General features: G+C 64.5%; 198 protein-coding genes, 2 tRNA genes and 4 pseudogenes (2 of these 204 cut by a window edge). 136 read left to right on the top strand and 68 right to left on the bottom strand.

The window, feature by feature from the left end; translation table 11 throughout:
* Positions 1-162, bottom strand: partial view of a ribonuclease PH gene (rph, locus tag ACZK4Z_RS18485; RefSeq protein ID WP_012512000.1) — the beginning only. Its footprint begins 564 nt before the window's first position; only the first 162 of its 726 coding nucleotides appear in the window; it begins with the start codon at positions 160-162; its stop codon lies off the left edge, out of view.
* Between the two features lie 124 nt (positions 163-286).
* Between rph and ACZK4Z_RS18480 the strand changes: the two genes are divergently transcribed.
* Positions 287-1,147, top strand: a complete 861-nt coding sequence (locus ACZK4Z_RS18480) for a YicC/YloC family endoribonuclease (RefSeq protein ID WP_125894074.1) — start codon at positions 287-289, stop codon at positions 1,145-1,147.
* A gap of 151 nt (positions 1,148-1,298) precedes the next feature.
* Here ACZK4Z_RS18480 and ACZK4Z_RS18475 read toward each other — a convergent pair whose 3' ends face one another.
* The 6 genes from ACZK4Z_RS18475 to fdhE all read right to left on the bottom strand — a co-directional run bounded on the left by ACZK4Z_RS18475 (position 1,299) and on the right by fdhE (position 8,193).
* A complete protein-coding gene (locus tag ACZK4Z_RS18475; protein WP_071228189.1) occupies positions 1,299-2,444 on the bottom strand; it encodes a Fic family protein in 1,146 nt (381 codons plus the stop codon).
* 182 nt (positions 2,445-2,626) lie between these two features.
* Entirely contained in the window at positions 2,627-3,706 is a 1,080-nt protein-coding gene (gene selD, locus ACZK4Z_RS18470; RefSeq protein ID WP_125894078.1) for a selenide, water dikinase SelD, read from the bottom strand.
* A gap of 26 nt (positions 3,707-3,732) precedes the next feature.
* Positions 3,733-3,828: transfer RNA gene (locus tag ACZK4Z_RS18465), tRNA-Sec, on the bottom strand.
* A 24-nt stretch (positions 3,829-3,852) separates the two neighbouring features.
* On the bottom strand, positions 3,853-5,784 hold the full coding sequence (gene selB / locus ACZK4Z_RS18460) for a selenocysteine-specific translation elongation factor (RefSeq protein WP_125894080.1): 1,932 nt from the start codon (positions 5,782-5,784) through the stop codon (positions 3,853-3,855).
* Entirely contained in the window at positions 5,781-7,205 is a 1,425-nt protein-coding gene (gene selA, locus ACZK4Z_RS18455) for an L-seryl-tRNA(Sec) selenium transferase (RefSeq protein WP_125894082.1), read from the bottom strand. The genes selB and selA overlap by 4 nt, the downstream gene beginning before the upstream one ends.
* A 4-nt stretch (positions 7,206-7,209) precedes the next feature.
* Positions 7,210-8,193 carry a formate dehydrogenase accessory protein FdhE gene (fdhE, locus tag ACZK4Z_RS18450; protein WP_125894084.1) on the bottom strand — a complete coding sequence of 328 codons (984 nt, stop codon included), beginning with the start codon at positions 8,191-8,193 and terminating at the stop codon, positions 7,210-7,212.
* Here fdhE and ACZK4Z_RS18445 point away from each other — a divergent pair.
* Positions 8,192-8,431, top strand: a complete 240-nt coding sequence (locus ACZK4Z_RS18445; protein WP_185749956.1) for a hypothetical protein — start codon at positions 8,192-8,194, stop codon at positions 8,429-8,431. The genes fdhE and ACZK4Z_RS18445 overlap by 2 nt on opposite strands.
* A 49-nt stretch (positions 8,432-8,480) precedes the next feature.
* Here ACZK4Z_RS18445 and ACZK4Z_RS18440 read toward each other — a convergent pair whose 3' ends face one another.
* From ACZK4Z_RS18440 to fdnG, 3 genes are read right to left on the bottom strand one after another with little or no spacing between them, the layout of a single operon-like run.
* A complete protein-coding gene (locus ACZK4Z_RS18440; RefSeq protein ID WP_032127833.1) occupies positions 8,481-9,128 on the bottom strand; it encodes a formate dehydrogenase subunit gamma in 648 nt (215 codons plus the stop codon).
* Positions 9,125-10,042, bottom strand: a complete 918-nt coding sequence (gene fdxH, locus ACZK4Z_RS18435; RefSeq protein ID WP_012481154.1) for a formate dehydrogenase subunit beta — start codon at positions 10,040-10,042, stop codon at positions 9,125-9,127. The genes ACZK4Z_RS18440 and fdxH overlap by 4 nt, the downstream gene beginning before the upstream one ends.
* A 10-nt stretch (positions 10,043-10,052) precedes the next feature.
* Positions 10,053-13,121, bottom strand: a complete 3,069-nt coding sequence (gene fdnG / locus ACZK4Z_RS18430; RefSeq protein WP_148099971.1) for a formate dehydrogenase-N subunit alpha — start codon at positions 13,119-13,121, stop codon at positions 10,053-10,055.
* 291 nt (positions 13,122-13,412) lie between these two features.
* Here fdnG and gmk point away from each other — a divergent pair, with 291 nt between their 5' ends.
* The 5 genes from gmk (at position 13,413) to recG (ending at position 19,440) form a co-directional block, all read left to right on the top strand.
* Positions 13,413-14,078: a guanylate kinase gene (gene gmk, locus ACZK4Z_RS18425; RefSeq protein ID WP_005414359.1), complete on the top strand. Its 666-nt coding sequence runs from the start codon at positions 13,413-13,415 to the stop codon at positions 14,076-14,078.
* A 110-nt stretch (positions 14,079-14,188) separates the two neighbouring features.
* Positions 14,189-14,488, top strand: a complete 300-nt coding sequence (gene rpoZ, locus ACZK4Z_RS18420) for a DNA-directed RNA polymerase subunit omega (protein ID WP_005410877.1) — start codon at positions 14,189-14,191, stop codon at positions 14,486-14,488.
* Between the two features lie 106 nt (positions 14,489-14,594).
* Positions 14,595-16,757: a RelA/SpoT family protein gene (locus tag ACZK4Z_RS18415; protein WP_005410876.1), complete on the top strand. Its 2,163-nt coding sequence runs from the start codon at positions 14,595-14,597 to the stop codon at positions 16,755-16,757.
* Between the two features lie 177 nt (positions 16,758-16,934).
* The gene (locus ACZK4Z_RS18410) at positions 16,935-17,321 is read left to right on the top strand and encodes a RidA family protein (protein ID WP_005410875.1); all 387 of its coding nucleotides are present in this window, start codon (positions 16,935-16,937) and stop codon (positions 17,319-17,321) included.
* A 7-nt stretch (positions 17,322-17,328) separates the two neighbouring features.
* Positions 17,329-19,440, top strand: a complete 2,112-nt coding sequence (gene recG, locus ACZK4Z_RS18405) for an ATP-dependent DNA helicase RecG (protein WP_125894092.1) — start codon at positions 17,329-17,331, stop codon at positions 19,438-19,440.
* A 144-nt stretch (positions 19,441-19,584) separates the two neighbouring features.
* Here the strand turns inward: recG and ACZK4Z_RS18400 are convergent, their stop codons facing one another.
* Entirely contained in the window at positions 19,585-20,913 is a 1,329-nt protein-coding gene (locus ACZK4Z_RS18400) for a Fic family protein (protein ID WP_125894093.1), read from the bottom strand.
* 223 nt (positions 20,914-21,136) lie between these two features.
* Between ACZK4Z_RS18400 and ACZK4Z_RS18395 the strand changes: the two genes are divergently transcribed.
* From ACZK4Z_RS18395 to ACZK4Z_RS18345, 11 genes are all read left to right on the top strand, one after another.
* Positions 21,137-22,075, top strand: coding sequence for a nucleoside hydrolase (locus ACZK4Z_RS18395; RefSeq protein WP_032127836.1), 939 nt, complete (start codon positions 21,137-21,139; stop codon positions 22,073-22,075).
* Positions 22,076-22,163: 88 nt separating this feature from the next.
* Positions 22,164-22,406 (top strand): type B 50S ribosomal protein L31, encoded by a 243-nt coding sequence (locus tag ACZK4Z_RS18390; RefSeq protein WP_005418951.1) that lies wholly within the window; start codon positions 22,164-22,166, stop codon positions 22,404-22,406.
* Between the two features lie 296 nt (positions 22,407-22,702).
* Positions 22,703-23,980 carry a citrate synthase gene (locus tag ACZK4Z_RS18385; protein ID WP_032127838.1) on the top strand — a complete coding sequence of 426 codons (1,278 nt, stop codon included), beginning with the start codon at positions 22,703-22,705 and terminating at the stop codon, positions 23,978-23,980.
* A gap of 291 nt (positions 23,981-24,271) precedes the next feature.
* Complete coding sequence (locus tag ACZK4Z_RS18380) at positions 24,272-25,342, top strand: hypothetical protein (RefSeq protein WP_125894095.1); 1,071 nt, start codon at positions 24,272-24,274, stop codon at positions 25,340-25,342.
* A gap of 300 nt (positions 25,343-25,642) precedes the next feature.
* Positions 25,643-26,005: a NirD/YgiW/YdeI family stress tolerance protein gene (locus ACZK4Z_RS18375; RefSeq protein WP_125894097.1), complete on the top strand. Its 363-nt coding sequence runs from the start codon at positions 25,643-25,645 to the stop codon at positions 26,003-26,005.
* Positions 26,006-26,510: 505 nt separating this feature from the next.
* Positions 26,511-27,020 (top strand): CS1 type fimbrial major subunit, encoded by a 510-nt coding sequence (locus ACZK4Z_RS18370; RefSeq protein ID WP_106469007.1) that lies wholly within the window; start codon positions 26,511-26,513, stop codon positions 27,018-27,020.
* A gap of 51 nt (positions 27,021-27,071) precedes the next feature.
* Complete coding sequence (locus ACZK4Z_RS18365) at positions 27,072-29,804, top strand: TcfC E-set like domain-containing protein (protein ID WP_478450980.1); 2,733 nt, start codon at positions 27,072-27,074, stop codon at positions 29,802-29,804.
* The gene (locus ACZK4Z_RS18360) at positions 29,801-30,940 is read left to right on the top strand and encodes a CfaE/CblD family pilus tip adhesin (protein WP_478450979.1); all 1,140 of its coding nucleotides are present in this window, start codon (positions 29,801-29,803) and stop codon (positions 30,938-30,940) included. Before ACZK4Z_RS18365 ends, ACZK4Z_RS18360 begins: the two co-directional genes overlap by 4 nt.
* Positions 30,941-30,958: 18 nt before the next feature.
* A complete protein-coding gene (locus ACZK4Z_RS18355) occupies positions 30,959-31,666 on the top strand; it encodes a pilus assembly protein (RefSeq protein ID WP_478450978.1) in 708 nt (235 codons plus the stop codon).
* A gap of 60 nt (positions 31,667-31,726) precedes the next feature.
* Positions 31,727-36,637 carry an ESPR-type extended signal peptide-containing protein gene (locus ACZK4Z_RS18350; protein ID WP_478450977.1) on the top strand — a complete coding sequence of 1,637 codons (4,911 nt, stop codon included), beginning with the start codon at positions 31,727-31,729 and terminating at the stop codon, positions 36,635-36,637.
* Between the two features lie 69 nt (positions 36,638-36,706).
* Positions 36,707-37,450 carry a hypothetical protein gene (locus ACZK4Z_RS18345; protein ID WP_478450976.1) on the top strand — a complete coding sequence of 248 codons (744 nt, stop codon included), beginning with the start codon at positions 36,707-36,709 and terminating at the stop codon, positions 37,448-37,450.
* Positions 37,451-37,731: 281 nt separating this feature from the next.
* Here the strand turns inward: ACZK4Z_RS18345 and ACZK4Z_RS18340 are convergent, their stop codons facing one another.
* Positions 37,732-38,376, bottom strand: coding sequence for a hypothetical protein (locus ACZK4Z_RS18340; protein WP_010484059.1), 645 nt, complete (start codon positions 38,374-38,376; stop codon positions 37,732-37,734).
* Positions 38,377-38,707: 331 nt separating this feature from the next.
* Entirely contained in the window at positions 38,708-41,131 is a 2,424-nt protein-coding gene (locus tag ACZK4Z_RS18335) for a penicillin-binding protein 1A (RefSeq protein WP_071229171.1), read from the bottom strand.
* Positions 41,132-41,350: 219 nt separating this feature from the next.
* On the opposite strand from ACZK4Z_RS18335, the gene ACZK4Z_RS18330 reads away from it, so the two are divergent.
* From ACZK4Z_RS18330 to tkt, 13 genes are all read left to right on the top strand, one after another.
* The gene (locus ACZK4Z_RS18330) at positions 41,351-42,409 is read left to right on the top strand and encodes a pilus assembly protein PilM (RefSeq protein WP_010484061.1); all 1,059 of its coding nucleotides are present in this window, start codon (positions 41,351-41,353) and stop codon (positions 42,407-42,409) included.
* Positions 42,409-43,278 carry a PilN domain-containing protein gene (locus ACZK4Z_RS18325; protein ID WP_125894111.1) on the top strand — a complete coding sequence of 290 codons (870 nt, stop codon included), beginning with the start codon at positions 42,409-42,411 and terminating at the stop codon, positions 43,276-43,278. Before ACZK4Z_RS18330 ends, ACZK4Z_RS18325 begins: the two co-directional genes overlap by 1 nt.
* Positions 43,275-43,931 carry a type IV pilus inner membrane component PilO gene (locus ACZK4Z_RS18320; protein ID WP_049400744.1) on the top strand — a complete coding sequence of 219 codons (657 nt, stop codon included), beginning with the start codon at positions 43,275-43,277 and terminating at the stop codon, positions 43,929-43,931. The genes ACZK4Z_RS18325 and ACZK4Z_RS18320 overlap by 4 nt, the downstream gene beginning before the upstream one ends.
* Before the next feature lie 26 nt (positions 43,932-43,957).
* The gene (locus ACZK4Z_RS18315) at positions 43,958-44,464 is read left to right on the top strand and encodes a pilus assembly protein PilP (RefSeq protein WP_010484064.1); all 507 of its coding nucleotides are present in this window, start codon (positions 43,958-43,960) and stop codon (positions 44,462-44,464) included.
* Positions 44,465-44,485: 21 nt separating this feature from the next.
* Positions 44,486-46,459 carry a type IV pilus secretin PilQ gene (locus ACZK4Z_RS18310; protein ID WP_049422631.1) on the top strand — a complete coding sequence of 658 codons (1,974 nt, stop codon included), beginning with the start codon at positions 44,486-44,488 and terminating at the stop codon, positions 46,457-46,459.
* Positions 46,460-46,655: 196 nt separating this feature from the next.
* Positions 46,656-47,681 (top strand): AAA family ATPase, encoded by a 1,026-nt coding sequence (locus ACZK4Z_RS18305; RefSeq protein ID WP_125894113.1) that lies wholly within the window; start codon positions 46,656-46,658, stop codon positions 47,679-47,681.
* Between the two features lie 8 nt (positions 47,682-47,689).
* The gene (locus tag ACZK4Z_RS18300) at positions 47,690-48,619 is read left to right on the top strand and encodes a DUF58 domain-containing protein (RefSeq protein ID WP_478450975.1); all 930 of its coding nucleotides are present in this window, start codon (positions 47,690-47,692) and stop codon (positions 48,617-48,619) included.
* Positions 48,616-49,065, top strand: coding sequence for a DUF4381 family protein (locus tag ACZK4Z_RS18295; RefSeq protein ID WP_180838616.1), 450 nt, complete (start codon positions 48,616-48,618; stop codon positions 49,063-49,065). Before ACZK4Z_RS18300 ends, ACZK4Z_RS18295 begins: the two co-directional genes overlap by 4 nt.
* Entirely contained in the window at positions 49,062-50,066 is a 1,005-nt protein-coding gene (locus tag ACZK4Z_RS18290) for a vWA domain-containing protein (RefSeq protein ID WP_197616969.1), read from the top strand. Before ACZK4Z_RS18295 ends, ACZK4Z_RS18290 begins: the two co-directional genes overlap by 4 nt.
* Entirely contained in the window at positions 50,063-51,901 is a 1,839-nt protein-coding gene (locus tag ACZK4Z_RS18285) for a tetratricopeptide repeat protein (RefSeq protein ID WP_478450974.1), read from the top strand. The genes ACZK4Z_RS18290 and ACZK4Z_RS18285 overlap by 4 nt, the downstream gene beginning before the upstream one ends.
* Positions 51,898-53,613 carry a BatD family protein gene (locus tag ACZK4Z_RS18280; protein WP_478450973.1) on the top strand — a complete coding sequence of 572 codons (1,716 nt, stop codon included), beginning with the start codon at positions 51,898-51,900 and terminating at the stop codon, positions 53,611-53,613. The genes ACZK4Z_RS18285 and ACZK4Z_RS18280 overlap by 4 nt, the downstream gene beginning before the upstream one ends.
* Positions 53,614-53,670: 57 nt before the next feature.
* Entirely contained in the window at positions 53,671-54,990 is a 1,320-nt protein-coding gene (locus ACZK4Z_RS18275; RefSeq protein ID WP_049400752.1) for a dicarboxylate/amino acid:cation symporter, read from the top strand.
* Positions 54,991-55,331: 341 nt separating this feature from the next.
* Positions 55,332-57,329: a transketolase gene (gene tkt, locus ACZK4Z_RS18270; RefSeq protein WP_049461813.1), complete on the top strand. Its 1,998-nt coding sequence runs from the start codon at positions 55,332-55,334 to the stop codon at positions 57,327-57,329.
* A 126-nt stretch (positions 57,330-57,455) separates the two neighbouring features.
* On the opposite strand, the gene ACZK4Z_RS18265 is transcribed toward tkt, so the two are convergent.
* Positions 57,456-59,408 (bottom strand): acetyl-CoA hydrolase/transferase C-terminal domain-containing protein, encoded by a 1,953-nt coding sequence (locus ACZK4Z_RS18265; RefSeq protein ID WP_125894123.1) that lies wholly within the window; start codon positions 59,406-59,408, stop codon positions 57,456-57,458.
* 34 nt (positions 59,409-59,442) lie between these two features.
* Positions 59,443-60,000, bottom strand: coding sequence for a flavin reductase family protein (locus ACZK4Z_RS18260; protein ID WP_125894125.1), 558 nt, complete (start codon positions 59,998-60,000; stop codon positions 59,443-59,445).
* 118 nt (positions 60,001-60,118) lie between these two features.
* On the opposite strand from ACZK4Z_RS18260, the gene ACZK4Z_RS18255 reads away from it, so the two are divergent.
* From ACZK4Z_RS18255 to ACZK4Z_RS18245, 3 genes are read left to right on the top strand one after another with little or no spacing between them, the layout of a single operon-like run.
* Complete coding sequence (locus tag ACZK4Z_RS18255; protein ID WP_125894127.1) at positions 60,119-60,484, top strand: BlaI/MecI/CopY family transcriptional regulator; 366 nt, start codon at positions 60,119-60,121, stop codon at positions 60,482-60,484.
* Positions 60,477-61,679, top strand: a complete 1,203-nt coding sequence (locus ACZK4Z_RS18250) for a M56 family metallopeptidase (protein WP_125894129.1) — start codon at positions 60,477-60,479, stop codon at positions 61,677-61,679. The genes ACZK4Z_RS18255 and ACZK4Z_RS18250 overlap by 8 nt, the downstream gene beginning before the upstream one ends.
* Positions 61,676-62,239: a hypothetical protein gene (locus ACZK4Z_RS18245; RefSeq protein ID WP_125894131.1), complete on the top strand. Its 564-nt coding sequence runs from the start codon at positions 61,676-61,678 to the stop codon at positions 62,237-62,239. The genes ACZK4Z_RS18250 and ACZK4Z_RS18245 overlap by 4 nt, the downstream gene beginning before the upstream one ends.
* Before the next feature lie 57 nt (positions 62,240-62,296).
* On the opposite strand, the gene ACZK4Z_RS18240 is transcribed toward ACZK4Z_RS18245, so the two are convergent.
* From ACZK4Z_RS18240 to ACZK4Z_RS18230, 3 genes are all read right to left on the bottom strand, one after another.
* Positions 62,297-63,097: an MBL fold metallo-hydrolase gene (locus ACZK4Z_RS18240; RefSeq protein ID WP_125894133.1), complete on the bottom strand. Its 801-nt coding sequence runs from the start codon at positions 63,095-63,097 to the stop codon at positions 62,297-62,299.
* An 11-nt stretch (positions 63,098-63,108) separates the two neighbouring features.
* Positions 63,109-63,927 (bottom strand): S1/P1 nuclease, encoded by an 819-nt coding sequence (locus ACZK4Z_RS18235; RefSeq protein WP_125894135.1) that lies wholly within the window; start codon positions 63,925-63,927, stop codon positions 63,109-63,111.
* A 220-nt stretch (positions 63,928-64,147) separates the two neighbouring features.
* Positions 64,148-64,777, bottom strand: a complete 630-nt coding sequence (locus ACZK4Z_RS18230; protein ID WP_125894137.1) for an OmpW/AlkL family protein — start codon at positions 64,775-64,777, stop codon at positions 64,148-64,150.
* 193 nt (positions 64,778-64,970) lie between these two features.
* Here ACZK4Z_RS18230 and gap point away from each other — a divergent pair, with 193 nt between their 5' ends.
* The 8 genes and pseudogenes from gap (at position 64,971) to ACZK4Z_RS18190 (ending at position 76,744) form a co-directional block, all read left to right on the top strand.
* A complete protein-coding gene (gene gap, locus ACZK4Z_RS18225; RefSeq protein ID WP_032127866.1) occupies positions 64,971-65,975 on the top strand; it encodes a type I glyceraldehyde-3-phosphate dehydrogenase in 1,005 nt (334 codons plus the stop codon).
* Between the two features lie 125 nt (positions 65,976-66,100).
* Positions 66,101-68,775, top strand: a pseudogene (locus tag ACZK4Z_RS18220) (DUF2339 domain-containing protein).
* Positions 68,772-70,148 carry a DUF3999 domain-containing protein gene (locus ACZK4Z_RS18215; RefSeq protein WP_125894141.1) on the top strand — a complete coding sequence of 459 codons (1,377 nt, stop codon included), beginning with the start codon at positions 68,772-68,774 and terminating at the stop codon, positions 70,146-70,148. The pseudogene ACZK4Z_RS18220 and the gene ACZK4Z_RS18215 overlap by 4 nt, the downstream one beginning before the upstream one ends.
* Before the next feature lie 644 nt (positions 70,149-70,792).
* Entirely contained in the window at positions 70,793-71,968 is a 1,176-nt protein-coding gene (locus ACZK4Z_RS18210; RefSeq protein ID WP_032127869.1) for a phosphoglycerate kinase, read from the top strand.
* Positions 71,965-72,618, top strand: a complete 654-nt coding sequence (locus ACZK4Z_RS18205) for an HAD hydrolase-like protein (RefSeq protein WP_125892696.1) — start codon at positions 71,965-71,967, stop codon at positions 72,616-72,618. The genes ACZK4Z_RS18210 and ACZK4Z_RS18205 overlap by 4 nt, the downstream gene beginning before the upstream one ends.
* A 180-nt stretch (positions 72,619-72,798) precedes the next feature.
* Entirely contained in the window at positions 72,799-74,265 is a 1,467-nt protein-coding gene (gene pyk / locus ACZK4Z_RS18200; RefSeq protein ID WP_478450972.1) for a pyruvate kinase, read from the top strand.
* Positions 74,266-74,461: 196 nt separating this feature from the next.
* Positions 74,462-75,466 (top strand): class I fructose-bisphosphate aldolase, encoded by a 1,005-nt coding sequence (locus ACZK4Z_RS18195; protein WP_010481439.1) that lies wholly within the window; start codon positions 74,462-74,464, stop codon positions 75,464-75,466.
* Positions 75,467-75,595: 129 nt separating this feature from the next.
* Positions 75,596-76,744, top strand: coding sequence for an ABC transporter substrate-binding protein (locus ACZK4Z_RS18190; protein ID WP_478450971.1), 1,149 nt, complete (start codon positions 75,596-75,598; stop codon positions 76,742-76,744).
* 91 nt (positions 76,745-76,835) lie between these two features.
* Here ACZK4Z_RS18190 and ACZK4Z_RS18185 read toward each other — a convergent pair whose 3' ends face one another.
* Entirely contained in the window at positions 76,836-77,435 is a 600-nt protein-coding gene (locus tag ACZK4Z_RS18185) for an O-acetyl-ADP-ribose deacetylase (protein WP_032127873.1), read from the bottom strand.
* Positions 77,436-77,710: 275 nt separating this feature from the next.
* On the bottom strand, positions 77,711-78,670 hold the full coding sequence (cysK, locus tag ACZK4Z_RS18180) for a cysteine synthase A (protein WP_032127874.1): 960 nt from the start codon (positions 78,668-78,670) through the stop codon (positions 77,711-77,713).
* A gap of 206 nt (positions 78,671-78,876) precedes the next feature.
* Here cysK and ACZK4Z_RS18175 point away from each other — a divergent pair, with 206 nt between their 5' ends.
* The 10 genes from ACZK4Z_RS18175 (at position 78,877) to ACZK4Z_RS18130 (ending at position 93,303) form a co-directional block, all read left to right on the top strand.
* Positions 78,877-79,860, top strand: a complete 984-nt coding sequence (locus ACZK4Z_RS18175) for a LysR family transcriptional regulator (protein WP_043403003.1) — start codon at positions 78,877-78,879, stop codon at positions 79,858-79,860.
* 619 nt (positions 79,861-80,479) lie between these two features.
* Positions 80,480-80,911, top strand: a complete 432-nt coding sequence (locus ACZK4Z_RS18170; RefSeq protein WP_478450970.1) for a DUF2946 domain-containing protein — start codon at positions 80,480-80,482, stop codon at positions 80,909-80,911.
* A gap of 72 nt (positions 80,912-80,983) precedes the next feature.
* Positions 80,984-83,047, top strand: coding sequence for a TonB-dependent copper receptor (locus ACZK4Z_RS18165; RefSeq protein ID WP_478450969.1), 2,064 nt, complete (start codon positions 80,984-80,986; stop codon positions 83,045-83,047).
* Positions 83,048-83,322: 275 nt separating this feature from the next.
* Positions 83,323-84,429: an efflux RND transporter periplasmic adaptor subunit gene (locus tag ACZK4Z_RS18160; RefSeq protein ID WP_478450968.1), complete on the top strand. Its 1,107-nt coding sequence runs from the start codon at positions 83,323-83,325 to the stop codon at positions 84,427-84,429.
* Positions 84,426-87,551, top strand: a complete 3,126-nt coding sequence (locus ACZK4Z_RS18155) for an efflux RND transporter permease subunit (protein ID WP_049425136.1) — start codon at positions 84,426-84,428, stop codon at positions 87,549-87,551. Before ACZK4Z_RS18160 ends, ACZK4Z_RS18155 begins: the two co-directional genes overlap by 4 nt.
* On the top strand, positions 87,544-88,083 hold the full coding sequence (locus tag ACZK4Z_RS18150) for a GNAT family N-acetyltransferase (RefSeq protein ID WP_121504476.1): 540 nt from the start codon (positions 87,544-87,546) through the stop codon (positions 88,081-88,083). Before ACZK4Z_RS18155 ends, ACZK4Z_RS18150 begins: the two co-directional genes overlap by 8 nt.
* A 178-nt stretch (positions 88,084-88,261) precedes the next feature.
* The gene (locus ACZK4Z_RS18145) at positions 88,262-89,782 is read left to right on the top strand and encodes an alanine/glycine:cation symporter family protein (protein ID WP_125892710.1); all 1,521 of its coding nucleotides are present in this window, start codon (positions 88,262-88,264) and stop codon (positions 89,780-89,782) included.
* Positions 89,775-90,611 (top strand): TrmH family RNA methyltransferase, encoded by an 837-nt coding sequence (locus tag ACZK4Z_RS18140; RefSeq protein WP_478450967.1) that lies wholly within the window; start codon positions 89,775-89,777, stop codon positions 90,609-90,611. The genes ACZK4Z_RS18145 and ACZK4Z_RS18140 overlap by 8 nt, the downstream gene beginning before the upstream one ends.
* Before the next feature lie 237 nt (positions 90,612-90,848).
* Positions 90,849-91,841, top strand: coding sequence for a hypothetical protein (locus ACZK4Z_RS18135; protein ID WP_125892714.1), 993 nt, complete (start codon positions 90,849-90,851; stop codon positions 91,839-91,841).
* A 10-nt stretch (positions 91,842-91,851) separates the two neighbouring features.
* On the top strand, positions 91,852-93,303 hold the full coding sequence (locus ACZK4Z_RS18130) for an alanine/glycine:cation symporter family protein (RefSeq protein WP_478450966.1): 1,452 nt from the start codon (positions 91,852-91,854) through the stop codon (positions 93,301-93,303).
* Between the two features lie 182 nt (positions 93,304-93,485).
* Here the strand turns inward: ACZK4Z_RS18130 and ACZK4Z_RS18125 are convergent, their stop codons facing one another.
* Entirely contained in the window at positions 93,486-94,907 is a 1,422-nt protein-coding gene (locus tag ACZK4Z_RS18125) for a M28 family peptidase (RefSeq protein ID WP_032130207.1), read from the bottom strand.
* Between the two features lie 423 nt (positions 94,908-95,330).
* Here ACZK4Z_RS18125 and ACZK4Z_RS18120 point away from each other — a divergent pair, with 423 nt between their 5' ends.
* Positions 95,331-96,293, top strand: a complete 963-nt coding sequence (locus ACZK4Z_RS18120) for an IS110 family transposase (RefSeq protein ID WP_478450965.1) — start codon at positions 95,331-95,333, stop codon at positions 96,291-96,293.
* A gap of 60 nt (positions 96,294-96,353) precedes the next feature.
* On the opposite strand, the gene mscL is transcribed toward ACZK4Z_RS18120, so the two are convergent.
* The 3 genes from mscL to ACZK4Z_RS18105 all read right to left on the bottom strand — a co-directional run bounded on the left by mscL (position 96,354) and on the right by ACZK4Z_RS18105 (position 97,887).
* A complete protein-coding gene (gene mscL / locus ACZK4Z_RS18115; protein ID WP_032130206.1) occupies positions 96,354-96,758 on the bottom strand; it encodes a large-conductance mechanosensitive channel protein MscL in 405 nt (134 codons plus the stop codon).
* Between the two features lie 55 nt (positions 96,759-96,813).
* Entirely contained in the window at positions 96,814-97,530 is a 717-nt protein-coding gene (locus ACZK4Z_RS18110) for a fumarylacetoacetate hydrolase family protein (RefSeq protein ID WP_107432150.1), read from the bottom strand.
* Between the two features lie 75 nt (positions 97,531-97,605).
* Entirely contained in the window at positions 97,606-97,887 is a 282-nt protein-coding gene (locus ACZK4Z_RS18105; protein WP_005410817.1) for a hypothetical protein, read from the bottom strand.
* A gap of 178 nt (positions 97,888-98,065) precedes the next feature.
* Between ACZK4Z_RS18105 and ACZK4Z_RS18100 the strand changes: the two genes are divergently transcribed.
* A complete protein-coding gene (locus ACZK4Z_RS18100) occupies positions 98,066-98,401 on the top strand; it encodes a Rieske (2Fe-2S) protein (protein WP_012511947.1) in 336 nt (111 codons plus the stop codon).
* 551 nt (positions 98,402-98,952) lie between these two features.
* Here the strand turns inward: ACZK4Z_RS18100 and ACZK4Z_RS18095 are convergent.
* From ACZK4Z_RS18095 to thiS, 4 genes are all read right to left on the bottom strand, one after another.
* Positions 98,953-100,800, bottom strand: coding sequence for an SLC13 family permease (locus ACZK4Z_RS18095; protein ID WP_010481466.1), 1,848 nt, complete (start codon positions 100,798-100,800; stop codon positions 98,953-98,955).
* Positions 100,801-100,827: 27 nt separating this feature from the next.
* A complete protein-coding gene (gene trmB / locus ACZK4Z_RS18090; RefSeq protein ID WP_010481468.1) occupies positions 100,828-101,562 on the bottom strand; it encodes a tRNA (guanosine(46)-N7)-methyltransferase TrmB in 735 nt (244 codons plus the stop codon).
* Positions 101,562-102,356, bottom strand: a complete 795-nt coding sequence (locus ACZK4Z_RS18085; protein WP_010481470.1) for a thiazole synthase — start codon at positions 102,354-102,356, stop codon at positions 101,562-101,564. The genes trmB and ACZK4Z_RS18085 overlap by 1 nt, the downstream gene beginning before the upstream one ends.
* 153 nt (positions 102,357-102,509) lie before the next feature.
* Positions 102,510-102,710 carry a sulfur carrier protein ThiS gene (thiS, locus tag ACZK4Z_RS18080; RefSeq protein ID WP_049401605.1) on the bottom strand — a complete coding sequence of 67 codons (201 nt, stop codon included), beginning with the start codon at positions 102,708-102,710 and terminating at the stop codon, positions 102,510-102,512.
* Positions 102,711-102,917: 207 nt separating this feature from the next.
* Here thiS and ACZK4Z_RS18075 point away from each other — a divergent pair, with 207 nt between their 5' ends.
* The 34 genes from ACZK4Z_RS18075 to ACZK4Z_RS17910 all read left to right on the top strand — a co-directional run bounded on the left by ACZK4Z_RS18075 (position 102,918) and on the right by ACZK4Z_RS17910 (position 135,510).
* Entirely contained in the window at positions 102,918-104,771 is a 1,854-nt protein-coding gene (locus tag ACZK4Z_RS18075; protein WP_478450964.1) for an autotransporter domain-containing protein, read from the top strand.
* A gap of 128 nt (positions 104,772-104,899) precedes the next feature.
* A tRNA-Gly gene (locus tag ACZK4Z_RS18070) sits at positions 104,900-104,973 on the top strand.
* Positions 104,974-105,214: 241 nt separating this feature from the next.
* Positions 105,215-107,143: a tyrosine-type recombinase/integrase gene (locus tag ACZK4Z_RS18065; RefSeq protein WP_003158602.1), complete on the top strand. Its 1,929-nt coding sequence runs from the start codon at positions 105,215-105,217 to the stop codon at positions 107,141-107,143.
* 551 nt (positions 107,144-107,694) lie between these two features.
* Entirely contained in the window at positions 107,695-108,450 is a 756-nt protein-coding gene (locus tag ACZK4Z_RS18060) for a hypothetical protein (RefSeq protein ID WP_003158603.1), read from the top strand.
* 118 nt (positions 108,451-108,568) lie between these two features.
* Complete coding sequence (locus ACZK4Z_RS18055; RefSeq protein WP_003158604.1) at positions 108,569-108,781, top strand: AlpA family transcriptional regulator; 213 nt, start codon at positions 108,569-108,571, stop codon at positions 108,779-108,781.
* A gap of 42 nt (positions 108,782-108,823) precedes the next feature.
* Complete coding sequence (locus ACZK4Z_RS18050) at positions 108,824-109,699, top strand: ParA family protein (RefSeq protein WP_003158605.1); 876 nt, start codon at positions 108,824-108,826, stop codon at positions 109,697-109,699.
* On the top strand, positions 109,683-109,931 hold the full coding sequence (locus tag ACZK4Z_RS18045; protein WP_003158606.1) for a hypothetical protein: 249 nt from the start codon (positions 109,683-109,685) through the stop codon (positions 109,929-109,931). The genes ACZK4Z_RS18050 and ACZK4Z_RS18045 overlap by 17 nt, the downstream gene beginning before the upstream one ends.
* Complete coding sequence (locus ACZK4Z_RS18040) at positions 109,924-111,552, top strand: ParB family protein (RefSeq protein WP_003158607.1); 1,629 nt, start codon at positions 109,924-109,926, stop codon at positions 111,550-111,552. The genes ACZK4Z_RS18045 and ACZK4Z_RS18040 overlap by 8 nt, the downstream gene beginning before the upstream one ends.
* Before the next feature lie 15 nt (positions 111,553-111,567).
* Positions 111,568-112,128 carry a DUF2857 domain-containing protein gene (locus ACZK4Z_RS18035; RefSeq protein ID WP_003158608.1) on the top strand — a complete coding sequence of 187 codons (561 nt, stop codon included), beginning with the start codon at positions 111,568-111,570 and terminating at the stop codon, positions 112,126-112,128.
* Positions 112,129-112,131: 3 nt separating this feature from the next.
* Entirely contained in the window at positions 112,132-113,376 is a 1,245-nt protein-coding gene (locus ACZK4Z_RS18030; RefSeq protein ID WP_003158609.1) for an STY4528 family pathogenicity island replication protein, read from the top strand.
* Positions 113,377-113,693: 317 nt separating this feature from the next.
* Positions 113,694-114,479, top strand: a complete 786-nt coding sequence (locus ACZK4Z_RS18025; protein ID WP_003158610.1) for a PFL_4669 family integrating conjugative element protein — start codon at positions 113,694-113,696, stop codon at positions 114,477-114,479.
* Positions 114,476-115,003, top strand: coding sequence for a DUF3158 family protein (locus ACZK4Z_RS18020; RefSeq protein ID WP_003158611.1), 528 nt, complete (start codon positions 114,476-114,478; stop codon positions 115,001-115,003). The genes ACZK4Z_RS18025 and ACZK4Z_RS18020 overlap by 4 nt, the downstream gene beginning before the upstream one ends.
* Before the next feature lie 73 nt (positions 115,004-115,076).
* The gene (locus ACZK4Z_RS18015; RefSeq protein ID WP_003158612.1) at positions 115,077-115,517 is read left to right on the top strand and encodes a single-stranded DNA-binding protein; all 441 of its coding nucleotides are present in this window, start codon (positions 115,077-115,079) and stop codon (positions 115,515-115,517) included.
* Positions 115,518-115,786: 269 nt separating this feature from the next.
* A complete protein-coding gene (locus tag ACZK4Z_RS18010; protein ID WP_003158613.1) occupies positions 115,787-117,811 on the top strand; it encodes a DNA topoisomerase III in 2,025 nt (674 codons plus the stop codon).
* 524 nt (positions 117,812-118,335) lie between these two features.
* Entirely contained in the window at positions 118,336-118,581 is a 246-nt protein-coding gene (locus ACZK4Z_RS18005) for a hypothetical protein (protein WP_003158614.1), read from the top strand.
* A gap of 328 nt (positions 118,582-118,909) precedes the next feature.
* Complete coding sequence (locus ACZK4Z_RS18000) at positions 118,910-119,122, top strand: hypothetical protein (RefSeq protein WP_003158617.1); 213 nt, start codon at positions 118,910-118,912, stop codon at positions 119,120-119,122.
* Between the two features lie 21 nt (positions 119,123-119,143).
* Positions 119,144-119,536: a hypothetical protein gene (locus ACZK4Z_RS17995; protein WP_003158618.1), complete on the top strand. Its 393-nt coding sequence runs from the start codon at positions 119,144-119,146 to the stop codon at positions 119,534-119,536.
* 212 nt (positions 119,537-119,748) lie between these two features.
* A complete protein-coding gene (locus tag ACZK4Z_RS17990; protein WP_003158619.1) occupies positions 119,749-120,486 on the top strand; it encodes a DUF5983 family protein in 738 nt (245 codons plus the stop codon).
* Between the two features lie 94 nt (positions 120,487-120,580).
* A complete protein-coding gene (locus tag ACZK4Z_RS17985; protein ID WP_003158620.1) occupies positions 120,581-120,859 on the top strand; it encodes a hypothetical protein in 279 nt (92 codons plus the stop codon).
* A 279-nt stretch (positions 120,860-121,138) separates the two neighbouring features.
* Positions 121,139-121,951 (top strand): hypothetical protein, encoded by an 813-nt coding sequence (locus tag ACZK4Z_RS17980; protein WP_003158621.1) that lies wholly within the window; start codon positions 121,139-121,141, stop codon positions 121,949-121,951.
* A 376-nt stretch (positions 121,952-122,327) separates the two neighbouring features.
* A complete protein-coding gene (locus ACZK4Z_RS17975) occupies positions 122,328-123,242 on the top strand; it encodes a DUF3577 domain-containing protein (protein WP_003158622.1) in 915 nt (304 codons plus the stop codon).
* A gap of 54 nt (positions 123,243-123,296) precedes the next feature.
* Entirely contained in the window at positions 123,297-123,995 is a 699-nt protein-coding gene (locus ACZK4Z_RS17970; protein ID WP_003158623.1) for a DUF3275 family protein, read from the top strand.
* 94 nt (positions 123,996-124,089) lie between these two features.
* Positions 124,090-124,491, top strand: a complete 402-nt coding sequence (locus ACZK4Z_RS17965) for a hypothetical protein (protein WP_003158624.1) — start codon at positions 124,090-124,092, stop codon at positions 124,489-124,491.
* Positions 124,492-124,573: 82 nt separating this feature from the next.
* Positions 124,574-125,224, top strand: coding sequence for a hypothetical protein (locus ACZK4Z_RS17960; protein ID WP_003158625.1), 651 nt, complete (start codon positions 124,574-124,576; stop codon positions 125,222-125,224).
* Between the two features lie 64 nt (positions 125,225-125,288).
* Entirely contained in the window at positions 125,289-126,410 is a 1,122-nt protein-coding gene (locus ACZK4Z_RS17955) for a DUF6094 domain-containing protein (protein WP_003158626.1), read from the top strand.
* A gap of 100 nt (positions 126,411-126,510) precedes the next feature.
* Positions 126,511-126,822, top strand: a complete 312-nt coding sequence (locus ACZK4Z_RS17950; RefSeq protein ID WP_003158627.1) for a hypothetical protein — start codon at positions 126,511-126,513, stop codon at positions 126,820-126,822.
* Between the two features lie 137 nt (positions 126,823-126,959).
* Positions 126,960-129,239 carry a helicase-related protein gene (locus ACZK4Z_RS17945; protein ID WP_003158628.1) on the top strand — a complete coding sequence of 760 codons (2,280 nt, stop codon included), beginning with the start codon at positions 126,960-126,962 and terminating at the stop codon, positions 129,237-129,239.
* Positions 129,240-129,472: 233 nt separating this feature from the next.
* Positions 129,473-130,051: a PFGI-1 class ICE element type IV pilus protein PilL2 gene (gene pilL2 / locus ACZK4Z_RS17940; RefSeq protein ID WP_003158629.1), complete on the top strand. Its 579-nt coding sequence runs from the start codon at positions 129,473-129,475 to the stop codon at positions 130,049-130,051.
* Positions 130,048-130,689: a hypothetical protein gene (locus ACZK4Z_RS17935; RefSeq protein ID WP_003158630.1), complete on the top strand. Its 642-nt coding sequence runs from the start codon at positions 130,048-130,050 to the stop codon at positions 130,687-130,689. Before pilL2 ends, ACZK4Z_RS17935 begins: the two co-directional genes overlap by 4 nt.
* Positions 130,690-130,703: 14 nt before the next feature.
* Entirely contained in the window at positions 130,704-131,441 is a 738-nt protein-coding gene (locus tag ACZK4Z_RS17930; RefSeq protein WP_003158631.1) for a TIGR03759 family integrating conjugative element protein, read from the top strand.
* Positions 131,423-132,028 (top strand): transglycosylase SLT domain-containing protein, encoded by a 606-nt coding sequence (locus ACZK4Z_RS17925; RefSeq protein ID WP_003158632.1) that lies wholly within the window; start codon positions 131,423-131,425, stop codon positions 132,026-132,028. Before ACZK4Z_RS17930 ends, ACZK4Z_RS17925 begins: the two co-directional genes overlap by 19 nt.
* A complete protein-coding gene (locus tag ACZK4Z_RS17920) occupies positions 132,025-132,573 on the top strand; it encodes an integrating conjugative element protein (protein ID WP_003158633.1) in 549 nt (182 codons plus the stop codon). The genes ACZK4Z_RS17925 and ACZK4Z_RS17920 overlap by 4 nt, the downstream gene beginning before the upstream one ends.
* Before the next feature lie 4 nt (positions 132,574-132,577).
* Positions 132,578-134,764: a type IV conjugative transfer system coupling protein TraD gene (gene traD, locus ACZK4Z_RS17915; RefSeq protein WP_003158634.1), complete on the top strand. Its 2,187-nt coding sequence runs from the start codon at positions 132,578-132,580 to the stop codon at positions 134,762-134,764.
* Positions 134,761-135,510: a TIGR03747 family integrating conjugative element membrane protein gene (locus ACZK4Z_RS17910; protein WP_003158635.1), complete on the top strand. Its 750-nt coding sequence runs from the start codon at positions 134,761-134,763 to the stop codon at positions 135,508-135,510. The genes traD and ACZK4Z_RS17910 overlap by 4 nt, the downstream gene beginning before the upstream one ends.
* On the opposite strand, the gene ACZK4Z_RS17905 is transcribed toward ACZK4Z_RS17910, so the two are convergent.
* Complete coding sequence (locus tag ACZK4Z_RS17905) at positions 135,511-136,881, bottom strand: hypothetical protein (RefSeq protein WP_003158636.1); 1,371 nt, start codon at positions 136,879-136,881, stop codon at positions 135,511-135,513.
* A 161-nt stretch (positions 136,882-137,042) separates the two neighbouring features.
* On the opposite strand from ACZK4Z_RS17905, the gene ACZK4Z_RS17900 reads away from it, so the two are divergent.
* The 16 genes from ACZK4Z_RS17900 (at position 137,043) to ACZK4Z_RS17825 (ending at position 151,049) form a co-directional block, all read left to right on the top strand.
* A complete protein-coding gene (locus ACZK4Z_RS17900; protein WP_003158637.1) occupies positions 137,043-137,423 on the top strand; it encodes an integrative conjugative element protein, RAQPRD family in 381 nt (126 codons plus the stop codon).
* Positions 137,420-137,653 (top strand): TIGR03758 family integrating conjugative element protein, encoded by a 234-nt coding sequence (locus ACZK4Z_RS17895; RefSeq protein WP_003050225.1) that lies wholly within the window; start codon positions 137,420-137,422, stop codon positions 137,651-137,653. Before ACZK4Z_RS17900 ends, ACZK4Z_RS17895 begins: the two co-directional genes overlap by 4 nt.
* 16 nt (positions 137,654-137,669) lie before the next feature.
* Positions 137,670-138,029: a TIGR03745 family integrating conjugative element membrane protein gene (locus ACZK4Z_RS17890; RefSeq protein WP_003158638.1), complete on the top strand. Its 360-nt coding sequence runs from the start codon at positions 137,670-137,672 to the stop codon at positions 138,027-138,029.
* A 12-nt stretch (positions 138,030-138,041) separates the two neighbouring features.
* Positions 138,042-138,452: a TIGR03750 family conjugal transfer protein gene (locus tag ACZK4Z_RS17885; RefSeq protein ID WP_003158639.1), complete on the top strand. Its 411-nt coding sequence runs from the start codon at positions 138,042-138,044 to the stop codon at positions 138,450-138,452.
* A complete protein-coding gene (locus tag ACZK4Z_RS17880) occupies positions 138,449-139,138 on the top strand; it encodes a PFL_4703 family integrating conjugative element protein (protein WP_003158640.1) in 690 nt (229 codons plus the stop codon). Before ACZK4Z_RS17885 ends, ACZK4Z_RS17880 begins: the two co-directional genes overlap by 4 nt.
* Positions 139,135-140,067, top strand: coding sequence for a TIGR03749 family integrating conjugative element protein (locus ACZK4Z_RS17875; RefSeq protein ID WP_003158641.1), 933 nt, complete (start codon positions 139,135-139,137; stop codon positions 140,065-140,067). Before ACZK4Z_RS17880 ends, ACZK4Z_RS17875 begins: the two co-directional genes overlap by 4 nt.
* Positions 140,057-141,475 (top strand): TIGR03752 family integrating conjugative element protein, encoded by a 1,419-nt coding sequence (locus tag ACZK4Z_RS17870; protein ID WP_003158643.1) that lies wholly within the window; start codon positions 140,057-140,059, stop codon positions 141,473-141,475. The genes ACZK4Z_RS17875 and ACZK4Z_RS17870 overlap by 11 nt, the downstream gene beginning before the upstream one ends.
* On the top strand, positions 141,456-141,896 hold the full coding sequence (locus tag ACZK4Z_RS17865; protein WP_003158644.1) for a TIGR03751 family conjugal transfer lipoprotein: 441 nt from the start codon (positions 141,456-141,458) through the stop codon (positions 141,894-141,896). Before ACZK4Z_RS17870 ends, ACZK4Z_RS17865 begins: the two co-directional genes overlap by 20 nt.
* On the top strand, positions 141,896-144,766 hold the full coding sequence (locus ACZK4Z_RS17860; protein WP_003158645.1) for a conjugative transfer ATPase: 2,871 nt from the start codon (positions 141,896-141,898) through the stop codon (positions 144,764-144,766). The genes ACZK4Z_RS17865 and ACZK4Z_RS17860 overlap by 1 nt, the downstream gene beginning before the upstream one ends.
* Positions 144,767-144,781: 15 nt before the next feature.
* Positions 144,782-145,534 (top strand): DsbA family protein, encoded by a 753-nt coding sequence (locus tag ACZK4Z_RS17855; protein WP_031299380.1) that lies wholly within the window; start codon positions 144,782-144,784, stop codon positions 145,532-145,534.
* Positions 145,535-145,720: 186 nt separating this feature from the next.
* On the top strand, positions 145,721-146,215 hold the full coding sequence (gene radC, locus ACZK4Z_RS17850; RefSeq protein ID WP_003158647.1) for a RadC family protein: 495 nt from the start codon (positions 145,721-145,723) through the stop codon (positions 146,213-146,215).
* Positions 146,216-146,358: 143 nt separating this feature from the next.
* Positions 146,359-146,805 carry a TIGR03757 family integrating conjugative element protein gene (locus ACZK4Z_RS17845; protein ID WP_003158648.1) on the top strand — a complete coding sequence of 149 codons (447 nt, stop codon included), beginning with the start codon at positions 146,359-146,361 and terminating at the stop codon, positions 146,803-146,805.
* Positions 146,802-147,749: a TIGR03756 family integrating conjugative element protein gene (locus ACZK4Z_RS17840; protein WP_003158649.1), complete on the top strand. Its 948-nt coding sequence runs from the start codon at positions 146,802-146,804 to the stop codon at positions 147,747-147,749. Before ACZK4Z_RS17845 ends, ACZK4Z_RS17840 begins: the two co-directional genes overlap by 4 nt.
* Positions 147,750-147,759: 10 nt before the next feature.
* Positions 147,760-149,154 carry an integrating conjugative element protein gene (locus ACZK4Z_RS17835; RefSeq protein ID WP_003158650.1) on the top strand — a complete coding sequence of 465 codons (1,395 nt, stop codon included), beginning with the start codon at positions 147,760-147,762 and terminating at the stop codon, positions 149,152-149,154.
* The gene (locus ACZK4Z_RS17830; RefSeq protein WP_003158651.1) at positions 149,151-149,510 is read left to right on the top strand and encodes a hypothetical protein; all 360 of its coding nucleotides are present in this window, start codon (positions 149,151-149,153) and stop codon (positions 149,508-149,510) included. Before ACZK4Z_RS17835 ends, ACZK4Z_RS17830 begins: the two co-directional genes overlap by 4 nt.
* Positions 149,511-149,525: 15 nt before the next feature.
* On the top strand, positions 149,526-151,049 hold the full coding sequence (locus ACZK4Z_RS17825; RefSeq protein ID WP_003158652.1) for a conjugal transfer protein TraG N-terminal domain-containing protein: 1,524 nt from the start codon (positions 149,526-149,528) through the stop codon (positions 151,047-151,049).
* 6 nt (positions 151,050-151,055) lie between these two features.
* On the opposite strand, the gene ACZK4Z_RS17820 is transcribed toward ACZK4Z_RS17825, so the two are convergent.
* Genes ACZK4Z_RS17820 through ACZK4Z_RS17810 form a run of 3 tightly spaced genes read right to left on the bottom strand, consistent with a single transcriptional unit; the run spans position 151,056 to position 152,221 of the window.
* A complete protein-coding gene (locus ACZK4Z_RS17820) occupies positions 151,056-151,418 on the bottom strand; it encodes a DUF3742 family protein (RefSeq protein ID WP_003158653.1) in 363 nt (120 codons plus the stop codon).
* 27 nt (positions 151,419-151,445) lie between these two features.
* Positions 151,446-151,904, bottom strand: coding sequence for a type II toxin-antitoxin system YhaV family toxin (locus ACZK4Z_RS17815; RefSeq protein WP_003158654.1), 459 nt, complete (start codon positions 151,902-151,904; stop codon positions 151,446-151,448).
* Positions 151,904-152,221 (bottom strand): type II toxin-antitoxin system PrlF family antitoxin, encoded by a 318-nt coding sequence (locus ACZK4Z_RS17810; protein WP_003158655.1) that lies wholly within the window; start codon positions 152,219-152,221, stop codon positions 151,904-151,906. Before ACZK4Z_RS17810 ends, ACZK4Z_RS17815 begins: the two co-directional genes overlap by 1 nt.
* A gap of 311 nt (positions 152,222-152,532) precedes the next feature.
* On the opposite strand from ACZK4Z_RS17810, the gene mobH reads away from it, so the two are divergent.
* Positions 152,533-154,395, top strand: a complete 1,863-nt coding sequence (mobH, locus tag ACZK4Z_RS17805; RefSeq protein ID WP_003158656.1) for a MobH family relaxase — start codon at positions 152,533-152,535, stop codon at positions 154,393-154,395.
* Between the two features lie 10 nt (positions 154,396-154,405).
* Here mobH and ACZK4Z_RS17800 read toward each other — a convergent pair whose 3' ends face one another.
* The 6 genes and pseudogenes from ACZK4Z_RS17800 to intI1 (ACZK4Z_RS17775) all read right to left on the bottom strand — a co-directional run bounded on the left by ACZK4Z_RS17800 (position 154,406) and on the right by intI1 (ACZK4Z_RS17775) (position 163,204).
* Positions 154,406-155,107: a DUF2130 domain-containing protein gene (locus ACZK4Z_RS17800; protein WP_230633233.1), complete on the bottom strand. Its 702-nt coding sequence runs from the start codon at positions 155,105-155,107 to the stop codon at positions 154,406-154,408.
* 202 nt (positions 155,108-155,309) lie between these two features.
* Entirely contained in the window at positions 155,310-158,225 is a 2,916-nt protein-coding gene (locus ACZK4Z_RS17795) for a Tn3-like element IS1071 family transposase (protein WP_003158660.1), read from the bottom strand.
* Between the two features lie 145 nt (positions 158,226-158,370).
* Positions 158,371-161,103 (bottom strand): annotated as a pseudogene (locus tag ACZK4Z_RS17790) (Tn3 family transposase); the annotation flags it as partial.
* A 2-nt stretch (positions 161,104-161,105) separates the two neighbouring features.
* Positions 161,106-161,666 carry a recombinase family protein gene (locus tag ACZK4Z_RS17785; protein WP_003124096.1) on the bottom strand — a complete coding sequence of 187 codons (561 nt, stop codon included), beginning with the start codon at positions 161,664-161,666 and terminating at the stop codon, positions 161,106-161,108.
* A gap of 130 nt (positions 161,667-161,796) precedes the next feature.
* Positions 161,797-162,090: a DUF3330 domain-containing protein gene (locus ACZK4Z_RS17780; protein ID WP_072266023.1), complete on the bottom strand. Its 294-nt coding sequence runs from the start codon at positions 162,088-162,090 to the stop codon at positions 161,797-161,799.
* Between the two features lie 100 nt (positions 162,091-162,190).
* Positions 162,191-163,204 carry a class 1 integron integrase IntI1 gene (gene intI1 / locus ACZK4Z_RS17775; protein WP_000845039.1) on the bottom strand — a complete coding sequence of 338 codons (1,014 nt, stop codon included), beginning with the start codon at positions 163,202-163,204 and terminating at the stop codon, positions 162,191-162,193.
* A gap of 145 nt (positions 163,205-163,349) precedes the next feature.
* On the opposite strand from intI1 (ACZK4Z_RS17775), the gene aadB reads away from it, so the two are divergent.
* The 5 genes from aadB to ACZK4Z_RS17750 all read left to right on the top strand — a co-directional run bounded on the left by aadB (position 163,350) and on the right by ACZK4Z_RS17750 (position 166,703).
* A complete protein-coding gene (aadB, locus tag ACZK4Z_RS17770) occupies positions 163,350-163,883 on the top strand; it encodes an aminoglycoside nucleotidyltransferase ANT(2'')-Ia (protein ID WP_042852798.1) in 534 nt (177 codons plus the stop codon).
* A gap of 57 nt (positions 163,884-163,940) precedes the next feature.
* Positions 163,941-164,738: an ANT(3'')-Ia family aminoglycoside nucleotidyltransferase AadA13 gene (locus ACZK4Z_RS17765; RefSeq protein ID WP_001424636.1), complete on the top strand. Its 798-nt coding sequence runs from the start codon at positions 163,941-163,943 to the stop codon at positions 164,736-164,738.
* A gap of 156 nt (positions 164,739-164,894) precedes the next feature.
* Positions 164,895-165,242, top strand: a complete 348-nt coding sequence (locus ACZK4Z_RS17760) for a quaternary ammonium compound efflux SMR transporter QacE delta 1 (RefSeq protein ID WP_000679427.1) — start codon at positions 164,895-164,897, stop codon at positions 165,240-165,242.
* Positions 165,236-166,075, top strand: coding sequence for a sulfonamide-resistant dihydropteroate synthase Sul1 (gene sul1, locus ACZK4Z_RS17755; protein WP_000259031.1), 840 nt, complete (start codon positions 165,236-165,238; stop codon positions 166,073-166,075). The genes ACZK4Z_RS17760 and sul1 (ACZK4Z_RS17755) overlap by 7 nt, the downstream gene beginning before the upstream one ends.
* A 127-nt stretch (positions 166,076-166,202) precedes the next feature.
* Complete coding sequence (locus ACZK4Z_RS17750; protein WP_000376623.1) at positions 166,203-166,703, top strand: GNAT family N-acetyltransferase; 501 nt, start codon at positions 166,203-166,205, stop codon at positions 166,701-166,703.
* Between the two features lie 102 nt (positions 166,704-166,805).
* Here ACZK4Z_RS17750 and ACZK4Z_RS17745 read toward each other — a convergent pair.
* A pseudogene (locus ACZK4Z_RS17745) lies at positions 166,806-167,396 on the bottom strand (recombinase family protein); the annotation flags it as partial.
* A gap of 194 nt (positions 167,397-167,590) precedes the next feature.
* Here ACZK4Z_RS17745 and ACZK4Z_RS17740 point away from each other — a divergent pair.
* Positions 167,591-167,796: pseudogene (locus ACZK4Z_RS17740) on the top strand (hypothetical protein); the annotation flags it as partial.
* A 323-nt stretch (positions 167,797-168,119) separates the two neighbouring features.
* On the opposite strand, the gene ACZK4Z_RS17735 reads toward ACZK4Z_RS17740, so the two are convergent.
* The gene (locus ACZK4Z_RS17735) at positions 168,120-168,515 is read right to left on the bottom strand and encodes a type II toxin-antitoxin system VapC family toxin (protein ID WP_003159186.1); all 396 of its coding nucleotides are present in this window, start codon (positions 168,513-168,515) and stop codon (positions 168,120-168,122) included.
* On the bottom strand, positions 168,512-168,763 hold the full coding sequence (locus ACZK4Z_RS17730; protein WP_003108276.1) for an AbrB/MazE/SpoVT family DNA-binding domain-containing protein: 252 nt from the start codon (positions 168,761-168,763) through the stop codon (positions 168,512-168,514). The genes ACZK4Z_RS17735 and ACZK4Z_RS17730 overlap by 4 nt, the downstream gene beginning before the upstream one ends.
* Before the next feature lie 181 nt (positions 168,764-168,944).
* Between ACZK4Z_RS17730 and ACZK4Z_RS17725 the strand changes: the two genes are divergently transcribed.
* Positions 168,945-169,511: a recombinase family protein gene (locus ACZK4Z_RS17725; RefSeq protein ID WP_003159185.1), complete on the top strand. Its 567-nt coding sequence runs from the start codon at positions 168,945-168,947 to the stop codon at positions 169,509-169,511.
* A 346-nt stretch (positions 169,512-169,857) separates the two neighbouring features.
* Here ACZK4Z_RS17725 and intI1 (ACZK4Z_RS17720) read toward each other — a convergent pair whose 3' ends face one another.
* Positions 169,858-170,871, bottom strand: a complete 1,014-nt coding sequence (gene intI1 / locus ACZK4Z_RS17720) for a class 1 integron integrase IntI1 (protein ID WP_000845039.1) — start codon at positions 170,869-170,871, stop codon at positions 169,858-169,860.
* 101 nt (positions 170,872-170,972) lie between these two features.
* On the opposite strand from intI1 (ACZK4Z_RS17720), the gene sul1 (ACZK4Z_RS17715) reads away from it, so the two are divergent.
* The 3 genes from sul1 (ACZK4Z_RS17715) to ACZK4Z_RS17705 all read left to right on the top strand — a co-directional run bounded on the left by sul1 (ACZK4Z_RS17715) (position 170,973) and on the right by ACZK4Z_RS17705 (position 172,962).
* Positions 170,973-171,824 carry a sulfonamide-resistant dihydropteroate synthase Sul1 gene (gene sul1 / locus ACZK4Z_RS17715; RefSeq protein WP_000946487.1) on the top strand — a complete coding sequence of 284 codons (852 nt, stop codon included), beginning with the start codon at positions 170,973-170,975 and terminating at the stop codon, positions 171,822-171,824.
* Positions 171,825-171,951: 127 nt separating this feature from the next.
* Positions 171,952-172,158 carry a hypothetical protein gene (locus ACZK4Z_RS17710; protein ID WP_033896018.1) on the top strand — a complete coding sequence of 69 codons (207 nt, stop codon included), beginning with the start codon at positions 171,952-171,954 and terminating at the stop codon, positions 172,156-172,158.
* A 39-nt stretch (positions 172,159-172,197) separates the two neighbouring features.
* On the top strand, positions 172,198-172,962 hold the full coding sequence (locus ACZK4Z_RS17705; protein WP_023464298.1) for an IS6-like element IS6100 family transposase: 765 nt from the start codon (positions 172,198-172,200) through the stop codon (positions 172,960-172,962).
* A 139-nt stretch (positions 172,963-173,101) separates the two neighbouring features.
* On the opposite strand, the gene ACZK4Z_RS17700 is transcribed toward ACZK4Z_RS17705, so the two are convergent.
* The 6 genes from ACZK4Z_RS17700 to merT all read right to left on the bottom strand — a co-directional run bounded on the left by ACZK4Z_RS17700 (position 173,102) and on the right by merT (position 176,979).
* Positions 173,102-173,971, bottom strand: coding sequence for a putative bifunctional diguanylate cyclase/phosphodiesterase (locus tag ACZK4Z_RS17700; RefSeq protein ID WP_003160808.1), 870 nt, complete (start codon positions 173,969-173,971; stop codon positions 173,102-173,104).
* Positions 173,968-174,204, bottom strand: a complete 237-nt coding sequence (gene merE, locus ACZK4Z_RS17695; RefSeq protein ID WP_003132004.1) for a broad-spectrum mercury transporter MerE — start codon at positions 174,202-174,204, stop codon at positions 173,968-173,970. The genes ACZK4Z_RS17700 and merE overlap by 4 nt, the downstream gene beginning before the upstream one ends.
* Entirely contained in the window at positions 174,201-174,566 is a 366-nt protein-coding gene (merD, locus tag ACZK4Z_RS17690; protein WP_000995360.1) for a mercury resistance co-regulator MerD, read from the bottom strand. The genes merE and merD overlap by 4 nt, the downstream gene beginning before the upstream one ends.
* 17 nt (positions 174,567-174,583) lie before the next feature.
* A complete protein-coding gene (gene merA / locus ACZK4Z_RS17685; protein WP_003158917.1) occupies positions 174,584-176,269 on the bottom strand; it encodes a mercury(II) reductase in 1,686 nt (561 codons plus the stop codon).
* 71 nt (positions 176,270-176,340) lie between these two features.
* The gene (merP, locus tag ACZK4Z_RS17680) at positions 176,341-176,616 is read right to left on the bottom strand and encodes a mercury resistance system periplasmic binding protein MerP (RefSeq protein ID WP_003131987.1); all 276 of its coding nucleotides are present in this window, start codon (positions 176,614-176,616) and stop codon (positions 176,341-176,343) included.
* A gap of 12 nt (positions 176,617-176,628) precedes the next feature.
* Positions 176,629-176,979 carry a mercuric ion transporter MerT gene (merT, locus tag ACZK4Z_RS17675; RefSeq protein ID WP_003131974.1) on the bottom strand — a complete coding sequence of 117 codons (351 nt, stop codon included), beginning with the start codon at positions 176,977-176,979 and terminating at the stop codon, positions 176,629-176,631.
* 71 nt (positions 176,980-177,050) lie between these two features.
* Between merT and ACZK4Z_RS17670 the strand changes: the two genes are divergently transcribed.
* Positions 177,051-177,485 carry a mercury resistance transcriptional regulator MerR gene (locus tag ACZK4Z_RS17670; RefSeq protein WP_003131969.1) on the top strand — a complete coding sequence of 145 codons (435 nt, stop codon included), beginning with the start codon at positions 177,051-177,053 and terminating at the stop codon, positions 177,483-177,485.
* Positions 177,486-177,491: 6 nt separating this feature from the next.
* Here the strand turns inward: ACZK4Z_RS17670 and ACZK4Z_RS17665 are convergent, their stop codons facing one another.
* The 8 genes from ACZK4Z_RS17665 to ACZK4Z_RS17630 are packed head-to-tail and all read right to left on the bottom strand — an operon-like array spanning position 177,492 to position 192,391.
* Positions 177,492-178,199 carry a DUF2130 domain-containing protein gene (locus ACZK4Z_RS17665; protein ID WP_003158916.1) on the bottom strand — a complete coding sequence of 236 codons (708 nt, stop codon included), beginning with the start codon at positions 178,197-178,199 and terminating at the stop codon, positions 177,492-177,494.
* Positions 178,200-178,201: 2 nt separating this feature from the next.
* Positions 178,202-180,082, bottom strand: a complete 1,881-nt coding sequence (locus ACZK4Z_RS17660; RefSeq protein ID WP_003158915.1) for an ATP-dependent endonuclease — start codon at positions 180,080-180,082, stop codon at positions 178,202-178,204.
* 56 nt (positions 180,083-180,138) lie between these two features.
* Positions 180,139-183,144, bottom strand: a complete 3,006-nt coding sequence (locus tag ACZK4Z_RS17655; RefSeq protein WP_003160810.1) for a type III restriction-modification system endonuclease — start codon at positions 183,142-183,144, stop codon at positions 180,139-180,141.
* 12 nt (positions 183,145-183,156) lie between these two features.
* Positions 183,157-185,313 carry a site-specific DNA-methyltransferase gene (locus ACZK4Z_RS17650; protein WP_003158913.1) on the bottom strand — a complete coding sequence of 719 codons (2,157 nt, stop codon included), beginning with the start codon at positions 185,311-185,313 and terminating at the stop codon, positions 183,157-183,159.
* A complete protein-coding gene (locus ACZK4Z_RS17645; RefSeq protein WP_003158912.1) occupies positions 185,313-187,436 on the bottom strand; it encodes a GmrSD restriction endonuclease domain-containing protein in 2,124 nt (707 codons plus the stop codon). Before ACZK4Z_RS17645 ends, ACZK4Z_RS17650 begins: the two co-directional genes overlap by 1 nt.
* Positions 187,437-187,445: 9 nt before the next feature.
* Positions 187,446-188,252 (bottom strand): DUF4391 domain-containing protein, encoded by an 807-nt coding sequence (locus tag ACZK4Z_RS17640; protein WP_003158911.1) that lies wholly within the window; start codon positions 188,250-188,252, stop codon positions 187,446-187,448.
* Positions 188,249-191,470 (bottom strand): helicase-related protein, encoded by a 3,222-nt coding sequence (locus ACZK4Z_RS17635; RefSeq protein WP_003160812.1) that lies wholly within the window; start codon positions 191,468-191,470, stop codon positions 188,249-188,251. Before ACZK4Z_RS17635 ends, ACZK4Z_RS17640 begins: the two co-directional genes overlap by 4 nt.
* 12 nt (positions 191,471-191,482) lie before the next feature.
* A complete protein-coding gene (locus ACZK4Z_RS17630) occupies positions 191,483-192,391 on the bottom strand; it encodes a WYL domain-containing transcriptional regulator (protein WP_003158909.1) in 909 nt (302 codons plus the stop codon).
* A gap of 279 nt (positions 192,392-192,670) precedes the next feature.
* Between ACZK4Z_RS17630 and ACZK4Z_RS17625 the strand changes: the two genes are divergently transcribed.
* The 4 genes from ACZK4Z_RS17625 to ACZK4Z_RS17610 all read left to right on the top strand — a co-directional run bounded on the left by ACZK4Z_RS17625 (position 192,671) and on the right by ACZK4Z_RS17610 (position 197,525).
* Positions 192,671-193,561, top strand: coding sequence for a LysR family transcriptional regulator (locus ACZK4Z_RS17625; RefSeq protein ID WP_003158908.1), 891 nt, complete (start codon positions 192,671-192,673; stop codon positions 193,559-193,561).
* A 134-nt stretch (positions 193,562-193,695) separates the two neighbouring features.
* Positions 193,696-194,013, top strand: a complete 318-nt coding sequence (locus tag ACZK4Z_RS17620) for a helix-turn-helix domain-containing protein (protein WP_023464296.1) — start codon at positions 193,696-193,698, stop codon at positions 194,011-194,013.
* Positions 194,006-195,037: an AAA family ATPase gene (locus ACZK4Z_RS17615; RefSeq protein WP_003158906.1), complete on the top strand. Its 1,032-nt coding sequence runs from the start codon at positions 194,006-194,008 to the stop codon at positions 195,035-195,037. Before ACZK4Z_RS17620 ends, ACZK4Z_RS17615 begins: the two co-directional genes overlap by 8 nt.
* Before the next feature lie 139 nt (positions 195,038-195,176).
* On the top strand, positions 195,177-197,525 hold the full coding sequence (locus ACZK4Z_RS17610; protein WP_176031468.1) for a S8 family peptidase: 2,349 nt from the start codon (positions 195,177-195,179) through the stop codon (positions 197,523-197,525).
* Between the two features lie 98 nt (positions 197,526-197,623).
* Here ACZK4Z_RS17610 and ACZK4Z_RS17605 read toward each other — a convergent pair whose 3' ends face one another.
* Positions 197,624-197,929: a helix-turn-helix domain-containing protein gene (locus tag ACZK4Z_RS17605; protein WP_003158903.1), complete on the bottom strand. Its 306-nt coding sequence runs from the start codon at positions 197,927-197,929 to the stop codon at positions 197,624-197,626.
* A 121-nt stretch (positions 197,930-198,050) separates the two neighbouring features.
* On the opposite strand from ACZK4Z_RS17605, the gene ACZK4Z_RS17600 reads away from it, so the two are divergent.
* Positions 198,051-198,692, top strand: a complete 642-nt coding sequence (locus ACZK4Z_RS17600; RefSeq protein WP_003158902.1) for a substrate-binding domain-containing protein — start codon at positions 198,051-198,053, stop codon at positions 198,690-198,692.
* A 302-nt stretch (positions 198,693-198,994) separates the two neighbouring features.
* Here the strand turns inward: ACZK4Z_RS17600 and ACZK4Z_RS17595 are convergent, their stop codons facing one another.
* A complete protein-coding gene (locus ACZK4Z_RS17595; RefSeq protein WP_125892726.1) occupies positions 198,995-199,729 on the bottom strand; it encodes a hypothetical protein in 735 nt (244 codons plus the stop codon).
* Positions 199,730-200,025: 296 nt separating this feature from the next.
* Here ACZK4Z_RS17595 and ACZK4Z_RS17590 point away from each other — a divergent pair, with 296 nt between their 5' ends.
* Positions 200,026-200,430 (top strand): DUF805 domain-containing protein, encoded by a 405-nt coding sequence (locus tag ACZK4Z_RS17590; RefSeq protein WP_049425112.1) that lies wholly within the window; start codon positions 200,026-200,028, stop codon positions 200,428-200,430.
* A gap of 1 nt (position 200,431) precedes the next feature.
* Here ACZK4Z_RS17590 and ACZK4Z_RS17585 read toward each other — a convergent pair whose 3' ends face one another.
* Positions 200,432-201,406 (bottom strand): PoNe immunity protein domain-containing protein, encoded by a 975-nt coding sequence (locus ACZK4Z_RS17585; protein WP_478450963.1) that lies wholly within the window; start codon positions 201,404-201,406, stop codon positions 200,432-200,434.
* On the opposite strand from ACZK4Z_RS17585, the gene ACZK4Z_RS17580 reads away from it, so the two are divergent.
* Positions 201,405-202,586: a hypothetical protein gene (locus ACZK4Z_RS17580; protein WP_478450962.1), complete on the top strand. Its 1,182-nt coding sequence runs from the start codon at positions 201,405-201,407 to the stop codon at positions 202,584-202,586. The two genes, ACZK4Z_RS17585 and ACZK4Z_RS17580, sit on opposite strands and share 2 nt — an antisense overlap.
* Before the next feature lie 125 nt (positions 202,587-202,711).
* On the opposite strand, the gene ACZK4Z_RS17575 is transcribed toward ACZK4Z_RS17580, so the two are convergent.
* Both ACZK4Z_RS17575 and ACZK4Z_RS17570 read right to left on the bottom strand, forming a co-directional pair.
* Complete coding sequence (locus tag ACZK4Z_RS17575; RefSeq protein ID WP_197618313.1) at positions 202,712-203,134, bottom strand: thioesterase family protein; 423 nt, start codon at positions 203,132-203,134, stop codon at positions 202,712-202,714.
* A gap of 79 nt (positions 203,135-203,213) precedes the next feature.
* Positions 203,214-203,579, bottom strand: coding sequence for a hypothetical protein (locus ACZK4Z_RS17570; RefSeq protein ID WP_223224661.1), 366 nt, complete (start codon positions 203,577-203,579; stop codon positions 203,214-203,216).
* 167 nt (positions 203,580-203,746) lie between these two features.
* Here ACZK4Z_RS17570 and rimK point away from each other — a divergent pair, with 167 nt between their 5' ends.
* The 5 genes from rimK to ACZK4Z_RS17545 all read left to right on the top strand — a co-directional run bounded on the left by rimK (position 203,747) and on the right by ACZK4Z_RS17545 (position 207,926).
* Positions 203,747-204,625 carry a 30S ribosomal protein S6--L-glutamate ligase gene (gene rimK / locus ACZK4Z_RS17565; protein WP_005418651.1) on the top strand — a complete coding sequence of 293 codons (879 nt, stop codon included), beginning with the start codon at positions 203,747-203,749 and terminating at the stop codon, positions 204,623-204,625.
* 245 nt (positions 204,626-204,870) lie between these two features.
* Positions 204,871-205,347: a hypothetical protein gene (locus ACZK4Z_RS17560; protein WP_010481495.1), complete on the top strand. Its 477-nt coding sequence runs from the start codon at positions 204,871-204,873 to the stop codon at positions 205,345-205,347.
* Positions 205,348-205,436: 89 nt separating this feature from the next.
* Positions 205,437-205,910, top strand: a complete 474-nt coding sequence (locus tag ACZK4Z_RS17555; RefSeq protein WP_071229642.1) for a hypothetical protein — start codon at positions 205,437-205,439, stop codon at positions 205,908-205,910.
* A gap of 8 nt (positions 205,911-205,918) precedes the next feature.
* Positions 205,919-206,596, top strand: coding sequence for a response regulator transcription factor (locus tag ACZK4Z_RS17550; protein ID WP_005410804.1), 678 nt, complete (start codon positions 205,919-205,921; stop codon positions 206,594-206,596).
* Positions 206,559-207,926, top strand: coding sequence for a sensor histidine kinase (locus ACZK4Z_RS17545; protein WP_032128829.1), 1,368 nt, complete (start codon positions 206,559-206,561; stop codon positions 207,924-207,926). Before ACZK4Z_RS17550 ends, ACZK4Z_RS17545 begins: the two co-directional genes overlap by 38 nt.
* 162 nt (positions 207,927-208,088) lie before the next feature.
* On the opposite strand, the gene coaE is transcribed toward ACZK4Z_RS17545, so the two are convergent.
* Genes coaE through ACZK4Z_RS17530 form a run of 3 tightly spaced genes read right to left on the bottom strand, consistent with a single transcriptional unit; the run spans position 208,089 to position 210,843 of the window.
* Positions 208,089-208,700: a dephospho-CoA kinase gene (gene coaE, locus ACZK4Z_RS17540; protein WP_478450961.1), complete on the bottom strand. Its 612-nt coding sequence runs from the start codon at positions 208,698-208,700 to the stop codon at positions 208,089-208,091.
* A gap of 11 nt (positions 208,701-208,711) precedes the next feature.
* The gene (locus ACZK4Z_RS17535) at positions 208,712-209,575 is read right to left on the bottom strand and encodes a prepilin peptidase (RefSeq protein ID WP_242875030.1); all 864 of its coding nucleotides are present in this window, start codon (positions 209,573-209,575) and stop codon (positions 208,712-208,714) included.
* Between the two features lie 8 nt (positions 209,576-209,583).
* A complete protein-coding gene (locus ACZK4Z_RS17530) occupies positions 209,584-210,843 on the bottom strand; it encodes a type II secretion system F family protein (RefSeq protein ID WP_107432143.1) in 1,260 nt (419 codons plus the stop codon).
* A 361-nt stretch (positions 210,844-211,204) separates the two neighbouring features.
* Here ACZK4Z_RS17530 and ACZK4Z_RS17525 point away from each other — a divergent pair, with 361 nt between their 5' ends.
* The 3 genes from ACZK4Z_RS17525 to pilB all read left to right on the top strand — a co-directional run bounded on the left by ACZK4Z_RS17525 (position 211,205) and on the right by pilB (position 216,599).
* Positions 211,205-211,648 (top strand): pilin, encoded by a 444-nt coding sequence (locus ACZK4Z_RS17525; protein WP_478450960.1) that lies wholly within the window; start codon positions 211,205-211,207, stop codon positions 211,646-211,648.
* A gap of 159 nt (positions 211,649-211,807) precedes the next feature.
* Complete coding sequence (locus tag ACZK4Z_RS17520) at positions 211,808-214,858, top strand: fused MFS/spermidine synthase (RefSeq protein ID WP_478450959.1); 3,051 nt, start codon at positions 211,808-211,810, stop codon at positions 214,856-214,858.
* Positions 214,859-214,871: 13 nt separating this feature from the next.
* A complete protein-coding gene (gene pilB, locus ACZK4Z_RS17515) occupies positions 214,872-216,599 on the top strand; it encodes a type IV-A pilus assembly ATPase PilB (RefSeq protein ID WP_478450958.1) in 1,728 nt (575 codons plus the stop codon).
* 227 nt (positions 216,600-216,826) lie between these two features.
* On the opposite strand, the gene ACZK4Z_RS17510 is transcribed toward pilB, so the two are convergent.
* Together ACZK4Z_RS17510 and ACZK4Z_RS17505 are read right to left on the bottom strand one after the other, a co-directional pair.
* A complete protein-coding gene (locus ACZK4Z_RS17510; protein ID WP_032128822.1) occupies positions 216,827-218,200 on the bottom strand; it encodes a sigma-54-dependent transcriptional regulator in 1,374 nt (457 codons plus the stop codon).
* A gap of 60 nt (positions 218,201-218,260) precedes the next feature.
* On the bottom strand, positions 218,261-219,874 hold the full coding sequence (locus ACZK4Z_RS17505) for a sensor histidine kinase (RefSeq protein ID WP_049401617.1): 1,614 nt from the start codon (positions 219,872-219,874) through the stop codon (positions 218,261-218,263).
* Positions 219,875-220,279: 405 nt separating this feature from the next.
* Between ACZK4Z_RS17505 and sucC the strand changes: the two genes are divergently transcribed.
* The 3 genes from sucC to ACZK4Z_RS17490 all read left to right on the top strand — a co-directional run bounded on the left by sucC (position 220,280) and on the right by ACZK4Z_RS17490 (position 224,204).
* Entirely contained in the window at positions 220,280-221,449 is a 1,170-nt protein-coding gene (gene sucC / locus ACZK4Z_RS17500) for an ADP-forming succinate--CoA ligase subunit beta (protein WP_004154430.1), read from the top strand.
* A 20-nt stretch (positions 221,450-221,469) separates the two neighbouring features.
* On the top strand, positions 221,470-222,345 hold the full coding sequence (gene sucD / locus ACZK4Z_RS17495) for a succinate--CoA ligase subunit alpha (protein WP_005410793.1): 876 nt from the start codon (positions 221,470-221,472) through the stop codon (positions 222,343-222,345).
* A gap of 224 nt (positions 222,346-222,569) precedes the next feature.
* Positions 222,570-224,204 (top strand): NAD+ synthase, encoded by a 1,635-nt coding sequence (locus ACZK4Z_RS17490; RefSeq protein ID WP_032128820.1) that lies wholly within the window; start codon positions 222,570-222,572, stop codon positions 224,202-224,204.
* Positions 224,205-224,373: 169 nt separating this feature from the next.
* Here the strand turns inward: ACZK4Z_RS17490 and ACZK4Z_RS17485 are convergent, their stop codons facing one another.
* Both ACZK4Z_RS17485 and ACZK4Z_RS17480 read right to left on the bottom strand, forming a co-directional pair.
* Positions 224,374-225,576: a lipase family protein gene (locus ACZK4Z_RS17485; protein ID WP_125892739.1), complete on the bottom strand. Its 1,203-nt coding sequence runs from the start codon at positions 225,574-225,576 to the stop codon at positions 224,374-224,376.
* Between the two features lie 190 nt (positions 225,577-225,766).
* On the bottom strand, positions 225,767-226,654 hold the full coding sequence (locus tag ACZK4Z_RS17480; protein ID WP_029379759.1) for an outer membrane protein assembly factor BamD: 888 nt from the start codon (positions 226,652-226,654) through the stop codon (positions 225,767-225,769).
* Positions 226,655-226,767: 113 nt separating this feature from the next.
* Here ACZK4Z_RS17480 and rluD point away from each other — a divergent pair, with 113 nt between their 5' ends.
* Positions 226,768-227,757: a 23S rRNA pseudouridine(1911/1915/1917) synthase RluD gene (gene rluD / locus ACZK4Z_RS17475; RefSeq protein ID WP_080291790.1), complete on the top strand. Its 990-nt coding sequence runs from the start codon at positions 226,768-226,770 to the stop codon at positions 227,755-227,757.
* A protein-coding gene (gene pgeF, locus ACZK4Z_RS17470; RefSeq protein ID WP_125892741.1) for a peptidoglycan editing factor PgeF crosses the window boundary here: on the top strand, positions 227,757-228,444 show its 5' portion. 83 nt of this gene lie beyond the right edge of the window; 688 of the gene's 771 nt are visible here — the first part of the coding sequence; it begins with the start codon at positions 227,757-227,759; its stop codon lies beyond the right edge, outside the window. Before rluD ends, pgeF begins: the two co-directional genes overlap by 1 nt.

Raw genomic sequence — 228,444 nt, 5'->3', positions numbered from 1 at the left:
CAGGAAGCCCGGCACGCGGTTCTCGACGCTGGCGGTGCACAGCACACGGGTTTCACCGAAGCACACCAGCACCGAACCTTCGGCGTGGCGGGTGAAGCCGCGTTGGATGACGACCGGGCGGAGCTGGTCGGGCTGGCGGCCGCTGGGGCGGGAATCGGACATGGTGCGGGTTCCGTAATGGCAAGGGAGTACGCCGCCACGCCCGCGGCCTTCACGGGGCGGGCAAGGGGGCTCTGGTGAGGGCGCTAGGGTACCATTCCCCCTTTGCACGCACCGGACACAATCCATGATTCGAAGCATGACCGCCTACGCCGGCGGCGAGCGGGTCACCCCGTGGGGCACGCTGGGCTGCGAGCTGCGCTCGGTCAACCACCGCTTCCTGGAGGTCGGCACCCGCCTGCCCGAGGAACTGCGGGCGCTCGAGCCGCAGTTGCGCGAGCGTATCGCCGCGCGCCTGAGCCGCGGCAAGCTGGATCTGGTGATGCGCCTGCGCGCGCCGGAAGTGGCCGCCAACCTGCAGGTGGACGAGGCCCTGCTGGGCCAGCTGGGCCGCCTGGCGCACCGCCTGACCTCCGATTTCCCCAATCTGCAGGTCAGCTTCACCGATCTGCTGCAGCTGCCGGGCGTCACCCGTGGCGAGGCCACCGATGCCGCCGCCCTGCAGGTCGAGGCACTGGCCCTGCTGGACCAGGTGCTGGATGGCTTCGTCGAGGCCCGTGAGCGCGAAGGCGGCAAGTTGTCCGCGGCCATCAGCGAGCGCGTGGACGGCATCGAACGCATCGCTACCGAAGTGCGCACCTTGATTCCGGCCATTCGCGACGGCCAGCGCGCCAAGCTGGCCGCCCGCCTGGCTGACCTGCCGCACCCGGCCGACCCCGGCCGCGCCGAGCAGGAGCTGGTGCTGTGGCTGCAGAAGCTGGACGTGGATGAAGAGCTGGACCGCCTCGGCAGCCACATCGTCGAGATCCGCCGCGTGCTCAAGCAGCGCGAGCCGGTCGGTCGCCGCCTGGACTTCCTGCTGCAGGAGTTCAACCGCGAAGCCAACACGCTTGGGTCGAAGTCGGTGGACAGCCGTACGTCCAATGCGGCAGTGGAACTGAAGGTTCTGATCGACCAGATCCGCGAGCAGGTGCAGAACATCGAGTGATAGGGCGTGGCCGGGCGTGCCGTCAGGTCATCGAAGATGCGTGCCCTGGCGGTTGGGACGAGCGTGTGATGGGTGATCATTGATCCGCCTGGGTACGCATTTGGGGGATATTCAACGTCTCCACTTCGATGCACGGGCTGCGCCTACCTCCCTAGCGCTGCAGCAGTTCGGTGTATTGCTTGTAGCTGAACTGCTGGTTCCGTTTCTGATTCCCGGTACCGACAAGGACGTCAACGCTTTGCAGGACTTTGACAGCCGCGCTGGCGGTGGGAAATGTCACCCCCAGCCTTTCAGCTGCAAATGTAATGGTGAAGCGCGGCATCGTAGGCAGCATTTCGAACAAGCGGATCGCCTGCACCGTGCCGTCTTTCGCAGCCATGACCTTTCTCCGGTCGGCTGCGATGAGTGAGGCGATGTCGATGATGTTTCTTTGGGCGTTCTCGGCGGCTTCGGTCGTGCAGTCGAGGAAGAAGCGGATCCAACTCTCCCAGTCGCCATCGGCGCGGATGGCCGACAGAAGCCGGTAGTACTCGTCTTGATGTTTCTTGAGTTCGCCAGAGACATAGAGCAGTGGCTCCGGCAGCAGCTTCCAGTCTTCCAGCAATGCTGCAATCAGCAAGCGGCCTATGCGCCCATTGCCATCAAGGAACGGGTGGATCGTTTCGAACTGTGCATGGATCAAGGCAATGCGGACCAGAGGAGGAAGGTCTGTCGTAGGCTCGTGGATATAGCGCTCCATCTCACCCAGCAACCGTCCGACTTCCATGTGAGGAGGGGGGACGTAAAGAGCATTGCCTGGCCGGGTACCTGCGATCCAGTTCTGGGAGCGGCGCACTTCACCAGGTAACTTCTGCTCGCCGCGCGCACTGTTCAAAAGGATGCTATGTGCTTCGCACAACAGGCGCGTTGAGATCGGCAGGCCCCAATCGTGTTTCAGCTGGTCTCGCACATACGCGAACGCTTGCAGGTAATTCGTCACGTCGCTGACGTCCGTGGTACTGGCCACGTCGATTCCGGATTCTTGATCCAGCAGATCCGTCAGTGTCGCCTGAGTGCCCTCCATCTGGGAGGTCAACAAGGCCTCCTTGCGGATGGAGCTGTAGATCAGCCATTCAGCAGAAGCGACCAAACCTGACATGGCGGAGAGCCGTCCCAGCGCCGCCTCGGCTGCCGCATTGGCCATGTAGCAAGCAGGATCAAGGGGCGGCATCGTGGGCGGCAATGGATGGGGCACGAAGGCCTTGACAAGCTCGCCGCCCGAATCGGTGGTGGTGTAAGTGCCGGTGGTCCTGGGCATTTGCGCTCCTGGCGAGGCGTTGTTAAAGGGATCTTTAAGAATCCCGGCCGCTATTAAAGCATGCTTTAATAGTGCTGAGGTTGCTCCCAGTGGCACGTTATCCGAGCAAACCGATGAAGTGGTGCCGCCGCCATGGCTGCGGATCTCAACGACGGGGGATGCGCGCCCGAGGCAAGAACATCTCAAACCACCCTGACGCCCGGCACTCCCTCGCTCAAGCGCCCCACCACGGCCGCCTGGCCGAACCCCGCATCGTTGAAGCAGGCCAGCACCGCATCCAACGCTTCCGGCGCACAGGACACCAGCAGGCCGCCGCTGGTCTGCGGGTCGGTCAGCAGTGACTGCCAGTGGGCGGCCAAGCCCTCGGCGAAGCGCACCTCGGCGCCATACGAGGCCCAGTTGCGGTTGGAGGCGCCGGTTACGCAGCCACGTTGCAGCAGGTCCAGGGTCTGCGGCAGCAGCGGCACCTGTGCACTGTCCACCTCGGCGGCCACGCCACTGGCGCGGCACACTTCCAGCAGGTGGCCGAGCAGGCCGAAGCCGGTGACGTCGGTCATCGCGTGCACGCCGTCCAGGGCGGCCAGCGGCACGCCCACGGTGTTCAGGCGGGTGGTCGACGCGATCATCTGCCGGTAGCCGTCGGCATCCAGCACTTCCTTCTTCAGCGCCGACGAATACACGCCCACGCCCAACGGCTTGCCCAGCACCAGCACGTCGCCGGCGCGGGCATCGGCATTGCGCTTGAGTCGTTGCGGGTCGAGCACGCCGATCGCAGCCAGGCCGTAGATGGGTTCCACCGAATCGATGCTGTGGCCACCAGCGACCACGATGCCAGCATCGGCGCAGGCGCGTTCGCCACCCTGCAGGATGCCGCGGATCGTGTCCTGCGGCAGCGTATTGATCGGCATGCCGACGATGGCCAGTGCGAACAACGGCCGGGCGCCCATCGCGTACAGGTCCGACAGCGCGTTGGTGGCGGCGATGCGGCCGAAGTCGAACGGGTCGTCGACGATGGGCATGAAGAAATCAGTGGTGGCGACGATTGCCTGGCGATCATCGAGGCGGTACACCGCAGCGTCGTCGCTGGTCTCGCGCCCGACGAGAAGCTCAGCCGGAGCGGGAAGCGCTGGAACGCCACGCAGCAGTTCGCTCAGCACGCCCGGCGCGATCTTGCAGCCGCAGCCGCCGCCATGCGCGAGAGAGGTCAGTCGTTGCGGGGCATCGGCCGTTGAAGGGGCGGGGGACTGCGCGTGCGTGGCCATGCCGACATCTCCTGCGGGAACGCGAATGGCGGAAGGCAGCAGGAGTCGAACCTACCAGGGAACGATCGACGCCCCCTACTGGGTTTGAAGCCCAGCCGCATGCCCGGATGCGCATGCCTTCCGAAAGTACGGCGGTACCGGTGGGCTCAGTCGCGGGCTGCGTTCCACTGCAGGTCGCCGCGCGGCCGATGCTGGTCACCGACGCGTCGAGTGTAGCCAACGCGATTGAAGAACTCCAAGATCTGGATGCTGCGTTTGCGGCCCAGGCCGATGGCATCGCGGAACGTGGCCGCATCCACCTTGCCGCTGGCCTGTGACAGCTGCGCGACGATCGCGGCGAGTTCCGCAATGCACGCGGGTGCATAGAACAGGTCCGGCACCACCTGGAACAGCTCGCCACGTGCGGTGGCGCGGCGCAGGACGGCGCGGACTTCGTCTTCGGCCAGGCCGATCTCGGCAGCAAGGGTGCGCACCCACGGCGGATCGAAGCGACCGGCGTGCAGTTGCGGCAGCACGCGTTCCAGCAGCAGACGCTCGCGTTCCGGTGGCGCATGGTCATGCCCGGGCAGGCGCCACCAGGCACCCACGCGTTGCGCGCTGCCGTCGTCCAGCAGGTCCTGCAGCAGCGCATTCCAGAGGCTCGCTGCAAGCGCGGGCAGGGTGCTTCGCTGCAGGCGGCCGCTGTCGACACCGGGTTCGTCCGGGCGTCGCTCATGCCATCCACGCAGTGAGGCGATCACCTGCTCGCGCAATGCCTGCCAGTGCGACACAAGGATGACTACCGTGTCTTCGCGGGTGACGATGCGTCGCGTGTCTGCAGGAAGATCGATCCGGTCGGCGGCGCGCCGGCAGTAGCGCTGCAGCGCGGCCATGGCAACGCCGAAGGGCGCCTGCTGCAGCAGTGGGCCGATTCCCGCACCCGCGGCCAGTTGCTCCAGTGCTCCCAGCCATGCGAGCCGTGCAGGACTGCGCCGGCGCCGCTGTGGCGGGTCCGGATCGAGCACAAGGCCGCCACCCAGCGTGTGGGTGGCCGCTGAATCGCGGGCGATGAAGCGATCGCCACACATCGCGCAGACCTCTGCATCGAACACCAGCTGCACCAACTGACCATCGCCGTGGTCGTGGTCTTCCAACAGCACTACATGGGCCTGCCGGTGCATCGTGCCCCAGTGGATGTGCAGCGGTGACCAGTCGCGCAACGGTGCGGCCAACGCGGACAGCCGCAGTCGCACATCAACGCGGGTAGTGGCCAGCAGTGCGCGTGGATCGGCAACCCAGTCGCCACGATGAATCTCGTCACGGGCGATAGCGGCCAGGTTCAGCGCGCAGCGTTGCCCAGCCATCGCGTGCTCGCTGGCCTGGTTCTGCGCATGGATGCTGCGCACGCGCACGTCGGTGGCGGCTGGCATCAGCTGCAGATGCTCACCCACCGCGGCGATGCCGCCATGTACCGCGCCGGTCACCAGCGTGCCGTGGCCGGCCAGCGAGAGCACGCGGTCCACCGGCATGCGGAACAGTTCGCTGCGCAGTTCGGCCTGGCGTGTGCTGGCATCGTCCGCCGCCCATGCGTGCAGCTGGGTACGCAGTGCGCTGATGCCGGCATCGTCGGGTGCGGTGCTGTTGCAGGCGAACAGAGGAGAATCCTGCAGCGGTGTCGCGGCCAGCAGCGCGGCAATCTCGATCTCGACCCGTGCGAGGCGCGCCGCATCCACACGGTCGATCTTGGTCAGCGCCACCGCACCACGATCCACGCCCAGCAGCTGCAGGATGGCCAGATGCTCGCGGGTCTGTGGCATCACGCCGTCGTCGGCAGCGATCACCAGCAGGGCGACATCGATACCCGTGGCGCCGGCCACCATCGTATGCACGAAGCGCTCATGGCCTGGCACGTCGACGAAGCCCAGCGTCGCGGCGGGGCCTTCGACGTCCCTGCTTTCCACCGGGACATAGGCGTAGCCCAGTTCGATCGATATACCGCGCGTTCGCTCTTCCTGCAGGCGATCGGTTTCGATGCCGGTCAGTGCGCGTACCAGGCTGGTTTTGCCATGGTCGATATGCCCGGCGGTGCCGACGATCATGCCTGCAGCGTGCTCCACTGGGCGAGGAAGTCGGCTTCGTCGGCCGGTTCCAGGCAGCGCAGGTCCAGCCACAGCGCGTCATCGGCAATGCGGCCCAGCATGGGTCGCGGCAGCTGACGCAAGCGTTTGGCCAGGCGATCCAGTCCGCCACGGCGCGCGCTGGTAATGCGCAGTCCGGCGCTGGCCAGCTGCGCCTGTGGCTGGGCGCCGCTGCCGATCTGGCTCTGCATTGGTGACCGTTCAAGATCGTAGTCGGCCGCGAGCACGGAACGCATCGGCTGCAGCAGGCGCTGGGCCTGCACATCGATGTCCTCCTGCGTGCGTGACAGGGTGCGCAGGGTCGGCAGTCGCTGTGCCAGCAGCTCCGGCTCGCGGTACAGGGCCAGCACCGCTTCCAGTGCGGCCAGGCCCATCTTGTCCATGCGCAGTGCCCGCTTCAGCGGGTTGCGGTTGATCCGCGCGATCAGGTCGGCGCGGCCGGCGATGATGCCGGCCTGCGGACCACCCAGCAGCTTGTCGCCGCTGAACGAAACCAGGTCGGCGCCGGCCGCCAGCGTTTCCTGCACGGTGGGCTCGTGCGGCAGGCCGAAGACCGCCAGATCGCACAGGCTGCCGCTACCCAGGTCCACCACCAGCGGCAGGCCGTGCTCGTGCGCGATCGCGGCCATCGCCGCGGTGTCGACCTTGGCGGTGAAGCCGGTGATCGCGTAGTTGCTGGCGTGCACCTCCATCAGCAGCGCGGTGCGCGTGCCGATGGCATTGGCGAAGTCAGCCGGATGGGTACGGTTGGTGGTGCCGACTTCCAGCAGCCGCGCACCGGCACTGCGCATCACGTCGGGAATGCGGAAGGCGCCACCGATCTCCACCAGCTCGCCGCGTGACACCACCACGTCGCGGCGGTTGGCCAGGCTGTTGAGCAGCAGCAGGACCGCCGCGGCATTGTTGTTGACCACAGTGGCGGCTTCAGCGCCGGTCAGTTCGCAGATCAATGCCTGCACCCGTGCATCGCGGTCGCCGCGACGGCCGCGGCTGATGTCGAATTCAAGATCCACCGGCGCGGTCATCGCGCGGGTGACCGCGTGCACGGCGGCATCCGGCAGCAAGGCGCGGCCGAGATTGGTGTGCAGCACGGTGCCGGTCAGATTGAACATCGGCTGCAGATCCTGCCGTGCGTCAGCGGCCAGTGCGGCCTCGACTGCTGCCACCAGCGCCGGGCCGTCAACCGCTTCCTGCAGCTGCGTGGCCGAGAGCTGGCCGGCGCTGATACGGTCGCGCAGCACCTGCAGGTGCGAACGCAGCAGCTGGGTGATACGGCTGCGGCCGTGGCCCTCGATCAGTGCTGCCAGGGCAGGCAGACGCAGCAACCGGTCCAGCGAGGGCAGGGCGGAAATCGATGCCGGGGTGGGGGGCGCGGCTGTCATCGCCTCACTCGCCGTCGGATTGCCACAGCAGCGGATTCTGGCTGGCACGCGCATAGCCCTCCTCTGCCAGCAGCAGATCCAGCGCCAGCGTGCCGAGGTCATCGGCCACCGGCTCCAGCGACGGGTCTTTCTCCAGATACAGGATCTTGCGGTAGCTGTGGCAGTGGTCGCAGGTCTCGGCACGGACCGCGCTCTCGCGCACCGCCTCGCCGCTGTCGCCGTCCACATCGGCCAGGGCGCGATAGGCGATGTCCTTGCCGGCCGCACCACACTGGCTGCACTGCACGCGTACGTAGTGCCACTGGCAGGCACACAGCGAGCACGACAGGTAGCGGTAGGAGGCATAGGGCGGCCGCGCCTGCACCACGCTGACCACCGGCAGGGTGCCGCACAGCGGGCACAGCCCCGGTGCATCGGCCAGCGGCTTCAGCTCGGTGGGGCGGAAGCTGTCCGCCAGCACCGCCCAGTAGACCTGCAGCGCGTTCATCACCAGCAGCGCAGCCACCGCATCCACCGACGGCGCGTCATCACGCTCCAGCACCGCATGCGCCTGCGCATCCAGCCACCCGTCATCGGCAGCAGCAACGCGCTGCAGTTCCTGGCGGGTTTCCGCCGGCAGGCCGGCTTCTTCAGCGCAGTGTTGGCATAGCGTGCGCAGCCAGCCGCGCCAACAGCCATCCAGCTGAAGTGTGTTGGTCGGCCGCAACGGCATCCCGGCGCCGGCCGCCGCATTCGACTGCTGTGCACGCGCCTGTGCCTGAAGTTCCTCGCGTTGCTGCGGTGTCAGATCCTCCAGCAGCGCCTGCTGCGCATCGGCCAACGCCGCCAGCAGCTGCAGGTAACCACCGATGGCACTGTGTGCAGCCAGACTGCGCAGGCGGTCCGCACGTCCGGCAAACAGCGACGCGGTATCGGGCAGGATGATGCGCGGAACATCGCGCGAGGCCAGCGTCTCGATCTCACCGGGTTCAAGGATGCGTTGCGCCATGCAGGGCCAGCCAGAAGAACCAGGCTCCATCCTCGCCGTTGTCGACGCTGGCGTCCAGCGTGTTCCAGGCAAAGCAGTCGAGCAAAGCAGTCGAGCATGGCTCGACTCTACAAAAAAGCCGGTTTCGATCATTGCCGTGTTCATCGTGTCGACCAAGGTCGACACCCACCAAAAGCACCGGGGACCTGTCGAGGGGGACCGGACCCACCGCGCCATCCCTCAGGAAACCCGCTCTTGACGTTGATGTTGACGTTGATCCAGCGGGTGCAGGGCCGCAGGCCCTGCCGCTACCCCTCTTCCCGCCGTCCGCGCAGGATGTCCCGGAACCACTGCCGGTGATGCTTGTACGCCCACCCGTAGGTCACCTTGCCCTGGGTCATCGCCCGCACCGAGCCCTTGATCCAGATCGCTGCATAGATGTGCACCACGATCGCGCAGACCAGCACCCAGCCGAACAGCGCATGGGCGAGCACCGAGAAGCGGATCACCCCGATCGGGAAGAAGTGGCTGAAGTACTGCCGCCAGATCACGAAGCCGGTCAGCAGCAGCGCCGACAGGCAACCGATGATCGCCCAGAACAGCAGCTTCTGGCCGGCATTGAAGCGACCCACCGGTGGCAGCTTCTCGTCCTCGTTGCGCAGTACATCGCGCATGCCGCGCATCCACTTGCCATCGTCGGCGGTCGGCAGATTGTCGCGCCACATGCGGAACGCCAGCAGCGCAAAGCCGACGACCATGGCCAGGCCGATGAACGGGTGCAGGATGCGCGTCCATGGCCCACCGCCAAACAACTGGGTCAGCGGGAACAGGGCAGGGTGGAACAACGCCAGCCCGGACAGCGCGGTCAACACGAAGCAGATCGCCACAATCCAGTGATTGATGCGGGTCGGCGCGCGGTAGCGGATGATCTGCCGCGGGTGCGGGGCGTACTTCATGGCCGCTGCTCCTCTTCGATCTTCTTCGCCTCGTGCTCGGCTTCCTCTTCTTCCTCGTCATTGACCGTGTTGCGGCCGATGCCGATGTAATGCAGGAAGCCGGCGAAGGCGGTAGCGGCAATCGCCAGCACGCCCAGCGGCTTGGCCACGCCCTTCCAGACTTCCACCATCGGGCTGATGCGCGGGTCCTTCGGTAGGTCGGCATACAGTTCCGGCTTGTCCACATGCTGCAGCACGTACATCACGTGGGTGCCGCCCACGCCCTGCGGGTCGTACAGGCCGGCGTTCTCGTAGCCGCGCGATTTCAGGTCTTCCACGCGTCCCGCCGCGTGCTCGGTCATCGCCTGCTTGCTGCCGAAGGTGATCGCACCGGTCGGGCAGGTCTTCACGCAGGCCGGTTCCTGGCCCACCGCCACCCGGTCCGAACACAGCGTGCACTTGTAGGCCTTGTGGTCCTTCTTGGAAATGCGCGGTACGTCGAACGGGCAACCGGTCACGCAGTAGCCGCAGCCGATGCAGTTCTCTTCCTGGAAGTCGACGATACCGTTGGCGTACTGGATGATCGCGCCCGGCGACGGGCAGGCCTTCAGGCAGCCCGGATCGCTGCAGTGCATGCAGCCCTCCTTGCGGATCAGCCACTCCAGCTTGCCTTTCTCGTCCTCGTACTCGCGGAACTTCATCACCGTCCACGACTGTTCGCTCAGGTCGGGCGGGTTGTCATAGCTGCCGACGCAGCTGCCGACCTCGTCGCGAAGGTCGTTCCACTCCATGCAGGCGACCTGGCAGGCCTTGCAGCCGATGCACTTGCTCACATCGATCAGCTTGGCGACCTGGCCGGTGTGCGCGCCACGCGCCTCCGGCGAGGGCGTAGTGGTGGCCGAGCGGCGGATGATGTCCAGGGATTGCAGTGACATGGCGTGTCTCCTACACCTTCTCGACCTTGACCAGGATGCACTTCGATTCGGGCGTCTGCGAGTTGCCGTCACCGATGGCGTTGGTCAGCGTATTGGCGATGTATCCGGGCTTGGCCGCACCGAGGAAACCCCAGTGGATCGGCACGCCCACCTGGTGCACGGTTCTGCCATCAATCTGCAGGGCCTTGATGCGCTTGGTCACCATCGCCACCGCTTCGATATGCCCGCGCTTGGAACTGACGCGCACGCGGCTGCCGTTGTTGATGCCCAGCTCATCGGCCAACGCCGCGCCGATCTCGACGAACTGCTCGGGCTGGATGATGGCGTTCAACTTGCCGTGCTTGGTCCAGAAGTGGAAATGCTCGGTCAGGCGGTAGGTGGTGGCTACATGCGGGAACTCGTCCGGCGAACCGATCTGTGCGCGATCGCTGGCGAACACGCGGGCCGCCGGGTTGTTCAACGTCAGTGCCTGGCCCGGGCTGAGCGGGTTGCTGCGCAGCGGGGTATCGAACGGTTCGTAGTGCTCCGGGAACGGCCCTTCGGCCATGCCAGCCTTGGCGAAGAAGCGCGCGATGCCCTCCGGGTTCATGATGAACGGGCCCATGCCGCCGGCGGGATCTTCGTCGGCCTTGAAGTCGGGCACGTCCACGCTGCCCCAGTTTTTCCCGTTCCACGCCAGCAGCGTGCGCCGCGGATCAAACGGCTGGCCGGCCACGTCGCACGAGGCGCGGTTGTACATCACGCGACGATTGGCCGGCCACGCCCAGGCCCAGCCCAGCGTGTTGCCGATGCCAGTGGGGTCGCTGTTGTCACGCCGCGCCATCATGTTGCCGGTCGGGCCCCAGGCACCGATGTAGATCCAGCAGCCGGAGGCGGTGCTGCCGTCGTCGCGCAGGTCGCCGAATGCGGCCAGCTGCTCGCCGGCCTTGCGCACCAGCTTGGTTGGGTCCTTCGGATCGAACACGTCGGTCAGCGCCTTGCCGTTGTATTCCATCGCCAGTTCTTCCGGCGTCGGCAGTTCCGGGTTGGAGTACTTCCAGGCCAGGTCGCGCACCGGCTCCCACCACGCCCCGCCGTCCTTCTCGTACATCGCTTTGATGCGATGGAACAGCTCGGACATGATCTCGATGTCGCTGCGTGCTTCTCCCGGCGGGTTGGCACCCTTCCAGTGCCACTGCAGCCAGCGCGAGGAATTCACCACCGCGCCGTTCTCCTCGGCGAAGGAGGTGGTCGGCAGGCGGAATACTTCGGTCTGGATCGTGCTCGGGTCGACGTCGTTCAACGCACCGTGGTTCTGCCAGAAGGCGATGGTCTCGGTTTCCAGCGGGTCCATGCTGACCATGAACTTCAGCTTGGAGAACGCGCTGATCAGCTTGCCCTTGTTCGGCGCCGAGGCCAGCGGATTGAAGCCCTGACAGATGTAGCCGTGGATCTTGCCTTCGTTCATCAGCTCGTACGCCTGCAGCATGTCGTACGGCTTGTCGAGCTTGGGCAGGTAATCGAAACACCAGTTGTTGTCGGCGGTGGCGGCGTCGCCCCACCACGATTTCATCAGGCTGACGTGGAACTTCGGGTAGTTCTGCCAGAACGACATCTGGTTGGCGCGCAGCGGCTTCTGCGTGCGCTTGGCGATGTAGGCCTCGTAGTTCTGCTCGTCCTGTTTCGGCAGGGTCAGGTAGCCGGGCAGCAGGTCGGACATCAGGCCGATGTCGGTCAGGCCCTGGATGTTGGAATGCCCGCGCAAGGCGTTCATGCCGCCACCGGCCACGCCGATGTTGCCCAGCAGCAGCTGCACCATGGTGCCGGCACGCACGTTCTGCGCGCCGATCGAGTGCTGCGTCCAGCCCAGCGCGTACAGGATGGTCATCGCCTTGTCCTTGCCGGCGGTGGACGCGATCATCTCCCAGACCTGGCGGATGCTGTCCGCCGGCGTCCCGCAGATGCGTTCGACCATCTCCACGGTGTAGCGCGCGTAGTGCTGCTTGAGCAGGTTGTAGACGCAGCGCGGGTCCTTCAGCGTCGGGTCGCTGCGCACGAAGCCGTCGTCACCGTAGGCGTAGTCCCAGCTGGAACGGTCGTAGCTGCGCTTCTCCTCGTTGTAGCCCGAATACAGGCCGTCCTTGAAGGCGAACTCGTCCTTCACCAGGAACGACATGTCGGTGTAGTTCAGCACGTACTCGTGCTGGATGCGGTCCTCGGTCAACAGGTAGTTGATCAGACCGCCCAGGAACACGATGTCGGTGCCGGTACGGATCGGCGCATACACGTCGGCCACCGCGGCCGAGCGGTTGAAGCGCGGATCGACCACGATCAGCCGGGCCTTGTTGTGTGCCTTGGCCTCGGTCACCCATTTGAACCCGCACGGGTGTGCCTCGGCGGCATTGCCACCCATGATCAGGATCAGGTCGGCATTCTTGATGTCGACCCAGTGATTCGTCATCGCACCACGGCCTAGCGTCGGGGCAAGACCTGCCACCGTCGGGCCGTGTCAGACACGTGCCTGGTTGTCGAATGCCAACATGCCAAGGGAGCGGACGACCTTGTGGGTCAGCACCGCGGTTTCATTGCTGGTCGCCGAGGCGGCCAGCATGCCGGTGGTCAGCCAGCGGTTGACCGTCTGCCCGGCCTCGTTCTTCTGCACGAAGTTGGCATCGCGGTCTTCCTTCATAAGCCGCGCGATGCGGTCCAGCGCATCGTCCCAGCTCAGCCGCTTCCACTCGTTCGAGCCCGGCGCGCGGTACTCGGGGTAGAGCAGGCGCGACTTGCTGTGGATGATGTCGGCCAGGCCGGCACCCTTCGGGCACAGCGTGCCGCGGTTGACCGGATGGTCCGGGTCACCCTCGATATGGAAGATGCTCGGCTCGGCGTTCTTGGCGCCATCGCCGAGGCTGTACATCAGGATGCCGCAGGCCACCGAACAATACGTACAGGTGTTGCGGGTCTCGGTCGCGCGGGTCAGCTTGTACTGCCTGACCTCCGCGAGCGCGATGCCGGGCGCGAAGCCCATCAATGCCAGGCTGGAGCCGACCAGGGTTGTCCCGGTCACTTTCAGGAACTGGCGGCGGCTCATCGATGGCATGCCGTTCTCCTGGGATGGCGGGGAGGCGCAGGCCTCCGGGCTGTCGTTGGGTACGGCCCGGTTATAGCACAGGCCCCCGTACGCCCATGTGGCACAAGGCCCGGCGCCCGCCAGACGGGCGCGCAACGGGGCCGCTCTGGTAAAGTTGCGTGCCCGCCCCCCGGGGAAAGCGTCTGCCGGGCCTGGTTCCAGGATGTTCCGCGCAGCCCCCGCCGTCCTGGCGCGATCCTCCGCGCCGGATCTGGAACACCGAGGAAAAATTTTGCGAAATCAACCCGTTGGATCCCCCGCATGAGCGCCGCGTCGAAGCCGTCGGACGCCGTTGCGCGCGGCACGCTGTACATCGTTGCCGCCCCGTCCGGTGCCGGCAAGAGCAGCATCGTCAATGCCACCCTGGCGCGTGACCCACAGATCGCCCTGTCGATCTCCTTCACCTCGCGCGCGATGCGCCCGGGTGAAGTGAACGGCCAGCACTACCATTTCGTCTCTGCGGAGAGGTTCGAGGAAATGATCGCCGCCGGCGACTTCTTCGAGCATGCCTGGGTGCACGGCGACTGGAAGGGCACCGCCCGGCAGTCGGTGGAGCCGCAGCTGGCCGCCGGCCAGGACGTGCTGCTGGAAATCGACTGGCAGGGCGCGCAGCAGGTGCGCCAGCTGGTGCCGGGCACGGTCACCGTGTTCATCCTGCCGCCGTCCAAGCAGGCCCTGCAGGACCGCATGCGCAAGCGCGGCCAGGACAGCGAGGCGGTCATCGCCCAGCGCCTGGGCGCAGCCCGTGACGAGATGCTGCACTTCAACGAGTTCGACTACGTCATCGTCAACGAGGTGTTTGACACCGCCGTGGACGAGCTGTGCGCCATCTTCACCGCCAGCCGCCTGCGCCGGGAGGCCCAGAAGGTCCGCCACGCAGGCCTGATCCAGGCCTTGTTGACCCCCGATCCGGGCGCAACTGACTGATTCCAAAAGAATCGGGTAGGGGTTGGCTTGATTTTGTCCAGCCCCTGCCAGTACACTCCGTCCCCTTTCCCTCATTCGACTGAGCGGCCGACCGGTCGCCGGGAGCCCGTATGGCCCGCATCACCGTAGAAGATTGCCTGGAAGTCGTTAACAACCGTTTCGAACTGGTCATGATGGCTTCCAAGCGTGCCCGCCAGCTCGCCAACGGCGTGCAGGCCACGCTGGACAACAGCGAGACCGAGGACAAGCCGACCGTGCTGGCGCTGCGCGAAATCGCCGCCCGCAAGATCGACAACGCGCTGATCGACGAAGTCGAGAAGGCCGAGCGTGAGCGCGCCGAGCGCGAAGCGCTGGAGTGGGCTGCCGCGGAAGTGGTCGCCGACGAAGACATGTCCAAGAACGACGATTGATCGCATCGATCAACGTAATCGTTGGATGTGCCGAACAGCCCGCCCCGTGCGGGCTGTTTCGCATTCAGGATTTGCCGTAAACGTCGCGCTGGAATAGGCTGCGGGCATGAACCCAGGCCCCACTGCCAAGGTCGCCGCAGCCCCCGCTGCCGCCGTACCCGACTACGTCCTCCAGCTTGAACGCGCCGCCCATTACCTGCCGCCGGAACAGCTGCCGCTGCTGCGCCGTGCCTGGGAAGTCGGTGCCTCCGCGCACGCTGGGCAGACGCGCAAGTCGGGCGAGCCCTATATCACCCATCCGGTGGCCGTGGCCCAGGTGCTGGCCGAGCTCGGCCTGGACGTGGAAGCGCTGATCGCCGCGATCCTGCACGACACCATCGAAGACACCCCGCTCACCCGCGAGGCGCTGGCCGCCGAGTTCGGCGAAGCCGTGGCCGAACTGGTCGACGGCGTGACCAAGCTGGACAAGCTGAAGTTCCGCGACCGCCAGGAAGCGGCCGCCGAGAGCTTCCGCAAGATGCTGCTGGCGATGTCGCGCGACCTGCGCGTGATCATGATCAAGCTGGCCGACCGCCTGCACAACATGCGCACGCTGGGCGCGCAGAGCCGCGAAGCGCGCGGCCGCATCGCCCGCGAGACGCTGGAGATCTACGCGCCCATCGCCCAGCGCCTGGGCATGAGCCTGGTCAAGAGCGAGCTGCAGAACCTCGGCTTCAAGGCGCTCTACCCGTGGCGCCACGCCATCATTGAAAAACACATCCGCAGCCAGCCGGTGGTGCGCCGCGAGGCGATGGCGCAGGTGGAAGTGCAGCTGTCGCAGCGCCTGGCCAAGGAGGGGATCGAGCATCGGCTGATCAGCCGCATCAAGACCCCGTGGAGCATCTACAACAAGATGCGCGACGAGAACAAATCCTTCGACCAGGTGATGGACGTGTTCGGCTTCCGCCTGGTCGTGCGCAGCGTGCCCAGCTGTTACCACGCGCTGGGTTCGGTGCATGCCACGTTCAAACCGCTGGATGGCCGTTTCCGCGATTTCATCGCCATTCCCAAGGCCAACGGTTACCAGTCGCTGCATACGGTGCTGTTCGGGCCGTATGGTTCGCCCATCGAAGTGCAGATCCGCACCGAAGAGATGGACCTGATCGCCGAACGTGGCGTGGCCGCGCACTGGACCTACAAGTTCGGCGGCGATTCACCGAACAGCGCGCAGAGCCGCGCACACGCCTGGATCGTTGAACTGATCGACTCGCAGCGTGCCGCCGGTTCCTCGCTGGAGTTCCTCGACAACGTCAAGGTCGACCTGTTCCCGGACGAGGTCTACCTGTTCACCCCGAAGGGCAAGATCCTGGCCCTGCCGCGCAATTCCACCGCGCTGGACTTCGCCTACGCCGTGCATACCGACGTCGGCAACATGGCCGTGGCCTCGCGCGTGGACAAGAAGCTGGTGCCGTTGCGCACCAAGCTGGTGTCGGGCCAGTCGGTGGAGATCATCACCGCACGCTCGGCCACGCCGAAACCGCAGTGGCTGGAATTCGTGGTTACCAGCAAGGCGCGCACCGCCATCCGCCACCAGCTCAAGCAGCTGGAGCACGAAGACGCCGTGCAGCTCGGCCACCGCATGCTCGACCGTGCGCTGGAGGCGATGGATTCCTCGTTGGAGCGGCTGCCGAAGGGGCGCCTGGATGCGTTCCTGGCCGAGCACCGCTTCCCGCGCCTGGAGGCACTGCTGGCCGAGGTCGCACTGGGCAACTGGATGCCGACCCAGGCCGCGCAGGCGCTGATGGCCTACGCCGAACTGCGTGGCGGCCCGCATTCGCGCCACCACTCGCAGGAAAAGATCCTGATCAACGGCAGCGAGCGCGGCGTGGTCACCTTCGCCGGTTGCTGCCAGCCGATTCCCGGCGACGAGATCATGGGCTACCACACCGCCGGCAAGGGCATCGTGGTGCACCGCATGGACTGCCCGAACCTGGCCGAACTGCGCAAGTCGCCCGAGCGCTGGGTGCCGATCGGCTGGGACACCACCGTTTCCGGCGACTACGACACCTCGCTGGTGGTGGAAGTGGAGAACGGCACCGGCGTGCTGGCGCAGCTGGCCGCCGCCATCGCGCAGAGCCACTCCAACATCGAACGGGTGGACTACCTGGACCGTGACTTCAACGCCGCCGTGCTGGCGTTCAACATCCAGGTGCGCGACCGCAACCACCTGGCCGAAGTGATGCGCCGCCTGCGCCGCCTGTCGGTCGTGCAGTCGGTACGCCGCCAGTAATGCGAACCCGGTAGTGCCGGCCGCTGGCCGGTAACTTCGCGGTGCTTCCGACGTTCATGGGTTTGCCGGCCAGCGGCCGGCACTACCGAAGCGGCGCGGTAGATCCACGCCATGCGTGGATGCGCCCCCACCCGGTACAATCACCGCTCTGTTTTCCCCCAAGCACCGGAGCGACCCATGTCCCGCCAGATCATCAACACCGAAAAGGCTCCCGCCGCCATCGGCCCGTACTCGCAGGCCGTGCGCGCCGGCAACACCGTGTATTTCTCCGGCCAGATCCCGCTCGACCCGGCCACCGGCGATATCGTCGGCGCCGGTGACGTCGAAGCGCAGGCCCGCCGCGCCTTCGACAACCTCAAGGCCGTGGCCGAAGCCGCTGGCGGCTCGCTGGACAAGGTCGTGCGCCTGGGCCTGTACCTGACCGACCTGGGCGAGTTCGCCAAGGTCAACGCCGTCATGCAGGACTACTTCCAGGCCCCGTACCCGGCCCGTTCCACCATCGAAGTCTCCGGCCTGCCGAAGGGCGCCAACTTCGAGGTCGACGCGGTGATGGTCATCGACTGACCGCCACGTGGCACGCAAGGCGGCGGTCACCCCGGTCCTGTCATCGTCCGGCGAAGCATCCCTGGCGATGCTCGCCGGCGTCGGTCCGGCCGTGGCCGCCAAACTGCAGGCGCGTGGCCTCGCCACCCTGCAGGATCTCTGGCTTCATCTGCCGCTGCGCTATGAAGACCGGACCCGGCTGACCCGCATCGAAGACCTGCGCAACGGCGTGCCGGCGCAGGTGGAAGGGCGGGTGGTCGCGGTCGAGCGTGGCATGCGCTACCGGCCGATGCTGAAGGTCGCCGTGGAGGATGAAGGGCAGGGCACCCTGGTGCTGCGCTTCTTCCACTTCCGCCAGCAGCAGGTCGGCCAGTTTGCGGTCGGCAACCGGCTGCGCTGCTTCGGCACGCCCAAGCCGGGCCACCTCGGCCTGGAAATCGTCCACCCCAGCTACCAGGTGCTGGGCCGCAATGACGATCCCGAACTCGGCGACCGCCTCGACCCGGTGTATCCCACCGTGGAAGGCGTTGGCCCGATGACCATGCGCAAGCTGATCGGCCAGGCGCTGGACCGCCTGCCCGAGGAAAGCACGCTGGAACTGCTGCCCAGCGGTTGGCTGGATGGCCTTGGCCTGCCGTCACTGCGCAGCGCGCTGCTGACCGTGCACCGGCCGCCGCCGGATGCCGATCTGGCCGCGCTGGCCGCAGGCACCCATCCAGCGCAGCGTCGTCTGGCAATGGAAGAGCTGCTGGCCCATCACCTCAGCCTGCGCCGCCAGCGCATCGCCTTGCAGGCGCACCATGCGCCGCCGCTGGCCGGCCCCGGCAAGCTGGCCAAGGCGCTGCTGAAGCAGCTGCCGTTCGCGCTGACCGGCGCCCAGGCGCGCGTGTTCAAGCAGATCCGCGAAGACCTCGCGCGGCCCAGCCCGATGCTGCGGCTGGTGCAGGGCGATGTGGGCTCCGGCAAGACCGTGGTCGCCGCGCTGGCGGCGATGCTGGCGGTGGAGCAGGGCAAGCAGGTTGCATTGGCTGCGCCCACCGAACTGCTGGCCGAACAACATCTCAACAACCTGCGCGGTTGGCTGGAGCCGCTCGGTGTACGCATCGCGTGGCTGGCCGGCAAGGTCACCGGCAAGGCGCGCGCCAAGGTGATGGAGCAGGTCGCCAGCGGCGAAGCGCAGGTGGTGGTCGGCACCCACGCGCTGATGCAGGAGGCGGTGGTGTTCCAGGACCTGGCGCTCGCCATCGTCGACGAGCAGCACCGCTTCGGCGTGCACCAGCGGCTGGCCCTGCGCGACAAGGGCGCGGGCGGCAACAGCGTGCCGCACCAGCTCGTGATGACCGCCACGCCGATTCCACGCACGCTGGCGATGTCCGAATACGCGGATCTGGATGTGTCGGCCATCGACGAACTGCCGCCGGGCCGTACCCCGGTGCAGACCGTCGCGCTCAACAACGATCGTCGTCCCGAGCTGATCGAGCGCATCGCACTGGCCTGCCAGGAAGGGCGGCAGGTGTACTGGGTGTGCACCCTCATCGAGGAAAGCGAAGAACTGGATGCCACCCCGGCGCAGGCCACCTACGAATCGCTGCAGGCGCTGTTGCCGGGCGTGCGCGTGGGGCTGGTGCATGGCCGTCTGAAAGCCGCCGAAAAGCTGGCGACGATGGTGGCGTTCAAGGCGGGTGAGATCGATCTGCTGGTGGCGACTACCGTGATTGAAGTGGGCGTGGACGTGCCGAATGCCTCGCTGATGGTGATCGAGAACGCCGAACGCCTCGGCCTGGCCCAGCTGCACCAGCTGCGTGGCCGCGTGGGCCGTGGTTCGGCGGTGTCGCGCTGCGTGCTGCTGTACCAGGCACCGCTCTCGCAGATGGCGCGCGAGCGCCTGCAGACCATGCGCGAAACCAATGATGGGTTCGTCATCGCCGAGAAGGATCTGGAACTGCGTGGCCCCGGTGAACTGCTGGGCACCCGCCAGACCGGCCTGGCCGGTTTCCGCATCGCCGATCTCGCGCGTGATGCCGGCCTGCTGCCCGGCGTGCATGACCTGGCCGAGCGCCTGCTGGCCCAGCAACCCGCGCTGGCCGATCGCGTGGTGCAACGCTGGATCGGCACCGCCGTGCGTTACGCCTCGGCGTAATGCCGCATTGGTGGGTGTGGACCCTGGTCCACACATCCACGCATGGCGTGGATCTACTGCGCGCCGCGCGCGTGAGTCGAGCATGGCTCGACTCTACAGACAGCGCTTTCGATCACCTTCCCGTCATCCTCGCATGGCGTAGATCTACAGCGCCAAACGTTCCGACAGACCGGGTAGCACGAGATACTCGGACGCCTTCCCGACGCGCTCTTTGCTGACAAGCCCAGACGCCACCAATCCGTTCAGATCCTTCAACGCGGTCGGATAGGTAATGGTGTGTGCCGCCTGGTGGCTGGCGACGGTGTAGGTCCGGTCAGGATCCTTCAGCGCGTTGGCCAGCAACGCGCGCTGACGATGATTGAGAGGCACACCGCCAAGCCGGGCGGTTCGCAGCACGCGTCGCGCTGCCTGATCCTCCGCATGCTTCCTGGCGATGTAGGCATGCAAACCCTGGATCGATTGCTCAATCGCCTCCAGTTGTTGCGCCACGAAGTAGCCAAGATCCCGGTTGTCGCTTTCGGTGTAGAGGTAGGCCCGCATGTACTTGCCTGGGGACTCCTTCAACACGCTGGAAATGGAGAAGTACTCGGTCATCCAATATCCGGCATTCATCATCGCCCAGTAGAACAGTGCGCGTGCCGTACGGCCATTGCCATCCACGAAAGGATGGTCATAGCCAATCTGGAAATGCAGTGCGATGGCTTTGGCGACAGGATGGATGAACGGTGTGCTTTCCTCATTGATGAACGTGCACAGCCGCTCGATCCGTGCGGGCACTTCCTCGGCCGGAGGAGGGATGTGCAGCAGCGTAGGTGGTGAGCCGCGATCGAAGATCGCAACGTTGTCTTCGGCGGTTCTGAAACGCCCGCTGTCGGTTGGAAGCTCCAGCGTGCCGTCGGTGAGGATGCTGTGCAGCTCCAGAATCTCGCCGGGAGTGATCGGGCGTATGCCGCGCTCGCGGATCACGTTCATTGCCACGTAGTTGTTGTAGATCATGCGCTCGGACTGGTCGCGCGGCGCACGGCCTGTGCTCAGCATTTCCTTTGCCACCGCCCGCGTGGTCGAGGCGCCCTCCAGCTGCGATGAGGTCATCGCTTCCTCGATCAGCGAGCGGATCAGGAACCGTCCTTGGCCGCTGGCAGCATCCACACCCTTCACCGAGCCTGCGGCCTCCCGATCAATGTAGTGCAGGTGCCGCTGCATTGAATCGGTAAGTGCCAGCCTGAAGGGTTGCTGCGTCTTGTCCAGCAACAGCGGTAGCGGCTTCAGCAATGCTGCGCGCGTCCACGTGATGCCCAGCCACCATTGCTCCGCGTTCAGGCCCGCCGGTGGCGCTCTGTGGCGGACTTTGTCCCAGTGCTCATAGGCGCCGTTCACCTCGGGCCCGATCCGGGCGTCCAGGATGGTACCGAGGGTCTCCATGTACTTCCGGGTGAGGGTTGCCAGATCGGGAGCTGGCGCGGGCAGCTTCATGGTTGTTTTCTATAAAATGTTAAACACTTTTTATAGCAAATGATGTTGGGCGCTCCAAGCGACCCGAACTAGAATCTGTTCATGTTCGTGAGTGCGTTGGGCGGGGCGTTGGTGGGGCAACGGATCCAACCCTCTCCACTACATCTTTGCCGCCGGGGCAGACCGGTATTGCAACGGTCATCATCCCGGTCCACACTTCGTCGCCGATCTGAAGACGGCAACGATGACCCACAAGATCCCCCTGTTGATCGACACCGACCCCGGTGTGGACGACGCCCTGGCCCTGCTGATGGCCTTTGCCGATGAACGGCATGACGTGGTCGCCCTGACCATCGCCGCCGGCAATGTCGGCCTGCAGTACACCGTCCGCAACGCCCTCAAGCTCTGCGACATCGTCGGCCGCGCCGACGTACCGGTGTTTGCCGGCAGCCCGGATCCGCTGCTGCATCCCTCCGTTGACGCCGCCCACGTGCATGGCCGTGACGGCTACGGCGACGTGGACCTGCCGCCGCCGAGCCGCCAGGCTGAAGCCGAGCACGCCGCACTGGCCATCCTGCGCCTGTCGCACGAGCACGCCGGTGAACTGATGCTGGTGATGCTTGGCCCGCTGACCAACCTGGCCCTGGCACTGAAGCTGGACCCGACCCTTCCCGAGCGCATCAAGCGCATCGTGGTGATGGGCGGTGCGGTCACCTGCCACGGCAACATCACCCCGGCGGCCGAATTCAACATCGCGTTCGATCCGGAAGCGGCGCACGTGGTGTTCACTTCGTTCAAGCACCTGCTGGTGTCGGACTGGGAGGCCACCGTCGCCCATGGCCTGCCGCTGCAGGATGCTGAAAAGTGGCTGCAGGCTGATTCCGATCGCGCCCGTTTCTACGAGCTGATCTCGCGCAAGACCCGTGGCCTGTCCGAGGACAGCAAGGGTGGCCGCTGGTATACCGCCGATGCGGTTGCCATGGCCTGGGCGCTGAACCCGGAAGGGCAGCTGCAGGTCGAATCGCGGCCGCTGAACGTGGAGCTGAACGGTACGTTCAGCCGCGGCGCCACCATCGTCGACTGGAACCGCCAGACCGGCCAGCCGGACAACTGCGATCTGCTGATGGCCTACGACCAGCAGCGTTTCGAGGCCCTGGTGCGCCAGGCCCTGGGCGCGGACTGAAGTCTGTTGACCCGCACCGGTTGCCCCGAGCGGCAACCGGTGCTTATAATGCCGCTCTTGACCACCAGCCCATTTACGGTGTGAGCCCATGAAGGCCGATATCCATCCGAACTACCGCGACGTCGTCTTCCATGACGTCACCTCCGATTTCAAGTTCCTGACCCGCTCGACCATGGGCACGAAGGAAACCATCCAGTGGGAAGACGGCAACGAATACCCGCTGGTCAAGGTTGAAATTTCCTCTGCTTCGCACCCGTTCTACACGGGCAAGCACAAGGTCATCGACACCTCGGGCCGTATCGACAAGTTCCAGAAGCGCTACGCGCGCTGATCTGTCGATCCAGCTTCGAACCGACGGCCGCGCTCTGCGCGGCCGTTTGTTTTTCCCCAACGCCTACCCAACGGGCGTTTGGATGGACGGAACACTGCGTTCGGATGACAACGCTTTTGCCGATCCGGGCCGCTCAACGGCCGGCGTCTGGCCGCCTGTTGTATACGACTTCTGTCTAGCGCCGGGCAAATGCTGCTGTGCGATAATGGCGTGATCCCCGGCACAGGCCGAGGACGTCATTCACGTGCCTGACCAATGCGCTTGGGCAGGCGCCTTCCCATGAAGGAGCGCACACAGTGTCCGATCTTGATCAGGTCACGCTCAACGCCGGCGATAAGTCGGTCGTTCTGCCCGTCATCAAACCCACCCTTGGCAACGACTGCGTCGACATCGCGAAGCTGACCAAGGAAACGGGGTATTTCACCTACGATTCCGGCTTCACCGCGACGGCCAGCTGCAAGTCCGCCATCACCTACATCGACGGCGACAAGGGCGTGCTGCTGTACCGCGGCTACCCGATCGAACAGCTGTCGGAAAAGTCGAGCTACGTCGAAGTGGCCTACCTGCTGATCAACGGCGAGCGCCCGAGCGCCGAGCAGCTGAAGGCCTTCACCGACGAGCTGGCGGCTGAAGCCAACGTCGATGAGTCGATCAACACCCTGATCGGCAGCTTCGCCAAGGATGCACATCCGATGGCCATCCTGACCGCCGCCATCGCGCAGCTGTCGGGCATCTACCACGCCTCGCTGGACCTGTCCGACGCCGAACAGCGCCGCCAGGCCGCTGTGCGCCTGATCGCCAAGGTGCCGACCCTGTCGGCGCTGATCTACCGCCACGGCAAGGGCCTGCCGGCCAACAAGCCGGACACCTCGCTGGACTATGTCAGCCGCTTCCTGAAGCAGACCTTCGAGTCGGCTGATGGCCAGTACGATCTGAACCCGGACGTGGTCAAGGCGCTGGACCTGCTGTTCATCCTGCACGCCGACCACGAGCAGAACGCCTCGACCTCGACCGTGCGTCTGGTCGGCTCGACCGGTGCCAACCCGTACGCGTCGGTTGCCGCTGGCGTCACCGCGCTGTGGGGTCCGGCCCACGGCGGTGCCAACGAAGCCGTGCTGAAGATGCTGGAAGAGATCGGCAGCGCTGACAACGTCGAGTCCGCCGTGGTCAAGGCCAAGGACAAGACCTCCGGCTTCCGCCTGATGGGCTTCGGCCACCGCGTGTACAAGAACTTCGATCCGCGCGCCAAGGTCATCGGCGAGATGACCAGCAAGGTGCTCAAGCAGCTGGGCGTGCAGGATCCGCTGCTGGACGTGGCCGTGAAGCTGGAACAGGCTGCGCTGCAGGACGAGTACTTCGTCGCCCGCAAGCTGTACCCGAACGTCGATTTCTACAGCGGCATCATCTACAAGGCGCTGCAGATCCCGACCGAGATGTTCACCGTCATGTTCGCCCTGGGCCGTACCTCCGGCTGGGTCTCGCATTGGCTGGAACAGCAGGTTGACCCGGAAATGAAGATCGGCCGTCCGCGCCAGGTCTACACCGGCAGCGACGTGCGCGACTACCAGGGCTGATCGCCCGCGTAGATTGTGCCGAGAACGCCCCGCATCTGCGGGGCGTTTTTTTTGGAGCGGACCTGGTAGGTGCGGACCGTTGGTCCGCACGATTTCGGCGCCCGCGAAAAATCATCCACGCATGGCGTGGATCTACCACCGCATCCGCCTTCGGTAGGTGCCAACCTTGGTTGGCACGCTCTTCACCGCGCCAAGACCGCGTGATTCAAGGGTCTCGCCAGCTTCACAAGCGCTCGCGCAGCCTCAGGACGCCAGCTGCATCCGCAGCATCTGATCCGGAGCGTCCGTCCCATGAGTACCCGATTCGACCCACCCGAGCGCGGCCCGCTCGGCCCTGACGTCGGCACTGTCGTCGCCGCCCCCATCGTCGCCCCGCCAAGCGAAAGCGCCGTGTCCTGGGGTGCAATCTTCGCCGGTGCCGCCGCCGCCGCCGCGTTGTCCCTCATCCTGCTGATTCTCGGCGTGGGCCTGGGGCTGTCCTCGGTGTCGCCGTGGTCGTTCGAAGGCGTCAGCAAGGAAACCTTCGGTTGGTCCAGCATCATCTGGCTCACCTTCACTGCGCTGGCGGCTTCGGGTCTGGGTGGCTATCTGGCAGGACGCCTGCGTACCAAGTGGACGCAGATCCACGGCGACGAAACCTACTTCCGCGATACCGCACATGGCTTCGTGTCGTGGGCGGTGGCCACGCTGCTCACCGCCGGTCTGCTCACCTCGGCCATCGGCGGCGTACTCGGCACGGGCGCGAAAGTGGCCGGTGCCACGGCTGGTGCTGCAGTATCCACCGCCGGCGTCGCCGCAGCGGGCGCCGGTAGCGTTGCGGCGGCTGCACCGGAAGGCGACCTCAACTACTGGGTGGACTCGCTGTTCCGCAGCGCCACCAGCGCAGGGCCGTCTGATCCTGCAACGCCGCCTCCGCCGGGTGCGCCGATGGATCCGAATGCGGCCCCGTCGCCGCCGGTCGCAAGCGTCGGCCCGCGCGACGCGCGCATGGCCGCACCGCCGCGTCCGATGCCGGGTAATGGCCCGGTGGCTGACCGCCGTGAAGTGCGTGCCGAGGTGAATCGCATCATCGTCAACAGTCTGCAGGGAGATGGCCTGGATCCGGCCGACACCCAGTACCTGTCCCAGCTGATCGCGCGCGAGACCGGCATGAGTCAGGCCGAAGCGCAGGCGCGCGTGACCGATGTGCAGACGCGCATGCGTGCTGCGCTGGAGAAGGCCAAGAACACTGCCAAGCAGGCGGCCGACGACGCCCGCAAGGCAGCAGCGTATGCCGCGCTGTGGCTGTTCATCACGCTGCTGATCGGCGCGTTCTTCGCCAGCCTCAGCGCCACCTGGGGCGGCCGCCGTCGCGACCTGTAACCCCCGTTCCATGCAAGGAGACCTGCCATGAAAATGATTCTGCTCTGGTTGTTGGGCGTGCCGATTCCGCTGCTGATCCTGTACGCGATCTTCTTCTGATCGCGCGCCAATGCGAGGTCCACGCATGCGTGGATGGGTATTTGTAGGGTCGAGCCGTGCTCGACTCTACAAAACCTTGCTTCAGGATCTGAACGAATTCTGACACTGAGTGTCGCTTTCGCATCTTTTCGGATCTATTGCATAGGCATCACATCCGGGGCGATAGAACCTGAGGGCACTTACTCAGCCACGGAGACCACCATGAACCGACTGCTTGCCATTGCCCTCATCGCCACGCCGCTGGCTCTGCTGAGCCCGCACGCATTTGCCCAGTACACCGGCCCAGGCGCAGGAACCGCTGCCAGCACCGTGGCCGATGCGCGCGCCCAGCGCGACGACCAGCCGGTGGTGCTGCGTGGCAACCTCGTCGCCAAGCTTGGCCACGAGCGTTACCAGTTCCGCGATGCCAGTGGCCAGATCGAAGTGGAGATCGATGACGAAGACCTGCCGCAGCAGGCCATTGGTGCGGACACCGTGGTGGAACTGCATGGCAAGGTCGATACGCATCGGTTCAAGCCGACCGACATCGATGTTGATCGCGTGGCCGTGGTGCCCGCAGGCTGAGGCTCGCGCTCATTGCGACATGTAGAGTCGAGCCATGCTCGACTCGCACGCACAGCGCGAACAGCAGTCGAGCATGGCTCGACTCTACAAAGGCGAGGCAATGAGGTTTGTTGTATTCAATGGATGAGGAAAATTGCATAGCCATGGCCGGTGGATCCACGCCATGCGTGGATGGCCCACTGTAGAGTCGAGCCATGCTCGACTCGCACGCATAGCGCGAACAGCGCGAACAGCAGTCGAGCATGGCTCGACTCTACAAAGGCGAAGCAATGAGATTTTTTGCATTTACCGAATGAGGGAAATTGCATAAGCCTGGAACGTTGAACTAATTCAAAGATTCTTCTTAACGTTCAACGTTTTAGGAATGCTTGAATGGCCTGCAGGACAATGGGTTCCTAACATTCTCTCCGTCGCCCGCAACCACCTCTGCGGGCGGCGCCTCCCTCCCTTTCTCCTTAGGGGAGGGGGGCTTTCTCATTCCCCCCTTGTCCGAGAGAGACAACCCATGCACGCCATTCTCAAGAAGGCCGCGCTCGCTGCAGCGCTGGCCACGGCTTCGCTGTCCGCGCACGCCGTGGAAACCAAGATCTCCGTCTACGCCGACGTCGACCCAACCCTGGCCCTGCTGCGTGATGACGGCAGCGCACTGCCGGACGCCGTCACCCTGACCCATGATCCGCTACGCGGCCTGGTGCCGAGCACCCAGCATGTGCGCATCCACTCCAATGATGAAGCCGCCGATATCGAGGCCAAGATTGGTAGCGCCTTCGTGCTCGCCAACGGTGATGGCAAGGTTACTGTGCCGATGACGGTCAGCCTCAACAACCGCGCGCTGGCAGTGACTCCGATTGAGTTCAAGGCCGCCGATCTGTTCACCGGTGCCGGTTCCACCCCGGGCGCGTCGATCTCGATGCCGCTGGTCATCGCGCAGACCACGCCGGCCCCGATTGCCACCAAGGGTGCCTACACCGGCATCGTCAACATCGTGCTGAACCAGAAGGCCACCACGCCGTAACTCCCGCGCCGGCCCGCACGCCGGGCCGGCTGCCTTTCCAGCGGTACCCCCATGACCCCACACGCCCCCGCCATCACCCGGCTGGCGGTCGCGCTCGCCCTGGCGCTGGCAACGCCGCTGGTGGCGGCGCGCGGCGTCCCGCCCGGCTTCGAGGATCTGGTCGAAGGCCAGACCGAACAACTCGACATCCAGCTGTTCGGTCGCTCGGCCGGGCTGTCGCCGGTGCGCGTGACATTGGAACACGTGCAGCTGGAAGACCCGGCAGGCGTGCTGCAGGGATTGGACCTGTCGGCCGAGGCGCAGGCCGCGCTGCTGCCCGCATTGTCACAGCCCATGCCGCGCAACAGCCATCTGGCCTGCCGCTTCGGTGGCGCCACCGCCGGCTGCGGCTATCTCGATCCACCGGACGACCCCGCCGCCGTGCGCGCGCTGTACGACGAAGGCGAGGGCGCGGTGCGCCTGTTCGTTGCCCGTCAATGGATTCCGGGCAAGCCGGCTGCCGAGCGCTTCCACACCGTCAGTGCCAACGCCGAGAACGCCTTCCTGCACCAGCAGGTGATCAATGTCAGCGGCAGCCGCGACTACCAGACGCTTTCCGCGCGTGGCACCGGCGTGCTGGGCCTGTTCGATCGCGGGCATGTCTCCGCCGAATGGAACTTCAACCAGCAGCGCTACCGCGGCCGCGGCAGTGACAGCGCGTTCGAGTTCGACAACGTTTATTACCGCCATGACCTGGGGCAGGCGCATTACCTGCAGGCCGGGCGCATGGACCGCCGCAACCTGTCCAGCCCGCAGGGCGGCACCTTCAGTTTCAGCATGCTGCCGCTGGACCGCCTGCAGGGCCTGCGCGTGGGCACCACCCAGGCCTATGTCGACGCCGATGCCGCCGTGCAGGCCACGCCGCTGACCGTGCTGCTGGCGCGCGATGCACGCGTCGATGCCTACGACGGCACGCGGCTGCTGCAGACCTCCTACCTGCAGGCCGGCATCAACCAGATCGACACCCGCAACTTCCCGTTCGGCAACTACAACGTCACCCTGCGCATCTACGAAGACGGCGTGCTGGTGCGCAGCGAAGACGCGCCGTTCGACAAGGGCGGCGACTGGACCAACAGCCAGTGGCAGTGGTTCGTGCAGGGCGGCCAGCGCAACGAGCGCCGCAGTGACCGCTTCGATGGCGAACGCGTGGCCGTGGCCGGGATGCGCGTGCCGCTGGGCCGCGACGTGGCGATGGTGGCCGGCGCCGCCGACCTCGGCGGATTCCGCTATGGCGAACTGCGCGTGGACCTGCGCCGCCTGTACGCCACCCAGGAACTGCGCGCCAGCATCGGCGGCATGCGCGGCAACGATGGCAGCACCGGCCAGCAGCACCAGCTGTCGTACCGCCGCACCGCATCCTGGAACATCTACCAGCAGCGCATGCGCGGCAAGGCCTGCCAGTTCGAGGCCGACGCCCGCGACCAGCTGGGCTGCACCAACTCGCTCAGCGCCTCGATGGCGCTGCCGCTGGCCGGTGGCAGTGCCTATGTGGGCTACACGCGGCGGCAGACCTGGCGCGCCGGGCGCGAGCTCCCCGGTGCAGAGGGCGACCCGCTGGCCGGGCTGGACCCGCTGCTGCCACCGCCGCCGCCGTGGCAGCCACGTCGCGAGCCGCAGCTCAGCCGCACCTGGCAGGCCAGCTTCAGCCGCAGCCATCGCTGGCAGGATTTCAGCGTCTCCACCCGCGTGGGTGTGTGGCAGCAGCGCGCCAGCGACAGCCTGCGCGGCAGTGACCAACGTGATCGCGGCATCTACTTCAACCTGAGCCTGACCCGCCTGCTGCGCGGCACCGCCGGCAGCGGCCAGCGCCGCTACAGCGTGGACGTGCGCCAGCCGCAGCACCAGCGCCCGGACATCAACTACAGCGTTGGCCACAGCCTGCGCCAGGAAGTCGATGCGCAGTACCGCGAGCTTTCGGCCGAACTGCGCGCCAACAACAGCGACCGCTACAGCGCCACGCTCAGTGGCCAGCTGCAGAACAGCCTCGGCCAGAGTGGCGCCACGCTGGCGCACTACCAGCAGCGCGGCCGCAGCGAGACCGCCTACAGCGGCATGCACAGCTCCGGCTTTGCACTGGGCAAGCGCGGCTTCTACTGGAGCGGCAGCAACGGCGCCGACGCCGGCCTGGCCGTGCAGGTGTCCGACACCGACGACGTTGACCTGCGTGGCGTGGCGGCCGAACTGCAGGTGGGTGGCCTGCGCAGGCAACGCCTGCAGATCGGCGAGCGCCGCTTGCTGCCGCTGTCGTCGTACCAGTCGCACCGCGCTGAAGTGCAGGACGCCAGCACGCTGGACAGCATCGCCGCCATCCGCGTGACCGGCGTGGGCGGTGCACGGCCGATGTTCCTCAGCCCCGGGCGGCTGATGCGCATGCCGGTGCCGATCGAGGTGACCTACACCTTCATCGGCAACGCCAAGGATCTTGCCGGCGCGCCGCTGGGTGGCGCCCGCATCCTCAACGCGCCGGTGCCCGGCACCAGCGCCAACGGTGGCTTCGTCGCCGATTTCCCGCGTCGTGAAACAACGCTGTACCTGCTGCAGGACGACCGCCTGCTGCACTGCCCGTTGCAGGTGCGCGAGCGCCGCCAGGTGGTGCTGCTGGTCGGCGCCGTGCATTGCGAGCCGCTGGCCGTGGCCCAGCTGCCGGCAGAGATCCGCCAGCAGGCACGCGTGACCCGGCTGCTGCAGGAACGCGCGTTGATTGCCGCCACGCCCCAGACCGCTGCTGCAGGAGGAACGCCATGAACCGGCGTGTGTTGTTGGTGTTGATGCTGGTGTGTGCGCTGGTGGTGCTGGCGCCGAGGGCGTGGGCACAGTGGCCGCCGGAGACGCATCCGGCGGATCAGAGCCGGGACATCGTGATGACGTGGGATCGCTCAGCGGTGCCGGGCGATGTGGAGTTGTGGGCGCCGCGGACGGTGCTGGGATTCAGTCACGACCTGACGATGAAGTATGGGCAGATCCATGTGGTTTGTGGGTCTGCTTCTGATCCTGAATTTGGAAGGTGCGAGACAGAGGGAAGGACGAACATCGTTTTGGGCGAGTCGGAGATCTGGCTTCGGATGGTCGAGCAGCGGACTGGCCTACGTGCCGATGTTCGCGCAATTGGTAACGTGCGGAGGGTGTTCTCCGGCCGCATTTGCTCTGCCGATTTCTGGGACAAAGACAAGCGCTGGCTAAATGCTGCGTTCTGGTTCGAATGCTCTCCAGGCGTGGAGTTTCCCCTTGGAACGGGGGCGGAACTGGTCCTTCCTAAAGCCGAACTTTCCAGGCTTGTAGCAGGCCACTGGAAGGCCACTATGCGCCTGAACATCAAAGCTGACCCAGCCGCCGCGCCGGTCGCCACGGCCACCTTCAACTTCGACTTTACCGTCACCGACTACGACGCGATTTCAATCTACTTCCCCGGCTTCGACGGCGTTGCACCGCTGGTCAACATGGACCTGCGCTATGACCCCATCCGCAAGGTCGTCGCCGGGCGCAAGGACGTGGACATGTGCCTCTACGACGGCGTGGGTTCGCAGAGCGAATTCCTCGGCGTCACCGTGCGCGACAGCGGGCCACGCCCACCGCCAGGGCGGGACTTTGCGGTCTGGCATCAGGATGGCGGCAGCGACGACACCCAGCGCCTCGACTACCAGGTCGGCCTGAACTACGGCGGCAACCTGCTGGCGATGAAGCATGGCGAGGAACAGCTGCTGCGTGGCATCGACAGCGCGCAACTACGCATGGTGCTGCTGCCAGGCATCAGTCAGCCCGTGTACTGCGTGCCCACGCCGCTGACGCTGGAAACACCGCCCACGCCCATCGCCAGCAAACGCCCCGGTCTCTACGACGGCGAGCTGACGGTTGAGCTGCGCTTGCCGACCGCCAAACCCTGATCCCCACGGAGGCTCATCATGAAGAAACTGCTGTTCTGCCTGTTGCCGTTGAGCGCACTGCTGGCCCCGCCGGCACAGGCCAATCTGTCGATTCATCCGATGCGTGCAGCAGTGGATGCCAAGCACGGCACGAAGATCCGCGTGTACTCGCAATCCACGCGACCGCAGTACGTGCAGGCGCGGCTGCTGCGCATCAACAACCCGGCGCAGGTGGGTGAGGAAGAGATCGAAGTGGAAGCCACCGATGCGGCGATTGCCATTACCCCCGGCAAGTTCGCACTCAGTGGCGGTAGCAATCGCCTGATCCGGGTGATTCCACTGCAGACCGTCGAAAAAGAGGCGGCCTACCGCATCTACTTCGAGGGCGTGAATGGCCCCGACGGCGCGATCCTGGAAGGCGGCGAGCAGGCGGCGCAGGCCAACGTCGGCGTCAGCCTGGTCTGGGGTGCGCTGGTGAACGTCGTGCCTGCCAAGGGCAGCGTGGATCTGAAACTGCAGGGCAACACCCTGCGCAACACCGGCACGTTGCGTGTAGGCATTACCGGTGCGTCCGAGTGCAATGCCAGCGGCGTATGTACGCCGCGCGAGCTGTCGAAAAGCCTCTACCCCGACGCCGCGCTGACCTTGCCGTTCCAGCTCCAGCCGGGCAACACCCTGCAGTTGCAGTACCGCCTGTCGAACGACGGCTATCGCGATCACGTAACGACCCTGGCGCCGAGAGCCTGACCTTCTATTGCCCCGTGCACGCGCGGGGCTTCATTTCCCTTGTCCTGTTAAGGAAAGACCATGAACAAAATCTATCGTCGTATCTGGAATCACGCTAAGCAATGCTGGGTCGTGGCGAGCGAATCGGCCACCGTTAGGGGTAAGAGAGCGGGTTCCCTGATTGATTGTCGAAAGGCGGCTCTATTGGTTCTCCTGGCGATGGGAGGCGCTGCCGGGAACGCGAGCGCTGGTACGGATATCGGTTGTTCGTGGTCGGACGCCGCTGATCTTCGACGCTGCCTTCCGTTCGCAGGACATTGGAATCCGCGTTTAACAAACGGATATGCCGATATTGGCTCCGGGGCTGAAAACGCGTTGGCGATCGGAGCGGGGGCTCGGATATATGGGAGTGATTCATTTGCCTTCGGGCAAGGCGCCACTATCATGAAGCGCAATAGCGTTGCGTTTGGCTACAATGCTCAGACCCATGATGTGGATAGCATCGCTATTGGATTCCGGGCAAAAACGGGAAGCAATGGAGGGCATAACCTCGCTGTCGGAACCAATGCATTTGCCGATTACATCGGCGCTACAGCGCTGGGGAACGGCTCAAAAGCGCAAGGCGAGAACACTGTCGCAATCGGGAGTGGGGCGTCTGCAACTTCGTCAAATTCGGTGGCCATTGGCGCCAACTCAGTAGCTAGTGCTGGCAATACTGTCTCAGTGGGGAGCAGTAGCACGAAGCGGCGGATCGTAAACGTTGCACCGGGTGGTGTGTCCTCCGGTAGCGCAGATGCGGTGACCGGTGGTCAGCTGTACGACACGAATCAGGCGGTGAGTGCCGCACGTGGTCGGGCGGATTCGGCATATGCAGTTGCAAATGGGGCCCAGACTACGGCCAATACGGCCAAAACCAATGCCGACAGTGCGCTGAGCAAGGTGAACACGCTGAGTGGGCTGTTGAGTCAAACCTCCACGTCTGGGAATGTCCGCCTGGGCGGCAGCAACAGCGGCACAGTGCTGGTTGTCCGCAACAGCGCGAGCGCCAATCGTAAGATCACCGGTGTCGCGGATGCCACACTGAGTACGACAAGCACTGAGGCCGTGTCGGGCAAGCAGCTTCATGCCACCAATGCCAAGCTGGGAGTCGTCGAGAAGACCGCAGATGCTGCGAAAGTAGACGTGGCAGCGGTACGGACCATCGCGCAGGCGGCCGCGAATCGGATCGACGCCGCGACTCTGGCCTTGGGCAAGGGAGCTACCGCAGAGAACGGCAGCTACGGCATCAGCACCGCACTGGGCAACAACGCAAAGGCTTACAACGGTCGCAGCGTGGCGCTTGGCGACGACGCACGCGCTGGTGTGGATGCGGACGGTAACAAGGTGGCCAACCAGAACGCGGGTGTCTCGGTCGGCGCCGGAACCCGCAGCGCCAACGGCGCCGTTGCAACCGGCTTCCGTGCGAACGCAAGCGGCAACTTCTCCATTGCCGTAGGCGGCGACGCCAAGGCCGAGGCAGAGCACGCTACGGCGGTTGGCTATCTGAGCAAGGCAGGCGCCAGCCAGGCCACCGCACTGGGGCGTGGCAGTGAGGCGACGGCGCAATTCGCCAGCGCACTGGGCAATCTGGCCAAGGCTACCAACACCAGCTCCGTGGCGCTGGGTGACCGCGCTCAGGCCACGCATGAGAATGCCGTTGCGCTGGGTGCAGGTGCAGTGACCGCTTCGGCCAATTCGGTATCGGTTGGCAGCGCCAGCAGGAAGCGGAAGATCCAGTACATCGCCGATGGCGTAGTGGGGGCCGGCAGCACGGATGCAATCACCGGTAACCAGCTTCATGCCACCAACCAGGCCGTGACCAAGGCCCAGACAGCAGCAGACGGCGCGACCACCACTGCCAATGCCGCAAAGGTGGAATCGGGCAAGGCACTGGCCGAGACGGTGGTGCTGGGTGGCCTGGTCAACCAGACCGCTGCCAATGGCAGTGTTCGTCTGGGCCAGAAGAACAGTGGCACGCAGCTGGATGTGCGCAACAGCGCCAATGCGAACCGCAGGATTATGGGCGTCGCCGATGGGGCCATCAGCGCGACCAGCAACGAGGCCGTGACCGGCAAGCAGCTCCATGAAACCAACGCGAACGTGACTGCGGCCCAGACGGCAGCCACCGCGGCGAAGGTCAGTGCGGATAAGGCGTTGGCTGAAACCGGAGTGCTGAGTGGTCTTGTCGGTCAAGTCGCTGTCAACGGCAACGTTCGTGTTGGCGAGAAGAACAGCGGCACCGTGCTGGATGTGCGCAACAGCGCGAATGCAAATCGGAAGCTGACCGGCGTGGCCGATGGTGCGGTCAGCGCCAGCAGCTATGAGGCCGTCAACGGCAGGCAGCTCAACGCCACCAATGACAAGGTGGCGACGGTGGAGGGCATTGCCAGGTCTGCGGGCACGGAAGCTGCCGCGGCAAAAACGGATGCAGCCAAGGCGCTGACCGAGACAGCGGCGCTGGGTGGGTTGGTGGCGCAGGTATCTGCGACTGGCAGTGTACGGCTGGGTGAGAAGAACAGCGGCACCGTACTGGATGTGCGCAACAGCATCAATGCCAATAGGAAGATTAGTGGTGTGGCGGATGGAGCCATCGACGCGAGCAGTGTAGAGGCAGTTTCGGGGCGTCAGCTTCATGCGACGAACAGTAGAATTGCGTCATTGGAAGATATCGCCCAGTACGTTGGCATTGGCGCGGATTCGTTTAGCCAGCGTGCTGAAGCTGGGGTGCTGGGTGTTGCGATCGGAGATTCAGCGCGGGCACTAGAAGAGGGGGCCACTGCTATCGGTGCACTCTCTTCTGCCTTGGGGGTCAACTCGGTTGCAGTTGGACGAGGTGCCACCGTGTCAGTTGCTGCATTGAATGGGTTTGCTTTGGGCGCCGGCGCACATGTGGCTTCGACCAACGGCGTTGCAATTGGTGCAAGTTCAAGGGTTCATGTGGGTGCCGAAGGGTCGTTGGCACTGGGCGCGGGATCGGAAGCTACTGAGGCAGGAACTGTGTCTTTTGGCAGTGCTGGAACCGAACGCCGGATGGTGAACATCGCCCGAGGCACCGCCGACCACAACGCCACCACCGTCTCCCAGCTCAAGGATTCCCTCGCCACACTCGGCGGCGGCGCAGGCATGGATGCCAACGGCAAGATCGTTGGCCCGATATACACGGTGCAGGGCGGAACGCAGAACACCGTCGAGGATGCACTGATGGCACTTGATGGCGCCGTCATCACCGCCGGCCGTCGCGCAGACAAGGTGGAAGGTCAGCTCAGCTCGATCTTCCAGGATTCACCTTCGGCCCGTGCCGACGGCACGAGGCAGATTGCGCTGAATGGCGTGAATGGCATGGTGCTGACCAATCTTGCCGACGGCCGAGTGGCGCCAGGAAGCCGTGATGCCGTAACGGGCAACCAGCTGTACGCCGCAGAGCAGAAGATCTCGCAGAATCGGAATGATCTGGAGGCAATGCGCAAGGAGCGGGAGATGGGGCAGCAGGCAATGCGAGAGATGGATGCAAACGGCCCGATCGACTTCGGTGGTGCGCGTTTGACTGGTGTGGCCGAGGCGAAGCTGTCGGCTGACAGTTCGGATGTTGTACGCGGCAGTCAGCTCTACGAGACCAATGAAAAGCTGCAGAAGCTGTCGGCCTCGTCGCGATTTGTTGCTGTCGGCGACCAAGGGCCTGGGCAGGCAGCGAAGGCGGGACCAGTAGGGGTTGCGATTGGTGATTCCGCTGAGGCTTCTTTGCTCAGTGAGGGGGCGGTTGCCATTGGGAGCTACGCGAAGGCCGCCGGAAAGAACTCAGTGGCGCTCGGCAGGGCTGCCTATGTTGATGCGACGGCTGAGCATGGCTTTGCTTTCGGCGTCTATTCGTCTGTCCATGAGGCAAACGGTATCGCAATCGGTGTTGGCAGCACGGTGATGCGGGGCGCAAGCTATGGCGTTGCTATCGGTGTCGGTTCTGTTGCAGATGAAGCTGGTACTGTTGCCTTTGGTTCTGGAACGCTACAGCGCCGTCTCGTAAACATCGCCAACGGCACTGCCAATCACAATGCCGCCACCGTCGGCCAGCTGCGCGGTGCACTTTCCGCCCTCGGCGGCGAGGTGGATGCGAACGGCAACATCGTCGGCCCGAGCTTCAACGTCCAGGGCCAGGCACAGTCCACGTTGAACGGCGCACTGCAAGCGCTGGATGGTGCGGTCGTTACCAACACCTCGCGCGTGGACAAGGTCGAAACCCGGCTCCGCTCCGTCTTCCAGGACACTCCCTCGGTCCGCGCCGACGGTGTCAGCCAGCTCACCCTCGCCGGCGCCAACGGCATGGTCATCTCCAACGTGGCCAACGGCCTGATCGCGGCCGGTAGTCGCGATGCGGTCAACGGTGGCCAGCTGCATTCGATGCAGCAGCAGCTCAACGGCCGCATGGACGGTCTGGAGCAGCGCATCGACGATGCCCCGGCGCCACGTGCACTGGCGTCATCCTCGGTGCCGAAGCCGCAGACCGAAGACACCCCAGTGGCACCGGAAGGCAAGGACTCCCAGCAGGTCGCCTCGGTAGGCGAGGGCGACAAGCCCGCACCGCAGCCGAAGGCCAAGCAGGACGAATCGCCGAAGCCGCAGGTGGACACCGCTGAGCTGGAGAAGATGCTGGCCCGCGCCAACGAGTACACCGATGGGGCGATCAGCAACGTCGAGCGCCGCCTGGACAAGATGGACAAGCGCTTCAACCGCATGGCCGCGATGAGCAGTGCGCAGACGGCGATGGCGATGAACACCGCCGGCCTGGCCACCTACAACCGCCTCGGTGCGGGCGTGGGCTACAGCGAGGGTGAGTCGGCGATGGCGGTGGGCTACCAGCGCGTGCTCAACGAGAAGGGCTCGGCCACCTTCAGCCTCAATGGTGCGTTCACCAACAGCGGTGAGCGCAGCATGGGCGTCGGCGTGGGCATCGGCTGGTAAGCCATGGAGCCCCGGCGTGACGCGCGTAATCCACCCCGTCGCGCCGGGGTCCTCGCCCAGGAGATGGCGATGTACAGATGGGTAAAGGGAATCATCAGCTATCGCACGTTCTATATCTGGCGGGCGCGCTATCGCTACTACACGCGGAACCTGGATCTGTGGACGCTGATGAGCGGGCTGTGCATCGCCGGTCTGTTGCTGGTGCTGTGGTACATGTGGCGGATGCTGAGCGTGCCGACGCCGCGCGTGCACCCGGAGACAGCGGCGCTGCGCATCGAGGGTGTCACCAGGGAGGCGATCCATCGCATCGTGCTGGTACGCCACGCGGGCAGCACGCCGGGTGCCCCGTTCACTACGCCGGAGGAGGTGCGGGCAAGCACGCTGCGCACGATGCGGGTACGGCAGGTGATGGACAGCGAAGTGGTGTGGCGGCTGAAAGCCGACATGCTGGCGGACATTGCTGACTACATCACGGCCACAGGCGGGTGCTTCCCCTACGATTGCCGGCGGGTGCTGGATCGGCTGGACTACGTGCGCCAGGCCGGTGTGGAGAATGCGCAGATCAACGCGGCGCTGGCGACGATCCTGGAGGTGTCGTTGGACCAGATGCCGTCGTTGGAGGCAGACGAGCATGAGCGGGTGAAGAGTGGTTGGTCGGATGGGTTCAACGACATCTACTACCAGTCCTGGGTGTTGCGGGACCTGCAGGCCATGCACGCACAGATGATGCGGGAGTATCCGCAGCGTGCCCCCGTACCGTGGTTGCCGCGGCTGCTCAGCGACCCGCTGCGCGATACCCGTTTTGTCTGGTAGCGGGAGCAAGATGGGCATCATCTGCCAGAGCAGGTAACACCGCTTTTGTAGAGTCGAGCTTGCTCGACTGCTCTCCGCTCAGCCATCGAAATGCCCGAAGCACAGTGCGGACCAGCGGTCCGCACCTACCAAACACGGGTGCAGCGCCCCTGTAGAGTCGAGCCATGCTCGACTGCTCTTCGGTCAGCCATCGAAATGCCCGAAGCACAGTGCGGACCAACGGTCCGCACCCACCCAAGGCAGGCACCGCTGCGCTCGCCGGCCATGGACCGGCGCTACCGTCACCCGCCGATGTACGCGGTGATCTCCGCCTCGGCCAGCACCTGCCGTAACTGCGCCACCGACGCGCGTCGCATCGGCTTCTCATCCACCGGTGACAGCGGTGCCTGGCGCAGGGCGTCGTAGGGCAGCACGGCCAGGTCGAAAGTCAGCTCTTCGGCACTGAACACCCACACCGGCACGTCCAGGCAGCGTTCGCGGTCCATGCGCAGGCGGCGTGTTCGCGATTCGGCGGGGATGCCGTGTTCGTCCAGGAAGCGGTGCACGGCTTCCGGGTCGTCACTGTGCAGGTGCAGCTGCACGGGGCTGTTGGCGTCGGCGGTGCCGTCCAGTACGGGACCGGCCAGGCGCGGGGAGAAGCCGTGCAGGAACTCCAGGGCACGCATCGCGGCTTCACGGCGGCGCTGCAGTTCGTTGCCGTGCTGGGGCCCGGAGAACAGCCGCTGGTACTCGCGCAGGGCGTCTTCGATCTCGGTATTGCGGGGCAGGGAGGCATCGTCGTGGATGCCGAGCCGGCTGGCGGCCTTCAACTTGGCCTGGTGGTAGTCGCGGATGCCGCCTTCGGCCATCAGGCGGGCGGCTTCGTGGGCGAGGCGGTGGCGCCGCTCGCGGGTCTGGCTGGCAGCATGCTGACGGGCGCGATGCATGCGATGACTCCCTGTTGCGACCTGGCTACAGACTAGCGCACGGATGTGACATCTGCGTGGGTATGGCGGATGCAACCGCTTTGGTGGGTGCCGACCTTGGTCGGCACGGGGCGCCAACCGAGGTTGGCATCTGCCGGGGCGGCATCGGTGCCGACCAAGGTTGGCCCCACCCACGCTTTGGTAGATGCCGACCTTGGTCGGCACGGGGCGCCAACCGAGGTTGGCGGCTACCAGGGCAGCATCGGTGCCAACCAAGGTTGGCAGCTACCAGAGCCGCATCGGCGCCAACCAAGGTTGGCATCTACCAGAGCGGCACCCACCGCACCCTTCCTCAGAAGATATCGAACGCGGCGGCGTCGGCCTGCGGGGTATTGAGGTTCAGGTCGTAGTCGGTCAGGCGGTCCATGTCCTCCACCTTCACCCACTCGGTGGCGCCGTTGAGGGTGGCCTGGACCATGCCGCTGGGCGGTTCGTTCTGCGCGATCGGGGTGTCCTTCAGCGCGGTGCGCATGTAGTCGATCCAGATCGGCAGCGCGGCCTTGCCACCGTATTCGCGGTAACCCAGCGAACGGAAGTCGTCGCGGCCCACCCACACGGTGGTCACGTACGGGCCGCCGAAGCCGGAGAACCAGGCGTCACGGTGGTCGTTGGTGGAGCCGGTCTTGCCGCCCACGTCCTCGCGGCCGAGCACCTTGGCCTGGGCACCGGTACCGCGCTGGACCACGTCGCGCATCATCGACACCAGCTGGTAGGCGGTGCGGGCGTCGATCGCGCGCGGGGCGGTGCGGGCATCGGGGTTGACCGGCGCGGCCGGGGTCTCGGTCTTGGCTTCGGCCTTGGCGGCAGCAGCCGGGTCCACCTTCGGGGCCGGGGCACCGAAGTTGAAGCCGTCCACCACCTGGTTGACCGGCTGGTCGCTGCTGCCGGCGCAGTCGCGGCAAGCCAGTGCCGGGTTTTCCTTGAACACCAGGTTGCCGTCGCGGTCGTTCACCTGGTCGATCAGCCACGTATCCACGCGCGAGCCGCCGTTGGCGAACACGGCGTAGCCACGGGCCACCGACAACGGGGTCAGCGAGGCGGTACCCAGCGACATCGACAGGTTCGGCGGCAGTTCCGATTCGGCAAAGCCGAACTCGCTGATGTACTTGCGCGCGTAGTCCACGCCCATGCCATCGAGCAGGCGCACCGAGACCAGGTTGCGCGACTGCACCAGCGCCTCACGCAGGCGCATCGGGCCGCGGAAGCCGCCACCGTCGTTCTGCGGGGCCCAGGTCTTGCCGCGGCGGTCGCGGAACACGACCGGGGCGTCGAGCACGATCGAGGCCGGGTTGTAGCCCTTGTCGAAGGCGGCCGCGTAGACGAACGGCTTGAAGCTTGAACCCGGCTGGCGACGGGCCTGGGTGGCGCGGTTGAACTTGTTGCCGGAGAAGCTGAAGCCACCGACCAGCGCCTTCAGTGCGCCGTTGTGGGCATCCAGCGAGACCAGTGCGGACTGGCCGCGCGGGATCTGGTCCAGCAGCCACTCACCTTCCTTGGCACCGGCGCGCACGCGCACGATGTCGCCGCGCTGCACCAGCTTGCCCGGGGTCTTGTTGGTCCACTTGGCGGCGCCGGCCGGCAGCACGATCTCGCTGCGGTTTGCCAGCACCACCGTTGCGCTGCCATCGGCACCGGTGCTGGCGACGATGGCCGGCAGCAGGCCGGCCTGGCCGTACATGCCACGCAGGTGCTCGGCCAGGGCAGCGGCGTCTTCGCCGGCACCCACCTGCACCTGCTTCTCCACGCCGTGCCAGCCGTGGCGGTGGTCGTACAGCAGCAGGCCGTCGCGCACCGACTGGTTGGCGGCGGTCTGCAGGGTGGCATCGATGGTGGTGGTGACGTGGTAACCCTTGTTGACCACATCGCCGCCGAAGCGGGCGATCATTTCCTGGCGCACCAGCTCGGCCACGTAGGGGGCATCGACCTGCACCGGCGGCTCATGCGCGGTGGCGTGCATCGGCACGGCCTTGGCCGCATCGGCCTCGGCCTGGCTGACGAACTTCAGGTCGGCCATGCGCTGCAGCACGTAGTTGTCGCGGCGCTGGCGGGCACGTTCCGGGTTGGAGATCGGGTTGCCCGAAGACGGGAACTTGGGGATGCCGGCCAGCGAGGCCATTTCATCCAGGTCCAGCTCGTTCAGCTTCTTGCCGTAGTAGAACTCGGCGGCGGCGGCCACGCCGTAGGCGCGGTTGCCGAAGAAACTCTTGTTCAGGTACAGCTCGAAGATCTCGTCCTTGCTCAGCTCGGACTCGATCTTCCGCGCCAGCAGGATCTCGGCCAGCTTGCGGGTGTAGCTGTACTCGGAACTGAGGAAGAACTGGCGGGCCACCTGCTGGGTGATGGTGGAGCCACCCGGCACGCGCTTGTCGTTGGTGGTGGCCAGCAGCCAAACCGCACGGCCGATGCCCATGTAGTCCACACCGCCATGCTCGTAGAAGCGGGCATCCTCGGTGGCCAGGAACGCCTGCTTCAGGCGCTCGGGCACGTCCTTCATGGTGATGGGGGTACGGCGGGTCTCGCCGAACACCGCCATCAGCTTGCCGTCGGCGGCATAGACGTACATGGGCTCCTGCATTTCCACGTCGCGCAGGGTCTGCACGTCGGGAAGCTTGGAGGACACGGCGTAGTACAGACCGCCCACGGCGGCCGCGCCGATCAGCGCCAGGACCAGGACAATCAGGAAGATCCAGCGCAGCCAGCGGCGGAGTCGAGTCATCGGGTTCAGATTCCGATTGCGAATTTCGTGGTCGCAGAGTATAGATTACGCAAGGTGGCGGCTGGGGTCGGCACCGGGGAGCGCAAGGGGAACAGTCAGGGGCTGCATGGTGAATCCGTGAGGGACTTCACAGCAGGGCCGTTGCCATTTGCTAAGAATACGTTATTAATGCTCGGGCGCAGGTCTTGCGTCCAAGTGCCCGTCGGCAGGGGAGAAACCGTGGGGCTCATCCCAAAAAGTCAGTCGCCGCTTGTAGGCGTCGACATCAGTTCGACTGCGGTAAAGCTTTTGCAGCTGTCCCGCAGTGGCAATCGTTTTCGTGTGGAACATTACGCTGTGGAACCTCTTCCGCCGAATGCGGTGGTGGAGAAGAACATCGTGGAAGTGGAGGCCGTGGGTGAGGCCATCCGCCGTGCGATGAACCGCTCGGGGAGCAAGGCCAAGCTGGCCGCTGCCGCCGTCGCCGGTTCGGCGGTGATCACCAAGGTGATCCCGATGCCGGCCGAGCTCGACGAGAACGACATGGAAGCCCAGATCGAGCTGGAAGCGGTCAACTACATTCCGTATCCGATCGAGGAAGTGAACCTGGACTTCGAGGTGATCGGGGCGATCCCGAACAACCCGGAGATGGTCCAGGTGCTGCTGGCCGCGTCGCGTTCGGAGAACGTGGAACTGCGCCAGTCGGCGCTGGAGCTGGGTGGCCTGCAGGCCAAGGTGATGGACGTGGAGGCCTTCGCGGTCGAGAACGCCTATGCCCTGGTCGCCAGCGAGCTGCCGGTATCCATCGAGGGTGTGGTCGCGCTGGTCGACATCGGCGCCACCATGACCACCCTCAATGTCCTGCGCGGCGGCCGCAGCCTGTACAGCCGCGAACAGGTGTTCGGTGGCAAGCAGCTGACCGACGAGATCATGCGCCGCTACGGCCTGAGCTACGAGGAAGCCGGACTGGCCAAGCGCCAGGGCGGGCTGCCGGAAAGCTACGAGATGGAAGTGCTGGAGCCGTTCAAGGAAGCCACGGTCCAGCAGATCAGCCGCCTGCTGCAGTTCTTCTATGCAGGCAGCGAGTTCAACCGCGTTGATCACATCGTGCTGGCCGGCGGCTGCGCCGTGCTGGGCGGTCTGCCGGAAATGGTCGAGGAACAGCTGGGCGTGCCGACCGTGGTCGCCAACCCGCTGGCACAGATGACCCTGGGGCCGAAGGTGAACGCGCATGCGCTGGCCCAGGATGCCCCCGCGCTGATGATCGCAACCGGTCTGGCGCTGAGGAGCTTCGACTGATGGCACGCATCAATCTATTGCCCTGGCGCGCCGAACGGCGCAAGCAACGCCAGCGCGAGTTCTACGCAATGCTGGGCATGGCCGCGATCGGTGGCCTGCTGCTGTCGCTGGTGATCTGGTTCTACTACGACCGCCAGGTGAGCGGCCAGATGGACCGTAACGCCTATCTGGAAGCCGAGATCGAGAAGGTCAAGGAACAGAACAAGGAGATCGACCGCCTCGACGCGCAGAAGGAACGCCTGCTGGCCCGCAAGAAGGTGATCGAGGAACTGCAGGCCAAGCGCTCGCAGATGGTGCACCTGTTCGATGCGCTGGTGCGCACGATTCCCGATGGCCTGGTGCTGACCGCGCTGAAGCAGGAAGGCGACGTGCTGACCCTGGAAGGCCGTACCCAGTCCAATGCCCGTGTTTCGGCTTACATGCGCAACCTGGAGACCTCCGGTTGGATGACCAACCCGGAACTGTCGATCATCGAAGCGCGTGATCCCGAGAAGGACAAGGACGGCAAGGTGGGCCCGCTGGCCGACATCAAGGCGCTGCCCTATGTGTTCGTGGTCAAGGTGAAGCTGCCGGCACAGAGTGAGGAAGTGGCCGGTACGCCAGGCCTCAACGCCGATGGTTCGGTGGCAGCGCCGGCTCCGCCCACAGTGGCACCGCTTGCAGCCGGCCCGGATGCAGCGGCACCTGCTGCACCGGCTGCACCCGCACCCGCCGCCGCGCCGGTCAACGCACCTGCTGCCACCCCGGCCCCGGCCACGCCGAACCAGCCGGCAGCCCCGGCTGCAAAGCCTGCGCCGAAGCCCGAGGGCAGCCGCCTGGCGCAGCCGCCGCAGGCCTTCAACGCCCCGCTGCAGGGGGATCGCGCATGAGCCAGAAAATCGATCTGAAGAACCTGGATTTCAACGACATCGGCAACTGGCCGCAGAAGGCCAAGATCGTCTTCTGCTCGCTGTTGGCGCTGGTGATCATGTTCGTGGCGTGGATGCTGCTGATCAGTGGCAAGCGCGAGGAACTGGCCGGCCTGGAATCGAAGGAAGTCGAGCTGCGTTCGGAGTTCACCAAGCAGCAGGAGCGTGCGGTGAACCTGGCGCCGCTGAAGCAGCAGCTGGCACAGATGGAACAGGTGCTGCAGCAGATGCTGCGGCAGCTGCCCAGCAAGACCGAAATGCCGGACCTGATCATCGACATCTCGCAGACCGCGCTGTCCAGCGGCCTGACCAACGAGCTGTTCGAGCCGGAACAGGAGCAGGTCAAGGAGTTCTACGCCGAGAAGCCGATCAAGCTGCGCATGGTGGGCAGTTACCACCAGTTCGGTGCCTTCGTCAGTGGCGTGGCGTCGCTGCCGCGCGTGGTCATCCTGACCATGCACGACATCAACCTCAAGCCCAAGGACAAGACCAGCGGCAACGCCCGCAGTGGTGCGCTGGAGCTGTCCGGCACGGTCAAGACCTATCGCTATCTGGATGAGACCGAGGTGCAGGCACAGCAGGCGGCTGACGCCGGCAAGGAGGAGAAGAAGTGATCCGTTCCCTCTTTGCGCGTTGTGGGATGGCTGCCGTCGTGCTGATGCTGGCCGCATGCGGCCGCGATGTGACCAGCACGCCGGGTGATGCGCCGAATCTTGAAAAGTGGGTGGAAGGCGAGCGTGCGCGACCGGCACAGCCGCTGGAGCCGCTGCCGGTGATGCAGCAGTTCGAAACCTTCGAATACTCCGCACAGGGTCTGCGCGACCCGTTCACCGATGCCTGGACCAATCCGCAGCAGGGGAATGGCGGATTGCGTCCGGATCCGAACCGGCGCAAGGAGCCGCTGGAAGGCTTCCCGCTGGACGCACTGGACATGGTCGGCACCATCGGCACCGGAGCCGCCACCGTGGCGCTGGTGATGGGGCCGGACAAGGTGACCTACCGGGTACGCCCGGGCGGCTACCTGGGACAGAGCGACGGGCGGGTCACGGCGGTCTTCGAAGACCACGTGGAGCTGATCGAACTGGTGCCGGATGGCGCGGGTGGCTGGCTGGAACGGCCGGCAACGCTCTCGCTTGAAGATCAATGATCGTTTACTGGGGATAGCACGATGACCTTTCACCAAGCCAAGGGGCTGCGTCCCATCCGGCGCTTTACCTTGAACCGTGTCAGCGCGTTGGGAGTCGCGCTGATGCTGGCCTGCGCTCCGGCGCTGGCCGCCGCACCGGCGGAAAAGCCGGTGGGCGCCACCGTGGCACCGGCGGCAGCGCCGGCCGGCCTGTCGGTGGCCAAGATCGATTTCAAGCGCGGCGATGATGGCGCCGGGCGCCTGATCGTCCAGTTCGACGGCCAGGGCGCGGTTCCGGACCTGCGTACGCAGGGCAACAGCGTGGTGGTCGATGTCGGTAACGCCCGACTGCCGGCCAACCTGCAGAAGCCGATGAACGTCATCGACTTCGCCACGCCGGTGCAGCGCATCGACGCCAAGCCGTCCGGTGCCGGTACCCAGCTGGTGCTGAGCACCGGCGGAGCGGTCGAATCACTGGCCTACCAGAGCGGCAACGAATACGTGGTGGAGATCAGCCCGCGGCAGGCGCCGGCCGCCGTCGGTGCAGTCACCGCCGGCAGCGTCACCCAGGCTGCCAAGGCCGTCGGCCAGCGCGGTTTCACCGGCAAGCCGGTGACCTTCAACTTCCAGGACGTGCCGGTGCGCACCGTGCTGCAGCTGATCGCCGAGGAATCCAATCTCAACGTGGTGGCCTCCGATTCGGTACAGGGCAATGTGACCCTGCGCCTGGTCAACGTGCCGTGGGACCAGGCACTGGACATCGTGCTGCGTGCCAAGGGCCTGGACAAACGTCGCGATGGCAGCGTGATCTGGGTCGCTCCGCAGGCTGAGCTGGCCAAGTTCGAGCAGGAGAAGGAAGACGCGCGCATCGCCATCGAGAACCGCGAAGACCTGGTCACCGATTACGTCCAGATCAACTACCACAGCGCCACGCAGATCTTCAAAGCGCTGACCGAGGCCAAGGGCATCGGTGGTGGCAGTGGTGGCGGCAATGGCGGTGGTGGCGGCTCGTCGCAGGAGGAGAGTGGCTTCCTGTCCGGGCGGGGCCGCATCGTCGCCGACGAGCGCACCAACACGCTGATGATCAGCGACATTCCGAAGAAGATCGCGCGCATGCGCGAGCTGATCAGTGTGATCGACCGCCCGGTCGACCAGGTGCTGATCGAAAGCCGCATCGTCATCGCGACCGACACCTTCGCCCGCGAGCTGGGTGCGAAGTTCGGCATCAGCGGCAGCCGCGACAACGTGTACTTCAGCGGCAGCCTCGCTGCCAACGAGGAAACCCGCAAGTCGCAGGTCGATACCGCACTGGCCAACGCCAAGGCGGTCCGTGAGTGGCAGGCCGGTGGCAGCGTCGGCCCGGCGCCGATTCCCAGCGGCCCGACCATCAAGCGTGGCCTGAACTGGAACCTGCCGGTGGCTACGGCCAGCAATCCGGGTTCGCTGGCGCTGTCGATCCTCAACGCAGGCTACCTGCTGGACGTGGAGCTGTCGGCCATGCAGGAAGAGTCGCGGGGTGAGGTGATCTCCAACCCGCGCGTGGTCACCACCAACCAGCGCGAGGCGATGATCAAGCAGGGCAAGGAAATCGGCTACGTCACCATCAGTGGCACCGGTGCTGCCGGTGGCGCCGGTTCCACCCCGAACGTGCAGTTCAAGGAAGTGGTGCTGGAACTGCGGGTGACCCCGACCATCACCAACGACAACCGCGTGTTCCTCAACATGCAGGTGAAGAAGGACGAAGTTGACCGCCTGATCGAACTGCAGGGCTACGGCACGGTACCGTCGATCAACCGCCGTGAGGTCAACACCGCGGTGCTGGTCGAGGATGGGCAGACCGTGGTCATCGGTGGTGTGTACGAGTTCACCGACCGCAGCAGCATCAGCAAGGTGCCGTTCCTGGGCGACGTGCCGTTCCTGGGCAACCTGTTCAAGAAGCGCGGCCGCAACAAGGACAAGGCCGAGCTGCTGGTGTTCGTGACCCCGAAGGTGCTGCGCGTGGCCAAGCAGAACTGAGCCCGCGCCTCCGCGAAACGCAGAAGGGCCGCCCTGCGCGGCCCTTCTGCGTTTCCGCCCGTAGATCCACGCCGCCCATGTCCAGTAGATCCACGCCATGCGTGGATGGGTCGTTCAGCCGTTCTTGATGCCATTCGCAGGGCACCCTGCGATGATGTCGGGAACCCGTGCCGTCCCGCGCCGGTCAAAGGCCCCCATGAACCTGCCACCGCCGATGCCCGAAACCGTCTCGCCGCCGTCCGCGCCGGCCACTTCCCGCCTGCATGCCACTTTCAGCCAGCTGCGCGACGCATTGTCGGCCGAGATCGTCGGCCAGGCCGCGCTGGTCGAACGCCTGCTGATCGCGCTGCTGGCCGATGGCCACCTGCTGGTGGAAGGCGCTCCGGGCCTGGCCAAGACCACGGCGATCCGCGCGCTGGCCTCGCGCCTGGAGGCCGACTTCGCCCGCGTGCAGTTCACCCCGGACCTGCTGCCGGCCGACCTGACCGGCACCGAAATCTGGCGCCCGCAGGAAGGGCGCTTCGAATTCGTACCCGGCCCGATCTTCCATCCGATCCTGCTGGCCGACGAAATCAACCGCGCGCCGGCCAAGGTGCAGTCGGCACTGCTGGAAGCGATGGGCGAGCGCCAGGTCACCGTGGGCCGCCACACCTACGCGCTGCCGCCGCTGTTCCTGGTGATGGCCACGCAGAACCCGATCGAGCAGGAAGGCACCTTCCCGCTGCCGGAAGCGCAGTTGGACCGTTTCCTGATGCATGTGCGCATCGGCTACCCGGACCAGGCCGCCGAATCGGAGATCCTGCGCCTGGCTCGCGAGCGCGCCCGTGGTGCGTTGGGCGAAGCCGCACAAGCGCCGGAAAAGCTGCCGATGCAGGATGTGTTCGATGCCCGCCGCGAAGTGCTGGACCTGCACATGGCGCCGGCGCTGGAACGCTACCTGATCGAGCTGGTGCTGGCCTCGCGTGATCCGTCGCGCTATGACGCTGGCCTTGGCCGCCGCATTGCATGGGGCGCCAGCCCGCGCGGTTCCATCGCGCTGGAACGCTGTGCGCGCGCGCGCGCCTGGCTGGCCGGCCGCGATTTCGTCACCCCCGATGACGTGCGTGCGGTTGCTGCCGACGTGCTGCGCCATCGCGTGCTGCCCAGCTACGAAGCCACCGCTGAAGGCTGGGATGGTGAGCGCCTGGTGCAGGAGCTGCTGGCCCGGGTGCCGGCACCCTGAGCCTGCGCATGACCGATCCATCCCTGCACCACGCCTCCTCCGTCAGTGACGGTGACGGGCTGCGCCCGCAACTGTCCGAACTGGTGGCGCTGCGCCGCCTTGCACAGCGACCGCCGCCGCCACGCCGTGGCCGCGCCGGCAACGCCGGGCAGGCGCCGTCGCCGCTGCGCGGGCGTGGCATGGAATATGCGGAGTCACGCGAGTACGTGGCCGGTGATGATGCACGGCATATCGACTGGCGGGTGACCGCGCGTACCGGACGTGCCCATACCAAGCTGTTCCAGGCCGAACGCGAGCGGGTCAGCCTGATCGTGGCCGATACCTCGCCGGCCCTGTACTTCGGCACCCGCGTGCGCTTCAAATCGGTGCAGGCTGCACGCGCGGGCGCTGTCGCCGCGTGGTCGGCGCAGCGTCGTGGCGATCGCATCGGCGCCCTGCGTGGCAGCGACCGTGAACCACCGATTGCACCGGCAGGCGGCCCGCGCGGCGTATTGCGCGTGCTGGACGCGCTCACCCGCTGGTATGCGCAGCCCCCGGCCGATGACCTTGGCCTGGAACGTGCGCTGGACCATGCCGGTCGCGTCCTGCGCCCGGGTGCACGTGTGCTGGTGCTGGCCGATCCGCAGCAGGCCATCTGTATTCCGCCGGCGCGCTGGAGTGCGCTGGCCCAGCACCACGACCTCAGCCTGGTGCTGCTGGTGGATCCATTGGAACTGCAGCCTCCGTCGGCCGCGCTGCAGTTCCAGACCCTGCAGCAGCGCGTCGGCCTCGACCTGCGACGCAGCGAGGTCCAGGCCCATTGGCAGGCGCATTTCGTTGAACCGCTGCAGGACCTGCGGCGCCAGCTGGGAGCGCGCCGCGTCGATGTGCAGGTGCTGTCCACCGACGCGCCCAGTGATGCCTGGCTGGCGCCATCCCCGACCGAGGTGCCGGCATGAGCGCGAACCTGCCGCTGCGCGATGTGCAGGTGCCACCCGCTCCATCATGGTGGCCGCCGGCACCGGGCTATCTGATGATCGGCGGCGTGGTGCTGCTGTTGCTGGTGGTGGCGGCCTTCTTCTGGTGGCGGCGTCGCCGTCGCCGCCAACGCTGGTTGCAGCTGTTCGATCAGGAGCTGGCATCCACCGCCGATGCTGCTGCGGAACTGGCAGCCATCGCCGGACTGCTGCGTCGCGCCGCACGCCAGGCGCAGCCCGGCAGTGAATCCCTGCGCGATGACGCCTGGTGGCAGCGCGTGGATCCGAAAGGCACGCTGCCCGCGGCACGTCGCAGTCTGCTGGCGGAAGGCGCCTATCGCCCACGGGTGGACGCCAACGATGTGGCGGCGCTGCGCAGCTGGGCGCGCGAGCGCTATCTGGCCATGCTGCTGGAGCGGCGCCGATGAATCTGCTGGCAAGTTACTGGCCATGGCCGGATCTGCAGCTGGCGTGGCCGTTGGCCCTGCTGGCGCTGCCGTTGCCGTTGCTGATGCGCTGGTGGAAGCGTCGTGCCGATCCCGGTGCTGCGCTGCGGGTGCCCTATGCGGCGACGGAACTGGAAGCGCTGGCCGGTGGCGGCCGCGTTGATGTGTCGTGGCTGCGCACGCTGCTGTTGTGGCTGGGTTGGTGCGCGCTGTGCGTCGCACTGGCTCGCCCGCAACAGCTGGGTGAAGCGATCACGCCGCCGCAGGAGGGCCGGCAGATGATGCTGGCGATGGACGTGTCCGGCAGCATGGGCGAGGGCGACATGGTGCTGGGCGGGCAGGCGGTGGATCGCCTGACCGCGGCCAAGGCCGTGCTGGCCGATTTCCTTGATCGTCGTGCCGGTGATCGCATCGGCCTGCTGATCTTCGGCGACCGCGCCTACACGCTGACGCCGCTTACGGCCGATCTGGCCAGCGTGCGCGACCAGCTGCGCGACAGCGTGGTCGGCCTGGCCGGGCGCGAGACCGCCATCGGTGATGCCATCGGCCTGGCGGTGAAGCGCCTGCGCAGCCAGCCTGAAGGCCAGCGCGTGCTGATTCTGCTGACCGACGGCGTCAGCAATGCCGGCGTGCTGGAACCGCTGCGTGCCGCCGAAGTCGCGCGTGCCGAGGGCGTGCGTATCCACACCGTCGCCTTTGGCGGTGATGGCAGCATGCGCCTGTTCGGTATTCCCATTTCCGCCGACCAGGATCCGGTCGACGAGGCCACGTTGAAGAAGATTGCCAGCATGACGGGTGGCCAGTTCTTCCGCGCCCGCGACACTGCACAGCTGGCCGGCATCTACGCCGAACTGGACCGGCTGGAGCCGATCGCTGCGAAGGGGCCGAGCCTGCGTCCGCGCGAAGAGCGTTATGCCTGGCCGTTGGGCCTGGCGTTGCTGCTGGGCGCATTGGCCTGGCTGTGGCCGGAGCGCCGTCGATGATCGCGTTGGCTTCGAATCTTCCCGACTGGAACGCGCTGCACTTCCTGCGTCCGGAATGGCTGTGGGCGTTGCTGGCGCTGCCGTTGATCATCGCTGTGACGTTGTATCGGCAGCGGCGCAGCGACGTGTGGCGAACAGCGGTGGATGCCCACCTGTTGCCGCATCTGCTGGCTGCGGGCACGCGCCGCCGTGCACGCCTGCCCTGGGCCGTGCTGCTGGGCTGGACCCTGGCAGCGCTGGCCATGGCCGGGCCGAGTTGGCGGCAGCAGGCACAACCGATGTTCCAGGCCAGCGCACCGCTGCTGGTCGTGCTGGATCTGTCCAGCCGGATCAATGCCACCGATCTGCCGCCGTCGCGCCTGCTGCAGGCTCGGGCGAAAGTGGGCGAGCTGCTGCGTGCCCGCCAGGGGGGGCAGGTGGGGCTGGTGGTCTATGCCGAGGATGCCTACACCGTGGCACCTTTGACCGACGACGGCAGCAACGTCGCGCTGTATCTGGACGCGCTGTCGCCGGATGTGATGCCGCGCGACGGACAACGCGCCGACCGTGGAATCGACTGGGCGACGCGGTTGATGCGCCAGATCGGGGCATTGCGGGGGCAGATCCTGCTGGTCAGCGATCAGGCGGATGATGAAGCGGCACTGGCCGCAGCGCAGGCGCGCAGCCTCGGCATGCAGGTGTCGGTACTGGGGCTGGGCACATCTGCCGGTGCGGCGTACCGGGATGGCACTGGGCAGATCCGCCAGGCCGCGCTGGATGAAGGCAGCCTGCGTGCGGTGGCGACCGCAGGCGGAGGCCGCTATGCCCGCATCGCCACCGATGACAGTGACCTGCGTGCGCTGGGCGTACTTGATGCACGCGAAGGTACTGCAGCGCAGCGGCCCGGCGAGGGCAAGCAATGGCGTGATGAAGGGTTCTGGTTGCTGCCACCGGTGATGCTGCTGGCGCTGTTGGCCTTCCGACGCCGCGCGCTGCTGGCGGCGGTGCTGGCGGTGGGCCTGCTGCCATGGATGAGTGATGTGCAGGCGCAGGCGCCCGCGGTGCCTGCCGCACCGCCGGCGCAGGGCACGCTGTGGAAGCGCGCCGACCAGGTGCAGCACCAGCGTCTGGCCGAAGGTGCGCAGGCTTACCGCAACGGTGATTTCGCCAGTGCCCGCAAGCAGTTCGAGGGAATCGACAGCGATGCGGGCTGGTACAACCTGGCCAATGCGCTGGCCCGCCAGGGCAACTACGACGAAGCCATTGCCGCCTACGACCGCGCGCTGGCACTGCATCCCGGCATGGCCGATGCGGTCGCCAACCGTGCCGTGGTCGATGCCGCGCGCAAGCGCAAGCAGTCGGGTGGCAAAGGCCAGGATCAGCAGAAGCCACCGCAGAACGGGCAGCAGAAGCAGCAGAACGATTCACAGGGCCAGCAGAATCCGCAGGGCCAGCAGCCGCAGCAGGGCCAGCAGAATCCCGGTCAGGGACAGCCACAGTCGGGTCAGCAGGGCCAGCCCAATCCCGGTGACGACAAGAACCAGTCGAGCCCGCAGCCCGGCGAGCGAGGCCGCGATGGACAGCAGGCGCCACCACAGGTGGAGGATGCCAAAGCGCAGGCCCAGGCTGATGAGCAGCAGCGCCAGCGCATGCAGCAGGCCATTCAGCAGGCACGTGAGGGCAAAGGCGATCAGGATGGCAAGCCCGTGCCAGGCAGCGACGGCACCACCCCACGCCAACGCGAGGAGCAGCAGGCGGTGGAGGCGTGGATGCGGCGCGTGCCGGATGATCCGGGCGCATTGCTGCGGGCCAAGTTCCAGCTGGAAAACGAACGCAGGAAGAGGGAAGGGCGATGATGCGGGCGATCAACATGCACGGGCACTGGCCCCGACAGGTACTGGCGGCGCTGCTGCTGTGGCTGCCGCTGCTGGCCTGGGCGCAGCCGCGTGCGTGGCTGGACCGCGACCGCATCGCGATGGGTGACACGGTCACGCTCAATGTCGAGAGCGACCAGGGCGCCCCTGACTTCACACCGTTGCGCACCGACTTCGACCTCAGCGGGCAGACCAGCAGCCGCCAGGTAGCGTGGAGCAATGGCAGCATGCAGCAGCGCAATCTGTATGGGGTGGCACTCACGCCACGGCGTAGCGGTGCACTGGTGGTGCCGGGCCTGCAGGTGGGCAGCGTACGCACCGCACCGTTGACCCTGCAGGTGGATGCCGCTGCCGTGGCCGGTCCCGACAGCAATGCGGTGGCGTTCATCGAAACCGCTGTCGATGACGAGACACCGTATGTGCAGCAGAGCGTAGGCGTGGTGGTGCGGTTGTATTTCGCCTCGCAGCTGGCCTCCGGCGAACTGGTGCTGGATACACCGGCCGGCGCGTCGTTGCAGCGGGTGGGCGATGACCGCACCGATGTGCGACAGGTCAGCGGCCGCCGCTACAACGTGGTCGAGCGGCGCTTCCTGCTGATCCCCGAGCGCAGCGGTGCACTTCGGCTGGCCGGTGCGCGCTTCAGCGGGCGCAGTGCCGGTGGCTTCTTCGACGATTTCTTCGGCGGCGGCGACGGGCGCATGAATGCCACCGGCGCCGATCGCACGTTGCAGGTGCAGGCGCAACCGGCACAGGCGCCGCAGCCATGGCTGCCGCTGCAGGGCCTGCAGCTGCGCTACACCAGTGCACCGACCAGCGCCCGTACCGGCGAGGCGGCCAACGTGGTGGTGGAGGCGATTGCCGAAGGCGCTACCCGCGCGCAGTTCACCGATCTGCCGGTGCCCGACGTCGGCAACGCGGCGCAGGTGTTCGCAGAACCTGCGCAGTACGAAGAGACCTTCAATGGCAGTACGCCGCGGCTGAAGATCACCCGCCGCTATTCGATCGTGCCGCGCCAGCCGGGTTCGCTGGTGGTGCCGGGGCCGCGCCTGCCGTGGTGGGACGTGCGCAATGGCAAGGCACAGGAAGCGAAGCTGCCGGACCTGACGCTGGCCGTGGTGGCCGGTAACGGGGCTGGCAGTGCGTCACCTGCACCGCTGCCGCCGATCGACACCGATGCGGCGCTGCCGGATGGCGATGGCCAGGACAGCCGTATCGCGGCGACCGATCCGCGCGCCAGTGGTTTGTCCGAGCGTCCGTGGCCGTGGATGGGCGCCGCCATCGGCCTGGCGTTGCTGTGGCTGTTGACGCTGTTGTGGGGCTGGCAGCGAGGCCGTCGCCCGCGCGTGGCGGCACCCGTGGCGGCCAAGGGCGCTGTGCCGGCTGTGGCGACTGGACGTGCCGGCGTGGCCGAACTGCGCCGCGCGCTGGATGGTGAAGGGTTTGATCAGGTGGAAGCGCAGCTGTGTGCGATGGCCGGTGTCGAACGTATCGAGCAGGTCATCACGCGGCTCGATGACCCGGCCCAGCGCCAGGTGCTGCAGGAACTGCAGCAGGCCCGATGGGGCGGGCAGGGTGATCTTGCGCCGCTGCGCACGCGCCTGCGCGAGGTCTTCCGTGACGGACCGCACTGGTCGGCGGCAGCAAAGACCGCTGACACTGGCCTGGCGCCGCTGTATCCGCCGCGGCGAACCTGAACCGGCGCCGCTTGCGCGCTTTGTTAGAGTGCATTCATTTTTCGAGGAAACCCGCGCATGACAGCAGCTGCTGCCGACAAGAAGAAGTTGCCCCTGCATTGGAAGATGGGCATCGGCTTTGCGATCGGCCTGATCCTGGGACTGATCGTGCACGCCCTGGGCGGCAGCGTCGATGGTCTGCAGGCCGGTGCCAAGTGGGTAATGGACTACATCACCACCCCGGCTTCGGGCCTGTTCCTCAACCTGATCTTCATGCTGATCGTGCCGCTGATCTTCTCGGCGCTGATCATGGGTGTGTCGGAGATGGGCGACATCCGCGCCCTTGGCCGCATCGGCTGGAAGACCCTGGCCTATACCGTGCTGCTGTCCGGCATTGCCGTGGGCATCGGGCTGGTGCTGGTGAACCTGCTCAAGCCGGGTGTCGGCGTCGACCCGCAGGTCGCTGCGATGATGCTGTCGGAGAACGCCGAGCGCAGCAAGGAGATTGTCGCGGGCATCCACGGCACGCCGAAGGGCATGGACATGCTGCTGTCGATCGTGCCGAGCAACGTGCTGCAGGCCGCGTCTGACAACGGCGCGATCCTGTCGCTGATGTTCTTCGCGCTGATGTTCGGCATCGGCATGGTGCTGACCGACAACGAGAAGGTCGCGCCGCTGCGCCGCGCCATCGAAGGCGTGTTCGAAATTTCGATGACCCTGATCAACCTGGTCATCCGCCTGGCCCCGTATGCGGTGGCCTGCTTCATGTTCAACCTGGCCGCGCTGTTCGGCTTCGAGCTGATCGTCCGCCTCGGTGCCTACGTGGGCGTGGTGGTGCTGGCACTCGGCCTGCACATGGTGGTGAGCTACGGTACGGCCGTATGGCTGTCCGGTCGTTCGCCGCTGTCGTTCTTCCGCGATACCCAGGAAGCGACGGTGATGGCGTTCTCCACCGCCTCCAGCAACGCCACCCTGCCGACCGCGCTGCGCGTGGCCGACCAGATGGGCCTGCCGCAGCGCGTGTCGCGCTTCGTGCTGACCGTGGGCGCCACCGCCAACCAGAACGGCACCGCGCTGTTCGAGGGCGTGACGGTGATCTTCCTGGCCCAGTTCTTCGGCGTGGACCTGAGCATCGGCCAGCAGATCATGGTGATGGCGGTCTGCATCCTCGGTGGCATCGGCACGGCCGGCGTGCCGTCAGGCTCGCTGCCGGTGGTGGCGATGATCTGCGCGATGGTGGGCGTGAACCCGTTGGGCATCGGCCTGATCCTGGGCGTGAACCACTTCCTGGACATGTGCCGTACCGCGCTGAACGTGACCGGCGACCTGGCCCTGACCACCCTGGTGGCCAAGGGCGAATCGCACGATGGCCCGGCGCTGGGCCCGCAGCAGGACTGAGTCCGGATTCCCGTCCCCGGACTCCGGGGACGGGTAGTGCCGGCCGCTGGCCGGGTACGCGTCATCGCATGCGCGCTGCCGCTCCCACGTTTCGCGATGCGAATCGCGGGCCCCCCCCCCTTACCGGCCTCCACACCCCGGCGCCTATGGCGCAGCCCCCGAACTCCGGGAGCGGGTAGTGCCGGCCGCTGGCCGGCAACTTCATGATCTTCATTGAATTCTGCGCAACTGCCGGCCAGCGGCCGGCACGACCGGGCAAGGTGAACCGACCCCCCGCCCGGCGACTATGGGACAATAGGCCGCCCGCACGTCCGCGGCCGCCTCCCGATTCCGACAGAACCATGACGCAGCCTACCCGTCGCCAGTTGGCCAACGCCATCCGCTTCCTTGCCGCCGATGCGGTTGAAACCGCAAAGTCCGGCCACCCCGGCATGCCCATGGGCATGGCCGACATCGCCGAAGTCCTCTGGAACGACTATCTCCGCCATAACCCGAGCAACCCGCACTGGTTCAACCGCGACCGTTTCGTGCTGTCCAACGGCCACGGTTCGATGCTGCAGTACGCGCTGCTGCACCTGAGCGGTTACGACCTGCCGATCGAGCAGCTGAAGCTGTTCCGCCAGCTGGGCAGCCACACCGCCGGTCACCCGGAACGCCACGAGACCCCGGGCGTGGAAACCACCACCGGCCCGCTGGGCCAGGGTTTCGCCAATGCCGTGGGCTTCGCCCTGGCCGAGAAGCTGCTGGCACAGCGCTTCAACCGCCCGGAGCTGGAAGTGGTCGACCACCGCACCTGGGTGTTCATGGGCGATGGCTGCCTGATGGAAGGCGTGTCGCATGAAGCGGCGTCGCTGGCCGGCACCTGGGGCCTGCACAAGCTGGTCTGCTTCTGGGACAACAACCACATCTCCATCGACGGCAACGTCGAGGGCTGGTTCACCGACAATACCCCGGAGCGTTTCGAGGCCTATGGCTGGAACGTCGTGCGCGATGTCGATGGCCACGACCCGGAAAGCATCAAGGCCGGCATCGAGGCCGCGCTGTCGCAGAGCGACAAGCCGACCCTGATCTGCTGCCGCACCACCATTGGTTTCGGTTCGCCGAACAAGGCGGGCAAGGAATCCAGCCACGGCGCACCGCTGGGCAAGGACGAACTGGAAGCCACCCGCAAGCAGCTGGGCTGGGAATACGGTCCGTTCGAGATCCCGCAGGCGATCTACGACGGCTGGCGCGCCAATGGCGCTGGCACCCTGCGCCAGGCCGAGTGGGAACAGCTGTTCGACAAGTACGCCAGCCAGTACCCGGCTGAAGCGTCCGAGCTGACCCGCCGTTCGCACGGCGAGCTGCCGGCCGACTTCGTTGCCAAGGCCGATGCCTACATCGCCCAGGTGGCCGCTGAAGGCCCGACGATCGCTTCGCGCAAGGCCTCGCAGCTGGCCATCGAAGCCTACGCCCCGCTGCTGCCGGAAATCGTCGGCGGCTCGGCCGACCTGGCGCACTCCAACCTGACCCTGTGGAAGGGCAGCAAGTCGGTTGCCAGCGACGACGCCAACGCCAACTACGTGTACTACGGCGTGCGCGAGTTCGGCATGACCGCCATTGCCAACGGCCTGGCCCTGCACGGCGGCTTCATTCCGTTCGACGCCACCTTCCTGGTGTTCAGCGATTACGCCCGCAACGGCGTGCGCATGAGCGCGCTGATCCCGGCCCACGCCATCCACGTATACACCCACGACTCGATCGGCCTGGGCGAAGACGGCCCGACCCACCAGCCGGTGGAGCACCTGGCCTCGCTGCGCTACATCCCGAACAACGACGTGTGGCGTCCGTGCGATGCGGTCGAGTCGGCGGTGAGCTGGAAGGCTGCGATCACCCGTCAGGATGGTCCGAGCTGCCTGGTGTTCAGCCGCCAGAACCTGCCGCACCAGCCGCGCGACGCCGAGCAGATCGCCCAGATCGAGCGCGGTGGCTACGTGCTGGCCGATGCCGCCGGTACCCCGGACGTGATCCTGATCGCCACAGGTTCGGAAGTTTCGCTGGCGACCGAAGCCAAGGCCCAGCTGGACGCGGCTGGCCTCAAGACCCGCGTGGTCTCGATGCCGTCCACCGACGTGTTCCTGCGCCAGGATGCGGCCTACCGTGAATCGGTACTGCCGAACGCCGTGCGCAAGCGCGTTGCGGTGGAAGCCGGCGTCACCGGTTTCTGGCGCCAGTTCGTCGGCCTGGACGGTGCGGTGATCGGCATCGACACCTTCGGTGCCTCGGCCCCCGCCGACCAGCTGTACAAGCACTTCGGCATCACCACCGCCCACGTGGTGGAAGCGGCCAAGGCGCTGTAAGCAGCCTCGCGAAGCAGGAAGGGAAAGGCCGGCGCACGCCGGCCTTTTCTTTGCTCGAGAGAAAAGGGGACGGAGGGGATCAAGTCGTTTTTGCACAAACGACTTGATCCCCTCCGTCCCCTTTTTTCAGGCGGTGCGTGCCAGTGCGAGGCGCAGCAGTCGCGCGTCCAGGCGTTCGGCGAAATCCTTGGGTGCCTGCAGGCCCATGCGCTGCAGGTACACCGCATCGCCGTCGCCAGCCGGTTGCCGCAGCGCTGCCCAGACGGTACGCAGTTTGTCGCCGCGGGTCTGCGTGTTGGCCTTCAGCCAGCCCAGCGCTTTCACCAGCACCTGCTCGATCTCGTTGAAGTCGCTGCCCAACGGATAGTCGGGCAGGCTGCCATCGACGCGGAACGGTGCCAGTGCCGCGGACAGTGCCTGCGGCGTGTTGCGCTGCTGGCGCTCCGGATCCGGTTGCGTGGCCGCCAGCAGCTTGCGCGAGGCGTGTGCCTGCTGCAGCAGGCCGCCCTGGAACGGGGCCTCGGTGATTGCAGTCATCGCATGCACGCAGTCCTCGTCGGTCAGGCCGCGCAGGTCGGCGATGCCGTATTCGTTGAGGTAGATGTCGCGCAGGTGGCGTGGGATGGTGGTGTGCCCGTAGTTCCAGCGCACGTTGGATTCGCGCTGGCCCTTGTCATCGCGCGCGGCGCGGAACATCAGCACGCTGCGCGCTTCCGGCAGCGCATGTGCCATCGCCACGAAGTTGTACTGGCCACCCACGCCGGACACCACACGTCCATCATCCAGCGCATCCGACACCGCCGCGCCCAGCGCGGTGGCCATCATGCAGGAGTTGAAGAAGCGCGCGTGCCGGCGCTGCAGGCGTTCCAGTGTCTCGTTGCCACCGTACAGCTGGTTGATCTCGCTGATGCGGCGCATGCCGATCGCACGGCATTCGTCTTCCGGCAGCGTGCGCAACCACTCGTAGAACTCCGGCGAGCCCAGGTAGAAGGCGCCATGCAGATACTCGCCCTCGGCAGCCAGGGTGGCGTGGTCGATGGACAGGGTGCTGCCGTTCTCGATGCGCTGCATCAGCGCCAGATCGTCGTGCACCTTGCGCTTGATCACGCCGGTCTGCACCAGCCGGCGGAAGCCCTCGTTGAGCATTTCGCTGCAGCCATACAGGCCGACCTCGAACGGGTCGACGCCGCCGATCTCCTGAACCAGCGGGTGGCTGGCCAGCTGTGGATCCAGCGCGTGCAGCACGCGGCGGTAGCGCGCGTTGTCGGTGTGGCGCAGCACCAGCGCATGGCTGAGCGCGTCGGCCAGCGTGCCGATGCCGATCTGCAGGGTGCCGCCGTCGCGCACCAGCGTGCTGGCATACAGGCCGATCGCGTAGTCGGCATCGCCGACCGGCTGCCGCGGCAGGCCGAACAACGCCGGGTACGGTGGTGGCGGGGTGATCACCAGATCGAAGAACGACACATCGACCGTGGCCGAGCCACCCAGGTAGGGTAGCTGCGGATCGATCTCGGCGATCAGCAGCGGGCGAGGCAGCCCGCGCGCGGTCATCGCATCCAGCGTGTCCTGGGTGATGTCGTTGTTGCACGACAGCGAGAGCCGGCGGTCGTTCGGCCGCATCGCCACCTTCTGCACGATCACCTGCGGCGCGCGCTGCGCCACCGCATCGGCGGCGTGGGTGTAGTTCAGGCTGGTATAGCTGGACTGCGCCTGCCGCGAGCCGAGCAGGGCGCCGGACTGCATGTAGAACTCTTCCACCTGCACATGTGCCGGCAACGCGTCGCGCGCGATCGCATCGGCATAGGCCAGGCGCGGGAAATCGTCGCCGAAATGGCGCTGCGCGAACGGCGCCATGAAGCGCGCTTCCAGGCCGTTGCCGCGCGCCTTCGGCGGGTTCAGCGACAGCGCGGTATACAGCTGCAGTGGCCGCGACGGATCGTGCTCGACGCGTGCGTAAAGGGCATTGAGCAGCCGATGCGGCTTGCCCAGTGCCAGCGGTGCCCCGATCCGCAGCGGCCCGTCCACGCGCGCGAACAACCAATCGACGGCGGCGTCCAGGTCGGTGAGGTGTTCGGTCATGCGCGGTGGTCCTGCGTGTGGGGGAGTGCGGGCATTACAGCATGTCGGGCTTGAACCGCCGTCGACGCGAGACTTCGGCGCCAGACACCATGAACTGCCCATCGCCCCGGTAATGCACCGTGCGCGGCAGCTTTGGGCGTGGTGCAACATGGGCCCGCACGATTTCCCAGATGAACAGGTTGCTCGATTCCACTTGGCTATCGTCGTAGAGGCGGCATTCGAAGCACGAATGGCATTGCCCGACCAGCGGTGCACCGACCTCGCGCGCCGGCAGCGCATCAAGCTCGAAACGGGCGAACTTGTCGACCTCGCGGCCGCTGCAGTTGCCGATGTCCACCACGGTATCGAGCAGTTCCACCCCCGGCACGTTGATCACGCACTCGCCGCTGCCGCGCGCCAGTGCATGGCTGTGGTTCTCGTGCCACAGGTAGGTGGCGACCAGCGAGGGCGAGAAGCCCATCACCATGTGCCAGCCCATCGTCATCAGGTTGCGCTGGCCGCGCCACGCCGTGCTGACCAGCACGATCGGGCCGGGTTCGAGGAAGCGGCGGGCCTGCTCGACCGGGAATTCCTTCTTGGGCAGCGCTTTCATCCGGGGCCTGGGGCGGGAGGAATCGATGCTGGCGCAGCCGGGATGAACCTGGAGTCGAGGGGCTTGACAGACGATTCGATTACGCGCGTAATCGGGTTATCGATTACGGATGTAAACCATGACCCCGATCAGCGAAGCCGAAGCCTTTGTGATGGAGGTGCTATGGCAGCAGGCACCGCGTAGCGCCGATGACGTGGTCGCCGCACTGGCGCACCGTGACTGGGCCGAGCCGACCATCAAGACCCTGCTCAACCGCCTGCTGACCAAGGGCGCGATTACTGCCGAGCGCGATGGCCGGCGCTACCTGTACCGGCCGCTGCTGCAGCGGCAGGCCTGGGTGGAGGCGCAGAGCCAGGACTTCATTGGTCGTGTCTTCGAAGGGCGCGTTGCGCCGTTGGTTGCGCACTTCAGCGAACGCGGCCAGTTGAGTGCGCAGGACATCGCCGAACTGAAGAAACTGATCCAGGAGCTGGACCATGACTGAGCTGCTCGATGGGCTGTGGCAGGCCAGCCTGTGGCTGGCGGTGGGCGTGGTCGTGCTGGCGGTGCTGCGGCCGCTGCTGGTGCGATTGGGGGGCGCTGGTCTGGCCTACCGCAGCTGGTGGTTGCTGCCGTTGCTGCTGCTGGCACTGATGCTGCCGTTGCCGCAGGTGGCACTTCTGGAGCATGTGCCGACGCTGCCGCTGAAAGTGGTACCCGGCGCCGTCGAAGGCATGGCAGGGCAGTCGTTGCCGTGGGCCGGGCTGTTGCTGCTGGCATGGATGCTGGGGGCGGTCCTTTGTCTGCTACGCGATCTACGTGCGCAGCGGCGCTTTGAACGTGGCATGGGCCAACTGTGTGCACGCGCCGATGGCAGCTGGCAGGCCAGCGCCGACCCGGGCCTGCCCGCGCTGGTCGGCCTGTGGCGTCCGCGCATCGTGGTAGGCCCGGACTTCGACCAGCAGTTCACCGCACAGGAGCAGGGCCTGATCCTGCAGCACGAGCGCAGCCACCGTCGCAATGGCGATCACTGGGCCAATGGGGCGCTGCTGATGGCACGCGCGGTGTTCTGGTTCCATCCGCTTCTGCCATGGGCTGCACGCCGCTTCCTGCGGGACCAGGAACTGGCCTGCGATGCCCGCACCATTGCCCCGCAGCCTGCGCTGCGCGGTCTCTACGCCAGCACGCTGCTGAAGGCGCAGCTGGTCCATCCGGTTGCGCCAGCGGTCTGCCATTGGCGCAGCCAACCCGTGTTGAAGGAGCGTATCGCCATGTTGAAGCAGTCCAAGCGGAAGGCATTGCCGTGGGTGTCGGGGCAAGTTCTGGTGGTCGGGTTGTGTCTGGGAATGGGAGCGGTGGCGTGGGCCAGCCAGGGCGGTGCAGCCGCAGACGGCCAGACAGGGGCCGCCATGGATCGGGAGATAGAGGTCGACAAGATGCCGCCACCGTCCTATCCGAAGTCCGCCATCGAACAGCGCCAGGTGGGCGTGGTGAACCTGCGCGTGGACGTGGATGCCAACGGCCATCCGACTGACGTCCAGGTGCTCAGTGCAAGCAATCCGGGTGTGTTCGATGCGGTGTCGATCGCCGCTGCGCGGAGCTGGACCTATCGTCCGGCGATGAAGAACGGAAAGCCCGTTGCAGGGGCTGTGAAGATTCCGATCACCTATGCCATGGACAACACCGAGGACTCCCAGTGAAGTCCGCGCCGCTGTTGATGATGGCGGCGCTGTTGGCAGGGTGCGCGACCCAGGATCGCCTGACCACCGTTGATACCCGCAGCGAGAATGTCGGCCTTCAGCGCCTGCAGCCGCAGACCGGTGGCGGCAGTGGGCAGCTGCAGGCCTATTCGCTGGGCGCGAGCGAGGGCTACCGGATGCCGCAGTTGTACGCGGCGCCGGATCCGGAGGTCGGTGATCGTGACCCGCGTGCGGAGCTGGCACCGACCACCATCTGCCTGCAGGTGGTGGTTGATGCACAGGGCAGTGTCGAACGCAGCGTGCCGCTGACCGATCGCCCTGAGTGCGCGGCAGGTGCTGCAGGCGAGAATGCGCCCCTGCTGCAGGCGGCGCAGGAAGCCGTGGCGATGTGGAAGTACTCGTCCGCAGCGGTCTGCCACTTCGCGGCTGGCAAGGTGCCTGCCGACCGTGGCGACTGTCGCGGCGCCGAGCGCGTCGAGCCGGTGGCGGTCACCCTGCAGTATGCCTTCACCTTCGAGATCGTGAAGGGACAGCACGTGGTGCGTACGCAGGGAAAATGACCGCTTGCGATGACCGGGGCAGCGCCGGGCCATGCCCGGCGAGCGCAGCGGCGTGGATCAGGCCCCGCCCTGGATGTTGGCCTTCACCGCGGGCTGCATCAGCTTGGGTTCTTCCAGCGTCGCATCGCGTGCCTGGCGTACGCTGACGAACTCCGCCTCGGCCACGCCGTCATGCACGTGGATGTTGTGTGCGCGCTGTTCGCCGATGGTGGTTTCGTTGGCGAATGCACGACCACCCGGACCGTAGTCGTGGCAGACGAACACGCGCGTCGCATCGGGCAGCGCCAGCAGGCGCTGGATCGAACGGTACAACTGCGCGGCATCGCCACCCGGGAAGTCGCAGCGGGCGGTACCGCCGTCGGGCATGAACAGCGAGTCACCGGTGAACAGCGCATCGTCGATCAGGTAGGCGATGCTGTCGCTGGTATGGCCGGGCACGGCGATCACCTGACAGCGCAGTTCGCCCAGAGCAAAGGTTTCGCCATCGCTGAACAGGTGATCGAAGATGTCATCGGCCGCCGGAAGCTGCAGCCCATAGCGCGGTGCGAAGGTGGCCTGCACCGCGCGGATGCCTTCGCCGATGGCCAGCGTGGCCTGCGGGAAGCGCTCCTTCAGGCGGCGCCCAGCTGACACATGGTCGGCGTGGGCATGGGTTTCCAGCAGCCAGCGCAGCTGCAGGCCCTGTTGTTCGATGGCCTGCAACGCGGCATGCAGCGGCGCTTCACTGCTGGCATCGGTATCCGGGTCGTAGTCCAGGACCGGGTCGATCAGCGCTGCCTCGCCGCTGGCCGGATCACTGACCAGATAGCTGAAGGTATTGCTGTCACGGTGGAAGAACGACTGCACCTGGACTGACATTGGAACGCTCCTCAGCGCGTGCCGAGCACGCGGTTCAGCAACTGCGCCAGGTTCTCACCGGCCAGTCGCAGCTGCGCTTCGGCCAGCGGCCGGTAGCGCTCGGTGTATTCGTCACCGATTTTACGCGAGGCCGGATAAACGCCAGCTTGCATGGAGATGCGGCAGCTGGCTTCGGCCCACGTCTGCGGGTCGCGCTGCGGGTTGGACTGGCGCGCCAGCTTCGGCGCGCGTTGGCTCTGCAGCAGCGGGAGATAGCCGGCGTCGTCCAGCTTGCGGGTGTTGAGCATGCCGCTGTCCCACAGCGAGTGCAGGTTGGTACCGCGGTTGCCGAACTGCAGCTGGAAGTCGTTGCCGCCCTTGTCGTGGGCGTAACCGGCATGCATCGGCTGATGGATGTCGCCGACCAGGTGCACGACGAACTTCAGCGCCTGCAGGCGCTCGCCGTCGGTCAGGCTTCGGTCGCCGAGGATGGCGCTCTGTGCCTTCAGGGCCTCGACGATGCAGTTGCCGTTCTTGCAGTGCTTCGGTGCTTCGTAGTGGCAGTTGTCTTCGGCGATGTTGACGTAGTGCCAGCCGGCCGAGCGACGGCCCAGGCCCGGATCCTTGGCACGCAGCTGATCGGCCCACGGCGCGATGCTGGCCAGCGTGGCGTCCGGTTCGGTGGCCAGCAGGCGGTCCACTTCGGCGCGGGTGGTGGGGTTGAGGCGGGCGTCAGCGACTTCGGCGACAAGGCGGTGGCCTTGCGCGCCCCAGGCATGGGCGGGGGCGGAGACGGACAGCAGGGCCGGCGCCAGGGCGGCGGCGAGGAACAGAGAGTGCAGGGCTTTCATGCGCACATTCTAGCGGGGGCAGGTGGATTGAAGAGCGGCGCGTTCCTGTTCCGAAGTGGGAGCGCAGCGGGAGGGGCTCCGCTCCCCGCCTCGCCCCAGCTCCGAAACCGCTTCAGTCCCAGGAACAAAAAAGCCCCGGCAATCACCGGGGCAACATGCTGCGAGGGTTTTGCATGTAGCGGGGGAGCGGGGGCGAAGCCCCCGCGCTCAACACACCGCTTTAGAACTTGAAGACGTACGAAGCGCCGTAGACCAGCGGATCGATGTTGACCGTGCCGATCTTCTCGCCATTCAACTTCACCTTGCTGTCGATGTCGATCCAGCGCATGTCCACGCGCAGTGCGCCCTTCCCGCCGATCGCGAAGTCCACGCCCGCATGCGCGGCCAGGCCCCACGAATCCTGAAGCTTCAGGCGGCTGTCCTTCAGCGCACCGGTGGTGTCTTCGCTGAAGAAGGTCGTGTAGTTCACGCCCGCACCGATGAACGGCGACACCTTGCCCTTGCTGTTGAAGTGGTACTGCACGGTCACCACCGGCGGCAGCTGCTTGGTGCTGCCCACGCGGCCCAGGCCGTTGATGTTGATGTCGTGCTTGAACGGTAGCGCGGCCAGCACTTCGATGCCCAGGTTGTCGGCGATGAAGTACTCACCGGTGATGGTCGGCTTGACGTCGTTGTCGACGTCGACCTTCAGGGTGTGGTTGGCCAGCCAGCCGTTGTTCGACTTCGGGGCCACCTGGTGCACGCCGGCGGAGAGGGTCCAGTCGCCCTTGGACTGGGCCATGGCGGGGGCGGCGGCGAGGGACAGGGCGGCGGCCAGGCTGGCCACGATCAGGGGGGAGGTCTTGCGCATGGGGGTGATCTCATTGCTGGGTGGATGCGGCCAGTCTCGGCCTCACATCGCGCTAACGCTTTGATCCGGATCAAATCCTGTCCGCCGGCCTGCTGCCTGCCGGGGCTGGCCCGCGGTGGCCAGCCCCGGTTTGCTAGACTTGTGGGCCCTATCCATCCCGCCGCACCCGTCGCGGCCGCAGGAGCTTGAGAACATGGCAATCAAGGTTGGTATCAACGGTTTCGGTCGCATCGGGCGTAACGTCCTGCGCTCGGCGGTGCTGAACTTCGGCGACGACATCGAAATCGTGGCCATCAACGATCTGCTGGAGCCGGACTATCTGGCGTACATGCTCAAGTACGACTCCGTGCATGGCCGTTTCAAGGCTGACGTGGCGGTGCAGGGCAACGACCTGCTGGTCAACGGCAAGAAGATCCGCCTGACCCAGGAACGCGACCCGGCCAACCTGAAGTGGAACGAAGTGGACGTGGACGTGGTGATCGAATCCACCGGCCTGTTCCTGACCAAGGAAACCGCGCAGAAGCACATCGATGCCGGCGCCAAGAAGGTCATCATGTCGGCCCCGTCGAAGGACGACACGCCGATGTTCGTCTACGGCGTGAACGACAAGACCTACGCCGGCCAGGCAATCGTCTCCAACGCGTCGTGCACCACCAACTGCCTGGCCCCGCTGGCCAAGGTCATCAACGACAAGTGGGGCATCAAGCGTGGCCTGATGACCACCGTGCATGCGGCTACCGCTACCCAGAAGACCGTCGATGGCCCGTCCAACAAGGATTGGCGTGGTGGCCGCGGCATCCTGGAGAACATCATTCCGTCGTCCACCGGTGCGGCCAAGGCCGTCGGCGTGGTCATCCCGGAACTGAACAAGAAGCTGACCGGCATGAGCTTCCGTGTCCCGACCTCGGACGTGTCGGTGGTCGACCTGACCGTCGAGCTGGAAAAGGAAGCCACCTACGCCGAGATCTGCGCGGAAGTGAAGGCACAGAGCGAAGGCCCGCTGAAGGGCATCCTGGGCTACACCGAAGACAAGGTCGTGGCCACCGATTTCCGCGGCGAGACCTGCACCTCGGTGTTCGACGCCGAAGCCGGCATCGCCCTGGACGGCACCTTCGTCAAGCTGGTCACCTGGTACGACAACGAGTGGGGCTACTCGAACAAGTGCCTGGAAATGGCCAAGGTCGTCGCCGCCAAGTAAGGCCGGCCAAGATCGCGCACGGACCCCGGCCTGGCCGGGGTTCGTCGTTTATGGGGCCAGCCCTGTCGTAGCATGGGGCGGTCGACCGCTGCCGCTGGGGCGCGGGATTGCAATGGAAGCATGCAATGGAAGCATTGATAGCCCTGGTGGTACTGGTTCTGCTGGCCATCCCGCTGCTGCTGGTGGTGGCGCTGGTGATGATTGCCGGCCTGCGCCGCCGAGTGGCCGCGCTGGAAGGTGCCTTGGCCGCCGCGCCGGCCGCCCGCCCGGCTGCAGCCGAGCCTGCGCCGGAACGGGCTGCGCCCATGCCTGCGGCTGGCGCCGATCCGCCGTTCCTGCGGCCGGTGGCGGCTGCCGCGCCGCCTCCCCCCAGCCAATGCCGCCGCCGGTGCACGAACCGGTGCCTGCGGCAGTGGAGGCGCCGCGCCCGGTCGCACCACCGCCGGTGCCACCCGTGCCAGTGCAGCCGCCGTTGCCTTCCGAACCGACGCTGCCGAACTTCATCGAGCGCGGCATCGGAGCGGTCAAGCGCTGGTTCACCGAGGGCAACGTGCCGGTCAAGATCGGCATGCTGGTGCTGCTGGCCGGTGTTGCCGCGCTGTTGAAGTACGTCAGTGACCAGGGCTGGCTGGTGCTGCCGATCGAGCTGCGCCTGGCCGGTGTCACCGTGGGTGCGCTGGGCCTGCTGGCGTTCGGTTGGCATCAGCGCGAGCGCCGGCGCTTGTTCGCACTGGCGCTGCAGGGCGGTGCCATCGGCGTGCTGCTGCTGACCATCTTCGCCGCGTTCAAGCGGTTCGAGCTGCTCAACCCCGGGTTTGCCTTTGCCAGTTCGATCGCGCTGGTGGCCGGGCTGTGTGTGCTGGCGGTGGTGCAGAACTCGCGCACGCTGGCGGTGCTGGGCATCCTCGCAGGCTTCATGGCACCGCTGTGGCTGTCCACTGGCAGCGGCAACCACGTGGGGTTGTTCAGCTACTACGCGGTGCTCAACGCCGGCATCTTCGCCATTGCCTGGTTCCGACCGTGGCGCGCGCTGAACCTGCTGGGCTTCGCCTTCACCTTCGGTATCGGTACGTTCTGGGGCGTGCTGCAGTACGCGCCGGACAAGTTCAGCAGCACCGAGCCGTTCCTGCTGCTGTTCTTCGCCTTCTACCTGCTGATCCCGCTGCTGTACGCACGCCGGCAGCCCGCCGGGCGGCGTGACCTGGTCGACGGCAGCCTGGTGTTCGGTACGCCCTTGGTCGCCTTCTCGCTGCAGGCCGGCATGCTGCACGAGCAGCCGATGACGCTGGCGCTGTGCGCACTGGGCCTGGCGGCGATCTACGCCGTACTGGCGCGGGCACTGATTGCGCGCGCGTCGTACACCGTGCTGGCGCAGTCGCATGCGGTGCTGGCGGTGGGCTTCGCCACGCTGGCGGTGCCGCTGGCCTTGTCGGCGCGTGCCACCGGCGCGGTGTTCGCGCTGGAAGGTGCAGGCCTGGCCTGGCTGGGCCTGCGCCAGAAGCGCTGGCTGCCGCAGGTGTCCGGTGCGTTGTTGCAGATGGGCGCGGCGTTCGCTTTCGTGGCCGGTGGCGATCACTGGCATGAGGACCTGCGCTTCCTGCTCAACCCGACCGCGATCGGTGCATTGCTGCTGGCCGTTGCCGGCTTCGCGTCGGCCTGGAGCTACCAGCGCAGGCAGCGCCACGAGATTGCCCTGGTCTACTACCTGTGGGGCCTGCTGTGGTGGCTGGGTGGTCTGGTGCACGAGATCACCCGATTCTTCCCGTACCGCACCGAAGTGGATGCACTGCTGGTGCTGGCTGCCGTTACCGCATGGCTGGCCGCCGAAGTACAGCGGCGCCAGCCGGCGCGTGCGCTGGGGGTGACCGCACTCGCGATGCTGGCGCTGGGCTTCCCACTGGCGCTGATACAGAGCGACGCGCACCATCAGCCGTTCGCCGGCTACGGCGCGCTGGCCTGGGCGGTGTTCGCGGTGCTGGGCGTGCGCACGCTGCTGTGCCTGCGCCAAGGCGGCAATACCGTGGCACGCATCGCGCAGTTCCTGTGGTGGCTGCTGTGGCCGTCGCTGCTTTCGCTGCTGGCCCTGTGGGGCGGTGGTGAAGCCGGGCTGGCACAGGGCTGGACCACGTTGCTGGTGACGCTGCCGTGGCTGCTGATGGCGGCGCTGTCGCTGTGGCGCTGGAATGCGCTGCGCTGGCCGCTGGGTGCAGCGTTCGACCGCGTGCGCCAGCCGCTGCAGTGCGTGCTGTTCGGCCTGTTGTCGATCGGCTGGCTGTCCGGCCAGCTGCTGCCGGGCGATGCTGCGCCGCTACTGTGGCTGCCGGTGCTGAATCCGGCGGAGATCGGGCAGTGGCTGAGCCTGCTGCTGCTGGCGCGTTGGCTGTACAGCGATCAGGCGCCGCAGGCGCTGCTGGGTATCCGCATGCCGCTGCTGTCACTGGCAACCTTCGTCGCGTTGACCAGCGTTGTGCTGCATGGCGTGCATCAGTGGGGCGGCCTGTCCTGGAACGCGTCGATGATGCGCTTCAGCCTGGCGCAGACCAGCCTGACCGTGCTGTGGAGCGTGCTCGGCGTGATTGCCTGGGTGTGGGGCTCGCGCCGTGGCCAGCGCGTGTTGTGGATGGTGGGTGCGGTGCTGATGGGCGTGGTGCTGGCCAAGCTGGTCATCGTCGATCGCCAGCACCTGGGCAACCTGCTGGGCATCGCATCGTTCATCGCCTACGGCCTGCTGTGCACGGTCGTGGGTTATCTGGCACCGGCACCGCCGAGCGCGGCGCCGACCGTGGAGGAAAAACAATGAAGACGTGGAGCAGGGCGCTGCTGCCGGCGATGTTCGGCATGCTGGCCGCCGTCACCGCACAGGCCGCCGATTACCGTACCCAGTACGCCGAGCAGTGGCCGCTTACGTTGTCCAGCGCACAATCGGGTGCCTACCGTGTCGTGCTGGAACCGGCGATCTACCGTCGCGCCGGTAGTGCGGACCTGGGCGATGTGCAGGTGTTCAATGCCGCCGGCCAATCGTTGCCGTCGGCATTGCTGGCGCCGGACCAGCCGCTGGCACAGCCGCCGGTGCAGCGTGAGCTGCCGTGGTTCGCGTTGCCGCCGCTGGCCGAAGCGCAGCGCAACGACCTGCAGTTGCTGACCGAGCGCGATACCGATGGTCGCGTACGCCGGGTCGAGGCGCGTGTGGGTGGTGGCGCGGTAGCGAACGGGCAGAGCGGTTGGCTGATCGATGCCAGCGTGCTCGGCCAGCAACCATTGGCGGCACTGGTGCTGGATTGGGCGGACAGTGGCCAGCCGTTGCAGGCACAGGTGCAGCTGGACGTCAGCGACGACCTGCAGCACTGGCGTGCGATTGGCCGCGACATTCCGCTGGTGGATCTGCAGCGCGCCGGCAAGCGCCTGCTGCAGCGCCGTCTGCAGGTGGATGGTGAAGCGCGCTATCTGCGCGTGCTGGCGCAGGGTGATGCCCGTCTGCCAACGCTGCGCAGCGTACTGGCCGAGTTGCCGCCGGCACCGGCCACACTGCCGTGGGAGTGGCTGTCGCTGGAACCGACCTCGAAGCGCAAGGGCGAATACACCTTCGAGATGGATGGCCGCTTCCCGGCGGCGCGTGCTGACGTGGCCAGCACCGACAACAGCCTGGTGCAGTGGACATTGTTCAGCCGCGATGACGAGAGCGCGGAATGGCAGCGCCGTAGTGCACCGTGGATTGCCTATCAGCTGCAGCAGGGCGCGCAGGGCCAGCGTCAGCAATCGGCTGCGCAGCCGCTGGGCGGTGTGCATCGGGATCGTTACTGGAAGCTGGTAGCGAATCCGGCTGAAACGGCGACGGCTCCAACCCTGCGTCTGGGTTATCAGCCGGAAGTGTTGGTGTTCCTGAGCCAGGGCGCGGCGCCGTATGCGCTGGCGGTGGGCAGCTCGACTGCGCGCCGGATGGAGGCGCCGATCGGTGTGCTGATCGAGGAGCTGCGGCAGCGCAATGATCCGTCGTGGCAGCCGACGCTGGCGCGCCTGGAGGGCAGCCCGGAGCCGCTGGCCGGTGAGTCGGCACTGAAGCCGCAGCACGACTGGAAGTCGTGGCTGCTGTGGGCGTTGCTGGGGCTGGGTGTGTTGGTTGTTGGCGGCCTGGCGGTCAGCCTGCTTCGGCAGAAGCCGGCGCCTTCGGCGTAGGTTCCGGCGAACGGCGCAGCCCCTCGTGGGTGGGGTTTGTCGTGCAAAGCAAAAGCAGAAGCCGCGCTTGGCCGGGCGGGGTGGGTTCGCGGGGGACGCCGCAAGTACGTCCTTGTAGGCTTGGCAGCCGCATCCATGCGGCTGACACCCCCGCGAACCCACCCCGCCCGGCCTCTGACAGTTTCCGTGTGCGTCCACCCACGGAAGAGAAAGAAGAAGAGCAAGGGCGGAAGCGGATCGCTTCGCTCGACGGCCATCGGGGTCAGATCCGTTTTCCGCAGGAAAACGGATCTGACCTCTTCGTTCTTCATCCGACACCACACACTGCTTGTGCCTTTGCCATCCGCTCCGCCTCATGAACCTTTCGAGGCCGGGGTAGTGTGGGCTGGCAGGGGTATCCGCGCCATGGATGGCGCGGCCAAGCCTCCAGGGACGGATTCACGGCGTCCCCTGCCAGCCCACACTACCCCGGCCCAGCCCCAGCATCACGAAGCGCCAGCGCTTTGGCCGTTGCCGTTGCTGTTGCTGTTGCCGTTGCCGTGCGCCTCTGCCTGCCGCAGGCATCGGCCCTCCCACCACCCGCACCCGATACAATGGCCGTCTGCCGTAGCCCGGCATCCCGTCCCTGAGCCAAAGAGTTGCCCATGTCCATCGTCCGCATGACCGACCTCGACCTCTCCGGCAAGCGCGTGCTGATCCGCCAGGATCTGAACGTGCCGATCGAGAATGGCCGCATCACCTCCGAACAGCGCATCACCGCTTCGCTGCCGACGCTCAAGCGCGCGCTGGAGCAGGGCGCGGCGGTGATGGTCACCTCGCACCTGGGGCGCCCGAAGGAAGGCGTGTGGAGCGAAGCCGATTCGCTGGCGCCGGTGGCCCAGCGCCTGTCCGAGCTGCTCGGTCGCGAGGTTCCGCTGGTGCGCGACTGGGTCGACGGTGTCGACGTGCAGCCGGGCCAGCTGGTGCTGCTGGAAAACTGCCGCATGAACGTCGGCGAGGGCAAGGACGATGAAGCCCTGTCGAAGAAGTACGCCGCCCTGTGCGATGTGTTCGTGATGGATGCCTTCGGCACCGCGCACCGTGCGCAGGCCTCGACCCATGGCGTCATCCGCTTCGCCCCGGTCGCGGCCGGTGGCCCGCTGCTGATGGCCGAGCTGGACGCGCTGGCGCAGGCGCTGGATGCACCGGCCAAGCCGCTGCTGGCCATCGTCGCCGGCAGCAAGGTCAGCACCAAGCTGGAACTGCTGGCCAACCTGGTCGGCAAGGTCGATCAGCTGATCGTCGGTGGTGGCATCGCCAATACCTTCATCGCTGCCGCCGGCTACAACGTCGGCAAGTCGCTGTACGAGCCGGACCTGCTGGACACCGCGAAGAAGATCGTGGCCGATGCCAAGGCGCGTGGCGCCGATATCCCGCTGCCGGTGGACGTGGTCACCGCCAAGCAGTTCATGCCGGACGCGGTTGCCGAAGTGAAGGCGGTCGACGCCGTTGCCGAAGACGACCTGATCCTGGACATCGGCCCGCAGACCGCGGCGCAGTACGCGCAGCTGATCGGGAAGGCCGGTACCGTGGTCTGGAACGGTCCGGTCGGTGTGTTCGAATTCGAGGCCTTCAGCAAGGGCACCGAAGCGCTGGCCCGTGCCATCGCCAGTTCGCCGGCGTTCTCCATCGCCGGTGGCGGCGACACCCTGGCCGCGGTCGACAAGTTCGATATCGCCCAGCAGGTCAGCTACATCTCCACCGGTGGCGGCGCGTTCCTGGAGTTCCTGGAAGGCAAGACCCTGCCGGCGGTGGCCGCACTCGACGCGCGCGGCGCATGAGTGCCGACCGCAGCAAGGATGTCCTGTTCTTCGACCTCGACGGCACGCTGATCGATTCGCAGGTGGGTATCACCGCCTGCATCGCCTATGCGCTGCAGAAGATGGACCATCCGGTGCCATCGCAGGAGACCCTGCTGGGCTGGATCGGTCCGTCACTGCGCACCACCTTCGCGCCGCTGTTCGGTGAACCGGCGCGGGTGGAACAGGCGGTGGGCTACTACCGTGAGCGCTTCGACGCCGAGGGCTGGCGCGAGCACACGGTGTACCCGCAGGTGGAAGACACCCTTCGCACGCTGCATGGTCGTGGCCATCGCCTGGCGGTGGTCACTGCCAAGAACGAGCCGCACGCGCGCCGCATCCTTGCCCACCTGCCGTTCGGTGGGCTGTTCGAGGAGATCGTCGGTTCAACCCTCGATGGCTCGCGCAGCCACAAGCCGGAACTGGTCGGTGAGGCGCTGCGTCGGCTGCAGGTGCAGCCCGCGCAGTGCTGGATGATCGGCGACCGCCGCATGGACATTGAAGGCGCGCGTCACCATGGCCTGCGCAGCGTCGGTGTGTTGTGGGGCTTTGGCGGTGAGGCCGAACTCACCGAAGCCGGTGCCGGGCAGCTGGCCCGTGAGCCGGCGCAGCTGGAAACGCTGCTGGCGTGATGCGCCGTTGATCGGTAACGCCGGGCCATGCCCGGCGCCACCACCACCCTGCGCCAGCGTATGTCCGGCCGATGTCCGTTCGATGACCCGCGAAGTCAGGCGGCACAAGGCTGTAACCGTATACATGCGGCGTGAAGGATGTGCTAATTTCCGTTCTTTATCGGGAGAGGCCCATTCACCATGTTCGAGCGTCAGCGTCGCACCAAGATCCTTGCCACCCTCGGTCCGGCCACTGATCCGCCGGGCGTGCTGGAGGATCTGTTCCGCGCCGGCGTCAACGTGGTGCGCCTGAACTTCAGCCATGGCGATCCCTCCGGCCAGGCCAAGCGTGCTGCCGAAGTGCGCGCTGCCGCGGCCCGCGTGGGCGTGGAAGTGGGCATCCTGGCCGACCTGCCGGGCCCGAAGATCCGCATCGAGCGCTTCGCCGAAGGCAAGGTACAGCTGAAGGCGGGCGACCGCTTCGACCTGATCGCAAGCACCAGCGCCGGCCCGGGTGACGCCACCCAGGTGGGCGTGAGCTACCTCGGCCTGCCGCAGGACGTGGGTCCGGGCGATGTGCTGCTGCTCGACGACGGCCTGATGCAGCTGCAGGTGGTGGAAGTGCAGGGCGAACGCATCATCAACACCGTACTGAACGACGGTGTGCTGTCCGACCGCAAGGGCCTGAACAAGCAGGGCGGCGGCTTGTCGCTGGGCGCGCTGACCGAGCGCGACAAGGAACTGATCGGCATCGTCGCCAAGATCGGTGTCGACTTCATCGCCGTGTCGTTCTGCCGCAATGCGCAGGACATGAACGACGCGCGTGAGATCGCCCGCTCGCACGGCTGCGATGCCGCGCTGGTGTCGAAGATCGAGCGCACCGAGGCGATCGAGAACCTGGAAGAGATCGTCGAGGCCAGCGACGTGGTGATGGTTGCGCGCGGTGACCTCGGCGTGGAAATCGGCGATGCCGAACTGCCGGGCCTGCAGAAGAAGATCATCAAGGCCTCGCTGGCGCAGAACAAGGTGGTCATCACCGCTACGCAGATGCTGCAGTCGATGGTCGAAAGCCCGATCCCGACCCGCGCCGAAGTGCTGGACGTGGCCAACTCGGTCATCGACGGCACCGACGCGGTCATGCTGTCGGCCGAAACCGCTGCCGGTGCCTACCCGGTCAAGGCCGTGGAAGCGATGGCGCGCATCTGCCTGGGCGCCGAGCGCCAGTTCCAGACCGAGACCGACTTCAACGCCTCGCCGCGCAACCTGGAACGTGCTGACCAGGCCATCGCCATGGCCACCATGTTCCTGTCGCAGCACGTGGGCGTGCGCGCGATCGTGGCGATGACCGAATCCGGTGGCACCGCCCGCTACCTGTCGCGTTTCCGCGCCAAGGCGCCGGTGTTCGCGGTCACCCGTCATGACGGCGCCCGCCGGCAGATGGCGCTGATGCGCGACGTGTATCCGATCAATTTCGACAGCCGTGGCCTGACCCCGCGCGAAGCCGCGCGCGGCAGCATCCGCCTGCTGGTTGAAGCCGATCTGCTGCAGGCCGGCGACCGCGTGGTGTTCACCAGCGGCGAGCACATGGAAACCCTGGGCGCGACCAACACCCTGCGCCTGCTGGAAGTGGGCGAAGACGGCCGCGCCAGCGGCCTGGGCGATCTGTAAACCCAGGCGGCCCTGGGTCGGAGCCGCTGCGCGGGTCCGACCCGGGGTCAGATCCCCGAAGGGGTCGTGACCCGGCGCAACAGGACATCGCCTGTCCGGTGCGGACATTGGAATCGTTTCCAGACTGCCCTGCACGTCGGTGCAACGGGCGGCGGGGCTATACTTACGTTTTTCCCGCACCCGCCACAGGAAGTACATGAGCATCGAACAGCTGGCTGAAACCGCCCAGGCCATGGTTGCCCCGGGCAAGGGCATCATCGCGATCGACGAATCCACCGCTACCATCGCCAAGCGTTTCGCTGGCGTCGGTATCGAGAACACCGAGGAGAACCGTCGTGCCTACCGCGAACTGCTGCTGACCACGCCGAAGCTCAACGAGCACATTTCCGGCGCCATCCTGTTTGACGAAACCATCCGTCAGTCGACCAAGGACGGCGTGCCGTTCGCCAAGTACATGGCCGACCACGGCATGATTCCGGGCATCAAGGTGGACAAGGGTGCGCACCCGCTGGCCGGCTGCCCGGGCGAGCTGGTGACCGAAGGCCTGGACGGCCTGCGCGAGCGCCTGCAGGAGTACTACAAGCTGGGTGCGCGCTTCGCCAAGTGGCGCGCGGTGATCAACATCGGCGAAAGCATTCCGTCGGGCACCTGCATCGAGTCCAACGCCCACGCGCTGGCCCGCTATGCCGCCCTGTGCCAGGAATGCGGCCTGGTGCCGATGGTCGAGCCGGAAGTGATCATGGACGGCGACCACGACATCGAGACCTGCTACGAAGTCACCGAAGCCACCCTGCGTTCGCTGTTCGATGCCCTGTACCAGCAGAACGTGCTGCTGGAAGGCACCATCCTGAAGGCCTCGATGGTCATCTCCGGCAAGGGCTGCGATGAGCAGGCCGACGTCGAGGAAGTGGCCGAGTCGACCGTGATGTGCCTGAAGAGCACCGTGCCGGCCATCCTGCCGGGCGTGGTGTTCCTGTCCGGTGGCCAGAGCGACGAGCAGTCCACCGAGCATCTGAACGCGATGAACCAGCTGGGCAACCTGCCGTGGCCGCTGAGCTTCTCCTACGGCCGCGCCATGCAGCAGGCCGCGCTGAAGCTGTGGGCCAAGGACATGAAGGGCAACTACGCTGCCGCCCAGAAGACCGTGTACGAGCGCGCCAAGGACAACGGCCTGGCCGCGCTGGGCAAGTGGAACGGTTGATCCGTCCCATCGCAGGATGAACAGGGCAACGCCGGCATCACGCCGGCGTTTGCTTTTGCGGGTATCTTTTCCGCCCCCACGCACCGGGCCGGTGTGCGGGACATACATGGAAGGCCAAGGAGAAAAAACATGCGTTTGGCAGCAATCACACTGGCCGTCGCCACGGTCCTGATCGCCGGCGGTTGCAACCGCATCGGTGGCGGTGGTGACGCAGGCAAGGCCGCGTCGCTCGATTTCGACAAGCCGGTGTCCGGCGAGATCACCTCGCGCAGCGGCATCAACTTCAACGATGGCAGCCATCACCAGCTGTACCAGATCAAGCTGGAAGACAGGGAGCTGGTTGGCCTGAAGCTCACCGGCGCACTGACCGGCTCGATTGCCGTATTCAACAACGGCAGCCTGGTGTCCACCAGCAATACCGGTTACGAACGCGAAGGCGATGTCTCGCTGGCCTTCCGTGCCAACGGTGGCGGCACCTACCAGGTGGCGGTCAACGCCAACGGTCCCAGCGCCTTTGGTCCGTACCGCCTGCGCGCCGAGAAGCTGAAGCCGTACGACGGCAAGCCGCTGGTGGGCAGTGGTGAGATCGTCGACATGCTGGCCAGCAACTCGCAGGACTACACCCTGCAGGTGGAGAAGGCGGGCCTGTACGAGATCCGCCTGGTCTCGGATGTCTTCGATCCGGTGCTGAAGCTGTCCGGCCAGGGCGTGGATGCCGAGAACGATGACGGCGGCGACAGCACCAACTCGCGCCTGAACCTCTCGCTGAAGCCGGGCAAGTACACCCTGACTGCACGCGGCCTCGGCGACGGCGTCAATGGCATGTTCACCCTGTCGGCCACCCGCATTGAACTGCCAGGCAACCTGGTGGATCGCGATGGCACGGCACTGCCGAAGTCGGGCAGCGCGTACACCATGCTCGAAAACGAAGGCCGCCGCCGCTTCCTGCTGACCCTGGATCGTCCGGCCGACGTGCGCCTGGACGCGATTTCCAGCCAGGTCGATACCGTGCTGCGCGTGGTCGGCGGCGACGTTGAGCTGACCGACGACGACGGTGGCAATGGCACCAATGCACGCCTGGAAGAGACGCTGCCGGCCGGTCACTACACCGTCGACGTGTCCAGCCTGAACAACGGTGCGGGCCTGGTGGAAGTGCGCGTGCAGGTCGAAGGTGCCAGCGCCGACGGTGCTGCCGCCTCGGCCGCACGCGCCGCTGCGGATGCAGCTGCTGCCGTGGCCGATGACGCCGCTGCTGCGGTGGAAGCAGCCAGCCGTTGAGGTGATCCACGCGTAGCGTGGATGACCTCAAGGCCGCAATGGGAAAGGCCGGGCAATGCCCGGCCTTTCCTTTTACCGGAAGTGCTGCGGTTCAGTGCGCAGCGGCGAAGCCCGCATCGCCCAGAGGCGGCAGCATCGATCCACGCGGTTCGTTGTCCGTGCTTTGTCCCGCGGCGCTCAATGCCTGCTGGTAGGCCTTCGCCGTAGCAGTGTTGAACGCCACCAGCACGATGCGCATCGGCTGTGCATGGCTGCGCTGCCACGCCAGTGTTTCCGTCACTGCGATCTGCGCGGCCTGGTACAGCGGATAGCCATACACACCGCAGCTGATCGCCGGGAACGCGATCGACTTCACGCCCAACGACTCGGCCAACTGCAGCGATTTCCAGTAGCAGTTGGCCAGCAATGCCGGTTCGTCGCGCTGGCCGTCGTGCCAGACCGGGCCCACCGTGTGCAGTACATGCCGCGCAGGCAATGCGTAAGCGTCGGTGGCGCGCACTTCGCCGGTCGGGCAACGCACGCCCGGACGCAGTTCCGGCAACTGCTCGCACTCGGCCAGCAATGCCGGCCCGGCCGCGCGATGGATCGCGCCGTCGACGCCGCCGCCGCCGAGCAGTGTTTCATTGGCCGCGTTGACGATCGCATCCACCGCCAGGGTCGTGATATCGCCCTGCCAAACTTCGATCTTCATGCGTCCGTCTCCTGCCTGTGAGGTGTTCCGCGCAGCATCTGCGCCGGCTGTTCCCACGGTAGGGGACAGGGCATCGATACTGCGTCATGACCGTCTCACGCGCTGCGATCCGACGGCCTTCACGCACGATGGCGGGCGACGCCTTCACGCAGGCTGAAGCAGAAAGGGGTCAGAGCTTTTTTCCGCACGGAAAAGGCTCTGACCCCTGCGATCCATGGTTCTGGCAAACCGGGTCAGAGCCCTTTCCCTGCAGGAAAGGGATCCGACCCGATGCATCACGGCAGGCCGGCCAGCCAGTCGTCGTCGGAACCCTCATTCACATCGGCGAACAGCGGTGTGGAGAAATAGCGCTCGCCGGTATCGGGCAGCATTGCCAGGATCACCGAGCCCGGTTCAGCGCGGGCGGCCACGTCCAGCGCGCTGGCCACGGTGGCGCCGGCGGAGATGCCGACGAAGATGCCTTCCTCCGCAGCCAGGCGACGCGCGGTGGCGATCGCGCGGTCATCTTCGACCGAGACCAGTTCGTCCACCACATCGCGGTTGAGCACGTCCGGCACGAAGTCCGGGGTCCAGCCCTGGATCTTGTGCGGCTTCCAGTCATCGCCCTTCAGCAGCGCGGCACCGGCCGGTTCGGTGGCGATGATACGGGTCTGCGGGCGCGCGACCTTCAGCACTTCGCCCACGCCGGTAAGCGTGCCGCCCGTGCCCCAGCCGCTGACGAAGTAGTCCAGCCGCTTGCCGGCGAAGTCGCGCAGGATCTCGGCGGCGGTGGTGTTGCGGTGGTAGGCCGGGTTGGCCGGGTTGGCGAACTGGCTGGCCAGGAACCAGCCGTGCTGCTCGGCCAGTTCGGCCGCCTTGCGCACCATGCCGCTGCCGCGCTCGGCGGCCGGGGTCAGGATCACCTTGGCACCGTAAGCGCGCATCAGCTTGCGGCGCTCCACCGAGAAGGTCTCGACCATGGTGGCCACGAACTTGTAGCCGCGCGCGGCGGCGACCATCGCCAGTGCCACGCCAGTGTTGCCTGAAGTGGCTTCGACAATGGTGTCGCCCGGCTTGAGCAGGCCGCGTGCCTCGGCGTCGAGGATGATCGCCAGCGCCAGACGGTCCTTCACCGAACCGCCCGGGTTGAACGACTCGACCTTGGCGTAGACGCTGACCTGCGCGGGCGCCAGGCGCTGCAGCCTGACGATGGGGGTGTTGCCGACGGTATCGAGGATGGAGTCGTACAGGGCCATGGAAGCGCTCCGGAAACGGGGCCGCGCCGGGCTTCGGCGGGCGAAGGGGAGGGCTGGCTGTTCAGGCCAGCGGCTGCCGGCTGACCGTAGCGCCGGCATATGACGCCCGGAAATGACCAGATACCTTTCTTAAACAACCTTTGGTTATAAGCTGGTGACGGCAATTGACCCTAGAGTGGACCTCCGCCCCACGCCGCCTGCCTCCCATGACGCTGACCCAGCTGCGCTACCTGGTTGCCATCGCCGACGCCGAGCTGAACATCACGCTGGCCGCCTCGCGCGTGCACGCCACCCAGCCCGGTCTGTCCAAGCAGCTCAAGCAGCTGGAGGACGAGCTGGGTTTCCTGTTGTTCGTTCGCAAGGGCCGCAGCCTGGAGTCGGTCACCCCGGCCGGCACCGAGGTCATCGCCCGCGCTCGTGCGGTGCTGGCCGAGGCCAACAACATCCGCACCTACGCGGCCAACCAGCGCCGCGAGAGCCAGGGCCAGCTGATCCTGACCACCACCCACACCCAGGCGCGCTTCGTGTTGCCGCCGGCGGTGGCAGCGATCAAGCAGGCCTATCCCCAGGTGAGCGTGCATCTGCAGCAGGCCGGCGAAGCCGACGCGCTGGACCGCTTGAACCAGGGTGATGCCGATATTGCGATCATCAGCACCGCTGGCGGTGAGCCCACTGATGGCATCGCGGTGCCGCTGTTCCGCTGGCGGCGCCTGGTGGTGGTACCCAAGGGCCACCCGCTGGACCGCGCCGGCCGCGCCCCAGACCTGGCCGCGCTGGCCCGCCAGCCATTGATCAGCTACGAATCCTCGACCCGGCCGAATTCCTCGTTGCAGCGCGCCTTCGCTGCGAACGGCCTGGTGCCGGATCTGGCGCTGACCGCGCTCGATGCCGACCTGATCAAGACCTACGTGCGTACCGGTCTGGGCGTGGGCCTGCTGGCGGAGATGGCGGTCAGTTCCAACGACGAAGACCTGAGGTCGTGGCCGGCCCCGGAGCCGATCACTGAGTGCATTGCCTGGGCGGTGCTGCCTCGCGATCGCGTGCTGCGTGATTACGCGCTGGAGCTGGTGCACGTGCTGGCACCGCAGATCGATCCGCGTGATCTGCGCAGGGTGCTGGATGGCAACCAGGCGGCGGCGTGGCCGGTGCCACCGACGTGGGAGTCACTGACCCAGACCATCACGGTGTGAGGTGGGTCGAGCAGGGCTTGCAGCCCTGCACCCGCGGTAGTGCCGGCCGCTGGCCGGCAACCTCAGAAGCAACATCAACATCAAATGCGGGTTTCCTGTGGGATGGCGGGGCGGTGTGGGCAGGCAGGACACGCCGTAAACCCATCCATGGGGGCTCGATGGCGCCATCCATGGCGCCAACGGTCCTGCCTGCCCACACCGCCCCACCTCTGACAGATTCCGGCGGCTGTTGGTAGGTGTCGACCTTGGTCGACACGGTAGATCCACGCCATGCGTGGATGCATTTCGATTCCAATTCGAAATATTCGATTCCGATGGAGATTCATCCACGCATGGCGTGGATCTACTGCAGATCGCAGAAATCTGTCGAAGGCGGGGTGGGTCCGGTTGCGGGGGCGTGAGCCGCATGGATGCGGCGACCGAGCTTACATGGACGTACTTGCAGCGGCCCCCGCAACCGGACCCACCCCGCCTACCCACAGGAAGCCAGCTTTTGATGTTGCTTCGGCTCTTGCCGTGGACGTGGCCTCTGCGGGTGCAGGGCGCAGCCCTGCCGAAAAACCCCTCCTGCGACGGTTCGTCGCACGGGCAACCCTGGACCCGGCTCTAAACTAGCGGGGTGACCCGCCTGTCCCGCCCGCAGCGCCTCCTGCTCCAGCTCGCCGTCCTGGCGACGCTGTTGATGGTGCTTGCGCCACTGGTCAGCCGCGCGCTGCAGGCGCAGCCGATGGAGCATGCCGCGATGGCAGGCATGGACCACGCCGCCATGGGCCATGACATGCACGACATGGCCATGGCCGGGCACGATCAGCACGGCGCCGCGCCGGCCGCGTCCAGCCGCCCGCCCGACCCCCACGCCATGCACGGCGAAGCCTGCGAATACTGCGTGCTGGCCATGCGCCTGCTGCCGTGGCTGGCGGTGCTGGTGCTGCTGTTGCCGCTGCTGTGGCGGCCGCGCCTGGTGTTCCCGTGGTCGCAACTGGTGCTGCCGGCACTGCGTTGGCCGGCGCATGCCGCGCGCGGGCCGCCGCGCCTCTCCTTCGTCCGCTGATATCCCTATCGAATCTGCCGCACGACGCCTGACCCGGCGCCGTGCGCGCGTGCGTACTTTGGAGTTGTTCCGATGAAAATGACTTCCCGCCCCGCGGGCGCCTGCGCGCGCCTGCCGGTTGCCCTTGGCCTGGCCGTGGCCGCGTCACTGGCCCACGCTGCGCCTGCCGAAGAGGCGCGTACCCTCGACACGATGGTGGTCACCGCCGCCGCACCGTCGTCCCCGTTGCACTGGGTGACCGATCCGCGCCTGCCGCGGCAGCCGGTGCCTGCCAGTGATGGCGCCGACTACCTGAAGACCGTCCCCGGCTTCTCCGCCATCCGCAACGGCGGCACCAACGGCGACCCGGTGCTGCGCGGCATGTTCGGTTCGCGCCTGAACATCCTCAGCAACGATGGCAACCTGATCGGTGCCTGCCCGTCGCGCATGGACAATCCGCTGTCCTACATCGCGCCGGAAAGCTTCGACCGGCTGACCATCATCAAGGGCCCGCAGAGCGTGCGCTGGGGGGCGGGCGCGTCGGCCGGCACCGTGCGTTTCGAGCGCGATACGCCGCGCTTCGAGGAGCCGGGCCTGCGTGCCGATGCCAGTGCGCTGGTCGGTTCGCGCAACCGCAACGACCAGGTGCTGGACCTGACCCTGGGTAACCCGACCGGCTACGTACGCGCCAGCGGCAACCGTTCCGAAGCCGATGACTACAAGGACGGCCACGGTGACGTGGTGCCGTCGAAGTGGCGCAAGTGGAACGGTGACGTAGCCATCGGCTGGACGCCGGATGCCGACACGCTGCTGGAAATTTCCGCCGGTGCCGGTGATGCGATCGCGCGTTACGCGGGCCGTGGCATGGACGGTGCCGCGTTCGAACGCACCAGCTACGCGGCGCGTTTCGAGAAGCGCAACCTGCTGGGGGCATGGGACACGTTGCAGGCCAACGTGTACTACAACAACGCCGACCATGTGATGGACAACTACACGCTGCGCACGCCGAACCCGCACAGCATGATGCCGATGCCGATGGCGTCGAACGTGGATCGCCGTACCCAGGGCGGCCGGGTCAGTTCCGAGTGGCGCTGGCAGGATGTGCAGCTGGTGGCGGGTATGGATGGCGAAGACAGCCGCCATCGTGGCCGCATGGGCATGGGCCGCGACACCTACCGCCAGGCCGCCTGGGAAACCGATGCCAACTTCCGCCGCTATGGCGTGTTCACCGAGTTGACCCTCGGCGCCGGCACCGACCAGCGCTGGATCAGCGGCCTGCGCATCGACCGCGCCAGCGTCCGCGATGAGCGGCAGTCGGTGCGCGGGATGATGGGCAACCGGCCGAACCCGACCGCTGGCCTGCAGCGCAAGGAATGGCTTGGCAGCGGCTTCCTGCGCTACGAGCAGGACCTGGCCGATGGCCTGACCTGGTACGCCGGCCTCGGCCACAGTGAACGCATGCCCGACTACTGGGAGCTGTTCTCGCCCAACCACGGCCCGGCCGGTGCGGTGAACGCGTTCACCGGCGTGCAGCCCGAGCGCACCACCCAGCTTGATGTGGGCATGCAATACAAGGGGCCCCGTGTGCAGGCCTGGGTCTCGGCGTACGCCGGGCAGATCCAGGACTACATTCTGTTCACCTACCACGGCAGCGGCATGATGGGCATGAGCCAGGCCCGCAACGTTGATGCACGTATCGCCGGTGCCGAGGCGGGCCTGGAAGTGAGCGTGGCCGAGCAGTGGAAGCTGGGCGGCACGCTGGCCTATGCCTGGGGCGAGAACCGCGACCAGCATCGCCCGCTGCCGCAGATGCCACCATTGGAAGCACGCCTGAGCGCGAACTGGGAAGGCCAGCGCTGGAGTGCCGGTGCGCTGCTGCGCGCGGTGACCCACCAGCATCGTGTCGCAAATGGCCATGGCAATGTGGTCGCGCAGGACCTGGGGCCGAGTGCCGGCTTCGCCACCTTCGCGCTCAACGCTGCTTACCGTTTCAGTTCGCAGCTGCAGCTCAGCGCGGGCGTCGACAACCTGTTCGACCGTGCCTACAGCGAGCACCTGAATCTGGCCGGCAGCGCCGACTTCGGTTTCCCGGCTGACCCGGTGCGCATCAACGAGCCGGGCCGCAGCCTGTGGATGAAGGTGAACTACCGGTACTGATCCGCCGGGTGTAAAAAAAACCGGGGCCGGATCCCCGCCAGGATCCGCCCCCGCCCGACGCCCTCTGCCGGGCAGCTTCGACTCTACGATGGCAACGCCTGCGGTGCACGGCTGGATACACCTCGACACATGCCGACACCGCTGCGGTCAGCCTTGCACGGAACGGGTTCACGGCGCTATCGCGACGCCGGTTCCACGCCAGTAAACGCTTGGCACATATCGCTTCTGTGGGCGCTTGCCTACACTCGGCGGCCGTGGATCACTCAGGACCGTTCATGTTGGCTCGCATCGCTTCGACCCTGGCCCTTGGCCTCAGCCTGGCCGTGCTGGCCGGGTGCGCGGGCAAACAGGAGGCCGCCGCCCGTCGGCAGGGAGAAGCGGTGCCGGTCACCGCGCAGGTCGTGCAGTCCACGCAGTGGAACGACACGCTGCAGGCACTGGGTACGGCCAAGGCGCGCGAATCGATCAGCGTCACGGCCAAGGTCAGCGAGATCGTCGAGAAGGTGCACTTCGAAAGCGGCCAGCATGTTGCCGCCGGTGCGCCGATCGTGACCCTGCGCGGGCGGGCCCAGGAGGCCGCGCTGGTGCAGGCGCAGGCCACCTTCCATGAGGCCGACCAGCTGTACAAGCGCCAGCGCGAGCTGGCCACGCAGCGGCTGGTGTCCAGCGCCACGCTGGATACGCAGAAGTCGATCCGCGATGCCGCCGAGGCGCGTGTGGCGCAGATGCAGTCGGACATCGGTGACCGCCGCGTGCGTGCACCGTTCGCCGGTGTGCTCGGCATCCGCCAGGTCAGCCCGGGCACGTTGCTGACGCCGACCACGGTGATCGCCACGCTCGACGACATCGAACACATGCACATCGATTTCCAGGTGCCGGAAGTGGAACTGGCCGCGCTCGGCGTCGGTGACAAGGTCAGTGCCACCAGCGTGGCGTGGCCGGGCCGTACCTTCGAGGGCGTGGTCAGCACCATCGACGCACGCATCGATCCGGCCACCCGTGCGGTGACCGTACGTGCCGACTTCGCCAATGGTGACCATGCCCTGCGCCCGGGCATGCTGCTGGACGTGCGCCTGTTCCACCCTGAGCGCCCGGCGCTGGTGATTCCGGAAATCGCCGTGGTCCAGGTCGGTCGCGATACCTTCGTGTACCGCATCACCGCCGACGACAGCGTCGAGCGCGTGGATGTGGTCACCGGCGCGCGCCGTGCCGGCGTGGTCGAGATCAGGCAGGGCCTGGAAGCGGGCCAGCGCATCGTGGTCGATGGCACCGGCAAGCTGCGCCCGGGCCTGAAGGTCGCAGCCAAGGACGCGGCACCGGCCAGCGGTGCGAAGCCCGCTGACGCTGCAGCGCCGGTCGCGGCCGAGGGCCACGGCGGATGAAGCTGTCCGACATCTCCATCCAGCGGCCGGTATTTGCCGTGGTGATGAGCCTGTTGCTGCTGGTGCTGGGCGTGATGTCCTTCACCCGCCTGACCCTGCGTGAGCTGCCGGCCATCGATCCGCCGATCGTCTCGGTGTCGGTGGACTACACCGGCGCCTCGGCCGCGGTCATCGAAAGCCGCATCACCCAGGTACTGGAAGATGCGCTGGCCGGCATCGAAGGCATCGATACGATCAATGCGCGCAGCACCAACGGCCGCTCGCAGGTCAGCATCGAATTCACCTCCAACCGCGATATCGAAGCGGCGGCCAATGACGTGCGCGATGCGGTCAGCCGCGTCGCCGACCGCATGCCGGAGGAAGCGCGTCCGCCGGAGATCGCCAAGGTCGAGAGCGATGCCGACCCGATCATCTGGTTCAACATGGTCTCCTCGACCATGGACACGCTGGAGCTGAGCGACTACGCCGACCGCTACGTGGTCGATCGTTTCTCCAGTCTCGATGGCGTGGCCCAGGTCCGCATCGGCGGCCGCCAGCGCTATGCGATGCGGATCTGGCTGGACCGTGACCAGCTGGCGGCGCGCGGACTGACCACCGGCGACGTGGAAACCGCGCTGCGCAACGAGAACGTGGAACTGCCGGCCGGCCGCATCGAGTCGACCGACCGCGATTTCACCCTGCGCGTGGAGCGCAACTACATCAAGCCCGAAGACTTCGCGACCATCCCGCTGGGCAAGGGTCGCGATGGTTACGTGGTGCGCATGGGCGATGTGGCGAAGATCGAGCTGGCCTCGGCCGAGCGCCGCGCGTACTACCGCAGCAACGGCGAGCCGGGCATCGGCCTGGGCATCGTCAAGACCTCCACCGCCAACTCGCTGGACGTGGCGCGTACTGCGCGCGCTGAAGCCGAGCGGGTCGCGCTGACCCTGCCCAAGGGCACGCAGATCTTCGTTGCCTTCGACAACACCACCTTCATCGAAGCCGCGGTGGACCGCGTCTACGCCACGCTGGTGGAGGCGATGATCCTCGTGCTGGCAGTGATCTGGCTGTTCCTCGGCAGCTTCCGCGCTGCGCTGATTCCGGCGGTGACGGTGCCGGTCTGCCTGGTCGCAGCGTTCATCGCACTGTACGCGTTCGACTTCTCGATCAACCTGCTGACCCTGCTTGCGCTGGTGCTGTGCATCGGCCTGGTGGTGGACGATGCGATCGTGGTGGTGGAGAACGTGCAGCGCCGCATCGACCTGGGCGAACCCCCGCTGGTGGCGTCCAAGCGCGGTACTGCGCAGGTCGCCTTCGCGGTGATCGCCACCACCGCGGTGCTGGTGGCGGTGTTCCTGCCGGTCGGGTTCCTGGAAGGCAATACCGGGCGCCTGTTCCGCGAACTGGCAGTGGCGCTGGCGGCGGCGGTGGCGTTGTCCGCCTTCGTGGCGCTGACGCTGACGCCGATGATGGCCTCCAAATTGCTCAAGCCGCATACCGGGCAGGCACCGCGTGGCCTGCATGGCTTCATCAACCGCAACCTGGAACGCCTGGCCGGGGCCTATGGGCGGGTGCTCGACCACCACGTGGACCGCACCTGGATCTACCTGCTGGTGATGGTGGCCGCACTGGCCGCCAGCTGGGGCCTGCTCAAGCTGCTGCCGTCGGAACTGGCGCCGGCCGAAGACCGCGGTTCGTTCCAGATCATGATCGACGGCCCGGAAGGCGCCGGCTACGACTACACCGTGCAGCAGGTGCAGCAGGTGGAATCGATGCTGGCACCGCATGTTGGCCCGGACAAACCGATCGTGCGCGCCAACCCGCGCGTGCCGGGTGGTTGGGGCGCCAGCGAGGAAATGCACACCGGCCGCGTCAGCATCTTCCTGCAGCCGTGGCGCCAGCGCAGCGAAGGCACGCCGGAAGTGGCCAACGAACTGCAGAAGGAACTGGACACCATCCGCGGCGTGCGCGTGCGTACGCAGGTGGGCGGTGGCCTGGTGCGCAGCGGCGGGCAGCCGTTCCAGATCGTGCTGGGCGGCCCGGAATATGCCGAGATCGCGCAGTGGCGCGACCGTATCCTGCTGCGCATGGCCGACAACCCCGGCCTGGTCGGCCCGGACTCGGATTACAAGGAAACGCGGCCGCAGATGCGGGTCAACATCGACCGCCAGCGTGCGGCCGACCTCGGCGTGCCGGTCACCGCGATCGGTTCGGCACTGGAAACCATGATGGGCTCGCGCCGCGTCACCACCTTCGTCGACAACGGCGAAGAGTACGACGTGCTGGTGCAGGCCGGTCGCGATGGCCGTGCCAGCCCGGCCGACCTGGCCGCCATCCGCGTGCGCGCGACGTCCGGCGAACTGGTGCCGCTGTCCAACCTGGTCACGCTGAGTGAGGTGGCCGAGGCCGGCACCCTGAACCGCTTCAACCGCCTGCGCTCGATCACCATCAACGCGGGCCTGGCGCCGGGCTATCCGCTGGGTGAAGCCATTGCCTGGGCGCAGCAGGTCACGCGCGAAGAGCTGCCGCAGTACGCGCAGGTGAACTGGAAGGGCGAATCGCGCGAATACCAGAGTGCCGGCGGCGCGGTGCTGCTGACCTTCGCCATGGCGCTGCTGGTGGTGTACCTGGTGCTGGCCGCACAGTTCGAGAGCTTCATCCACCCGCTCACCATCATGCTGACCGTGCCGCTGGGCGTGCTCGGCGCGCTGGTCGGGTTGTGGGTGAGTGGCGGTACCGTGAACCTGTTCAGCCAGATCGGCATCGTCATGCTGGTCGGCCTGGCCGCGAAGAACGGCATCCTCATTGTTGAATTCGCCAACCAGCTGCGTGACGACGGAAGAACCGTGCGCGAGGCGATCATCGAATCGGCGATGGTGCGCCTGCGCCCGATCCTGATGACCTCGATCGCCACCGTGGTCGGTGCGATTCCGCTGGTGGTGGCCGGTGGCCCCGGTTCGGCCAGCCGTGGCACCATCGGCATCGTGATCATCTTCGGTGTGACCCTCTCGACGTTCCTGTCGCTGTTCGTGGTGCCGGCGTTCTACGCGCGGCTGGCGCCCTACACCCGCTCGCCGGAAGCGGTGAAGCGCGAGTTGGAGAAGCAGGAGGCGGAGTCGCCCTCGGTGGGTGGTCATGCCTGATCCGACCACTGTGCTGCGAGGCGACGGCTTCCAACTGCGCCCCTGGCGCCCGGATGATCTGGAATCGCTGCTGCGCCATGCCAACGACGCCGAGGTATCGCGGGGCCTGCGTGATCGTTTCCCTTACCCGTACACGCGCGAGGATGGCGAGGCCTTCCTCGCCGGTCGCGTGCTGGCCCCTGGCACCCTGAACCTGGCCATCGAGATCGACGGCCAGGCCTGCGGCAGCGTCGGGGCCCAGCAGGGCACTGCCGAGCGCGGGCACATGGCGGAACTGGGCTACTGGCTGGGCCAGGCCTACTGGGGCCAGGGGCTGATGACCCGGGTGGTCGGCCTGTTCGCACCCTGGGTGATGGACGAGCTGCGCCTGTTCAGGCTGCAGGCCGGGGTGGTCGACTTCAACCTCGGCTCGGCCCGGGTGCTGGAAAAGAACGGTTTCCAGGAAGAAGGCGTGGACCGCTGCGCGGTCTACAAGCGCGGGGTGCTGCACGACCTGCGCCGCTTCGCCCGGGTGCGCACGCAGCTGCCCTGAACACGCGGGCCGGCCGCGGTAGAGCCGAGGCCGTGCTCGGCCGCCGTCATCACCACGCCGAGCATGGGCTCGGCTCTACAACACAGCGCTACCGCAGCGGCCTTCGATCAGGGAGAATCGACCGGTCCCCTCCAGCCGACGGGACGTCCTTACAACCCGCCGACTGGAGAGAGCGCGCGTGGAAGCTACTGTACATTTCATCAACAGCATCATCTGGAGCAAGGCACTGATCTTCGTGTGCCTGGGCGCCGGCCTGTTCTTCAGCCTGCGCACGCGCTTCATGCAGATCCGCGGCTTCCTCGAGATGTGCCGCCTCACCGTCAAGGGTGAGAAATCCGACGCCGGCGTGTCTTCCTTCCAGGCGCTGGCCATGTCGATGGCCGGGCGCATGGGCATCGGCAACATCGCCGGCGTGGCCACCGCCATCGCCTTCGGCGGCCCCGGTGCGATCTTCTGGATGTGGGTGATGGGCTTCCTCGGCGCATCCACCTCGTACGTGGAATGTACGCTGGCACAGATCTACAAGACCAAGGACGCCGAAGGCCGTTACCGTGGTGGCCCGGCGTACTACATCGAAAAGGCCATGGGCCTGAAGTGGTACGCGCTGGCCTTCGCCATCGCCACGATCATTGCCGCCGGCTTCCTGATGCCCGGCGTGCAGGCCAATGCCATCGCCGACAGCATCATCAACGCCTGCCGTGGCACCGCACTGTGCGGCCCGCTCGATGGCCAGGCCTTCGGCATGGAGTCGGTGCAGGCGCTGAAGCTGGGCATCGGCATCGTGGTGGCGCTGCTGCTGGGCGTGGTGATCTTCGGTGGCGTCAAGCGCATCGCCAACTTCGCCGAAGTGGTGGTGCCGTTTATGGCGGCAGCCTTCATCCTGACCGCCATCGTCATCATGATCATCAACTACGATCGCGTGCCGGAGATGTTCGGCATCATCTTCAGCAGCGCCTTCGGCACCCACGCCGCGTTCGGCGCGATGATGGGCCTGGCGGTGGAGTGGGGCATCAAGCGCGGCATCTACGCCAACGAAGCCGGCCAGGGCTCGGGCCCACACGCGGCAGCCGCCTCGGAAGTCTCGCACCCGGCCAAGCAGGGCTACGTGCAGGCCTTCGCCATCTACTTCGACACCATGATGGTGTGCACCGCCACCGCGTTCCTGATCCTGGCCAGCGGCACCTACAACGTGTACTCGCCGGCAGGTGCCGGCGCCCCGCCGATCTTCCAGGGCCTGGCCGGCATTCCGGAAGGCGCGGGCTATGCCCAGGCGGGTGTGGAAGCCGTGCTGCCGGGCTGGGGCTCGGCGTTCGTGTCCATCGCCATCTTCTTCTTCGCCTTCACCACCATCATGGCGTACTACTACATGGCCGAGACCAATCTCAGCTATGTGAACCACAACAAGAAGCGTCCGCTGACCGTGCTGGTGCTGCGCCTGGGCATCATCGGCATGGTGGTGTTCGGCGCGTTCCATAATGCAACCCTGGCCTGGGCGCTGGGTGACATCGGCGTGGGCCTGATGGCCTGGCTGAACATCATCGCCATCCTCATCATCCAGAAGCCGGCCATGCTGGCCCTGCGTGATTACGAACGACAGAAGAAGCTCGGCCTTGATCCGATCTTCGACCCCGATGCCCTGGGCATCAAGAACGCCGATTTCTGGCGTCAACGCAAGCTGGAGTTGTCCCGTAGTGAATGATCCCTGGAAGAACGCCCGCCGCCCGTCGTCGCGACCGCCGCGGGCCACCCCGCTGCCACCGCGTGAGGGCGGCACCCCGCCACCGCCGGGGCGTGGCAATGACGAACTGCGCCTGTATGGCTGGAACGCCGTGCAGGCCCTGTTCGCCAAGCGCCCGCAGGCGCTGCGCAAGCTGTACCTGGTGGACGCGCTGATTCCGCGCATGCAGCCGGTGTTGAAGTGGTGCGTGGCCAACCGTGTGGGCTACCGCGTGGTGGAGGAGGGCGACCTCAACAAACTGGCCGCTACCACGCACCACGAAGGCCTGGTGGCCGACGTGCTGCGCGCGCCTGTCGTACCGCTGGCGCAGTGGCTGGAGGATCTGGGCGAAGGCCCGGCGTTGGCGCTGTGGCTGGACGGTGTCGGCAATCCGCACAACTTCGGTGCGATCCTGCGCTCGGCCGCGCACTTCGGCGTCAAGGCGCTGCTGCTGCCGGCTGGCAGCACGCTGGCGCTGTCCGGTGCCGCTGCGCGCGTGGCCGAAGGTGGTGCGGAGTCGGTGCCGCTGGTGCAGTTGCCGGAGACCGCCCAGGCGATGGCGCAGCTGCGTGCGGCCGGCTTCGGGCTGGCTGCGACCCTCGTTGATGGTGGCGACGACGTGTTCCGTGCGTCGCTGCCGGAACGGTTGGTGTACGTGATGGGCGCCGAAGGCGAGGGCATGGACCGCGGGCTCGCCAGCGAATGCGACCTGCAGATCTCGATTCCCGGCAGCGGCGCGGTGGAAAGCCTGAACGTGGCCTCGGCAACGGCCGTGCTGCTGGCACAGTGGGCGAGCCGCCGCCACGGATGATCCCATCGTGCTGATGCTGTGTTGATCTCCTGACCCGGCCCTTGCGGCCGGGTTTTCTTTTGCGCGGCGCAAGAGCGCAAACAATGCACGCGCAGCAAACTGGGTCATCTGCGTCAGCTTACGTTGCTTCAAACACGCTTGATGGGTACGCAAGCGATTTTAGTATTTGTCTCATTGCTGGGCCGTTTCCCGCGCCGCACGGTGGAGTTCCTTCCAACGTCGTACAGGAGTGGTTCCATGCATCGAATCCAACGCCGCACACGTCGCACTTGCCTGGTGCTGGCACTCGCTGCGCTTGCCGCACCATCGCTACAGGCCGCGGAACGCAGTCTGGATGGCGTCAATTTCACGGGACCGCTGATCACTCCCAATCCCGCCGGCCTGCCGCAGGGCAACTGGTACATCGAGCCCTATCTGGTGCGGGTCGACAGCCGCGACCACTACGACAACAACGGTGATCGTCGCCGCAGTGCCGAGCACAGTGGCGCCTGGGCCACGGTGGTGCCGATCATCTATGGTTTCAGTGACCGGGTGATGGGCCAGGTCAATCTCAGCGCCTCGCGCTCCGAATCCGGCAGTGCGCGCAGCAGCGGCTTCCGCGCCGGTGACACCACCGCGCGCCTGCAGTACCTGCTGCAGGCGCCGAATGCCGATGGCACCCGGCCGGCCATCTCGGTCGCGCTTGTGCAGCGCTTCAGTACCGGCAGCCACGATCGCATCACCGGCAATCCGTTGGATGCGCAGGGTGACGGCGTGCAGCGCACCACCGCAGCGCTGGGCGTGCAGCAGGTGGTGTGGCTGGGCAATGACCGCCCCGTGCGCTGGCGCGCACAGCTCAGCGCCGGGCCGGCACCGTCGCGCACCGCCATTTCCGGCACCAGCGTGTACGGCACCGATGACAGCTTCCAGGGGCACATTTCGCGCGGCTCGGTACTGGGTCTGTCGGTAGGCGCCGAGTACAGCTTCAATTCGCGCTGGGTGGGCGTGATGGAAATGGCCGCCAGCCGCGAGACCGGCCAGCGCCTGAGCGGCTTCGCACGCAACGGCAGTGGTGCGATCGAACGGATTGAAGAGCACCGTCCGGCCAGCCGCAACGTCAGCCTGGCGCCGGCAGTGGAATATCACTTCAGCCCGTCGCTGGGCCTGATCGCCGGCGTCGAATTCACCGTGGCCGGGCGCAACACCGGCCGCATCATCAGCCCCCAGGTCGCCCTGGGCATGTTCTTCTGAGGGGCTGCCGATGAACATCGAATCCATCGTCAACACCATCCTCGGCATCGTCTGGAGCCCGTACCTGGTGGTGCTCTGCCTGCTCGCCGGCCTGTACTTCAGCGTGCGCACCCGCTTCATCCAGTTGCGCGCGCTGCCGGAGATGCTGCGCCTGATGTTCCGGCACGAGCGCTCCGAAGCCGGTGTGTCACCGTTCCAGGCCCTGTCGCTGTCGTTGTCCAGCCGCGTCGGCGTCGGCAACATCGCCGGCGTTGCCATGGCCATCGCCTTTGGTGGCCCGGGCGCGATCTTCTGGATGTGGATCGTCGCCTTCCTCGGCGCCTCCAGCGCCTTCATCGAATCCACGCTGGCACAGATCTACAAGGACCGCGATGCCGAGGGCCAGTACCGCGGTGGCCCCGCGTACTACATCGAAAAGGGCCTGGGCCAGCGCTGGTATGCAGTGCTGTTTGCGCTGGTCACTGTGCTGGCCGGTGCGATGCTGGCCGGCACCCAGTCCAATGCGATCACCAGTGCGGTGAACGAAGCCTGGGACGTGCCGGTGATGACCACCACGGCGGTTCTGCTGGTGGTGCTGGGCGCGATCCTGATCGGCGGTGTGCGCCGCATCGCGCGGGTTGCCGAGTGGGTGGTGCCGTTGATGGCCGTGGCGTATCTGCTGGTGGCGGCACTGGTGATGGTGCTCAATGCAGAGAAAGTGCCGGAGGTGATCATGCTGGTGCTGCGCAGTGCATTCGGTGTGGATGCAGCGTTCGGTGCAATGATCGGCACCGCCATCCAGTGGGGCGTGCGCCGTGGCGTGTTGTCCAACGAGGCCGGCATGGGCAGCGGTGCGCATCCAGCCGCCGCCGCCGAAGTCACCCATCCGGTCAAGCAGGGCCTGGTGCAGTCATTTTCGGTCTACATCGACACGATGGTGGTGTGCAGTGCTACCGCCTTCCTGATCCTGTCCACGGGCCTGTACAACGTCTACGACCCGGCTGTGAACGGCATTCCGGATGAGGCGCGCCTGCTGCTGGGCAATCTGCCTGGCGTCGAGGCCGGGCCGCGCTTCGTGCAGCACGCGGTGGAGTCCGCGCTGCCGGGCTTCGGCCGCTCGTTCGTGGCGCTGGCGATCCTGCCGTTCGCGTTCACCACCATCCTGGCGCTGTACTACATGGCCGAGACCAATATCAGCTACCTGTGCCGTGATCGTCCCGCGCCTTGGGTGATGGGCGGGTTCCAGCTTCTGTTCCTGGCCGCGACCGGTTACTCAGCGGTGAACAGTGCAACGATCGCGTGGTCGCTGGGCGACATCGGCGTCGGCCTGATGAGCTGGCTGAACATCATCGCCATCCTGCTGCTGCAGAAGCCAGCGCTGGCGGCGCTGCGCGACTACGAACAGCATCGCCAGGCGGGCAAGGATCCGCTGTTCAACCCGAAGCTGCTGGGTGTGCGCAACACCAGCGTGTGGGAGGGCTGACAGGATCGGGGCAGATCCCTCGCCACGGCGAGGGCTCTGACCCACGCCATCGCCCGGTGGGTGCGCCATTATTCGGTGGGTGCGCCATTGCCCGGTGGGTGCGCCCTTACCCGGTGGGTGCGAACCTTGGTTCGCACCGCTCTCGCCGCTGCGTTCGCCGGGCATGGCCCGGCGCTACCGCATCACTCGTTCGGCGGCGTGGTCGCCTTGGCCTCGCTGCCGAAGCTGCCATCGGCTTCCGCGGCCAGGTACGCGAACACGGTGTACGCGGCCACGTTCTGTGCCAACGCCTTCGGGTCGATCTTGTCCAGCGTGTCGTCAGCGGTGTGGTGCAGGTGGAAGTAATCCGAGCCGTCCTGCGCCAGCCATGCCCACGCGCCACCCTTGGCGGCCAACGGGCCGACGTCCGGGCCCGGGCCACCCTTGTCGGCCTGGTACTCGATGCCCAGCGGCTTCATCACTTCGGCAATCTGCTTCGTCGCTTCGCGCGAGCCTTCCGGGTTCGGCGAACCGGTATTGAAGGCATAGATGCGGCCGGCGCCGAAGTCACTCTCGGCCGCCAGCTGGTGCAGGGCCACGTCCTTGGCATGCGCCTCGGCGTAGGCCTTGCCGCCATACAGGCCCTGTTCTTCGTTGGCGAAGGCGATCACGCGGATGGTGCGCTTCGGCGCCTGCTTGAGCTGGCCGATCAGATGGCCCGCAGCCATGGTGATGCCCACGCCTGCGCCGTCATCCACCGCGCCGGTGCCCAGATCCCAGGAATCCAGGTGGCCGCCGATCACCACCACTTCCTTCGGCAGGCTGCGGCCGGTGATCTCACCGATCACGTTGTACGAGGTGGCGGTGCCATCCCAACCGCAGTCCAGCGCCACCTTCACCGTGGTGCTGCCACGTGCCAGCAGGCGGGCCAGCTGGTCGGCGTCGGGCACCGACAGTGCTGCAGACGGCACCGGGGTCAGGCCGTCGTCGAAGCGGGTGATGCCGGTGTGCGGCACGCGATGCGAGTCGGTACCGGCCGAGCGCATCAGGAAACCGACCGCGCCCTTGCGGATCGCTTCGGACGGGCCCTTGCTGCGGATCGCGCCACCACGGCCATAGTCGCGGCCATCGCGGAACGGCAGCATCTGGTAATCGACGAACGCGATCTTGCCCTTCAGCGAACCGGCCGGTGCGGCCTGCAGTGCGGCCAGGTCGGCGAAGCGGACCACTTCGGCTTCAACGGTGCCGCCCGGGCTGCCACCCAGCGCCGTGATCTGCAGCGGCTGCGGGTTCCTGCCGGTCACCGCGGCGTGTTCACTGCGGCGCTCCCACTTCGGGAACGTCACCGGTTCCTTCCACACCTTGTCGAAGCCGAGGGCCTTGAACTTGGCTTCGGCCCAGGCCACGGCGCGGGCGTCGGCTTCGCTGCCGGCGATGCGCGGGCCGATTTCGGTGGTGAGCGATTCAACCACCTTCCAGCCGGTGTCGTCAGCCAGCGCCTGGTCGCGCAGCTGCGCAGCGGTGGACAGCGACGCCGGGGGCAGGGTGGTGGTGTGCGGCGCCGCGAAGGCCGGGGCGGCCAGCAGGGCGAGGGAGGATGCGATGGCAAGGACGCGGCGACGCATGGACAGCTCCGGGAAGGGACCAAGCCTTGGAGCTTAACAGTCGTTCAGCCCGGCGCATGGGCGGGAGGTCATGGCTGGCGCGAACGCTGTTTTCCGCCACGTCCGGCAAAGCGAAAGCCCCGCCAGGGCGGGGCTTTCACATGCTTATGTAGTGTCGAGCCATGCTCGACTGCTTCATTTCGCCCAGTCGAGCATGGCTTGTATGTTCCTCCCGGCTCCTACGAGGTATGTAGGAGCCAGGGTGGAGGGACCGTCAAGCATGCATCTGCGGATACTAGCCGACAGACGAGTCGAGCGATCCCCATCCCGCACACGAACGTCGATAAAGGATCGTACGGCCCCCAAAGGGGATCGTCGATGTAGGCAAGCTAACGTCGGTGCGGTACCACCCCAGCCCCTTAAAGATAGCTGGGAGCCGTACAAATGTCTGATTCTCTCGATATTGGCGTGGACGTGGACTCCAAGGAGTTGGTACCGGCAGTGGCCGACCGCAAGGCCGGCGACAGGATCGCCAACACCCGGGCCGGCATAGCCCAGTGGCTCAACACCTTGCCCCAGCGATGCCGGATTGGCATGGAGGCGACGGGGCGGTACTACGAGTTGTTGGCTCGGATGGCTGGCCAAGCAGGCCACGTTGTCTATGTGATCAATCCACGTCTGATCAAGCACTACGGCCGGGCGACGGGCTCGCGTGGCAAGACGGACGCCATGGACGCCGAAGCGATCGCCCGGTACGTGAAGAAGGAGAACGATCGCCTGCGTGAATACGTACCGCGTACCGATGAGCAGCAGCAGATGCACGATTTGCTGCGCAAGCGGCAGACGCTGGTAAAGACACGCGCGCGCCTGGAGCAATCCTTCGGGGTAAGCAAAAGTGCCCCCGGGGAGCTGTCAGATCTGTTCTGCGCTCTGGCTGGGACGCTGTCCGAGCTGGAAAGCGAACTGCAGCGCTTGGGTCGCGATGGAGAGCATGGCACGCTCTACAAGCGCCTGTTGACCATCCCTGGTGTCGGCCCTGCCGTCGCCGCTCACCTGATCTACTACATGACGCGCTGGCCGTTGGCCAACGCCAACGCGTGGATCGCCTGCACCGGCCTGGATCCCCGGCCTAACGAGTCTGGCGGCAGAACGGGACGGCGTCGGCTGTCCAAACAGGGCGCGCCAGTGCTGCGCCAGATGCTCTACATGGCCGCCATGGGGCTCAAGCGGTGTCGCCGGGGGCAACCGCTCTACGACGAGCTGTCAAAACGCGGTCACCCCAGCACCGCCGTCTTCAACATCCTGGCCAGAAAGCTGGCCAGGATCGCCTGGGGTGTCTTCAAAAGCGGCCGGGACTTCGATCCGGCCATGCTGAAGGTGGGTCAAGCCTGCTTCCAGCAGGCTTGACCACGAACATAGGATCTCGACTCTACAGATGGGTGGGGCGCCAGTCGGCGCCCAGCACCCTTACTTCTTCAGGCTGTCGCGGATCTCGCGCAGCAGCACCACTTCCTCGGCCGGTGCGGCCGGGGCGGCTTCCTGCTTGCGCGACAGGCGGTTGATCGTCTTGACCACCAGGAAGATGGCGAAGGCCACGATCACGAACTGGATCAGCGTATTGATGAAGTCGCCGTAGCCGATCACCACGGCCGGGATTTCCTTGCCGTCGGCACCGATGCTGGCCGGTGACAACGTCCAGGCCAGCTGCGAGAAATCCACCTTGCCGATCAGCATGCCCAGCGGCGGCATGATGATCTTCTCGACCAGTGCGGTCACGATCTTGCCGAAGGCCGCGCCGATCACCACGCCGACGGCGAGGTCGATGACGTTGCCGCGCATCGCGAATTCCTTGAACTCGGTGAGCATTCCCATTGTTGTTTTTCTCCGGTGGGGGAAGTGGACAGCGCGCAGGGTAGCGCAGGTGATGTCAGCCGGCGATCACGCCGTGGCGCTCGGCCACGTTTTCCAGGCGGGCACTGAAGCGGTCGCCGGGCTTCAGCGCGGCCACTCCGGACGGGGTACCCATGAACACCAGGTCGCCGGCACGCAGCTGCCACAGCTTGGACAGCTCATGCAGAATCTCCGGCACGTTCCAGATCATCTGGTCCAGCAGCGCCTGCTGGCGCACTTCGCCGTTGACCTCCAGCGACAGGTTCAGCGCGGCCAGGTCGCCCACTTCAGCGGCATGGACAATCTCGCTGATCGGTGCCGAGGCATCGAAGCCCTTGGCTGCATCCCACGGATGGCCCTTGTCCTTGGCGGCGGCCTGCAGGTCGCGGCGGGTCAGATCCAGTCCGACGGCATAGCCGTAGACCAGAGCATCGGCATCGGCCACGGCCAGTTCGCCGGCTGGCGCATCACGGCCGATCGCCACCACCAGCTCCACTTCGTGGTGCAGGTTGGCGGTTGCCGGGGGATAGGGGATGGCATCGTCGTGGCCGACCACGATCGCATCGGCCGGCTTGCTGAAGAACATCGGACGGCCGCGATCGTCGGCCGCCGGCACTGCTGCGCCCATTTCGCGGGCATGGTCGGCGAAGTTGCGGCCGACGCAGTAGATACGGTGCACGGGGAAGCTGCCGCCACCGGCTACCGGCACACGCGGCAGGGCTACGGCAGGGATCACATCGGAGACATCGGACATGCGGGCATCCAGGAAGGGCGTGCCCGCAGTCTAGAACGCATGGCGCCCGCCGTCAGCGGGCGCGGAGGCCGTGGATCAACGCGAGGCCGGCAGCACCGGCTTGCGCACCACGCGGTACTCGCCTTCGACCACGGTCGGATCGACCGGACGGGCAACGCCCGGCTTGCGCGAGGCCAGCAGCTTCCACGCCAGGCCGACCAGGATCATCGCCGCACCGACGAACACGCCGATGAACACCATCGCCGCCAGGATCGCCAGACCGAGCAGGCCCACGGCAACACGCACCAGCGGGTGACGCGGCTTGCGCGGCGCGAACAGGGTGCGGAACTGGTTGAAGGCGGATGCGCGATTGAACATGGCGGCTCGATAGGCTGGGATCAGCGAAACCAGAGTATCGGGAGGTGCCACTGTCATTGAGTGAAAAACTCGTTAAATATAGCCTGTGCTTATTACGAATCAATGACTTGTGTTCATGTTGCAGCCAGTCACCTGAGTGGGCGTGCGACAATGCGCGTTTACTGTCCGAGCCTTCGCCATGACTGCCGCTGCTGCCCTGATCGCCCTTGATGCCATTGCCGATGGCGCGTTTGCCGAGGTCGAGGCGGTGGTCGATGGCGATGCCGAGTCGCTGGTGTTGTACCGCGACGGTGCGCAGGTGCGGGCATTCCTGAACATCTGCCCGCATGCCGGCCGCCGCCTGGACTGGGCGCCGGGCCAGTTCCTCAAGAGCCGCGAAGGCCACCTGGTGTGCGCCGCCCACGGCGCCTCGTTCGCGCTGGACAGCGGCGACTGCATCGCCGGCCCCTGCAAGGGCGACCGCCTGCGCGCGGTGCCGGTGGACGTGCGCGACGGGCAGGTTTATCTGGCCTGAGTCCAGGCCAGGGGTCGGATCCGTTTTCCGCAGGAAAGCGGCTCTGACCCCATCAGGCCAGAAGCAGTCGAGCATGGCTCGACTCTACAAAGGCATCCACGAGCATCCACGCATGGCGTGGATCTACCGTGTCGACCAAGGTCGACATCTACCAAAGCAGTGCACGCCGCCGTTCCGACAGATCGCAGAAATCTGTCGAAGGCGGGGTGGGTCCGGTTGCGGGGGCGTGAGCCGCATGGGCCCGAGGCATGCCTCGGGCGGGTTGGGCAGGACGCCCAACCCCGGTCTTGCCGTGTGCGCAGGAAAGCGCACACGAGCAAGCGGCGACCGAGCTTACATGGGTGAGGGCGCTTTGCTTGCGAAGCACTGCTTCGCAAGCGCCCGAACGCACAGCCGCCAGCGGCTGGGCCGGGCCCCGGAGGGGGACTTGCAGCGTCCCCCGCAACCGGACCCACCCCGCCATCCCACGGATAGCCCGCTGTTGCTGTTGCTTCGGCCGTTGCCGTTGCCTCTGCGGGTGCAGGGCGCAGCCCTGCCAACAAACCCAACCCTCAGAACATCAGGTTGATCATCAGCACCACCACGCAGGTGTAGATCAGCGACAACGGTCCGCCGACCCGCCACATCTCGCGTGGGGTGTAGTTGGCCGGGCCGGTGATCATCGAAATCACCGGGTTGGACGCTGTCATCAGGTTGTTGGACGCCGACAGCGCCACGATCAGCGCGAACGCCGTCGGGTTGCCGCCCGCCGCCAGCGCAAGGTTCACCGCAATGGGCACCATCACGATGGTGGCGCCCACATGGCTGATCACCAGCGAGAACGCCGTGGTCAGCAGCGCCAGCGCCACCTCCAGCACCCACACCGGGATGCCGGTGGGCAGCTTGTCGATGGTATGGCCGGCCACCCATGCCGCCGCGCCACTGGAATCCATCGCCCAGCCGAGCGGGATCAGCCCGGCCATCATGAACACCGTTTTCCAGTTGATCGAGGCGTAGGCTTCGTCCATGCGCAGCACGCCGGTCAGTAGCATGCCGGCCACGCCGGTCATCAGCGTCAGTGCCACCGGCAGCTTGCTGGTCAGCGCGATCAGGATGGTCAAGGCGAAGATCGCCATCGCGATCTTGAACTTGTGCGGGCGCTGCTCGCCGGTCGGGTAGTCGGTCACCACCACGAAGTCACGGCTGCGGGCGGCCTGCGCCAGGTCGGTCCAGATGCTGTGGAAGACCAGCATATCGCCGGCGCGCAGCTGCACGTCGCGCACGTCCTCGCGGATCACCTGCTTGTCGCGGTTGATCGCCAGCAGGCTGATGCCGCGCTCCTTGCGCAGGCGCAGATCGGCCGCGCTCTTGCCGATCACGTTCGAGGTAGGCGGCACCACGGCCTCGGAAATGCCGGCGCGGCTGGGGTTGAACAGGTCGCCCAGGTGCTTCAGCCGCGAAGACATGCGCAGGAACTGGTTCTGCGCGAAATCGTTGATCTGCTCACGCGGGCCCATCGCGCCGAGCACGCTGCCGACCCAGATGCGCATCTCCGCCGGTGGCGCCAGGCGGGTGTCATTGCCGGTTTTCAGGGCCAGCAGCAGCGGGGCATCGTGCAGGTTCTCGGCCTCGCCCAGGGTCATGCCCACCAGCGGGCTTTCGGCACTGACCACCAGCTCGAACACATCTCCTTCGATGCCATAGGTCTTGGCGAAGTAGCTCTCGGTGCGCGCGGGCGTGACCCCGTCGTTGACCAGGTTCTCTTCTTCGATCAGCTTGCGGTCGCCGTAGTAGCGGAAATACAGCAGCGAAGCGATCAGCAGCGCCACGCCGATCGGCAGCGGTGCGAACATGCGCAGCGGCTCGATGGTGGCCAGGCCGGAAGGCAGGTTGTTGTTGGCCGAGGCCAGCAGATCGTTCAGCAGGATCAGCGGTGAATTGCCGACCATGGTCAGCGCACCACCCATCACGATTGCCGCCGAAATGGGCAGCAGCAGGCGCTGCAGGGTCAACCCGGTGCGCGCGGCCAGTCGCGAGGCAACGGGCAGGTACAGCGCCATCACCGACGGGTTCTGCATGAAAGAGGAATTCAGGCCGGCAATGGCCGTGGTCATCATCAGCAGCCGCTGCTCGACACCATGGCCGCGCCGCAACAGCCAGGCGGCCAGCCGGTTCAGCGCCCCGGTGCGGTCCAGGCCCGCACCGAGGATGGTGGTGGCGATGATGCTCATCACCGCGTTACCGGAGAAGCCGCCGAAGATTTCCTCCGGCGCGATCAGCCCGGTGACACCGAGCACCACCAGGACCACCAGCGCGACCACGTCGGCGCGGATGCGCTCGAACAGGAACATCGCCATCGTGAAGCCGACCAGCCCGAGCACGAGCTTCATGTCGTTGGTCAGCGTCAGCGCGGTATCCATGTGGGGCGCGGTGTCCTCAGGCGATCGTCAGGTGCGGTCGTACAGCAGGTCCCAGACGCCGTGGCCGAGCTTCTGGCCGCGGGTCTCGAAGTGCGTCTGCGGCCGCCAGTCCGGGCGCGGCACGCTGCCACGCGGGCCGGCGCGGTTGACCAGGCCAGCGGTGGCGTCGAGCACGTCCCACATCTGCTCGGCGTAGTCTTCCCAGTCGGTGGCGCAGTGCAGGCGGCCGCCCGGGCGCAGCTTGCGCACCAGCAGCTCGGCAAATGCAGGCTGCAGCAGGCGGCGCTTGTTGTGGCGCTTCTTGTGCCACGGGTCCGGGAAGTAGATGCGCACTTCATCCAGCGCGCCATCGGCGATCTCGTTCTGCAGCACTTCCACCGCATCGTGGTGGTACAGGCGCACGTGGTCGGCGTTGTCGTCGGCCAGCGCGTTCAGCAGCCGGCCCACGCCGGGCGCGTGCACCTCGATGCCGATGTAGTCACGCGACGGATCATGCTGGGCGGCGAAGCGCAGCGCGGCACCGTTGCCGAAGCCGATTTCCAGCACCTTGTGCGCCGGGCGGCCGAAGGTGGCGTCCAGATCACGCGGCTGGCCGTTGTAGTCGATGCCGAAGCGCGGCCAGCGTTCGTCGAACGCGCGCTGCTGGGCGGGGGTGAAGCGGCCCTGGCGCAACACGAAGCTGCGTACCTCGCGGCGGCCCTCGCTCACGGTGAAGGGCTTGGGCGGGGCCTTGGAACCGGCGCTGTCGAAGGGATTGGTCATCAGCCGATCAACCCATCCACCGGGGAGGAGGCGCTGGCGTAGCGCTTGCGCGGGATGCGCCCGGCCAGGAAGGCCTCGCGGCCGGCCTCGACCGCCTTGCGCATGGCGCTGGCCATCAGCACCGGGCTGCGTGCACCGGCAATGGCGGTGTTCATCAGCACGCCGTCGCAGCCCAGCTCCATCGCGATCGCCGCATCCGACGCGGTGCCCACGCCGGCGTCGACGATGATCGGCACCTTGGCGTCTTCGATGATCTGCAGCAGGTTGTACTTGTTCTGGATGCCCAGGCCCGAACCGATCGGCGCAGCCAGCGGCATCACTGCAGCGCAGCCGATCTCTTCCAGGCGCTTGGCCAGGATCGGGTCGTCGGAGGTGTAGACCATCACCTCGAAGCCGTCCTTGACCAGCTGTTCGGCGGCCTTGAGGGTCTGCACCACGTCCGGGTACAGCGACTTCTGGTCGCCCAGCACTTCCAGCTTGGTCAGGTTGTGGCCGTCCAGCAGTTCGCGCGCCAGCCGGCAGGTGCGCACCGCGTCTTCGGCGGTGTAGCAGCCGGCGGTGTTGGGCAGGATGGTGTAGCGCTCCGGCGGCAGCACGTCGAGCAGGTTCGGCTCGCCCGGGTTCTGCCCGATGTTGGTGCGGCGGATGGCCACGGTGACGATCTGGGCGCCTGCAGCCTCGGTGGCCAGGCGGGTTTCTTCCAGATCCTTGAACTTGCCGGTGCCGGTGAGCAGCCGCGAGCCATAGGTCTTGCCGGCGATCACCAGCGAATCGGGGGAGACATGAACGTTCATGGCGCGATTATCGCTTATCCGCCTGAAGATGGGATCACGCAATGGCGTGCAGGCCGTGGATGGGTAGGGTTTGTGCCGGCCGCTGGCCGGCAGATGCAGGGTGCCTGACAACGTCGGATTGCCGGCCAGTGGCCGGCACTACCCGGGATGGCCTCAGCCCCCGCCCAGCGCGTGCACGATCTCCACCACGTCGCCTTCGGCCAGGAGATGCTCGCCATGGCGGCTGCGGCTGACGATCTCGCCGTTGACCTCCACCGCCACCCGGCGCTGCAGCAGCTGCTCGGCCTCAAGCAGGTCGTGGAGGGTCGCCGAGGCGGGCAGGGTGCGGGGTTCGCCGTTGAGCTGGATGTTCATCCCTGCATTGTCGCTGATAGCCCGTCGGGATCGGAACGTTTGTAATTTGAACCGGGCGCCAGCTCCGGCACAGCAGGTTTCGGCGTGGTCAGGCGACAATCCATGCGGCGGCGCAGCGTGAGCAAACGGCGGCGCGGTGAAACCATTGACCGTGCGCCGGCGTACGTGCGCCGGATTCCAACTTGTTTACCCCACAGGAGTTCCTAGATGCAGCTCAGCAAACACCCGATCCGCTCCCTCATGGCGGCTGCGATCGCACTGGCCGCGCTGCCGGCCATGGCAGGCGAAAATCCGTACTCCAAGGCGGTGTTCTTCGGTGACAGCCTCACCGACGCCGGCTACTTCCGCCCGCTGCTGCCCGAGGCCACGCAGGGGCTCTCCGGCCAGTTCACCACCAACCCGGGCTGGGTGTGGTCGCAGCAGGTCGCCAATTACTACGGCCTCAACAAGGACCCCAACGGCAACGGCCAGAACGGCGACAACTACGCTGTCGGCGGCGCCCGCGTGTCGGTCGAAGGCAGCGGTGCCCTCGGCGCGATCCCGTCTCTGAAGTCGCAGGCGGCCCGCTACCTGGCGGCAAACGGTGGCAAGGCTGACCGTAACGCCCTGTATACCGTCTGGGGTGGCGCAAACGACCTGTTTGCCGCCGCCGGCGCTGCCGGTGCGGGTGCGCCGCCGGCCCAGGTGCAGGGCATCATCGGTGCGGCGGTCACCGACCAGATCGCGCTGGTCGGTGCCCTGAAGCAGGCCGGTGCCCAGTACGTGCTGGTGCCGAACCTGCCGGACGTGGGCATCACCCCGCAGTTCCGCGGCCCCAATGCAGCGGCTGCCACCGCCATGTCGGTCGGCTACAACAAGGCGCTGTATGGCGGCCTGAAGCAGGCGGGCATCGAGTTCATTCCGCTCGATACCTTCAGCATCCTGCGTGAAGTGACCGCCAACCCGGGCATGTACGGCTTCACCAACGTCACCGGCACCGCCTGCAAGATCAACCCGGCCAACACCACGGGCAGCATCATCGGCTGCAACCCGACCACCTACGTCAGCCCCGATGCGTACCAGACCTATCTGTTCGCCGATGGCGTGCATCCCACCGTTACCGGTCACCAGCTGCTGGGCCAGTACGCCGTCTCGGTGCTGGAGGCTCCGCGCCTGCAGCAGGTGCTGAGCCACTCGGCACAGACCGTCGGCCGTTCGCGTGCCGACCAGGTCAGCAACCACCTCGGCGCCCGTCCGGCCGATGGCCTGTCGTGGTGGGGTGGCGTGCGCGGTGACCTGCAGCGCTATGACCACGCCGACCTGTACGACGGCGTGGCGCCGGCCGGCCTGTTCGGTGTCGACTGGGCACGCAACGGCGTGGTGGTCGGCGGCTTCGCCGGCTTCGGTCGCATGAGTGCCGACTTCGGCAACAGCCGTGGCGACTTCACCCAGAAGGACACCACCGCCGGCCTGTTCGCTGCCTGGTATGGCGACCGCGTCTGGGTCAACGGCCAGGTCAGCTACACCTGGTTGTCGTATGACGTGAACCGCAAGGTCCAGCTGGGCCCGGCTACCCGCGAACACGGTGGCTCGCCGGACGGCAGCAACCTGACCGCTGCACTGAATGCCGGTTACGAGTTCGGCACCGAAGGTGGCTTCCGCCACGGCCCGATCGCTGCGGTGATCTGGCAGAAGGTCAAGATCGACGGTTACAGCGAAAGCGCTGCTGCGGGCACGCTGGCCACCGCGCTGGGCTACGACCGCCAGAACGTCGACTCGACCGTCGGCCGCATCGGCTGGCAGGCCCGCTTCGATGGCGGCACCGTCAAGCCGTACGTGCAGGTGACCTACGACCACGAGTTCGAGGACACCAAGCAGGCCAGCGCGTGGCTGCAGACCCTGCCGGAACTGGGCAGCTACCGCGTGCGGGGCCTGGACTTCGACAAGAACTACGCCACTGCCGTACTGGGTGCGCGCATGGACCTGTTCGGCCTGCAGGGCAACGTTGGCCTGAGCACCACGGCCGCGCAGAAGCGTGCCCGTGACGCGACGATCTTCGCCACCGTGGGTGGCAGCTTCTGATGAATGCAACATCCCGGGCACCGCAAGGTGCCTGGGATGCCTGCACGGCAGCGCCGGGCCATGCCCGGCGGGTGCGGCGGCCACCATTGCGCAACACCGGCCGCTCCGCATAGACTTTCACCCGCAATGCGGGCGTAGCTCAATGGTAGAGCTGTAGCTTCCCAAGCTACTGACGTGGGTTCGATTCCCATCGCCCGCTCCACTTCGACTTTCCAGGGTCTTCCGCCGAACGCCAGGGAACGTCGTAAGTCATTGTCAGGATTGAGGATTTTCACCCAATATCGATCCACTGACATCCAGCGAAATCCACTCACAGCCGGTTCCAACTGGTACGTTGAGTGGTACATTGGCAATGCGGAGGTTCCCAAAACCGTATTGTTGCTGGAGGAGCCGGGGTTCCGTCGGGAACATGGCATCCAACTCGTTTCGCAGGAGTTGGGCTCATGCTTTCAGACCTCCAGGTTCGACAGGCCAAGGTGACCGGCAAGGCGTATTCGCTTGTCGATTTCGACGGTCTCTACTTCCATATCTCAGCCACCGGCTTCAAGGCCTGGCACTTCCGCTTCACTTGGGGCGGCAAGCGCGAGCGCATGTCCTTCGGCGGCTATCCCGCGCTTTCCCTGAAAGATGCCCGTCATCTGCGCGACGAGGCCCGGGCCATGCTGGCCAAGGACATCAACCCGCATTCGGAACGCAAGCGCAAACGCCACGTGATTGTCCTGGCGGGCGAGCACACCTTCCAGGCCATCTACGACAAATGGCTGGCCCACCGCAGCCTCTCTCTGGAAAATGAGGGCCGCCAGAGCACGCCCAAACAGATCGGGCGCGTCTTCGCCAAGGATGTGTTTCCCGTATTGCGCCACCTGACCGTCTACGACGTCACTCGCGCCCACCTGCTGGACATCATCGGCAGAGTGGAAAAACGTGGCTCGCTGTCGGTCGCCGAGAAGCTGCGCACCTGGTTCAGCCAGCTATTCACCTACGCCTCGGTGGTGGTGCCCAACATGGGCGACAACCCGGCCAAGGATTTGGATGTGGTGGCGATGCCGCTGCCGCCGGTGGAGAACAACCCCTTTTTGCGCATGCCCGAACTGCCGGCCATGCTGCAGACGTTGCGCAAGTACAGCGGCCGCCTGAATACGCAACTGGGTCTACGTCTGCTGCTGCTCACGGGCGTGCGCACCGGTGAATTGCGCTACGCCACGCCCGATCAGTTCGATCTGGAGCGCGGTCTGTGGATCATCCCGGTTGTCAGGCTCAAGCAACGCAAGCAGCTCACCAAGAAGAAGCGCCAGCGTTTCGCCGACATCCCGCCGTACATCGTGCCACTGTCGTTGCAGGCACAAGAAGTCGTTCGTCATCTGCTGGGAAATCTGAAGCCAGCGCAGGTCTATCTCATCCCCGGTGATTGGTGCCTGAAAAAACCTCTCAGCGAGAACACGCTCAATGGCGCGCTCAAGCGCATGGGCTATGAAGATCAGCTCACTGGGCACGGCGTTCGCGCCACCGTATCGACCGCGCTCAATGAATTGGGCTATCCGCCCAAGTGGGTAGACGCCCAACTCTCGCATGCCGATCCGGATCGGATCAGCGCGACCTACAACCACGCCGAGTACGTCGAGCAGCGCCGCGTCATGATGCAAGACTGGGCCGACCGCCTGGACTTGTTCGAGCAGAATCAGCTCGAAGTTGCCAGCACGCACCTGACCATCACGCTGCAGGGTCTGCCCACGATTGCCGGACAGGCGGCAGCGCAGCCGCCCGCCCTGAATCCAAACGCCCCTCAGTTGATCGTTGCGCCTGCACCGGATGCGCCAGCGGTTCCAGCTTCCGTCTATCGACTTTCGGCGGTGCATCTGCCCGAGTACGCGCGACCCACGCTGTCAGAGGTGCAGCGCGAGCGCTTGCAATTGCTGGAGATGTTCGAGGCATCCCACAACCTGTCGGTGGCCGACTACGCCAAGCTGGTTGGCAAGTCCCGCCGCTGGATCACTTACGAGATTCAGGCTGGCAATCTCCTGTCGATCCATCTGGGTCACCGTGGACAGCGCGTCCCGGACTGGCAACTCGACCCCATCAAACGCAAGCTGATTCAGGCTGTCCTGAAGCTGGTGCCGCGCGGCATCGACACCTGGCACATCTATCACGCACTGCTGCGGCCATACGATGCCCTGGGCAAGTGTCCAGTCATCGAGGCAGTCGATCCGACCAACCTGCATCTTGCAGCTCGACTGGTCGCCGCACATGCCATAGAAACCGATGAGCTTGCAGAGCAATCGGAAGTATCTCCGGTGCTGGCCAGGCAGACTGTAGAGCGCCTGGTAAAAACGGCAATGTTGGTTGATACGCCCGAAGATCTGGTCGCCCGTTGAGCTGAGGCCGGACGGCAGCCCGTCCGGTCAAGGTCCAAGCAGGGAACCAATAGGTCGATCGTTGCATGACCACCCGCCAACTCGCGATTTCCAAGTATTGGCAGGCAGTGTTTAGCGTCGAATCTGCGCTTGGCAGTCACCATAGGCGACTTCTCTGTGATGCTATCTCGCTATATCAGTATCCTGATCGGATATGACGCCAGCGGATTTCCGCAGCCAATCCCAAGCCCCGATCAATAGATTCCGACCGCTCGCAGCTTTTTCAAACCGCTGCCGTATCAGACCATACCGATACGGTTTTGCGTGAACCGCCACTTCTCACGATCCTGATAGCGCAAGCGTCACTGTCGAGCCGCGACGGACGCTCGCTTTTCTTGTGCTCAATGGATTTTTGTACATCGAGCACACAACGCCTACTCGTTGCGCGAACTGATCAGAAGTAATCAAAAGCGGGCGTCATCACTCGCGTCTTGCGCGGACAACAGGCCGACCATGGGGACGGCTGCAAAAGCAGTCGGCCCTGTAGTTCTTCTCCTGGAAGGAGACGGAGCATGCACGAGAACAAAAATGATGCACCAACATCAAAGGTGTTCTACCGCCCGCTCGAAGCGTCCATCCGCTGGGCCGGACTGCTGCGATACGAGCAGGTGATTCTGGCTTCGGTCTCGTCGCCGATGAATCTGCCGCAGTCGCTGGACTGCCCACGTTTGGGCGAACTGCGGCTGTACACCGACCGCATCTATGACGGCATCCTCAACGGGGAACTGCCCTTCGGGCAGCACGGCATCACGACGCGCGACACCACGTTGATCGAATCGCCTGATCTGACGGTGCGCCATGTCGATCTGAAGTGCTGGATGCGCCAGCACTACCCCGAGCAGCGGCCCGGCTTTCTCTTCTCCCGCAGCGAGCGCATCACCCATCCCTTCATCTCTCTGGAAACAGGGCAAGCCATGCTGGTCGAACGCCAGGCTTTGAAATCCGTCCTGGAACAGACCAAACGTCAGCTTCGCGAGTTGCAGGACAAGCATGACGCGCTGCTCAAGCAGCCCACGGTGATTCCGGCATGCGCGCAGTGTCCGATCAGTGATCGAGCCGAGGCCACCTACCTGAACATCGTTGGCGGCCTGTTGGAGCTGATGCTCGGCCAGTCGCCATCGGGCACGCCGTACTCCAGCTTCAAGACGCAGGAGGCCGTGGTCAGCGCGCTGGTCGCCCATCACAGCGGCGCCATGGGCATCGCGGAGCGGACATTGAACGGTAAGTTTGCCACCGCCAGGCGCCGGCTGCGTAGCGCCTCCCGCTGAGATTTGCCAGCTTGTATGTGCAGTCGCGGAGATTGCATTTGCAATGTCTTTTCGCAGCCGTGTCTATTGAATAGAGGTCACGCCAACAAACGCCGCTGAGCGTTCAGGAGTGACTGCCATGTCGCAAACATCTGTACTGCAGCCAAACGAGCGCCGCATCCTGCGCTTGGAAGAAGTCGAAGCGAAATCAGGTTTCAAGCGCGCCCACATCTACAACCTGATGAAGAAACGCCAGTTCCCGCAGGCCCTGCGTCTGGGCGTGCGCGCCGTGGGCTGGGACTCCATCGAAATCGATCAGTGGATCGACGAGCGCGTCAACAACCGGGCCTGACCCGTTCTCCCGCGGACTTTTCATCTTGACACGGAGAACGCCATGCAGGTCGTATCCATCATTTCAACCAAAGGTGGGGTCGGCAAGACTACCACCGCTGCGAACCTCGGCGGTCTCGCTGCGGACGCCGGACTGCGCGTGCTGCTGCTCGACCTCGATGTGCAGCCCACCTTGTCCTCATACTATGAGCTGGCTCACCGCGCGCCGGGCGGTATCTATGAATTGCTGGCCTTCAACGAGCGCGACCTCGACCAGCTTGTGTCCCGCACGATCATCGCGGGCCTGGACTTGGTGCTCTCCAACGACCACCGAGGCGAACTGAACACTTTGCTGCTGCACGCGCCGGACGGGCGCTTGCGGCTGCGGCATCTGCTTCCGGCGCTCAATCCCCTCTACGACCTGGTGCTGATCGACACCCAGGGCGCGCGCTCGGTGCTGCTGGAGATGGCGGTGCTGGCCTCCGACCTCGCACTGTCACCCGTGACCCCGGAAATTCTCGCCGCCCGCGAGCTGCGGCGCGGCACCATGCAGTTGCTGGAGGACATTGCACCGTACCGGCAGCTGGGCATCGCGCCGCCGCCGCTGCATCTGCTCATCAACCGCGTCCATCCGGTGTCCGCCAACGCCCGCCTGATCCAGCAGGCGCTGCGCGATCTGTTCCAGGACCATGCTGACATCCGTGTGTTGGCTACCGACGTGCCGGCCATTGAGGCTTATCCGCGTGCTGCTACGCGCGGCCTGCCGGTGCATCGGGTCGAGTACCGCCAGCCAGTGGGCAGAGTCGCTCCCGCCGCGCTCGCCACCATGCGCGATCTTGCCGGCGAATTGCTCCCGCAGTGGCAGGATCGATTTGCCGCAGTGTCCGGCCGTCCGCCACAGCCTCTTGATACCAGGAGGCCCCATGGCCAACGCACATGAACTGGCCCGAGGTCACAGCCGGCTGCGCGCCCTGATCGAGTTCGCCGTGGGCGAAGGCTGGCACGTCAAGCGCACGGCGGGCGGTCACCTCAAGTTCACCAAGTCAGGCTGCGCCGCGATCTACACCAGTTCGACGGCCAGCGATCACCGGGCAGCCCTCAACGCCCGTGCGCAGATCCGTCGCGCCGAGCGCGAGACCCGATCCCAAGCGCAGGGGGGCGGCCATGACTGAGATCACTTCCCAGCAGATGGCCGGCAAACTGCTTGCGTCCGGGTTCGAGCGCAGCGGCCCGTCAGCAACGACCTTGAGCGACCCGATCGCCGACACGCCCATGGTCGTGACGCTCGACCAATTGCGCCCCTACGACCACGACCCGCGCAAGAAGCGCAATCCGGTGTACGAGGAAATCAAGGCATCCATCCGCGAGCGTGGTCTGGACGCGGCTCCGGCCATCACCCGGCGGCCCGGCGACGATCACTACATCATCCGTAATGGCGGCAACACGCGACTGGCAATCCTGCGCGAACTCTGGTCGGAGACCAAGGACGAACGATTTTTTCGGGTCTCATGCCTGTTCCGCCCGTGGCCCGAGCGTGGCGAGATCGTCGCGCTCACCGGGCATCTTGCGGAAAACGAACTGCGCGGTGGCCTCACCTTCATCGAGCGGGCTTTGGGCGTCGAGAAAGCGCGCGAATTCTACGAACTGGAAAGCGGCTCCACCCTGAGCCAGTCCGAGCTGGCCCGCCGCCTGGCCGCCGACGGATACCCCGTGCAGCAGTCGCACATCAGCCGGATGGCCGACGCAGTACGCTACCTGCTGCCCGCAATCCCGACCGTGCTCTACGCCGGCCTGGGGCGTCACCAGGTCGAGCGGTTGTCGGTCATGCGCAAGGCCTGCGAGCGCACCTGGGCGCATTACGCCAAAGGCCGCTCACTGGTTCAGGACTTCGACGAGTTCTTTCAGGAAGTGCTGTCGCAATTCGATGTCCAGGCCGACGAGTTCTCTGCGCAGCGCATACAGGACGAGCTGATCGGCCAGATGACCGAATTGCTGGGTGTTGATTACGACGTGCTCGCTCTGGACATGACCGAATCCGAGAGCCGCCAGCGCGCCTTGGTCAGCGAGCCGACGCCGCCCTCGACGCCGCCTGCCCTGCCAGAGCCAGAGGCCATTGCGCGCCCACCTGCCGATACTGCGCCACCTGCTGCGAGGCCGACGGCAACTCCCTCGACGGGCGAGAGCGACGCGGAAGCCAGTCATTCGGACGCGGTCAGCCCGGCGACAGATGGCGACCGGCTTCAGGAGCACATCGTCTCGCCGGCGCCGACAACGGAACGGCTTGAGTCCATCCAGCGCATGGTCGCCGACCAGTTGGGCGATGCACTGCCGCACGACTTCTCGGCGAATGTCTTGCAGTCCATCCCGGTGCAGGCTGGTGGGCTCTATCCGATCTCGGATGTCTGGTACATCGCCCCCGGCCTGGACACACCCGAGCACCTGCGCATCCACGTCGCGCAGTTTGCCCGCGAGATTGCGGGCGAGGCACACCTGGGCGAGTGCATCGATGACCGTCCAGAAGGCATCGGCTTCGCCTGCCGTGCCCATACCTCAAGCCTGGCGCCAAAGGGCCGTGCCGTCCATGCGCTGTTGGCTTGCCTGGCCGGTCAGCAGCCCGCCGACGTCGGTCTGGACAACGGGCAACTCGTCATCGACCTGCCGGCGCTGCTGCACGGCCAGGGCGACGTAACCCGACGATTGAGCGACACCGCGCTGGTCAAGCTGTTCCGCCTGCTGCGACTGGCCCGCCGCCTGCTCGATCTCGAAGCCGGCGCTGCGGACTCTGGAACCTAAGCGAGGGAGGCCAGCATGTCCACAGCACACCCGCTCAACCAGGCTGTCATCGCCCAGGCCCTCTATGACCTGCGCAATGGGCAACTGCGCCGCTGCAAACTGATGGGGTTTGGCGAGGCAGAGCTGGACGCCCTCAAGCATCCTGCGCTGATCAGCGTGCTGGCCAACGCCAACGTCTCCTGGTGCTCAGTGACGGTCAACCGCGAAGTGCTGCGGCGGCTGCTCCAGCAGGCGCAGGACGTGGAGAAGGAAATCGCCACGGTCGATCGCATGCTCAGGCTGGGCGCGAGCACGGAGATGGTCAGCAAGTTCTATGGCTTGACGCATCAGGAAGTAGCGCTTCGCCGTGAAATCCTCGGTCTGCCCAAGCGCAAGGGCCGGCACCCCGTGCTGGACGAGGAGCAGGACACGGAGCTGTGGCGGCAATGGAAGGCCGTGACCAACAGCAGAACCGTCGATCTCGAAGATGACACTTCCATCCTCGATGCCGCCATGGACTTGGCCGAAGGAATGTCGCTGCCTCTGTCGGTGGTCTGGGCCTCGATCAAGAGCTGGGTCGATCAGGGATTGGCGTGAGTCATGGCCGTGGACGACACCGCACCACGAGCCCTACGCCAAGGCCCCATCGCACTGGCAGAACTGTTCGATGCTGCGCTGAAAGACCTTGCGCCCAAGCCCGCCCCCAGCGCACCTGCGTCTACACCTGCACAGTCGCCCACGCCCACCTCCGGCGATGCTTTCCTGTTCAGTGGCAACCGGCACGAGACGGTGCCACGCAAGTTGTTCCTCGACCGCCGCCTGACGCCGCTGGAACGAAACGCCTGGCAAGTGTTCCGACTGATGCTCAACGACGATGGCGTGACCGCATTTCCCACCTACGAGCAGTTGCGCCCCTGGCTAGCGTCCATGCCCTGCGCAGGCCAGGCCTCGCATGAAACCGTGGCACGGGCGCTGACACTGATGCGCCTGACCCGCTGGCTGAGCCTGGTTCGGCGACGGCGCGACCCCAAGACCGGCCGCATCCTCGGCAATCTGTACGTGCTGCACGACGAACCCCTGACACCGTTCGAGGCCATGCAGCTCGACCCGGACTACCTGCAACTCGTCAGCCAGGCGCTCGGCCATTCTGCCAAGGCCGTGCAGATCGTGGGCCTGCACACGCTCAAGGAAATCGGCGAAGACCCATTACTGGCCGGACGCACCCTCCCGTCACGGTTGCAGGTGATGGCCGAACGTCTCGCCAACCAGAACCCCACGGCCTGCGAAAGTTATCCACAGGAAGACGCCATTCACGATTCCGAAGAAGGGGCTCCGAGCCTTCTTCGGAATCGTGAACGACCCGCTACGGATTCCGAAGCAGGGCTGAAACCCGCGCCAGACGTCTCTCTTCGGAATCCGAAGCAGGCCCGTACAGTACGTAGTAGTTGTATTAATGAAATACGTACTACTGCGCAGGCGCGCGCGCTGGGCGATCTGCAATGGCCCAAGCGCTTTGCACAACTGAAGGCGGAACAGCAGGCGGGTGCCAAGGTGGCATTGCAGCAAGTTGATCCCTCGCTGAGGCAGGACGTGCTGGACGAATGGGCCGCGCGTTGTAGCAACCCCGGCATCCGCAATCCCGCAGGGTATCTGTTCGGCATCATCCAGCGGGCCATCCACGGTGAGTTCAATGCCTGGGCAAAGAAAGACCCGCCACCGGCACCCACTCAACCAAACGAACGGCCACCACCCGCACCGCCGACCCAAACGCAGGGTAAGCCGGTGCCACCAGAAGTCGCCAGGCAGCACATCGAGCGGCTGCGAAATCTGCTCGCCAGCAAGTGAGCAGGCCGGCAAGGCGGTGAAGTGGACGCCCATGGATGCCAGTAGAGCTATCCCCTGGGGATAGTTCCACCGTTGGGGCGGATGCCGTGCAGTCGCAGGCCTCGCCTCGAACATCTGCCGCAGCATCGGCCTTGTCCGTCCTGATCCTGACGTGCAGCGTTCGCTGGCGCTCCTTGGAGCTATCCCCTGGGGATAGCTCGCGCCGCAGGCGGCCACCACGCGCTGAACCGGGGTCTGGCAGGTTTCGGTTTGTTGACTGACGGCCTTCCGCTTCCTGCCGAAGCTGACCGCTCCTTTCCCCACAACGAGCGGACACCATGGCAACCAATGAATCTCTGCAACTGAATCTCGGCTCCCTGCGCAGCGCGATGTCGCTGACGCTTCACACCCACCACGCTTCGCGCATCTGGCATGGCCGTGCCGCCGCCGAGGGGCGACCGGGCATCGTCGGCCTGAACGGCTACATCGCCCAAATGAACAAGATGCGGCGCGGTTCGGAGCAGGACGACCCGTACTCGGATTGGTGGATGCTGCGCATCGAGGTCAAGCTCGACCAGACCAAGACCACGCTGCAAGCGCTGCGCGAGCAGGTGGATCAGGCGCTGGCAAGCGTACCGCCGGCACTCAGCCTGGGCGAGAACCTCAACGTGCAACCCGTCAAGTTGCCGCTGTTCGTCAATGCGCAGCTCGGCTTTGCCGCCGTCTATCTGCTGGCCGACTACGACGACATCGCCCGCAAACTGATCCTCGCCCATCACACGGCGCTCATCGACCGCAGCACCTTGGAGCGCTGGCTCAACGAGGGCGCCCATGCACTGCGCAGCCTGTTCTCGCTGGCCCAGCAATACCGCTATTCGGGCTGTACGCGCGACGACTTCGTGTCAAAGAACGCCGCAGCACGGGCGGCGCTGGAGAAATTCGGCGAACTGCCGCAGGACGTGCTGGAAGGCACGCACCGCTCGAAGTTCGCGCCGCCCATCGTGCGCCGTGGCCTGCAACAGCGTGTCGAGAGTCCTGCTGCAGCGCCTGCCCCCAACGACGAGGCCGCCACCGGCGCGGTGCCCGAGGTCGGCGTCGGCGAGATCAAGGGCGAGCAGGCATGAGCGATCCGAACCGCGAACCCCGCTACTTCCAGGGCCTGCAACAGGCTGCCTTCGTGAAGCTGGAACACGCGGCCTCTCTAAAAGGCCTTTTAAAGCCTTTTAAGGGTAAGGGGGATCTTGAGGCCTGGGCCAGCCAGTGCTTCGCCATGCGCGACGAGTTGATTGGCTTGGCTCAGCGGCAGGTGCTGCAACAGGCAGTCGGGCATCCCTTCCACCTGCTGCCCGTGGAGTTGGCCCAACAAACCACTGGCGCAGGAACGGCGTTTTTGCGCTGGCGCAAGCACGACCGCTCAGCCATGGGCGTAGCCCTGTGGCAGGAATTGATGGCGAGCACCGGCACGCCGGTCAACTTACTGGCCGAGCTGCACGCGATCGAGCTTCAGCGCATCACGCTGAACATGCAGATCAGCCTGTTGCACACCCTGGGCAGGCAGGCCCAGGAATGCGCCAGCAAGGCGGCTGTGGCGGAAGACGCCTACCTGCGCCGGCTCAAGTCCATCCCACCTGGAATGCGTGATCGGTGATGGCACCGGACACCCCAGCACACACCCGACGCCGACGCGGCACGGGTATTTCAACCACCATGGAGATTGCAACATGAGCACGCACTTTTGGGGCGAAGGCAACATTGGCTCCCCGCCCGAATACCGGGAGTTCCCCAACGGCAACGACGAGCCGCGGCGCTTGCTGCGGCTGAACGTGTATTTCGACAACCCCGTTCCCACCAAAGGCGGCGACTTCGAGGATCGCGGCGGCTTCTGGGCGCCCGTGGAAATCTGGCACCGCGACGCCGCGCACTGGAAAAGCCTCTACCAGAAAGGCATGCGCATCCTGGTCGTCGGCCGCATGGAGCGCGAGCCCTGGACGGACAACGAAGATCAGCCGCGCGAAACCTGGCAGATCAACGCGCGCAGCGTCGGCATCCTGCCGTTTCGCATCGAGTCCGTGACCCTCAGCCCGAAGCCGCAGGATGCGGAGGCAAAGCCCCAGGCCGCCCAGGAACCGGCTGCGCCAAAAGAGCCGCGGCGTAGGAAGTGACCCGGCATGGGTCGGCCACTGTTCGCCGCTCCATGCACCCGCGAGCTATCCCCAGGGGATAGCTCCATCTACGTCCACCGGATTCCACGTGCTCCCGAAAATCGCGGCTCCCGGCCCGCACACCCCGGCTGCATACCATCTCCGCCCCAGCCATTCCATCCCGTGAAAGTGGTCGCCACCGCTTGCGACTTGTTTGCTGTTGCCCCTGGTGGGGACCGGCATCCTCGATTCCAGCAACTCAATGAACCACGGAAATCGGATGGACGGATATGCGGCTGTTCTTGTGCGAGAAGCCCTCCCAGGGCAAGGATATTGGTCGGATTCTCGGCGCGACACAGCGCGGTGAAGGCTGCCTCAACGGCTCCGGCGTCACGATTACCTGGTGCATCGGCCATCTCGTAGAAGCGGCAGCACCCGAGGTCTATGACGCGGCGCTCAAGCGCTGGTCGCTGGAGCAGTTGCCCATCATTCCCCAGCAGTGGCGGGTCGAGGTCAAACCCAAGACCGCCACGCAATTCAAGGTCGTCAAGGCGCTTCTGGCGAAGGCGACCCATCTCGTCATCGCCACCGATGCCGACCGCGAGGGCGAGCTGATCGCCCGCGAGATCATCGACCTGTGCGGCTACCGTGGCCCCATCGAGCGCTTGTGGCTGTCGGCGCTCAACGATGCGTCGATCCGCACTGCGCTCGGCAAGCTGCGACCATCATCCGATACGCTGCCGATGTACTACTCGGCGCTGGCGCGTTCGCGGGCAGACTGGCTCGTCGGCATGAACCTCAGCCGTCTGTTCACGCTGCTCGGGCGGCAGGCGGGCTACGACGGCGTGCTGTCGGTCGGACGTGTCCAGACCCCGACCCTGAAGCTGGTCGTTGATCGCGACCGCGAAATCGCGGCTTTCAAGTCGGCGCCGTTCTGGGCCATCGACGTGTCTTTGTCCACAGAGGGTCAGGCTTTCTCCGCGCAGTGGGTTGCGCCCGACGGCTGCACCGACGACGCCGGTCGTTGCCTGCAACAGCCGGTCGCCCAGCAGGCGGCGCAGCAGATTCGCGCTGCGGGCAGCGCCCAGGTGGTGTCGGTCGAGACCGAGCGCGTGCGCGAAGGCCCGCCCCTGCTGTTCGACCTGGGGACGCTTCAGGAGGTCTGTTCCAGGCAGCTCGGGCTGGACGTACAGGAGACATTGCAGATAGCCCAGGCCCTGTACGAGACGCACAAGGCCACAACCTACCCGCGCTCGGACTCCGGCTACCTGCCCGAAAGCATGTTCGCCGAGGTGCCCACCGTCCTGGACAGCCTGCTCAAGACCGACCCGTCGCTGCGCCCGATCATGGGTCAGCTCGACCGCACCCAGCGTTCGCGTGCATGGAACGACGGCAAGGTCACAGCGCACCACGGCATCATCCCGACGCTCGAACCGGCGAATCTTTCCGTCATGAGCGAGAAGGAACGGGCCGTGTACCGGCTAATCCGGGCGCATTACCTGGCCCAGTTCCTCCCTCACCACGAGTTCGACCGCACCGTGGCCGAGCTTTCCTGCGGCCAGCAGAAGCTGGTGGCTACGGGCAAGCAGGTCGTCGTCAAGGGCTGGCGCCTGGTGCTGGACGAGCCCGAACGTGAAGGCAGCGCTGATGAGGACGCCGACGCCTCTGCACGCAGCCAGGTGCTACCCGCGTTGCGCGAAGCGATGGCATGTCAGATCGCTGGGGCCGACATCAAGGCACTCAAAACGATGCCACCCAAGCCCTATACGCAGGGCGAACTGGTCAAGGCGATGAAGGGTGTTGCGCGTTTCGTGACCGACCCGCGCCTGAAGCAGAAGCTGAAGGACACGACGGGCATCGGCACCGAGGCGACGCGGGCCAACATCATCAGCGGGTTGATCACTCGCGGCTACATCGTGAAAAAGGGACGCTCCATCCGTGCATCGGATGCGGCGTTCACGCTGATCGATGCCGTGCCTGCGGCGATTGCTGACCCCGGCACCACCGCCGTGTGGGAACAGGCACTCGACATGATCGAGGCTGGTCAGCTCACGCTGGACGTGTTCATTGGCAAGCAGGCCGCCTGGATTTCGCAGTTGATCGCGCAGTACGGCAGCATGTCCCTGTCCATCAAGCTTGCCCATGGACCAGCATGCCCGCAGTGCGGCGCATCGACGCGCCAACGCACCGGCAAGAGCGGTCCATTCTGGTCGTGCAGTCGCTACCCCGACTGCAAAGGCACGCTGCCGGTCGAATCTGGTCCGCCCAAGCGTGGCGCTTCGCGCTCGCGTAGCAGCGGCCGCAAAGGCGCCTAACCGACTCCGTTTCCCGTGGGCCGCACCCTGTTTCAAAGGCGTGGCCCGTGTCCCGCACGCCCCTGCGGGTCGCCCAGCGCGCAACGCCTTCTTGTCCGTGTGCGCGTCCCGTCGAGCCGTCCCCGGCTGCGGGACCTGAAGGTAGTTTTTCCGCGAACCGCCTCCCGCGTGTTCTGCTGGTCTGTGTTTCTCCCGCCCACTGCGAAGTGGTCCCCCGATGGCTTGCCTGGCAGCGCGAGCCACCCGGAGACCCTTTGTGGTCAGCGGTATTCAGTGCCGGTGCCCACCGGCGCAAAAACGGGCTCCCTTTGTGCGCGGATGTGCGCCAGACGATGCCGGCCCCAGCCACGACATGGGCCGGGTGTGATTGCTGATGAGCAGACGGTTCGAGCGACGACCGGGCCTGCAACAGCCCACGGGTGGTTATTTCCTCCCGAGCCGAAGGTCAGCGAGCCTTCGGCTCCTTTGTCTCGTCGATCAACGTTCCGATCCAAGGGCCGGCCACAGCAACAGGAAACCGACGCATGCAACAACCGGAGAAAGTACGAGCCGCGTTCGAGCGCGACCTTGGCAACAAGGTGCTGTTCATCAAGGACGGCAAGCTGCTGTTTATCGATGGCATCAACCTCAAGGCCATCGCCGACCGTAAGGCGTATTTCGCTTCGCTGCGTGCGCGGCAAACGCAACCCATTGTGGTCCTGGCCGAACTGGGACAGGACGAGGCATTCGCCCTGTGGAAGCAGTATGTCCTGGGCGACAAGACCGAGTGAGCCAACGCACCCACGCCCCCCCTGACAGCCCGCACTCGATGCGGGTTTTCTGTCTCCGCGCCATCAATCCGGGCTGGGCCGATTGCCGTTTTCCAACTGACGCAGCGAGGCTCCCGGACGAAGCTGCCCGCATGTTCGCTGATTCGTCAGCACATGCCAGCAGCCATGGGTTCCAGGCTGCCGTGGGTTCTTCCCGCGTAACCCGCCAGTCCGTATCGCATCAAGTCTGCGGACGCGCGTCCCCGTGACGCCGATGCTTTTTATCCACCACGTGCGGGAGCTGCCATCCCGTGAGGGACAAGGCCTCGCTTTTCCAAGGAGCCTACCCATGTCCCACAAAGCCTCTTTCGGCCAGTTGGCCTTGACCTATTGCGGCAAGTTCCTGCCGCTCGAAGTCCTGCAAAGCGCCGCCGGCCACTACATCGGCACGCGCGATACCGAAGGTCCCGTTTCGCGGGAATCGCACGAGTACTTCCGCAGCCATGCGGCGGCTCAACGTGCCCTCGAAAGAGGCGGCTGGTCCCAGCTCGCCATTCCCTGATCCAACTGGAGGAATCACGCCATGAATCAACTGCTGCCGCAGGAAGTCGTCGATCAGATCATGCGGGAAGAGCAGCATTTCGCTGCCGCGCCCCAAGCCTTCTTCGAGGCATGGAAGCGTGGTGCCGAGATCGCTGGCCCCGAATGGTTCGGCGACGGCACCCGTGAAGGTCTGAACCAGGCCAAGAGCAAGTGGGATCTGCGTCCCAACATGCTGCTGCTCAATGATGCCCTCGGCGTCCTGAGCAGCGGCGAACGCATGTTCCTGTCCGCCATGGTCAGCTTCTACAACGCGCGCGAGGGCGGTGCCATGCTCAAGCGCTGCCACTTCGACGGGCTGTCGGACTTCGACGGCCTCGATCTGCAACGCCGCAAGGTCATCGCCGACTTGATGGTGAACTACAGCGGCTGGTGAGCCCGTTTCGGGCACACCCCCGTCTTTTCGTTCCCCACGAGGGACATGCGTCCACACGGCCATGTCCCTCGATTTCCTTTCCGTAGCCCAGCGTAAAGCGGCTGAATCAAAGCCAACGATCAGCGCCGACTGACGCATTTTCCCTTTTCAACCCACTGGGTCCAATTCCCGGTGGCGGGAATTGGCTCCATTATTCAATCTGGAGCGTTCCCATGTCTCAGAATCCCAATCCCTTTGTTCGCGGCTACTGGAACTTGAAAATCGTCCGCACGCTGTCCATCAGCTACGAGGACGGAAGCCCGCATGTCTGGCGAAATATCCACCCGAGCCAGCAACATCTTTCCGACCAGGAACTGATTTCATCTTCCTGCATCGTCACCAGCGATTTCGCGGTGGTCACGAACGGCTCTGAACCTATAAGCGCCGAGGTGCTGGCCGAATGCGATGCCGATGAGGGCGTTAACGGCGAAGGCGTGATCGGTGCCGTGGTCTATGCCATTCATGGCGAGGACTTCGACGATCGCCTGATCCACGTCGGTGACAGCTATTCGGTCGAGGCCGCGCGGGAAATCGTGCAGCGCCTGAGTTTCGAGACCGGCTACTACAGCCGCTGCTGGGAAATCAGCAGCGCGCACATCAGCCAGGAAACCGGCCAGTACCTCGCCAATCTGGCGGACCTCGCCACGCCGGAGGCCTTTTTGTTCATCGCCTTTCGGGTTCCGTACAGCCCGGCGATCGGCGTCAAGCTGATCTCAACGCCCTGGACGGACCAGAACCTGGAGCACGCCGATGGCATCACCGCCGAGCAGCTTCGGCAGGAGCACCGCAGCAAGGGCATGCCAGACGACCTGGCGAACATCCTGGAACTGGCTGGCCAGGCCGATGTGCGCATCCTCATCCTCGACGCCGACGCGCCCGTGTTGCCGGGCTTGCCGCTGGCCGAGTCCTAGCAAACACACCACGAGCCCACCTTCCTCTTTGCCCTCCATGCCAGCCCGTCTCCTTTCTAGGAGCCGGGCTGGTCCAATTTCATAGGAGCACTTTATGTTCCCCGACCTCATCTCGCCCGCACGCGACTTCGAGCATCAGCTTGGAGCCTGCGTCAACGCCATGGGCCAGGACGACGCCATCGGCCAGATCCTGGTATTCGAGCGCTTGAGTGGCACGCTGCACATGCGCCATATCGCCAGCGCCGATCTGGCCGACACCGACATTGACGACTACGAAATGGTCGTTTTCGACGGTGGCAACACCGGCGGCGACACGTGGAAGCACGTGTTCTTTCCACGTCAGCGCGAACACTACTTCGTGTACCAAGCCTGACCACCCAGCCCCTTTCGAGGGGCCTTTTCTTGTCCCGGCGCAGGAAAGCGGGTGCGGCGCGGTGCGGTTTGCTGAGCGCAGGCCGCTCACTCAAGGGCCATCCTTACCCCATGTTCGTCGGCGTTGCCGACACATGCCCAGGCAGCCAAGACCTTCAAGGCTGCAAGCGCGGGAAACCGTGCTGGTTGTTTCTTCCTACGGACGCATCGCGCCCATTCACCCACAAGGGACCTCTCCCTTGCGGGCGGGAATCCCTTGTTCTTCCTCAAGGAGATTCACATGGATCGCTCTCTCATCAAGACCCTGATGCCTTCGCTGGTCGCAGGCCATGTGCCGCGCAACGTGCGATCGTTCAAGTACCGCGTGTTCGATGATCAACCACAGTCCTCGACACTGGGCTTCGTCATTGATCCCCAGCCCTTCGACGGCAAGGTGGTAGCAGCCAGCAAAGACGCCATCGTCGTCAAGCTCAAGCCCAGCGAGTTCGCGGTACTCGATCCCAACCTGGTGACCACCGTTCCCAGCGAGGGCACCAAGGTGCATGTCCAACCCTATGCCCGTCGCCGTTTCGACGGCCTGCGTGCGGACACGCCAGAAGAGCGCACCGAGATGATGTCCGACGGCACTCCCTACACCGTCAAGACACACATCCTCGGCTCCGCGCCGGCCAAGCTGCCCATTCCCGAGCCGCAGTGCATGGAACTGGGTCAGCTCATCGAGCAGTTGGAGGAAATGCCGGCGCCCGACAGGTTCCGGCGCATCACCCACATGCTGGTCGATGCGGGCGCCCACGACTTCACCTGGGTCGATCCGAAGCCGTCCAGGATCATCGAAACGCCCCCGGCGATCAGTTTCACGGTTTCGACCGCGAAGTTCGCCGGCCAGGTGACGATCCTCTACCAGCGCGGCAGCGATACCTATGCGGTGGAGCTGCGCCGCGACGGCGAGTTGGTCGATCGGCACGACGAGGTGTACTTCGACATGCTCGGCGAAGTGCTGGAGCGGCTCATCGACGACGGACGCTGGCGTCTGATCGATGTGAGCGTGATCGGCGCGGAGACGTCCCGACGGCGCCGCGCTGTACCTGCGTGACACCACGAAAAAAACCAGGCGACATGCCCCCACAGGCTCTCCCTCCATTCGGAAGGAGGGCCTTTTTTCTGCCTGGGAGATTCATCAAAGGGAATCGCCCGGATGCCGATTGATGGCTGCCTCGCGCGCGAGGCGAGGCCATGCTGAGCCCATGCCTGCTGACGTTGTCAGCGACATGCCAGGCAACCATCGGTCTTCGAGGTTGCGGCGCAGCTCCCACTGCGTGACCGAGCCAGCTCGCACCGCATCCATCCGCGAGCGGCCACCAGTCTCTGGTGGTGGATGCTTTCGCCTTATCAACCCATCGCGGGGTTACGCACCTTTCCCCGCAGCGTGGGACTGGCGTGTCTCCGCTTCATCCCTATGGAGATTCACCATGAGCACCACGTCCAACGAGAAATCGTATTTCGACCTCCACACCTCGGGCATCGGTTACATCCAGCGTGTCCGTGAAGTGCCTGTTCGGGGCGGCCGCCGTGCGCAGCCTTTTCTGGCATGCACCATCGCCGCGCTGGTCGGTTCCGCAAAGGACCCCAGCTATCGCTATTTCGATGTCAAGGTCTCGGGTGCCGAGGCCAAGAAGCTGGTCGAGCGCTGCATCGGCGTTGACGATCCCAAGCAGCGCCCGCTGGTGCGCTTTCGCCTCGGCGACCTGTGGGGCGATGCGTACATCCGCGACAAGGGCGAGCAGAAAGGCCAAGCCGCCGCGTCCCTCAAGGCGCGACTGCTCAAGGCCGAGCCACTTGACCGAGCCGAACTGGCTTCGATCAGGCATCACGAGCTGATCACCCGCGGCATCGGCTACCTCAGCCGTCCGAAGGACGTCACGCCCAAAGATGGCGACCCGTTCCTCTCTTGCACCGTCGCCGCGCTGGCCGGGCCTGTCGATGAACCGGAGTATCGGTACTTCGACACCATCGTTACCACCCCTGAAGCCGAGCATCTGGTTCGCCGGTGCGTGCAGGCCATCGAAGGGGACTGCAAGGTGCTGATCGCCTTCCGTCTCAACGACATGAAGATCGATCCGTACATCCGCACCAAGGGTGAACGCGCTGGGGAACCGGCCGCAAGCCTGGAATCGACGCTGATCCACATCGGCCTGATCAAGATCGACGGCACCAAGGTCTATCCGACGAGCCCCGCGCAAGCCGAGACGCCGCCAGCCCAGGACGCATCCGCGTCCGAAGCCGAGGACGCCGGCCCCGCTGCCGATCAGCCTGCCGAGCCCGCCGAGCGCGAGCCCGAAGGTGAAGTCGAGAAGCAGGAGCCGGCATTGGCTGATTCGTTCTGATCGGCAAGGCCCTCGCGGGCCTTGTCGTTTTCCCAATCGCTAAGGAGAACCATCATGGCAGCCACATCGGCATCCGATAAATCGGTTTCGCCCATTGTCGTCCCCGGCCAACTCACGCTGCGCACCATTCGCGGCAAGAACGGCCCCTTCACCGTCGGTCGCCTCGCCACGCACCTCGGTACGTTCGAGGTCAAGGACCCGGAGCTGGAGCAATACCCCGAAGGCAAGTACGACGGGGAGTTCATCATCAGGTACATCTTCCCGAAGTCCTACCCGGTCGGTGGTGGCATGCGTTTCGAAATCCGCGCCAGTCTGGACGGAATGACGCTCTACGACATCGACAAACTGAGCCGTGACGAGGCACGCAGCTTCGCCACTCAGGACCTCGATCCACTTGATGAAGAGCTGGGCGAACAGCCTGCGGTAACGCCGGCCAAACCAGCCAAACCAGCCAAAACGTCCAGGCCCGCCAAGCCCGCACCTGTGCAGGCATCCGCAGACCCGCTGGTCGATACCACCCCCTTTGGTGTGGATGCGCCGACGCCCGCTACGGCGACTGCCTCCGGCAGTACCGAAGAGGGCGATGCCGCGCTGTTCGGCCTGCTGTGGCCGCTGGATGAGTCCGTGAAACTGGATTCGACCATCGACCGCCGCACCCTGCGCGCGCAGATCGCTCGCTTGAGCGAACTGGGTTATGCGCTGGACTTCAAGACGCAAGAGTGGAGCCGCCAGGCCGAACTGCAACCCGCGTAGTACGGAACGCTGCATCTGCGGTGTTCCTCACCCACCCGCCGGGGGCCTTCCCCTCGGGGGAAGCCTCCGGCTTCATTTCTCCCGGAGGCCTCTCATGGGCTGGTATTTCTCCCCCCAATCGCGGTCTGAACTGATCGCGGAACTGATCACACCGCAAGAGACCGAGCGCACCAGCGTGAAGGTCATCGCCCACGCACTGCGTGGCAACGTCCTCTGGTCTGTTACGCAAGTGACGGCCAAAGCCGACGGCGTACATCGTGATCTCGCGCCAGGTCAGTCCCTGCGCTATATCCGCTGCGATCTGCTGCAACGCAGCGGCGGCCAGTGGGGCTACAAGCCGCTGGACGAATCCATGCACCCGTACTACTACTCGTGCCCGCTGTCCTATCTGGATCTCGCACCGGAGCAATCCGCCGACTGGCGTGCAGGCGTTCGCGCCTACCACGCGCAGAGGCGCATACCCAAAGCAGCCCCGGCTACGACGCTGACGGCCTGAGCCAGGGCGTTTGCCCTACCACCCCAAGGGGCAGCACTTGCCCCAGCGGCGCTGCTGTTCCCGCTTATCCGAGGACACCACTATGCCCGCAAACCCTTCTTCCACCACGCTGTATCGCATCGACGAATGCCCGGACGTGATGGCCGACGCTTGCGTCGGCGATGACCAGGGCAATCTGATCTTCCTGTCGATCTGGGCGCGGGACACCGCCGTCCAGCAGTTCCTTGCTCGCCTGACCCTCGGGCGTGACGAGCAAGGCCTGGAGCAGTTCCACGTCATCACCGACCAGGGCGGCAGCGTCCCGGTGTTCGTCGGCAACGTCGATCGCCTGGAAAAGCGCATGACCCGCGCCTACCGGCGAACGCTGTTCGGTTCGCTGTCCAACGTGTGGCTGTTCGATCGGCGCTGCGTCAAGCCCGACAAGGCCAACGCCAGCGCACTGGCATTGCTGCCCCGCGATAGCGACCACCGGCTTGACCGCCTGTGGACGTTGGTGCAGGACACCTGCCCACTGCCATTGCTCGACCACTGGCGCGAAACCGTGCTGGAACTGCTGCAAAGCCGCGAGATGCTGACCCGCCTGCCGTTCGCCCTCGGGCCTTTGGTGGGCCATCGGCTCGCCATCGACGTGCCGGCGCTGACCCAGGCGCTCGGCTCGCTGATCCGCAGTGACGTGCTCACCGCCTATCCCTATCCGGCCAAGATTTGGACGCCGGAAACGGTAGCGGCTTGACCCACCTGCGCAGGCACGCCAAGGCGTGCCTGCGCCAATCATCCCCGCCAACCAGGAGACTTCCATGGCTCTCATGTTCCCGCGGCTCGCCCGCAATTTCGTGAAAAACGGGTACTTCCCGACCGACGAACCCACGCTCGAAAGAGCGCTCAACGCATTGATGCCCAGTAACTCTGAATCCAATGGGCCGATGTGCATCCTCGATCCCTGCGCCGGCGAAGGCGTGGCAATCGCTGAAGCGGCTCATGCCCTGGGGCGCGAGCATGCCAAGGCGTTCGCCGTCGAGTTCGACGCAGAGCGGGCGCGCCATGCCCGTGGTCTGGTCGATCACTGTCTGCACGCGGACCTGATGGACACGATGATCTCCAAGCAGTCCTTCGGTCTGCTCTGGCTCAATCCGCCGTATGGCGACCTGTCCAAGGACGTCAACGGCAACATTGGCTATCAAGGTCAGGGCCGAGCCCGCCTCGAAAAGCTGTTCTACCAGCGCACGCTGCCCCTGTTGCAGTACGGCGGCGTGCTGGTCTTCATCGTCCCCGGCTACGTGCTCGATGCCGAGCTGGTCGGCTGGCTGACACGCCACTACACCGACCTGCGGATCTATCGAGCGGTGGAAACGCAGTTTAAGCAGGTGGTGATCTTCGGGCGACGGGTGCGTCAGCGTGAGCAGACACCCGATGCCGTCAAGGCCGTGCGCAGTCTGTTGCTGCAGATTGGGCTTGGCGAAATCGAAGCCGAGGAGCTGCCGAGCGAATGGCCGTTCCTGCCGTACATCGTCCCCGCCAGCCCGGCGGAGCCGGGGCATTTCTTCCGCGTGACGATGGAGCCGGAGCAGTTCGCCGATGAGGTTGGCAGACTGCAAGGCCTCTGGCCGTCGCGGGATACGCAGTTGGGGGCCGCGCAGCAGACGCTACGTCCACCGGCGCGGGCCTTGTCCCACTGGCATCTCGCCCTGGCTCTGGCCGCAGGCGCGATCTCGGGAGTCGTGCAATCCAAGACGGGGCGCGTGCTCGTCGTCAAAGGTGACACCCACAAGGACAAGACGCTCCAGCGGGAATTCACCGAGCGCGAAGACGGCTCGATCGCCGAGACGCGCATCCTCACCGACAAGTTTGTTCCCGTCATCCGCGCGTGGGACATGACGCCTGATTCCCCGACACGGGGCGAGGTGTTGACCATTCGCTGATTGTTTTTCACCGCCGACGGTTCGCCGTCGATTTTTCCACCTACCGGGGTCCAGTCGCCCCGATGGGGTGCCGTGGCCCCTCCATATCCAGGAGCCTTCCATGGCAGCCCAAGCACTTTCCATCAGCCAAACACCGAGCCTGCGCTTCTCGCCAGGCCAGGTGGTCATGACCTGCGGCGTCGATGACCTGGTCCGACAGGGCCGGCTCAACCCGACTCCCTACCTGCGTCGCCACCTCGGCGGCGATTGGGGCGACCTCGACGACAGCGACAGGCGGCAGAACGATGCCGCGCTGAAGTCCGGCGAGGATCGTCTGTTTTCTTCTTACGAGGTCACACCCGGCCTGAAGATTTGGATCATCACCGAATGGGATCGCAGCGTCACCACGCTGTTGCTGCCCAACGAGTACTGACCGCGAGTTGTCACCGCAGGCCAAGGAGTGCCTGTACTGTCCAACCACCGACGGTTCGCCGTCTCTCTTCCCACCACGGGGCATGTCATCGCCCCGCTGGGGTGGTGCATGCCCCATTCTTTTTATGGAGCATCACCATGCCCGTTGATCTCGACACCACCGCCAGCAATGCAGCGCCCGTACCGGGCGAACTGCTCGAAGCGGAATCATCCCCTCTGACCCTGAGCCTTCAGGATTTTGTCGGCGAGTTCGGCGACGAACTGCTTGATTCTCTCAACCGCGCCAACCCGCCGGTCTATACCGGCCAAGCGCAAGCACAGCGGCAACTCGTCGTTGCCAGCCTCAAGCGCAAGCTGTTCCAGGCCCAGGCCGACGTTGTCCATGCTGCCGCCGAGCTGCTGGTCGATCAAGGCGAACGCGCTGCGATCGTCAATGGCGAAATGGGCTGCGGCAAAACGACCGTCGGCATCGCCACGGCCGCGGTGCTCAACGCCGAAGGCTACCGCCGCACGCTGGTACTTTCGCCTCCCCACCTGGTCTACAAGTGGCGGCGCGAGATCCAGGAGACGGTGGCCGGCGCCAAGGTCTGGGTGCTCAATGGCCCGGATACGCTGGTCAAGCTCATCAAGCTGCGCGAGCAGTTGGGTGTGCAGCCCACGGGCCAGGAGTTTTTCGTCCTGGGGCGCGTGCGGATGCGGATGGGGTTCCACTGGAAGCCGGTCTTCACCCAGCGGCGCACCCGCCACGGCGACGTGGCAGCATGCCCGAACTGCGGCACGGTCATTACGGACCTCGACGGCGAACCGGTCAACCCGATCTCGCTCGAAGCCGAGGAGTCCCGCAGGAAGTGCAGCCACTGCGCCGCGCCCCTGTGGACGCTGATCCGCCCGCGTAGTCTGTCCGGCAGTGACCAGTCCTCTGTCGTCCTCAAAGCCTTGAAGCGCATCCCGACCATCGGGGAAGTCACCGCGCAGAAGTTGATGCAGAAGTTTGGTGACGGCTTCCTGGCCTCGATGCTGGGTGACAACATCCACGAGTTCATCAACCTGATGGACGGCAATGGCGAGCTGGTGTTTTCCGACCGTCAGGCCACGCGCATGGAACGTGCGATGGCCAACATGGAGTTTGGCTTTGGCGAGGGCGGCTACCAACCGTCCGAGTTCATCAAACGCTACCTGCCGCAAGGCACGTTCGACCTGCTCATCGCCGACGAGGCGCACGAGTACAAGAACGGTGGCAGTGCCCAGGGCCAGGCCATGGGCGTGCTGGCGGCGAAGGCTCGCAAGACCTTGCTGCTGACCGGCACGCTGATGGGCGGCTACGGCGATGATCTGTTCTACCTGCTGTTCCGGGCACTGCCAGGGCGGATGATCGAAGACGGCTACCGCCCGACCACGAGCGGCAGCATGACCTCGGCTGCGATGGCGTTCATGCGCGATCACGGCGTCCTCAAGGACATCTACTCCGAGAGCGCCGGCACGGCGCACAAGACGGCCAAGGGCACCAAGGTATCGGTGCGCACGGTCAAGGCTCCCGGCTTCGGCCCGAAAGGGGTCTTGCGTTGCATCCTGCCGTTCACCATATTTCTCAAGCTCAAGGACATCGGTGGCAACGTCCTGCCACCGTATGACGAGGAGTTTCGTGAAGTCCAGATGGACGTGGCGCAAGCTGCGGCCTACCGCGATTTGGCGGGTCGGCTGACCGCAGAGCTGAAACAGGCTCTGGCGCGACGCGATACGACCTTGCTGGGGGTGGTGCTCAACGTGCTGCTGGCCTGGCCGGATTGCTGCTTCCGGTCGGAGACCGTGGTGCATCCACGCACGCGCAACACCTTGGCGTTTGTCCCGGCTCAGTTCAATGAGTTCGAGATCAGCCCCAAGGAGCGTGAGCTGATCGAGATCTGCAGGCAGGAGAAGACACAGGGCCGCAAGGTTCTGGCCTACACGGTCTATACCGGCACGCGCGATACCACGTCGCGCCTGAAGGGGCTGCTGGAGCAGGAAGGCTTCAAGGTGGCGGTGCTGCGCGCAAGCGTGGATGCCAGCCGCAGAGAAGACTGGATCGCCGAGCAACTGGACCGTGGCATCGACGTGCTCGTCACCAATCCCGAGCTGGTCAAGACGGGGCTGGACCTGCTGGAGTTCCCGACGATTGTGTTCATGCAAAGTGGCTACAACGTGTACTCGCTCCAACAGGCAGCACGCCGCTCCTGGCGCATCGGGCAGAAGCAACCCGTGCGCGTGATCTACCTCGGCTATGCCGGTTCCTCGCAGATGACCTGCCTGGAACTGATGGCCAAGAAGATCATGGTCTCGCAGTCCACCTCGGGCGATGTGCCCGAATCGGGGCTGGATGTCCTGAACCAGGACGGTGATTCCGTCGAAGTGGCGCTGGCCCGGCAATTGGTCACCGCCTGATTTCCACGCCACAAGCCGGCCTAGCGCCGCCGGCTTTCTGTTCTTCCCACCTTGCAGCCCCGTCCGCGTTCTTCGTGGGCGGGGCTGCGTTTTTCTCTCATTCCAAAGTGTTCCCGTGAAGGCCGAGCGCTTGCCCAAGGCAGCAAACCGGGCACCACCCAGTTCGCATTCCTGGCTGACCGCACGGCATCGCGCCGCCAATGTATCGGCATCGCAACAGAAGAGCCGATGCCATGCCCGCCATCCATGTATCCCGGCGTCTGGTCGGCGCTGGTCTCCTGGCCGCTGCCCTGGCCAGCGGCTGCGCCACCACGACCGCGCCACTGGCACCAGACGCCATAGAGGAAATCGCCTCCGTTCCCCAACCCGAGGCACCCGAGTTCATTCCCGTCGTGCGCTATGGCCGCTACACGCTGGTTGAGCTGGCACCCTCGGCAGCGCAGCGTGACTTGCTGTTGCAGACCATCGATGTGTCCATGCCGGAGGATGCCCGTGCCACGGTGGGCGATGGCCTGCGGCATGTGCTCAAACGCAGTGGTTACCAGCTTTGCGAGATGGCCCACGCCGTGACCGAGTTGTATGCGCTGCCGCTGCCGGCGGCGCACCTGCATCTTGGCCCCATGACCTTGCGCGATGCGCTGCTTACCCTGGCTGGCCCGGCCTGGGAACTGCACGCGAATGACCGGGCACGGCAGATTTGCTTTGAGCAGGCTGGAGGCAGTGCGACCGCCGAGCACGAACACGAACCGCCTGCTGCCGAGGCGGTGCAGACGTTTCCGCTGATGCCTTCGGTTTCGGGAGGCCAGCCATGAATGCCGCGCAGTCTCCCCGTCGCCCGATCACCGCCATGATGTTGCAGAGCCTGATGTGGCTCTGGCTGATCGGCCTCAGCGTTTTCGTCGCTCTCGGCTACCAGGCGGTGAACGAGCAGGTCGACCAGGAGCTGCTTAATTCCCGCCTGCAACGTCTCGAAGCGCAGGCGGTAGGTCTGGCCGAGGCCATTGAGGCCATCCAGCAGCGTCCAACCGTCGCAACGGCGGCAGACCTTAAAGACACCCGCGAACTCCTGGAAGCACGCGCTGCCCAGGTCGAGACAACGCTGAGCGGCTATGCCGCTGCTGACGACCTTCAGGCGCTGCGCACGGAGGTCGAGCAAATCAAGACGCGCCAGACCGTTGCGCGCACCGCAGCACCCGCTCAGCCGCGCACACCGCGCAGGCCTAACGCCAAGCCGGAACCGCTGCCACTGCCGTTCCGCATCGTCGGCGCCGAACTTCGCGCCGGCCAGCGCAGCCTGTCCGTCGCGCCGAGCAGCGGGGACTTCACGCCCGACCAGCTTGAGGTACTGCTGCCCGGCGATTCGCTCGGCCCATGGCGCTTTCAGGCGGTCGAGGGCAACTCCGCCGTGTTTCAGGCCGGCGACCAGACCCGTCGCGTGGCGATCCCTTGAGCTGAGGACATGACATGAAGCCTGCCATTATCCTTTCCGCGCTTCTGCTGGTGTCTGCCCAGTTGTCCGCTTGGGCGCAGCAACCGACCACGGCCCCCGCCGGCAATGCCCAGAGCCAGGAGCGTCCGCTGGTCACTCGCGCCTTGGACGACCGGGTGGCAAGCGACTGGGGCTTGCAACCGCAGGAGTGGGCGCGCTATCGCGAACTGATGGATGGGCCGCTGGGTATCTACTCACCCAACCTGGACCCGCTGTCCGCCCTGGGCATCGAGGCGCGCACCGACGAGGAACGGCTCCGCTACGCAGAGCTGCAGGTACAGATCGAGGCACGCCGTGTCGAGAAGCTGCTCGCCTACCAGCGTGCCTACGACGAGGCCTGGCAGCGCCTGAATCCCGGCATGCAGCGGGTGAACCTGCCTGACGACAAGCCCGACACCGGCACAAGCGCCAATCCCTTGCGCGGTTCAGGCCGCACGGCAGTGTTCATCAAGGACGGCTGCGCGGCCTGCGGGCAGCTCGTGCAGCGCCTGCAATCCTCTGGTACCGAGTTCGACCTGTACATGGTCGGCAGCCGCCAGGACGACACACGTATCCGCGACTGGGCCAAGCGGGCGAACGTCGATCCGGCGCGCGTGCGCAGCGGTGGCATCACGCTCAACCATGATGGCGGGCGGTGGCTGTCGCTGAGCTTGCCCGGAGACCTTCCTGCGGTCGTGCGCGAGGTGAACGGTCAATGGCAGCGCCAGCCATAGTGGCCACCTCCGTTTCGCAGTGCTTGCGCGCACTGGTGATCGCGGCGGGCCTGTGCGCCTGCGCCGCCCATGCCCAGGAGCTTCCGCCACCGGCTTACCAGCTTGCCGCACAGCGCGCAGGCATCCCCTCGACGGTGCTCTACGCCGTAGCCTTGCAAGAGAGCGGCATCCGACGCAATGGACGCATCGTCCCGTGGCCGTGGTCGCTCAACGTCGCTGGCCAGTCGCGTCGTTACGCAACACGCGCCGACGCCTGCGCCGGTTTGCAGCAGGCGATGCGCGCCACGCCGCACACGCGCATCGACGCGGGCCTTGGCCAGATCAACCTCGGCTACCACCAACAGCGCTACGCCAGCGCGTGCGACCTGCTCGACCCGTACCGCAATCTTTCCATCGCCGCTGAAATCCTGAAAGAGCAGCACACCACTGGCGAGGACTGGTTGCTGGCAATCGGTCGCTACCACCGTCCTGCGGGCGGAGAACCTGCCGCCCGTTACAGGCGGAGCGTGTCGCGCCACCTTGCCCGTGTGCAGGGCACGCACCCAACCACCGCGGCCCTCGCTGCGCGCCAGGAGACATCCCCATGACGAACCTCCCTCTGAGCAACTTCACGCTGAAGGGTCTGCTCGTGCTGCTGGCGGCTCTGCCGCTGGCCTCGCGTGCCGGCGAGCCGCTGATCGTGGTCGAAGACCGTGGCGGCGCGTCGGCGCTGCCGTACTACGAGGCTCTGAACCTTCAGCCGCGCGCCGATGCGCCGGCCCGACCGCCCATCCCAATGCTCCCGGTGCCCGCCACGCCCATGGACGAGGCCGCGATGTTGCCGGTGCGCAGTGCCAAGCTCACACCTGGCACCGTCGCGCGGCGGGTGATAGAGGCGCCGGGCCTGCGGCCCTTTGTGGTCATCGGCGACGACGAGGCGTCCCGCGCCTGGCTTCGTCGTCAGGCGGCCTCGCTGCGCCAGCGCGGCGCGGTGGGCCTGGTGGTTAACGTCGAGACCGTGCAGGGCCTGGCACGGCTGCGCGCCCTGGTGCCGGGCGTAGCCCTCGCGCCTGTGGCCGGTGACGACCTGGCCGAGCGCCTGGCTCTGCGACATTACCCGGTGCTGATCACAGCCACCGGCATCGAGCAATGAAGCCATGTCGGGGAAACAGCCGGTCGAGGTTTTGCTGCGCCCAGCGGTGGAGTTCTATACCGTCGCGGCGTGTGCAGGCGCCGCGTTTCTGTCCCTGGTGGCCCCGTGGTCGCTCGCGCTGAGTCCGGCCATGGGCGTCGGCAGTGCGCTGGCGTTCTGCGCCTACGGTGCCATCCGCTACCGCGATGCCCGCGTCATCCTGCGCTACCGGCGCAACATTCGCCGCTTGCCGCGCTACGTGATGACCAGCAAGGACGTACCGGTCAGCCAGCAGCGTCTGTTCGTGGGGCGCGGGTTTCTGTGGGAGCAGAAACACACCCATCGGCTCATGCAGACGTACCGACCGGAATTTCGCCGCTACGTCGAGTTGACGCCGGCCTACCGGCTGGCGCGCAGGCTGGAGGAACGGCTGGAGTTCGCGCCGTTCCCGCTGTCTCGGCTGCCCGCGCTCACGGGCTGGGATGTGTCTTTCAACCCGGTGCGCCCGCTGCCGCCTGTGGGCGGCCTGCCGCGCCTGCACGGCATCGAACCCGATGAGGTGGACGTCAGCCTGCCGCTGGGTGAGCGCGTCGGGCATTCGCTGGTGCTGGGCACCACGCGCGTGGGCAAGACGCGGTTGGCCGAGTTGTTTGTGACCCAGGACATTCGGCGCAAGAACGCCGACGGCGAGCACGAGGTCGTCATCGTCATAGACCCCAAGGGCGATGCCGATCTTTTGAAGCGGGTGTACGTCGAGGCCAAACGCGCGGGTCGTGAGGGTGAGTTCTATGTCTTCCATTTGGGCTGGCCCGACATTTCCGCGCGCTACAACGCTGTGGGCCGCTTTGGGCGCATCAGCGAGGTGGCCACCCGTGTTGCAGGGCAGCTCTCCGGGGAAGGCAACAGCGCGGCATTTCGCGAGTTTGCGTGGCGCTTCGTCAATATCATCGCCCGCGCCCTGGTGGAACTGGGCCAGCGCCCGGACTACATGCTGATCCAGCGCCACGTCATCAACATCGACGCGCTGTTCATCGAGTACGCCCAGCACTACTTCGCCAAGACCGAGCCCAAGGCCTGGGAGGTGATCGTCCAGATCGAGGCCAAGCTCAACGAGAAGAACATCCCGCGCAACATGATTGGGCGCGAGAAGCGCGTGGTGGCGCTGGAGCAGTACCTCTCCCAGGCCCGTAACTATGACCCGGTGCTCGACGGCCTGCGCTCGGCGGTTCGCTACGACAAGACGTATTTCGACAAGATCGTCGCATCGCTGCTGCCGCTGCTGGAGAAACTCACCAGCGGGAAGATTTCCCAGCTTCTGGCGCCGAACTATTCCGACCTGGCCGACCCCCGCCCGATCTTCGATTGGATGCAGGTCATCCGAAAGCGCGCCGTCGTCTATGTGGGCCTGGACGCGCTATCCGATGCCGAGGTCGCCGCAGCGGTCGGCAACTCGATGTTCAGCGATCTCGTTTCGGTGGCAGGCCATATCTACAAGCACGGGATCGATGACGGCCTGCCGGGCGCATCGGCTGGCACGCGCGTGCCGATCAACGTCCACGCGGATGAATTCAATGAACTCATGGGTGACGAGTTCGTGCCGCTGATCAACAAAGGCGGCGGCGCCGGTCTGCAAGTCACCGCGTACACCCAGACCCTTTCGGACATCGAGGCTCGCATCGGCAACCGCGCGAAGGCCGGTCAGGTGATCGGCAACTTCAACAACCTGTTCATGCTGCGCGTGCGCGAGACGGCCACCGCTGAACTGCTGACCCGGCAATTGCCGAAGGTCGAGGTCTATACGACCACCATCGTCTCCGGCGCGACCGACAGCTCCGACATCCGCGGGGCGACGGATTTCACCAGCAACACGCAGGACCGCATCAGCATGTCCAGCGTGCCGATGATCGAGCCGTCGCACGTCGTCGCCTTACCCAAGGGTCAGTGTTTCGCGTTGTTGCAGGGCGGCCAGCTTTGGAAGGTTCGCATGCCGCTGCCGGCACCGGACCCCGATGAGGTCATGCCGCAGGATCTGCAACAACTCGCGGGCTACATGCGCCAGAGCTACAGTGAGGCCACGCAGTGGTGGGAGTTCACCAGTTCCCCGGTCTTGCAGGACACGGCCTTGCCCGATGACCTGCTCGATGAGGTGGCCACCGCCGACGCTCCTGCCTCCGGCACGGGCGATATGGCCAGAGACGAGGCCGCACCATGAGCGATGCCGCCGGCACCACACGAAGGGAGCAAGGCCGCCGCCAGGGTCTGGTCATCGGCACGATCACGCTGCCTTTTCGGCTGCTTGGGGTACTGATCGGCTCGCTGCTGTTCTCCATCGTCATGGAGTGCGTGGGCATGCACTTGTTCTGGAAGGATCAAAGCTGGCGGCACTCCCAGCAGATGCTGCAGTACGAGCTGGGGCACCTGTCTAGCCATTTCACGCGCAGCGTGATCGTGCAGGAGCCGGGGCGCACAGCGCACGAGTTGGTAGATACCGGCTACGAATGGGTGTTCGTGCGTTCGGGGCTGCTGGAGCGCATGAGCCAGACCGCCGAGCGCGCCCGTGCGTCGAGCCAGGGCCAGACGCGCAACTTCCGCTATTTCATCAGCCAAGTCTATGTTTGGACCGAGAGCTACCTGATTGCGGCAGCGTTCACGACGCTGACCTTTCTCGTGCGTCTGTTGGTCCTGGTGCTCACCCTGCCACTGATCTTCACGGCGGCATTCGTAGGTCTGATCGATGGCCTGGTGCGCCGTGACGTGCGGCGCTTCGGCGCGGGCCGGGAATCCGGCTTCATCTACCACCGCGCAAAGGCGAGCCTGATGCCGCTGGCCGTGCTGCCTTGGGTGACGTACCTGGCGCTGCCGGTATCGGTGCATCCGCTGCTGATCCTGCTGCCGAGCACCGCCTTGCTTGGACTGGGTATATCCCTGACTGCGGGGAGCTTCAAAAAGTACCTCTAGCTATATTGTGCTGAACGCCCCGTCATCATCTGGACCACCATAACGCTGTAGTCGCACTGCGCACTCAATCAATACGATCCGTGCGAGGTAGGCTGCATACTGCCGCTCTGCCGCGAATGATTCCAGTCTGTCGTAGTGCGTGCCATGCAGTATCTGCGATCGACCATGGTCATAGATGTCCTTGACCAATTGCTTCAGCGTGCGAGGACGGTTGCCTCGTATTACCTGCGTGTCGTCACTCGTTCCGGTCAGATGCACGACCATTTTACAGATACCGCCGTTCCTGCCGCCGCAGCTCAGTACATCCAGGCAGGTTCCGAGCTTCGCCAACGCTATAGCATCGCTTAACTCACGGTTTCCTTCGCCGAACCAATCCAGCGCAGTAGCCCATCGATTGGCAAGCTTGGGATGCGGGTGACTCGATGGATCAAGCAGCCCATCAAGGATCGCCGCGAATGCCGGAAGAATAGATGTCATGTCATCCAACGCTTGCCTTACTCGTTCAGGAGGTTGCGAAGGAATCCGCTTCCCGAGCGAGCTTCCAGGCAACCACAGAAACCCTTTGGTTTCGACCAGGCGATCGCTACCCGCAGGCGGTAGGCGCTCGTCTTGAAGCGCCTGTTGCAGGAAGCACTCGGGGGCTCCAAAGCCCAGAGAGATAGCGTCAAGCGCTGTCTTGCCAACCAATCTCGCCAGCTTGCGTGAGAATTCACGCTCATAGCCACGGACTGTTACCTTGACCAAGGCTGGACATCCGACTATCGCACTGTAGACGGCGTTGGCCAGCCCTTCGATGGAGGAGCCATCATTGGCCTTCTGCAAGGCATCCTTGAGAATTTCCTTCCAGCGGTGGTTCGCCTCTGGTTGGTTCAGATAGTGATCCTTTCCCTGCTGAGGGAAATCTACAGAATCTATCCAGTCCGACCTATTCAAGAATGTCACCGGGCCGAGGGAGAACGGAGACTTCCTCTCCATGCCCAGGGTCCAGGCAGGGAAATAGTGCGTGTGTTCGTTGGTGATGCTTGCGAGTCGTTCCTCGATAAGCAATTTCAGTTTGGGAAGCAGCCCGCCCTGATCGCATTCATCAAACCCCGAAAGCTCACCCGAGGCGTGCATATCGGCAACGGCTTGGCGGGCAATTTTCTGAAAGGCCTCGGGTTCGATCTTCACTGAGTTCAGAGTCCGATTCTGATGGAGGGTGCTGGAGAACTGCCCAAGCGCCTCTCTTGCCTTCTTGGTGAAGTACCGCTGCATACCGTTCTCAGCGGTGATGAAATCAGGAATGCCGGCCTCTTCGGACCATGGAGTGGCCCCCTTGTGCACGCGATCTAACTCATCCACCAGAGCTTTCAGCTCGGTCTTTAGCCCCATAAATTCCTCCTCGATCTACTTCTGACCGCAGGATAGCCCAGGCTGACACCAACAGCCTCGGCATCCATCAATCCGGTCATCCGCGGGTTCCTATTGTTTGCGGCCTAAAGCAGCCCTGATCTCCACGATCGAGCCATTGCTGATCACACAGGAATGGCGCGATGGTGGCTTCAACCTGGCTGCGTGCCGCGCATCGCGGCGTGCCCACTTTTCTCGTGACGGCCCTCCTGCTGGGCCAGTCCCCGATGGCGTTGGCCGAGCCCCCCGCGCAGCGTCAGGAATTGGTCGCGGCGCTGCGCCAGCTCGACGCGCTGGAGCGCACCGTCGCCGACAGCGCCGCGCATGCTCCCGTCCAGCCGGGCGAGCGCTACCACTTCGATTACCCGCGGCTGCTGGCTGACCTAGCGCGCGTGCGCGCCGGCATCCAGGCGCACCTCTCTCCTTCGCGTGCTCAGCCGCGCGACCCCGCCGAGCTGGCCGGCGACTACCGCACCGAGCGGGCCGTCGAGCCATCGCCGACGACCGCGGAGGCCAAGCCATGAACGGCGCCCAAGTCTCGGCATTTCAAGCCAACAGCGGCATCGCGCCTTCCGCGATGGCGACCGTCCTGGTCGGCGTCGTGTTCGCGGTCCTGCTCGTCTGGGGCGTCTGGGCCATCCGAACGGCTTACGTAGGGTGGTCCGAGAGCCGCCTCAACCAGCGCCAGTTCCTCGGCGTCTGCATCCGCTTCGTCGCGATGTACCTCGTCCTGAGTTTCTTCCTCCTCTCCTGACCTGAAAGGCCTGACCATGCAAAACCGCATCCTCACTTCCCGTTTTGTCCAGCGCACCACCGTGGCTCTGGGCGCCGCCGCGCTGCCGGCGCTGTCGTTCGCGCAAGGCCTGCCGCAGTTGGAGAACCCGACCCGGGGCGCCGGCAGCGGCATCATGGAGACGATCAGGAACTACGGCTACGACATCATCATGCTCGTGGCCCTGCTGGTTGTGGCGTCGATGTTCATTGGCGTGTGCTACCACGCCTACGGCACCTACGCGGAAATCCACACTGGTCGCAAAACCTGGGGCCAATTCGGCCTCACGGTCGCCATCGGCGCGGTGCTGCTCGTGATCGGCATTTGGCTGCTCACCGAAGCCACCGGCATCCTGTAAGGCGAGGCCGGTATGTCCGAGCAGCAGCACGTCCGTGCTGACGGGACGGTCACGTTCCTTCCGCACCGGCTCAACCGCCATCCCGTTGTCGTGCGCGGCCTCACCGCCGACGAGCTGTGGATCTGCTGCGGCCTGTCCGGTGCCGCCGGCCTGCTGGTCGGTGCGCCGCTGTCCTGGGTGTTCCGCACGATCGCGCTCGCGCCCACGTTCGTCGTGCTGGGCGTGGCCTTCGGCGTGTTCATCGGGGGCGGCATCCTGCGTCGCCTCAAGCGTGGGCGTCCCGACACCTGGCTGTATCGGCAACTCCAGTGGCGCATCGCCACGCGCTATCCGCTGGTGGCGGGCTGGGTGGGCGGCCATGTGCTGATCTCACGCTCCGGCTTCTGGACCACCCGAAGGTCTGCTGCAAGGGGGGCACGATGAGCCGCTTCAAGAACGAGATCACCCATCTGCAGGCGCACATCAAGACGCTTCGCCTGGGTGCTGGCGCGCTGGTCATCGTCGCCCTGGTGATGGGCGGCGGCTGGTGGAGCGCTCCGCGCGACCTGACCATCCACGTCCCGCCTGATCTGCGCTCCGGCAGTACCCGCAAGTGGTGGGAAGTGCCGCCCGAATCGGTCTATGCGTTCACGTTCTACGTGTTTCAGACCCTCCACCGTTGGCCCACGAATGGCGAAGAGGACTACGCACGCAACCTTCACACACTCTCGCCGTATCTCACGCCGTCCTGCCAGGCTTTCCTGCGAGCCGACTACGACTACCGCCGCAGCACGGGTGAGTTGCGCCAGCGCGTGCGCGGCATCTACGAAATCCCGGGCCGTGGCTACGGCGACGACCCTACGACGCGCGTGCGCGTGGTCTCCGACCGCGACTGGGTGGTGACACTGGACATCAGCGCCGACGAGTACTACGGCGCGGAACAGGTCAAGCGCGCCCTGGTGCGCTACCCCATCAAGGTCACGCGCGTGGACATCGATCCCGCCCGCAACCCGTTCGGCCTGGTACTCGACTGCTACGAAGGGGCGCCGCAGCGCATCGGCGCCCCGGAGCCGACGCGCCCGGCGCCCGGTGGTTTGGCTCCGCAAGCGCCCCAAGGAGAAACCCCATGAAGCATCCTGTACTCGCACTGCTGGGGCTGCTGGTCGTAGTCGCAGCACCTGTCGCCCATGCGGTGGAGATCCTGCGCTGGGAACGTCTGCCGCTGGCCGTGCCGTTGCGTGTCGGCCAGGAGCGCATCGTGTTCATCGACAGGAACGTCCGCGTGGGCGTGCCTGCCGGCGTGGGCGAACGTCTGCGCGTGCAGAGCGCGGGCGGTGCGGTGTACCTGCGCGCCAGTGCGCCGATCGAACCAACACGGCTGCAACTGCAGGACGCCGACACGGGCGCATTGATCCTGCTGGACATCGCCGCCGAGCCGGCCAAGGACGGCGAAGCCGAGCTGGAGCCGGTGCGCATCGTCGAGGGCAACAGCACCCCGGCGCGCTATGGCGATCAGCCGGAGGGTGCCGACGCGCCCCCGGCGCACACCCAGAATCAGGCAGGCGCGCGGACGGCGCGGCGCGAAACCCCGGTCTCGGTCGCGCTGACGCGCTTCGCCGCGCAGAACCTCTATGCGCCGCTGCGTACGGTCGAGGCGCTGCCGGGTGTCATGCGGGTCAATCTGCGCCGCGACATGGACCTGACCACGCTGATGCCGACGCTGCCGGTGCGCGCGGTCGCGCTCGCGTCGTGGCGGCTGGAAGACCAGTGGGTCACCGCCGTGCGTCTCACCAACGGCAGCAGCGGCTGGATCACCCTCGACCCGCGTGTGCTGCAAGGCGATTTCCTCACGGCCAGCTTCCAGCACGAGGCGCTGGGTCCACGCGGAACGCCCGAGGACACCACCGTTCTGTACCTGGTGACGCGCGGGCGTGGCCTCGCGCAGTCGCTGCTGCCCGCTATCCACCGCTTCGACCCGGCTGCGCATCTGCCGCAGCCGCAAATCGAGACACGGGACAACGAGGCCGCGGATGGCAAGGAGACTCGCCATGCGCAGTAACGGACTCCTGAAGTGGCTGATGATCCCCGTGGCCCTGTTGGTGCTGTTCGTCGCCATCCGGCTGTTCTCCGGTGGGAGCACGTCGACACAGCCCGCAGCCGATGCCGGCGCCCAGCTCACGCCCGAGGAGATGAAGGCGCTGGGCATCGAGGGCGATACCCCCCGCGATACCGTGGCGACCCTGGTGGCGCAGGTGAAGCAATTGCGCACCGAGCTTCAGACCACGCTCTTGGACAACAAGTCTCAGCGCGAAGAGAACCAGCGCCTGCGCCAGCGCGAGAACGCCATCGACCAGCGCATCAATTCGGCGCTGGAGACCGAGCGCTCCAACCTGCGCCGCGACCAGCAGCAGGCAGCCAGCGAGCGCCAGCAGACCGAGGGACTGCTCGCCGACCTGCAGCGGCGCCTGGAAGGCATCGGCGGGCGCGGCGGCGGCCACGCCGATCTACCCGTGGGCCTGGGGCTGCGTAACGGCGACGAGGCAGGCATGGAAGGCGGCGTGCGCTGGGTCGAGCCGGACGACGCGAAGCCCACTGATGGGCGTAACGGCAGTCGTGGCACGGGTGGCGGCATGAGCTTTCCGACGAGCTTCGGCCCCGCGCAGAGCACGCTGGAAACCACGGCACAAACCGTGGCGAACGCGGGCGCCCGCGCCGCAGGCGTCAAGAGCGCCAAGCCGGTCTATACGGTGCCGACCAACTCGACGCTGATGGGATCGGTGGCAATGACGGCGCTGATCGGCCGCGTGCCGATCGACGGTACGGTCAACGATCCGTATCCGTTCAAAGTCCTGGTCGGTCCCGACAACCTCACGGCAAACGGAATTGACATTCCCGACGTGGCGGGCGCCGTGTTTTCCGGCACGGCCTCGGGTGACTGGACGCTCTCTTGCGTGCGCGGCCAGGTGCGCAGCATCACCTTTGTGTTCCATGACGGGACCATTCGGACGATTCCCGAAGACCGCGAGGGCAACCAGCAGAACAACCAGCAGCGCGACGGCCTGGGCTGGATCAGCGACCCCTATGGCATTCCCTGCGTCAGCGGAGAGCGGCGCAGCAACGCCCAGCAGTACCTCGGCTCACAGGCGCTGATCACCGCGGCGGGTGCCGGCGTCGCCTCGCTCATCGACAGCGACAGCGGTCAGATGTCCTACGTGGGCGCCGATGGCTCCATCGGAAGCGTCGGCATCTCGGGCAACGAAGCCGTGGGCCGCATCCTGGCCGGCGGCGTTCGGGACATGGCCGATTGGGTGAACAAGTTGTACGGCCAGGCCTTCGCCGCCGTCTATGTCCAACCCGGCGCAAAGGTCGCCGTCCACCTCGAAAAGCCGCTCGCCATCGATTTCGATCCCGAAGGTCGCAAGGTCGATCACCGTGCAGGAGAAAGCCATGCTCTCGAACTTGAATAAGGGCCTGGCGCTGGCCCTTGCCGTCGCGGTGCTCGGCGGCTGCGCCACCAGCAAGGAAAAGCTGCTGCCCCACGGCGACAGCACGATGATGGACATCTGGCAGCAGAACGCCGGTGACGGCGGCGGTGGCGCCGGCCAGGTGGCACGCAGGCAATTGCTCGACGCGCGCCAGAGCCTGCGCCGGCCGCTGACCGAGATGGATGTACAGGCCGCGCCCGCCGAGCAGATGCGCTACACGCGCACAGCGCGCAACGAGGTCTATCGCCAGTTCCAGCGCCTGCCGAATCCCGACCTGGTGATGTACGTGTACCCGCACCTGGCAGGCACGGACCCGGTGCCCGTGCCGGGCTATACGACGGTTTTTCCCTTGTACCAGCGCGTGCAGTACGCCATGCCCGGCGAGCGCGTGGAGGACTACTGATGCGCTGGAAACTCCCCTGGCCGAAGCTGACTGCATCCGACGCAGACGATGACGAGCAGCCGGACGGCTGGCAGCGCCACGTCGAGGCCCTGCGTCAGGCCGGCATCCCCGAACCCGGCACGGCGGTCCATGGCCACAGGCCGGCGACCGTGGCCGACGAGCAGGCGCTGTACGACGTTGCGCCGTCGTTCGCGGAATTCCTGCCCTGGGTGGAGTTCCTGCCCCAGTCGAAGTCGATGCTGCTGGAAGACGGGCAATCGGTCGCGGCGTTCTACGAGCTGGTGCCGCTGGGCACCGAGGGCCGGGAACCCGGCTGGCTCGCGCATGCCCGCGACGCCTTGGAGAACGCGCTCCAGGACTCGTTCGATGAACTGGACGAGAACCCCTGGGTACTCCAGCTCTACGCCCAGGACGAACCCAGCTTCGACCAGTACATGCAGACCCTGCGCGACTACGTGCAGCCGCGCGCCCGCAATACGGCTTTCACCGAGTTCTACCTTCGCTTCTTCGGACACCACCTGCGCGCGGTAGCGAAGCCCGGCGGGCTGTTCGAGGACACGGTGGTCACACGGCTGCGCTGGCGCGGCCAGACGCGGCGCGTGCGCATGGTCGTCTATCGCCGGGCCACCGGGCAGGCGAACCGCCGCGGCCAGACGCCCGAGCAGATGCTGAACATCGTCTGCGATCGCTTGTGTGGCGGGCTGGCGAACGCCGGCATCCAGGCCCGGCGCATGGCCGCGGCCGACGTCCATGACTGGCTGCTGCGGTGGTTCAACCCGCGTCCCACGCTGCTCGGCCCTGGGATCGAGGACCGCGAACGCTTCTATGCGCTGGCACGCTACCCCGACGAGACAGAAGACGGCGAGATCGAGCTGGCGAGCGGGCGGGATTTCAGCCAGCGGCTTTTCTTCAGCCAGCCACGCTCGGACGCGGATCACGGCACCTGGCACTTCGACGGCATGCCGCATCGTGTGCTGGTCACTGACCGGCTGCGCATGCCGCCCGGCACGGGGCATTTGACTGGCGAAACCCGCAAAGGCGATGCGATCAATACGCTGTTCGATCAGATGCCCGAGGACACGACGATGTGTCTGACCATGGTGGCGACACCCCAGGACATCCTCGAATCGCACCTGAACCACCTGGCGAAGAAGGCAGTCGGCGAAACACTGGCATCGGAGCAGACGCTCAAGGATGTGCAGGAGGCCCGCTCGCTGATCGGCAGCGCGCACAAGCTGTACCGGGGAACACTGGCGTTCTATTTGCGCGGCCGGGATGAAGCCGAACTGGACCGGCGCGGCCTTGATCTGGCGAACGTGATGCTTAACGCCGGTTTGCAGCCCGTGCGCGAGGACGATGAAGTCGCGCCTTTGAACAGTTATCTGCGCTGGCTGCCGTGCTGCTACAACCCGAGCCAGGATCGACGGAACTGGTTCACCCAACTGATGTTCGCCCAGCACGTGGCGAACCTCTCACCGGCCTGGGGCCGCAGCCAGGGCACGGGCCATCCGGGCAATACGTTCTTCAATCGAGGCGGCGGGCCGATCACCTTTGACCCGCTCAACCGCCTGGATCGGCAGATGAACGCGCACCTGTTCCTGTTCGGCCCCACCGGCTCCGGCAAAAGCGCAACGCTCAACAACCTCTTGAACCAGGTCACGGCCATCTACCGGCCGCGCCTCTTCATCGTGGAAGCCGGCAACAGCTTCGGCTTGTTCAGCGATTTCGCCAAGCGCCTGGGCCTGACTGTGAACCGGGTCAAGCTGGCCCCCGGCTCGGGCATCAGCCTGGCGCCGTTCGCCGACGCGCGTCGGCTGATCGAAACGCCGAGCGACGTGCAGACGCTGGATGCCGATGTGCTGGACGAGGACATGCCACCCGATGCATCGGCCATGGAAGCGGACGAGCAGCGCGACGTACTCGGCGAGTTGGAAATCACCGCACGGCTGATGATCACCGGCGGCGAGGATAAAGAAGAGGCCCGGATGACGCGGGCCGATCGCTCGCTCATCCGCCAGTGCATCCTCGACGCCGCCGAGCATTGCGTGGCCGAGAAGCGCACGGTGCTCACGCGCGACGTGCGCAACGCGCTGCGCGAGCGCGGCCAGGACCCAACGCTGCCAGAGATGCGGCGCGTGCGGCTGCTGGAGATGGCAGATGCCATGGACATGTTCTGTCAAGGCACGGACGGCGAAATGTTCGACCGCGACGGTTCGCCGTGGCCCGAAGCCGACATCACCCTGGTCGATCTGGCGACCTATGCCCGCGAGGGCTACAACGCGCAGCTCTCCATTGCCTACATCAGCCTGATCAGCACGGTGAACAACATTGCCGAGCGCGATCAGTACCTGGGCCGCCCGATCATCAACGTCACCGACGAAGGACACATCATCACCAAGAACCCGCTGCTCGCCCCCTACGTGGTGAAGATCACCAAGATGTGGCGCAAGCTGGGGGCCTGGTTCTGGCTCGCCACACAAAACATCGACGACTTGCCGCGCGCTGCAGAGCCCATGCTCAACATGATCGAGTGGTGGATCTGCCTGTCGATGCCGCCCGATGAGGTGGAGAAGATCGCGCGGTTCCGCGAACTCTCGCCTGCGCAGAAGGCGCTGATGCTTTCCGCGCGCAAGGAAGCAGGGAAGTTCACCGAGGGCGTCATCCTCTCCAAGAGCCTTGAAGTGCTGTTTCGGGCCGTGCCACCGAGCCTCTATCTCGCGCTCGCGCAGACCGAACCCGAGGAAAAAGCCGAGCGTTACCAGCTCATGCAGCAACACGGCATCAGTGAACTCGACGCGGCCTTCAAGGTGGCCGAGAAGATCGACCAGGCGCGTGGCATCGAGTCGCCAGCCTTGGGCCTGCCGCAATAGCAGCCGGAGAATGCCGTGAAACCGAAACGTCCTTCCATTCCTATGCCGGTACAGGCGCTCCGCCATCGGCGCTGGCCCTGGTTCGTGGCGATTGGACTGATCACACTGCTGTTGATCTGGCTCGTGTCCCGCGCACCCAGTGAACCCGCGTTGCAGGCTCCCGCGCAGGTCAGCACCGCGCAGGTGGCCGGGCCTCCCTGGCAGATGGGCAACGCGCAGGGCCGTTTCACGCTGACGCTCTATGCCGACCTCGAATGTCCGTTCTGCCGAGCGTACTTCCCGCAGCTCAAGCGCTGGGTGGGTGCCAACGCGGACGTAGCTCTGCAATGGCACCACCAGCCGCTGGCCGCGCACGAACCGGCCGCCTCCGCCGAGGCACGCCTGGCCGAGTGCGCCGCCGAAAGTGGCGGGCATGCTGCGTTCTGGCAGGCCATTGAATGGATCTATGCGCACACACGTAGCGACGGCTTGGGCTTGCCCGAGGGTCTGCGCTATCCCGGCCTCAACCCAGCCGTCGAGCAGTGTTTGGCCAGCGAGCGACCGGATAGGGTGATTCGCGCTCAGGCCGAGGAAGCCACCAAGGGCGGCGTGACCGCGACGCCTTCGATTCGTCTGCAGGATCGCCAAACCGATCAGGCAGTCGTGTTGCAGGGGCCGATCGAAGGCGATGCACTGCTGTCGGCCATGGACATGCTGGTGGCTGAGGATGCCGCCGCTCCACCGACCACCGAAATGCCTGCCGACGTTGTCGGCGACATGCCCAGGTAGCCTGCGGTCTTTGAGGCTACGGCGCAGCACGCTGCGCTGACCGTCACCCGTTCGCCTCGCATCCTGGGCGCGAACGATCACCGCAGCAGCGGTGATGGATGCACCTTGTTCCGTTGTTCCATTCCCTGGAGGGCCTGCCCTCCAGGGGCATGTGCGCTCTCCGATTTCCCTGCCTGGAGGTTCGCCATGTCTGTCGTCATCAATGACTCCTGCCTGGAGTCGCTTTCCGATATTTCTATTCAGAACGAGGACTGGATCGTTCAGCAAGCCATCGTGTTGCTGGAGCGGCGGGTTTTCAAAGCAGGGCCACGTCTTGAGCGGCCCGCAGCGGTCAGGGACTACCTTCGTTTGAAGCTGGTCGCCGAGCCCAACGAAATATTCGTCGTCGTGTTCATGAACAGCATGCACGCCGTGCTGGCCGTGGAGCCGATGTTCCATGGAACGATCAATGCGACCTCGGTTTATCCACGTGTCGTGCTGCAGCGAGCGTTGCAACTGAACGCCGCTGCGGTCATCTTCGCGCATCAGCACCCCTCGGGCACCACCGAGCCATCCAATGCGGATCGGTTGCTGACCGAGCAGTTGAAGACGGCCTTGGCGCTTATCGACGTGCGGGTACTCGACCATTTCGTGATTGGTCAAGGCGCACCGTACTCGTTCGCCGAGTCTGGTCTTTTGTAATCACAGCGGAGGCTTCGGCCTCCGCTTTTTCCATGCGACAGCACCGAAAAGGTATGCGGGGTGCCCGCGATGCGCATTGTTTGTTGGGGCGGCAGCGGGTTCGCGTTCGACTATGGCTCTGATCAACTTCCAGGGCACGCGACATGCCAGCATCTTTATTCCGCTTCGCATCCGGCTGGCGAACCCTTGGCCTGGCCGTTGCACTGCCGGCATCCTTGGCCGTTTTCAGCCCAGCCACCTTCGCCGCCGATGTGGTGGTCGTCACCGACAGCCGCCACCCGGTCAAGACTATGGGTGGAGAGCGGCTGATCGAGCTGGATGAAGGCCAGCGCATCGAAGCCGAGCTTTCCGCACAGCTGCCCGCCGATCCCGAGCAGGCCACGGCCATCGTCAAGCGCCGCCTGAACAACGGCGGTGCCGGCCTCCAGCGCCGCATCGCTTCCGCATACCAGGGCGTCGCCGACGCCTGGAGCCTGGGCGTCACCAGCATTCCGGCAGTCGTGGTGGATCAGCGTTACGTGGTCTATGGCGAGCCGGACGTGGCCCGTGCCGTCGCGCGCGTTGCGCAACACCGGAGGCCGCAGCCATGACCCGCCCCTTCGAGCGGATGCGCCTCCTGCGTGCTGGCGTGGCCTCAGTGCTGCTGCTCAGCGCCACGGGCAGCTACGCCCTCAACACCGCAACCATCGTTGGCTCAGTGGCATCGCCAGACTGCCTCGAATACCGCGTCGTCGGCATCTGCTACTGGCTCTACTGCACCTGGACGGGCTGCACGGTGCGCACGTCCATCAAAGTTCGCCACTACATCCCGGATGCGGTCGTCTCCAGCTACAGCAACACCGGCGAGAACCCCTGGGTCGAAGTTCGTCCGATGAGCACGCCCAACCCTTCGGCCCAGGCCGGCGGAGACGGCACCACCAACGAAGACCACGAGAACAATCTCGCCAAGTTCAAGAACGCGGACGTCATCGGCCACCCCGGCGTCGAGGTGTTCAACCAGTTCGTCTCATCGTCGGGCTACTTCTGCGAGGGTGCGGGTACGGCGTTCATGCCATACCTGCTCAGCACCCTGGACACGCTGGCCTGGCGCTACAACGTGCCCGAGATGGCCTACCCGGAGGCGCTGATTCCGGGCAGGCGCGAGGTCGGCGCGCGCACCACGCTGAACCTGTGGGGCAACGTGTATCCGCGCGGCGGCTTCCTGCACCAGGCCGACGACCACAAGGCTGGCGCCGTGGTGGCCCAGCGCGCCGGCGATGTCGTCACGCGCCGCGGGCAGATCCACGTCTACCAGCCGCTGCTCGCGAACTCGCGGCCCGGCTACTGGCCTGCCGGCGCGCTGATGGAAGGCGATGCCTCGACCGGCAAGTGGCAGGAACTCACGCCCGTCCTGTCCTCGTCCTGCACGGTCTTCCCGCGCAGCGGCTTCCTGACCCAGGCCCAGCAAGGCGACTACGCCTGGGCGCTGTGGCGGCCTTATTCGTGCTGCGAACGCCGGGGCCAGGTGTTCCTCGGCAGCGTCGATTTCCAATGAGGGTACGGCGATGAAGCGTCCTGAACTGATGAACCTCTCCACCAAGGCATGCCGCCTGCTGCGCCCCACAGTGCTGGCCGGCGCGCTCGCCCTGGGCTGCGGCCTCGCGTGGGCGCAGGCTGGCTTCCAGACCAGCGGCCCCGTCATCGGCGATGAAGTCATGTACTCGATCGGCGGCGGCAGCGCGGTATCCATGGGCCGCGCCGCCGGCATGCGCTCGATCGGGGTCGGCGTGGGCTGGAACAGCAATCTCATCTGCGGCGACATGAGCATCCAGACCACGCTGCGCAACCAGCTCAACGGCATCACGAACGGCTTCCAGCAGATCATGAGCAACGTGATCCAGAGCGCCACGAGCGCCGTGGCATCCCTGCCTGCGCTGATCATCCAGCGCGCCGATCCCGGTCTGTACAACCTGCTGACCAACGGCGTGCTGCAGGCGCGGCTGGATTTCGACCGCTCGAAGCTGACGTGCCGCGCCATGGCCGAGAGGATGGCCGACACGGCGGGCGGCCAGTTGGGCTGGAGTCAGATGGCCGAAGGCATGGCGTTGCGCGATGCGGTGTCGAGCACGGATGCCGTGTCGGCGATCGAGCAGGCCGAAACGCGCCGTGGCAACGATGGCGTGCCCTGGGTCGGCGGCAGCAATGCCGGTGGCGCGGGCCAGCCCGCCGTCCGGGTGGTCGGCGACGTGACCCGCGCGGGTTACAACCTCGTCAACGGCCGCGGCGTGACTGACACGTCCTCCATCGCGCCCACCAGTTGCGCAAGCCTGTCCTGCCAGACCTGGACGTCGCCGCAGCAGGCCACCGAATGGGCGACACGGGTGCTTGGGGAACAGGTGCAGCGCACCTGCGATGCCTGCACCAAGACCGAGACGGTGCCCGGCGTCGGACTGACGCCGCTGATCCAGGAGGAGTACGAGGAGAAACTGGAAGCCCTGCAGGAACTGGTCTCGGGGACGCGCAACACGACGTTCGAGCACTTGCGTGCGGCCGGCAGCACCTCGCTGCCCATTACGCGGGGCGTGATCGAGGCGCTGCGTGACGAGCCGGACAAGGAGCTGCTGGCGCGGCGCCTGGCATCGGAGGTCGCGCTGTCGTCGGTGTTGGAGAAAGCGTTGCTGCTCCAGCGCACGCTGCTGACCGGCAAGAAGGAACCCAACGTGGCGGCGAACCAGCTGGCGGTCGCGGCGGTGAACCACGAAAGCGACACGCTCGACCAGGAGATCCGCAACCTTAAGACCGAACTGGAACTGCGCCGCGAGCTGGCCAACAACTCGCCGATGGCCATCATCCAGCGCCACGGCACGCGCGCGGCCGGCTCGCGCGGCATCTACGAAGGCGACCCGGTGCCCGACCGCCTCGACCAGTTGCAGAAGGGCAACCCAGGGAGCCGGCCATGAGCACGACCTCGTGGCGCCCGCGCTGGCTGTTCAGCCGGCGCGTGGGGCAGGCACTGCTGTGGGCGGTGATGCTCGTCGCCGCGGCCGTGGGCGCCAACATCGTCGGTATCTACCTCGTCGGCAGCGTTGCTGGATGGGAGCAGTGGCTGGTGGCTGCCGCGGGCTACTTCCTGGTGTGGCGGTTGTGCCTGTATGGGGCGACGGCCTATGGCTGGGTCTGGATGCGCCGCCGGCTGCTGGCACGCGAGGAACAAAACGGGACAGATGGGCAGGCACGGCGCCGCCTGGTGCGCAGCGAGATCGCCGGCGTCTTCGCCATCGTGGTGCTGGAAGCCAGCCTGCTGATGCAGGGCTGAAGGGAGATTCGGGCCATGACGCTTTTCACGACCGACTACCTGGAGTACTACCTGACCCTCGTGTCCTGGATCGTCCATAACGGCATCTGGGCGGTGCTGGTCTCCAGCGGTGTCTTCGCGCTGCCGTTCGTTGCGATCATCGTGCAGGAATGGTTGAAGGCCCGCTCGGAGGGAGCCGACGAAGGCAACAAGGGTGTGCTCTCGGCTGCGCGCATCGAGAACCGGGTGTTCGTCGCCATCGTGGTGGTGATGTTTGCGGGCATCCCGTTCATCGACGTGGATCTCAACACCATCCAGTACGACAGCTCGCGCTCGGCCCAGTGCCAGGTCAGCGTGCCGCAGCCCACGGATACCGGCTGGTCGCAGTCCTTCAGCACCATCAACAACCAGAGTGCCAAGGTGCCGGTCTGGTGGGGTTTCATGCACGCGCTCTCGCGCGCCGTCACGGGGGCCTCGGTGGCCGCAATCCCGTGCGGCACCGATCTGCGGCAGATGCGCATGGAGATCGACGCCACGCGCATCGACGATCCGGTGCTGGCTCAGGAGGTGGCGGATTTCTCGCGCGACTGCTACGGGCCGGCGCGCGCCAAGCTGTTCATGCAGCGCCCGAACCTCGATGAGACGCAGATGCACGACGTGACCTGGATCGGTTCGCACTTCTTCACGGACACGAGCGGCTACTACGACACCTACCGCTCCAGCACGCCGCGCGACGACTGGCCCTACGACAGCACCCGCGATGCGGGGCTTGCGCAAGTGGCCAGCGGTGGCGGCTACCCGAACTGCAGGCAGTGGTGGGCCGACGGCAGCAACGGCCTGCGTGCGCGGCTGCTGGGGCAGGTGGACCCGAGCCTGTTGAATCGCCTGGCGGGCTGGGCCGGATTCCTGAGCCGTGCCGAGGTGGACGATTCCGTGATCCGCGCGATTGCCTCGCCACGGCAGCAGAAGCTCAACCAGGGTTCGGTCTATACCGACTACGGCGGCCAGATCGACAAGACCTTGCCGAACATCGTGACGCGCGCGGCTGGCGACGTCGGGATGGCCGTGGGGGCGGTCGCCGCGTTCCCGGCGATGGACGTGGTGCGCCAGGCGCTGCCCATGGTGCTCGCGCTGCTCAAGATGGCGCTCGTGATCTGCATCCCGCTGGTGCTGGTCGTGGGCACCTATGACCTGAAGACGGTCGTCACCGTGAGCGTCGTGCAGTTCGCGCTGTTCTTCGTGGATTTCTGGTTCCAGCTCGCACGCTGGGTCGATTCAACGATCTTGGATGCGCTCTATGGCTGGGGGTTCGGCTGGAACCGGCCGCACACCAACTTCGACCCGTTGGTGGGGCTGAACAATGCCTTCGGCGACATGCTTCTGATGTTCGTCATGGGCACGATGTTCATCGTGCTGCCCACGTTCTGGATCATGGCCTTGGCTTGGGCGGGTGTTCGCGCCGGGAATGTCCTGCAAGGCCTCGCCGGGGCAACGGGGGACGCCAAGGCTGCCGGAGGCAAGGGCGGAGGCATTGCGATCAATGCCATCTCAAAAAAGTGAGCAGCGCTACTCGTCGTCCTCGATGTGCGGATCGATTCGGAAACCATCGTAGGTGTACAGACCGAATCCAGCAGGCCCGTTGCGCCATTCCGGCTCGGTCGGGTCGTCGTCCAGGCCCGCATTGCGCGCCACCCATGCAGCCACCACCGCGGCCACCAGCAGCAGCGCCAGCCAAGACGCGGTGTACAGCAGCACACCAAGTGCGACCAGCTTGACCACCCACAATCCCATAGCGGCACCAACGACCGGCACCCCCTTGGAGGCGAGCCAGTTCGACAACCGTCGCTCGCCACGCACATAAGTGCGCCATCCACGACCGACGGTGCGGCCGAGGCGCTCCGAGGTGCTGATTCGGGTCGTCGTGTTCATGGTCGTCTCCTGCTACGTGAGGAATGCCTACTCCAGTTTGCTCCAATCCTGCCTGCTTACCTGTACCAATGCGTTCCAGTCGTCTGGCGGATTTCCCCGCCCGAGCATCTTCTCGAACACTGCGTATGGATCTGACTTGCTGCCCGATGACCGCAAGGTCTGCTCGTCGTTGACCCAGGCATATACGATGACCTTCGCCTTCGAGTCGTACCGGAAGAACAGCCGGTACCGTCTTCCAAGTTTGGCCCGCCGCCAATGGCGATAAGCCGGCCCCATGGTGTTGCCCTGACGATATTCGTCGCGGGCTGGATCGCCCGGCACCACATCTTGCATCAACTGGACCAAGGCCCGGAAGAACTTGACGTTGGCGTTGGACCCGAAGCGCTCCGGGTCGCTCTCTTGCGCACGCAGCACAGCTGCGCGCAGTTTCATCATCTGCTCGATCAAGTTGTCGTGGAACAGCAGCGTCCAGCCATGCTGTTGCATCAAATTTCCACGTCCTCATCGAAATCGTCGGCCAGGCTCACCTTGTGGCCCGCATGCTCTAGCATCGTGCGAGCCAGATCCTTCGGCAACCCGCGAATGTTCCGGCCAGCCTCAATATCGCGGGCCAGAAGGGTCAGGAACGCGGCAATGGCGGGGTCTTCGTGCTCGGCATCAGCACGGGTCACGACGACTTCACTGCCACGCAGCTCGAACGCGAGCTTGCTGCCGGTATCGGCGCCAAGCGCCTGCCGGATTGACTTGGGTAGCGTGATCTGGCCTTTGGAGGTCAGCGTGGCAACTTCATGAATGGCAGGCATGGCGGTTCTCCTGGAGGCAATGCCTGCATTGTAAGGAAACTTCCTTACATCGTCAATGCGGTGGGGCCTCATGGCGTCCTCCCGAGTCCAAGAATCGGCCCATCGTAGGCTGGGAACAGCCCGCCTTCCCGCATCAATCCGGCCCCGCTGCAACCCGCATTGGTGGTGGACGATCAACGCCTGGCGCCCTATACCCAAAGGCTGTTAAGGGCCAAAAGGCCGAAAGGGGAAGGGAATGGAGTGCAAGGGGAAAGGCCCTACCTCGAAAAAGCAAAAAGGCCTCCCGGTCGGCCCGCCATCAGGACACCCTCATGCTCTCCCTGTTCCAGCGAAAACGGGCCTCGGTCGCTGCCGCTCCGTCGCCAACGCCAGCCACTGATCTTCCGAAAGGGCTGCTGCGGCCCGAGTCGGCCGCATCCCTACTGGCGATACCGCGCCGGCAAAAGCTGCTGGAACACATCTGGCAGCGCACATCGCTGTCGCGCAAGCAGTTCGCCATCCTCTATCGCGCTCCGCTGGAGTGCTACGCCGAGTTGGTCCAGCAGTTCCCTGCATCGGAGGCCCATCACCATGCGTACCCCGGCGGCATGCTCGACCATGGCCTGGAGATCGTCGCCTACAGCCTGAAGCTACGGCAGTCCCATCTGCTACCTATCGGCGCCAACCCCGAAGACCAAGCGGCGCAGTCCGAGGCCTGGACCGCCGCCGTCGCCTACGCTGCGCTGCTGCATGACATCGGCAAGATCGCCGTCGATCTGCATGTCGAACTGGCCGACGGCAGCACTTGGCACCCTTGGCACGGCCCGTTGCAGCAGCCGTACCGCTTCCGCTACCGCGATGATCGCGAGTACCGCCTGCACAGCGCCGCGACGGGATTGCTCCACCACCAACTGCTCGATCGCCAAATCCTGGACTGGCTCAGCGGCTACCCCGCGCTCTGGGGACCGCTGCTTTATGTTCTTGCCGGCCAATACGAACACGCTGGGGTGCTTGGCGAACTCGTCGTGCAGGCCGATCGCGCTTCGGTCGCCCTGGAACTGGGCGGCGATCCTGCCCGCGCCATGGTCGCGCCCAAGCACGCACTGCAACGCAAGCTGCTGGACGGGTTGCGTTACCTGCTCAAGGAGGAGCTGAAGCTGAACCAACCCGAGGCCTCCGATGGCTGGCTCACCGAAGACGGCTTGTGGCTGGTGAGCAAGACGGTCTCGGACAAGCTGCGCGCACACCTGCTGTCCCAGGGCATCGACGGCATCCCTGCGAACAACACCGCCGTGTTCAACGTGCTGCAGGATCACGGCATGTTGAAGCCCACGCCGGACGGGAAGGCAGTCTGGCGCGCGACCGTGATCAGCACGACGGGCTGGTCCCATTCATTCACCTTGTTGCGACTGGCGCCGGCGCTGATCTGGGAATCCGGCGAGCGGCCAGCACCTTTTGCCGGTACGGTGGCGATCGACGCGACGCTCGCAGAAAACGACGCCAGTGCGCCAGCTACCCCGCCTGCGGTCGTGATGAAGCCCGCCCAGGAAGACCAGGGGCCCCGACCTTGGGAAGGCGGCAGCGCCGCTGCCTTGGCTCCGCCGCCCACGGCCCACCAGGCCTTGCCCGACGCGCTGGAGGACATGCTCACGATGGTTGGCATGGGTGATTCGAGCGGCACCCAGCAAGATGCGGAAGTCGTTTCGAGCATGACGCCTGCCACGCGCCCCGAGGCGTCCATGCCAGCGATGGTCACGGTTTCACCGACGTCTATGCCCACGGCTGCGACATCGCCCTCAACGGCGCGGCCCTCCGGCGAGCACTTCATGACATGGCTGCAACAGGGCATCGCATCACGCCGGCTTATCATCAACGATGCGAAGGCGCTCGTGCATACGGTGAGCGATACCGCTTACCTGGTCAGCCCAGGCGTCTTCCAGCGCTATGCGCAGGAGCACCCACAGGTAGGCGCATTCGCCAAGCAGGAGAACCAGCAAGATTGGCGGTGGGTGCAAAAACGCTTCGAGCGGCTGCAACTGCATCGCAAACAAGCTAGCGGACTGAATATTTGGACTTGCGAAGTCACCGGGCCGCGAAAATCGCGCAAGCTACACGGCTACCTGCTTCTTCAGCCGCAATCGGTATTCGGTGACGTGCCACCAAACAATCCCTACTTGGCCGTGCTTCCGACGTGAATGACCAGACTCATTCAGCATCAGAAGATCCGCCGTCCTTGAGTTCGGCGAACTTCGCAGCCATTGTTGGGTTACCCCGAGTCAACTTCTTGATCGTCACGTCCTGCGCCTTGTCGTTCGCAAGTCGAAGATTCCTGTCGGTGCCAAGCAGGGCCTCCTTCGTCTTCTGTAGGTGGTCGATCGACTTGTCAATTTCATCGATTGCTGTCTGAAATCGCCTGGAGGCGAGGTCGTAGTTTTTCGCGAATGCGGTCTTGAACGTATCCAGCTGGGTCTCGAAGTTCGTGATATCGATGTTTTGCGCCTTCACGAGCGCCAGTTCCAATTTGTACTTGAGCGAATTCATCGCCGCATTTCGCAGCAGCGTGATGATGGGAATGAAAAATTGCGGCCGAACAATGTACATCTTCGGGTGGCGGTGGGACATATCAATGATCCCAGTGTTATATAACTCACTGTCCGGTTCGAGTAGAGAAACTAGCACCGCATACTCACAGCCCTTCTCGGTGCGATCCTTGTCGAGCTCCTTCAGGAAGTCTTCGTTCTTCTTCTTGGTGGCAGTTTCGTCATTCTCGTTCTTCATCTCGAACATGATCGAGACGATCTCGGTGCCAGCTTCATCGGAGTCGCGAAAGATGTAGTCTCCCTTGCTGCCGCTGCGCGCATCGTTGTCCTTCTCGAAATACGCCCTCGGAAATGCGGTGGCGCGAATTCGATTGAACTCGGTCTCGCAATGTTGCTCAAGGGGTCGCCTCAGAAAACGGAAAATAAGGGGTCTCCTCGTTTTCAGTGCAATAAGTGACGGTACGAAAAGCTAGCACTGGCGCGGAGGTGGTGTTGGTAGATCGTTGATTTCATTGACTTTCCTGTTCACTTTCAAATCTGCGATTCGTGGCGTCAAACCGTGGTCGGTTTCATCCATTGGTGCCAGTTATCGATGCATTTGGCCGCGAAGGCAGGATTTGGTCAGCATAGCGGTCAACCGGGAAGCGAAACACACCCCGCAAGTTGATGCTCTCCAGCCTGGTGGGCGCAATCTTCCCGATCAGTTCCGGTGGAATGACCTGGCGGCGGTTCGACCAGCGATCCAGGACCGCCTGCATCTGTGAGGTATTCCACGCCATCACGATGTTGGCCATCAGGCTCAACGCATCGGCCACAGCCTGCATTTCATCGACACGTTTGGCCTGCGCCGGGCTGATCCGGCCGGTATAAATGGCGCGCTTGAGGGCGTTAACAGCCTCGCCCCGATTGAGCACCCGGCGCAACTCGTTCCTGAAAGCGTCCTTGACAAAGTAGTCAGCCAAAAACGCCGTACGCAGCAACCGCCCCAATTGCACGCCAGCCTCATAGATTGGATCGCCCTGGGCGGCAGAACCGAACCGCGCAAGAGCTGCCACCGCACTGGCATGTCCGCTCATGACCGAGGCTGCCAGGTGCACCAGACTATCCCAATGCTTTTCGATCAAAGCGACGTCGACATTGGCTTCGCACACCGCAGCGATTTCTGCGGGCACTTTGGTGCCGCGTGGCACAAAGAGGTGGCGCTGTTTGAGTTCCTTCAACCGCGGGCAAAGATCAAAACCAAGCAAACGGGCATGTGACATGGCAAAGTCGGTGTAGCCATGGGTATCCACAGCAAGCTGGCTGGTCTCCAGCTTTTCTTGGCGGATGACACCTTCAATGGCCACGCCCGCCTGGCGCTCATTGAGCACAAAGGGCTGCGCATGGAAGATGCCCCACCGGTCTTTTACATGGGAGTAGATTCCAATGGAAGGTGTGTTGCGCCGAGGATCAAGCCGGGCTTGCCACACCCGTTTGGTGGTCTCCATGGTCATCATGTCAGAAGATGCCAAATCGGACCGCCCCCAGGTGGCGGCAATCGGGTGTCGCTGCATGAATTCCAGCACAGCCTGGCAGGCCTGGCTCAGACGCCGTTCGTCCCGCGCCCAGCGCATGGCCTGGCGAATGCTGGTGGCAGACAATTGCGGAATCATGCGCGCGCATTCGACCGCAGTCAGACTGGTGCCGTGGGCCATGATGCCGGCATAGACCATCAGCAGCTCGTCGGTAGAGCGCGGCTCACGTCCGAGCATGATCCAGCTAAAGCGCACCTGGGCGTCAACGGCCAGAATCACTTCCGGCAATTGAACCTCACCGATGCGGTGATCCAAAGCCGCGCGCAGCTTGGTCACTTCTGGGTCTTCGTCCTCTGCGGGCAATGGCGACAAATGGAGTTCATCATCCACGCGCAGTACGCCACTGCGGGCTGCAGCGGCCACCGCATCGACACCGGCAGTTACTCTGGCCAGCAAAGGCTTCAAGAAAGTGGCAGCCTTGCTGGGTAACGATAGACGGGCATAGTGTTTCTTGGACTCTGCCTGCCAACGCTCGTCCGTGAAGAACAAGCGCGCACGACCCCGAAAGCTCAGGCTGTGCTCAATCCAGACCGAGCCATTGCGCACCGCGCGGCGCAGGGCAAACAGGGTGGCCACCTCCAACGCCTGAAACGCCCGTTCCCGGTCTGGGCTGGAGATCGAAACCTGCCAGATCATTCCCAGACTTGGTGCCACCACTTCAACTGGCAGCTTTCTGGATCCTTTGAGATATAAAGCTTGCAGCTTGGCAAGGTACTCGATGGCAGGATGCTCGCCGGTGGCCTGCCAGGGCAGCTTTGCAATGGCGACGAGCAACGACCGCACGGGGCGAATTCCATCAATCAATCCCTCGCGGACCAGGGAGGCCCTGCTCGGTGGTTTGCGTTTCTGGGTTTCGGTGATCAAGGCTTCAAGACGGGCACGCAACTCAGCATCTGGCACCGCACCTTGCGCGCTCAAGGCAACAAGTTCGCCGAGCAGCGTTTTGTACATTGCGGCCCAATTGACGGTAGCGGGGACATCGGCGGCAGCCTGACGCCACAGATCGGCGATCCGGCGCTGCACCATAAGGATCAACTGGTCTGTGGTGGTGAACAGGCAATACCGAAGAAAGCATGCGACCTCCACGGTGCGCGCTGGCTCTTTGATCTTGGCTCCGGCTGAGGGCGGCCTGGAGACAAGTCGGCGCGCGTAGCGGCGCAAGATGAGATCGGGGATGTCTGCCAGGTGCTTATGAACGTCCAGCGTGTAAAGCAGGTCGATGCGCTCCAGTACCTCGCTGATTTGGCGGGTTGAGTGTTTCGCCGGTGCAGCCCATAGCCAACTCTGCTGGGTTTGTCCATCTGGGCGCAGCTCTGAAACTGAGGCTCGCCAGCGATCAAGTGTTGCTGGATCAACGCTGGCGGCGATGGCGGTGCCTGTTTCAACTTCAAGCTGGGCAAGTGCCGCCGCAATCAGTGTCCGAATTGCCCGCTCGTGCACGATCACCAGCTTGTTCTTGTACAGCCATTGACGCGCCCGCACGAGTAGCTGATCGCGGTCGGCGCAGCGCGCCACTTCGTCGCGCAGTTCACGTACCAGTGAGCGGCGCTGGTGCTCGCTCATCCACTGGAATCCAAGGACCGTGCAGGCTACTTGTTGGTGATCGAATAGCGTGCGCCCGCGTTCATACATGGCTCTCAGCGAGGCGACTTCTGGTGCTGCAATGCCAAGCTCGTTGCCAAGGTGGCGCCACAAGGCTACTGGAATTACCCGAAAGGCACCGAGCAAACGCCCACTCATGCGCAGGAAACCAATATGGAGCGCCAGACCAAGCTTGTGGGAATCACCTCGGCGTGCATTGATTGCGTCGCGCTCGGCACCATCGAAGGTGAAAAATGCCTTCATCTCGAAGTCGCTGATATCGCGGGGGAGCCCACGCATCCCCAAAAACGTTGTGTGCCAACCCTGCATCGTGAACCTCAAAAGTGGGAGGCCACCATACCCGTTTACAAAGCGAACAGGAAAGTCAATGAAATCAACGGTCTACCCAGACCACCCCCGCGCCAGTGCTAGCTTTGCGTACCGTCACTTATTGCACTGAAAACGAGGAGACCCCCCGGTAGCGCTGCTGCTCGAAACTGCGGTCGCGGATTTCACCCAGGCGGTTGAAAAACACTGCCCTGGCCAGCGCATTGCGCGCCTCGCCCTTGTTCAGGCCGGCATGCACGCGGCGGCGCAGTTCCACGCTTTGCAGCCAGTCCAGGATGAACAGCGTGCGCTCGATGCGGCCCAGCTCGCGGAGCGCCACGGCCAGGCCGTTCTGGCGTGGGTAGCTGCCGAGCTTTCGGAGCATCAGGGAGGCCGTCACCGTGCCCTGCTTGATCGAGGTGGCCAGCCGCAGGATTTCGTCCCAATGGGCGCGGACGTGCTTGATGTTGAGCGTGCCGCCGATCATGGGTTTCAGCGCGTCATAGGCGGCGTCGCCCTTCGGGATGTAGAGCTTGGTGTCGCCCAGGTCGCGGATGCGCGGCGCGAAGCGGAAGCCCAGGAGGTGCATCAGGGCGAAGACGTGATCGGTGAAGCCCGCCGTGTCGGTGTAATGCTCCTCGATCCGCAAGTCGGACTCGTGGTACAGCAGGCCGTCGAGCACGTAGGTCGAATCGCGCACGCCGACGTTCACGACCTTGGTGTGAAATGGCGCGTACTGGTCAGAAATGTGGGTGTAGAACGTCCGCCCTGGGCTGCTCCCGTATTTCGGGTTGATGTGGCCGGTGCTCTCGGCCTTGCTGCCGGTGCGGAAGTTCTGGCCGTCCGACGATGAGGTGGTGCCGTCGCCCCAGTGCTCGGCGAAGGGATGGCGGAACTGTGCGTTGACCAGATCGGCCAGCGCCGCCCCGTAGGTTTCGTCGCGGATGTGCCAGGCTTGCAGCCAAGCCAGCTTGGCGTAGGTCGTGCCGGGGCAAGACTCCGCCATCTTGGTCAGGCCCAGGTTGATCGCGTCGGCGAGGATCGTGGTCAGCAACAGGTTCTTGTCTTTGGCCGGGTCGCCCGATTTCAGATGCGCGAAATGCCGAGTGAAGCCCGTCCATTCGTCCACCTCCAGCAGCAGTTCGGTGATCTTGACGTGCGGCAGGATCATTGCCGTCTGGTCGATCAGCGCTTGGGCGGTGTCGGGTACCGCCGCGTCGAGCGGCGTGATCTTCAAGCCTGACTCGGTGATGATGGCGTCCGGCAGCTCGTTGGCCGTCGCCATACGGTTGACGGTGGCAAGCTGTGTTTCCAGCAGCGTCAGCCGGTCGTTCAGGTACCGGTTGCAGTCGGTGGCCACGGCCAGCGGCAATTCGCTGGCCTGCTTGAGGCTGGCGAATTTCGCGGGCGGCACCAGGTAGTCCTCGAAGTCCTTGAACTGGCGCGACCCCTGCACCCAGATGTCGCCGGAACGCAACGCGTTCTTCATCTCCGACAGCGCGCACAGTTCGTAGTAGCGCCGGTCGATGCCGGTGTCGGTCATGACCAGCTTCTGCCAGCGCGGCTTGATGAACTCGGTCGGCGCGTCGGCGGGCACCTTGCGGGCGTTGTCGCTGTTCATGCCGCGCAGCACCTCGATGGCGTCGAGCACGTCCTTCGCGGCGGGAGCGGCCCGCAGCTTGAGCACGGCAAGGAATTCCGGCGCGTAGCGGCGCAGCGTGGCGTAGCTTTCGCCGATGCGGTGCAGGAAATCGAAGTCCTCGGGCTGCGCAAGCTTCTGCGCTTCGGTGACGCTCTCGGCGAAGGCATCCCAGGACATGACGGCCTCGATGGCGGCGAACGGATCGCGGCCCGCCTGCTTGGCCTCGATCAGCGCCTGGCCGATGCGGCCGAACAACCGCACCTTGGCGTTGATCGCCTTGCCGGACGCCTGGAATTGCTGCTGATGCTTGTTCTTGGCGGCGTTGAACAGCTTGCCCAGGATGCGGTCGTGCAGGTCGATGATTTCGTCGGTGACGGTGGCCATGCCCTCGATGGCAAGCGCCACCAGGGTGGCATAGCGTCGCTGCGCCTCGAACTTGGCCAGGTCGGCGGGCGTCATCTGGCCACCCTCACGGGCGATCTTGAGCAGGCGGTTCTGGTGCACCGACCGCTCGATGCCAGAAGGCAGGTCGAGCGCCTGCCACGCTTTGAGGCGTTCGATGTGTTCCAGCATGTGCCGCGAATTCGGTTTGACGGGCGATTGGCGCAGCCAGGCCAGCCAGGTCGTTTTGCCGTTGTCCCGACGCTTGAGCAGATCGTCGAGGCGGCGGCGATGCGCGTCCGACAGCGGTTCGGCCAAGGCATCGTAGATGCGCCGGTTGGCGCGGGTGATTGCTTCGGCGCTCGCCCGCTCGACGGCGTTGAGGGCAGGCAGAATGACCGACTGCTGCCGCAGGTGCTCGATCAAGGTGCTGGCCAGCACGATGCCCTTGTCGGTCTGCAAGGCCATCTCGGTCAGCAACTGGACGGCCTGCCGGTAGTGGCCCATGGTAAAGGGCTGGAAGCCGAACACCGTTTGCAGTTCGACCAGGTGCTCGCGCCGGGTCTGCTCCCGCTGCCCGTATTCGTCCCAGCTTTCGACGCTGACCTTGAGCTGGTCGGCGACCAGTTTCAACAAGGGCGGAAACGGCGGCTCATCGACGCCCAGGATGACACCAGGAAAGCGCAGGTAACAGAGCTGCACGGCGAAGCCCAGCCGGTTGGCCGGGCCGCGCCGCTGCCGGATGATGGAGAGGTCGGTTTCGCTGAACGTGTAGTGACGGATCAACTCATCCTTGGTGTCCGGCAACGCCAGCAGGCTTTCGCGCTCGGCGGCGGACAGGATTGAACGACGTGGCATATTTACTGATCCGTTCTCAAGTATTGATACAGGGTTTCGCGACTGATTCCGAATTCACGAGCCAGCTTGGTCTTTTGCTCGCCAGCCTCGACACGTTGGCGCAGTTCGGCAATACGCTCAGACGACAGGGATTTCTTCCTGCCACGGTAGGCCCCGCGCTGCTTGGCGAGCGCGATGCCCTCGCGCTGCCGCTCGCGGATCAAGGCGCGTTCGAACTCGGCGAACGCGCCCATTACCGACAGCATCAGGTTCGCCATCGGCGAGTCCTCGCCGGTGAAGGTCAAATGCTCCTTAAGGAACTCGATGCGTACGCCGCGCTGGGTGAGGCCCTGCACCAGGCGGCGCAGGTCGTCGAGGTTGCGCGCCAGACGATCCATGCTGTGCACCACGACCGTGTCGCCTTCGCGCACGAAGGCGAGCAGCCGTTCCAGTTCGGGCCGCCGTGTGTCCTTGCCCGACGCCTTGTCGGTGAACACTTTATCCACCTGGATCTGTTCGAGCTGCCGTTCTGGGTTCTGGTCGAAGCTGCTGACGCGGACGTAACCGATGCGCTGACCGTGCAAGGTATCCTCCTGAGGGAAATGTGTCAGGAAGAAATCTATGACCCTTGACGGCGCATGTCAATCAATTCGGAAGGCAACTCTATTCTGACGATTTAGCGCCGGATGGTCTGACGCCAAGTTAGGGTATGCCTCAATCTGACGGTAGCGAGTCGCAGGCGTTCGGATCGGCATCGGTTTCGTTCCCTGTCTTGGCACGCGCTTCGAAGCGTTGATAACACTCCAACCCGCAGAAGTGCTCGACGTATTCCGCGCCTTCCGGGGTGAAGGCGGCATCGAGCGGGATTTCCTTGCAGCACACGCAGCAACTGGTGGTGGTCGAGTCTGTCGTTTTCAGAAGACGGCTGCACTGAACGTCAGAAGCCGACTGCACTATAGCAGCGGAGGGGTTGGATCCATCAGGCAACGACGGGCTGCTGCCGGCCATCAGCGGACGCAGGGAGGACTTTCCGCAACCGGCCGTTCGATGCGGCACCGATGGCCTTCGCGCAGGGGTAGTGAATCCGCCAGGATTGACTTGCGCTGCCCTACCTCTCACTAGTGAGGGGCGGCAGCGCATCAAGCGGTGAGCGCACTCCGGCACCGCCAACTTTCAGCACATGCGTGTAAATCATCGTCGTAGAGACGTCGGAATGGCCGAGCAGATCCTGCACGGTTCGAATGTCGTAACCGCTGCGGAGCAAGGCCGTCGCGAACGAGTGGCGGAGGGTGTGCGGTGTGGCGGGCTTCGTGATGCCTGCTTGTTCTACGGCACGTTTGAAGGCGCGCTGAAAGGTCTGGTCATACATGTGATGGCGACGCACGACACCGCTCCGTGGATCGGTCGAATGCGTGTGCTGCGCAAAAACCCAGAACCACGGCCAGGAATGCCCGGCGCGCGGATACTTCCGCTCAAGGGCGTCGGGAAGCGCAACGCCGCTGCGGCCCTCGGCCTGGTCCTTCAGCCACCATGCCCGTGCACGCGACAGCTGCTCGCGCAGGCTGGGTGCCAAGCTCTCGGGTAACATCAAGGCCCGATCCTTGGAGCCCTTGCCCTCCCGCACGATGATCGTGCCGTGATCGAAATCCAGATCCTTGACCCGCAGTTGCAAACCCTCACTGATCCGCATGCCCGTTCCATACAGAAGCTGGGCGAACAAACGATGCTCGCCTTCCAGAAAACCGAGGATGCGAACCACTTCATCCGGGGTCAGCACCACCGGCAAGCGCCGCGACGGCCGAGGTCTTCCGATCTCCTGAAGCCAGGGCAGATCCGTGCACAGCACCTTGCCGTAGAAGAACAGCAAGGCCGCCAATGCCTGACGATGCGTGGAGACCGAAACCTTGCGCTCGTTCGCCAGCCAGGACAGAAATGCCTCGACTTCGCTGCTGCCCAAGGTTGCCGGGTGACGCACACCGTGGAAACGGATGAAGGCACGAACCCAGTGGACATAAGCCTGTTCGGTTGGTAAGCTGTAATGCAAGTAGCGTATGCGCTCACGCAACTGGTCCAGAACCTTGACCGAACGCAGCGGTGGTAACGGCGCAGTGGCGGTTTTCATGGCTTGTTATGACTGTTTTTTTGTACAGTCTATGCCTCGGGCATCCAAGCAGCAAGCGCGTTACGCCGTGGGTCGATGTTTGATGTTATGGAGCAGCAACGATGTTACGCAGCAGGGCAGTCGCCCTAAAACAAAGTTAGGCCGCATGGACACAACGCAGGTCACATTGATACACCAAATTCTAGCTGCGGCAGATGAGCGAAATCTGCCGCTCTGGATCGGTGGGGGCTGGGCGATCGATGCACGGCTAGGGCGTGTAACACGCAAGCACGATGATATTGATCTGACGTTTCCCGGCGAGAGGCGCGGCGAGCTCGAGGCAATGGTTGAAATGCTCGGCGGGCGCGTCACGGAGGAGTTGGACTATGGATTCTTAGCGGAGATCGGGGATGAGTTACTTGACTGCGAACCTGCTTGGCGGGCAGACGAAGCGTATGAAATCGCGGAGGCTCCGCAGGGCTCGTGCCCAGAGGCGGCTGAGGGCGTCATCGCCGGGCGGCCAGTCCGTTGTAACAGCTGGGAGGCGATCATCTGGGATTACTTTTACTATGCCGATGAAGTACCACCAATGGACTGGCCTACAAAGCACATAGAGTCCTACAGGCTCGCATGCACCTCACTCGGGGCGGAAAAGGTTGAGGTCTTGCGTGCCGCTTTCAGGTCGCGATATGCGGCCTAACAATTCGTCCAAGCCGACGCCGCTTCGCGGCGCGGCTTAACTCAGGTGTTAGACATCATGAGGGACTCAGTGACCGCCGAAATTTCGACGCAACTATCCAAGGTGCTTAGTGTTATCGAGCACCATCTGGAACCGACGTTGCTTGCCGTACATTTGTACGGCTCCGCAGTGGATGGCGGCCTGAAGCCATACAGTGATATTGATTTGCTGGTTACTGTGACCGCAAGGCTTGATGACACAACGCGGCGAGCTTTGTTCAACGATCTTTTGGAGGTTTCGGCTTTCCCAGGCGAGAGTGAGATTCTCCGCGCTATAGAAGTCACCATTGTCGTGCACGAAGACATTATGCCGTGGCGTTATCCAGCCAAGCGCGAACTGCAATTTGGAGAATGGCAGCGCAATGACATTCTTGCGGGTATCTTCGAGCCAGCCACGATCGACATCGATCTGGCTATCTTGCTAACGAAAGCGAGAGAACATAGCGTGGCTTTGGTAGGTCCGGCGGCGGAGGAACTCTTTGATCCAGTTCCTGAACAAGATCTAATCAAGGCGCTGAATGAAACCTTGAAGCTATGGAACTCGCAGCCCGACTGGGCCGGCGATGAGCGAAATGTAGTGCTTACGTTGTCCCGCATTTGGTACAGCGCAGCAACTGGTAAAATCGCGCCGAAGGATGTCGCTGCCAACTGGGCAATGGAACATCTACCTGCCCAGCATCAGTCTGTCTTGCTTGAAGCTAGACAGGCTTATCTTGGGCAAGAGGAAGATCGCTCGGTCTTGCGCGCAGATAAGTTGGAAGAATTTATTCACTTCATGAAAAGCGAGATCACCAAGGTGCTCGGCAATGATGTCTAACAATGCGTTCAAGCCGATGCCGCTTCGCGGCACGACTTAACTTCGGCGTTAGATGCACTAAGCACATAATTGCTCACAGCCAAACTATCAGGTCAAGTCTGCTTTTATTATTTTTAAGCGTGCATAATAAGCCCTACACAAATTGGGAGATATATCATGAAAGGCTGGCTTTTTCTTGTTATCGCAATAGTTGGCGAAGTAATCGCAACATCCGCATTAAAATCTAGCGAGGGCTTTACTAAGCTTGCCCCTTCCGCCGTTGTCATAATCGGTTATGGCATCGCATTTTATTTTCTTTCTCTGGTTCTGAAATCCATCCCTGTCGGTGTTGCTTATGCAGTCTGGTCGGGACTCGGCGTCGTCATAATTACAGCCATTGCCTGGTTGCTTCATGGGCAAAAGCTTGATGCGTGGGGCTTTGTAGGTATGGGGCTGATAATTGCTGCCTTTTTGCTCGCCCGATCCCCATCGTGGAAGTCGCTGCGGAGGCCGACGCCATGGTGACGGTGTTCGGCATTCTGAATCTCACCGAGGACTCCTTCTTCGATGAGAGCCGGCGGCTAGACCCCGCCGGCGCTGTCACCGCGGCGATCGAAATGCTGCGAGTCGGATCAGACGTCGTGGATGTCGGACCGGCCGCCAGCCATCCGGACGCGAGGCCTGTATCGCCGGCCGATGAGATCAGACGTATTGCGCCGCTCTTAGACGCCCTGTCCGATCAGATGCACCGTGTTTCAATCGACAGCTTCCAACCGGAAACCCAGCGCTATGCGCTCAAGCGCGGCGTGGGCTACCTGAACGATATCCAAGGATTTCCTGACCCTGCGCTCTATCCCGATATTGCTGAGGCGGACTGCAGGCTGGTGGTTATGCACTCAGCGCAGCGGGATGGCATCGCCACCCGCACCGGTCACCTTCGACCCGAAGACGCGCTCGACGAGATTGTGCGGTTCTTCGAGGCGCGGGTTTCCGCCTTGCGACGGAGCGGGGTCGCTGCCGACCGGCTCATCCTCGATCCGGGGATGGGATTTTTCTTGAGCCCCGCACCGGAAACATCGCTGCACGTGCTGTCGAACCTTCAAAAGCTGAAGTCGGCGTTGGGGCTTCCGCTATTGGTCTCGGTGTCGCGGAAATCCTTCTTGGGCGCCACCGTTGGCCTTCCTGTAAAGGATCTGGGTCCAGCGAGCCTTGCGGCGGAACTTCACGCGATCGGCAATGGCGCTGACTACGTCCGCACCCACGCGCCTGGAGATCTGCGAAGCGCAATCACCTTCTCGGAAACCCTCGCGAAATTTCGCAGTCGCGACGCCAGAGACCGAGGGTTAGATCATGCCTAGCATTCACCTTCCGGCCGCCCGCTAGCGGACCCTGGTCAGGTTCCGCGAAGGTGGGCGCAGACATGCTGGGCTCGTCAGGATCAAACTGCACTATGAGGCGGCGGTTCATACCGCGCCAGGGGAGCGAATGGACAGCGAGGAGCCTCCGAACGTTCGGGTCGCCTGCTCGGGTGATATCGACGAGGTTGTGCGGCTGATGCACGACGCTGCGGCGTGGATGTCCGCCAAGGGAACGCCCGCCTGGGACGTCGCGCGGATCGACCGGACATTCGCGGAGACCTTCGTCCTGAGATCCGAGCTCCTAGTCGCGAGTTGCAGCGACGGCATCGTCGGCTGTTGCACCTTGTCGGCCGAGGATCCCGAGTTCTGGCCCGACGCCCTCAAGGGGGAGGCCGCATATCTGCACAAGCTCGCGGTGCGACGGACACATGCGGGCCGGGGTGTCAGCTCCGCGCTGATCGAGGCTTGCCGCCATGCCGCGCGAACGCAGGGGTGCGCCAAGCTGCGGCTCGACTGCCACCCGAACCTGCGTGGCCTATACGAGCGGCTCGGATTCACCCACGTCGACACTTTCAATCCCGGCTGGGATCCAACCTTCATCGCAGAACGCCTAGAACTCGAAATCTAACGTCCGTTCGGGCATCGAGGTCCATGTCGGGGTGGGACGGGCCCGTGGCTTCAAGATCACTTGCAGTCCGACCGCGATGTCTTGGTTGCGCGAGAGGTTGTCGACAGCCACGGCTTTGTGCAATGCCCACACTCTTTTGACCTGACTTTCGCTGCACCTGGCCAGTTTCGCCGTTTCCGCGATGCTATGCCCAGCAGTGCGCAGCGCAATGATCCGATCATGCGCCAGTGTGTCGGCCTTACGGCCGGTGTAGCGGCCGGCCTGCTTGGCCAGCTCCACGCCTTGCCGCTGACGCTCGCGCCGATCCTCGTAGTCATCGCGTGCGATCTGCAACGCCAGCTTCAAAAGCATGTCCTGGACGGATTCCAGAACAACCTTGGCCACGCCCTTCGCCTCGGCGGCCAGCTCCGTCAAATCCACCACACCAGGCACGGCTAGCCTGGCGCCCTTGGCCCGGATCGAGGCCACCAGGCGTTCGGCCTCGGCCAGCGGCAAGCGGCTGATTCGGTCGATCTTCTCCGCAACCACGACTTCACCAGGTTGCAGGTCGGCAATCAGGCGCAGCAGCTCGGCGCGATCGGCGCGTGCGCCGCTGGCTTTCTCGCGGTAGATGCCGGCGACGTAAAAGCCGGCCGCCTTCGTGCTCTCCACGATGGCATCCTGCCGGCTTAGGTCTTGTTCCTCCGTGCTCACGTGTCGTTTTCAGAAGGCGACTGCACCAGTTCACTGGGCTGGCCGCCGTGTGTGCATAGAACTTCTGACCGGGAACGGTCAGAAGTTCTATGCACGAAGCGCCGCGAGAGATCGGAATTGCTCAGAACTCTTGTGCACGGCGCGACAAAGCCGGAACCGCCGAAAATTCCGGCGATCAACCGGCAAGCTGCTTGATGCGCTCGGCCAGGCGGCCGAAAGCCTCGTTCACGTATTCCAGCACCTTGGGTTCTGCGCCCTGCGTGCGCAGCGAGTCTTTGAAGGCTTCCAGGTCGGACAGCCATTGCCGATGCAGGCGGCCCAGCTCGTCGAGCTGAGGCCGGAAGTCTTGGAGACTGCCGCTCGCACGAAACGCCTGGTAGCCACGCTCAAGCGTGGCCGCCGTGGTCAGCAGTTGCGCGCCCATTTGCTTGTGCTGTTCGGAGAACTCGGCCATGCCGTCATAGGGCCGCGAAGCCTTGCGGCGCTCGGCTTCGGATGCCTCTTCCATGATGCGGGCGTAGCGGTAGAACCCTGGGAACTCGCGGGACAGCGCCATGAGCTGCTGATCGGATGTGCCGACCCAAATCCTGTGCAGGTCAGGCCCGTACCCCATCATGCGATTGATGATGGCATGGGCCTCGCTGACACCCTGGGCGGCAAGCTGCTGCATGTGTTGGTCGATCTTCGCGGCCAGTCGGCGGAATTCGTTCATGCTCATGTCCGTCACAAAAGGCGCGTTGATTGCCCTTGCGCCGTGAGAAGTGCCACCGCCTTCTTATCGAAGGAAACGAAGGTTTCCCCGCCAAGCCAGTTGCCTTCGTAGGCAATGACGCCATCGGCAAAGTCTCCGCCCGCGTCGAGCACCAGCAAGCCAGCCTCCACGGCAGGCCGGTTCACTTCCACATTCGCGGCGGCCAGTAGTGCCCGGATCGCGCTGGCCGCGTCGGCTTGCTGGAAGCCGTAGACACGCAGCAGCACCCAAACAAATTCGCATAGGCACGGCAGCGCGACCGCGATCAACTCGGCGTCGGTCAAGACTGCGGCGGCAACGTCCGCTTGTGCGGGATCGTCACGCACAACCGCACGCACAAGGACGTTGGTATCGACTGCGACCTTCATTGCTTACCTGCCCAGCCTTGCGCCGCCGCCTCGTTGATTTCTTCGATGGTGGCAACCTTCTGCGTCTTGCCCGCGAGCAGGCCGACAAAGCTGGCTATCGTCCCTGCGGGCCGTGCCGCCTTGAGCACGCCCCGACCGTCTGGCAACAAGTCCAGCTCGATCTTGTCGCCTGGCCTGATGCCGAGGTGTTGCAGTACGTCCTTCCGAAACGTCACTTGTCCCCGTGCGGTAACGGTCAATGTGGTCATGGTGGTTTGCCCTCGCAATCAAGGTTGATGCTTCACATAGTAATGCAAAAATGCCTTACCGTCAATGTCCGTCAAACGATCATTAGTCGGCCATGCCGGACACTGTCCAGCAAAGTTATTGCACAACGGGTTGTCGGACATTAAGATAGGCGGACGGAATGACGGACAAGAGAGGCGGCAAATGGCACTGATCGGCTATGCGCGGGTATCGACGGCGGAACAGGACACCGCCTTGCAGACGGATGCGCTACGCAAGGCAGGCTGCGAGCGCGTTTTCGAGGACACGGCTTCCGGGGCCAAGGCCGACCGCCCCGGCTTGGCTGATGCGCTGGCCTACCTGCGCGACGGCGACGTGCTGGCCGTCTGGCGGCTGGATCGGCTCGGGCGCTCTATGCCGCACCTAATCGAAACGATAGGCGCGCTGGAAGCGCGAGGCGTCGGCTTCCGTTCTCTGACGGAAGCCATCGACACCACCACGCCAGGCGGGCGGCTCATCTTCCACGTGTTCGGCGCGCTGGGCCAGTTCGAGCGCGACTTGATCCGCGAGCGCACCAAGGCCGGGTTGACTGCCGCCGCCGCTCGTGGGAGGAAGGGCGGGCGAAAGCCGGTTGTCACCGCCGACAAGTTGCAGCGAGCGCGGGAGCACATCGCCAACGGGCTTAATGTCCGAGAGGCCGCTACACGGCTCAAGGTGAGCAAGACGGCCCTGTACACCGCGCTGCAATCCACCAGTGCAGCCGACTCCTGATATTCCGTGCAGTCGTCTTCTGAAAATGACATCACGCGCAGGTAGATGCGTGCGACTTTCATGCGGGCCTCCTGGTCATTTTGGGTATAGGGAAAATGACCATTGTTTCACGCCTAGCCAAAAAGGGAAGGTTCCCGGTTCAAATGTCGTTTTCAGAAGACGGCTGCACTGAACGTCAGAAGCCGACTGCACTATAGCAGCGGAGGGGTTGGATCCATCAGGCAACGACGGGCTGCTGCCGGCCATCAGCGGACGCAGGGAGGACTTTCCGCAACCGGCCGTTCGATGCGGCACCGATGGCCTTCGCGCAGGGGTAGTGAATCCGCCAGGATTGACTTGCGCTGCCCTACCTCTCACTAGTGAGGGGCGGCAGCGCATCAAGCGGTGAGCGCACTCCGGCACCGCCAACTTTCAGCACATGCGTGTAAATCATCGTCGTAGAGACGTCGGAATGGCCGAGCAGATCCTGCACGGTTCGAATGTCGTAACCGCTGCGGAGCAAGGCCGTCGCGAACGAGTGGCGGAGGGTGTGCGGTGTGGCGGGCTTCGTGATGCCTGCTTGTTCTACGGCACGTTTGAAGGCGCGCTGAAAGGTCTGGTCATACATGTGATGGCGACGCACGACACCGCTCCGTGGATCGGTCGAATGCGTGTGCTGCGCAAAAACCCAGAACCACGGCCAGGAATGCCCGGCGCGCGGATACTTCCGCTCAAGGGCGTCGGGAAGCGCAACGCCGCTGCGGCCCTCGGCCTGGTCCTTCAGCCACCATGCCCGTGCACGCGACAGCTGCTCGCGCAGGCTGGGTGCCAAGCTCTCGGGTAACATCAAGGCCCGATCCTTGGAGCCCTTGCCCTCCCGCACGATGATCGTGCCGTGATCGAAATCCAGATCCTTGACCCGCAGTTGCAAACCCTCACTGATCCGCATGCCCGTTCCATACAGAAGCTGGGCGAACAAACGATGCTCGCCTTCCAGAAAACCGAGGATGCGAACCACTTCATCCGGGGTCAGCACCACCGGCAAGCGCCGCGACGGCCGAGGTCTTCCGATCTCCTGAAGCCAGGGCAGATCCGTGCACAGCACCTTGCCGTAGAAGAACAGCAAGGCCGCCAATGCCTGACGATGCGTGGAGACCGAAACCTTGCGCTCGTTCGCCAGCCAGGACAGAAATGCCTCGACTTCGCTGCTGCCCAAGGTTGCCGGGTGACGCACACCGTGGAAACGGATGAAGGCACGAACCCAGTGGACATAAGCCTGTTCGGTTGGTAAGCTGTAATGCAAGTAGCGTATGCGCTCACGCAACTGGTCCAGAACCTTGACCGAACGCAGCGGTGGTAACGGCGCAGTGGCGGTTTTCATGGCTTGTTATGACTGTTTTTTTGTACAGTCTATGCCTCGGGCATCCAAGCAGCAAGCGCGTTACGCCGTGGGTCGATGTTTGATGTTATGGAGCAGCAACGATGTTACGCAGCAGGGTGACGGTGTTCGGCATTCTGAATCTCACCGAGGACTCCTTCTTCGATGAGAGCCGGCGGCTAGACCCCGCCGGCGCTGTCACCGCGGCGATCGAAATGCTGCGAGTCGGATCAGACGTCGTGGATGTCGGACCGGCCGCCAGCCATCCGGACGCGAGGCCTGTATCGCCGGCCGATGAGATCAGACGTATTGCGCCGCTCTTAGACGCCCTGTCCGATCAGATGCACCGTGTTTCAATCGACAGCTTCCAACCGGAAACCCAGCGCTATGCGCTCAAGCGCGGCGTGGGCTACCTGAACGATATCCAAGGATTTCCTGACCCTGCGCTCTATCCCGATATTGCTGAGGCGGACTGCAGGCTGGTGGTTATGCACTCAGCGCAGCGGGATGGCATCGCCACCCGCACCGGTCACCTTCGACCCGAAGACGCGCTCGACGAGATTGTGCGGTTCTTCGAGGCGCGGGTTTCCGCCTTGCGACGGAGCGGGGTCGCTGCCGACCGGCTCATCCTCGATCCGGGGATGGGATTTTTCTTGAGCCCCGCACCGGAAACATCGCTGCACGTGCTGTCGAACCTTCAAAAGCTGAAGTCGGCGTTGGGGCTTCCGCTATTGGTCTCGGTGTCGCGGAAATCCTTCTTGGGCGCCACCGTTGGCCTTCCTGTAAAGGATCTGGGTCCAGCGAGCCTTGCGGCGGAACTTCACGCGATCGGCAATGGCGCTGACTACGTCCGCACCCACGCGCCTGGAGATCTGCGAAGCGCAATCACCTTCTCGGAAACCCTCGCGAAATTTCGCAGTCGCGACGCCAGAGACCGAGGGTTAGATCATGCCTAGCATTCACCTTCCGGCCGCCCGCTAGCGGACCCTGGTCAGGTTCCGCGAAGGTGGGCGCAGACATGCTGGGCTCGTCAGGATCAAACTGCACTATGAGGCGGCGGTTCATACCGCGCCAGGGGAGCGAATGGACAGCGAGGAGCCTCCGAACGTTCGGGTCGCCTGCTCGGGTGATATCGACGAGGTTGTGCGGCTGATGCACGACGCTGCGGCGTGGATGTCCGCCAAGGGAACGCCCGCCTGGGACGTCGCGCGGATCGACCGGACATTCGCGGAGACCTTCGTCCTGAGATCCGAGCTCCTAGTCGCGAGGGCTCTGTTGCAAAAATCGTGAAGCTTGAGCATGCTTGGCGGAGATTGGACGGACGGAACGATGACGGATTTCAAGTGGCGCCATTTCCAGGGTGATGTGATCCTGTGGGCGGTGCGCTGGTATTGTCGCTATCCGATCAGCTATCGCGACCTTGAGGAAATGCTGGCGGAACGCGGCATTTCGGTCGACCATACGACGATCTATCGCTGGGTCCAGCGCTACGCCCCGGAGATGGAGAAGCGGCTGCGCTGGTTCTGGCGGCGTGGCTTTGATCCGAGCTGGCGCCTGGATGAAACCTACGTCAAGGTGCGGGGCAAGTGGACCTACCTGTACCGGGCAGTCGACAAGCGGGGCGACACGATCGATTTCTACCTGTCGCCGACCCGCAGCGCCAAGGCAGCGAAGCGGTTCCTGGGCAAGGCCCTGCGAGGCCTGAAGCACTGGGAAAAGCCTGCCACGCTCAATACCGACAAAGCGCCGAGCTATGGTGCAGCGATCACCGAATTGAAGCGCGAAGGAAAGCTGGACCGGGAGACGGCCCACCGGCAGGTGAAGTATCTCAATAACGTGATCGAGGCCGATCACGGAAAGCTCAAGATACTGATCAAGCCGGTGCGCGGTTTCAAATCGATCCCCACGGCCTATGCCACGATCAAGGGATTCGAAGTCATGCGAGCCCTGCGCAAAGGACAGGCTCGCCCCTGGTGCCTGCAGCCCGGCATCAGGGGCGAGGTGCGCCTTGTGGAGAGAGCTTTTGGCATTGGGCCCTCGGCGCTGACGGAGGCCATGGGCATGCTCAACCACCATTTCGCAGCAGCCGCCTGATCGGCGCAGAGCGACAGCCTACCTCTGACTGCCGCCAATCTTTGCAACAGAGCCTCCGTCGCCATGCTCACCTCGCTTTGGTGCACACGAGTATTGAGCATAGTCGAGATTGGTGCAGATCACTTCTGATATTGAACTGTCAGGAGCTGGCTGCACAACAGCCATTACGCCCAATCAACTGGTGCAGTCGTCTTCTGAAAATGACAGAGTCACTTGCATTCATGGTGGCACCCCTCCATTGACTGACGAAGACGGCGAATGCCGCCGCCGGCATTGGCTTCGCGAACAGGAAGCCTTGTCCTGTGTCGCAGTCCGCTTGTCGCAATAGATCAAGACTCGCCGATGTTTCCACGCCTTCAGCCACCACATCCATGCCCAGCCCGTGCGCAAGCTGAATCACGGTGTGCACGATGGTTTGGTCGCGGCGGTCGTTGGCGAGCCCGGCGACAAACGATTGGTCGATCTTGAGCGTGCTGATTGGGCAGCACTTCAGATGTTGCAGACAGGAATACCCCGTCCCGAAGTCATCGGCGGCGAAGCGCACACCGATCTGCCGCAAGGCGTCCAGGGCGGGGAAGATCGCCGGATCACCAAACGCGACCGATTCGGTCAGCTCGATTTCGAGATACTCGGCGGGCAACTCGGCATCAGCCAGCACGCCCTTTACCCACCCGTCGAAGTCCGGTCCCACTTGGCTCGCCGAAACATTGACGGCCAGCCGGAACGGTCGCCATGCCAGCATTCGCCAGTCACGCATCTGGCGGCAGGCTTCGCCCAGCACCCAAGCGCCGATTTCAGGCATCAGGCCGGACGATTCGACCACGGGCAGGAACTGGCCCGGTGGCAATAGTCCAAGCGTCGGATGACGCCAGCGCAACAGGGCTTCCGCGCCGACAATCCCACCACTGCGCAGATCGACGACGGGCTGGTAGTGCAGTTCAAGCTGCCCGCGCTCGACCGCTTGGGCCAGTTCCGGCGTCGTCCATCCATCCGGCCGGAAAGCGCTCATTCTCTTTCCCTGAATGCCCGCAACGCCCGCGACAGGGACAGAAGGAACAGGCCGGTCAAACCGAGCGCCGCGATGACCCAATGCTCGCCGAGGAAAGCACCGGCGGTTGTGCCGGCCAGCACGACAGCGAGGATGGGCAGGTGGCAGGGGCAAGTCAGCACAGCCAGTCCGCCCCACAGGTAGCCGGTGATCGGTTTGTGCGTCTCGGACGGCAAGCGCTCGGGGTTGTTCATGGCAGACTCTCCGCGTGCTGTGCCGGCTCGGTCGGCAGGGTGGCCAACTGCACTTCCAGATCGGCCAACGCTTCGCGCCGACGCTCGACGAACTGACGCAGCAGGGCAAGCTGCGCGGCCGCTTCGTCGCCGTCCGCCGCATCCAGCGCCCGGCACAGCCGCGCCAGCGCGTCGAGGCCGATGCCCGCCTCGAAGGCCGCCCGCACGAAGCACAGCCGTTGCAAGGCGGCGTCATCGAACAAGCCGTAGCCGCCTGGTGTGCACGCCACCGGGCGCAGCAATCCGCGCAGCAGGTAGTCGCGCACGATATGCACGCTCACCCCGGCATCAAGAGCCAGCCGGGACACCGTGTAGGCGTTCATTGAACACCTCCTTTTTCTCACCCGGCGCAGCAGGAAAGCTGCTTCACATCCTTGTTGAAGGTCTGCGCCGCGAGCTTCAACCCCTCGACCATCGTCAGGTAGGGGAACAACTGGTCGGCCAGTTCCTGCACCGTCATGCGGTTGCGAATGGCCAGAGCCGCCGTCTGGATCAGTTCACCCGCTTCCGGCGCGACCGCCTGTACGCCGATCAGCCGATGGCTGCCTTCCTCGATAACCAACTTGATGAAGCCGCGTGTGTCGAAGTTGGCGAGCGCACGCGGCACGTTGTCCAAGGTCAAGGTGCGGCTGTCGGTCTCGATCCCGTCGTGGTGGGCTTCCGCCTCGCTGTAGCCCACGGTCGCCACTTGCGGATCGGTGAACACCACGGCCGGCATTGCGGTCAGGTCGAGCGCCGCATCGCCGCCGGTCATGTTGATCGCGGCACGGGTGCCGGCCGCTGCCGCCACATAGACGAACTGCGGCTGGTCGGTGCAGTCGCCGGCCGCGTAGATGTTCGGGTTGCTCGTGCGCATGCCTTGGTCGATGGCGATGGCACCTTGCGCATTGACAGTGACCCCCGCTGCGTCCAGCGCGAGGCTGCGCGTGTTCGGTGTCCGACCGGTGGCAACCAGCAGTTTGTCGGCGCGCAATTCACCGTGCGTGGTGGTCAGCACGAATTCACCGTCCATATGGGCGACCTGGCTGGCTTGCGTGTGCTCCAGCACCTCGATGCCCTCGGCACGGAAAGCGGCTGTCACCGCCTCGCCGATGGCCGGGTCTTCACGGAAGAACAAGGTATTGCGCGCCAGGACCGTGACCTTGCTGCCCAGCCGGGCAAAGGCTTGCGCCAGCTCCAGCGCCACCACCGACGAGCCGATTACGGCAAGGCGTTCGGGAATGGTGTCGCTCGCCAGGGCCTCGGTGGAAGTCCAGTAGGGTGACTCTTTCAAGCCCGGAATCGGCGGGACCGCCGGGCTGGCACCCGTGGCGACCAGGCAGCGGTCGAACATCACGACGCGCTCGCCACCCTCGTTCAAACGGACGGTAAGGCTCTGGTCGTCCTTGAAGCGCGCCTCACCGTGCACAACGGTGATGGCCGGATTACCGCCCAGGATGCCTTCGTACTTGGCGTGCCGCAGTTCGTCGACGCGGGCCTGCTGCTGGGCCAGCAGCTTACTGCGGTCAATCGTAGGCACAGTTGCCGCAATACCGCCATCGAACGGGCTTTCCCGGCGCAGATGGGCGATGTGGGCGGCGCGGATCATGATCTTGGACGGCACACAGCCGACATTGACGCAGGTGCCGCCGATGGTGCCGCGCTCGATCAGCGTGACCTGCGCGCCTTGCTCGACGGCTTTCAGCGCCGCCGCCATCGCGGCTCCACCGCTGCCAATGACCGCTACCTGCACCGGGGGCTCGTTGCCACTGTGCTTTTCGGCGGCGGCCATCCATCCCCGCACCTTGTCGAGCAGTCCGACGCGGTTGTCCGCCAGTGGCGCATCGGCTAGCGTTGCCTTGTAGCCCAGTCCGGCCACGGCGGCAGTCAGCGCGTCCGGCGATGTGCCCGGCACGATGGCGAGTTGCGCTGTGCCCTTCGGATAGGACACCAGCGCCGACTGCACGCCTGGCACTTTTTCCAGCGCTTCCTTGACGTGCGCCGCGCACGAGTCGCAAGTCATGCCGGTGATTTTTAGATGGGTCATGCAACAGATCCTTTATCGTTTGTGGCGCCAGACAATGACGTCCGTTGTGCTGCGGTGCCGTTTTCAGTGACTCACTGCTTGACGCTGGACGGATAGCCCGCGTCTGCGGTTGCCTTGGTCAGCTTCTGCACGCTGGTCTTGGCATCGTCGAAGGTGACGACCGCTTGGCGTGTCTCGAAAGTCACGTCAACTTTGCTGACGCCTTCGACCTTGGAAATCGCCTTCTTGACAGTGATCGGGCAGGCGGAGCAGGTCATGCCCGGTACGGACAGCGTGACGGTCTGGGTGGCGGCCCAGACGGGGGCAACAACGGCGGCGAGGGCGAGGGAGGCAAACAGTTTCTTCATGGTGAACTCCGATCAGTAGAAAAATGGCATGACGTAGGGAAATCCGAGCGCGACCAGAACCAGCGCGGCCACGATCCAGAAAATGAGCTTGTAAGTAGCTCGCACTTGGGGAATCGCGCAGACCTCACCCGGTTTGCAGGCCGCTGCCTGCCGGTAGATGCGCCGCCAGGCGAAGAACAACGCCACCAGCGCCACGCCGATAAAGATGGGGCGATAGGGTTCCAACACCGCCAAGTTGCCGATCCAAGCGCCGCTGAACCCCAAGGCGATCAGAACCAACGGCCCGAGGCAGCAAGCCGAGGCGAGGATGGCGGCAAGCCCTCCAGTGAAGAGCGCGCCGCGCCCGGTTTTTGGTTCAGACATGCGCTTGTCCTTTCGAATTGAAATTGGATAGCGTAACCTTACTTCCGTACTCATGTACGGAGTCAAGCGATATGGAAAACAATTTGGAGAACCTGACCATTGGCGTTTTCGCCAAGGCGGCCGGGGTCAATGTGGAGACCATCCGTTTCTATCAGCGCAAGGGCTTGTTGCTGGAGCCTGACAAGCCCTATGGCAGCATCCGCCGCTATGGCGAGGCGGATGTAACGCGGGTGCGCTTCGTGAAATCAGCCCAGCGGCTGGGCTTCAGCCTGGATGAGATCGCCGAGCTGCTGCGGCTGGAGGATGGCACCCATTGCGAGGAAGCCAGCAGTCTGGCCGAGCACAAGCTCAAGGACGTGCGCGAGAAAATGGCTGACCTGGCGCGCATGGAGGCCGTGCTGTCTGAGTTGGTGTGCGCCTGCCATGCGCGAAGGGGGAACGTTTCCTGCCCGCTGATCGCGTCACTACAGGGTGGAGCAAGCTTGGCAGGTTCGGCTATGCCTTAGCGTGCTTTATTTTCCGTTTTCTGAGACGACCCCCTCAAGAGTTTCGCCCACCATCTTGGTCGATAGTCGCGCCTTCATGTCCCGTAGGCGCTCGATTGCGTCATCACGATCCTTGATCTGCGTCTCGTACTTTTCTTTCAAAGATTTCTCGGCGAGATGCTTTTCAAGTTCTACCCGCTGCAAGCCGCTCTTCAATTCGTCACGTTCTTTCTCGACCGCGCCGACTGCTTCGGTAATCGCGAGCTTCTTCTCGATGACAACAGCGTCAAGCTTCGCCTTGAGTTCCTGTATCTCCGACTCCTTCGCTGCAGCGGCTTTTTGCACTTCGCTCATGAGCGTGACCTCTGCCAACTTGGATACGGCTTGCTTGTCACGCTTCGCTTGTTCCAATTCATTTGCAAGCGTGTCACGCTCTTTTTCCACCGCGCTCAAAGCCTCGGCCACGGCAAGTTGCCGCGCAACTTCGCCAGCATCAAGCCTGGCCTTCAGCTCCTGGATCTCGGCGTCCTTGGCAGACGAGGTCTTCTGCAATTCGTTGGCAATCTTGGCTTCAGCTAGTTCGACCGCATTGCGCTTTCCCTGCTCGGCCAACTCTAGCCGCTCATGCAACTGCTTCTCGAAATCGCTATCTCGAACCTGCTTCAGAATGTCCGCGTACCCAACTTCATCGATCTTGAATGCCTTCCCGCAGTGAGGGCAGATGATTTCATGCATGATTACTTACCCTCCACCTTGACAAGAATCTGCTTAAGCATTTCTGGCACCACTCCTCCCGACCGGAGTGTTGCAGTCCGGTATGCGAGTTGGTTTTTCGATAGATTTATTCCGGTATCAGCCTCAACACTATTGCAGGCAGTTATCCACTCACCCCAGTTCGCAGACAGAAACGCTTCAAGATGATCATCAAAAATGGCCGCGACGTCGGAAATGGTGGCGGATGGAAAATCTTCTTCAGGCAAGCCGAAGTACCGCATTAATCTGCAGTTCTCTACCGCATGATTGTTGCGCTCCCGATCTATGTCATCTTGCTTTTTGTTTTTGGCTTTGGCTCGCGCTTCAAATCCACCGTCTGCATCAAACAGTGCGTAGACTGGCACACCAATAGATTTCAAAATCGCATGCGCGAGGGGTATCGATGTCTTGCTGCCCACAGAAACGATAGAAATTCCTGCTGCCTCAAGGGCGCCGGGGGAAGTTCTATCTCCAATACCGTAGAACACAGCAGATTCGGTTGTCCCCTCCACAAGAAATGCGCGATTCGCGAAGAGTGCTATGGCAAGCTGGTCGGCCACGTTATGGTCGAGCCTGCGATCGACCACATCGCCATCCACTGTTCCATTCAGCCTGGCCTTCACATCCTCAACCGTGGCAAAGTGGACCGTCACCACCGGGACTTCGTCAGCGGATCTCGTCAGCCGTCTGACTTGATGGAAATGTCGAGCCTCCAGGAAGTAGGGGCTATGCGTCGCATAGGTCACCTGGATGCGCTTGCCAGCATCTTCGGCGAGCGACCTGAGCACCTTCGCAAAGGTCTGCGCCTGGATCGGGTGCTGGAAAAGTTCCGGCTCCTCGATCGCCAGGCAGATGACTCCCTCGGCCGAGGCTGCGCCCGACTGCGCCAAGAGTTGCAGAGCCGAGATCAGCAGCGTGCGCTGAAAGCCGTGTCCCTGCCGCTCCACCGCAGTCTCGGTGGTGCCGTCGAGCACGGCCACGTCGAACGTCGTGCGAGGTGCCTTGAGTTCCACCTCAGCCGGAGAAACCGTGATTGCCCGGCCTGGCGCATAGGTTGTGACGACCTCGTTGAGCTGCGTTGTGATGGCCCCAAGTTGCTCCTTGAACTTCTCTTCGTAGACTTGTTGCTGCTTTGCCCGTGACTCCGCAACGATTTCCGCGATTGCCTCATCAGCGGCAGTTCGGTCAATCGAGCGCTCAAGGATTCGCCCAATGATGCTTGCCTTGCCGTCGATGGACTCTTCACTTGCCCGAAGGTCTGCCGTAACCAGGACGAAGTCGAAGAGCCCGCTCATCTTGCCGCCGCTGTTGAAACCGAAGAAATTGGTTTGCAAAGCCTCGGGCGCATCGAGCAGTTGATCAGTGTGAGCCGCCTCCCAAGTTGTCATCGCCTGCTCGACGGCTGGACCAGTATTCGCCGCAGGAAGGTCAAGCTCCGGGCGCTCGCGCCGGAGAGTGGCATACAGCTCTTTCTTCGCAGTCGCACCGCCTGCTGCCTTGATGGCATTTAAAGCCGGAAATCCCTTTGCATTGGCGGAGAGCACATCGGTGCCATCGGGAGATCGGCGCTTCCATGCGGTGAACGTGGCAACTCCTTCCGGCGCGTACTTGCCAAGTGCCTCGCGATCCTTTTCGGTGAGGTCTGCGAAGGTGACCTGAACCTCGATGTCTTCGTCAGTCGCCCCAAAAGAGCAATCCTTCTCCGTCAGCGAGCCGGGTTTGCCGTTGAAGAACCAGTCGAGCGCACGAAGCACCGTTGACTTGCCGGCACCGTTCGGCCCGATGAAGGTCGTGACGGAATCGAACGGAATCGTCACGTCTTTCAACGTGCGAAAGTTTCGGATGCGAACGGATTGGATCTTCATTTCGGGTCTCTGCTCCTTGTGTTTTGTGTCGTCTCTCGCCGTGACAGCGACAGAACCTATCCTTTTGCCGCCTCGGTCAAAAGATCGTCAACGGAGCGCGCAACCACATACCGGGCGGGGTTCTCACCAACCGCCAGCGCAGTGAAATGCGCCTTGCCGCATTCGATCTTGGCGCTTTCCTTGTCGCGCAGGTCGTCGGTGAACAGGCTGCTCTTGGTTTCCACCACGAAGTACAGGCGCTGAGCACCGTCTTCTTCCACCAGCACGGCCCAGTCGGGGTTGTAGCTGCCCAGTGGGGTGGGCACCTTGAACCAGCCCGGCAGCTTGGCGTAGAGCTTGATGGCCTCGTTCTTCTCCAGCCCGTTGGCAAAATCCCGCTCTGGGGTCGAGTCGTACACCACGTGCTCGTAGATCGACTTCTGGGTATCCAACAGCATGTTCTTCAGATAACCGGTCAGTTCCTCCTTCTCGAACAGCTCCTGCGCATAGACATGCTGGTCGCCGAGCTTCTGGTACTTGATGCCATCGACCAGGGCCAAGCGCTTGCAACGGTTGATGGTTTCGGCGGTCAATTCGATGAACTGCTGCGGATTGCGCTTGAAGTCGTCCAGGCGGCCGCTTCCCGTCAGGATGCTGACGATGGTGCGTCGGGTGAGCTGGGTGCGATCCTGCAGGTCGGTCAGCAAATCCGGCAGCTCAATATCCGCCTCGTCCAGCACCACGGTCGCCGCGCCCGCTTTCTCCGTCGCGGCGACACCCGCCTTGCCGATAGAGATGTCGGCCTTGCGCCATTGCAGCCGTGCTTTGGCAATCACCGGGGCCTTCTGCAACGCTGCGATGCAATCCGTCACCAGCTTGGCGTTATCGAACTGCACGCGGTACGTTGTCTGGTGCTTGATGCGGTCCCACAGTGCCTTGAACTCGTCGCTCAGATAAACGACCTTGCCATCCTTACCCTTGCGCAGCGGCACTTGCCTGCGCTCATCGGCATTCTTGATGTCCAGCCGGCCCGACACCTTGCGCAGCACTTCAGCAATCTGGGCTTTCTGCGCATCAAACTCGGCCGGCAGTTCCAAGGTGCCGTTCTTCAGCGCCGTTTTCAGTGAATCCTGCACCTTGCCTTTGGCATCTATATGGCCGGCGGCTTTCAGGTGCTCCCACAGTGCCTTTGATTGCTCGATGCCCAGCGGTGCGGCGTGCCCATCAGCGCCAGTCACGGCAATGGCGGCAAATTGATGCTGCTCCACAATGCCAAAGCGGATGCCTGTGTCTTTCTCGATTTCCTTCTGCAGGTTTTCGGCAAACTGTTCGTAGTTTTCCGTGGCCACCACGGTCAGGGTGTTGACCTCGAAGCCCCGTACCCGCTCGCCATCCTGGTTGACGCACAGGCGCAGGCCGCGACCAATGGTCTGGCGGCGCTCGCGCTCGGTCTGGATGTCGCGCAAGGTGCAAATCTGGAACACGTTGGGGTTGTCCCAGCCTTCCTTGAGGGCGGAGTGGGAGAAGATGAACTTCAGCGGCGTGCTGAAGGACAGCAGCTTCTCCTTCTCTTTCATGATCAGGTTGTAGGCGCGTTCGGCATTCTCCCGGTTACCCGCATTGTTCTCGGCGGTATCAAGCCAGCCGCCCTTCTTGTCGATGGAGAAATAGCCGTTGTGCACTTCTTCGGCGGCGGACTCCAGGTCGATCTCGGCAAACAAACTCTGGTAGGCCGGCAACTTGGCGGCACGGCGATATTCTTCCTCGAACATCTGCGCATACACGCCCTTGACCGGCTGGCCGTCCGCATCGTACTGACGGTACTTGTCCACCGCGTCGATGAAGAACAGGCTCAACACCTTGATCCCCAATGGACGCAGGTGCTTTTCCTTGTCCAGATGCTCCTTGATCGTGCGGCGGATCATCTCGCGTTGCACGGCCAGCGCATCCACATCACCGTGGGCCTGACCCGGCTGCAAAAACACTTCGCCGCCGGGGTAGCGCAGCTCCATGAACGCTTCGCCCTTGGCCGTATTGATCTCGCCCACCCGAAAATCGGCGTAGATCGCACGGCCATCGGCGCTCTGCTGAAGGTCGTCGCCATCGCTGACCGTCACCTCAGTCCTTTGCACGCCAGTGGCGGTCTGTTTATCCAGCTCGACCTTGGCGCTGATGCGGCCGCGCTTGTTTTCCACCTTCACCAGGCGCACGAAAGGCTTGTTGTGCGCATCCTCCACCGTGGCCGACGCCACCTCGATCTGCTTGACCAGCTTGCGCTCATAAGCATCCACGGCATCCAGGCGGAACACCATGTGGTGCTTGTCCACATGGGTAGCGGAATAGCGCAGCGTGCAGAGCGGGTTCATGGCATCCAGCGCTTCCTTGCCGCGTCCTTCAAGGCCGCCGTCCACACTTTGCGGTTCATCCACGATGATGATCGGCCGGGTGGCCTTGATCAGGTCGATGGGCTTCTCGCCGCCCGTCTTCTCGGTCTCTTTGTAGAGGTTGTTCACATCCTTCTTGTTGATGGCGCCCACCGTCACCACCATGATCTGGATGTTGGAACTAGTGGCGAAATTGCGCACCGGCCCGGGCTTGCCCGAGTCGTACAGGAAGTAATCGAAGGGCACGCCCGCGTAGAGCCCCTTGAAGTGTTCCTCGGTGATTTGCAGGGTCTTGTAGACGCCTTCCTTGATCGCCACCGAGGGCACCACGATCACGAACTTGCTGAAACCGTAGCGCTTGTTCAGCTCGAAGATCGAGCGCAGGTATACATAGGTCTTACCGGTGCCGGTCTCCATTTCCACCGTGAAGTCGCCGGAAGTCAGCGAGCCGGAAGGCGGCAGGCCACCGCGCAACTGGATGTCCGCGAGGTTCTTGAGCAGTTCATCGTCCAGCAGGGTCAAGCGGTTGCCAACGCCAAGGTCGGACTGCGCCACACCCAGTGACATCTGCACCTCATCGGGCAGTTTCATGGTCACCGTAAATTCGGTGCGGCAGACCTCCTGACCACGGAAAAGATCGCACACGGCCTCGATGGCCTGCATCTGATAGTCGAGGTTGGGCTCGAAGTGGAGTTTCATTGCGAACCTCCCTTACAAGCTACGCACGTTCTGGATGCCGTGCTGCTCCAGAATCGCGGCGAGGTTGGTTTTGGCAACGTCGTCGGCAAAGGCGCTGTCGCGGAACACGCAGGTGCTTTCTTTTCCAGCAGGGCCAGCGGGTGCCAGCTCCTTGTGCCAGGCGATGATGCCTTGGGCCAGTGGCTCCACCTGCTCACGGGTGATTTTTTCGGCCAGGCAAGCCAACAGCACGCCGCCGCCTACGGCATGTACATCTAGCCCTTCAATGCCGCGCTTTTCGATGGGTACGCAAAGATCAAGGCCGAGCTTGAGCAGCAGTTCGTACAACACATCGGCCTCGCTGCGGCCTTCGAGCAGGTGATCCTGATGGTCGAACAGTGTGGCTTCCAGATCGTGTGGTTTGGGATTCCAGGCTCGGATATTAGAGGTGTCGAGCTTGAATACGCGGAAGCCGGTGTCGCCCTGCCAGTCGAGGTTATCGGCTTTGATCTTGGTTCCGGAACGGCGTAGGCGTTCTTTAGTGAGCTCAGCGATATTCAGCGGCCGTCCAAGGTCTCCACAGTACTTTGCAGCAATCTTTTGCTGCTTGTCGCTTGCGTCAAGCGACTCTGGAAGTTGGACAAGAATGTAACGTCTGCTCCCGTTATCCTGACTGTTCAACTGCATCGTCGCCTCGCCCGTCGTGCCGCTGCCCGCAAAAAAATCCAGCACAACGGCGTGAGGGTCATCAGACGTGGTGTAGCGGATCAGTTTCGCAATCTCGTCCAGATCCTTTGGATTGTTGAAGACTTTCTTCCCCAATAGGGTCCGGAGATATTTCACCGAAACCTGGGATTGCTTGTAGAAGTAGCTACCCCTAACCTGAGTTGCGAATTCTTCTTCATCCTCGATATCGGCTGGTTCCTCAGGCGCATCAACATCAGTCGAACTGTCCGAATCAAGCTCCTGAGGAATCGGGCGGATATGTGCCTTTCGGAAGGGCGGCTCCGTGTGGTCTTGGCGAAACTCAACAAGCCCAAGTTTTATCTGGCGTTGCATTTCATCGGAAGATGAGTATCTCCAACCGGCCTCCGGCACAACGCACGGTTGATTTGTAACGGGATGAAGGACGTCATAGCGCGGCCCACCACCGCCCGGCCAGGAGATGTCACGATCCCGCCACGGCCCGTTTTGATCCACTCGCTTGTAGCGGCTCCACTTTTTAGCGGGGTGTGCTTTGGGCAAGTCGGAATACCAAGCTTGCAGCCCCTCTTCGATCAGGTTGTCTTGGATTCCATGCTGAACGCGCAGTTCGAGGTATTTATTCCAGATATCTCGGGCACCCGGCTTTTCTTCACGCCACAGCGTTTTCTGCTCTCGAAGGTAGCTCTGCGATTTTGCGTAGACAAGAACGTACTCATGTCCATTGGAAAAAAACTTGGCATCATTTTTTCTGCCTTTTTCCCATGTAAGGCAGGATAGAAAATTTTCTTCACCGAAGGCTTCATCCATCACGGAGCGCAGGTTCGTGATCTCATGCTCGTCGATACTGAGCAGGATTACCCCATCCTCTCGCAGTAAATTCCTCGCCAGCTTCAACCTTGGATACATCATGTTCAACCAGTCGGTATGAAAGCGCCCGCTGGCCTCGGTATTGCTGCTAATCTTCTCTCCACCCTCGATCTGCCCGGTCAGCTCCAGATAGTTCTTGATGTTGTCCTGAAAATTGTCCGGATACACAAAATCCTTGCCGGTGTTGTACGGCGGGTCGATATAGATCAGCTTGACCTTGCTGGCATAGCTTTTTTGCAGCAGCTTGAGCACTTCAAGGTTGTCGCCCTCGATCATCAGGTTCTGGGTGGTATCCCAGTCCACGCTGTCTTCCGGGCAGGGGCGCAGGGTGCCCGTGCTGGGCGTGAGCGCCAATTGCCGGGCGCGGCGCTTGCCATGCCAGTTGAGGCCGTATTTCTCGTCGGCATCGGTGACGGTGGCATCGCCCACCAGCGCCTTGAGTACGTCCACATTCACGGCCACGCCGCCCGCGCCCTCGGTGATCAGCTCCGGGAACAGCGCTTTGAGCTGTTCGATATTTCCCGCCACCAGATCGGCGGATTGGGCTTCTGGGCTGGTGGTATCGATTTTTTTAATGGTCATGGTGAGACTCTCCTCAAACTCGGTATTCTTTGGCATCAGGCATCCTGCAGGTCGCCCATCTGGCGATCAAAAGACTGGCGAATCAGGCCCATGACGTAGGGAAGCTCATCCAGGCTGGACAAGCCGACTTCTACATCGCCATTGCCCCAGCGGCCAAGGTTGGTGACATCGGTGCACAGCCCTTTGGGGTCATCGATCTCGCTGAATGGCATATTCAGCGACAGGCGCAAGCGTCTGGCCTGAGGGACAACATCCACGAAATTTGTCTCTGCCTTATAGGCGACATAGAGCTTGAGGTATTCCTCGTAGATGCACGGGTCCAACTCCAAAATTTCTTTGCGCAAGGCATCAAACAGTGTGCGAATGGTGCCGCTGGTCAGGTGCGGATGATCGTCGATGCCGTAGTGTTGCCCTGCGTTGGTTGCTGAAGGGCGATAGGCATCAAGGACGCTGCTATCCAGCTGCGGTGCAGCCCATACTTTGGCGGCTTCTCTAGCAAGGCGCTCGGCACGTGTTTTGATGGCACTTTCATCCCACTTTTCTACCTCACCCAATCCTTCGTTGATGTTGAGGGCGCTGTATTTGAAGCCGATTTTCTTGCCATCGGCATTGATGACCTGATCGCGCTTGTAGGCGAATGGATAGTCGCTGTACTCGCTGTTGTATCCCGTCAAGGTGAGATTGCCCAAGGTATGCAGATACTTCTGCTGAGTCTGTTGCCAATCGGGGCCGAGTTCCGCCTGCCACGCTGATGAAAGTACTTCGTTCTGCGGCAGGATGTGCTCGATGGTGTAGTCCTCAACCACGATGCGTTCCTTGCGTCCATGGTTTTCGAGACGACGCAACCAATAGCTACGGCTGCGGAAGTTGTACAGGTCGCGTTGTTTGAGCTCGCGCTGGAACTCCTCATCGCCTGGGAAGCGGCGATAGGACGGCAACAACAGGAACGCCGCCCGCACACTCTCCAGATAACGGTCTTTTTTCAGTGTCCGGCTCAGGCCTGGGAAGGTCTTGTTCAGCGAGTTGGTGGGAATGGCGCAGATGGCGCGGCGAAACACGTAGCTTTCAACCAAGCGAACGATGCTCACCAATTCGTCCGCAGCCAACCGTGCTTGCTTGTAGTCGTGATAGACATCAAGCAGGAAGGGATAGGCTACGTCTACCTTCAGCTCACGCAGATCGTGAAAAGCTTCTTTTAGTTTCGACTCCGTTTCCGCACCAAGCGCCATGGCGCAGTAGTAGCTGGCATAGGCGTGGATATCAGCAACAAGCGCAGTGGTATCAAGCTGGCTGGCGCGAGCGAAAGCCTTGAAGGCAGCATACACTTCGCGCACGTTGGGAATCTCACCTGTTTTGGCAGTGAGATAGTGACGCATAAAGGGATCGAAGTGCGTCACGTAGGCCTTCTGGCCGAACGATTTTTCCATCGGCCGCCAGTAACTCTGGTAAAGCTCAGTCTGGAGCTTTGGCTCCAATCCCATCAGGATGTAGTTGCGAATCAGATCGGCCTGGCTGAGCTCAAGGCCGGTGGAATTCATGCTCTCGAAGATGAGCTGAGGATTGTCCTGAGTGCGATCGAGCGACACCTCGACGATGAGCAATTTGGCCAACCCTTGGCAGATGGCTTTGAGCTCGTCCTGATGCTTGTTTATCAGCGCCTGAAAGAGCGTGTAGTTCTGCTCTATGCGGGTACTGATCTCCGCAGGCATCGGTGCGGATTTGATGATGGCCAACAACGTCTTCTTATCAGTTTCCGACAGAATGAGTTTGTAGTGGCGCTCGCCGTCCTCTTCAGGATTGAGCAGGTAGTAATTGTGCAGCTTTCGCGCGGAGAAACTGTCCAGCAATTCAGGCAGCTGATTGGCTTCAAAGTGCTTGGCCAGTGCTGCAATCAACAAGGTGCACGTGGTAAGACGTTGTTGTCCGTCGATGACCAGCAGTGCTTCCTGGGTGGTGACGGTGGACAGACCACGCTCCACATAAACGATGGAACCGATGAAATGGCCATTAATCTGCTCGTCACGACCCGACCTCAGCAAATCTGACCACAGCTGTTGGCACTGGGCTTCCGTCCAGGAGTAATTGCGCTGATAGATGGGAATGACGAACTGCGGAGATTTCTTCAAGAACTTGAGCAGGTTGGTTTCTGTGGCCTTCACTTCTATTCCTCAGAGATATTGAGCGATCTGCTGACGCTCGGCCAACAGTGCTTTTAATTGGAGATTGATTTCGACTTGGCGTGCCATCTGCTTTTCCTTCGCGCCTTGTGCCCGCAGGCGGCTGATCTCGCCTTCAAGCCGCTCGCAATCGGCCAGCGCCTGCCGACGCGCCGCCGCCTGCTCCGGCGTTGCCGTGGTTCGGTAGTTTCCTGTCCGCCGCGCAGCCTGCAGGGCCTGCACGCAATCCATCCAGCCTTGATAGAGGGCGTGCAACGAGGTCTGGGGCTGGTGTGCAATCGACAGGGATTGCACGAAGGCATGCTCGGCTTCGGAGCGTGCTGCGGCATCGGTCGCCGTGGCATTGGCGGTTGCGTGGGATAGCAAGGCCAACGTAAGGCTGCCGTCGAGCACCACTTTGCTGGCCTCGTTCTGCGCCCAGCGCTTGTGGGCCAGGGACAAGGCCACCGTTTGTCCTTCAACCAACAGCAACAGCACCGGATAAGGCACCGCACGGTGCACCAGTTCAGCCAGCCGCGAGCAACTGGCGGGTTTGACGGTACCCCGCAAGGTCACAACCAGCACTGCGATCTCAAGGTACTCGCGCTGCGCGTCCCGGTAGTCAGGCACGCCGATGGTGTTGGGCTTGAGCGCGGCGAACCACTGGATTTCTTCAATGGCATCGGTGATCAAGCGTTTGTCGGACGCCGTAGGCACACCATTCTCCAACAGCAGTTTCTTGGGGACGCGCTGCTCTACCCGGCAACTGTCGGGCAGGCCCAATGCCTGGATAACGGCGTGCGCGTCGATGACCGTCATGCTGCCTCCCTTTCCGGCAGCACCACCAGGAATGCCACCACCTCAAAATCACCGCTGCCGGCGAATTCGCCTTTCATGGCGTGCGTGCCGCCGGGCGTGAATAGACTGGCCACGGCCCGTTCCTCGTGCTTGCCGGCGACGGATGCCACTGCCGCCGCGAGCAGCTTCTGGGCATGGCGCATGTCTTCGCCCCCTTTGGTGGCCTTGTCGAACCGCGCGCAGGCACTTTCATCAGGTCGTTCGCGCCCCAGCGAAAGGCGCTTGAGGCGGTCCAGGATGCGTTTGGCCTGGGGGTAAGGCAGCAATACGGTTCCGTCATCGCCGACATGCACCAGGTAGTGCGGCGCGAGCGGGTAGTCGGACGATGCGGCGGGCTTTGCTGCCGGGCCGCAGGCTTGCAAGCAGAAGATCACGCCGGGGGGAATATCGGCATCCAGTGTCGTGGTCACCGCATAGGCTCCAAGGGGCTGGGTGTCGAGCTTGCCGGGGTGCGCCTTCAGATATTGCGCCAGATCGATGCGGAAGTCGGTCAGGGTGAGGTCGGTGATCGACACGCCGGTGGACAGGTCTTCCATGTCGATGACGGTGTCCTGCAATTTGAGCAACTGCTTGCGCCGGTATTCCAGATCGTTCATGGCGTTGCCGGATTGTTGCTCGATCAGGTTTTCTTCCCCTGTGGCCGAGACATCGAGCAGCACCATGCGACCGCTGACGCGCTGTTCCAGGTTGATGTATTCCTCCAACTCCATGTTGGGCCAGAAGTTCACGAGCTGGATGCGCTGGTTGGGCGAGCCGATGCGGTCGATGCGTCCGAAGCGCTGGATGATGCGCACCGGGTTCCAGTGGATGTCGTAGTTGATCAGCCAGTCGCAGTCTTGCAGGTTCTGCCCTTCGGAAATGCAGTCGGTGGCGATCAACAAGTCAATCTCGCCTTCAGCGGCCAGTTCGGCCGGGCGCTCCTTGGCGCGCGGCGCAAATGCCGACAGCACATCGCTCATGCCTTTGCGCAGACCGGGCAAGGTGGTCTGTATGCCGGCGCTCCCGGTGACCAGCGCAGCATCGACACCCAACGTGCTTTTGGCCCAGGGAGCGAGCTGCGCATAGAGATAGTGCGCCGTATCGGAAAAAGCAGTGAACACGATGATCTTGCGGTTGCCGGGGTTGATCGGATCGTGGCACTTGCGTTGGATCAAGTCGCGCAGTGCGGTCAGCTTGGCGTCGCGGGCGGCATCGATTTGTTTGGCAGCCGCCAGCAGGGTTGCCAGGCGGTTGCGGTCTTCCAGCAGATCCTGCTTCCAGCGGATCAGATCCACGTCATCCAGCAGCACCTTGACTTTGCGCCCGACCAACAAGGACTCGAACGCGGGGTCGTCGATATCGACGTCGGCAATGTCGATTTCCTCCAGTGCATCGGCATGCGACTCAATGCGGCCCAGCGTGGCCTCCACGTCCTTGAGCTGCCTTTGCAGTGTCAGGGTGAAGGAAGAAACGGCGCTTTCCATGCGTTTGAGCACGTTCACACGCAGGAGATGAATCAGGCTTTCTTCGCGGTCCGCTTGGCGGAAGAAGCTTTCTCCGCCGCGAATCTGCGTGCTGTACTTGGCGTCGTAGGCTTCCTGTTTGTGGGGCAGGACATAGCGCAGCGGCGCATAACTGGCCAAGGTGAGTCGGCGGATTTCCTGATTGATGTCGCGGATGGCGCGGAACTCGCCCGCAAGGTCAACGTCGGCCTTGATGTTGATCGGTGGCAGGCGATCCGGGAAGCGGCCTGTCTCGCTGGTGCCGTAGTATTTCTCCACGTGCCGCCGAGAGCGGGCGATGGTGAGATGGTCCAGCAAGGTGAAGTAGTCGAAACCCAGCATCTCCACCAGCCGGGTCGGTGTTTTTTCAGCTTCGTCCAGCGCCAGCCAGCGGTTGAACTGCGCCTGCGCCTTGCGGGTCGTGGCCTCGATGCTGGCGATGCCGTGCTCCATCAGGGCGGTGTCATCGCCTTCGGTGGCAAAGGCAATCTGGTTGCGCAGGTCGGCCAGGCGGTTGTTGACCGGTGTGGCCGAGAGCATCAGCACGCGGGTCTTGACGCCTTCGCGGATGATCCGCCGCATCAGGCGGTCGTAGCGCGACTCCTTGCCTTTGTGGGTGGCCTTGTTGCGGAAGTTGTGCGATTCGTCGATCACCACCAGGTCGTAGTTGCCCCAATTCACATGCGACAGATCGATATCGCCGGATGTGCCGCCATCGCGTGACAGGTCGGTGTGGTTGAGGACGTCGTAGTTGAAACGGTCGCCTGCAAGGACGTTGCGCTTGTCGTTGGCCTTGTAAAGCGTCCAGTTATCGCGCAGGCGCTTGGGCGCCAGCACCAGCACGCGGTCGTTGCGCAGTTCGTGGTACTTGATGATGGCCAGGGCTTCGAAGGTTTTGCCTAAGCCGACACTGTCGGCAATGATGCAGCCGCCAAAGCGGTTGAGTTTGTCGATCGCGCCCACCACGCCGTCGCGCTGGAACTTGAAGAGCTTCTTCCACACCACGGTATTGCGAATGCCGGTGGCGGACTTGACGATGCGCTCTTCATCCATCTCGTCGCCACTGTCACGAAACAGGTGATGCAACATCAATGTGTAGATGGTGAACGGGTCGCGGTGCTCACCAAGGGCTCGCAGCGCTTCGAGAACGGCATCACGCCCTTTGCTCTTGTCCTCCGAATCGGTGGCAGAAACGCTTTGCAGATTTGCCCACTGGTGATCGAACCATTGGGCAAGCTGCGCGGCCTCGTCAGCAGATTCCGATGCCTGAATCAAGCTCAATGGGTTGCCTGGCGTCAGGCCAAGGCCTGATGTGCTGAAGGCGAACGACCCCAGCACCACTTGTTCAGGCGTTCCATCGAGCCTGCGCATGACTGCTGCACCTTGAGGCACTGATCTTGATGCCCGCCGCAGATCAACCTTCTCACTGATCCACTTCGCGCACTGATTGGCCAACCAGCGTGCCTGCAGACGATTGCGCGCGGCACGGTCACCTTCCGAACCAAGGAGTTCAAGCACCGCATCGTCGGGAGGCACAATCAATTGGACCCGTTCCAGGGTGGACAGAGCCTCTCGGACTTCAGCGAAGGCGTAAAGAGAGAACGAAGGCGTCACGCAACCGAGCTGATTGCCACGCTTGAGATGAGGGCGGATCAAATCGATGACGCGCTGCGAACCGGTGTTGTGGATCAGCTTCATGGTCGTTCCCGTTCAGTCGTCTATCGACGCCTCTGTACTTGGCGATGCATATCCCGGCGCCAGCACAGCATTGCGCACACCGTAGATGGCAAGGTGGTCTTTCAACCAAAGCCGGTACTCGGGGCCGCGCAGGCTATGGTCGGGGGAACAATCGACACTCCATTTGCGCAGGATGTACCCGGCCGTGGCTGCACGCAGCTTCATCCGCAGCACGCCGCCCTGCATGCCGTAGTCCATTTCGGTGATCTCTGGCCGGGGCTGGTCCGGATGGGGAACCAGTTCCAGCTCGACGATCCGTGTCCACTGAATGTCCTGATCGCTCATCTCGTGAGCCGCCACTGGCTGGCCCTTGAGCACGACAGGGCGTCTGATCCGGGTGATGACGAAATCCCGGAAATCCTGGGATTTGCGGTCGAACGCGCGAACGTGCCAGCGCAGACCGTTGTCGATCAGCGCAAACGGAACGATCTCGCGCTCCGTGCGACCGCTTGAGATGGAGTGGTACTCGATGCCGAGCGGGCACTCGTAATGAATGGCCCGAGTGACGCTCGCCAAGATTGCCAGGTCAGGGTGAGTGAGCCGGGACGGGCTCTCGCTGGCCACCCACGCCTTGATGTGCATCGGTTCACCGTCGCCAAACCCCTGGGTCAGCCACGACAACACCCGCTCGGGTGGGAAATCGAAGATCGGCTGGAAGCTCGAACCCAGGACGTAGAACTTGCCTTTGCCGTCGTAGTCGATATTGCCCGGAGCCAAGTCCTTGTACAGCGCCAGATCCCTGGACGCGGCAGCGGACTGGATACCAAAACGCGCGACCAAGTCCTGGCGGCGCATCTCCCCAATGAAGCGCAGACGCAATTCCACGAACGCGAGGCGGTCACGCTGTGGCTGGGTGAGATCGGCAAGCTGTTGGTGGGGCATCCTGACTGGCTCGTTCGGGTTAGCGAATGCTCGTGTAAATTTCTGCAGAAAGTATATGGTCTGTGTGGAAAGACGTCTATAAATCTAAGTTGATTCACTAGTTAGCTGTATTATGATAACCATTTTTGAGGCGCAAATGAGTGATCCGGCGTGGACTGGCAGGCGCTTCAGTCCAGCGCAGCGCGCCAGGAGTGACGTGGACTGGACGTGCATCCAGCAGGTCACTGCGGACGAGAGCTGGTGCGAATAGATCGCTGATACGGAACAGGAGCACGACCCATGGAACTGCGACACCTTCGCTGCTTTGTGGCTCTCGCAGAAGAGCTGCACTTCACACGGGCCGCAGAGCGCCTGCATATCGAACAGCCACCCTTGTCCCGCGCCATCAAAGAGCTTGAGGATGATCTGGGTGTGGTGCTCTTCGAGCGCAACCGCCGAGGCACGGTACTGACCGAGGCGGGAGCAACGTTCCTGCAAGATGTGCGCAGAGTGTTCGCCGTCCTCAAACAGGCTCAGGAGAACGTACAGGCGGTCGCTGCGGGCCTGAGCGGAAGCCTTCGCATTGCCGTATCCGACGGTGCAATCGATCCCAGGCTGTCGGCCCTCCTGGCCCGCTGCCGCGAGGAAGAGCCGGAGATCGAGATTCGCCTGTCCGAAGTGCCGTTGGCCGATCAGTTGCGTGGTTTGCGCTCAGGTGACTTCTCGATCGGGTTTGCGCACACGGCGGAAGTCGGCGACGACATCGTTACCGAGCCACTCTGGCACGATCCGCTGGTGGTAGCCGTGCCCGCCCGGCATCCTTTACTTTCACACAAGGCTGTTCCGCTGCATCAGCTTGCGATCTACCCACTGGTCTTATGTGACCCGCAGGCATGCGAAGGCTACCATCGTGAACTGGCGCGGCTGCTGCGGCCTTTGGAGCGTCCACCCGACGTCGCCGAGCACGTGTCGTCATTGGACATGATGCTCACCCTGGTCGGTGCCGGCTACGGGGTAGGCTTCATCACCGAAACCAGGATCGCGGCGAGCCTGCGCCCCGACGTGGTGATCCGCCCTCTGGCCATGGATTCCGCAGTCATCACGACCTACTTGCTACGGCCCGCCGGCGAGGACTCGCCGGTGTCGGTGGAACGATTCATCGCGCGCCTGCGCGCGCACTCGGACGATTGATCCGCAGCGGCCAGGACTGGCTGCCTGAAGCCTGCCAGTGCGGTATCCGGAGGAGAAGTCTCGTCAATAATGTTCACTGGTGGTAAAATTCCAGGGTACTTACGCTCGTCGCAACCCGTGAGAAAGCAAGCGCCATGAATGTTGGACAAGCCATTCGACTGTGCCGAACGCAACGGGGCGTCTCTCAAAGCACCATTGCGAACCGAGCCAATTGCTCCGTGTCGTACTTGTCGATGCTTGAGAACAATAAGCGCGACCCGACACTTTCGACGGTTACAAGAATTGCCGAGGCATTGCATGTGCCTGTCGGCCTGCTGTTCGTTCTGGCTGCCGACCAAAGCGAACTGGGTGCGATAGACGAGCACGTCGCCGATCAGTTAATGCAGTCTGCGCTGGCATCACTGGGAGCATCGGCCAACATGACAGCGCAGGTGGGAGGCCACTATGGCTAATGCCGAACAACTCAAGGCGTTGGTGAAATCCCATATCGAGCGGGATGACCAGCACTTCTATTCCGTCGCCATGCAGGTCGCGGCTCGTGAAGCCAAGGTGGGGCATGGCAAGCTTGCCGAAGAACTGCGCGACATGATCGACGCGGCGAAAGCCCGTGTCTCATCGCATGGCACCGAGGGCAAACTGGTGCCATTGGCCCGTCCACGCGGTGAACTGGCGAACTTGCTGACGGTGTCCTACCCAAAGAATCGACTGTCGGACATGGTGCTCGATGCGGAGATGGCCGAACAGCTTGGCCGCATCATGAAGGAACAGAAGCACCATTCGCGTATCCGCGAGCATGGCCTGTCGCCGAGACGTAAATTGTTGCTGGTCGGCCCGCCTGGCACCGGCAAAACGATGACGGCCTCTGTGCTGGCCGGTGAACTGGGTATCCCGCTGTTTTCTGTTCGGCTGGATGCCCTGATTACCAAGTTCATGGGAGAGACCGCCGCCAAGCTGCGTCAAATATTCGATGCCATCAATGATGTGCGGGGTGTTTACTTCTTTGATGAGTTCGATGCCATCGGCTCGCAAAGAGGGCTGGCCAATGACGTGGGTGAGATTCGGCGGGTACTGAACAGCTTTCTGCAAATGATTGAAAGCGATCAATCCCATAGCCTGATCGTCGCAGCGACGAACCATGTGGAGATCCTTGACTACGCACTTTTCCGCCGGTTTGATGATGTGATCGAGTATCGGTTTCCAGGTGCGCCGCAAGCCGCCAGGCTGATCCAGTCGCGGCTTGGGAAGTTCGCGCCCAAACCTTTTCCACTCAAGGCGCTTACAAGCAGAGCGGAGGGTTTGAGCTACGCAGAGATTAAACGTGCAGTGGATGAGTCCATCAAGGAAGCGGTGATGCACGACGAGGCGTGTGTGAAGGTGGATATGCTGACACGCGCTCTCGATGAGCGCCGCAAATTAAGCTTCAGAATGAATCACAAGAAGGCCGTACCGAACCATGCCGGATCAGCCACAAGCTAAACGCCCACACTTCATTCTTCGAAATACATCAAAGACCGTCGGGTTTACCGCACATTCTCCGGGCGGTGGCCCAACGCAAAACGTACCGGCCTTGCCTCGGCCGCAACAGAGTGCGTCCCTCCGAGCACAAATCGAGATCTTGAAGCCTGCTGTGGCAGAGGCGGTGCGAGTTCAAGGGGAACTGCAACTGGAAAGTGGCCTTGGCTTGCAAATCCAGTTTTCCAGTCAACCGGATGTTGAGCTGGCGTTCGAGAGCTTGGCGGATGCTCGCAAGAGGATTGAGCTTCTCAGTGTTCGTCACGAGGGCAACCGGACCTTCGCCAATGTCTTTGTCCCTGATGGAAAGCTGGCGCATTTCGAGAAATACATTTCCGACTACCTCGAAGAGAAAAAGGATCGTAACGGCAAGGCGCGAGATCACCGCAAGCTGATCGATGCCATCGAATCCATCCGGGCAGCAGAAATCAGGGCTCTGTGGACTGACGCCCCCGAATTGCTGCCTGACGATCTCGCGACCGCCTTCTGGTGGGAGGTCTGGCTTCCGGTTCGAGGGGCGGGACAGCGGCAAATCGTTGTAGAGGACTTCAAGAAACTTGCTCGATTGGCGGAATGTGTCGTCAGTGACAAGCAGGTCAATTTCCCCGAACGCACGGTGCTGTTGATGTATGGATCGCAGCAGCAGTTCTCGCGGTCGGTGATGACGCTGAACTGTGTGGCTGAACTTCGCTATGCCAAGGAGACTGCTGAGTTCTTCGATGGCATGGGCGTACGCGAGCAGCAGGCGTGGGCGGACGACTTGCTGCGTCGTGCCCGGTTGCAGCCGTCGGACGATACGGCTCCCCGCGTCTGCCTGTTGGATTCCGGAGTGACTCGTGCGCATCCGCTCTTGGCGCCTTTGATGGATGCGAGCGATTTGCATACCGTGGAGCCGGCCTGGGGCGTGGATGATGAGGCTGATCATGGCACCGGCCTGGCGGGCTTGGCTGCCTATGGCGATCTCACGGATGCTCTGGCCTCTGCTGATTCAATCAATGTCCCTCATCGACTGGAGTCGGTGAAGCTGATACCGGCGGAAGGTGCGAATGAAGGTGATGCGCGCCACCACGCTTATCTTTTCACGGAAGGCGTCGCGCGGCCTGAAATCTCTGCGCCGAATCGGTCGCGCGTGTTTGCTTCGGCGGTGACGGCTTCGGACTACCGTGACCGTGGCCGTCCTTCCTCGTGGTCTGCTGCTGTCGATGGCCTTGCTGCGGATACCGATGGGGCTGGTGAAAGTCCGCGCCTGTTCGTGCTGTCCGCCGGCAACACGCGCGACCCCAATGCGTGGGCTGGATATCCCGATAGCCTTTCCACCAATCTCGTGCATGACCCCGGCCAGGCATGGAACGCAATCACGGTGGGTGCTTGTACTGACAAGATCGACACGGAAGGTCATCCTTCCTTGAGCCCCGTCGCCGAAGCCGGCGGCCTCAGCCCCTTCACGACGACAACCAGAACGTGGGATCGGGCATGGCCGTTGAAGCCCGAGGTTGTGCTGGAAGGAGGCAATACGGCCAAGGATGAACTGGGTGCGGTCGGTATGGCCAGCCTGAACTTGCTGACGACCCACAACCAGCCGCTGGATCGCCTGTTCACCACCAGCAACGCCACCAGTGCCGCGTCGGCATTGTGTGCGGGAATGGTGGCTCAGATCATGGCGGCCTATCCGCACCTCCGGCCGGAAACCGTGCGTGCGTTGCTGGTGCATTCTGCGCAATGGAGCGAGGCCATGCGCGGGATGTTCCTGCCCGTGGTGCCGAACAAGGACGATTACGTTCACTTGATTCGCCATTGCGGCTGGGGAGTCCCGGATTTGAACCGGGCACTATGGAGCGCGGGAGACTCGCTGACCTTGCTGGTTGAGGACGTGGTACAGCCTTACGCGAAGGTTTCAGGCAAGGTCGTGACGCGCGACATGAATTTGCATTCCTTGCCTTGGCCGAAGGATGAGTTGGAGGCATTGCAGGACACGCCCGTCGAGATGCGTGTCACGCTCTCCTACTTCATCGAACCCAATCCTTCGGCACGTGGTGTGGCCTCGAAGTATCACTACCCTTCGCATCGCCTGCGATTCGATGTGCAGCGTCCGCTGGATGCATCCACCGAGCATTTTGTCGCACGGGTGAATGCGGCAGCGCAGCGCGAGGATGAGGGTGACCCTGTGAACCCCTCAGATCCCAATTGGCTGTTGGGCGAACGGCAGCGGCATCGTGGTTCGCTGCATCAGGATGTCTGGAAAGGTACGGCGGCTGACTTGGCCAGCCGTGGCTTCATTGCTGTGTATCCTTCGGCTGGGTGGTGGCGGACACGGCCTGCGCTGGAACGTTATGGCCTGCCGGCGCGATATAGCTTGGTGGTATCCATTCAGACCCAGCAGACGGACGTTGATCTTTACGCTGCTATTTCCCAGAAAATCCCTGTGGCTAATGTTGTGGTTGTCGATACGTAAGAGGCATTCCAGTGTTCCGCTGTCGGGCTAAGCACCCGCCCGGCGCCGTTGGCTGCGACAGCTTGCGCTGCCAATATCCGAAAAGACACTTACGACCGCTATGCCGAATCTTGCGGCTCACTGCCCGCGCTGAGGTTCTTTTCAGTCGCGGCCATCAATTCGCTGGCGCTTATCCCGAGTGCGGCAGCGATTTTCAGTATCAAAGGCAGCGTCGGCACATGCTCCCCGCGTTCGATCTTGCCCATGTGCGAACGCGATATTCCCGCCTGATACGCAAAATCGTCTTGAGCGACCCCCTGCGCGACGCGAGCGGCACGCACGGCCCGCCCGAAAGCTAATGCTGGTTCGGATTCATATGTGGGTGTGCCAGGTGGACGACCTGGCTGAATAGTAAGCTTCTGCATCAACAGAAGCGTCAAACAATCCTCTTAAATTAACCACGTTAAACATATAGACGTTAAACTTCTCTCTTTACTATGATGCTGGTTTGCCCTTGACCTGCTTCGTCGCTTCTGTAGGTTCTCCGTGGACAACATCACCAGCCAACCCGCCCACCTCAGGCTTGCGATTGCGCCAGGCGTATCGTCATCTCAGCTCTCGGCGCTGCTCGCGCTGCAACGAGCGGAAGAACCCGAGGTCAGCATCACGTTCTTTGAAGTGGCAGGTGACGAGCTGCTTGATGGGCTTCGTGAAGGCCGCTACGACGTGGGAATGTCGCTTCAAGGAGCGAGCGATCCGGCCCTGGAAACCCAGCCCTTGTGGATTGAGCACATGGCCGTTGCGATACCGCTGAGGCTTCCCTTGCTTGAGCAGGCATCGCTCACCATCGCCGACCTCCAGAACTATCCGATCTTTCGCTGGGAGGCTGAGACCTGTTCTTCGCTGGATCGTCGGCTGCTCGCGCGTCTGCCTGCTGACCCGCAGAACCTTCAGTACGTGACTTCCTTCGAGATGATGGCGCTATGGGTTTCTGCCGGCTACGGTGTCGGGGTATCCGCACAATCGCGTATCAAGCACGCCCCTGGATGGGGAGTCAGCATGCGACCACTGGACGACGGCCCCTACGAAATCGTGGCGCACCTGCATAGGCCCCAGGGGCAAGCGAACCCTGTTTCCGAACGGTTCGAGCGCAGGGCACTGCAGATCGCAAAAGCGCTCCCTTCCTGATCGCAGTGGCTGTCGGTAGCTGCCAGCAGAAGGCGGTGGATTTATGCCTTTCGCCAAGAGGGGTGATGTGGTACATTCAGAGGCCACTTCTGGTTTTAATAACCAGAAAAAATCTTTATTAATCAATGGGTTGGCTGCCTTGGGTGATTCCCATCGCCCGCTCCATGTCTCCAGGGTGTTCACCCCAGGCAGACGCGGCGCAATCGTTGAACCACACCCCAGTCCAGCGTGTGGCAACGGCGCCGGAACCTCATTCTTCAATGCGTCGGGCTGTGGCTCTTCCGAACCACAGCCCGGGTGGCTTATGCGCCCGCTTGCGCAGCCGCGTCCTTGGCCGCGGCAGTGACGGAACTCCCGAAACCGGTATAGGTCGATCCGTTGCAGTGCAGGTATGCGCGGAAGACGACGCCATTCAACTCGGCGTTGTCAAAATAGCAGTGCGTACCGGTCTTGGATGATTTCTTCACAAGCCGCATTGCCATTGCGTTTGAATCGTCGACGCTGGAGCCAAGACCGGCAACGCTCCAGGACTGGCCCGGGCGGTTGCAGGTGTAGGGATACTTATAGCCATGCGCCGACCCATAGTAGTAGTCGACATTGCACCAGGCCTGCGTCGCCGCCAGGTTGATGGCCAGCTCAAGTACGTTCTGTCCCGCAGTGGTGGTCGTCATGCCATAGGCGGAAAGCGGTGTGGAACTGCATTCCGCTTTGATGCCAACACCCGGTGCCGGGATGCTGACATAGGGATCGCGTGCGAAGACACTGCAGACGGGTCCTTCCTCGGCGACGGCAAGGAAGCCATTGGCGTTGGCCGTCGCAGCATCGATATTGCTGCCAACGCCAGCGACCGTTCCATTCGTGCCGCAGCGCCGGATCACCACCCCTCCGCCGTTCGGCAGCATGTCCATGCCGGGGTCGCAGATGCCAGGCCCGATCGAAGCCCCCGCGGCTCTGGTGTAGTCACCTTCCGCGTTTGCGGCCATCGGGGCCTGGGTGGAAAGCAGTGCCAGCATCAGCGGAAAAGAAATCGCAGCCATTCAAAACCTCGAATCCATGAGTGAGTCGTGACGCTAGCAGAGGCGCCATTCTGGAAAACTGGAATTCGACCAATCCGCCACTGCTGCAAGCCAGTGATCCGATTCAGAATGCCCACGTCTATGGAAATGTGCGGTAGTTCGCGCTGCGTCTCTGGCTGCGCGGCTGCCGCGGCGGGCTCCTGCAACCTCCGCTGTCTGCCGGGCCCGCTGGGCCGCAGGGTTCAGTTGGTGCTGGGCTTGGGGATGCTAAAAGATCGTTAACCCTTGCCTCCCATCGTCCGCTGCCCGGAGCGCGAATGATCCCCGCACTTTTGCCCCTCAGGCGTTGCTTTGATTTTTCAGGGCGATCCAACCGGAAGGAGTTCTGGTCGTACTCCCTGTCTGCTGCCCTTGTGGTGGCAGTGGGCTACACCTTGATGGACGGCGGATACTGGCTGACGGGCACCGTGCTGCTCGACGGGGAGGCCTTCGAGCCATTCCGGACGCTGGGGTGGGTCATGACGGTCTGCGCGGTCATCGTCCTCCTTCCGCCCATGCTGGCCCTGGCCGTTCGACGACTGCACGACATCGACGAGTCCGGCTGGTACGTCGTGATCGCCTTCATCCCGTTGGGTGTGTTCGTCCTCTTCCCGGTCATGCTTCTGCCGGGCAACGAGGAAGAGAATCGATTCGGCGGTGTTTCCGGCCTGCCGGGTGCCTGACTCAACGCCGGGCGAAGTCCACCAGGTCGGAAGGGTAGTGGGGGCAGGTGCGTAGCGTGGCGTCGTCACCGCCATACAGCACCACCAGCGCAGCCACTTCAAATGCCCAGTAGCCCCACGCGTTCGGCCCGATCAGGCGCCGGGTCCGCTTCTGAGCCTTTGGCGGCAGCAGGAAGAAGTCGCGGTACTGCACCTGCAGGTAGCCGGCCAGCAGTGAAGGGTCGAACGCTTCACCGTCGCGCAGCGGCGCGAACAGCTCGGCGAACGGTCGCGGATGAAAGACCTCATCACTGGCTTCCACCAGGCCCAGCGCCGGCGCGCTGAGGTAGTCCAGCACGCGGTCGGTGTCGAAACAGAGCACCTTCTCCACCAGCGCCGGCAGGCGTTCCTGCGCATCCAGCAGCACGCCCAGTGACAACAGCTGCAGTGCGTATTCGTAGTGCTGCGTTGTACGCGATTGCAACGACGCAGCCAGCGCGATGTCGTGGCCTTGCTGTTGCAGGCTGTCCCGGGCAAGGGCCAGCAAATGCGCATGCTCGAGCCAGAGATCTGCTACGTCGGCATGCATCTGCTGCAACGCCGTGGGGGCGAAGCCGCGGTCAACGCCTTTCAGCAGCAGGTTGCTGCCGGTCTGTGCAAGCGTCTCCCAGCCGTAGGCATGCTCCAGGGCCGCATGTCCCTGCAGCGTTTCCTCCACAGATTCACCGCCATTGCGCGCATGGCGTGCAAGCAAGGCCATGCCTGCGTTCCAGTCCGCCTGCCAATCCGGCAGGCGAAGCGTGCGGCGCGGCTGGCCCGGGGCCTTGGCCAGTGCTCTCCATCGCGGCAGCATGTCCTGCAGCAGATTCCGGCGATTCACGGCAGTCATCGATTGCATCATCAGCGAGAGTCTAGCGGCATTGCCGGTTCGAACCCCATTGCCTGGCACAGCGTTGAAGGTTTGAATGGTGCACAGTCGCCGCCACCAAGCCTGCATGACCGTTGATCGAATCGCCCTCCGCCGTTTCACCCAGTGGCTGCCGTTCCTGATATGGGTAGCGATCTGCGTGGTGTGGTGGTCGCCTTGGGGTGTGGTCGTTGGCCTGGCCGCATGCCTTGCCCTGGGCGGCGTGCTGCAGCACTTCGATCTGGTAGGCGATGCCGTAGGGGGCGCACTGCTGCGCTCGCGGGCGAAGCTGCCCTTCGAGCCCCGGCCGCCCACGCATGATGTGCTGTTGGATTGGGGCGAGCTGGGCATGGGCGGGCCGGCCTACGGCACCCTGATGCTGCGCGATGGCGCCATTGTCGAGGGCGTATCCACCGCAGGCAGCCACGATGCCAGCGGCGAGTGGCTGGCGCTGGCGGGCAGCGCGCTGCGTGTGGCCAGTGGCTACAGTGATCGCAGCGAAGCGGTGATCGTCTACGACGAAGCGGACAAGAGGGTGATGCACCTGCTGGCGATTGTTCCCAGCCTGTTCTGGCAGGAGCTGCACGAGCGCCGGCAGCTTGGCGGGGATGCCGAAGCCGCGATGTGGTTGCGGGATATTCCCAGTCGATCGACCACGCTGCGCCCCTGCCGGGGTCTATGGCTGGAACAGGAGCATCCGGCGCTGGCCGCCGGGTTGCCGCAGGTGTTGCGGCATGTCCTGCCTGATGCCCGGGTGCTGCAGGCCATCCCGCTGCTTCCCGATGACCTGCGCCTGACTGCGCATCCGACCTTGTTCGCGCGCATCTGCCCGTACGCGCTCTGTCTTGATGGCGAGCCCAGTGACCGTCACGCCTGCGATCTGGAGACGGTCATTGCCAGCCCGTCCGGTCGATGCGTGGTGGTGGCGGGAAGCGTGCTTGATGGGGATCTGCGTCCCATCGAGGGCGTATGGCTCGTCCACTGGCAGGGGCGTTGGCAGGCCATTGGCCGCCGTGCGATGGGCGGCAGCGGCAAGACCCGGAGTGGGGCCTGGATCGATGTGATCGCGGTCGGCGATGACGGAACGCTTCGCTGCGAAGCCTATGAGGAACACTGGACGTTCGAGGCGATCACACGCATCCCCACGCCACATACGGCATTGGCGCTGCCTGTGGAATGGCGGGAAACCGCATTGGCCGTGCGTGTCCGCGATGGGGGCTTCTCGCTGCGCCTGCCCCGCGCGGATCAGCGGCCCTCAGTCACAGGTTAGACTGCGTCGAATCAAACAGGGAGGTTCCGGCATGCGTCGTCGATGCAGGCCGGGAAAGCGCTGGAAAAGCTGAAGAAATGGGCTGCGGGCAGTACCGGGTGCGGATGACCGGACTTCCGTAGGGCTCATGCGCCTGCCGCCTGCACCTGTTGCGCATACTCCTCGGTAAACAGCCCTGACAATGCCCGGCGCTGCTCTGCATCGATGGCGCGCGAGGCGTTGGTTGTGTAGTCGAAATGCACCATCACGCAGCGCCCGCTGGCCACCAGGGCCTCGAACTGGAACGCTTGCTGCACGATCGACAGCGAGGAGCGGCCGATGTTTTCGATGCGGGTGTCGATGCGTACTTCGTGTCCCGGCTGTATCTGCTGCAGGAAGTCGATCTCGTAGCGGCGCAGGATCAGCGTCAGGTCGCGCATGCTGGCCTCGCGGCTGAAATGGCGGAAGATCTCCTGGCGACCTTCCTCGAACCAGACGGGCAGGGCGGTGTTGGTGACGTGGCCGAGTACATCCACTTCGGAGAAACGCGGAAGGATCGTCAACGGCATGAAGTCTCCGGGCTGTAGTGGGTGGGGTCTCCGGCGACGGTGCAGCCATCGCCGGAGACAGTGCGGCGACTACCGGCTGTCAGTCTGAGTAGAAGCCGTTGCCGAGGGTGCCGGGCAGGCCGGGTTCCGGCCACGGCATCAGTGACGTGCAGGCGTCATACAGCGTGCAGAAGTCCTGCCGCAGTTGTGCAGGCACCCAGCTGCCATAGGAAACGTCGGTCGAGTCGCCCTGGCAGGCGTAGGAAACATCGATCCAGCGGGTATTGGCGTGTGAGGCAACGCCCTGGTGCTGTGTCTTGCCCGTGCAGTAGCGCAGGCCCTGGCCGATCAGGGTGTTGTTGGCATCGAAGTAGAGCCGGGAGACTGCGTGGGTGGGCGCAGCCTGTACGTGTGCGGCGCTCCCCATCAGGCCAAACAGCAACAACAGCGGAATTCCCATTCGCATCTGTGGTTCTCCTTGGGTTGTGTAAGCCGGCCGTGTCCTGTCCTGTAGCCGGCAACAGCCATCTTCGCACAGCCCCGGCAGGCACGCAGATACGGCGGCCTGCAGGGCATCATCCGCCCGCCACACGCCCGCGCTATGCTGCGCGCCTGCCGTCCGATCCTGCCGCGATGAAGCTCGCCATCCTGTCCCGCAACAGCTCCCTGTACTCCACCCGCCGGCTGGTCGAGGCGGCCCGCGCGCGCGGCCACACCGTTCGCATCCTCGACCCGCTGCGCTGCTACATGCGCATCGCCGCCGATGGTTTTTCGATGCATTACAAGGGCCGGCCGATGACCGGCGTGGACATGGTCATCCCGCGCATCGGTGCCTCGATCACCCGCTATGGCACGGCCGTGCTGCGCCAGTTCGAACTGATGGGTGCACGAACCCCGAATCCGTCCGACGCGATCCTGCGTTCGCGCGACAAGCTGCGCGCACACCAGCTGCTGGCGGCCAAGGGCATCGACATGCCGGTTACTGTGTTCGGCGACAACCCCGACGACACCGTCGACCTGCTGTCGATGCTCGGTCCGCCGCCGCACGTGGTGAAGCTCAACGAGGGCACCCAGGGACGGGGCGTGATCCTCACCGAGAAGGCCAGCGCTTCGCGTGGCATCGTCGAGGCCCTGCGGGGCCTGTACGCCAACTTCCTGATGCAGGAGTTCATCGGCGAAGCCAAGGGTGCCGACCTGCGCTGCTTCGTGGTCGGTGACCAGGTGGTGGCGTCGATGCAGCGCCAGGCGCCGGAGGGTGACTTCCGCTCCAACCTGCATGCCGGCGGCACCGCGGTGGCGGCCAAGGCCAGCCGCGCCGAACAGCAGGTGGCGGTGCGTTCGGCCAAGGCGCTGGGCCTGTCGGTCTGTGGCGTGGACCTGATCCGCTCCGCGCGTGGCCCGCTGGTGCTGGAGGTCAACTCCACGCCAGGGCTGGAGGGCATCGAAGCCGCCTGCGGGGTGGATGTGGCCACGCGCATCATCGAGCACGTCGAGAAGATCAAAAAGCCATGATTAATCAATGGCTTGAAATTCTCATGGGCAAATGAGGCCGGCTTTAACGCGCCTTTAATCGGCGCCGGCGTAGCCTTCAGCGAACCGCAGCTCTGCCTCTCAGCAGGATCGGTATCGGGATACGACTTCAGACCCAGGCGGGGCACCGCCTGGGTCTTTTTTATGCCGCCGGAAGTCCCTTGTGGAGGCAGCGTGACGGCCGTAGAGTGGCGCCCATCGTTCCTGGATGGATCCGGAGGCTGGCGATGTACCGCATCACGATGATCGCGTTGTTGCTGGGGCTGTCTGGTGCTGTCTCCGCCAAGCCGGAGAAGACCGCCATACAGATGGACGGACAGGCCCCGGTGGCCGAGCAGGTCCGGCGGGTTGAGAAGGCCCTCGATGACGGCGAGTACAGCGAGATTTCCGCCGATGACCGCGCCCAGGTGCAGCAGGCACTGGCGCGCATCACCCAGCGGATGGGCGACCACCGCACGCTTCAGGAGCTCCCGCCGCAGGTCCAGGCGGAGGTCTTCAACGACCAGGAGCGGATCAACACCGTTCTTGTCCGCGCCCACGAGGACAGCCGCCAGATCTGTCAGCACACCCGCACCACCGGCAGCAACATGCCTAAAAGCCGCTGCCTGACCGTGGCCGAGCGCCGCCGGATCGAAGAAAAGGGCAAGGCCCTGCTCAACGACCAGCGCACCTTCAACAACTTCAACCCTGCCACCAACCACTAGGCCGTCCGGTGCCCCTGCGCATGGCACTTGCTGGCGTGAAGGTGGTGCGAATACAGTCAACACTCAACTCAAACAAGGATTCGTTTGTCATGAAGTCCCTCCTGATGTCGGCGGTCCTGATCTCGGGCCTGACCCTGGCCACCGCCGCCTCTGCATCGAACCAGTCCGGTGAGGTCTTTATCCCCGGCAAGCCGCTGCAGCAGCAGATCGAGCGCATCGAAATCGAACTCAACGATGGCGAGACCTACAGCGAACTGAAGCAGACCGACCGCAGCCGTGTACGCGAGGCGCTGGTGCGCATGCGTACGGCCGTCGAGCAGCATCCTGACCGCGATTCCATGCCTGAACAGGTACGAACCGATGTCTTCAACGACCAGCAGATCGTGAACACGGTTTTGACACAGGCACGTGAAGATAGTCGTCTAATATGCCAACGTGAAAAGGCCACGGGTTCGAACCGGTCCACGACGCAGTGCACTACCGTTGCCGAGCGCGCCCGGCGGAAGGACAAGGCACAGCGTGATATGGGCCAGGCCCAGCGCATCGGCAAATTCGTAAATTAGAGGTGACAGTGAGAATCCTGGTAATCGAAGACAACAGCGACATTGCGGCCAACCTGGGCGACTACCTGGAGGACCGGGGCCACACCGTGGACTTCGCGGCTGACGGGGTTACCGGTCTGCACCTGGCCGTGGTGCACGAGTTCGACGCGATCGTGCTGGATCTCAATCTGCCAGGCATGGACGGCATCGAGGTCTGCCGCAAGTTGCGCAATGAAGCGCGCAAGCAGACCCCGGTACTGATGCTCACCGCCCGCGATTCGCTGGACAACAAGCTGGCCGGCTTCGATTCCGGCGCGGACGACTACCTGATCAAGCCGTTCGCGCTGCAGGAAGTGGAAGTGCGTCTGAACGCCCTGTCGCGTCGCGGCAAGGGCGTGCAGACCCGCGTGCTGGAAACCGGCGATCTGGAATACAACCTGGATACGCTGGAAGTGCGCCGCCAGGGCAAGCTGCTGCAGCTCAACCCGACCGCGCTGAAGATCCTGCAGGCGCTGATGGAAGCGGCCCCGGCCGTGGTGACCCGCCAGGAGCTGGAAACCCGCGTGTGGGGCGAGGAACTGCCCGATTCGGATTCCCTGCGCGTGCACATCCATGGCCTGCGTGCGGTGGTCGACAAGCCGTTTGAAGTGCCGCTGATCCAGACCCGCCATGGCATCGGATACCGCATCGCCACCCCGGAAGCCTGATTCGGTGGCAACCAAGGGGGAGCGCCGGCGCACGCCTTATCGGCGGCGCCTGCGCAGCCGCATCATCGTTTCGTTCGTGTTGTTGGGCTTCTGCCTGACGACACTGTTTGCGTTCGCCACCAACTGGGCCCGCCTGCGCGTGGAAAACCAGCTGGTGGAAGAGCTGATGAACCGCAATATCGACGAGTATGCGCGCCGCTATTACGAGCACCCTGGGCATAACCCGGACGCACCGGTGCTGCAGATCAAGGCCTATGCCTATTCGAAGGACAAGTTCGACCGGGTGCGCGAAGAGCGCGCGCAGTGGGCGGGCTTCTCCGATGGCATCCACAGCGTCAGCGGCGATGAGCACGGCGAGCCGTACTCCTACAAGCTGGCCGTACGCAAGACGCCCGACGCCTGGTTCTTCCTCGCCTATGACATGACCGACAGCGTGCGCGGCGGCAAGCAGCTCAACCGCGCGCTGGTGCTGTCGGTGCTGGTGTTCAGCGTGCTGTCGCTGGTGCTGGGCTGGTGGTCGGCCTCGAAGGTGATGAAGCCGGTGTCGGATCTGGCCGCGCGGCTGCGTGCCTATCGCGGCGGCACCAGTGATCCCGAGCCGTTGGCGCCACGCTTCCCCGACGACGAAGTGGGGCAGCTGGCCCAGGCGCTGGACGACTATTCCTCGCGGCTGACCGAAGTGGTGCAGCGCGACCGTGAATTCAATGCAGACGTCAGCCATGAGCTGCGTACGCCGCTGGCAGTGATCCGTGGCGCCACCGAGCTGCTGCTGACCCGGCCCGGCCTGGACGAGAAGGTGCTGCAGCGCCTGCAGCGCATCCAGCGCGCCGAACAGCAGTGCAGCGATCTGATCGGCGCGCTGCTGCTGCTGTCGCGCAACGAGCGCGGGCAGGGCACCAGCAACGTCGCCCGGGTGGCCGAGCAGCTGCTGGACGCTCACCGTGCGCAGCTGGGTGGCAAGCCGCTGGAGCTGCTGCTGGAAGGTGAGCGCAATCTGGTGATCGACGCGCCCGAGGCGGCGCTGTCGGTGGCACTGGGCAACCTGATCGGCAACGCCGTGAAGTACTCGCAGGACGGCGAGGTGCGCGTGTTCGTCGGCACCAATTCGGTGTCGGTAACCGACAGTGGCCCGGGCCTGAGCGAGGAAGACGCGGCCAAGCTGTTCCAGCGTGGCTACCGCGGCACGCATGCCGGCCACTCGCAGGGCGGCGGCATCGGCCTGTCGATCGTCAGCCGCCTGTGCGACCTGTACGGCTGGCAGGTAAGCGTGCGCCCCGGCGGCCAGCGTGGCGTGATCGCCACCCTGACGTTCTCGCCGAAGCCGTTGTAAGCAGTAGGTGCCGACCTTGGTCGGCACAAACCCTGCCGACCTTGCATCGCGCCCTGTGTCGCTTGTGCCACCACCGTGATCGCTGCCGCGCCCCGCGCGTGTAGATCCACGCCATGCGTGGATACGCTTCGGTAGTGCCGGCCGCTGGCCGGCAACCAGGCCTCACCCCCCGGCCAACCCCAGATACCGCGCATGCAGCTGTTCCACCTGCACCTGCAGGTCCTCCGGCTGCCCATCATTGACCACTACGTCATCGGCCAGCGCCAACCGCTGCGCGCGGCTGGCCTGCGCAGCAATCATCCGGTCGGCCAGCGCGGCATCAATGCCATCGCGCTGCATCAGCCGCGCATGCTGCACGGCTTCGGGCGCATCCACCAGCAACACCCGGTCCAGCCACGGGTAGGCTTTCCGCCCACCCACCTCGGTCAGCAGCGGAATCGCCGCAATCGCATAAGGGCTCTCAGCCAGCTCGCACTGCTGTTGCATCAGCAGGCGGATGGCCGGGTGGGTGATGGCTTCCAGCGCCGTCCGCTCGGCCGGGTCGGCAAACACGTGGGCGCGCAGGCGCCCCCGGTCCAGGCTGCCGTCGGCCAGCAGCATGTCGGCGCCGAAACGCTCGGCAATGCGAGCCAGCGCCGGGCTGCCGGCAGCCACCACGGCACGTGCGGCCAGATCGGCGTCGGCCACCACGATCCCCAGCGCCTCGAAGCGCCGGGTCACCTCGCTCTTGCCGGAGGCGATGCCGCCGGTCAGGCCAACCACATAGCGGCTCATGGGGACTCCCCTCAGCGCAGCCCGCTCATCACCAGGTACTGCTCCACCAGCGGCGCACCCCACATGAAGTAGATCCAGCCGGCGATGGCCAGGTACGGCCCGAACGGGATGGGCGTGGCGCGGTCACGGCCGCGGCTGTACAGCCAGATCGAGCCGATGATGGCGCCCAGCACCGACGACAGCAGGATGATCGGCAGGATCCCCTTCAGGCCACACCAGGCGCCCAGTGCCGCCAGCAGCTTGAAGTCGCCGTGGCCCATGCCTTCCTTGCCGGTCAGCTGCTTGAACAGCCACCAGACCGTCCACAGCGACAGGTAACCCACCGCCGCGCCCACCAGTGCGGGCTTGGCTGGCATGTAGAGGTTGTCGATGCTGCCTATCAGCCCCAGCCACATCAGCGGCAGGGTCAACTGGTCGGGCAGCAGCTGCGTTCGCAGGTCGATGCCGGACAGGGCGATCAGGAAGCAGGTCAGCACGATGGCCCCGAAGCCCTGCCAGCCGAAGCCGAACTGCCAGACGCAGGCCAGCACCAGCACCGAGGTCAGCGCCTCCACCAGCGGGTACTGCAGCGAGATCGGCGCCTTGCAGTGGCGGCACTTGCCACCCTGGATGATCCAGCTGAACAGCGGGATGTTCTCGTACCAGCTCAGCTTGTGCTTGCAGTGCGGGCAGTGCGACGGCTCCACCACGATCCCCGGTGGGGGTGGTTCATAGAAGTCCGGTTCCTCCAGGACTTCGCGCGCATCGCGCTTCCACTGCCACTCCAGCCGCTTGGGCAGCCGCAGGATGACCACGTTCAGGAAACTGCCCAGCAGCAGTCCCAGGGCGGCCGCGGCGGGGTAGCCGAGGCCGGGGTGCTGGTCGAGAAATGCCATTGATACCTTTAGCCGACGACGGCGCCGAGTTTGAAGATGGGCAGGTACATCGCGATGACCAAGCCACCGACAATGGTACCAATGAACACCATGATCATCGGTTCCAGCAGGCTGCTCAAGGCATCCACGGCATTGTTCACTTCCTGCTCGTAGTATTCAGCCACCTTGAACAACATGGCGTCCAGGGCGCCCGCCTCTTCGCCGATGCCGGTCATCTGGATGACCATGTGCGGGAACAGGTTCAGCTGCTTCATGGCCATATTGACCGGATAGCCCACCGAGACGTCGTCGCGCATGCGCAGGACGGCTTCGCCATAGACCTTGTTGCCGGTGGCGCCAGCCACGATGCCCAGCGCCTCCACCAGCGGCACGCCGGCCTTGAAGGTCACCGCCGTGGTGCGGGCGAAACGGGCAATCGAGCTGTTATGCATGATCTGGCCGATCACCGGCACCTTCAGCACCAGCCGGTCGACCGTGTGCTGCATCTTCTCCGAACGCCGGTAGGTCATGGCGATGGCCACCACCGCTCCGATCACGACGATGGCTATCAGCCACCACCACGACACCATGAAGCGGGACAGGTTGACCACCATCTGGGTGAAGGCTGGCAGGTCGGCACCGAAACTCTTGAAGACCTCCTCGAATTGCGGCACCACCCAGACCAGCAGGATGGTACTGACCAGGAAGGCCACCACCAGCACCATGGCCGGGTAGAACAGGGCCTTCTTGATCTTGCCCTTCAGCGCTTCGATGTTCTCCTTATAGGAGGCGATCGTGTCCAGCACCGTTTCCAGCACACCGGCGCTTTCACCGGCGCGGACCAGATTGCGGTAGAGCTCGTCGAACTGGACAGGGTGACGGCTGATCGCCTCGTTCAACGAAGAACCGCCCTCGATGTCGGCGCGAATCCCGTCCACCATCTTCTTCATGCGCGGGTTCTTGTGCCCGCTGCCGATGATCTCCAGTGCCGAGACGATCGGAACACCGGATTTCATCATCGTAGCCATCTGCCGGCTGAAGAACGCAATGTCCTTAGCGCCCACGGGCTTGCCGGCCGCGCCGAACAGTGGCTTCGGCTTCGGCTTGACCTGGCCGGGATTGATCCCCTGCTTGCGAAGTTCGGCGCGCAGCAGATTGGCGTTCTTCGCCAACTGCTCGCCCTTCATCTTGATCCCCCGCTTGTCGGTCCCCTCCCAGACAAACGGCTGCAGCTCCATGGTGCTACGCGCCACGGGCTCTTTCTTGATCGCACTGCGACTGACAGACATGTTGGCTCCCCAAGGCCCGCCATCCCCAGGCGGGCATCCTGACCGGCGATGGTAGCCGGTTCAGGGCCGTCCGGGGAGCCTGCTGGCGTGACGCCGCGCAGGGTTTTCGACCATGCGAGACGAAAGGTGACGTACCGCGTCACATTGCCGCGTCCATCGCAGATTCGCTCCTGGGGGGTTCCCATCCGCGAAATTGCTGCCATCATTGGCGCGGGGAAATCGGGGAGACGCTGCCATGGGAGATTGGCACGTAACCTGCGTTGATCCACCCGCGGGGAAGGGCAGCCTGCTCATCCGGTCATCTGGCCGGCCGGCAGCCACCCCCGACATCAACCACTACTTATCTTGGGGATGTACCACCATGAAGAACCAGAAGGGCTTCACCCTGATCGAACTGATGATCGTTGTTGCGATCATCGCCATCCTGGCTGCCATCGCGCTGCCGGCTTACTCGAACTACACCAAGAAGGCCAAGGTCTCGGAAGTGATCCTGGCGGCCTCTTCGCTGCGTACCGACGTGTCGGAGTACGTGGCCAGCAACAATGCGCTGCCGCCGGCGTCTTGGAAGCCGGACTTCCAGCAGACCAAGTACGTCAGCAAGCTGGAGTGGGATGGCAAGGCCATCGTTGCCACCGCCCAAGCGATCGGTGACAACCTGATTGATGCCAAGAACATCACCCTGACCCCGACAGGCGACGGCAGCAAGGGTGTGGTCCCGAGCTGGACCTGCGGTGGCTCGATCGATGCCAAGTATCGTCCGGGTTCCTGCCAGGGTACCGTCGCTGAGAGCGAAGGCGGCGAGTAATCAGCACTTGCTGATCTCGGCTTGAGAACGGGGAGCCCCAAGCTCCCCGTTTTCGTTTGAGCGCTCTGGGCCTACCGGATTAAGCGCGGCCACACGCTTGCATTCAGTCTGCGAAGTTTGTTCTTCTGTTGAAATCGACCGTGCGACTGGGGAGCCGCAATGAGCCGTCCATCCAACAGCCATGGCCCGTGGCTGCTGCTGATCTTCATCCTGTCCGGGTTCGCCGGGCTGATCTACCAGTCCATCTGGACGCAGTACCTGGGGCTGTTCCTAGGACACTCTTCGCACGCGCAGTCGCTCGTGCTGATCCTGTTCATGGGCGGCATGGCGCTGGGCGCGTGGCTGGTCAGCCGGCGCAGCGCGCTGCTGCGCCGGCCCCTGCTGGCCTATGCGGTCATCGAACTATTGATCGGTGTGCTCGGTATCGGCTTCGACGGTCTGTTCCAGGGTGTGACCGGCTGGGCCTACACGCACCTGATGCCCGGCATGGAGGGGGCGTCCTCAACGGCGCTGCGCTGGGCGTTGGCCACCGCGCTGGTGCTACCGCAGTGCATCTTGCTGGGGGCGACCTTCCCGCTGATGAGCGCCGGCTATATGCGCCTGCAGCCGAAGGCGCAGGGTGAAGTGCTCGCCGGGCTGTATTTCTCCAACAGTCTGGGCGCGGCGGTCGGTGCGCTGGTGGCCACCTACCTGTTGCTTCCCGCGGTTGGTCTGCCCGGCACCGTACTCAGTGCGGGACTGCTCAACATCGTCGTCGCCATCGTCGTCTATCCCCTGGCCCGTGACGTCAGTGCCCCGGCGGTGATCGCCGGCCCGGCGATCACACCGGGATCCGATGGCTCGCGCCGCAGTACGGTGCTGCTGGTGCTACTGGTGGCCGCCGGTACAGGCGCATCGTCGTTCGTCTATGAGATCACCTGGGTGCGCATGTTGTCGCTGGCGCTGGGTACCACGCTGCATTCCTTCGAACTGATGCTGGCGGCCTTCATCCTCGGTATCGCCTTCGGTGGGCTGTGGCTGCGCCGCCGTGCCGACCGCATGCAATCACCGCTGCGGGTGGCCGGCTGGGTGCAGGTCTGGATGGGGCTGGCCGCGCTGGCCTCGATGTTCGTGTACGCCCAGGCCTTTGATTGGGTGGGCTGGTTGATGCGGGTCATCGTGCGCAGCGCCGACGGATACGTGCTGTACAACCTGGCGAGTGCGGTGATCGCCGGACTGGTAATGTTCCCAGCCGCATTCTTCGCTGGCATGACGCTGCCGCTGCTGACCCTGGCCCTGCTGCGCAGCGGCCAAGGCGAACGCTCAATCGGCCAGGCCTATGCCTTGAACACACTGGGCGCGATCGTCGGCGTGCTGGCAGCCATCCATTTGTTGATGCCGCTGCTGGGCCTGAAGTACGCGTTGCTGTTGGCTGCAGTAACGGACGTCGTGCTGGGCTTGATACTGCTACAACGGGTTCAGAGCGTTGCAGCCAGTTGGCTGCGTTCGCCCGTGCTCCAAGCCGGCGCACTAGGTGCTCTGGCCATGGTGGCGACAATTGTGCTGGTACGTTTCGATCCGTTGGTGCTGAATTCGTCGGTTTACAGACATGGCAATGCTCGTTTGGCCGACACGGCAACAATGTTGTTCTCCCGTGATGGGCAGACTGCAACCGTCGCGGTTTACGAGAACACCACAGCCGATGGCAGCATGCGAGCCATCGCTACCAACGGCAAGGTGGATGCAGGAATGGCTGTATCTATGCAGCAGGCGCCCACCGGCGACGAGTCGACGATGATCCTGCTGGCAGCACTGCCTCTTGCGCTGCGCGACGGTTACCAGCGTGTAGGCGTAATTGGCTTCGGCTCGGGACTCAGTACGCACACGTTGCTGGGCGATCGCCGAGTTGGCCGAGTGGACACGGTGGAGATCGAGCCCGCTATGGTTGAAGGCGCACGCCTGTTTGGCGGGCGTGTTGAGCGAGCCTTCAAGGACCCACGCTCACATGTTGTGATCGACGACGCCAAGTCCTATTTCGCCGCGAGCCCGCGCAAGTACGACTTGATCATCTCTGAGCCCTCCAATCCGTGGGTGGGCGGTACCGCCGCACTGTTCAGTGACGAGTTCTATGCATTCGTGCCCCAGCAGCTCAATGAGGGTGGCGTGTTCGTGCAGTGGCTGCAGATGTACGAGATCACGCCCGAGCTGGTGAGTTCGGTACTGGCGGGGATGCTGGAGCAGTTCTCCGATGCGCGCGCCTACCTGGCCAACCGCGGTGACCTGATCCTCGTGGCCACGCCGAAGGGCAAGTTGCCGCCGATGAACGACCGCCTGTTCCGGCAGTCGGCACTGCGCGAAGAGCTGGCGCGGATCGGTGTGCACTCGCTGACGGATCTGCAGGATACGCTGTCAATGGACGATGCAGCGCTGAGGGCTTTTGTGCCCCTGTACCCGGCCGCGCGCAACTCCGACTACTTCCCGACGCTGAAGCTGAAGGCGCCGGTGGCACGTTTCCAGAGCGCGTTTACCCGCGACTTCCAGGAAGTGATGGTGGCGCCCTGGGCCATCGTGGCACGACCGGAAGAGGTGCATGCCGGCGACAGCGTGAAGAAGCCGGCCCAGCCCGATTCGAACCGCGACGACCCGCGTCCCGCTGCTCGGGCATTGGCTGCCTTCTTGCAGGGCACTCCGTCGTCGGCGCAGGACGTCCGCGCCGCCGACTGGCTTCGTGCGCAGGCGCTTCGCGGCCTGGCCAGTCGCTGTGAACTGGACAAGGCCCCGCTGCAGAGCGCCCAGCTGGTGTTTGCGCTGTCTGGTGACACCACGCCGTTCCTGCCTGTCGCACAACGCGCGGCCCTGTGGGCGCAGCCGGCATGGCTGGCGTGCCCGCCGCAGACCCCTACTGTCTCTGCCAGTCTGGCACTGGTGGCCGCCGTGGCCACCGATGATCACCACACCGTACTCACGGAAGGGCGGCGATTGTTGCGGGGCGAGCATGGATCGGCGCTGCTGGCTGATGCCGGCTCCGGCTATTATCTGTTCGGGGCAATGCAACATGCCGCACGGTCGTTGGGGGATACCGCAACGTCGCGGCAGCTGACGGACCAGTACTGGCAGGCGCTTGCGCCTGACGCTCGACGGAACGGGCCACTGCGCCTGCTGAGCTACCTGGCCTCCACTGGCCCGGTGCAGGCTGCAACCGCTGATTCCCAGCCGTCAGGGCAAGAGTGATACGAGGAAGACCATGAGCGTTGTTTCCCCCCCCAATCTGGTCGGCATCACCGGCCTTGCCCGCCGCCTGGTCCAGGACGGCGCGCTGGACGAGGCATCCGCCCGCGACGCCATGGCCAAGGCCACGGCCGCCCGGCAGCCGCTGCCCACGTGGTTCGCGCAGAACAAGCTGGTCAGCGCCTCGCAGCTCGCCGCCGCCAACGCGGTCGAGTTCGGCATGCCGCTGTTCGACGTGTCCACCTTCGACGCCAGCCAGAACGCGATGAGCGTGGTCAGCGAGGAGCTGCTGCGCAAACACAACGTGCTGCCGCTGTTCAAGCGCGGTGGCAAGCTGTTCGTGGGTACCAGCAATCCAACCCATGCACTGGACGAGATCAAGTTCCACACCAATCTGGTGGTGGAGCCGATCCTGGTGGATGAAGACCAGATCCGCCGCACGCTGGAGCAGTGGCACGCCAGCCACGACACCATCGGCGATGCGCTGGGCGGCGATGACGAAGGCATGGCCAACCTCGACGTTGGCCTGGGCGACGAAGACAACGCGGGGGGCGACTCCGGCATCGACGCCAAGGGCGACGACACCCCGGTGGTGAAGTTCGTCAACAAGGTGTTGGTCGATGCCATCCGCAAGGGCGCATCGGACATCCACTTCGAGCCTTACGAAGACGACTACCGCGTGCGCCTGCGCATCGACGGTCTGCTGAAGATGGTGGCGCGCGCGCCGGTGAAGCTGAACCAGCGCATCGCCGCGCGCCTGAAGGTGATGGCGCAGCTGGACATCGCTGAGAAGCGGGTGCCACAGGACGGGCGCATCAAGCTGAACCTGTCCAAGACCAAGCAGATCGACTTCCGCGTCAGCACGCTGCCGACCCTGTTCGGTGAAAAGGTGGTGCTGCGTATCCTGGATGGCAGCGCGGCCAAGCTGGGCATCGACAAGCTGGGCTACGAGCCGGACCAGCAGAAGCTGTTCCACGACGCCATCCACAAGCCGTACGGCATGGTGCTGGTGACCGGCCCAACCGGCTCCGGCAAGACGGTGTCGCTGTATACCGCGCTGGGCATCCTCAACGATGAGACGCGCAACATCTCCACCGCCGAAGACCCGGTGGAAATCCGCTTGCCCGGCGTCAACCAGGTGCAGCAGAACAACAAGCGCGGCATGACCTTCGCTGCGGCACTGCGCTCGTTCCTGCGACAGGATCCGGACATCATCATGGTCGGCGAAATCCGCGACCTGGAGACGGCCGAGATTGCGATCAAGGCGGCGCAGACCGGCCACATGGTGCTGTCCACGCTGCATACCAACGATGCGCCGCAGACCATCGCGCGTCTGATGAACATGGGCATCGCGCCATACAACATCACCAGCTCGGTGACGCTGGTGATCGCCCAGCGCCTGGCACGCCGGTTGTGCGGCAACTGCAAGCGACCGGCCAACCTGCCGGAGCACGCGCTGCTGGCCGAGGGCTTCACCCAGGCGCAGCTGGATGCGGGCATCCAGTTGTACGAGGCGGTGGGCTGCGATGAGTGCACCGAGGGCTACAAGGGCCGAACCGGTATCTACCAGGTGATGCCGATGACCGATGAGATCGCCACGATCGTGCTGGCCGGTGGCAACGCACTGCAGATTGCCGAGGCGGCGCAGCAGATCGGGGTGAATGACCTGCGGCAGTCGGCGTTGAAGAAGGCGGCAGCGGGTGTGACCAGCCTGGCCGAGATCAATCGCGTTACCAAGGATTGAGGTAGATCCACGCCATGCGTGGATGACGCGATGCATGAGGTTGCCGGCCAGCGGCTGGCACTACCGCGTTTGGTGGGTAGATCCACGCCATGCATGGATGACGCGATGCATGGGGGGTGCCGGCCAGCGGCCGGCACTACCGCGTTGGTGGGTGGATCCACGCCATGCGTGGATGGCGCGGCGGCGCACGCCAACCAAAGTTGGCACCTACCAGGGCCGTTCGGCCCTTACTCCATCCCCAGCTTCTTCAGCTTGTAGCGCAGCGCGCGGAAGGTAATCCCCAGCTGCGCAGCCGTGCGGGTCTTGTTCCAGCGGTTCTCTTCCAGCGCGCGCTGGATGGCGCTGCGCTCCAGTTGCTCGATGTACGAGGGCAGGGCGGCACCGCCCGGCTGCAGGTCGGCCACGGCTTCTGCGGGAGCAGCGCCGCCGGGCGCACGCGGGGCGTGCTGCGGCAGGCGCAGGTCGTCGGCACCAATGCGGTCTTCTTCGGCCAGTGCCAGCGCGCGCTCCAGAATGTTCTCCAGCTCGCGCACATTGCCCGGGAACGCATAGTGGGCCAGCGCTTCCAGCGCCGATGGCGCCAGCAGCGGGGTGGCACGGCCGTGGCTGCGGGCCAGGCGTGCCAGCACCGCGGCGGCCAGCTCGGGCAGGTCCTGGCGGCGCTCGCGCAGCGGCGGCACCTTCAGTTCGATAACGTTGATGCGGTAATACAGGTCGTGGCGGAAGCGCCCGTCCTCGACCAGTTCGGCCAGGTCACGGTGCGTGGCCGAGAGAATGCGCACGTCCACCGGTTCTTCGTTGGCCGCACCCACCGCACGCACCGACTTTTCCTGGATGGCACGCAGCAGCTTCACCTGCATCTGCAGCGGCAGCTCGGCCACTTCGTCCAGGAACAGGGTGCCGCCGTGTGCAGCCTGGAACAGGCCCGGCTTGTCGGCATGGGCGCCGCTGAAGCTGCCTTTGCGGTGGCCGAAGAATTCGCTCTCCATCAGCTCGCCGGGAATGGCACCGCAGTTGACCGGCACGAACGGACCAGCCGCACGCGCGCCCTGGGCGTGGATGGTGCGCGCGACCAGTTCCTTGCCCACGCCCGATTCACCGAGGATGTAGACCGGTGCCTGGCTGCGCGCGACCTTGCCGATGGTGGTGCGCAGTACGTCCATGGCCGGCGAAGCGCCGAGCAGGCGTGCAGCCTGTTCGGTGGCGGGGCCGGGCGCAGGGCGTTCGGTGTTGTTGAGTTCCAGCGCGTGCTTGACCAGGCCGCGCAGCACCGAGATGTCCACCGGCTTGCTGACGAAGTCGAAGGCGCCGGCCTTCAGCGCTTCCACGGCCAGGTCCATGCTGCCGAACGCAGTGATCATCGCCACCGGTGTGCGCGGGTAGTGCTGGGCGATCTCGCTGACCAGCTCGATGCCGTTGCCATCCGGAAGGCGCATGTCGGTGATGCACAGGTCGTACGGGTTGCTGGCCAGCAGCTCGCGCGCTTCGGCCAGGTTGGCGGCGGTACTGATGCGCAGCCCCATGCGGCCGAGGGTCAGTACCAGCAGTTCGCGGATGTCGCGTTCATCGTCGACGACGAGGGCGCTGCGGGTTTCGTTCATGGGCGTGAAAGATAAACGAGGGGGCTGGAAGCGACAAATGTTTGACGCACAGAATTGGAATCAGGTGGGCAACAGCGTGTGCGGGCCAGGCAGCACCAGGCGGAAGCAGGAGCCGCCGGCGGGCACCGGGATGTAGTCGAGCCGTGCCTGGTTGGCGCGGCACAACTCGCGGGCGATATACAGGCCCAGCCCGGTGCCGTGCTCGGAGGTGGTGAAGAACGGGCGGAACAGCTGTGCGGCCACGCTCTCGGGAATGCCGGGGCCACGGTCCATCACGTCGATCACCGCGCTGCGCTCGTGCTGCGCCACGCGCAGGCGCACGCGCGCCGGCTGCTGGCCGATGCGGCCGTACTTCAGTGCGTTGTGCACCAGCACGGTGAGCACCTGGTACAGGTGTTTGCTGTCGACCTGGGCCATCACCGCCGTGTCGCTGATGATCGGTTCGATGCTGTCGGTTTCCAGCGTCTGGCCCTGCTTGTACTCCAGCACGAAGCGGCGCACGAAGGCGACCAGGTCGACGTTCTCGGGTGTGGCGCGCTCGCGCCGTGCCAGCCCCAGCACGCTCTCGACGATGCCGTTGGTGCGCTGGCATTGCTGGCGGATGATCTGCAGCAGACGGCGGTCGCTTTCGTTGAAACCGGTGCCTTCCTCCAGCAGCTGCACGGCGTAGTTGATCGCCGCCAGCGGATTGCGGATTTCATGGGCGAGGCTGGCCGAGAAGCGGCCCATCGCCGACAGGGTGAGCGATTCGGCGCGCCGCGAGACCACGCTGGAGTCGTCCAGGAATACCAGCGCCAGTTCGCTGCCGGCCAGCAGGCGGGCGAAGCGCGGTTGCACTTCCGGCTGGTCGGGGTTGAGCTGCAGCGGCAGTTCGTCCTGCGCCCAGCCGTTGCGCCAGCGCTGCAGGCGGCGCGCCAGTTCCGGCGCGGCACTGGCCAGATCCAGGCGTCCCGTCTCACCGATGCCGTCGTTGTCGCCGAGCAGCATCGAGGCCGCTTCATTGGCCAGGGTGATGCGGTTGTCGGCGTCCACCACCAGCACGCCGGTGCGCATGCGGCGGATGATCAGTTCGTTGATCTGGAACAGGTTGGCCACTTCGTCGCCGCGCTGGTTGGCCAGCTGCTGGTTGCGGCGCGCGCGGTTGCCCACCTGGTAGCTGATGAAGGCCAGCGCCAGGTAGCTGGTGGCGAACATGGCCAGCTCGGCCAGCGTGCGGGTGGGGTCACCGCCTTCGAGCACCTTCCAGAGGTATTCGGTACCGGTGGCCAGGCTGGCAGCAACCGCCAGGCCCAGGCCCCAGCTCAGCGGCAGCAGGGTGGCGGCGGCGGCGATGTTGAACAGCAGCGACATCGAGATGCCGGCGCTGGCACCGGGCAGGGCATGCGCCAGCAGGGTGGCGGCGATGATGTCCACCAGCACGCTGCTGACCACGATCGGGCGCAGCCAGCGTTCGTTGCGGCCGATCGCCAGGGCCAGCAGCGACAGCAGCAGATAGATCGCCGCGACGGTATCGGCCAGACGCGGGTGATGGGCCTCGCCGACCATGCCGGACAGGGGGCTGTAGAGCAGGCCGGCGATGACCGCGGCGATCAGCACCCGGTACAGCGCGAAGAAGTACAGCTCACGCCGCGGAATCGATTCGATGCGGTCGATCAATGAAGCACTGGGTGACACGCCGGAACTCCCCTTCTGGCTGCCTGGGTCTGGAATCTGCGGCGGCCCTGCCCGGCATCCCCTGAAGCCGGGCGGGTTCGTCGCTTCTATGTGGCCCGCGGTGGAAGGCGCCGGGCAAGCCCGACACTACACACCTTGGTTGACCAGTATAGGGCCCCCGGCAGGACGCCGCCGGAGCCGCCCGGATCGCGCATTTGGCCTGCCGTGGATACCGGTGGTCAGCGCCGGCCCGGGCGCAACTGCCTGAATGGCGGTGGAAATCTGGCCGGGTGTGGCGTTTTGTACAGACTTCTTTGCGCCCCGGCGCCGGCTCGGCCACAATAGTGGGCCCGCCGCGGTCCATGCCGGCGCCCCGCCGGGGCCCTGAGGAATTGCGTGCGGTCGTTCCTATTCCCACGGTGACGCATGAATTTCCACGAATACCAGTCAAAACAACTGCTTGCCGAGTACGGCATCCCGGTCCCGGCCGGCAAGGTCGCTGCGACCCCGGACGAAGCGGTTGCCGCTGCCAACTCCCTGGGCCAGGGCCCCTGGATGGTCAAGGCGCAGATCCACGCTGGCGGCCGCGGCAAGGCTGGCGGCGTCAAGTTCTGCAAGACCACCGACGACGTGAAGGCCGCTGCGGCCAAGATGCTCGGCACCAAGATGGCCACCTACCAGACCGCTGGCGTTGAACTGCCGGTCAACCTGGTGCTGGTGACCACCGCCGGCGAGATCGTCAAGGAACTGTACCTGTCGGTGCTGGTCGACCGTGGCACCAAGACCATCACCTACATCGCCTCTTCGGAAGGCGGCGTGGAGATCGAGCAGGTCGCGGCTGAAACCCCGGAGCTGATCCACTCGCTGAACGTCGACTTCGTCGAAGGCGTGCAGGGTTACCACGGCCGTGATTTCGGCTTCAAGCTGGGCCTGACCGCCAAGCAGGCCGGCCAGTTCGCCAGCATCATGGTGAACCTGTACCGCCTGTTCAACGAAAAGGACCTGGCGCTGGTTGAAATCAACCCGCTGGCCATCCTGGACGACGGCAACCTGTACGCGCTGGACGGCAAGTTCGACAGCGACGACAACGCCGCGTTCCGCCAGAAGGCCCTGGTCGCCATGCGCGACAAGACCCAGGAAGATCCGACCGAAGTGATCGCTTCGGAGCTGGACATCAACTACGTCACCATGGACGGCAACATCGGCTGCATGGTCAACGGCGCAGGCCTGGCCATGGCCACCATGGACGTCATCAAGCTCAACGGCGGCGAGCCGGCGAACTTCCTGGACGTGGGCGGCGGCGCCAACAAGCAGCGCGTCATCGAAGCGTTCAAGCTGATCCTGTCCTCGGACAAGGTTGAAGGCATCTTCGTCAACATCTTCGGCGGCATCGTCCGCTGCGACATGATTGCCGAAGGCATCATCGCCGCCGTGAAGGAAGTGGGCGTCAAGGTTCCGGTCGTGGTGCGCCTGGAAGGCACCAACGTGGAAGAAGGCAAGCAGCTGCTGCGTGACAGCGGCATGGCCATCATCCCGGCTGACAACATCAACGATGGCGCCAAGAAGATCGTTGAAGCTGTCAAGAACGCTGCCTGATTCGACACCAAGGAATTCCCATGTCTGTTTTGATTAACAAGAACACCAAGGTGATCGTGCAGGGCTTCACCGGCCAGCAGGGCACCTTCCACGCCACTCAGATGATCGAGTACGGCACCCAGGTTGTTGGCGGCGTGACCCCGGGCAAGGGTGGCACCACCCACATCGACCTGCCGGTCTTCAACACCGTTGCCGACGCCGTGCAGAGCACCGGCGCCAACGCTTCGGTCATCTACGTGCCGCCGCCGTACGCGGCCGACGCGATCCTGGAAGCCGCTGCTGCCGGCATCAAGGTCATCGTCTGCATCACCGAAGGCATCCCGGTGCTGGACATGCTGCGCGTCAAGAACGTGCTGACCCGTTCGCATCCGGACACCGTGCTGATCGGGCCGAACTGCCCGGGCGTCATCACCCCGGGTGAGTGCAAGATCGGCATCATGCCGGGCCACATCCACCAGCCGGGCAAGATCGGCATCGTGTCGCGTTCGGGCACCCTGACCTATGAAGCGGTCAAGCAGACCACCGAAGTCGGCCTGGGCCAGTCCACCTGCATCGGCATCGGTGGTGACCCGATCAACGGCCTGAACTTCGTCGACTGCCTGAAGCTGTTCAACGAAGACCCGCAGACCGAAGGCATCATCATGGTTGGCGAAATCGGCGGTGACGCTGAAGAAGCCGGCGCCGAGTACATCAAGAACCACGTGAAGAAGCCGGTCGTCGGTTTCATCGCCGGTGCGTCGGCTCCGGCCGGCAAGCGCATGGGCCACGCCGGTGCGATCGCCTCGGGCGGCAAGGGCACTGCCGAAGGCAAGTTCGCCGCCATGGAAGCTGCCGGTGTTGTCACCGTCCGCTCGCCGGGCGACCTGGGCGCTGCCATCGCCAAGCTGGTGAAATAAGACCGCTTGTGTAGAGTCGAGCCATGCTCGACTGACGCTCTTGCTTCAAACAGAAGGGCCGCCTCCGGGCGGCCTTTCTGCGTCTGGTGCCCTGACCATCCCGGTAACCCCATCCACGCATGGCGTGGATCTACTGAGCCGGGGCTGTCCACGCAGTGAGCGCGCCCGGCGCGCGCATGGCGCAGCGCTACAATGGGCACATTGCAACCACAGGCTGGATTCCCATGGCTTCGATCCGCATCGCGATGGCGCAGTTCGACTTCCCGGTCGGCGATGTCGCCGGCAACACCGAGCGCATCATCGAGATGATCGGCCAGGCGCGCGACGAGTACGGCGCCGAGCTGGTGATGTTCCCCGAGCTGGCGGTGAGTGGTTATCCGCCGGAAGACCTGCTGCTGCGCCCGGGCTTCCTGTACGAGTGCGAGCAGGCGATGGCCCGCATCGCTGCTGCCTGCCGTGGCATCACCGCCGTGGTCGGTTGGCCGCAGGCGGCCGGTGCGGTGGTCTACAACGCCGCCAGCGTGCTGCGTGACGGCCTGGTCGAGCAGACCTACCGCAAGCGCGAGCTGCCCAACTACGCGGTGTTCGACGAGCGCCGCTACTTCGATGTCGATCCGGATGGCGGCAGCTGCGTGTTCGAGGTCAACGGCATTCCGGTCGGCCTGCTGATCTGCGAGGACCTGTGGTTCGCCGAGCCGCTGGCCGACACCGTGCGCGCCGGTGCGCAGCTGGTGGTGGTGCCGAATGCCTCGCCCTACGAGCGTGGCAAGCATGCCCAGCGCGATGCGGTGCTGGCCGCACGCACCCGTGAGAGCGGGGCGGCGATCGCCTACCTCAACGTGGTCGGTGGCCAGGACGCGCTGGTGTTCGACGGCGCCTCGGTGGTGGCCGATGGCGACGGCACCGTGCACCCGGCCGCCGCCGCCTTCGTCGACCAGTGGCTGGTGGTGGAGTACGACGGTGAAAGCCGGCGCTTCATGCCGCACGTGTGGATGGACGATGGCGACGAGAGCATGGACGCGCTGGCCTGGCGCGCAGTGACCCGTGGCATCCAGGACTACTGCCGCAAGAACGGCTTCAAGAAGGTGTGGCTGGGCTTGTCCGGCGGCATCGATTCGGCGCTGGTGCTGGCCATGGCCGTGGACGCGATGGGCGCGGAAAACGTCACCGCCGTGCGGTTGCCGTCGCGCTATACCGCGGGCCTGTCCAACGACCTGGCCGCCGAACAGTGCCAGGCACTGGGCGTGAAGCTGGAGGCAGTATCGATCGAGCCGGCGTTCAAGGGCCTGATGGAATCGCTGGCGCCGATGTTTGAAGGCACTGCGCCGGACGTGACCGAAGAGAACCTGCAGTCGCGCAGCCGTGGCGTGATCCTGATGGCGCTGGCCAACAAGTTCGGTGGCCTGCTGCTGACCACCGGCAACAAGAGCGAGTATGCGGTGGGTTACGCCACGATCTACGGCGACATGTGCGGTGGCTACGCGCCGCTGAAGGACCTGTACAAGACCGAGGTGTTCGGCCTGTCGAAGTGGCGCAACACCGTGGGCGGTGCGCCGGTGATCCCGCCGGCCGTGATCAGCCGCCCGCCGTCGGCCGAGCTGCGCGAGAACCAGCTGGACCAGGATTCGCTGCCGGCCTATGACGTGCTGGACGGCATCCTGTACCGCTACATCGACCAGGAGCAGTCGCGCACGGAGATCGTTGCGGCCGGTTACGACGCGGCCGTGGTCGACCGGGTGCTGCGCCTGGTGCGCATCAGCGAGTGGAAGCGGCACCAGGCCGCGCCGGGGCCGAAGGTCTCGCGCCGGGCATTTGGCCGCGAGCGTCGTTACCCGATCAGCAACGGCTACAAGGGCTGAAGCTGCGGTTGGCGGGTAGTGCCGGCCGCTGGCCGGCAACCCGTGTACCGTGCATCCACGCATGGCATGGATCTACTGGGATCTACTTTAGAGCCGAGCCATGCTCGGCTCAGAGGCAGTCGAGCGTGGCTCGACGCTACATTTCAGGCCTTCCACGCATGGCATGGATCTACCGGGCTTCGTCGAGCAGCTGTTCGAGATCGGCAGTTTCGGTGGCTTCGTCGAACGGGCTGTCCCTCAACCGCGCACGCACGAACGCCAGCCCATCGGCTGCCGCCGCATCCAGCGTGCCGCGGTGGTCGACCGGATAGCGCCGGAATGCCACGGGCTCTCCACGCAGGGCCAGCCCCGCGGCATACAGCAGGGTGGTCAGATAGGGCACATCGCGGTCCTCGCTGCCGTGGCCCAGCATCAGCGGTTGGCTGAAGCCGCGGCGCGGTACGCCGAGATAGTCGTACAGCACCGCCCAGATGCCCGGCACGCTGGTAAGCGGTGCAGTGAACATGCTGCCGGTATCTGCACCGTCCAGCGTGGTGGCCAATTCGCCCAGGCACTGTTCGCGTGCCACTGCCACGCGGGCGCGACCGGTGTCGCTGAGGACGCGGTCGATCTGTGGCGCAACCTGCAACAGACCGTCGAGCAGATACGCGTGATACGCGTTGAGCGCGCCAGGATTGGCGGTGCGGTTGTCCGGCTTCATCACCAGCGCGGTCAGCTCGACGGCGGTGGGCGTGCCGGTGGTGAAGCTGCCGCGGTAGTGCAGGGAAGGGCCACCATAGGTGGGCGCCAGATGCCCGGCTGTGAGGGCTGCAGCGCCACCCTGTGAATGACCGACCGAGACCCAGCGCGGCGACAGCGCTGCGTTGCCCAGGTACTGGCGGCTGGCCTTGACCAGGTCGATGGCATTGCGCGCGGCCGTGCGGACGTGCAGATAGGCATGCTCGCCGGGGCTGCCGAGCCCCTGGTAGTCCGCGGCGACCACCGCATAGCCCTGGGCCAGGAACTGATCGAGGAAGCGCCCGTCGCGTTCGGGTTGGTAGGGGCCGGACACCGAGGGCGCGCAGCGATCTGCGATGCCCTGGGTGCCATGTGCCCAGGACACCACCGGCCAGCCGCCCGCTGGAGCCGCGCCGGCGGGCAGGTACAGCAGGCCGGTGCCTTCGGCCAGTTGGCCGCGAAGATCCGGGGTGCGGTAGTGGAGCTTGTAGGCCTGCACAGCCTTGGACGGCACCCATGACGCGCGATAGGGGGCAGCAGACAGCAGATCGCCCGGTGCACCCGGTGCGGCAGCCAGGGGTGCCGAGGACAGCGCCAGCAGGGCGGTGGCGAGGAGGCAGGCGAGGGGGCGGAAACGGCGGGGTGGTAGGGTCATGGGGCGCTCCTTCACGGCCGGGATGGCCGTTGCGCCGCAGTGTGGAGGGCGTCGCCGGAGCGGGATGCGACCGGCGTCGCATCCGCCGGGAATTCGTAGAATTCCTAGTGTCGTGGTCCATGGGCGTACGAACCATCCACGCATGGCGTGGATCTACCGACAAAGAAAAGGCCCCTTTCGGGGCCCTCTCTTACTTCTTTTCCAGTCGCGCGTTGCGCTGGCCGGTGCTGGCGGATTTCTCGCCGGCGAACGGGTTCAGCTTGCGGATCATCCACGGGTACTTCGGCCACTTGCCTTCCAGCCACGGGTGGTCCGGCTGGTTCAGCTGCAGGACGCGGCGGGCATCGTCGGCCAGGGTCTTGTTGCCCAGGTGGGTGTAGGAATCGGCCAGCACAGCCACGGCGTCGTACTGGAACGCGCTCTGCGGGTAGGTTTCCAGCAGGTAGTTGGCGCGGCCGGCGGCCGAGACCCAGGCGCCGCGGCGCATGTAGTACAGGGCGTTGTCCAGCTCATGCTGGGCGAACACGTCACGCAGCTCCAGCATGCGCTGGCGCGCATCGGCGGCGTAGCGGCTGTTCGGGTAGCGGTCCACCACGATGTTGAAGTCCGAATACGCCTGGTGCGGCGTGGACAGGTCGCGACGGCTGGCATCCAGCGACCATACGCGGCGCAGGAAAACCGTACTGCGGTTGGAGTTGGCCAGGCCGCGCAGGTAGTACAGGTACGCGATGTTGCGATGGGTCGGGTAGGTACGGATGAAGCGGTCGATGCTGGACACCGCGTCATCGTGCTTGCCGGCCTTGTACTGGGCGTAGGCGGTCTCGATCATCGCCTGCTCGGTGTACGGACCGTACGGATACTGGGCCACCAGGCGGCGGAAGCTGGCTTCGGCGCCGCTCCAGTTGCCACCCTGCATCAGCTTGTGGCTCTTCTCGTACAACTGTTCGACCGGCGTCCCTTCATCGGGGCGATCGCCCTTCTTGGCACCACGGTGGCAGCCGGTGGCGGCGATGACCAGCACCAGCAGCAGGGCGGTGAGGCGGACGGGCGCGGAGAGCATGGCGGAGCGTCGGATCATGGGGTCGAGGCGGGACGCGGCTGGAATACGAAGGGTCGATGATAGCCTAGTGTCCTGTCCAGCGACTGAAACCGGCCGCCGGGACCCCAAAATTTCAAAGAATGCCCCCTGCCATGTCTGAACAACCCTCTGAATCGGCCCGCCAGGCCATCGTCCCCGACACCGCTGCCGGCCGCCGTTTCGACGCCGTGGTGGCCGAACTGTTCCCCGAATACTCGCGTTCGCGCCTGACAGAGTGGATCAAGGCCGGGGAGGTCCTGCTGGACGGCGCCCAGGTGCGCCCGCGCGATCCGCTGCGCGGTGGCGAGCTGGTGACCCTCAACGTGGTGCTGGAAACCCAGACCGACGCCCAGCCGGAGGACATCCCGCTGGACGTGCTGTTCGAGGACGAGCACCTGCTGGTGATCAACAAGCCGGTCGGCCTGGTGGTGCACCCGGGCGCGGGCAACCACAGCGGCACCCTGGTCAACGCCCTGCTGTTCCGCGACCCGTCGGTGGCGGTGCTGCCGCGCGCCGGCATCGTGCACCGCCTGGACAAGGACACCAGCGGCGTGATGGTGGTGGCCAAGACCCTGGAAGCGCAGACCGCACTGGTCGAGCAGCTGGCCGCGCGCGACGTGCACCGCCAGTACCTGGCCATCGTGATGGGGGCGCTGGTGGCCGGCGGTACCGCCGATGCCCCGATCGACCGCCACCCACGCGACCGCCTGAAGATGGCCGTGCGCGAGGACGGCAAGGAAGCGATCACCCATTACCGCCTGCGCGAGCGCTTCCGTGCGCACACTGCGCTGGAGTGCCGCCTGGAAACCGGCCGTACCCATCAGATCCGCGTGCACATGGCGCATGTGCGCCATCCGATCATCGGTGACCCGCTGTACGGCGGTGCGCTGAAGCTGCCCAAGGGCGCCAGCGATGAGCTGGTAGCCGCGCTGCGCGGCTTCAAGCGCCAGGCCCTGCACGCCGAGACCCTGGAGTTCACGCACCCGATCACCGGTGAGCCGGTGCGCAACACCGCGCCGGTGCCGGACGACATGCTGCACCTGATGAAGGTGCTGCGCGAAGACAGCGAAGCCTTCGCCGCACGCGAGCGGGACCGCTGGTGATGGCCGCCGCGTTGCCTTTGCTGCAGGCGGACTGGCCGGCGCCTCCGGGCGTCCATGCGCTGACCACGCGTCGGCACGGTGCGGGCATTTCGCCGGCGCCGTTCGCGCAGTTCAACCTGGGCAACCGGCACGCGGCCGATGGTGATACCCCTGCCAACGTGGAGCACAACCGCCAGCTGCTGCAGCAGGGGCTGGCGCTGCCCTCGGCACCGCACTGGCTGCGCCAGGTGCACAGCAGTACCGTGCTGCGCTTCACAACGCCGCCGGTGCCAGGCGCAAGCGAACCGGTGGCCGACGCTGCGGTGACCTCGGTGCCCGGCGTGGTGCTGGCGATCCTGACTGCCGACTGCCTGCCGGTGGTGTTCGCCGCTGCCGACGGTAGCGAGGTGGGCGCCGCTCACGCCGGATGGCGCGGGCTGGCCGACGGCATGCTGGAGGCCACCGTGGCCGCCATGCAGACCCCGCCCGCGCAGCTGCGCGCGTGGCTGGGCCCGGCGGCCGGACCGGCCGACTACGAGATCGGCGAGGAGGTCTACCACGCCTTCGTCGGCCATGATCCGGCCGCCGAGGCGGCGTTCGTAGCCACCCGCGCAGGCCATTGGAAGGTGGACCTGTTCGCGCTGGCGCGGCAGCGGTTGCAGGCGGCGGGCATGGACCCGGCGCAGGTCCATGGCGGCACGGTGTCGA

The organism is Stenotrophomonas sp. 71799_Sma (assembly GCF_056482505.1).
The sequence above is the reverse complement of the archived record's forward strand: the minus strand, read 5'-3'. Positions and strand labels throughout refer to the sequence as shown.

Bases quoted from the DNA above. Each gene is read 5' to 3' on its own strand.
- ACZK4Z_RS18480 (WP_125894074.1), top strand. From the start codon at position 287: ATGATTCGAAGCATGACCGCCTACGCCGGCGGCGAGCGGGTCACCCCG.
- ACZK4Z_RS18475 (WP_071228189.1), bottom strand. From the start codon at position 2,444: ATGCCCAGGACCACCGGCACTTACACCACCACCGATTCGGGCGGCGAG.
- selD (WP_125894078.1), bottom strand. From the start codon at position 3,706: ATGGCCACGCACGCGCAGTCCCCCGCCCCTTCAACGGCCGATGCCCCG.
- selB (WP_125894080.1), bottom strand. From the start codon at position 5,784: ATGATCGTCGGCACCGCCGGGCATATCGACCATGGCAAAACCAGCCTG.
- selA (WP_125894082.1), bottom strand. From the start codon at position 7,205: ATGACAGCCGCGCCCCCCACCCCGGCATCGATTTCCGCCCTGCCCTCG.
- ACZK4Z_RS18445 (WP_185749956.1), top strand. From the start codon at position 8,192: ATGCAGGGCCAGCCAGAAGAACCAGGCTCCATCCTCGCCGTTGTCGAC.
- fdhE (WP_125894084.1), bottom strand. From the start codon at position 8,193: ATGGCGCAACGCATCCTTGAACCCGGTGAGATCGAGACGCTGGCCTCG.
- ACZK4Z_RS18440 (WP_032127833.1), bottom strand. From the start codon at position 9,128: ATGAAGTACGCCCCGCACCCGCGGCAGATCATCCGCTACCGCGCGCCG.
- fdxH (WP_012481154.1), bottom strand. From the start codon at position 10,042: ATGTCACTGCAATCCCTGGACATCATCCGCCGCTCGGCCACCACTACG.
- gmk (WP_005414359.1), top strand. From the start codon at position 13,413: ATGAGCGCCGCGTCGAAGCCGTCGGACGCCGTTGCGCGCGGCACGCTG.
- rpoZ (WP_005410877.1), top strand. From the start codon at position 14,189: ATGGCCCGCATCACCGTAGAAGATTGCCTGGAAGTCGTTAACAACCGT.
- ACZK4Z_RS18415 (WP_005410876.1), top strand. From the start codon at position 14,595: ATGAACCCAGGCCCCACTGCCAAGGTCGCCGCAGCCCCCGCTGCCGCC.
- ACZK4Z_RS18410 (WP_005410875.1), top strand. From the start codon at position 16,935: ATGTCCCGCCAGATCATCAACACCGAAAAGGCTCCCGCCGCCATCGGC.
- ACZK4Z_RS18400 (WP_125894093.1), bottom strand. From the start codon at position 20,913: ATGAAGCTGCCCGCGCCAGCTCCCGATCTGGCAACCCTCACCCGGAAG.
- ACZK4Z_RS18395 (WP_032127836.1), top strand. From the start codon at position 21,137: ATGACCCACAAGATCCCCCTGTTGATCGACACCGACCCCGGTGTGGAC.
- ACZK4Z_RS18390 (WP_005418951.1), top strand. From the start codon at position 22,164: ATGAAGGCCGATATCCATCCGAACTACCGCGACGTCGTCTTCCATGAC.
- ACZK4Z_RS18380 (WP_125894095.1), top strand. From the start codon at position 24,272: ATGAGTACCCGATTCGACCCACCCGAGCGCGGCCCGCTCGGCCCTGAC.
- ACZK4Z_RS18375 (WP_125894097.1), top strand. From the start codon at position 25,643: ATGAACCGACTGCTTGCCATTGCCCTCATCGCCACGCCGCTGGCTCTG.
- ACZK4Z_RS18370 (WP_106469007.1), top strand. From the start codon at position 26,511: ATGCACGCCATTCTCAAGAAGGCCGCGCTCGCTGCAGCGCTGGCCACG.
- ACZK4Z_RS18365 (WP_478450980.1), top strand. From the start codon at position 27,072: ATGACCCCACACGCCCCCGCCATCACCCGGCTGGCGGTCGCGCTCGCC.
- ACZK4Z_RS18360 (WP_478450979.1), top strand. From the start codon at position 29,801: ATGAACCGGCGTGTGTTGTTGGTGTTGATGCTGGTGTGTGCGCTGGTG.
- ACZK4Z_RS18355 (WP_478450978.1), top strand. From the start codon at position 30,959: ATGAAGAAACTGCTGTTCTGCCTGTTGCCGTTGAGCGCACTGCTGGCC.
- ACZK4Z_RS18350 (WP_478450977.1), top strand. From the start codon at position 31,727: ATGAACAAAATCTATCGTCGTATCTGGAATCACGCTAAGCAATGCTGG.
- ACZK4Z_RS18345 (WP_478450976.1), top strand. From the start codon at position 36,707: ATGTACAGATGGGTAAAGGGAATCATCAGCTATCGCACGTTCTATATC.
- ACZK4Z_RS18340 (WP_010484059.1), bottom strand. From the start codon at position 38,376: ATGCATCGCGCCCGTCAGCATGCTGCCAGCCAGACCCGCGAGCGGCGC.
- ACZK4Z_RS18335 (WP_071229171.1), bottom strand. From the start codon at position 41,131: ATGACTCGACTCCGCCGCTGGCTGCGCTGGATCTTCCTGATTGTCCTG.
- ACZK4Z_RS18325 (WP_125894111.1), top strand. From the start codon at position 42,409: ATGGCACGCATCAATCTATTGCCCTGGCGCGCCGAACGGCGCAAGCAA.
- ACZK4Z_RS18320 (WP_049400744.1), top strand. From the start codon at position 43,275: ATGAGCCAGAAAATCGATCTGAAGAACCTGGATTTCAACGACATCGGC.
- ACZK4Z_RS18315 (WP_010484064.1), top strand. From the start codon at position 43,958: ATGGCTGCCGTCGTGCTGATGCTGGCCGCATGCGGCCGCGATGTGACC.
- ACZK4Z_RS18310 (WP_049422631.1), top strand. From the start codon at position 44,486: ATGACCTTTCACCAAGCCAAGGGGCTGCGTCCCATCCGGCGCTTTACC.
- ACZK4Z_RS18305 (WP_125894113.1), top strand. From the start codon at position 46,656: ATGAACCTGCCACCGCCGATGCCCGAAACCGTCTCGCCGCCGTCCGCG.
- ACZK4Z_RS18300 (WP_478450975.1), top strand. From the start codon at position 47,690: ATGACCGATCCATCCCTGCACCACGCCTCCTCCGTCAGTGACGGTGAC.
- ACZK4Z_RS18295 (WP_180838616.1), top strand. From the start codon at position 48,616: ATGAGCGCGAACCTGCCGCTGCGCGATGTGCAGGTGCCACCCGCTCCA.
- ACZK4Z_RS18290 (WP_197616969.1), top strand. From the start codon at position 49,062: ATGAATCTGCTGGCAAGTTACTGGCCATGGCCGGATCTGCAGCTGGCG.
- ACZK4Z_RS18285 (WP_478450974.1), top strand. From the start codon at position 50,063: ATGATCGCGTTGGCTTCGAATCTTCCCGACTGGAACGCGCTGCACTTC.
- ACZK4Z_RS18280 (WP_478450973.1), top strand. From the start codon at position 51,898: ATGATGCGGGCGATCAACATGCACGGGCACTGGCCCCGACAGGTACTG.
- ACZK4Z_RS18275 (WP_049400752.1), top strand. From the start codon at position 53,671: ATGACAGCAGCTGCTGCCGACAAGAAGAAGTTGCCCCTGCATTGGAAG.
- tkt (WP_049461813.1), top strand. From the start codon at position 55,332: ATGACGCAGCCTACCCGTCGCCAGTTGGCCAACGCCATCCGCTTCCTT.
- ACZK4Z_RS18265 (WP_125894123.1), bottom strand. From the start codon at position 59,408: ATGACCGAACACCTCACCGACCTGGACGCCGCCGTCGATTGGTTGTTC.
- ACZK4Z_RS18260 (WP_125894125.1), bottom strand. From the start codon at position 60,000: ATGAAAGCGCTGCCCAAGAAGGAATTCCCGGTCGAGCAGGCCCGCCGC.
- ACZK4Z_RS18255 (WP_125894127.1), top strand. From the start codon at position 60,119: ATGACCCCGATCAGCGAAGCCGAAGCCTTTGTGATGGAGGTGCTATGG.
- ACZK4Z_RS18250 (WP_125894129.1), top strand. From the start codon at position 60,477: ATGACTGAGCTGCTCGATGGGCTGTGGCAGGCCAGCCTGTGGCTGGCG.
- ACZK4Z_RS18240 (WP_125894133.1), bottom strand. From the start codon at position 63,097: ATGTCAGTCCAGGTGCAGTCGTTCTTCCACCGTGACAGCAATACCTTC.
- ACZK4Z_RS18235 (WP_125894135.1), bottom strand. From the start codon at position 63,927: ATGAAAGCCCTGCACTCTCTGTTCCTCGCCGCCGCCCTGGCGCCGGCC.
- ACZK4Z_RS18230 (WP_125894137.1), bottom strand. From the start codon at position 64,777: ATGCGCAAGACCTCCCCCCTGATCGTGGCCAGCCTGGCCGCCGCCCTG.
- gap (WP_032127866.1), top strand. From the start codon at position 64,971: ATGGCAATCAAGGTTGGTATCAACGGTTTCGGTCGCATCGGGCGTAAC.
- ACZK4Z_RS18215 (WP_125894141.1), top strand. From the start codon at position 68,772: ATGAAGACGTGGAGCAGGGCGCTGCTGCCGGCGATGTTCGGCATGCTG.
- ACZK4Z_RS18210 (WP_032127869.1), top strand. From the start codon at position 70,793: ATGTCCATCGTCCGCATGACCGACCTCGACCTCTCCGGCAAGCGCGTG.
- ACZK4Z_RS18205 (WP_125892696.1), top strand. From the start codon at position 71,965: ATGAGTGCCGACCGCAGCAAGGATGTCCTGTTCTTCGACCTCGACGGC.
- pyk (WP_478450972.1), top strand. From the start codon at position 72,799: ATGTTCGAGCGTCAGCGTCGCACCAAGATCCTTGCCACCCTCGGTCCG.
- ACZK4Z_RS18195 (WP_010481439.1), top strand. From the start codon at position 74,462: ATGAGCATCGAACAGCTGGCTGAAACCGCCCAGGCCATGGTTGCCCCG.
- ACZK4Z_RS18190 (WP_478450971.1), top strand. From the start codon at position 75,596: ATGCGTTTGGCAGCAATCACACTGGCCGTCGCCACGGTCCTGATCGCC.
- ACZK4Z_RS18185 (WP_032127873.1), bottom strand. From the start codon at position 77,435: ATGAAGATCGAAGTTTGGCAGGGCGATATCACGACCCTGGCGGTGGAT.
- cysK (WP_032127874.1), bottom strand. From the start codon at position 78,670: ATGGCCCTGTACGACTCCATCCTCGATACCGTCGGCAACACCCCCATC.
- ACZK4Z_RS18175 (WP_043403003.1), top strand. From the start codon at position 78,877: ATGACGCTGACCCAGCTGCGCTACCTGGTTGCCATCGCCGACGCCGAG.
- ACZK4Z_RS18165 (WP_478450969.1), top strand. From the start codon at position 80,984: ATGAAAATGACTTCCCGCCCCGCGGGCGCCTGCGCGCGCCTGCCGGTT.
- ACZK4Z_RS18160 (WP_478450968.1), top strand. From the start codon at position 83,323: ATGTTGGCTCGCATCGCTTCGACCCTGGCCCTTGGCCTCAGCCTGGCC.
- ACZK4Z_RS18155 (WP_049425136.1), top strand. From the start codon at position 84,426: ATGAAGCTGTCCGACATCTCCATCCAGCGGCCGGTATTTGCCGTGGTG.
- ACZK4Z_RS18150 (WP_121504476.1), top strand. From the start codon at position 87,544: ATGCCTGATCCGACCACTGTGCTGCGAGGCGACGGCTTCCAACTGCGC.
- ACZK4Z_RS18135 (WP_125892714.1), top strand. From the start codon at position 90,849: ATGCATCGAATCCAACGCCGCACACGTCGCACTTGCCTGGTGCTGGCA.
- ACZK4Z_RS18130 (WP_478450966.1), top strand. From the start codon at position 91,852: ATGAACATCGAATCCATCGTCAACACCATCCTCGGCATCGTCTGGAGC.
- ACZK4Z_RS18125 (WP_032130207.1), bottom strand. From the start codon at position 94,907: ATGCGTCGCCGCGTCCTTGCCATCGCATCCTCCCTCGCCCTGCTGGCC.
- ACZK4Z_RS18120 (WP_478450965.1), top strand. From the start codon at position 95,331: ATGTCTGATTCTCTCGATATTGGCGTGGACGTGGACTCCAAGGAGTTG.
- mscL (WP_032130206.1), bottom strand. From the start codon at position 96,758: ATGGGAATGCTCACCGAGTTCAAGGAATTCGCGATGCGCGGCAACGTC.
- ACZK4Z_RS18110 (WP_107432150.1), bottom strand. From the start codon at position 97,530: ATGTCCGATGTCTCCGATGTGATCCCTGCCGTAGCCCTGCCGCGTGTG.
- ACZK4Z_RS18105 (WP_005410817.1), bottom strand. From the start codon at position 97,887: ATGTTCAATCGCGCATCCGCCTTCAACCAGTTCCGCACCCTGTTCGCG.
- ACZK4Z_RS18100 (WP_012511947.1), top strand. From the start codon at position 98,066: ATGACTGCCGCTGCTGCCCTGATCGCCCTTGATGCCATTGCCGATGGC.
- ACZK4Z_RS18095 (WP_010481466.1), bottom strand. From the start codon at position 100,800: ATGGATACCGCGCTGACGCTGACCAACGACATGAAGCTCGTGCTCGGG.
- trmB (WP_010481468.1), bottom strand. From the start codon at position 101,562: ATGACCAATCCCTTCGACAGCGCCGGTTCCAAGGCCCCGCCCAAGCCC.
- ACZK4Z_RS18085 (WP_010481470.1), bottom strand. From the start codon at position 102,356: ATGAACGTTCATGTCTCCCCCGATTCGCTGGTGATCGCCGGCAAGACC.
- thiS (WP_049401605.1), bottom strand. From the start codon at position 102,710: ATGAACATCCAGCTCAACGGCGAACCCCGCACCCTGCCCGCCTCGGCG.
- ACZK4Z_RS18075 (WP_478450964.1), top strand. From the start codon at position 102,918: ATGCAGCTCAGCAAACACCCGATCCGCTCCCTCATGGCGGCTGCGATC.
- ACZK4Z_RS18065 (WP_003158602.1), top strand. From the start codon at position 105,215: ATGCTTTCAGACCTCCAGGTTCGACAGGCCAAGGTGACCGGCAAGGCG.
- ACZK4Z_RS18060 (WP_003158603.1), top strand. From the start codon at position 107,695: ATGCACGAGAACAAAAATGATGCACCAACATCAAAGGTGTTCTACCGC.
- ACZK4Z_RS18055 (WP_003158604.1), top strand. From the start codon at position 108,569: ATGTCGCAAACATCTGTACTGCAGCCAAACGAGCGCCGCATCCTGCGC.
- ACZK4Z_RS18050 (WP_003158605.1), top strand. From the start codon at position 108,824: ATGCAGGTCGTATCCATCATTTCAACCAAAGGTGGGGTCGGCAAGACT.
- ACZK4Z_RS18045 (WP_003158606.1), top strand. From the start codon at position 109,683: ATGGCCAACGCACATGAACTGGCCCGAGGTCACAGCCGGCTGCGCGCC.
- ACZK4Z_RS18040 (WP_003158607.1), top strand. From the start codon at position 109,924: ATGACTGAGATCACTTCCCAGCAGATGGCCGGCAAACTGCTTGCGTCC.
- ACZK4Z_RS18035 (WP_003158608.1), top strand. From the start codon at position 111,568: ATGTCCACAGCACACCCGCTCAACCAGGCTGTCATCGCCCAGGCCCTC.
- ACZK4Z_RS18030 (WP_003158609.1), top strand. From the start codon at position 112,132: ATGGCCGTGGACGACACCGCACCACGAGCCCTACGCCAAGGCCCCATC.
- ACZK4Z_RS18025 (WP_003158610.1), top strand. From the start codon at position 113,694: ATGGCAACCAATGAATCTCTGCAACTGAATCTCGGCTCCCTGCGCAGC.
- ACZK4Z_RS18020 (WP_003158611.1), top strand. From the start codon at position 114,476: ATGAGCGATCCGAACCGCGAACCCCGCTACTTCCAGGGCCTGCAACAG.
- ACZK4Z_RS18015 (WP_003158612.1), top strand. From the start codon at position 115,077: ATGAGCACGCACTTTTGGGGCGAAGGCAACATTGGCTCCCCGCCCGAA.
- ACZK4Z_RS18010 (WP_003158613.1), top strand. From the start codon at position 115,787: ATGCGGCTGTTCTTGTGCGAGAAGCCCTCCCAGGGCAAGGATATTGGT.
- ACZK4Z_RS18005 (WP_003158614.1), top strand. From the start codon at position 118,336: ATGCAACAACCGGAGAAAGTACGAGCCGCGTTCGAGCGCGACCTTGGC.
- ACZK4Z_RS18000 (WP_003158617.1), top strand. From the start codon at position 118,910: ATGTCCCACAAAGCCTCTTTCGGCCAGTTGGCCTTGACCTATTGCGGC.
- ACZK4Z_RS17995 (WP_003158618.1), top strand. From the start codon at position 119,144: ATGAATCAACTGCTGCCGCAGGAAGTCGTCGATCAGATCATGCGGGAA.
- ACZK4Z_RS17990 (WP_003158619.1), top strand. From the start codon at position 119,749: ATGTCTCAGAATCCCAATCCCTTTGTTCGCGGCTACTGGAACTTGAAA.
- ACZK4Z_RS17985 (WP_003158620.1), top strand. From the start codon at position 120,581: ATGTTCCCCGACCTCATCTCGCCCGCACGCGACTTCGAGCATCAGCTT.
- ACZK4Z_RS17980 (WP_003158621.1), top strand. From the start codon at position 121,139: ATGGATCGCTCTCTCATCAAGACCCTGATGCCTTCGCTGGTCGCAGGC.
- ACZK4Z_RS17975 (WP_003158622.1), top strand. From the start codon at position 122,328: ATGAGCACCACGTCCAACGAGAAATCGTATTTCGACCTCCACACCTCG.
- ACZK4Z_RS17970 (WP_003158623.1), top strand. From the start codon at position 123,297: ATGGCAGCCACATCGGCATCCGATAAATCGGTTTCGCCCATTGTCGTC.
- ACZK4Z_RS17965 (WP_003158624.1), top strand. From the start codon at position 124,090: ATGGGCTGGTATTTCTCCCCCCAATCGCGGTCTGAACTGATCGCGGAA.
- ACZK4Z_RS17960 (WP_003158625.1), top strand. From the start codon at position 124,574: ATGCCCGCAAACCCTTCTTCCACCACGCTGTATCGCATCGACGAATGC.
- ACZK4Z_RS17955 (WP_003158626.1), top strand. From the start codon at position 125,289: ATGGCTCTCATGTTCCCGCGGCTCGCCCGCAATTTCGTGAAAAACGGG.
- ACZK4Z_RS17950 (WP_003158627.1), top strand. From the start codon at position 126,511: ATGGCAGCCCAAGCACTTTCCATCAGCCAAACACCGAGCCTGCGCTTC.
- ACZK4Z_RS17945 (WP_003158628.1), top strand. From the start codon at position 126,960: ATGCCCGTTGATCTCGACACCACCGCCAGCAATGCAGCGCCCGTACCG.
- pilL2 (WP_003158629.1), top strand. From the start codon at position 129,473: ATGCCCGCCATCCATGTATCCCGGCGTCTGGTCGGCGCTGGTCTCCTG.
- ACZK4Z_RS17935 (WP_003158630.1), top strand. From the start codon at position 130,048: ATGAATGCCGCGCAGTCTCCCCGTCGCCCGATCACCGCCATGATGTTG.
- ACZK4Z_RS17930 (WP_003158631.1), top strand. From the start codon at position 130,704: ATGAAGCCTGCCATTATCCTTTCCGCGCTTCTGCTGGTGTCTGCCCAG.
- ACZK4Z_RS17925 (WP_003158632.1), top strand. From the start codon at position 131,423: ATGGCAGCGCCAGCCATAGTGGCCACCTCCGTTTCGCAGTGCTTGCGC.
- ACZK4Z_RS17920 (WP_003158633.1), top strand. From the start codon at position 132,025: ATGACGAACCTCCCTCTGAGCAACTTCACGCTGAAGGGTCTGCTCGTG.
- traD (WP_003158634.1), top strand. From the start codon at position 132,578: ATGTCGGGGAAACAGCCGGTCGAGGTTTTGCTGCGCCCAGCGGTGGAG.
- ACZK4Z_RS17910 (WP_003158635.1), top strand. From the start codon at position 134,761: ATGAGCGATGCCGCCGGCACCACACGAAGGGAGCAAGGCCGCCGCCAG.
- ACZK4Z_RS17905 (WP_003158636.1), bottom strand. From the start codon at position 136,881: ATGGGGCTAAAGACCGAGCTGAAAGCTCTGGTGGATGAGTTAGATCGC.
- ACZK4Z_RS17900 (WP_003158637.1), top strand. From the start codon at position 137,043: ATGGTGGCTTCAACCTGGCTGCGTGCCGCGCATCGCGGCGTGCCCACT.
- ACZK4Z_RS17895 (WP_003050225.1), top strand. From the start codon at position 137,420: ATGAACGGCGCCCAAGTCTCGGCATTTCAAGCCAACAGCGGCATCGCG.
- ACZK4Z_RS17890 (WP_003158638.1), top strand. From the start codon at position 137,670: ATGCAAAACCGCATCCTCACTTCCCGTTTTGTCCAGCGCACCACCGTG.
- ACZK4Z_RS17885 (WP_003158639.1), top strand. From the start codon at position 138,042: ATGTCCGAGCAGCAGCACGTCCGTGCTGACGGGACGGTCACGTTCCTT.
- ACZK4Z_RS17880 (WP_003158640.1), top strand. From the start codon at position 138,449: ATGAGCCGCTTCAAGAACGAGATCACCCATCTGCAGGCGCACATCAAG.
- ACZK4Z_RS17875 (WP_003158641.1), top strand. From the start codon at position 139,135: ATGAAGCATCCTGTACTCGCACTGCTGGGGCTGCTGGTCGTAGTCGCA.
- ACZK4Z_RS17870 (WP_003158643.1), top strand. From the start codon at position 140,057: ATGCGCAGTAACGGACTCCTGAAGTGGCTGATGATCCCCGTGGCCCTG.
- ACZK4Z_RS17865 (WP_003158644.1), top strand. From the start codon at position 141,456: ATGCTCTCGAACTTGAATAAGGGCCTGGCGCTGGCCCTTGCCGTCGCG.
- ACZK4Z_RS17860 (WP_003158645.1), top strand. From the start codon at position 141,896: ATGCGCTGGAAACTCCCCTGGCCGAAGCTGACTGCATCCGACGCAGAC.
- radC (WP_003158647.1), top strand. From the start codon at position 145,721: ATGTCTGTCGTCATCAATGACTCCTGCCTGGAGTCGCTTTCCGATATT.
- ACZK4Z_RS17845 (WP_003158648.1), top strand. From the start codon at position 146,359: ATGCCAGCATCTTTATTCCGCTTCGCATCCGGCTGGCGAACCCTTGGC.
- ACZK4Z_RS17840 (WP_003158649.1), top strand. From the start codon at position 146,802: ATGACCCGCCCCTTCGAGCGGATGCGCCTCCTGCGTGCTGGCGTGGCC.
- ACZK4Z_RS17835 (WP_003158650.1), top strand. From the start codon at position 147,760: ATGAAGCGTCCTGAACTGATGAACCTCTCCACCAAGGCATGCCGCCTG.
- ACZK4Z_RS17830 (WP_003158651.1), top strand. From the start codon at position 149,151: ATGAGCACGACCTCGTGGCGCCCGCGCTGGCTGTTCAGCCGGCGCGTG.
- ACZK4Z_RS17825 (WP_003158652.1), top strand. From the start codon at position 149,526: ATGACGCTTTTCACGACCGACTACCTGGAGTACTACCTGACCCTCGTG.
- ACZK4Z_RS17820 (WP_003158653.1), bottom strand. From the start codon at position 151,418: ATGAACACGACGACCCGAATCAGCACCTCGGAGCGCCTCGGCCGCACC.
- ACZK4Z_RS17815 (WP_003158654.1), bottom strand. From the start codon at position 151,904: ATGCAACAGCATGGCTGGACGCTGCTGTTCCACGACAACTTGATCGAG.
- ACZK4Z_RS17810 (WP_003158655.1), bottom strand. From the start codon at position 152,221: ATGCCTGCCATTCATGAAGTTGCCACGCTGACCTCCAAAGGCCAGATC.
- mobH (WP_003158656.1), top strand. From the start codon at position 152,533: ATGCTCTCCCTGTTCCAGCGAAAACGGGCCTCGGTCGCTGCCGCTCCG.
- ACZK4Z_RS17795 (WP_003158660.1), bottom strand. From the start codon at position 158,225: ATGCAGGGTTGGCACACAACGTTTTTGGGGATGCGTGGGCTCCCCCGC.
- ACZK4Z_RS17780 (WP_072266023.1), bottom strand. From the start codon at position 162,090: ATGGCCGGCAGCAGCCCGTCGTTGCCTGATGGATCCAACCCCTCCGCT.
- intI1 (WP_000845039.1), bottom strand. From the start codon at position 163,204: ATGAAAACCGCCACTGCGCCGTTACCACCGCTGCGTTCGGTCAAGGTT.
- aadB (WP_042852798.1), top strand. From the start codon at position 163,350: ATGGACACAACGCAGGTCACATTGATACACCAAATTCTAGCTGCGGCA.
- ACZK4Z_RS17765 (WP_001424636.1), top strand. From the start codon at position 163,941: ATGAGGGACTCAGTGACCGCCGAAATTTCGACGCAACTATCCAAGGTG.
- ACZK4Z_RS17760 (WP_000679427.1), top strand. From the start codon at position 164,895: ATGAAAGGCTGGCTTTTTCTTGTTATCGCAATAGTTGGCGAAGTAATC.
- sul1 (WP_000259031.1), top strand. From the start codon at position 165,236: ATGGTGACGGTGTTCGGCATTCTGAATCTCACCGAGGACTCCTTCTTC.
- ACZK4Z_RS17750 (WP_000376623.1), top strand. From the start codon at position 166,203: ATGGACAGCGAGGAGCCTCCGAACGTTCGGGTCGCCTGCTCGGGTGAT.
- ACZK4Z_RS17735 (WP_003159186.1), bottom strand. From the start codon at position 168,515: ATGAAGGTCGCAGTCGATACCAACGTCCTTGTGCGTGCGGTTGTGCGT.
- ACZK4Z_RS17730 (WP_003108276.1), bottom strand. From the start codon at position 168,763: ATGACCACATTGACCGTTACCGCACGGGGACAAGTGACGTTTCGGAAG.
- ACZK4Z_RS17725 (WP_003159185.1), top strand. From the start codon at position 168,945: ATGGCACTGATCGGCTATGCGCGGGTATCGACGGCGGAACAGGACACC.
- intI1 (WP_000845039.1), bottom strand. From the start codon at position 170,871: ATGAAAACCGCCACTGCGCCGTTACCACCGCTGCGTTCGGTCAAGGTT.
- sul1 (WP_000946487.1), top strand. From the start codon at position 170,973: ATGTTACGCAGCAGGGTGACGGTGTTCGGCATTCTGAATCTCACCGAG.
- ACZK4Z_RS17710 (WP_033896018.1), top strand. From the start codon at position 171,952: ATGGACAGCGAGGAGCCTCCGAACGTTCGGGTCGCCTGCTCGGGTGAT.
- ACZK4Z_RS17705 (WP_023464298.1), top strand. From the start codon at position 172,198: ATGACGGATTTCAAGTGGCGCCATTTCCAGGGTGATGTGATCCTGTGG.
- ACZK4Z_RS17700 (WP_003160808.1), bottom strand. From the start codon at position 173,971: ATGAGCGCTTTCCGGCCGGATGGATGGACGACGCCGGAACTGGCCCAA.
- merE (WP_003132004.1), bottom strand. From the start codon at position 174,204: ATGAACAACCCCGAGCGCTTGCCGTCCGAGACGCACAAACCGATCACC.
- merD (WP_000995360.1), bottom strand. From the start codon at position 174,566: ATGAACGCCTACACGGTGTCCCGGCTGGCTCTTGATGCCGGGGTGAGC.
- merA (WP_003158917.1), bottom strand. From the start codon at position 176,269: ATGACCCATCTAAAAATCACCGGCATGACTTGCGACTCGTGCGCGGCG.
- merP (WP_003131987.1), bottom strand. From the start codon at position 176,616: ATGAAGAAACTGTTTGCCTCCCTCGCCCTCGCCGCCGTTGTTGCCCCC.
- merT (WP_003131974.1), bottom strand. From the start codon at position 176,979: ATGTCTGAACCAAAAACCGGGCGCGGCGCGCTCTTCACTGGAGGGCTT.
- ACZK4Z_RS17670 (WP_003131969.1), top strand. From the start codon at position 177,051: ATGGAAAACAATTTGGAGAACCTGACCATTGGCGTTTTCGCCAAGGCG.
- ACZK4Z_RS17665 (WP_003158916.1), bottom strand. From the start codon at position 178,199: ATGCATGAAATCATCTGCCCTCACTGCGGGAAGGCATTCAAGATCGAT.
- ACZK4Z_RS17660 (WP_003158915.1), bottom strand. From the start codon at position 180,082: ATGAAGATCCAATCCGTTCGCATCCGAAACTTTCGCACGTTGAAAGAC.
- ACZK4Z_RS17655 (WP_003160810.1), bottom strand. From the start codon at position 183,144: ATGAAACTCCACTTCGAGCCCAACCTCGACTATCAGATGCAGGCCATC.
- ACZK4Z_RS17650 (WP_003158913.1), bottom strand. From the start codon at position 185,313: ATGCCAAAGAATACCGAGTTTGAGGAGAGTCTCACCATGACCATTAAA.
- ACZK4Z_RS17640 (WP_003158911.1), bottom strand. From the start codon at position 188,252: ATGACGGTCATCGACGCGCACGCCGTTATCCAGGCATTGGGCCTGCCC.
- ACZK4Z_RS17635 (WP_003160812.1), bottom strand. From the start codon at position 191,470: ATGAAGCTGATCCACAACACCGGTTCGCAGCGCGTCATCGATTTGATC.
- ACZK4Z_RS17630 (WP_003158909.1), bottom strand. From the start codon at position 192,391: ATGCCCCACCAACAGCTTGCCGATCTCACCCAGCCACAGCGTGACCGC.
- ACZK4Z_RS17625 (WP_003158908.1), top strand. From the start codon at position 192,671: ATGGAACTGCGACACCTTCGCTGCTTTGTGGCTCTCGCAGAAGAGCTG.
- ACZK4Z_RS17620 (WP_023464296.1), top strand. From the start codon at position 193,696: ATGAATGTTGGACAAGCCATTCGACTGTGCCGAACGCAACGGGGCGTC.
- ACZK4Z_RS17615 (WP_003158906.1), top strand. From the start codon at position 194,006: ATGGCTAATGCCGAACAACTCAAGGCGTTGGTGAAATCCCATATCGAG.
- ACZK4Z_RS17605 (WP_003158903.1), bottom strand. From the start codon at position 197,929: ATGCAGAAGCTTACTATTCAGCCAGGTCGTCCACCTGGCACACCCACA.
- ACZK4Z_RS17595 (WP_125892726.1), bottom strand. From the start codon at position 199,729: ATGGCTGCGATTTCTTTTCCGCTGATGCTGGCACTGCTTTCCACCCAG.
- ACZK4Z_RS17590 (WP_049425112.1), top strand. From the start codon at position 200,026: ATGATCCCCGCACTTTTGCCCCTCAGGCGTTGCTTTGATTTTTCAGGG.
- ACZK4Z_RS17580 (WP_478450962.1), top strand. From the start codon at position 201,405: ATGACCGTTGATCGAATCGCCCTCCGCCGTTTCACCCAGTGGCTGCCG.
- ACZK4Z_RS17585 (WP_478450963.1), bottom strand. From the start codon at position 201,406: ATGCAGGCTTGGTGGCGGCGACTGTGCACCATTCAAACCTTCAACGCT.
- ACZK4Z_RS17575 (WP_197618313.1), bottom strand. From the start codon at position 203,134: ATGCCGTTGACGATCCTTCCGCGTTTCTCCGAAGTGGATGTACTCGGC.
- ACZK4Z_RS17570 (WP_223224661.1), bottom strand. From the start codon at position 203,579: ATGCGAATGGGAATTCCGCTGTTGTTGCTGTTTGGCCTGATGGGGAGC.
- rimK (WP_005418651.1), top strand. From the start codon at position 203,747: ATGAAGCTCGCCATCCTGTCCCGCAACAGCTCCCTGTACTCCACCCGC.
- ACZK4Z_RS17560 (WP_010481495.1), top strand. From the start codon at position 204,871: ATGTACCGCATCACGATGATCGCGTTGTTGCTGGGGCTGTCTGGTGCT.
- ACZK4Z_RS17555 (WP_071229642.1), top strand. From the start codon at position 205,437: ATGAAGTCCCTCCTGATGTCGGCGGTCCTGATCTCGGGCCTGACCCTG.
- ACZK4Z_RS17545 (WP_032128829.1), top strand. From the start codon at position 206,559: ATGGCATCGGATACCGCATCGCCACCCCGGAAGCCTGATTCGGTGGCA.
- coaE (WP_478450961.1), bottom strand. From the start codon at position 208,700: ATGAGCCGCTATGTGGTTGGCCTGACCGGCGGCATCGCCTCCGGCAAG.
- ACZK4Z_RS17535 (WP_242875030.1), bottom strand. From the start codon at position 209,575: ATGGCATTTCTCGACCAGCACCCCGGCCTCGGCTACCCCGCCGCGGCC.
- ACZK4Z_RS17530 (WP_107432143.1), bottom strand. From the start codon at position 210,843: ATGTCTGTCAGTCGCAGTGCGATCAAGAAAGAGCCCGTGGCGCGTAGC.
- ACZK4Z_RS17525 (WP_478450960.1), top strand. From the start codon at position 211,205: ATGAAGAACCAGAAGGGCTTCACCCTGATCGAACTGATGATCGTTGTT.
- ACZK4Z_RS17520 (WP_478450959.1), top strand. From the start codon at position 211,808: ATGAGCCGTCCATCCAACAGCCATGGCCCGTGGCTGCTGCTGATCTTC.
- pilB (WP_478450958.1), top strand. From the start codon at position 214,872: ATGAGCGTTGTTTCCCCCCCCAATCTGGTCGGCATCACCGGCCTTGCC.
- ACZK4Z_RS17510 (WP_032128822.1), bottom strand. From the start codon at position 218,200: ATGAACGAAACCCGCAGCGCCCTCGTCGTCGACGATGAACGCGACATC.
- sucC (WP_004154430.1), top strand. From the start codon at position 220,280: ATGAATTTCCACGAATACCAGTCAAAACAACTGCTTGCCGAGTACGGC.
- sucD (WP_005410793.1), top strand. From the start codon at position 221,470: ATGTCTGTTTTGATTAACAAGAACACCAAGGTGATCGTGCAGGGCTTC.
- ACZK4Z_RS17490 (WP_032128820.1), top strand. From the start codon at position 222,570: ATGGCTTCGATCCGCATCGCGATGGCGCAGTTCGACTTCCCGGTCGGC.
- ACZK4Z_RS17485 (WP_125892739.1), bottom strand. From the start codon at position 225,576: ATGACCCTACCACCCCGCCGTTTCCGCCCCCTCGCCTGCCTCCTCGCC.
- ACZK4Z_RS17480 (WP_029379759.1), bottom strand. From the start codon at position 226,654: ATGATCCGACGCTCCGCCATGCTCTCCGCGCCCGTCCGCCTCACCGCC.
- rluD (WP_080291790.1), top strand. From the start codon at position 226,768: ATGTCTGAACAACCCTCTGAATCGGCCCGCCAGGCCATCGTCCCCGAC.